General features: G+C 52.3%; 194 protein-coding genes and 1 pseudogene (1 of these 195 cut by a window edge). 126 read left to right on the top strand and 69 right to left on the bottom strand.

Annotated features, from left to right (window positions below):
- Positions 1-116: 116 nt before the first annotated feature.
- The 4 genes and pseudogenes from FE845_RS18895 to FE845_RS03730 all read left to right on the top strand — a co-directional run.
- Positions 117-233 (top strand): annotated as a pseudogene (locus FE845_RS18895) (C4-dicarboxylate ABC transporter substrate-binding protein); the annotation flags it as partial.
- 99 nt (positions 234-332) lie between these two features.
- Positions 333-2,513, top strand: coding sequence for a TRAP transporter permease (locus FE845_RS03740; protein WP_200361822.1), 2,181 nt, complete (start codon positions 333-335; stop codon positions 2,511-2,513).
- An 86-nt stretch (positions 2,514-2,599) separates the two neighbouring features.
- Entirely contained in the window at positions 2,600-4,414 is a 1,815-nt protein-coding gene (locus FE845_RS03735) for an ATP-binding protein (protein ID WP_200361821.1), read from the top strand.
- Complete coding sequence (locus FE845_RS03730; RefSeq protein ID WP_200361820.1) at positions 4,411-5,763, top strand: sigma-54-dependent transcriptional regulator; 1,353 nt, start codon at positions 4,411-4,413, stop codon at positions 5,761-5,763. The genes FE845_RS03735 and FE845_RS03730 overlap by 4 nt, the downstream gene beginning before the upstream one ends.
- Before the next feature lie 17 nt (positions 5,764-5,780).
- Here the strand turns inward: FE845_RS03730 and FE845_RS03725 are convergent, their stop codons facing one another.
- The 3 genes from FE845_RS03725 to FE845_RS03715 all read right to left on the bottom strand — a co-directional run bounded on the left by FE845_RS03725 (position 5,781) and on the right by FE845_RS03715 (position 8,502).
- Positions 5,781-7,136 carry a PhoH family protein gene (locus tag FE845_RS03725; RefSeq protein ID WP_200361872.1) on the bottom strand — a complete coding sequence of 452 codons (1,356 nt, stop codon included), beginning with the start codon at positions 7,134-7,136 and terminating at the stop codon, positions 5,781-5,783.
- A 66-nt stretch (positions 7,137-7,202) separates the two neighbouring features.
- Positions 7,203-7,694 carry an HPP family protein gene (locus FE845_RS03720; protein ID WP_200361819.1) on the bottom strand — a complete coding sequence of 164 codons (492 nt, stop codon included), beginning with the start codon at positions 7,692-7,694 and terminating at the stop codon, positions 7,203-7,205.
- 67 nt (positions 7,695-7,761) lie between these two features.
- A complete protein-coding gene (locus tag FE845_RS03715; protein WP_200361818.1) occupies positions 7,762-8,502 on the bottom strand; it encodes an START domain-containing protein in 741 nt (246 codons plus the stop codon).
- Between the two features lie 137 nt (positions 8,503-8,639).
- On the opposite strand from FE845_RS03715, the gene FE845_RS03710 reads away from it, so the two are divergent.
- Complete coding sequence (locus FE845_RS03710) at positions 8,640-9,647, top strand: DUF2804 domain-containing protein (protein ID WP_200361817.1); 1,008 nt, start codon at positions 8,640-8,642, stop codon at positions 9,645-9,647.
- 54 nt (positions 9,648-9,701) lie between these two features.
- Here FE845_RS03710 and minE read toward each other — a convergent pair whose 3' ends face one another.
- From minE to FE845_RS03685, 5 genes are all read right to left on the bottom strand, one after another.
- A complete protein-coding gene (gene minE / locus FE845_RS03705; protein ID WP_200361816.1) occupies positions 9,702-9,953 on the bottom strand; it encodes a cell division topological specificity factor MinE in 252 nt (83 codons plus the stop codon).
- Positions 9,954-9,956: 3 nt separating this feature from the next.
- Positions 9,957-10,769 (bottom strand): septum site-determining protein MinD, encoded by an 813-nt coding sequence (gene minD, locus FE845_RS03700; protein WP_200361815.1) that lies wholly within the window; start codon positions 10,767-10,769, stop codon positions 9,957-9,959.
- Positions 10,770-10,849: 80 nt separating this feature from the next.
- The gene (minC, locus tag FE845_RS03695; protein WP_200361814.1) at positions 10,850-11,599 is read right to left on the bottom strand and encodes a septum site-determining protein MinC; all 750 of its coding nucleotides are present in this window, start codon (positions 11,597-11,599) and stop codon (positions 10,850-10,852) included.
- Positions 11,596-11,982 (bottom strand): HopJ type III effector protein, encoded by a 387-nt coding sequence (locus FE845_RS03690; protein ID WP_200361813.1) that lies wholly within the window; start codon positions 11,980-11,982, stop codon positions 11,596-11,598. The genes minC and FE845_RS03690 overlap by 4 nt, the downstream gene beginning before the upstream one ends.
- Positions 11,982-12,260 (bottom strand): DUF1244 domain-containing protein, encoded by a 279-nt coding sequence (locus tag FE845_RS03685; RefSeq protein WP_200361812.1) that lies wholly within the window; start codon positions 12,258-12,260, stop codon positions 11,982-11,984. The genes FE845_RS03690 and FE845_RS03685 overlap by 1 nt, the downstream gene beginning before the upstream one ends.
- A 115-nt stretch (positions 12,261-12,375) precedes the next feature.
- On the opposite strand from FE845_RS03685, the gene dinB reads away from it, so the two are divergent.
- A complete protein-coding gene (gene dinB / locus FE845_RS03680; protein WP_200361871.1) occupies positions 12,376-13,440 on the top strand; it encodes a DNA polymerase IV in 1,065 nt (354 codons plus the stop codon).
- Positions 13,441-13,442: 2 nt separating this feature from the next.
- On the opposite strand, the gene FE845_RS03675 is transcribed toward dinB, so the two are convergent.
- Entirely contained in the window at positions 13,443-14,015 is a 573-nt protein-coding gene (locus tag FE845_RS03675) for a phosphatase PAP2 family protein (protein WP_200361811.1), read from the bottom strand.
- Positions 13,981-15,213, bottom strand: coding sequence for a glycosyltransferase family 4 protein (locus tag FE845_RS03670; protein WP_200361810.1), 1,233 nt, complete (start codon positions 15,211-15,213; stop codon positions 13,981-13,983). Before FE845_RS03670 ends, FE845_RS03675 begins: the two co-directional genes overlap by 35 nt.
- A gap of 104 nt (positions 15,214-15,317) precedes the next feature.
- On the opposite strand from FE845_RS03670, the gene FE845_RS03665 reads away from it, so the two are divergent.
- The 6 genes from FE845_RS03665 to FE845_RS03640 all read left to right on the top strand — a co-directional run bounded on the left by FE845_RS03665 (position 15,318) and on the right by FE845_RS03640 (position 22,368).
- Positions 15,318-16,355, top strand: a complete 1,038-nt coding sequence (locus FE845_RS03665; protein WP_200361809.1) for an NADP(H)-dependent aldo-keto reductase — start codon at positions 15,318-15,320, stop codon at positions 16,353-16,355.
- 244 nt (positions 16,356-16,599) lie between these two features.
- Positions 16,600-16,929, top strand: a complete 330-nt coding sequence (locus FE845_RS03660) for a hypothetical protein (RefSeq protein WP_200361808.1) — start codon at positions 16,600-16,602, stop codon at positions 16,927-16,929.
- A 213-nt stretch (positions 16,930-17,142) separates the two neighbouring features.
- A complete protein-coding gene (locus FE845_RS03655) occupies positions 17,143-19,353 on the top strand; it encodes an acetyl-CoA hydrolase/transferase C-terminal domain-containing protein (RefSeq protein WP_200361807.1) in 2,211 nt (736 codons plus the stop codon).
- Positions 19,353-19,826: an FKBP-type peptidyl-prolyl cis-trans isomerase gene (locus FE845_RS03650; RefSeq protein WP_200361806.1), complete on the top strand. Its 474-nt coding sequence runs from the start codon at positions 19,353-19,355 to the stop codon at positions 19,824-19,826. Before FE845_RS03655 ends, FE845_RS03650 begins: the two co-directional genes overlap by 1 nt.
- A 168-nt stretch (positions 19,827-19,994) precedes the next feature.
- Positions 19,995-20,735, top strand: coding sequence for a response regulator (locus tag FE845_RS03645; RefSeq protein WP_200361805.1), 741 nt, complete (start codon positions 19,995-19,997; stop codon positions 20,733-20,735).
- A 64-nt stretch (positions 20,736-20,799) separates the two neighbouring features.
- Entirely contained in the window at positions 20,800-22,368 is a 1,569-nt protein-coding gene (locus FE845_RS03640; protein WP_200361804.1) for an ATP-binding protein, read from the top strand.
- 232 nt (positions 22,369-22,600) lie between these two features.
- Here FE845_RS03640 and FE845_RS03635 read toward each other — a convergent pair whose 3' ends face one another.
- Positions 22,601-23,674, bottom strand: coding sequence for an ABC transporter ATP-binding protein (locus FE845_RS03635; protein WP_200361803.1), 1,074 nt, complete (start codon positions 23,672-23,674; stop codon positions 22,601-22,603).
- 5 nt (positions 23,675-23,679) lie between these two features.
- Positions 23,680-24,594 (bottom strand): ornithine carbamoyltransferase, encoded by a 915-nt coding sequence (gene argF / locus FE845_RS03630; RefSeq protein WP_200361802.1) that lies wholly within the window; start codon positions 24,592-24,594, stop codon positions 23,680-23,682.
- A 241-nt stretch (positions 24,595-24,835) separates the two neighbouring features.
- Here argF and grxD point away from each other — a divergent pair, with 241 nt between their 5' ends.
- Positions 24,836-25,162: a Grx4 family monothiol glutaredoxin gene (grxD, locus tag FE845_RS03625; protein ID WP_200361801.1), complete on the top strand. Its 327-nt coding sequence runs from the start codon at positions 24,836-24,838 to the stop codon at positions 25,160-25,162.
- Positions 25,163-25,174: 12 nt separating this feature from the next.
- Here grxD and FE845_RS03620 read toward each other — a convergent pair whose 3' ends face one another.
- The 5 genes from FE845_RS03620 to FE845_RS03600 all read right to left on the bottom strand — a co-directional run bounded on the left by FE845_RS03620 (position 25,175) and on the right by FE845_RS03600 (position 31,368).
- Positions 25,175-25,960, bottom strand: coding sequence for an energy transducer TonB (locus FE845_RS03620; RefSeq protein ID WP_200361800.1), 786 nt, complete (start codon positions 25,958-25,960; stop codon positions 25,175-25,177).
- An 80-nt stretch (positions 25,961-26,040) separates the two neighbouring features.
- Positions 26,041-28,239 (bottom strand): DUF1631 domain-containing protein, encoded by a 2,199-nt coding sequence (locus tag FE845_RS03615; RefSeq protein WP_200361799.1) that lies wholly within the window; start codon positions 28,237-28,239, stop codon positions 26,041-26,043.
- Positions 28,240-28,438: 199 nt separating this feature from the next.
- Positions 28,439-29,041, bottom strand: a complete 603-nt coding sequence (locus FE845_RS03610; RefSeq protein ID WP_200361798.1) for a Yip1 family protein — start codon at positions 29,039-29,041, stop codon at positions 28,439-28,441.
- A gap of 154 nt (positions 29,042-29,195) precedes the next feature.
- Positions 29,196-30,479: an HlyC/CorC family transporter gene (locus tag FE845_RS03605; RefSeq protein ID WP_200361797.1), complete on the bottom strand. Its 1,284-nt coding sequence runs from the start codon at positions 30,477-30,479 to the stop codon at positions 29,196-29,198.
- Positions 30,480-30,561: 82 nt separating this feature from the next.
- Positions 30,562-31,368, bottom strand: coding sequence for an inner membrane protein YpjD (locus tag FE845_RS03600; protein ID WP_200361796.1), 807 nt, complete (start codon positions 31,366-31,368; stop codon positions 30,562-30,564).
- 181 nt (positions 31,369-31,549) lie between these two features.
- Between FE845_RS03600 and ffh the strand changes: the two genes are divergently transcribed.
- The 13 genes from ffh (at position 31,550) to ung (ending at position 45,292) form a co-directional block, all read left to right on the top strand.
- Positions 31,550-32,938, top strand: a complete 1,389-nt coding sequence (ffh, locus tag FE845_RS03595; RefSeq protein WP_200361795.1) for a signal recognition particle protein — start codon at positions 31,550-31,552, stop codon at positions 32,936-32,938.
- Between the two features lie 164 nt (positions 32,939-33,102).
- Entirely contained in the window at positions 33,103-33,342 is a 240-nt protein-coding gene (gene rpsP / locus FE845_RS03590; protein WP_200361794.1) for a 30S ribosomal protein S16, read from the top strand.
- Positions 33,343-33,369: 27 nt separating this feature from the next.
- Positions 33,370-33,897, top strand: coding sequence for a ribosome maturation factor RimM (rimM, locus tag FE845_RS03585; protein ID WP_200361793.1), 528 nt, complete (start codon positions 33,370-33,372; stop codon positions 33,895-33,897).
- A 3-nt stretch (positions 33,898-33,900) separates the two neighbouring features.
- Positions 33,901-34,659, top strand: coding sequence for a tRNA (guanosine(37)-N1)-methyltransferase TrmD (trmD, locus tag FE845_RS03580; protein WP_200361792.1), 759 nt, complete (start codon positions 33,901-33,903; stop codon positions 34,657-34,659).
- A 25-nt stretch (positions 34,660-34,684) separates the two neighbouring features.
- Complete coding sequence (gene rplS / locus FE845_RS03575) at positions 34,685-35,041, top strand: 50S ribosomal protein L19 (protein WP_200361791.1); 357 nt, start codon at positions 34,685-34,687, stop codon at positions 35,039-35,041.
- A 112-nt stretch (positions 35,042-35,153) separates the two neighbouring features.
- On the top strand, positions 35,154-36,056 hold the full coding sequence (gene xerD, locus FE845_RS03570; protein WP_200361790.1) for a site-specific tyrosine recombinase XerD: 903 nt from the start codon (positions 35,154-35,156) through the stop codon (positions 36,054-36,056).
- A 135-nt stretch (positions 36,057-36,191) separates the two neighbouring features.
- Positions 36,192-36,923: a DsbC family protein gene (locus FE845_RS03565; protein ID WP_200361789.1), complete on the top strand. Its 732-nt coding sequence runs from the start codon at positions 36,192-36,194 to the stop codon at positions 36,921-36,923.
- A gap of 150 nt (positions 36,924-37,073) precedes the next feature.
- Positions 37,074-38,375: a homoserine dehydrogenase gene (locus FE845_RS03560; RefSeq protein WP_200361788.1), complete on the top strand. Its 1,302-nt coding sequence runs from the start codon at positions 37,074-37,076 to the stop codon at positions 38,373-38,375.
- A 26-nt stretch (positions 38,376-38,401) separates the two neighbouring features.
- Positions 38,402-39,802, top strand: coding sequence for a threonine synthase (gene thrC, locus FE845_RS03555; protein WP_200361787.1), 1,401 nt, complete (start codon positions 38,402-38,404; stop codon positions 39,800-39,802).
- A 6-nt stretch (positions 39,803-39,808) separates the two neighbouring features.
- On the top strand, positions 39,809-41,542 hold the full coding sequence (gene recJ, locus FE845_RS03550) for a single-stranded-DNA-specific exonuclease RecJ (protein WP_200361786.1): 1,734 nt from the start codon (positions 39,809-39,811) through the stop codon (positions 41,540-41,542).
- Positions 41,543-41,868: 326 nt separating this feature from the next.
- Positions 41,869-42,964 (top strand): peptide chain release factor 2 gene (prfB, locus tag FE845_RS03545; protein ID WP_200361785.1). Its coding sequence is split into 2 segments (ribosomal slippage): positions 41,869-41,940 and positions 41,942-42,964, totalling 1,095 coding nucleotides; the frame shifts between segments, so codons are not numbered across the junction.
- Between the two features lie 52 nt (positions 42,965-43,016).
- On the top strand, positions 43,017-44,564 hold the full coding sequence (gene lysS, locus FE845_RS03540) for a lysine--tRNA ligase (protein ID WP_200361784.1): 1,548 nt from the start codon (positions 43,017-43,019) through the stop codon (positions 44,562-44,564).
- 5 nt (positions 44,565-44,569) lie between these two features.
- A complete protein-coding gene (gene ung / locus FE845_RS03535) occupies positions 44,570-45,292 on the top strand; it encodes a uracil-DNA glycosylase (RefSeq protein WP_200361783.1) in 723 nt (240 codons plus the stop codon).
- 89 nt (positions 45,293-45,381) lie between these two features.
- On the opposite strand, the gene FE845_RS03530 is transcribed toward ung, so the two are convergent.
- From FE845_RS03530 to nadB, 5 genes are all read right to left on the bottom strand, one after another.
- Positions 45,382-46,215, bottom strand: a complete 834-nt coding sequence (locus FE845_RS03530) for an HDOD domain-containing protein (protein ID WP_200361782.1) — start codon at positions 46,213-46,215, stop codon at positions 45,382-45,384.
- Positions 46,216-46,333: 118 nt separating this feature from the next.
- Positions 46,334-47,344 carry a YgfZ/GcvT domain-containing protein gene (locus FE845_RS03525; protein WP_200361781.1) on the bottom strand — a complete coding sequence of 337 codons (1,011 nt, stop codon included), beginning with the start codon at positions 47,342-47,344 and terminating at the stop codon, positions 46,334-46,336.
- A 21-nt stretch (positions 47,345-47,365) separates the two neighbouring features.
- A complete protein-coding gene (locus FE845_RS03520; protein ID WP_200361780.1) occupies positions 47,366-47,827 on the bottom strand; it encodes a hypothetical protein in 462 nt (153 codons plus the stop codon).
- On the bottom strand, positions 47,811-48,083 hold the full coding sequence (locus FE845_RS03515) for a succinate dehydrogenase assembly factor 2 (protein WP_200361779.1): 273 nt from the start codon (positions 48,081-48,083) through the stop codon (positions 47,811-47,813). Before FE845_RS03515 ends, FE845_RS03520 begins: the two co-directional genes overlap by 17 nt.
- 22 nt (positions 48,084-48,105) lie before the next feature.
- Positions 48,106-49,710, bottom strand: coding sequence for an L-aspartate oxidase (nadB, locus tag FE845_RS03510; protein ID WP_200361778.1), 1,605 nt, complete (start codon positions 49,708-49,710; stop codon positions 48,106-48,108).
- A 135-nt stretch (positions 49,711-49,845) separates the two neighbouring features.
- On the opposite strand from nadB, the gene rpoE reads away from it, so the two are divergent.
- The 13 genes from rpoE (at position 49,846) to pdxJ (ending at position 63,220) form a co-directional block, all read left to right on the top strand.
- Positions 49,846-50,532, top strand: coding sequence for an RNA polymerase sigma factor RpoE (gene rpoE / locus FE845_RS03505; protein WP_200361777.1), 687 nt, complete (start codon positions 49,846-49,848; stop codon positions 50,530-50,532).
- Between the two features lie 15 nt (positions 50,533-50,547).
- Positions 50,548-51,123: a sigma-E factor negative regulatory protein gene (locus FE845_RS03500; protein WP_200361776.1), complete on the top strand. Its 576-nt coding sequence runs from the start codon at positions 50,548-50,550 to the stop codon at positions 51,121-51,123.
- Positions 51,124-51,144: 21 nt separating this feature from the next.
- Positions 51,145-52,176: a MucB/RseB C-terminal domain-containing protein gene (locus tag FE845_RS03495; RefSeq protein WP_200361775.1), complete on the top strand. Its 1,032-nt coding sequence runs from the start codon at positions 51,145-51,147 to the stop codon at positions 52,174-52,176.
- A complete protein-coding gene (locus tag FE845_RS03490) occupies positions 52,173-52,640 on the top strand; it encodes a SoxR reducing system RseC family protein (RefSeq protein WP_200361774.1) in 468 nt (155 codons plus the stop codon). The genes FE845_RS03495 and FE845_RS03490 overlap by 4 nt, the downstream gene beginning before the upstream one ends.
- A 93-nt stretch (positions 52,641-52,733) precedes the next feature.
- The gene (locus FE845_RS03485; RefSeq protein WP_200361870.1) at positions 52,734-54,134 is read left to right on the top strand and encodes a DegQ family serine endoprotease; all 1,401 of its coding nucleotides are present in this window, start codon (positions 52,734-52,736) and stop codon (positions 54,132-54,134) included.
- 138 nt (positions 54,135-54,272) lie between these two features.
- Positions 54,273-56,996, top strand: coding sequence for an EAL domain-containing protein (locus FE845_RS03480; RefSeq protein ID WP_227714013.1), 2,724 nt, complete (start codon positions 54,273-54,275; stop codon positions 56,994-56,996).
- A gap of 106 nt (positions 56,997-57,102) precedes the next feature.
- Positions 57,103-58,905 (top strand): translation elongation factor 4, encoded by a 1,803-nt coding sequence (gene lepA / locus FE845_RS03475; RefSeq protein ID WP_200361773.1) that lies wholly within the window; start codon positions 57,103-57,105, stop codon positions 58,903-58,905.
- An 11-nt stretch (positions 58,906-58,916) separates the two neighbouring features.
- Positions 58,917-59,693 (top strand): signal peptidase I, encoded by a 777-nt coding sequence (lepB, locus tag FE845_RS03470; protein ID WP_200361772.1) that lies wholly within the window; start codon positions 58,917-58,919, stop codon positions 59,691-59,693.
- Positions 59,694-59,720: 27 nt separating this feature from the next.
- Entirely contained in the window at positions 59,721-60,110 is a 390-nt protein-coding gene (locus FE845_RS03465; RefSeq protein ID WP_200361771.1) for a DUF4845 domain-containing protein, read from the top strand.
- The gene (gene rnc, locus FE845_RS03460) at positions 60,107-60,796 is read left to right on the top strand and encodes a ribonuclease III (protein ID WP_200361770.1); all 690 of its coding nucleotides are present in this window, start codon (positions 60,107-60,109) and stop codon (positions 60,794-60,796) included. The genes FE845_RS03465 and rnc overlap by 4 nt, the downstream gene beginning before the upstream one ends.
- Positions 60,796-61,713 (top strand): GTPase Era, encoded by a 918-nt coding sequence (gene era / locus FE845_RS03455; protein ID WP_200361769.1) that lies wholly within the window; start codon positions 60,796-60,798, stop codon positions 61,711-61,713. The genes rnc and era overlap by 1 nt, the downstream gene beginning before the upstream one ends.
- A gap of 32 nt (positions 61,714-61,745) precedes the next feature.
- The gene (gene recO / locus FE845_RS03450) at positions 61,746-62,471 is read left to right on the top strand and encodes a DNA repair protein RecO (RefSeq protein ID WP_200361768.1); all 726 of its coding nucleotides are present in this window, start codon (positions 61,746-61,748) and stop codon (positions 62,469-62,471) included.
- Positions 62,472-62,482: 11 nt separating this feature from the next.
- Positions 62,483-63,220 (top strand): pyridoxine 5'-phosphate synthase, encoded by a 738-nt coding sequence (gene pdxJ, locus FE845_RS03445; protein ID WP_200361767.1) that lies wholly within the window; start codon positions 62,483-62,485, stop codon positions 63,218-63,220.
- Here the strand turns inward: pdxJ and FE845_RS03440 are convergent.
- The gene (locus FE845_RS03440) at positions 63,202-66,075 is read right to left on the bottom strand and encodes an ATP-binding protein (RefSeq protein ID WP_200361766.1); all 2,874 of its coding nucleotides are present in this window, start codon (positions 66,073-66,075) and stop codon (positions 63,202-63,204) included. The genes pdxJ and FE845_RS03440 overlap by 19 nt on opposite strands.
- Before the next feature lie 223 nt (positions 66,076-66,298).
- On the opposite strand from FE845_RS03440, the gene cysM reads away from it, so the two are divergent.
- From cysM to FE845_RS03415, 5 genes are all read left to right on the top strand, one after another.
- Positions 66,299-67,192, top strand: coding sequence for a cysteine synthase CysM (gene cysM, locus FE845_RS03435; protein WP_200361765.1), 894 nt, complete (start codon positions 66,299-66,301; stop codon positions 67,190-67,192).
- A 26-nt stretch (positions 67,193-67,218) separates the two neighbouring features.
- Entirely contained in the window at positions 67,219-68,568 is a 1,350-nt protein-coding gene (rlmD, locus tag FE845_RS03430; RefSeq protein WP_200361764.1) for a 23S rRNA (uracil(1939)-C(5))-methyltransferase RlmD, read from the top strand.
- Positions 68,569-68,626: 58 nt separating this feature from the next.
- The gene (gene relA, locus FE845_RS03425) at positions 68,627-70,867 is read left to right on the top strand and encodes a GTP diphosphokinase (RefSeq protein WP_200361763.1); all 2,241 of its coding nucleotides are present in this window, start codon (positions 68,627-68,629) and stop codon (positions 70,865-70,867) included.
- A complete protein-coding gene (gene mazG, locus FE845_RS03420; protein ID WP_200361762.1) occupies positions 70,864-71,745 on the top strand; it encodes a nucleoside triphosphate pyrophosphohydrolase in 882 nt (293 codons plus the stop codon). Before relA ends, mazG begins: the two co-directional genes overlap by 4 nt.
- Before the next feature lie 165 nt (positions 71,746-71,910).
- Positions 71,911-72,255: a pilin assembly protein gene (locus FE845_RS03415; protein ID WP_200361761.1), complete on the top strand. Its 345-nt coding sequence runs from the start codon at positions 71,911-71,913 to the stop codon at positions 72,253-72,255.
- Between the two features lie 24 nt (positions 72,256-72,279).
- Here FE845_RS03415 and FE845_RS03410 read toward each other — a convergent pair whose 3' ends face one another.
- Positions 72,280-72,513 (bottom strand): hypothetical protein, encoded by a 234-nt coding sequence (locus FE845_RS03410; protein WP_200361760.1) that lies wholly within the window; start codon positions 72,511-72,513, stop codon positions 72,280-72,282.
- Between the two features lie 135 nt (positions 72,514-72,648).
- On the opposite strand from FE845_RS03410, the gene ppc reads away from it, so the two are divergent.
- The 6 genes from ppc to FE845_RS03380 all read left to right on the top strand — a co-directional run bounded on the left by ppc (position 72,649) and on the right by FE845_RS03380 (position 79,603).
- Complete coding sequence (ppc, locus tag FE845_RS03405) at positions 72,649-75,294, top strand: phosphoenolpyruvate carboxylase (protein ID WP_200361759.1); 2,646 nt, start codon at positions 72,649-72,651, stop codon at positions 75,292-75,294.
- A gap of 62 nt (positions 75,295-75,356) precedes the next feature.
- Positions 75,357-76,730 carry an HDOD domain-containing protein gene (locus FE845_RS03400; RefSeq protein ID WP_200361868.1) on the top strand — a complete coding sequence of 458 codons (1,374 nt, stop codon included), beginning with the start codon at positions 75,357-75,359 and terminating at the stop codon, positions 76,728-76,730.
- A gap of 199 nt (positions 76,731-76,929) precedes the next feature.
- Positions 76,930-77,583 carry an adenylate kinase gene (gene adk / locus FE845_RS03395; protein WP_200361758.1) on the top strand — a complete coding sequence of 218 codons (654 nt, stop codon included), beginning with the start codon at positions 76,930-76,932 and terminating at the stop codon, positions 77,581-77,583.
- Positions 77,584-77,616: 33 nt separating this feature from the next.
- On the top strand, positions 77,617-78,315 hold the full coding sequence (gene tsaB / locus FE845_RS03390; protein ID WP_200361757.1) for a tRNA (adenosine(37)-N6)-threonylcarbamoyltransferase complex dimerization subunit type 1 TsaB: 699 nt from the start codon (positions 77,617-77,619) through the stop codon (positions 78,313-78,315).
- A gap of 77 nt (positions 78,316-78,392) precedes the next feature.
- Positions 78,393-78,752: a UDP pyrophosphate phosphatase gene (locus FE845_RS03385; RefSeq protein ID WP_200361756.1), complete on the top strand. Its 360-nt coding sequence runs from the start codon at positions 78,393-78,395 to the stop codon at positions 78,750-78,752.
- On the top strand, positions 78,752-79,603 hold the full coding sequence (locus tag FE845_RS03380) for a class I SAM-dependent methyltransferase (protein ID WP_200361755.1): 852 nt from the start codon (positions 78,752-78,754) through the stop codon (positions 79,601-79,603). The genes FE845_RS03385 and FE845_RS03380 overlap by 1 nt, the downstream gene beginning before the upstream one ends.
- Positions 79,604-79,640: 37 nt before the next feature.
- On the opposite strand, the gene plsB is transcribed toward FE845_RS03380, so the two are convergent.
- A complete protein-coding gene (gene plsB / locus FE845_RS03375; RefSeq protein WP_200361754.1) occupies positions 79,641-82,109 on the bottom strand; it encodes a glycerol-3-phosphate 1-O-acyltransferase PlsB in 2,469 nt (822 codons plus the stop codon).
- Positions 82,110-82,266: 157 nt separating this feature from the next.
- Between plsB and nudC the strand changes: the two genes are divergently transcribed.
- A complete protein-coding gene (nudC, locus tag FE845_RS03370; RefSeq protein WP_200361753.1) occupies positions 82,267-83,094 on the top strand; it encodes an NAD(+) diphosphatase in 828 nt (275 codons plus the stop codon).
- Complete coding sequence (gene murI, locus FE845_RS03365) at positions 83,091-83,918, top strand: glutamate racemase (protein WP_200361752.1); 828 nt, start codon at positions 83,091-83,093, stop codon at positions 83,916-83,918. Before nudC ends, murI begins: the two co-directional genes overlap by 4 nt.
- Here murI and FE845_RS03360 read toward each other — a convergent pair.
- From FE845_RS03360 to FE845_RS03345, 4 genes are all read right to left on the bottom strand, one after another.
- Positions 83,913-84,920, bottom strand: a complete 1,008-nt coding sequence (locus tag FE845_RS03360) for a DUF2156 domain-containing protein (RefSeq protein WP_200361751.1) — start codon at positions 84,918-84,920, stop codon at positions 83,913-83,915. The two genes, murI and FE845_RS03360, sit on opposite strands and share 6 nt — an antisense overlap.
- Positions 84,921-84,960: 40 nt before the next feature.
- Positions 84,961-85,614, bottom strand: a complete 654-nt coding sequence (locus tag FE845_RS03355; RefSeq protein WP_200361867.1) for a class I SAM-dependent methyltransferase — start codon at positions 85,612-85,614, stop codon at positions 84,961-84,963.
- A 248-nt stretch (positions 85,615-85,862) separates the two neighbouring features.
- The gene (locus tag FE845_RS03350) at positions 85,863-88,037 is read right to left on the bottom strand and encodes an EAL domain-containing protein (protein ID WP_200361750.1); all 2,175 of its coding nucleotides are present in this window, start codon (positions 88,035-88,037) and stop codon (positions 85,863-85,865) included.
- 41 nt (positions 88,038-88,078) lie between these two features.
- Positions 88,079-90,040, bottom strand: a complete 1,962-nt coding sequence (locus FE845_RS03345; RefSeq protein WP_200361749.1) for an HDOD domain-containing protein — start codon at positions 90,038-90,040, stop codon at positions 88,079-88,081.
- Between the two features lie 220 nt (positions 90,041-90,260).
- On the opposite strand from FE845_RS03345, the gene FE845_RS03340 reads away from it, so the two are divergent.
- From FE845_RS03340 to FE845_RS03325, 4 genes are all read left to right on the top strand, one after another.
- A complete protein-coding gene (locus FE845_RS03340; protein ID WP_227714009.1) occupies positions 90,261-91,556 on the top strand; it encodes a MinD/ParA family protein in 1,296 nt (431 codons plus the stop codon).
- A 109-nt stretch (positions 91,557-91,665) separates the two neighbouring features.
- A complete protein-coding gene (locus FE845_RS03335) occupies positions 91,666-93,204 on the top strand; it encodes a fatty acyl-CoA reductase (RefSeq protein ID WP_200361747.1) in 1,539 nt (512 codons plus the stop codon).
- A gap of 278 nt (positions 93,205-93,482) precedes the next feature.
- Entirely contained in the window at positions 93,483-95,432 is a 1,950-nt protein-coding gene (acs, locus tag FE845_RS03330; protein ID WP_200361746.1) for an acetate--CoA ligase, read from the top strand.
- A gap of 40 nt (positions 95,433-95,472) precedes the next feature.
- The gene (locus FE845_RS03325) at positions 95,473-96,138 is read left to right on the top strand and encodes a response regulator transcription factor (protein ID WP_200361745.1); all 666 of its coding nucleotides are present in this window, start codon (positions 95,473-95,475) and stop codon (positions 96,136-96,138) included.
- 74 nt (positions 96,139-96,212) lie between these two features.
- Here FE845_RS03325 and FE845_RS03320 read toward each other — a convergent pair whose 3' ends face one another.
- Complete coding sequence (locus tag FE845_RS03320) at positions 96,213-97,196, bottom strand: D-2-hydroxyacid dehydrogenase (RefSeq protein WP_200361744.1); 984 nt, start codon at positions 97,194-97,196, stop codon at positions 96,213-96,215.
- Positions 97,197-97,462: 266 nt separating this feature from the next.
- Here FE845_RS03320 and FE845_RS03315 point away from each other — a divergent pair, with 266 nt between their 5' ends.
- The 3 genes from FE845_RS03315 (at position 97,463) to FE845_RS03305 (ending at position 99,566) form a co-directional block, all read left to right on the top strand.
- A complete protein-coding gene (locus tag FE845_RS03315; RefSeq protein ID WP_200361743.1) occupies positions 97,463-98,689 on the top strand; it encodes a pyridoxal phosphate-dependent aminotransferase in 1,227 nt (408 codons plus the stop codon).
- A gap of 20 nt (positions 98,690-98,709) precedes the next feature.
- Entirely contained in the window at positions 98,710-98,901 is a 192-nt protein-coding gene (locus tag FE845_RS03310) for a CPXCG motif-containing cysteine-rich protein (RefSeq protein ID WP_200361742.1), read from the top strand.
- Between the two features lie 92 nt (positions 98,902-98,993).
- Positions 98,994-99,566, top strand: a complete 573-nt coding sequence (locus FE845_RS03305) for a DUF1439 domain-containing protein (protein ID WP_200361741.1) — start codon at positions 98,994-98,996, stop codon at positions 99,564-99,566.
- A gap of 56 nt (positions 99,567-99,622) precedes the next feature.
- Here the strand turns inward: FE845_RS03305 and FE845_RS03300 are convergent, their stop codons facing one another.
- Positions 99,623-100,777, bottom strand: a complete 1,155-nt coding sequence (locus tag FE845_RS03300; RefSeq protein ID WP_200361740.1) for an isocitrate/isopropylmalate dehydrogenase family protein — start codon at positions 100,775-100,777, stop codon at positions 99,623-99,625.
- Between the two features lie 184 nt (positions 100,778-100,961).
- On the opposite strand from FE845_RS03300, the gene FE845_RS03295 reads away from it, so the two are divergent.
- On the top strand, positions 100,962-101,318 hold the full coding sequence (locus FE845_RS03295) for a hypothetical protein (protein WP_200361739.1): 357 nt from the start codon (positions 100,962-100,964) through the stop codon (positions 101,316-101,318).
- On the opposite strand, the gene FE845_RS03290 is transcribed toward FE845_RS03295, so the two are convergent.
- Positions 101,312-102,205 carry a LysR family transcriptional regulator gene (locus FE845_RS03290; protein WP_200361738.1) on the bottom strand — a complete coding sequence of 298 codons (894 nt, stop codon included), beginning with the start codon at positions 102,203-102,205 and terminating at the stop codon, positions 101,312-101,314. The two genes, FE845_RS03295 and FE845_RS03290, sit on opposite strands and share 7 nt — an antisense overlap.
- Before the next feature lie 162 nt (positions 102,206-102,367).
- Between FE845_RS03290 and FE845_RS03285 the strand changes: the two genes are divergently transcribed.
- From FE845_RS03285 to FE845_RS03265, 5 genes are all read left to right on the top strand, one after another.
- Positions 102,368-103,579, top strand: coding sequence for an acyl-CoA dehydrogenase family protein (locus tag FE845_RS03285; protein WP_200361737.1), 1,212 nt, complete (start codon positions 102,368-102,370; stop codon positions 103,577-103,579).
- A gap of 186 nt (positions 103,580-103,765) precedes the next feature.
- Complete coding sequence (locus FE845_RS03280; protein ID WP_200361736.1) at positions 103,766-104,587, top strand: SDR family oxidoreductase; 822 nt, start codon at positions 103,766-103,768, stop codon at positions 104,585-104,587.
- Positions 104,588-104,618: 31 nt separating this feature from the next.
- A complete protein-coding gene (locus tag FE845_RS03275) occupies positions 104,619-105,683 on the top strand; it encodes a phosphotransferase family protein (RefSeq protein ID WP_200361735.1) in 1,065 nt (354 codons plus the stop codon).
- The gene (locus FE845_RS03270; RefSeq protein WP_200361734.1) at positions 105,683-106,372 is read left to right on the top strand and encodes a histidine phosphatase family protein; all 690 of its coding nucleotides are present in this window, start codon (positions 105,683-105,685) and stop codon (positions 106,370-106,372) included. Before FE845_RS03275 ends, FE845_RS03270 begins: the two co-directional genes overlap by 1 nt.
- Before the next feature lie 17 nt (positions 106,373-106,389).
- A complete protein-coding gene (locus tag FE845_RS03265) occupies positions 106,390-107,160 on the top strand; it encodes an SDR family oxidoreductase (RefSeq protein ID WP_200361733.1) in 771 nt (256 codons plus the stop codon).
- On the opposite strand, the gene FE845_RS03260 is transcribed toward FE845_RS03265, so the two are convergent.
- Positions 107,161-107,970: a DUF6279 family lipoprotein gene (locus tag FE845_RS03260; protein ID WP_227714008.1), complete on the bottom strand. Its 810-nt coding sequence runs from the start codon at positions 107,968-107,970 to the stop codon at positions 107,161-107,163.
- A gap of 242 nt (positions 107,971-108,212) precedes the next feature.
- Here FE845_RS03260 and FE845_RS03255 point away from each other — a divergent pair, with 242 nt between their 5' ends.
- Positions 108,213-108,470, top strand: coding sequence for a DUF2798 domain-containing protein (locus tag FE845_RS03255; protein ID WP_200361731.1), 258 nt, complete (start codon positions 108,213-108,215; stop codon positions 108,468-108,470).
- A 36-nt stretch (positions 108,471-108,506) separates the two neighbouring features.
- Here the strand turns inward: FE845_RS03255 and dacB are convergent, their stop codons facing one another.
- A complete protein-coding gene (dacB, locus tag FE845_RS03250; RefSeq protein WP_200361730.1) occupies positions 108,507-110,075 on the bottom strand; it encodes a D-alanyl-D-alanine carboxypeptidase/D-alanyl-D-alanine-endopeptidase in 1,569 nt (522 codons plus the stop codon).
- A 257-nt stretch (positions 110,076-110,332) separates the two neighbouring features.
- Between dacB and FE845_RS03245 the strand changes: the two genes are divergently transcribed.
- Both FE845_RS03245 and FE845_RS03240 read left to right on the top strand, forming a co-directional pair.
- Entirely contained in the window at positions 110,333-111,100 is a 768-nt protein-coding gene (locus FE845_RS03245) for a glutathione S-transferase N-terminal domain-containing protein (protein WP_200361729.1), read from the top strand.
- Between the two features lie 104 nt (positions 111,101-111,204).
- A complete protein-coding gene (locus FE845_RS03240) occupies positions 111,205-111,618 on the top strand; it encodes a GFA family protein (RefSeq protein WP_200361728.1) in 414 nt (137 codons plus the stop codon).
- Here FE845_RS03240 and FE845_RS03235 read toward each other — a convergent pair.
- Both FE845_RS03235 and FE845_RS03230 read right to left on the bottom strand, forming a co-directional pair.
- Positions 111,612-112,736, bottom strand: a complete 1,125-nt coding sequence (locus FE845_RS03235; protein WP_200361727.1) for a PQQ-dependent sugar dehydrogenase — start codon at positions 112,734-112,736, stop codon at positions 111,612-111,614. The genes FE845_RS03240 and FE845_RS03235 overlap by 7 nt on opposite strands.
- A gap of 192 nt (positions 112,737-112,928) precedes the next feature.
- Positions 112,929-113,390: a YaiI/YqxD family protein gene (locus FE845_RS03230; RefSeq protein WP_200361726.1), complete on the bottom strand. Its 462-nt coding sequence runs from the start codon at positions 113,388-113,390 to the stop codon at positions 112,929-112,931.
- A 126-nt stretch (positions 113,391-113,516) separates the two neighbouring features.
- Between FE845_RS03230 and FE845_RS03225 the strand changes: the two genes are divergently transcribed.
- Together FE845_RS03225 and FE845_RS03220 are read left to right on the top strand one after the other, a co-directional pair.
- Positions 113,517-113,855, top strand: coding sequence for a zinc ribbon domain-containing protein YjdM (locus FE845_RS03225; protein ID WP_200361725.1), 339 nt, complete (start codon positions 113,517-113,519; stop codon positions 113,853-113,855).
- Positions 113,856-114,009: 154 nt separating this feature from the next.
- On the top strand, positions 114,010-114,519 hold the full coding sequence (locus tag FE845_RS03220; RefSeq protein WP_200361724.1) for a copper chaperone PCu(A)C: 510 nt from the start codon (positions 114,010-114,012) through the stop codon (positions 114,517-114,519).
- Positions 114,520-114,606: 87 nt separating this feature from the next.
- Here the strand turns inward: FE845_RS03220 and FE845_RS03215 are convergent, their stop codons facing one another.
- Entirely contained in the window at positions 114,607-114,783 is a 177-nt protein-coding gene (locus FE845_RS03215) for a CCGSCS motif protein (protein WP_200361723.1), read from the bottom strand.
- 272 nt (positions 114,784-115,055) lie between these two features.
- Here FE845_RS03215 and FE845_RS03210 point away from each other — a divergent pair, with 272 nt between their 5' ends.
- Entirely contained in the window at positions 115,056-116,126 is a 1,071-nt protein-coding gene (locus FE845_RS03210) for a GGDEF domain-containing protein (RefSeq protein ID WP_200361722.1), read from the top strand.
- Positions 116,127-116,188: 62 nt separating this feature from the next.
- Here FE845_RS03210 and FE845_RS03205 read toward each other — a convergent pair whose 3' ends face one another.
- A complete protein-coding gene (locus tag FE845_RS03205) occupies positions 116,189-116,395 on the bottom strand; it encodes a cold-shock protein (RefSeq protein WP_071266268.1) in 207 nt (68 codons plus the stop codon).
- 293 nt (positions 116,396-116,688) lie between these two features.
- Here FE845_RS03205 and FE845_RS03200 point away from each other — a divergent pair, with 293 nt between their 5' ends.
- Positions 116,689-117,543: a crotonase/enoyl-CoA hydratase family protein gene (locus FE845_RS03200; RefSeq protein ID WP_200361721.1), complete on the top strand. Its 855-nt coding sequence runs from the start codon at positions 116,689-116,691 to the stop codon at positions 117,541-117,543.
- A complete protein-coding gene (locus FE845_RS03195; RefSeq protein WP_200361720.1) occupies positions 117,544-118,137 on the top strand; it encodes a CPBP family intramembrane glutamic endopeptidase in 594 nt (197 codons plus the stop codon).
- Here FE845_RS03195 and FE845_RS03190 read toward each other — a convergent pair.
- The gene (locus FE845_RS03190) at positions 118,134-119,000 is read right to left on the bottom strand and encodes a LysR family transcriptional regulator ArgP (protein WP_200361719.1); all 867 of its coding nucleotides are present in this window, start codon (positions 118,998-119,000) and stop codon (positions 118,134-118,136) included. The two genes, FE845_RS03195 and FE845_RS03190, sit on opposite strands and share 4 nt — an antisense overlap.
- 85 nt (positions 119,001-119,085) lie before the next feature.
- On the opposite strand from FE845_RS03190, the gene FE845_RS03185 reads away from it, so the two are divergent.
- A complete protein-coding gene (locus tag FE845_RS03185) occupies positions 119,086-119,709 on the top strand; it encodes a LysE/ArgO family amino acid transporter (RefSeq protein ID WP_200361718.1) in 624 nt (207 codons plus the stop codon).
- Positions 119,710-119,746: 37 nt separating this feature from the next.
- A complete protein-coding gene (gene arfB / locus FE845_RS03180; RefSeq protein WP_200361717.1) occupies positions 119,747-120,160 on the top strand; it encodes an alternative ribosome rescue aminoacyl-tRNA hydrolase ArfB in 414 nt (137 codons plus the stop codon).
- On the opposite strand, the gene FE845_RS03175 is transcribed toward arfB, so the two are convergent.
- From FE845_RS03175 to FE845_RS03155, 5 genes are all read right to left on the bottom strand, one after another.
- Complete coding sequence (locus tag FE845_RS03175) at positions 120,151-121,230, bottom strand: alpha/beta hydrolase (RefSeq protein WP_200361716.1); 1,080 nt, start codon at positions 121,228-121,230, stop codon at positions 120,151-120,153. The genes arfB and FE845_RS03175 overlap by 10 nt on opposite strands.
- Before the next feature lie 131 nt (positions 121,231-121,361).
- A complete protein-coding gene (rluF, locus tag FE845_RS03170; RefSeq protein WP_200361715.1) occupies positions 121,362-122,279 on the bottom strand; it encodes a 23S rRNA pseudouridine(2604) synthase RluF in 918 nt (305 codons plus the stop codon).
- A gap of 134 nt (positions 122,280-122,413) precedes the next feature.
- On the bottom strand, positions 122,414-123,238 hold the full coding sequence (locus FE845_RS03165) for a DUF6160 family protein (RefSeq protein ID WP_200361714.1): 825 nt from the start codon (positions 123,236-123,238) through the stop codon (positions 122,414-122,416).
- A 90-nt stretch (positions 123,239-123,328) separates the two neighbouring features.
- Positions 123,329-125,140: a choice-of-anchor D domain-containing protein gene (locus FE845_RS03160; protein WP_200361713.1), complete on the bottom strand. Its 1,812-nt coding sequence runs from the start codon at positions 125,138-125,140 to the stop codon at positions 123,329-123,331.
- 258 nt (positions 125,141-125,398) lie between these two features.
- Positions 125,399-126,421, bottom strand: a complete 1,023-nt coding sequence (locus FE845_RS03155; RefSeq protein WP_200361712.1) for an AraC family transcriptional regulator — start codon at positions 126,419-126,421, stop codon at positions 125,399-125,401.
- A 366-nt stretch (positions 126,422-126,787) separates the two neighbouring features.
- Here FE845_RS03155 and FE845_RS03150 point away from each other — a divergent pair, with 366 nt between their 5' ends.
- A complete protein-coding gene (locus FE845_RS03150) occupies positions 126,788-127,327 on the top strand; it encodes a class I SAM-dependent methyltransferase (protein ID WP_200361711.1) in 540 nt (179 codons plus the stop codon).
- A gap of 33 nt (positions 127,328-127,360) precedes the next feature.
- Here the strand turns inward: FE845_RS03150 and FE845_RS03145 are convergent, their stop codons facing one another.
- From FE845_RS03145 to FE845_RS03120, 6 genes are all read right to left on the bottom strand, one after another.
- Entirely contained in the window at positions 127,361-128,806 is a 1,446-nt protein-coding gene (locus FE845_RS03145) for a phospholipase D family protein (RefSeq protein WP_200361710.1), read from the bottom strand.
- Between the two features lie 18 nt (positions 128,807-128,824).
- Positions 128,825-129,559, bottom strand: a complete 735-nt coding sequence (locus tag FE845_RS03140) for a glutamine amidotransferase (RefSeq protein ID WP_320159662.1) — start codon at positions 129,557-129,559, stop codon at positions 128,825-128,827.
- Complete coding sequence (locus FE845_RS03135; protein ID WP_200361866.1) at positions 129,556-130,281, bottom strand: YebC/PmpR family DNA-binding transcriptional regulator; 726 nt, start codon at positions 130,279-130,281, stop codon at positions 129,556-129,558. The genes FE845_RS03140 and FE845_RS03135 overlap by 4 nt, the downstream gene beginning before the upstream one ends.
- Before the next feature lie 97 nt (positions 130,282-130,378).
- Positions 130,379-131,179: an MBL fold metallo-hydrolase gene (locus tag FE845_RS03130; RefSeq protein WP_200361709.1), complete on the bottom strand. Its 801-nt coding sequence runs from the start codon at positions 131,177-131,179 to the stop codon at positions 130,379-130,381.
- A gap of 148 nt (positions 131,180-131,327) precedes the next feature.
- On the bottom strand, positions 131,328-131,756 hold the full coding sequence (locus FE845_RS03125; protein WP_200361708.1) for an SRPBCC family protein: 429 nt from the start codon (positions 131,754-131,756) through the stop codon (positions 131,328-131,330).
- 102 nt (positions 131,757-131,858) lie between these two features.
- Positions 131,859-132,734 carry an AraC family transcriptional regulator gene (locus FE845_RS03120; RefSeq protein WP_200361707.1) on the bottom strand — a complete coding sequence of 292 codons (876 nt, stop codon included), beginning with the start codon at positions 132,732-132,734 and terminating at the stop codon, positions 131,859-131,861.
- A gap of 186 nt (positions 132,735-132,920) precedes the next feature.
- On the opposite strand from FE845_RS03120, the gene FE845_RS03115 reads away from it, so the two are divergent.
- The 11 genes from FE845_RS03115 to FE845_RS03065 all read left to right on the top strand — a co-directional run bounded on the left by FE845_RS03115 (position 132,921) and on the right by FE845_RS03065 (position 144,430).
- Entirely contained in the window at positions 132,921-134,414 is a 1,494-nt protein-coding gene (locus FE845_RS03115) for a CoA-acylating methylmalonate-semialdehyde dehydrogenase (RefSeq protein ID WP_200361706.1), read from the top strand.
- Between the two features lie 26 nt (positions 134,415-134,440).
- The gene (locus FE845_RS03110) at positions 134,441-135,607 is read left to right on the top strand and encodes an acyl-CoA dehydrogenase family protein (protein WP_200361705.1); all 1,167 of its coding nucleotides are present in this window, start codon (positions 134,441-134,443) and stop codon (positions 135,605-135,607) included.
- A gap of 27 nt (positions 135,608-135,634) precedes the next feature.
- Positions 135,635-136,414 (top strand): enoyl-CoA hydratase, encoded by a 780-nt coding sequence (locus FE845_RS03105; protein WP_200361704.1) that lies wholly within the window; start codon positions 135,635-135,637, stop codon positions 136,412-136,414.
- A 30-nt stretch (positions 136,415-136,444) separates the two neighbouring features.
- Positions 136,445-137,527 carry an enoyl-CoA hydratase/isomerase family protein gene (locus tag FE845_RS03100; protein WP_200361703.1) on the top strand — a complete coding sequence of 361 codons (1,083 nt, stop codon included), beginning with the start codon at positions 136,445-136,447 and terminating at the stop codon, positions 137,525-137,527.
- A 62-nt stretch (positions 137,528-137,589) separates the two neighbouring features.
- Positions 137,590-138,477: a 3-hydroxyisobutyrate dehydrogenase gene (gene mmsB, locus FE845_RS03095; protein ID WP_200361702.1), complete on the top strand. Its 888-nt coding sequence runs from the start codon at positions 137,590-137,592 to the stop codon at positions 138,475-138,477.
- Positions 138,478-138,639: 162 nt separating this feature from the next.
- A complete protein-coding gene (locus FE845_RS03090; RefSeq protein ID WP_200361701.1) occupies positions 138,640-139,086 on the top strand; it encodes a hypothetical protein in 447 nt (148 codons plus the stop codon).
- An 11-nt stretch (positions 139,087-139,097) separates the two neighbouring features.
- Entirely contained in the window at positions 139,098-139,739 is a 642-nt protein-coding gene (locus FE845_RS03085) for an RES family NAD+ phosphorylase (protein ID WP_200361700.1), read from the top strand.
- A 132-nt stretch (positions 139,740-139,871) separates the two neighbouring features.
- Entirely contained in the window at positions 139,872-140,804 is a 933-nt protein-coding gene (locus FE845_RS03080) for a DMT family transporter (RefSeq protein WP_200361699.1), read from the top strand.
- A gap of 127 nt (positions 140,805-140,931) precedes the next feature.
- Complete coding sequence (locus FE845_RS03075; protein WP_200361698.1) at positions 140,932-143,151, top strand: OsmC domain/YcaO domain-containing protein; 2,220 nt, start codon at positions 140,932-140,934, stop codon at positions 143,149-143,151.
- Between the two features lie 5 nt (positions 143,152-143,156).
- Complete coding sequence (locus FE845_RS03070) at positions 143,157-144,143, top strand: diaminopimelate dehydrogenase (RefSeq protein WP_200361697.1); 987 nt, start codon at positions 143,157-143,159, stop codon at positions 144,141-144,143.
- A gap of 8 nt (positions 144,144-144,151) precedes the next feature.
- Complete coding sequence (locus FE845_RS03065) at positions 144,152-144,430, top strand: YkgJ family cysteine cluster protein (RefSeq protein WP_200361696.1); 279 nt, start codon at positions 144,152-144,154, stop codon at positions 144,428-144,430.
- A 4-nt stretch (positions 144,431-144,434) separates the two neighbouring features.
- On the opposite strand, the gene FE845_RS03060 is transcribed toward FE845_RS03065, so the two are convergent.
- On the bottom strand, positions 144,435-144,701 hold the full coding sequence (locus FE845_RS03060) for an RNA recognition motif domain-containing protein (RefSeq protein WP_200361695.1): 267 nt from the start codon (positions 144,699-144,701) through the stop codon (positions 144,435-144,437).
- A gap of 257 nt (positions 144,702-144,958) precedes the next feature.
- On the opposite strand from FE845_RS03060, the gene FE845_RS03055 reads away from it, so the two are divergent.
- Together FE845_RS03055 and FE845_RS03050 are read left to right on the top strand one after the other, a co-directional pair.
- Positions 144,959-145,462 (top strand): DUF6795 domain-containing protein, encoded by a 504-nt coding sequence (locus FE845_RS03055; RefSeq protein WP_200361694.1) that lies wholly within the window; start codon positions 144,959-144,961, stop codon positions 145,460-145,462.
- Positions 145,463-145,488: 26 nt separating this feature from the next.
- Complete coding sequence (locus FE845_RS03050; RefSeq protein WP_200361693.1) at positions 145,489-146,655, top strand: lipase family protein; 1,167 nt, start codon at positions 145,489-145,491, stop codon at positions 146,653-146,655.
- On the opposite strand, the gene FE845_RS03045 is transcribed toward FE845_RS03050, so the two are convergent.
- From FE845_RS03045 to FE845_RS03030, 4 genes are all read right to left on the bottom strand, one after another.
- On the bottom strand, positions 146,582-147,763 hold the full coding sequence (locus FE845_RS03045) for an AAA family ATPase (RefSeq protein ID WP_200361692.1): 1,182 nt from the start codon (positions 147,761-147,763) through the stop codon (positions 146,582-146,584). The genes FE845_RS03050 and FE845_RS03045 overlap by 74 nt on opposite strands.
- A 98-nt stretch (positions 147,764-147,861) precedes the next feature.
- The gene (locus FE845_RS03040) at positions 147,862-150,063 is read right to left on the bottom strand and encodes a mechanosensitive ion channel domain-containing protein (protein ID WP_200361691.1); all 2,202 of its coding nucleotides are present in this window, start codon (positions 150,061-150,063) and stop codon (positions 147,862-147,864) included.
- Positions 150,060-151,421 carry an MBL fold metallo-hydrolase gene (locus FE845_RS03035; RefSeq protein ID WP_200361690.1) on the bottom strand — a complete coding sequence of 454 codons (1,362 nt, stop codon included), beginning with the start codon at positions 151,419-151,421 and terminating at the stop codon, positions 150,060-150,062. Before FE845_RS03035 ends, FE845_RS03040 begins: the two co-directional genes overlap by 4 nt.
- Positions 151,422-151,530: 109 nt before the next feature.
- Positions 151,531-152,847, bottom strand: a complete 1,317-nt coding sequence (locus FE845_RS03030) for a hypothetical protein (protein ID WP_200361689.1) — start codon at positions 152,845-152,847, stop codon at positions 151,531-151,533.
- Between the two features lie 147 nt (positions 152,848-152,994).
- Between FE845_RS03030 and cysQ the strand changes: the two genes are divergently transcribed.
- Genes cysQ through FE845_RS03005 form a run of 5 tightly spaced genes read left to right on the top strand, consistent with a single transcriptional unit; the run spans position 152,995 to position 158,861 of the window.
- Entirely contained in the window at positions 152,995-153,762 is a 768-nt protein-coding gene (gene cysQ, locus FE845_RS03025) for a 3'(2'),5'-bisphosphate nucleotidase CysQ (RefSeq protein ID WP_200361688.1), read from the top strand.
- A gap of 54 nt (positions 153,763-153,816) precedes the next feature.
- Positions 153,817-154,374 carry a sugar transferase gene (locus FE845_RS03020; protein WP_200361687.1) on the top strand — a complete coding sequence of 186 codons (558 nt, stop codon included), beginning with the start codon at positions 153,817-153,819 and terminating at the stop codon, positions 154,372-154,374.
- A 38-nt stretch (positions 154,375-154,412) separates the two neighbouring features.
- Positions 154,413-155,849 carry an MBL fold metallo-hydrolase RNA specificity domain-containing protein gene (locus tag FE845_RS03015; protein WP_200361686.1) on the top strand — a complete coding sequence of 479 codons (1,437 nt, stop codon included), beginning with the start codon at positions 154,413-154,415 and terminating at the stop codon, positions 155,847-155,849.
- A gap of 27 nt (positions 155,850-155,876) precedes the next feature.
- Positions 155,877-156,836: an NAD-dependent epimerase/dehydratase family protein gene (locus FE845_RS03010; protein ID WP_200361685.1), complete on the top strand. Its 960-nt coding sequence runs from the start codon at positions 155,877-155,879 to the stop codon at positions 156,834-156,836.
- A gap of 51 nt (positions 156,837-156,887) precedes the next feature.
- Positions 156,888-158,861 (top strand): polysaccharide biosynthesis protein, encoded by a 1,974-nt coding sequence (locus tag FE845_RS03005; RefSeq protein ID WP_200361684.1) that lies wholly within the window; start codon positions 156,888-156,890, stop codon positions 158,859-158,861.
- A 189-nt stretch (positions 158,862-159,050) separates the two neighbouring features.
- On the opposite strand, the gene FE845_RS03000 is transcribed toward FE845_RS03005, so the two are convergent.
- Both FE845_RS03000 and FE845_RS02995 read right to left on the bottom strand, forming a co-directional pair.
- Complete coding sequence (locus FE845_RS03000) at positions 159,051-159,392, bottom strand: DUF6447 family protein (RefSeq protein ID WP_200361683.1); 342 nt, start codon at positions 159,390-159,392, stop codon at positions 159,051-159,053.
- Between the two features lie 45 nt (positions 159,393-159,437).
- Entirely contained in the window at positions 159,438-159,647 is a 210-nt protein-coding gene (locus FE845_RS02995; protein ID WP_200361682.1) for a DUF6447 family protein, read from the bottom strand.
- A gap of 172 nt (positions 159,648-159,819) precedes the next feature.
- Here FE845_RS02995 and FE845_RS02990 point away from each other — a divergent pair, with 172 nt between their 5' ends.
- From FE845_RS02990 to FE845_RS02965, 6 genes are all read left to right on the top strand, one after another.
- Positions 159,820-160,080 (top strand): DUF2279 domain-containing protein, encoded by a 261-nt coding sequence (locus FE845_RS02990; protein WP_200361681.1) that lies wholly within the window; start codon positions 159,820-159,822, stop codon positions 160,078-160,080.
- Between the two features lie 154 nt (positions 160,081-160,234).
- Entirely contained in the window at positions 160,235-161,986 is a 1,752-nt protein-coding gene (locus FE845_RS02985; RefSeq protein ID WP_200361680.1) for a type I secretion system permease/ATPase, read from the top strand.
- A gap of 2 nt (positions 161,987-161,988) precedes the next feature.
- Entirely contained in the window at positions 161,989-163,485 is a 1,497-nt protein-coding gene (locus tag FE845_RS02980) for an HlyD family type I secretion periplasmic adaptor subunit (RefSeq protein WP_200361679.1), read from the top strand.
- A 17-nt stretch (positions 163,486-163,502) separates the two neighbouring features.
- Complete coding sequence (locus FE845_RS02975) at positions 163,503-164,828, top strand: TolC family outer membrane protein (RefSeq protein ID WP_200361678.1); 1,326 nt, start codon at positions 163,503-163,505, stop codon at positions 164,826-164,828.
- A 422-nt stretch (positions 164,829-165,250) separates the two neighbouring features.
- Positions 165,251-168,541: a DUF4214 domain-containing protein gene (locus FE845_RS02970; RefSeq protein WP_200361677.1), complete on the top strand. Its 3,291-nt coding sequence runs from the start codon at positions 165,251-165,253 to the stop codon at positions 168,539-168,541.
- 264 nt (positions 168,542-168,805) lie between these two features.
- Complete coding sequence (locus tag FE845_RS02965) at positions 168,806-169,501, top strand: DUF1566 domain-containing protein (RefSeq protein WP_200361676.1); 696 nt, start codon at positions 168,806-168,808, stop codon at positions 169,499-169,501.
- Positions 169,502-169,558: 57 nt separating this feature from the next.
- Here the strand turns inward: FE845_RS02965 and FE845_RS02960 are convergent, their stop codons facing one another.
- Positions 169,559-172,033, bottom strand: coding sequence for an acyltransferase family protein (locus tag FE845_RS02960; RefSeq protein ID WP_200361675.1), 2,475 nt, complete (start codon positions 172,031-172,033; stop codon positions 169,559-169,561).
- A 95-nt stretch (positions 172,034-172,128) separates the two neighbouring features.
- Here FE845_RS02960 and FE845_RS02955 point away from each other — a divergent pair, with 95 nt between their 5' ends.
- The 5 genes from FE845_RS02955 to FE845_RS02935 are packed head-to-tail and all read left to right on the top strand — an operon-like array spanning position 172,129 to position 177,169.
- The gene (locus FE845_RS02955) at positions 172,129-172,929 is read left to right on the top strand and encodes a SapC family protein (protein WP_200361674.1); all 801 of its coding nucleotides are present in this window, start codon (positions 172,129-172,131) and stop codon (positions 172,927-172,929) included.
- A 48-nt stretch (positions 172,930-172,977) separates the two neighbouring features.
- A complete protein-coding gene (locus FE845_RS02950) occupies positions 172,978-174,978 on the top strand; it encodes a hypothetical protein (RefSeq protein WP_200361673.1) in 2,001 nt (666 codons plus the stop codon).
- Positions 174,956-175,921, top strand: a complete 966-nt coding sequence (locus FE845_RS02945) for a glycosyltransferase family 2 protein (protein ID WP_227714066.1) — start codon at positions 174,956-174,958, stop codon at positions 175,919-175,921. Before FE845_RS02950 ends, FE845_RS02945 begins: the two co-directional genes overlap by 23 nt.
- Positions 175,905-176,327: a GtrA family protein gene (locus FE845_RS02940; RefSeq protein ID WP_200361671.1), complete on the top strand. Its 423-nt coding sequence runs from the start codon at positions 175,905-175,907 to the stop codon at positions 176,325-176,327. Before FE845_RS02945 ends, FE845_RS02940 begins: the two co-directional genes overlap by 17 nt.
- Positions 176,324-177,169 carry a hypothetical protein gene (locus FE845_RS02935; RefSeq protein ID WP_200361670.1) on the top strand — a complete coding sequence of 282 codons (846 nt, stop codon included), beginning with the start codon at positions 176,324-176,326 and terminating at the stop codon, positions 177,167-177,169. Before FE845_RS02940 ends, FE845_RS02935 begins: the two co-directional genes overlap by 4 nt.
- 5 nt (positions 177,170-177,174) lie before the next feature.
- On the opposite strand, the gene FE845_RS02930 is transcribed toward FE845_RS02935, so the two are convergent.
- From FE845_RS02930 to FE845_RS02910, 5 genes are all read right to left on the bottom strand, one after another.
- The gene (locus tag FE845_RS02930) at positions 177,175-178,113 is read right to left on the bottom strand and encodes a hypothetical protein (protein ID WP_200361669.1); all 939 of its coding nucleotides are present in this window, start codon (positions 178,111-178,113) and stop codon (positions 177,175-177,177) included.
- Positions 178,114-178,258: 145 nt separating this feature from the next.
- Positions 178,259-179,161: an NAD-dependent epimerase/dehydratase family protein gene (locus FE845_RS02925; protein WP_200361668.1), complete on the bottom strand. Its 903-nt coding sequence runs from the start codon at positions 179,159-179,161 to the stop codon at positions 178,259-178,261.
- Positions 179,158-180,405, bottom strand: a complete 1,248-nt coding sequence (locus tag FE845_RS02920; protein ID WP_200361667.1) for an ABC transporter ATP-binding protein — start codon at positions 180,403-180,405, stop codon at positions 179,158-179,160. Before FE845_RS02920 ends, FE845_RS02925 begins: the two co-directional genes overlap by 4 nt.
- Complete coding sequence (locus FE845_RS02915) at positions 180,402-181,208, bottom strand: ABC transporter permease (protein WP_200361666.1); 807 nt, start codon at positions 181,206-181,208, stop codon at positions 180,402-180,404. Before FE845_RS02915 ends, FE845_RS02920 begins: the two co-directional genes overlap by 4 nt.
- The gene (locus FE845_RS02910) at positions 181,205-184,816 is read right to left on the bottom strand and encodes a glycosyltransferase (protein WP_200361665.1); all 3,612 of its coding nucleotides are present in this window, start codon (positions 184,814-184,816) and stop codon (positions 181,205-181,207) included. The genes FE845_RS02915 and FE845_RS02910 overlap by 4 nt, the downstream gene beginning before the upstream one ends.
- A gap of 198 nt (positions 184,817-185,014) precedes the next feature.
- Between FE845_RS02910 and FE845_RS02905 the strand changes: the two genes are divergently transcribed.
- The 4 genes from FE845_RS02905 to FE845_RS02890 all read left to right on the top strand — a co-directional run bounded on the left by FE845_RS02905 (position 185,015) and on the right by FE845_RS02890 (position 189,114).
- Entirely contained in the window at positions 185,015-186,163 is a 1,149-nt protein-coding gene (locus FE845_RS02905) for a glycosyltransferase (RefSeq protein ID WP_320159664.1), read from the top strand.
- The gene (locus FE845_RS02900) at positions 186,160-187,308 is read left to right on the top strand and encodes a glycosyltransferase family 4 protein (RefSeq protein ID WP_200361663.1); all 1,149 of its coding nucleotides are present in this window, start codon (positions 186,160-186,162) and stop codon (positions 187,306-187,308) included. Before FE845_RS02905 ends, FE845_RS02900 begins: the two co-directional genes overlap by 4 nt.
- A gap of 212 nt (positions 187,309-187,520) precedes the next feature.
- Positions 187,521-188,561, top strand: a complete 1,041-nt coding sequence (gmd, locus tag FE845_RS02895) for a GDP-mannose 4,6-dehydratase (protein WP_200361662.1) — start codon at positions 187,521-187,523, stop codon at positions 188,559-188,561.
- 184 nt (positions 188,562-188,745) lie between these two features.
- Positions 188,746-189,114: a histone-like nucleoid-structuring protein, MvaT/MvaU family gene (locus FE845_RS02890; RefSeq protein WP_200361661.1), complete on the top strand. Its 369-nt coding sequence runs from the start codon at positions 188,746-188,748 to the stop codon at positions 189,112-189,114.
- An 86-nt stretch (positions 189,115-189,200) separates the two neighbouring features.
- On the opposite strand, the gene FE845_RS02885 is transcribed toward FE845_RS02890, so the two are convergent.
- Both FE845_RS02885 and FE845_RS02880 read right to left on the bottom strand, forming a co-directional pair.
- A complete protein-coding gene (locus tag FE845_RS02885) occupies positions 189,201-190,157 on the bottom strand; it encodes a GGDEF domain-containing protein (RefSeq protein ID WP_200361660.1) in 957 nt (318 codons plus the stop codon).
- Positions 190,158-190,160: 3 nt separating this feature from the next.
- Positions 190,161-191,192, bottom strand: coding sequence for a response regulator (locus FE845_RS02880; protein WP_200361659.1), 1,032 nt, complete (start codon positions 191,190-191,192; stop codon positions 190,161-190,163).
- Positions 191,193-191,475: 283 nt separating this feature from the next.
- On the opposite strand from FE845_RS02880, the gene FE845_RS02875 reads away from it, so the two are divergent.
- The 3 genes from FE845_RS02875 to FE845_RS02865 all read left to right on the top strand — a co-directional run bounded on the left by FE845_RS02875 (position 191,476) and on the right by FE845_RS02865 (position 194,562).
- Positions 191,476-192,375 carry a hypothetical protein gene (locus tag FE845_RS02875; RefSeq protein ID WP_200361658.1) on the top strand — a complete coding sequence of 300 codons (900 nt, stop codon included), beginning with the start codon at positions 191,476-191,478 and terminating at the stop codon, positions 192,373-192,375.
- A gap of 48 nt (positions 192,376-192,423) precedes the next feature.
- Positions 192,424-193,866 carry an exodeoxyribonuclease I gene (sbcB, locus tag FE845_RS02870; protein WP_200361657.1) on the top strand — a complete coding sequence of 481 codons (1,443 nt, stop codon included), beginning with the start codon at positions 192,424-192,426 and terminating at the stop codon, positions 193,864-193,866.
- Positions 193,867-194,217: 351 nt separating this feature from the next.
- On the top strand, positions 194,218-194,562 hold the full coding sequence (locus FE845_RS02865) for an endonuclease domain-containing protein (protein WP_200361656.1): 345 nt from the start codon (positions 194,218-194,220) through the stop codon (positions 194,560-194,562).
- A 263-nt stretch (positions 194,563-194,825) separates the two neighbouring features.
- Here the strand turns inward: FE845_RS02865 and FE845_RS02860 are convergent, their stop codons facing one another.
- The 3 genes from FE845_RS02860 to FE845_RS02850 all read right to left on the bottom strand — a co-directional run bounded on the left by FE845_RS02860 (position 194,826) and on the right by FE845_RS02850 (position 197,559).
- Positions 194,826-196,826, bottom strand: coding sequence for a hypothetical protein (locus tag FE845_RS02860; protein WP_200361655.1), 2,001 nt, complete (start codon positions 196,824-196,826; stop codon positions 194,826-194,828).
- 107 nt (positions 196,827-196,933) lie between these two features.
- A complete protein-coding gene (locus FE845_RS02855; protein ID WP_200361654.1) occupies positions 196,934-197,272 on the bottom strand; it encodes a type II toxin-antitoxin system RelE/ParE family toxin in 339 nt (112 codons plus the stop codon).
- Between the two features lie 5 nt (positions 197,273-197,277).
- Entirely contained in the window at positions 197,278-197,559 is a 282-nt protein-coding gene (locus tag FE845_RS02850; RefSeq protein WP_200361653.1) for a type II toxin-antitoxin system ParD family antitoxin, read from the bottom strand.
- A 469-nt stretch (positions 197,560-198,028) separates the two neighbouring features.
- Between FE845_RS02850 and rfbB the strand changes: the two genes are divergently transcribed.
- The 4 genes from rfbB to rfbC are packed head-to-tail and all read left to right on the top strand — an operon-like array spanning position 198,029 to position 201,446.
- Positions 198,029-199,108: a dTDP-glucose 4,6-dehydratase gene (gene rfbB, locus FE845_RS02845; RefSeq protein ID WP_200361652.1), complete on the top strand. Its 1,080-nt coding sequence runs from the start codon at positions 198,029-198,031 to the stop codon at positions 199,106-199,108.
- Entirely contained in the window at positions 199,105-200,019 is a 915-nt protein-coding gene (gene rfbD, locus FE845_RS02840) for a dTDP-4-dehydrorhamnose reductase (RefSeq protein ID WP_320159661.1), read from the top strand. The genes rfbB and rfbD overlap by 4 nt, the downstream gene beginning before the upstream one ends.
- Complete coding sequence (gene rfbA, locus FE845_RS02835; RefSeq protein WP_200361651.1) at positions 200,016-200,900, top strand: glucose-1-phosphate thymidylyltransferase RfbA; 885 nt, start codon at positions 200,016-200,018, stop codon at positions 200,898-200,900. Before rfbD ends, rfbA begins: the two co-directional genes overlap by 4 nt.
- Positions 200,901-201,446, top strand: coding sequence for a dTDP-4-dehydrorhamnose 3,5-epimerase (rfbC, locus tag FE845_RS02830; RefSeq protein WP_200361650.1), 546 nt, complete (start codon positions 200,901-200,903; stop codon positions 201,444-201,446).
- A gap of 69 nt (positions 201,447-201,515) precedes the next feature.
- Here the strand turns inward: rfbC and FE845_RS02825 are convergent, their stop codons facing one another.
- On the bottom strand, positions 201,516-202,997 hold the full coding sequence (locus tag FE845_RS02825) for a flagellin (protein WP_200361649.1): 1,482 nt from the start codon (positions 202,995-202,997) through the stop codon (positions 201,516-201,518).
- 328 nt (positions 202,998-203,325) lie between these two features.
- Between FE845_RS02825 and FE845_RS02820 the strand changes: the two genes are divergently transcribed.
- The 10 genes from FE845_RS02820 to fliD all read left to right on the top strand — a co-directional run.
- The gene (locus tag FE845_RS02820) at positions 203,326-204,459 is read left to right on the top strand and encodes a DegT/DnrJ/EryC1/StrS family aminotransferase (protein WP_200361648.1); all 1,134 of its coding nucleotides are present in this window, start codon (positions 203,326-203,328) and stop codon (positions 204,457-204,459) included.
- Complete coding sequence (locus FE845_RS02815) at positions 204,456-205,202, top strand: WbqC family protein (protein WP_200361647.1); 747 nt, start codon at positions 204,456-204,458, stop codon at positions 205,200-205,202. The genes FE845_RS02820 and FE845_RS02815 overlap by 4 nt, the downstream gene beginning before the upstream one ends.
- Positions 205,192-205,881: a class I SAM-dependent methyltransferase gene (locus tag FE845_RS02810; protein WP_200361646.1), complete on the top strand. Its 690-nt coding sequence runs from the start codon at positions 205,192-205,194 to the stop codon at positions 205,879-205,881. Before FE845_RS02815 ends, FE845_RS02810 begins: the two co-directional genes overlap by 11 nt.
- A gap of 86 nt (positions 205,882-205,967) precedes the next feature.
- Positions 205,968-207,020 carry a DegT/DnrJ/EryC1/StrS family aminotransferase gene (locus tag FE845_RS02805; protein WP_200361645.1) on the top strand — a complete coding sequence of 351 codons (1,053 nt, stop codon included), beginning with the start codon at positions 205,968-205,970 and terminating at the stop codon, positions 207,018-207,020.
- Position 207,021: 1 nt separating this feature from the next.
- Positions 207,022-207,687, top strand: a complete 666-nt coding sequence (locus tag FE845_RS02800) for a DegT/DnrJ/EryC1/StrS family aminotransferase (RefSeq protein WP_200361644.1) — start codon at positions 207,022-207,024, stop codon at positions 207,685-207,687.
- Between the two features lie 17 nt (positions 207,688-207,704).
- Complete coding sequence (locus FE845_RS02795; RefSeq protein WP_200361643.1) at positions 207,705-208,766, top strand: methyltransferase domain-containing protein; 1,062 nt, start codon at positions 207,705-207,707, stop codon at positions 208,764-208,766.
- A complete protein-coding gene (locus tag FE845_RS02790; RefSeq protein WP_200361642.1) occupies positions 208,763-212,386 on the top strand; it encodes a glycosyltransferase in 3,624 nt (1,207 codons plus the stop codon). Before FE845_RS02795 ends, FE845_RS02790 begins: the two co-directional genes overlap by 4 nt.
- A gap of 150 nt (positions 212,387-212,536) precedes the next feature.
- A complete protein-coding gene (locus FE845_RS02785; protein ID WP_200361641.1) occupies positions 212,537-214,009 on the top strand; it encodes a flagellin in 1,473 nt (490 codons plus the stop codon).
- 69 nt (positions 214,010-214,078) lie between these two features.
- Positions 214,079-214,516, top strand: coding sequence for a flagellar protein FlaG (locus FE845_RS02780; protein ID WP_200361640.1), 438 nt, complete (start codon positions 214,079-214,081; stop codon positions 214,514-214,516).
- A 203-nt stretch (positions 214,517-214,719) separates the two neighbouring features.
- Positions 214,720-215,730: the 5' portion of a flagellar filament capping protein FliD gene (gene fliD / locus FE845_RS02775; RefSeq protein ID WP_200361639.1), read on the top strand. 963 nt of this gene lie beyond the right edge of the window; only the first 1,011 of its 1,974 coding nucleotides appear in the window; its start codon is at positions 214,720-214,722; the stop codon falls past the right edge of the window.

Genomic DNA, 215,730 nt, shown 5'->3' with positions numbered 1-215,730 from the left:
AAATGGGCGGCATTTACGCCTGATATTGGCTATTTTATGTTCAACTCTGGCGCTGCCGAATGAATCAACTAAGACCAGTGAGTTGTTGGCTCTCTGAAAGTGGCATTTTTGCAGGGGCGACTAATTCGATTCCTGAGAATTACAAAAAGAACAATGTACTGCCTTGGCATCCGGGTGCAGCGCGTTGGTTCAACGAGAACGGCTACACCATCGAAAAGAGCAAGATCAAATAAGGTTTTTGATCTGAATAGCTGAGAGAAGGGGGCCGCAAGGCCCCTGAATAATAGCTGGCGCTGTGCTGGCTCCGATTTGCCTGTAGGCAGGAACCCCCAATGACACTCGAACGACACCCCAAAGATTTTTCTGATGTGGAGGTGGGCGAAGACCACGTACTTGCCCACGATGTAGATCAGGAACCTGTAGAGGCAAACCGCAGGCTGTTTGAAGGCGGCATGCTGAAGTTTGTAGCTTTGCTGGCCATTGTTTATTCCTCCTTTCACCTCTACTCCCTGAATATAGCCCCTTTAGAAACCTGGTCGTTCCGGATAGTGCACATTGCCGGGGCTCTGGTTCTGGGCTTTGTTTTGTTTGCGGGTGCACGTTTTGTGTCGGCGGAAGAAGGATCGGCCCGCCACCGCTGGACAACCTGGGTTGGCGCTGTGACGCTATTGCCTGCTTTTTATGTGCTGTATCAAACTTACTCGTTCTGGCAGATGGTTCAGAACGGCGCCATGCGAATTCCGGTAGACCTGGAAACCTGGCATTTTGGCTGGCCTCTGTTAGCGGCAACGGGCGTGGGTATTGTTATGAGCTGGTTCCACCAGCGTGAACGCTCGCGTTTCAGCGTTCCGGATCTGGTGTTGATTGTTTGTTCAATCGCCGTCGCTGTTTACTTTCTTGTGGCGTATAACACCTCCATGCGTATGTCGACAGGCACCTCCTTTGCCCCGGTGGGCATATCCTTTGCCGCTGTAGCGGGCACTGCGTTGATCATGGAGCTGACTCGCCGGGTGGCCGGTTTGGCTCTGGTGATTATCGGGCTGGTATTTCTGGTGTATGTGTTTGCCGGGCCGTATCTGCCGGGTTTTCTGGGTTACCCTGGGCTCTCGGTACAGCGCTTTTTCAGTCAGGTGTATACCGATGCCGGTATTCTTGGGCCCACCACGGCGGTGTCGTCTACCTACATTATTCTTTTCATTATTTTTGCCGCATTTTTGCAGTCGTCCAAAGTGGGGGATTACTTTGTAAACTTCGCGTTTGCAGCAGCCGGGCGCTCACGGGGTGGCCCTGCGAAGGTATCTATTTTTGCATCTGGCCTTATGGGCATGATCAACGGCACCAGCGCGGGTAACGTGGTGTCTACGGGTTCACTAACGATCCCGCTGATGAAAAAAGTGGGCTACAGCAAAAAATCGGCGGGCGCTGTTGAAGCAGCGGCTTCAACCGGTGGTCAGATTATGCCGCCCATTATGGGGGCCGGCGCTTTCATCATGGCTGAGATTACCGGTATTCCTTATACCGAAATTGCCATTGCGGCTATTATCCCTGCAATTTTGTACTTCGCCTCTGTGTACTTCATGGTGGATTTTGAAGCGGCGAAAACTGGCATGCGCGGCATGCGTGAAGATGAGCTGCCAAAGATGCGCACTATGGTGAAGCAGTGCTATCTGTTCCTGCCAATTATTATTTTGGTGGTGGCTTTGTTTATGGGCTATTCGGTGATCCGGGCCGGTACGCTAGCCATGGTTTCTGCAGCGGTTGTCAGTTGGTTCTCGCCCAACAAGATGGGAATTCTGCAGATTCTGAAAGCGCTGGAAATTGCCTCCTACATGGCCATACAGATCATTGTGGTGTGTGCGGCGGCGGGCGTTATTGTGGGTGTTATTTCCCTGACCGGTGTCGGTGCCCGTTTCTCTGTTCTGCTGCTTGATGTAGCAGAGGCAAGCCAGTTGTTGGCGCTGATCTTCGCTATGTTCATCTCGATTCTTTTGGGCATGGGCATGCCCACAACCGCGGCTTATGCGGTTGCTGCTTCTGTGGTTGCACCGGGTCTCGTTCAGTTGGGTATTGAGCCGCTCACGGCGCACTTCTTTGTGTTCTACTTTGCGGTGGTTTCTGCGATTACGCCTCCGGTTGCGCTGGCGTCTTATGCAGCGGCGGGCATATCCGGAGCTAATGCTATGGAAACCTCGGTGGCTTCATTCCGCATTGGTATTGCTGCGTTCATCGTACCCTTTATGTTCTTCTATAACGGTGCCTTGTTAATGGAAGCCGGGTGGTTCGACATTGCACGGGCACTGGTGACCGCGCTCTTTGGTGTGTATCTGCTCTCTGGTGGTGTGTTGGGTTGGTTCGGCAATGTCACGGCTTCTTGGATAGCCCGCTTGCTGTTGATAGGCGCTGCACTGCTGATGATTGAAGGCGGAATGGTGTCTGATCTTGCTGGCATTGGGCTTGCCGCCTTGGCGTTTTTGATGCAACGCCAACGTAAGAGCCGCTTGGCTGCTGCCTGAGTTTTGCTATCGTCGCCCGCGCCCTTGTCCTTCAAGGGGGTGGGCGATACTCTGGCGTCCTTTAACGGTGTTGCGGGAACCGGGCTATGTCCTACCGGATAGGCGCTTTTGTAGTGTTCGTGATCACCCTTTCGGTGTCTTGGGTGCTGGGTGGCTGGGTTGGCTATCGGCAGGTTGAACAAGACAGCCTTGAGGAGTCCTTCCGCTACCGCCAACTTGTGGGTAACGAGCTTAACCGGTACCTGCCTATTCCCGAGTTGATGGCTGAGCACCCCTTGCTTGCATCTGCTCTGAGTGCTCCTGATAACCCCTCCATTGTTCATCAGGCCAACGAAGAAATGCAGCGTATGGCGACCATCGTTGGTAGTTCGGATGTGTACCTGATGGATACTTCTGGCTTAACCATTGCGGCCAATAATTACCAGCAAGCTGGTAGCTTTGTGGGGCGCAATTTCAGTTTTCGGCCTTATTTTTACGAAGCTATGGAAGCTGGCAGATCCGCCATCTATTTCGCGTTGGGCTCTACCTCACGGGTCCGCGGGCTTTACTTTTCTCATCCAGTTCGCGGTGAGCAGGGGCAGGTGTTGGGTGTAGTGGTCGTGAAGGTACTGGTGCATGAACTGGAATCCCAGTGGCACAGGCCCGCTTCTGTGCGTGAAGCTGAGATGGTGGTGCTAGATGAGGCTGGCGTTAGCTTTCTGGCCAGCAAACCTGAGTGGCTGTATCGGGACTTTACTGGAAGTGCTAGAAACGCACCGGGTGAGGCATCGCGCCAACGTTATCCAGATCGGGATCTTAAGCCTGTCTCCTTAATCTCTCTTGGTAAGCCTTCGGGCTTATCCGGCACATCTGAAACCCTGCGTATCCGGGAAAATGGCGGAGGCCGCGAATATCTGAGTGTTCAAACACCGCTGCCCAGACTGGATTGGACACTGCAGGTGATGGTGAGTACACGCTCTGTTTTCTGGATGCGGCTCGGGTTTGTCGTGGGCGGGATCGCGGTTTATTTTGGAGTTCTACTGGCGTGGCTGTATCTGCGTGAGCGTTATCGTCGTGAGGCAGAGTTGGCCCTAAGAGGGGAGCAACTTGAACTCAGTGTTGCTGAACGAACGGCCGATCTGGAGCGTTCCAACCGCAAACTGCTGGATGAAATTCGCGAACGCGAGCGCGCCCAGAGTGAGTTGCGAGAAACCCAGCAGGAGTTGATTCAAGCAGCCAAACTGGCGGTGTTGGGGCAAATGTCGGCTGGCCTTAATCACGAAATGAGTCAGCCGCTTACTGCAATCCAAACCTACGCCAGAAACAGTCGGCGGTTTTTAGTAAAAGGCGCCGCCGATATGGTGGATGAGAACCTCGGTGAAATCGTTCTTCTGTGTGACAAAATGGCGGAGCTTACCCGCCAATTCAAAGTGTTTGCTCGCAAATCGGAAGGGCCGCCAACCATTGTTGACTTGCGCCTGTCTGTGGATGCCTCCCTGAAAATTATCGCGGCGCAGAAGAGCAGCGCAGGCATTGATATCCGGTGGGAGCGCCCGGAACAGCCGGTGCTATGTCATGGCGATCTGATTCGAATTGAACAGGTTATGGTTAACCTACTGGCCAATGCGGTGCAGGCCGTTGAGAACCAGAAGCAGCCGGTCATTACTGTAAATGTTGAAGAGCAGGAAGAGAGCTGGCGTTGTTTTGTTCGGGATAACGGTTCAGGGTTACCAGCAGATACAGAGCAAATTTTCGAACCCTTCTTTACGACCAAATCAGTGAAGCAGGGGCTTGGGCTGGGGTTGTCTATTTCAAGGCAGATTGCGGATGCCTTGGGTGGCCGGCTAACGGGGCGCAACCGTAGCGATGCGCCGGGGGCAGAATTTGAATTTACCCTGAAAAAACGGGAGGCCACGGAATGACGGAACCCTCGATTATTTTTGTAGATGATGACCCACACATTCGCAAAGCCATGACCCAAACGCTCACATTAGAAGACTTAACTGTGAGTTGCTTTGAGAGTGCCGAATCGGGCCTTGAGGTTATTACGCCGGAATACAACGGCGTTGTGCTGTGCGATTACAACATGCCGGGCATGGATGGGCTTGAGATGCTGAACGCGATTCAAGCAGTGGACAAGACCATTCCCGTTATTATTCTTACCGGCCAAGGCGACATCAGTACGGCCGTGTCTGCCATGCAGCAGGGCGCTTACGATTTTATCGAGAAGCCTTTTGATCACGATGCGTTGATCGAACTGCTGCGCCATGCTCTGGAAAAGCGCCATTTGGCGTTGGAGAACCGTAGGCTCAAGGCGCAGTTACGGCACTTGGCCCGCCCTGGTCCGCGAATTCTTGGTGATACGCCCAGCATGCAAAAAGTGATGGATACCATCACGCCGATTCTGGATATTTCCGCCAACACTTTGCTGTTTGGTGAGACAGGCTCCGGCAAGGATGCGCTGGCCCGTTATATTCACGAAAACAGCCCAAGGGGGGCGCACAATTTCGTGGCGATTAACTGTGGCGCGGTACCCGAAAACCTTATCGAAAGTGAGCTGTTTGGCCATGAAGCAGGGGCCTTTACCGGTGCGGATAAACGCCGCATAGGTAAGATTGAACATGCACATTTGGGCACCTTGTTTTTGGATGAAGTGGAAAGCATGCCCATACCGCTGCAGATCAAGCTATTGCGGGTGCTAGAAGAGCAAAAGGTAGAGCGCTTGGGCAGCAACCAGGTGCAGGATGTGGATGTGCGCATTATCGCGGCCACCAAAGCTGATTTGAAGGCACTCAGTGATGAGGGGAGCTTTCGTGCGGATCTGTATTACCGGCTGAATGTGGTGAAAGTGGATATTCCTCCCCTACGGGAGCGTAAAGAAGATATTCCTATGTTGTTTCATCATTTTGTGCTGATTGCTGCAGCCCGGTATGACCGGGAGAGCATTCCACTAGATGCCAGCCAGGCTGCGCGCTTGATGCACCATAGCTGGCCGGGAAATGTTCGTGAGTTGCGTAACTTGGCAGAGCGCTACGTGTTGCTGGGGCCGTCGGCTTTGGATGACAGTGAGCCGGTGGCAAAGGCGGATGTGAGTGGGCGAAGAACGCTTGCAGAAATGATGGATAGCTTTGAGCATTCGGTGCTGACCAGCGCCCTCAATGCGTGCCACGGCAGTATCAAAGACACCATGGTGCAACTGGGCGTTGCCCGAAAAACGCTTTACGACAAAATGAAAAAACACGGCTTGGATAAGGCTCAGTTTAAGGACTGAGCCTTATCCGGCAAGCGTTACAGGTTGGCTTCCGCAAACTCTGCCAACAGGGAGCGAGGCACACCTTGCAGGTGAATGTGCCCACCATGACTGAAGGTTTTGAAGCGTTCGGTCATATAGGTGAGGCCGGAGCTCAAGGCGCTCAGATACGGCGTGTCGATCTGTGCCAAGTTGCCTAGACAGATTACCTTGGAGCCATTGCCTGCGCGGGTAATGATCGTTTTGATCTGGTGCGGAGTCAGGTTCTGGGACTCATCAATAATGATCAGGCTGTGTTGGAAGCTGCGACCACGAATGTAGTTCATGGATTTGAAGTGCAAAGGCACCTTGCTGAGAATGTAGTCCACGCTAGCGGTCATATTCTCATCGTCTTCGTGGAGAGCTTCCAAATTGTCCACGATGGCACCCAGCCAGGGTTCCATTTTTTCTGCCTCTGTGCCGGGCAAAAAGCCGATGTCTTCATCCAGGCCCTGAGTTGAGCGCGTGGCAATAATCCGCTTGTAGAGTTTGCTGGCCACGGTCATCTCAATGCAGGCTGCCAACGCCAGAATGGTTTTACCGGAGCCTGCGGAACCCGTGAGGTTGACCAAGTGGATATCGGGGTCCAGCAGCAGGTTCAGTGCCATGGCTTGATAGATATCTCGAGGGACTAAACCCCAGACTTCTTCGTTCATCAAGTCGTGTTGGTGTAGATCCCGGATAACCACCTGAGTGTCTGTAATCTCAACAGCTCTACCGATAAAACCCTGTTCATCAAGCACAAACTCGTTGATGTTGAGTTTTGCCAGTTCGCCTTCGCGTTTGAGAATGTGCTCGGTTATCCCCTCCCGTTGTACGGTTTCCACTTTGGCGATGGTGTCCCAAAACGAATTGGGGAACTCAATGTAGCCTTTCGGTAGCAGGTCAATGTCATCAACCAACTGGTCATTTTGATAGTCCTGAGCTTCTACACCGAAGCCTCGGGCTTTCAGGCGCATGTTGATGTCTTTACTGACGAGTATGATGTCCCGGGATTTGTGCCGCTCCTGAAGCGCTGCAAGTGTGTTGATAATCTTGTTGTCGTTCAGGTGCTCCGGCAGTGAGTGGTTGCCGGTGTGTTCGGTGCTCATCAAAATGGACAGGGTGCCTAGGGGCTCTGCCATTGCCGCACGCACGATGGGAACGCCTTTTTCGATATCTTTTGGGCTGGCGTCGCCAAGTAGTCTGTCGATGGTGCGAATGGCCTGACGACAGTCCGCCGCCACGCTCTGCTTTCCGCTTTTCAGGCCGTCGAGCTCTTCCAGAACGGTCATCGGAATGATCACATCGTGTTCTTCAAAATTGAGGAGGGCGTTCGGGTCGTGGATCAGGACGTTGGTATCGAGGACATACATGGTTCTTCGAGCTTGCGGTGCACTTTTCGGTGTTCTGGGCATAAGGGGCGCTACCTCTGTGATGGTTCAGTCGTTACGGGCGCAGCGTTTTGTAAGCTCCTCATCCGACACGATTTTTAGCATATCGTAGGTGGTGACAATACCGGTTATCTTTGAATCCCGTGTGACAAAAATGCGGTGCAGGTGTTCATTCATCATAATATTGGCAATGTCGCGCACCGGTGTTGTCTCGTCAACCGATAATACGATGGGCGTCATAATATCGCGCACTTCTACCGGCACTTTCCCCATCTCTTCAAAAAGCACCATGCGTAGGCGTCGGGCTTCCTGATGTTCCTCTGCTGTAAGCTCTTTGTCAGCATCAGAGCGGGTGGCGTTCCAGCGAAATTCTGTGATGTCTTTGAGGGTGGCAATGCCAACAATTTCGCCGGATTCATCCGTAACAGGGCTGCCGGTGATTTCGTTGTCGGTAAGAAACCGAGCCAGACGATCCATTGTCCAGGATTGGGGCACCGCCTTGATGCTGGGTGTCATAATCTCGTATGCGAGCACGGTCATTAGGTGTTATCTGCCTTGTAAAGTCCTTTATCCAGAGCTTAGCCTTTCATACCCTGCCCGTCACCCCTCAGTTGTTGCCGGTTTGCCTTACATCAACCAGATTGCCGCTCTCGTCATAGATCAGCTCAAAACCCTGATAGCGTTCGTGGCTTGCTAGCCGCTCCAGCTCTTCCATGGATTGCACCGGTATATCAACCAAAAGAGAGTTGACCAGCCAGCCCGGCAGAGCGCCCGTGGGGTCTGTGTGTTGCAGCCAGATCATCCGGGTTTTATTGCCTTCCGGAATAAAGCGGTAAAACGTTTCGGAGTGTTCAACTCTTACGCGGCTACTGTTTTCTACTCGCATGCCAGGAGTCGCGCTCATTTCCATAATGATCTCGCCAGACGCTTCGTTCCCCTCTGTGCGGATGCGAAGAACATAGTCTCGATCTGTTACCGGCCAGGGCATGTTGTTTACCGAGTAGGCATAACGGTCGTGAAAGTTGCCTTTACCGATACCGTAGGACTCGCTGCAATTGAGTACCCACTCAATGCAGGATGCTGGATCTACCATTACCGCCATTATGGTTTCAACGGGGGCATCGAGAAGAGCCACGGCCTTGAATGCCTGAAAACTGGAGCTGCCTTGATCCATGGTATAGATTCGGATATCGCCAGCTTCTTTGCGCAAGGTCCAGGCCTCGCTGTCTTCTTCTGGTAAAGCTGCGTGTGCGGTGGTGGTTGCCATGGCTGAAACCAATAGGGCGCAAAGCACACCACTGACAACTGAGGCCCAGCCTTTAAAGCTTTGGGCATGGGTGTTTCTCATAAGCTACACTTCCTAGAATATTGTGGGCGGAGTCTAACATGCGGAGTGGGGTGCTTTAGCCGCCGAAACAGGGGATTGTGAACCAGGTAACCACCCGATGTAGCAATTCTTTAAATTGGCCCGATCTGACGAAGAACATGACGATAAAAAAACTGATTGATGCAAAAGGACAATTCTCGCCCGGAGTGCTGAGCCAAGCTGTAGATGAAATAAACTACATGGACTACGACTTGCGTACGGTGATGGATCGACCGCGCTCGATGTTGGCCCGGCGCTGGCGGTTTAACCAGTTCCAGTTTGTAAGTGCCACTGGGCCAGATTGGGTCTTTGGCATGGCGCTGGTAGACCTGAAGCTGGTGGGGAACGGGTTTTTCTACCTCTATGATTTCGCATCCGGGCAAATGCTTGAGCACAGTTTTATGAGCCCATTTTCATTGGGTACCCGCATAGAGCCTTACCCTGAACATGGCACGGCGTCGTTCAGCAAAGGGGGTGTTTCAATGCGCATTCTGCCTTTCGCTGGGGGTAGATCCCTATCGGTGTCCGCGCCTGTTGGTATCCGCGTGGAGTTAACGCTGAAAGAAGATAACGATCCTTTGCGACTGGTTTGCCCAGCGGGTTACAACGGCTGGGTATTCACTCGCAAGTCGGCAGGTGTGCCGGTTGAAGGTGAAATTCGCTGGGACCATCGTATTTGGCGATGTGATGAGACGACCCGTGGTGCCATTGATTGGAGTTGCGGCTTTATGCGCCGGGAAACGGCTTGGAATTGGGCCAGCTTGGCAGGGCAGCTGCAGGACGGTCGGTCGCTGGGCCTCAATCTGGCTGCGGGCGTAAACGAAACCGGTATGACAGAAAACGCCCTTTGGCTAGAAGGGAAATGCCATAAGCTCGGTGCAGCCCAGTTTCGCTTCGATCGTTACCAGTCGGGAGGCAACTGGCACGTAACAACGGATGATAGTCGCGTTGACCTACACTTTGAGCCTGCCGCAGCGCGTAAAGAAAAGCTTAATGCGGGGATATTGGCATCCAATTTCCGACAGTACGTGGGAACGTTTAACGGAACCATTACCGATGAGAGTGGCAACAAGGTTGTCGTTCAGAATATGAAGGGATTGGTCGAGGACCATTTCGCGCGGTGGTAATGCATAGCGCCTGCATCCAAGAAGTATGCAGGCGCTTAACTAGCTTAATTGAGCTCAGCGTTCGGGCAGGGTTACGTTCAGTTCGAGCACAGAACAACTGCCATTTCGGTCCACTTCCACCTGGACCATATCGTCACTGATTTGCACGTATTTGCGAATGACCGCCAATATTTCCTGCTGCATTTGCGGCAAATAGTCGGGCTGATCGCGTTGTCCGCGCTCGTGGGCCACAATAATTTGCAAACGCTCTTTTGCCACATTGGCGGAGCTTGATTTCTTGCCTCTGAAATAATCGAGGAAACTCATCCGTTAGCCCCCCTTGAACATCCGCGAAAAGAAACCTTTTTTCTGGTTGGTCATGAATCGGTGTTCACGTTCCTCACCCAGAAGGCGCGCAACCGCGTCATCATAAGCCTGACCAGCATCGCTCTCGGTTTCTAGAATAACCGGCATCCCCTGATTCGAGGAGTTCAGAACAACCTGACTTTCTGGAATAACGCCCAGTAATGGAATGGCGAGTATTTCCTCAACATCCGCTACAGAAAGCATCTCGCCCCGCTCAACCCGGTCCGGGTTGTAGCGCGTTAGCAGCAAATGCTCCTTAACCGGCTCCTGACCCATTTCGGCGCGGCGGGACTTGCTTTGCAAAATGCCCAGAATACGGTCAGAGTCCCGAACTGAAGAGACCTCGGGGTTGGTTACTACAATGGCTTCGTCCGCATAATACAGCGCCATAAGAGCCCCATGCTCGATACCGGCGGGTGAATCGCAGATGATGTAGTCGAAGGTTTCAGAGAGCTCGTTGATAACTTTCTCAACGCCTTCTTTCGTAAGGGCCTCTTTTTCCCGAGTTTGGGAAGTTGGCAGTATGTAAAGGGTATCAACCCGCTTATCACGGATCAGGGCCTGATTTAACGAAGCCTCACCCTGTATGACGTTTACGAAGTCATACACTACACGGCGCTCACAGTTCATGATCAGGTCTAGGTTGCGCAGGCCCACGTCGAAGTCAACCACGACGGTTTTGTGGCCGCGCTTGGCAAGGCCTGTACTGATAGAGGCGCTGGTGGTGGTTTTACCAACGCCGCCTTTTCCTGAGGTAACGACAATAATTCTAGCCAAGGTTTAGTTCCTGTGTCTCGATGGATTCGTCGTGTCTGCCGGCTTTTGGCCCGGTCACATTATTCTGTTCGATTCCAGTATCAGGCCTTGTCCAGTGGTGCCACCACTAACAGGTCATCCCTGAGCTGAATCTGCACAGCGCTTTTCCAGCCGCTATTCTGAAGATCTTCGGAGATTTTATAGTGTCCGGCGATGGACACAAGCTCTGCTTCAAGGGATTGACAGAAAATTCGTGCGGACTCGGCGCCATGAATGCCCGCCAATGCCCGGCCGCGTAGCGGGCCGTAAACATGAATGTTGCCGGCAGCGAGTACTTCAGCGCCCGCCTGAACCGGCGCCAGTATAACCAGATCGCCCTCGGGCGCATGAATTTGCTGGCCTGAGCGCACGGGGTGGCTGATGACCTTGGTTGCGGGTGCTTCCTTTACTGCCTGAGGTTCCGGCGCTGCAGGTGCCGGTATTGTTTCGGCTTCTGCTTCATGGCCCCGGTCCCGTTGGCCGCTCCCGGGCATGAGTGCGAGGGAGGCACCACGAGCAAGGCGGCGTTGATCATCATTGCCGCCACGAACACCTATAACGTGGATATTGTTGCGCCGGCATGCACCGATAATCTTAAAGAAGTCCAGCTCACTGTCGAGGCCTTCGTACTTTTCCAGACTTATAATCAGGGGGATATCACGAAAAAATCCGGGAGCCTGACTGATTTTGTTTCTCAGCGTGTCTTCAAACTCGTCGTTGTCAAAGTAATAGAGCTCCAGAGCGGTCATGGAAACACTGGCGCTTTTTAGTTGAAATACCTGCTGAGCCCTTGTGGTAGCGGTGTCACTCATGAGTGGGTCTCTTCCTTGAAGGTTGGCTCTGATGGGCTGCGTGGGCGTAGTGGAGAATCTTCAAAGCGTATACCTGACCAGCCAGAGCCCATGAACTGACGAATATTGCTATGACTGTCACCGGCAGGGTCGTGTAGTACCTGCTGGTAGTGTTGCGCGAACAGTTTCAGGGTGTCTGACTCGTTGAGCGAGCCATGAAGACCGAGTGCAAATACTTTGCATGAACCTGCGTTTTCTCCTTCAGCATTTACTAAAGGGCCGTTCTGAAAGCTTGTGGGCTTGTAGTCGAAGTAGCGCTCGATTAAGGCCAGAGTGTCATCAAAGTCTGCATGGCCGCCATCTATCGAAGCCAAGTGGATGCGTAACGCTTCGTTTAACTTCATTATTTGTGATCCTGTTTCGGACCCGTTTGGTGCAGGGCTTTCCACTGCTCGTAGGGCATGCCGTAAATCTCTTCCCGCGCAGCCGGGTCGGACATCTCGAAGCCGCGTTCACTGGCTTCTGCGCGATACCATTTAGAAAGGCAGTTGCGGCAAAATCCGGCCAAATTCATCAGATCAATGTTCTGAACGCTAGGGTTGTCTCCTAGGTGCTTAACCAGGCGGCGAAAAGCTGCTGCTTCAATTTCAGTGCGCTCAGAGTCTGGAATAGGGTTCGACATGGGGCCTCGTTATGCTATCCGATGGTTGTTTTGGAGATTCCTGACATTCTCAGCATCTTACTTTAAGATACAAGACTGTATGAATGTACAGAAACCCGACGTGAGCCCAGTGATTATGCCTCAACGCAAGATCATCCATGTGGATTGCGACTGCTTTTATGCAGCCGTTGAGATGCGAGATGATCCAACATTGCGCGATGTTCCGCTGGCGGTAGGGGGTGAGGGTGGTCGAGGCGTGGTGACAACCTGTAACTATAAAGCCCGGGCTTTCGGTGTGCGCTCGGCCATGCCTGGCGGAGAGGCCCGTCGGCTCTGCCCCGGCCTAGTTACTGTGCCGCCAGATATGGCCCGTTATCGCGCGGCATCACAGAAGGTCATGAGCATCCTGCGGGAACTGACTGATCTGGTTGAGCCACTGTCGCTGGACGAAGCGTTTTTGGATGTATCCGATGTAACCGACCACAAGGGCAGTGCCACGCTGATGGCGCGCTATTTACGAGAGCGGGTAGAAAAAGAAGTCGGGATAACCATTTCCGCCGGGGTTGCCCCCAATAAATTTCTTGCCAAGATTGCCAGCGACTGGCAAAAACCCAACGGGCTGTTTGTGGTGAAGCCCGATGAGGTGGAGGATTTCGTTCGCGAGCTCAACGTTGAAAAACTGTTTGGCGTGGGGCAGGTAACGGCCGCCAAGCTTCATGCGCTTGGCGTTAAAACCTGCGGAGATTTGCAGGCGTTGGGCGTGGATGTATTGATCGAGCGTTTTGGCAAACAAGGTTATCGGCTTCATGAAATGGCGCACGGCCGGGACGAGCGGTCGGTGGTGGTTTCCCGAATTGCCAAATCTGTGAGCGTAGAGCGCACTTTCTCTCAAGACTTACCAGATTTGGCCGCTTGTGAAACCGTACTGGCGTCGCTGGCGGCCGATCTGAATTTACGGCTCGCCCGAAAGGCCAAAGATAAACCCATTCATAAACTGTTTATAAAAATACGTTACAGCGACTTTTCAACACACACTCTGGAGCGAGTGCGAGACAATATAAAGGAGCCTGCGTTTGACGATTTTTTACCGCTTCTCAATGAGCTGGTAACCAATCGCGAGCGTCCGGTTCGCTTGTTAGGCTTGGGCGTGCGATTTAGGAATGATGATGCCCCCGTTACCCAGTTAAGGCTCTTCGATTAAGCTCATCCCGGAAAGAAGCTTAGAGATGTGCTGAAAAAGTAAGCGGCTGAAAAGTACCCCATCAGACCGCCAATAAGGGCGCCAGCTACAACGTCTGACGGGTAGTGCAAGCCCAGTACTACACGCGATGCAGCTACGCTCAAAGTAAACGGAGCCGTTGCCAGCGCCAGTGTTGGCATTGTCATGAACAGTATGGTTTGAAAGCAGGCAGCGTGGAGCGTGTGGCCTGAAGGAAAACTGTAGCGGTCTAAAGGCGGCGTTCCGCAGTTAATGGAAGGGAACGATATAAAAGGTCTTTCGCGGATTAGCCAGCGTTTAAGAAGTTTGTAGGTTAGGGTGCAGGTCAGCCCGGTTAGGGTCATTAACAATGCTAGGCCAGCTCCCATCTCAGGCTCTAGGAAAGGGATAGCCAAAATCAAAGCGTACCAGAACCAACCGTCTCCCAACCGGCTTACCACTTGGAAGTAACGCATGACCGGTCGGAACTTAACGACTTGATTGATGGACTGGCAGAATGCGTACTCACGCCGATCTGCCAGTTCAAAGAATCGAAATGCTTTGCTTGTTTCGGGCATGGAATCGGGCCTTTGGGTTTTGGTTCAACACAAGTTTTTCGAATTGTTCGATCCGCGACTCCCAGTTCAGCTTGAGAGCCTCAATCCGTGCTTGGGTGCGAATGCGTTTGAGCAGGCTTGGCTGGTTTGCCAACCTAAGTGCTCCGCTAATAAACAGCTCATCCTGATCTAGAGGGGCCTTGATACCGTTTTCTTCATGGCGGATGTGTTCATGGGCGGCTGCATCGTTGTAGGCCACCACGGCGAGGCCGCTGGCCATCGCTTCAAGTACAACATTTCCGAAGGTGTCGGTTTTACTTGGGAATAAAAACAAATCGCCGGATGCATAGTGGCGAGCCAGATCATTGCCAGACTGGGCTCCGCAGAAAATGTAGTCTGGATGCTTCTCAGACAACTGTTTGCGCATGGGTCCGTTGCCCACGAGCACGAACTTGGCTCGTGGATATAGCTTGCGTATCCGTTCATAGCACGCCACGGCTGTTCGAATGTTTTTCTCGGCTGCTAGTCGTCCGACATAGAGCACTGCTCGGTCATTTCCCTCAAGCCCCCAGCTCGCGCGCAGAGATTCGTCTCTTTTATCCGGAGTGAAGCGTAGGCAATCCACTCCTCGACTCCAAAGGCCAGTTGGCGTGATGCCCATGCTTGAGGTGACGTGCTGCATTTTGGTTGTTGGAACAAGTGTGATGTCTGTGCGGTTGTGGAACCAACGGCCATAAGCGCACAGTAGCCTTTCCAAGGCCCCGAAGCCGTAATATCGGCTGTACTGATGAAAGTTGGTGTGGAAGCCGGAGCCGACAGGCAGTCCCATTGTTCGCGCTGCTGAAACAGCTGCTATACCTAAAGGTCCTTGGGTGGCTACGTAGACTGCATCGGGGCGGTTTGTTTGCCACAGTCGTTGAAGCTGGCGGCTGCTGGCGATGCCAACACGCAAGTCGGCGTACCCGGGGAGGGGTAGGCTGGCTACAACATGCTCGTTCGCAAACAGTGCATTGCCGGCGCTCGGTATCAAACCTTTTCTTTCGTGGCGCTGTCTAGGCCGTACAATGGTAACTTCGTGCCCGTGTTGAACGAGTCCAAGACAAAGGTGTCTTAGTGTGTTGGCAACCCCGTTGATTTCTGGCGGAAACGTCTCGGAAACGATGGTAATGTGTTGTTTTCGCGGGTAGACCAGTCTAGTTTTTATCACGACGTTCCCCATGGCTTTTTATTAACATATTTCTACTATGGGAGCGGCCGGTGACAGGCGCGCGACACTCTTATGACATTCTCTTTACGCATTCAAAAACCTGAAGCGGAGGCGCTATGCAAACCCGAAAACTAGGCCGCACAGACATTGATGTGAGCCTGATATGCCTTGGTACCATGACCTGGGGCGAGCAGAATACCGAGCAGGAAGCCTTTGAACAGCTGGATTACGCCACGTCTGAAGGTGTGAATTTTATAGACACGGCAGAAATGTACCCCGTACCACCAAGGGCTGAAACTCAGGGCCTGACCGAGACATTTTTGGGTAACTGGCTGGCACAACGAGGTCGCCGCGACGACTTGGTGATCGCCTCGAAGGTTACTGGGCCGGGGGATGGATTCGGCTATTTGCGGAGTGGTCCGCGCCTCACCCGTGATCACATCATCGAAGCCTGTGACGCCAGCCTAAAGCGCTTGAAAACTGACTACATTGATTTGTACCAAGTGCACTGGCCGGATCGTAACGCGAACTTCTTCGGTAAGCTTGGCTACCATCACGACCCGAAAGAGAAGTTTACGCCGATTGAGGAAACTCTGGAGGCGCTCAATGAACTTGTACAAGCCGGGAAGGTTAGGCACATAGGGATCTCCAATGAAACACCTTGGGGCGCCATGGAGTATTTACGCTTGGCTGACAACAAAGGTTGGCCGCGCATTGCCAGTATTCAGAACCCTTACAGCCTCCTAAACCGGTCGTTTGAAGTGGGTATGGCTGAAATAGCCAGTAGAGAGCAAGCAGGATTGTTGGCTTATTCTCCGCTGGCCTTCGGTATGCTGTCTGGCAAATATATGGGCGGAAAGTGGCCAGAAAAGGCTCGCCTCACGCTGTATGAACGCTTCAGCCGCTATACCAGCGAGCGCGGAGCTGATGCCACTCGCGCCTACGCAGAACTCGCTTGGCAGAAAGGGTTGTCTCCGGCCCAGATGGCGCTGGCTTATGTAAATAGCCGTAGTTTTTTGACCAGTAACATCATTGGCGCCACCAATATGGAACAACTTCGCGAAAATCTAGACTCAAGCAACGTGAGTCTCAGCCAAGAAACTCTGGAAGCCATTGAGGCAATTCACCAAGAGTTCACCTATCCTTGCCCGTGATTAAACGGGGGGGTTATTAAAAAATGCTAAGGTGTTGAGGTCAAAGGGAATTGGCCGCTTTTGGTGGATGTTGAGTTACATTTAGAAACTCAGCTGATCATATTTTGACAAAAAGCCTGTGATCTCGTGACAAAAAAGCGGTGCCATTGCGCGTCGTTTCACATTATTTTGCAGCTCAAGGGTTAGACTTTAGCCTAGGGGATGAGTAAACTTCTAATCCGTTTAAGAGGCCGCCGTAAGTATCATGATTATCCGCATTTTTGTCGCATTGCTTGTTCTCAACGTCGCCGCGTTTGTTGTTCGCGCCGATGCGTCTGAGCGCGCGTTTAAGGCGACAAACGAAACCATGACCGTTGAAGATGTCTACGAGCTTCAACAGCGGGTGTCCGGCGATATTGATGAAGACGATTCAGATGCTATTGCCGTTGCCGAAATCGGCTCTCGTTTGTTGAGCCTGTCTCTGGTGCGTTCAAGCGGCGCTGGCAAGCATTATGCCTCCCAGCCGGCTCAGGCTGATCACGGCATAGCACTATTGAATGAGGGCGCTTGTCTCAACCTGAAGTGGAATTTCTGATTCTCTAGTCTGCACCACCCTAGCTCTTCTTTTCTTAATATTTGTTCCCACTTTTTGCTCTCAATTGCTTTCTGTACGCTCTGTAAAGTCTATTTCTGGCGATACCTCGGTTTAACGCAGGATTCATGATCTGGTGCATTGTTTGAGTGCATCTGTCATGTGATGATTCCTGAACAGGTAGTCACATGTCGAATGATCAATGAGGATCTTTGTATGGCGGTAAACAGCAGACAGCGCGTGAACAGCACAGAGCGTTGCGTGGATGAAGTCATCCGCCGGGTAGGTAAGAACATAAACTTAGGCTTGCCTTTGGGGTTGGGAAAGCCCGTCCGCCTCGTGAATGCGATTTATCAGCGGGCAAAGGACGACCCTGAAATAAAACTGCACATTTTTACTGCCCTCTCGTTATTGGCGCCTGCCGGAAGTTCTTCTTTAGAAAAGCGCTTTATGGGCCCTTTTGCGGAGCGCCTTTATGGCGGGATTCCGGAACTGCAATATGCCCGAGATGTGAGCAATAACTGCTTGCCCCACAACGTGCAGGTATCGGAATTTTTCTTCAAGGCTGGCAGTTATCTCAATAATCGCAGCCAGCAACGCCACTATGTGTCCACTAACTATACTCATGCTGCACGTGATCTTATGGATTTGGGAGTTAACGTGGTGGCGCAAATGGTAGCGCCGGGCGAGCTGCATGATGCACCGGGTATGGTAAGCCTGAGCTGCAACCCCGATCTGAGTATAGATTTGCTGCCAATGCTGAGGGCGCGGGAAGCGGCAGGAAACCCAGTGGCTGTGGTGGGAGAAGTAAATCGCCAGTTACCTTGGTTTGGACGCGATGCCGCGGTTGCGGAAGACGAGTTTGATATGGTGTTTGAGCACCAAGCCTCTGAGTACCCGCTGTTTTCCGCACCTCAGATGGCCATCAGTCCGGCAGACCATCTGATCGGCTTTTATGCCAGCACCTTGTTGAAGGACGGCGGCACCCTGCAAGTAGGTATAGGTTCACTTGGGGCAGCTCTTGTGCACAGTGCCATTCTGCGGCACAAAAACAACGATGCTTGGCGGGCGGTTTTCGACTATTTAAACGTTGCTGAGAACTTCCCTCTGGCGAAAAAAGAAGGTGGTACAGGGCCGTTCGACAAAGGCCTTTATGGCTGTAGCGAGATGATGGTCGACGGCTTTCTTTATCTGATGGAAGCGGGTGTTATCCGGCGTGAGGTCTATGACCATGCCGACCTGCAAATTCTTATCAACAACGGTGAGATTGATGAGCAGATTTCCTTGGCTACCCTTGATGTTCTGCGCAGGGAAGGGTTGATTGACTCACCCATGCGGTCGCGCGATGTAGCTTGGCTGCGGCGATATGGCATTCTCCGTGAAACAGTCGAGTTCAAGGGTGGTAGATTAAAAATAAGCGACCACTCTTTAAATACTGATCTTGATGATGCAGAGGCGAGAGGGGCGATAGAAACTCTGGCTCTTGGCGAGCGGCTCGTTGGTGGCGTTGCCATGCATGGCGGTTTTTACGTGGGCCCGCAGAAATTCTACCAGTCCTTGCGGGAACTTTCCGATGAGGAACGTAGCCGCATTTGCATGACCAGCGTTAACTATATCAATCACCTCTATGACCACCCGTTGGGTAATCAAAGGCTTAAAGCGGCCCAGCGGATACACAGCCGGTTTATTAATACGGCCATAATGTACACACTCAGCGGCGCTGCTGTGTCTGACGGGCTTGAAGATGGCCGGGTACTCAGCGGTGTCGGCGGCCAGTATAATTTTGTCTCCATGGCCCACGAATTGCCGGGCGCCCGCTCAATTATTGCACTGCGCAGTTGCCGGAATACCGGGGGCAAGGCGGTGTCTAATATCGTGTTCAATTACGGCCACTGCACGATTCCCCGCCACCTGCGGGATGTAGTCATCACCGAATACGGTATTGCTGATCTGCGCGGCCAGTCGGATGAGCAGGTCTACCTGCGCCTGATACGCATCGCTGATTCACGCTTCCAGCCGGATCTACTCGAAAAGGCGCAGAAAGCCGGTAAGGTGGACAAGAACTTCCAGTTACCGGCCAGTTGGCTAAACAATACGCCGGACGCTATTGCTAAGGCGTTTGCTGGCGCTGGCGATAAAGACTGGTTTCCCGCGTTTCCTTTTGGCCGGGATTTTACCGATCAAGAGCTGAAGTTGGGCAAAGCGCTAAAAAGGTTAAAGGCGGAAACGGCGACCAGCCGTGGTAAAATATCGACTCTATTGCAAGCTGTTCAAGCCAAAGATGAGCAAGGGCGTTATGCTGAATTACTGCAGCGAATGGGGTTGCATCAACCCTCGGGCCTGCGTGAAAAACTGGATCAACTTCTCGTGATCCATGGTTTGCAACTTACTGAAAATCCATCAGACACAGGAAGTTCAAAAGCCTGATGCAAGCTTCTCAAGAAAAACCTGACGTTTTTACGGTTCACTACGTTTTAAAAAATAAGCTCGGCGAGTTGGTCGATACATCCGAGGGAGGTGAACCTTTACATTTTTTGTACGGCAGCCCCGATGTCATCAAAGGTATCCAGGAGGCCGTTAAAGATCGCAACGCGGGGGACTGTTTGGAGGTTACTGTGCCTCCGTCCATGGCCTATGGTGAGCACAGAGAGGATTTGGTCCGCAAGGTGCCGCGCTCGATGTTTGAGGGGGTAGAGAACCTGCGCGTCGGTATGAAGTTTCAGACCAACACAGGCGATAATGCCCAAATTGTTCAGGTTATGGGAATCGACGGCAATCTTATTAGAATTGACGCCAATCACCCGCTTGCAGGCTTCACTCTGTATTTCGATTTGGAAATCATTGAGCGCCGCGCAGCAACTGACGATGAAATTGCTCAGGGCCGACCACTTTTCGAGTGAGTTGGCGTTTTTAGGGGGCAGCGTCTAGAGTCTAACGTTTGTAATTGGGTGTAACCGCAGTGTAGTTCCATGTATATTTCTGAATAGCATGTATAATTACGGTTACATCAGGTTGCCTGTGCCGTCGGTTACAGGCAAAAAACTGAACCCGGAAAAATAAAATCAGAGATGGATCCCGTGGAACAGACAAACGAAAGTTGGCGAATTCTTATTGTCGAAGATGACGAGCGGTTGGCCGAGCTGACCCGTGAATACCTTGAAAGCAACGGCCTGACCGTGTCACTCGAAACCCATGGAAGCCCTGCTGTGGAGCGAATCCGCAACGAGCAACCAGATCTTGTCGTACTTGATTTGATGTTGCCCGGTGAAGACGGTCTTTCCATTTGTCGTCGTGTTAGGCCGTTTTATTCTGGCCCTATCATCATGCTCACTGCACGTACTGACGATCTGGATCAGGTGCTTGGCCTTGAGATGGGAGCGGATGATTACATCAGCAAGCCCGTTAAGCCCCGCGTGTTACTGGCGAGAATACGCGCCATGTTGCGGCGTGTTACGGAAAATGCGCAAAAAAATAGTGCAGAAGAAGTGAGCGGCGAAGAGCCTTCACGTCTTCAGTTCAACGATCTGATTGTGGATCGCGCTATGCGCGAGGCTTGGCTTGGTGAAGACAGCATAGATTTGACCAGTGCCGAGTTCGATCTGCTTTGGCTGCTGTCCAGTAATGCTGGGCGAGTGTTGAGCCGGGAAGAGATTTTCACTGCCTTGCGGGGTATTGAATACGATGGTCAGGATAGATCGATTGACGTTCGAGTATCCCGGATTCGCCCAAAAATTGGCGATGACCCTGTTCACCCTCGCAGGATTAAGACCGTTCGAAGCAAAGGCTACCTGTTTGTGAAGGAAGTCTGACGATTCAGTCTTTTGCATCGGTACGGTTGTCTCGGCCGATGCTTCCTTGCCAGGGTTCTCCGACATGCCCCTGAACTTTTTCCTCAAATTATATGCCCGCCTTGCTGGCCTTACTGCACTGGTAATACTTCTCTGTATTGTCTTGTTTGTCGGCATAAACTCCGTGCGTTCACAGTTCTGGCATGAACGCTTTGCCGAGCCGTTGATGCGCTGGCTCGCGTCTTCGCCGGCACCGGAGCAACAATATCACTGGCTAGCCCCCGAGTATGGGTTTCAGGTTGTAGACGCAGGGGACCCATCCCTCTCACCAGTGATTCGAGAACGCTTGGGGTATGGTCAGGTTGTTGCGGTTGAAGGCAGTTTGGGTTACCGGTTTTTGGTAAGCGGATTTCATGGCGAGACTCTGCAACTTAGAGCTTCCCAGCCCTATCGCGATATAGCCATCGTGTCTGCAAAAGCAATTCGAGTTCATCTTGATGCTGTCGGTTTGGATGAGCGTGAACAAGCTATTGAGCGGCTTTCAGAAAGTTTGAAGGCGCGTGTTCGGAGGGTGCAGAGCCCGACAGCCTTACCTGATGATGAGGTTCTCGAACGCGTGTACCGCAAAGGCTCCGCTTTTTACTACGACAACCAAGTGGCACGGGTGCTTTTGCAGTTGGCAGATGGCGAGCTTGTTCTGGTTTCTTTGCCAGCACCGTTCAACCCCTGGGCATGGCCGGTTATTTTGTTGCTGGTGGTGGTCTCTGGAAGCGTTTTGGCGTTGGCTTTGTTTTTTGTGCTACGGGGTTTGGACAGCAATCTGCGTAAAGTAGAGTCTGTAGCGGTGCGTATTGCTCGGGGGGAGATGAGTGCTCGTGTGGAATCTGGTGAGGGCAGTATTGTCTCCCGATTGGCTGCCGCCTTTAATGGCATGGCGGAGCATATACAGCGCCTTGTGGACGTCCAACGCGAAATGATCCATGCGGTGTCCCACGAATTGCGAACTCCGGTTGCGCGAATCCGCTTTGGCGTACAGATGATAGAGGATTGTCAGGGTCAGGAGGCTTTGCAGAAACAGCTTGATGGCATTGATGGCGATATTCAGGAGTTGGATGAGCTCATTGATGAAATCCTGACCTATGCGCGCCTCGAACAGGGCGGCCCTGTGTTTTCCCTCGAAGAAGCGTCTGTAACCGACATCGTTAGGCAGGTCGTAACCGAACAGCAGCTTGTGCGCCCGGCTCTTAGCATCGTAGGCGAAATTGATGGGGCTTCCGAGCAATTAGCCATGGCCGATGTTGAGCCGCGTTATATTCACCGTGCAATACAGAACCTTGTGGGTAATGCAGGGCGCTATGCTTCGGGCAAGGTGCTTGTTCGTTGCAGTATCGACGAAGATCATTGTCGGGTTGATGTCGAGGACGATGGCCCGGGCATCCCTGAAGATGAGTGGGAGAAGGTTTTCACTGCCTTCGCTCGACTTGATGACAGTCGAACCCGTACCTCCGGTGGATACGGGCTTGGTCTATCCATCGTGCGAAGAATTCTATACTGGCATAACGGGCAGGCGTTTGTGAGCCGAAGCGATAGCCTTGGTGGTGCACGCTTCAGTTTGGTCTGGCCCCGAAAAAAACCCATGGAGCCAGAGCTATAAACAGTTTGTGAAGCAGGTCTCGGGCATTAACCAGATGTAACAGAGTGACTACATAAGTGCTACTGAACGTTTGGCTGGCAACCACGATACTCAAAAGCGTAAGGGATGACTTTTGAGGTTGTGGTTCTTACGAACTTTCCTTGTTTCATTCGTCATTTGAGGGTCGGTTTTCCGGCCCTTTTTTTTACTTCTTTTTTAGCATCCTTGCACTCATTTCTGTGTTGTCTACTGATCAGCCATTGCGCTCGAACGCTATAAGGTGGTCGGCTTCTACCCGCACGGGAACTGTCTCGCCCAGATGGAAGTCTAAATGGCTTCTGAACAGCGCCTCAAATTCTGTATCCTCAGAACAGCGGAAGCGATAAAGCGTTGAAGTGCCCGCGAAGGTTTTCTCGACAACTTTCGGGCGCAAGTCGGAGGCCTCGTCATAAACAATGTCATCGGGGCGGATAAGTACATCCACCAGAGTGCCGTCTGGCCACTTGTAAGCCCGGTTGCCGTGGATGATGCCAAGCTCGGATTCTATGATGTCCGGCCCAACGGCTTTGCCCGGTATAAACCCGCCTTGCCCTACAAAGCTCGCCACAAAGCGGTTTACGGGTTCGTGGTATAGGTTGTAAGGCACATCCCATTGCTGGATTTTTCCACTCTGAAGCACTGCGACCTGATCACACATGGCAAAAGCTTCTTGCTGGTCGTGAGTCACCAGAATGGCACTGATGCCTAAGGTTTTCAGAATCTCGCGAACGTCGAGGCTGAGCCTGCGACGCAGATCAGTGTCCAGATTGGAAAAGGGCTCATCAAGCAAAATGAGTGTTGGTTCCGGGGCCAGCGCACGAGCTAATGCAACCCTCTGCTGCTGGCCTCCTGAAAGCTCATGGGGGTAGTTGTCTGCCAGATCCTGTAGGTGAACAACGTGCAGTAACTCCATAACCTTGTGGCGCTTATCGGCCTTGTCGAGCCCGCGCAAACCGAAGCCTACATTGTCGGCAATGCTCAGGTGCGGAAACAGCGCGTAGTCCTGAAAAACCATGCCGATGCGGCGCTTTTCCGGTGCCAGTGTGCGACCGGGCAAGCTGATGGGTTGAGATTGTAAGCGTATCTCGCCGCCAGTCAGCGGAAGAAAGCCTGCCAAAGCTCGCAAAATGGTACTTTTACCGCATCCACTAGGCCCCAGCAGGCAACCAATATCCCCGTGGCTGAGCGCAAAGCTAACATCTTTTACAACGGCGTCGCCGCCATAGCCGCAGGTTAGGTTGTTTACTTCAAGCAACCAGTTGTGGGCGGTAGTATCGGGCGAACTCATAGGTTTTAATCCAGACGGTTCAGAATCAGGAACTCCAGCAGTGCTTTTTGGGCGTGAAGCCGATTTTCGGCCTCGTGCCATATCACTGAGTTCGGATGCTCGATCATCTCGGCAGAAATCTCCTCGCCGCGATGGGCTGGCAAGCAATGCATTAACAGGGCGTCTTTATCGGCTATGTCCATCAGCGCCTGATTGATCTGATAGTTACTGAAGGCTTTTTCGCGGGCCTTTTGTTCGTCTTCTTGGCCCATGGACGCCCAAACATCAGTCACAAGAAGGTTTGCATTGCGCGCCGCTTCCTCTGGCTCGCGCATGAGTGTAATACGGTCCCTGTGGGCTTTCATCAGCTCTGGAGACGGTTCGTAACCCTCGGGTGTTGCAATGTTCAGATGAAAATCGAACTGCGTTGCGGCATTTATATAAGAGTGGCACATGTTATTGCCATCGCCTATCCAGGCGACGGTGGCGCCGCGAATGCTTCCACGGTGCTCTCGATACGTTTGCATGTCAGCCAATAGCTGGCAGGGGTGAAAGTCATCTGTGAGCGCATTGATGACTGGCGCTGTGGAAGCCCGCGCAAACGTTTCAACAGTGTCGTGGGCGAAGGTGCGAATCATTACCGCATCGACCATGCTGGAGATCACGATGGCAGAATCTTCAATAGGCTCGCCGCGCCCAAGTTGCGTATCTCTTGGGGAAAGAAACATCGCGGAGCCGCCCAATTGGGCCATGCCAGCCTCAAAAGAAACCCGGGTGCGAGTTGAGGACTTTTCAAAAATCATCGCCAATACTCGATTTTTCAGAGAGTCCCGGACTTTGCCTTGGCGCCATTCGTTCCGGAGCTTGGTGCCATGATCTACCAAATTCTCCAATTCGGTTGTAGACATGTCATTCAGTGTCAGAAAATGCCTTGCTGCCATGGGATGGCCCTTACCTTGATGAAGCCCTGGGTGAGTATAAATACTGGTGAAAAAACGGGGGCAACAAGTCTAGCCCTTCGCGCCAGTGATGACAACGCCGCGGCACACAGGCTTGTCCTGTATCAAATTGCCGTGTTTGTTGAGGAGCCTAGCCAGCGTGTACAATGGACGCCAGTCAGGGCGGGATCAACAGCGCAAACAAGCGCACAGGCCGCTCCGTTTTAACCAGAGGTGAATGTTCATGGATATTAACGAAACCATTAAAAATCAACTCGCAGAAAACCCGATTATTCTATACATGAAAGGGTCGCCCCAAGCTCCGCAGTGTGGCTTCTCTGCAAAGACCTCTCAGGCGTTAATGGCGTGTGGAGAGCGTTTTGCATTTGTGAACATTCTTGATAACCAAGAGCTGCGCGAAGGCTTGAAAGTTTATTCAAGCTGGCCGACTTACCCCCAGTTGTATGTCAACGGTGAGTTAGTTGGCGGCTGTGACATCATTATGGAAATGTCGGAAAACGGTGAGCTGGCTACTCTAGTGAAAGAAGCCGCAAAGCAAGCCGAAGCCTAAGTTTTTTGCCGATTAGAGCCGCGACGGAGCAAACACCAGTTTTACTTCGAAGCGGCTTTTACTGTGTTGATCCGGCGGTGGCGCGGGGTATGGGCTAGCTGATAGTGCAGCCTGATACGCGGCTCTGTCGAGCGGCTCAATGCCTGTCGACTTGAGCACCCGCGCTCTAGTTAGTGCACCATTTCCTAATAGTTGCAACTCCAACGCCATTGTACTCGTCTCCGTTAGCTCCCTGATTGCCGGAATTCGCGATGATTCAAGCTTAGTGGCCAAGTGCATGGCGAGCTTGATCAGGTAGGGGTCTTGCTCAGTAGGTGATTGCGTAACCTTTGTGACTTCCTCAGCGTTTGGCTTTTCCGCAACCTGATTGCGGGTCCCCGGGTTAGACGGTGTGCTAGTGGGGGTTGTAACGGGAGATGGTTGGGGAGAATCCACTTTTTGTTTGGTCGGCGCAGCTTGTGAGCTTGCGCTAACCGGGGCTTTTTGCGGTGACTGATTTGTTAAAAGCGACGGTTCGATAGGCTTCGGGTTGGTGCTCACTGGCTCCGCCTCGAAGGGCGGATTATGGAAGTAGCTTTTTTCGGAAGGGCTCTGCTCGCTAGCAGATGCCGCTGCACTTTGAGGGCTATCTGCCGCTACCAACTCCAGATTCAGCTGCTCTCGGTGTTTTACAGGTGAGTCCTGCACAATAGAAGGAACCCCGGACAATAACACCGTATGAATCAGGAAGGCGGTTGATAAGGCGAGGGCGATCCGATATTTCGCCGGAAGGCTGTTGTTGCTGCCATACTCCAGCATTTAACCTAGATTTCTCCAATATTACGGAATGAACGCTGCATTGGGCTTAGGCCCGCGTGTGGTTGCGGCCCAAAGCCTAATCAGGCGGTTTTGCTGCGCAGTGAACCAACCACGGCATCCAGAGCCCGGTCAATGAGTGCTCCTTGCTCGAGCCGAGTCATTCTACCGCGTCGCATTTCTTGGGCAAGTTCAATGCGGGTCTTTTCGATGACCTTCAGGCCCATGCGGTTCACAAAAACAAAGCAGTCTGCTTCATCAATAATCGCTGAGAGCTTGCAGCGGAAGTTTGCGCCATTTACCAGCCGGAACTCTACCCAGTTACCAACCTCAATGCTGTCAACCTGAGCCATATGCTCTGCCATGGCAGAGTCTTCGGGCTGGAGGTATGCAGCATTATGGGTCTCGGTAAAGGAGTCTTCTTGAGTTGGCAGTTCTTCCGCTATTTCAATATTTGGGCTTGCACGGAAAGCTTCAGCCAACTCATGCTTGAGCAGCCCCATGGTGTCGTCAAGCTTTGTTGCATTGTAAGAAACTTCTTCCAGCCCTGCGCGCAGCGACTTCAGTAAGCCCGGAACAACGCGAACCCACTGATCCCGCTCGGAGTCGTCTTCATGTGGGAGCAAGCACCAGATCAAATCATCAACGACTTTTACGCTTTCTTGCCAGCGATGCTCCACATCATCTCGAAGGTAGGCCAGAAACATAAACCGGCTCCAGCCATTAATGAGGATGTTGTGCACCGGCTCCGGGAGGCGGTAGCGTGCAACTCGCTCTTTTATCACCCGGTCGACCAACTCCTGTGCTTTCTGGGACTTGATGCGGCCGCGCTCCGATTCACGGGTGCGTTGTTCTACAAGAGACGACTTTCGGTTTTCTCTTGCAAGGAACTCTTCAAACTCTTGATTCAGGCTCTCAAAGAGTGTGACGTCGCCATCAAACTCACAAAGAATTTTCTGCACAATGCTGTGAATTTTCTCGTAAAGCTTGTCTCTAGCTTTTTCGTCGCTGTTGCTCCAACCGATTCCAGCCCGGGCGAGAGCATTGAGTAGCTTGCGCGCAGGGTGCGTCGTCTTGCTGAAAAAGCTCTTATCCTTGAGGACAACTTTCAAGATGGGAATCTGCAATCGGCTGATGAGAACTTGTACCGGAGCGGACAAACTGTAGTCATCAAGAATAAACTCGAACAACATAGAGACAAGGTTGATTAAGTCCTCGTCTACTTCCTTCAAAGCGGGTCTCTTGCCGTCGCTGGTATTGGTCTGGGCCAGAATTTGCTGAACCGCGCTGCGAAGGTCTATCGTTAGAGGTTCGCCTTCGCTGAGATTGCGCTCATTGCCCGTCTGGGTGCTCAAAGGCAGCGAAGCAAGCAGGCTAAAGAGTTCGCTGCCGCCGATAATCCGAATGTCTGGGTCGTGCGACTGTGGCGACATGCCAGAGTTAGCTCTCTGGCGTGCCAACAATTGGTGGATCTGATCGAAAACCGCGCTGTTGCTTGAAGCATCGCCGTTAGGCCGGTTTTGGCTCTGTTCAGAAGCGTGTTCTTGGCTTTCGCGATTCCCTGAAGCGCTGTGCTGTTGGCTTGTTTTTCCGTGAAAGCGAAAATTGGGGATGACGCCTGCCTGAACGAGAATTCTATTGGCTTCGTCTAGCAGCATGCCCAAATTGGAGACCACGTAGCGATCAAACTGCTTTAGCAGAATCAATCGTTCACGGATTTGTATCTCCAAAGCCTGAATAGCCTCGGTAAAGGCACTGCAAAGGTGCTCCGGGGCCATAGGGTTGACCGGTGATTGATCCGATGCACCCTCGTAGACGTGGCTGAAGCGGGCTTGCAGCTGGATTAGAGGCCCCTGAAAATGGGCTTTGGCTTTGGTGATCATGGCGTTCAGAGCTACTTGCTCTTCAAGATCATCATTGCCGACGAGCGCTAGATTGTCTGCGTTTGCCTGTTGCCCAAGTGAGTCTTCGTGTAATTGGTCTGTATGGGGAGGGTTGGCAAAAAATTGCGCAACGGTATTTTGGAAGTGCCGCTCTACACCCTTACGTTTGATGCGAATTTCCCGCATGGCTTCAAAGTAGCGGTTCTGCTCATTATTGCTGCGGGCATTGTTGGCCAGCTCGAACAGCGAATCGTCAACGGCATCAAACGCGCCCTGCAGCAAATCACCCAGTCCGGCGACAACTGTGTCGCGGATACGGGCTACCTCCGTAGGCACGGCTTCGTTGCTAGCGGTCCCTTTGTGGTCGCGGAGGTAATGTATGCCGGACTGCTTGTTCATAGCCGACTCCTGTTGATGGCTCAACCGTATTTATAGCCAAGCCAGACTGCTTGTTTTGAGTTATAGACTAAATCTACCCCATTTTCAGCTTGGTTAACATAATTAAAAACAAAGTTGCGTACTCATTCAAAAAACAAAGGGTGTTCCGGAAGAACACCCTAATGAAAGTTAGCTTATTTTGGCTGTCGAGTTTCCGATATCAGTTAACGTATATCGGGCCAATTCCTACGCTCCAAATGACCACGCTAATGGCAAGTAGGCCGACAAACATAACCAGCCCAACAGTGAGTACAGCTGTGGCAAACATGAACCCCCGGTCTTCAGGGATCTTCATGAGAATAGGTAGTCCTTCATAAAGCAGGTATACCGCGTAGGCAATGGCAACAAGCCCGGCCAGCATATTCACCCAGATATTAGGGTAAACTGCGATAACGCCAATCAGGAACATGGGTGTTGCGGTGTAGGCAGCCATGGCAACGCCTCGCGGTGTCTGGTCGCTCGCATCGTAGGTCGCCGCAAAGAAATCGATAAACTTTCCGAGAATGAATATGCCCGCCAGCATAGCCGCGTAAAATAGTACGGACAGACTTAGTGCACTGTTTATAGACAGGCGGGTGACCTGACCGTTACCGATTTGCCAGCCCACCTGAGTGGTTCCAACGAAGCCTGCGACGGCAGGTATAAGTGCAAGTAGTAATACGTGCCCCATATAAAGGCGTGTAACAGATTCCGAATCTTTTCGAATGGCTTTCCATTGGTTGTCAGGGTTGGTCAGCAGGCCAAAGGTGTGTGTCAGACTCATGGAAAAACTCCTTGCGATTATTGTTGTTTCGCATACGCCTTAAGTGTTGGTGCCAGATTGATATGCGTCAAGGAGCTGGTTACATTTTGATCTTTCTAGAACAGGCTTCGCTATAACTGGAACGTCTATAGCGAAGAGCAGGTGCTGGCATCTATTAGGCGATGGAGAGAGTCCGTTTTTTACGTTTTTTCGGATGAACAATGGCCGCTTTCACAACATTGTCTTTGATTTGAAGCACTTCTACCCGGTGGCCGTCTACTTTGAGGCAAACGTTAGTGTCGGGGATGTTCTCAAGGGTCTCGGTGATTAGGCCATTGAGGGTTTTCGGGCCATCGATGGGAAGTTTCCAGCCCAGAGTTTTATTGATCGTGCGCACAGCAGTTGTGCCGTCCACAATGAATGTGCCGTCTTCTTGCGGAATGATGTCGGGGCTGGTTGCTGCGTAATCGGTAGTGAACTCACCAACGATTTCTTCAAGAATGTCTTCCAGAGTGGCAAGCCCCAGTACATCGCCGTACTCATCCACCACAATGCCGAACCGGCGCTTACCCTTTTGGAAGTTGATTAGCTGGGTATTAAGGGGTGTGCTCTCGGGCACAAAGTAAGGCTCTTGGCAAAGCTGCAGGATCATGGTTTTGCTGATTTCTTCCTGCTGCAACAGCTTGGTAGCGCTGCGTAGGTGCAGAATGCCCTGTATCTCATTGATGTCGCCTTTGAAGACGGGCAGGCGGGTGTGCTGACTGTTTCTCAGTTGGCGCAAAATGGTGTCAGTGTCGTCGTCCAAATCGATGCCGGAGACGTCGTTCCGGGGAACCATGATGTCGTTCACGGTTACCTTTTCGAGATCCAAAATGCTAACCAGCATGTCTTTGTGCTTGGCCGGGATAAGCGCGCCAGCTTCGTTCACAAGCGTTCTGAGTTCTTCTCGGCTCAGGTGGTCGCTGGCAGCGTCGTTCGGTGAAATTCTCAAAATCCTCAGAATAGCGCCTGTAAATAGGTTGACCGCCCATACGACCGGGTAAAGAATCTTGAGTAGAGGCCCGAGGATGTAGCTTGCAGGAAATGCAATTTTTTCGGGAAATAGGGCGGCAAGGGTTTTTGGTGTGACTTCCGCAAAAATCAGAATCACTATGGTCAGCAGAAGTGTCGCTATGGCTATGCCGGCATCGCCCCATATGCGTATGGCTATGACCGTCGCTATGGACGAGGCCAGAATGTTAACGAAATTATTGCCTATAAGAATGATGCCGATTAACTGATCGGTCCGCTGCAGCAGGCCTTGGGCGCGCTTTGCGCCTTTGTGGCCGGTCTTCGCCATGTGTTTCAGGCGATACCGGTTCAGCGACATCATTCCGGTTTCGGAGCTGGAAAAAAATGCCGACAGCATGATCAGCCCGACAAGAATTATCGACAGCGCAGTAAGCGATGTACCGTCCAAACTAAAGGTGTCCTTATGTTGCTGGTATTTAGCGAAATTTGGTTCTGATTGCGCCCGGTGTCAAGAGGTAATGGGGCGAGAGTTAGCCGCCATTCTGAAAGACAAGCTCAAGTGCAAACTTGCTGCCATAAAACGCGAGCATCAAGAGTGCGCAACCAGCCAGTGTCCAACGGCTTGCGGTCATGCCTCGCCAGCCCTTGGTGTACCGCCCTACTAGTAGGGCTACGAAAACCAGTAGCGAGAGTATGGAGAACACAGTCTTATGAGCCAAGTTCTGGGCAAACAGGTTTTCTATAAAAACTGCGCCCGTCACAATGGCAAGAATCAGCATAACCACTCCGGCCCAGACCATTTCGAAAAGCAGAGACTCCATAGTTTGCAATGGCGGCAAATTGCGCAGCAGAGGGCTATTGTAGTTCTGTTTCAGTTGCTGGTTCTGGAAGTACAGCAAGGTTGCCTGTATAGCCGCCAGAGAAAACAGGCTGTAGGCTGTCACTGATAGTGCGATATGGGAAAGCACTCCATAGCTCTCATCGGAAACCAGTCGCGACGGTGTGTGCGTAATCAAGGCCATGATGATGGTGAAGGCGGCCAGTGGGTAAACGCCCAAAAAGAGGCTTTGTACCGGCTTTCTTAGGTTTAGCCCCAGCAGCAAAAATACAATCAGCCAAGAGATCAGCACCGAGCTTTTGAAAAAACCCAGATCAACACCACCATCATGGTGGATAGTTTGGGTAATCAGAAGTCCGTGGGAGGTGAGTGCCAGCATACCAATAAGAGTGGTGATGGCGATGTTGCTTTGTACACGCCCACGAAAGTGAAGCGCCTGCAAAGCGGTGCCGACGCTATACAGAAAAAGAGAGGTGACCGCGAGAATCAGCGTTCCCATAACTTCCTTATTCACCACTGTGCTGGCTGGAGATCGGCAAGCTTGGCTGCCGATTTGACCGGGTTGGTCGTTTCAGGACGATAGTCTGGTTATAATGTCGCGATTATGCAACAGGAATCAAGGAGCCAAAGCTGGCTCTGAGGTTTGTGCACTCAATTTACCCGGGGTACGGAAGAGCAACATGTTTGAAAACCTCCAAGACCGACTTTCCGGTAGCCTGCGCAAGATTTCCGGTCAGGCGCGGCTCACCGATGACAATATAAAGGACACTCTTCGGGAAGTGCGCATGGCGCTGCTGGAGGCCGATGTCGCCTTGCCGGTGGTAAAGGACTTTGTTGAAGGTGTCCGCCAAAGGGCAATCGGGCAAGAAGTTCAGCGCAGCCTCACTCCCGGCCAAGTATTTGTGAAAGTGGTTCAGCAGGAGCTGGAACGAGTGATGGGCGAGGGGAATGAAACCCTTAACCTAGCTGTTCAGCCCCCCGCTGTGATCATGATGGCGGGCCTTCAAGGCGCGGGTAAAACTACTACAGTTGCCAAGCTGGCGCGTTTTCTAAAAGAGCGCCAAAAGAAATCTGTCTTGGTGGTGAGTGCTGACGTTTATCGACCTGCAGCAATTAAGCAGTTGGAAACGCTGGCGGGCGAGGTAGGCGTTGAATTTTTTCCCAGTACCGCGGATCAGGATCCGGTTGTTATTGCCGAAGGTGCTGTTGCGGCAGCCCGCAAGAAACACATTGATGTTGTCATTCTGGATACCGCCGGTCGCCTGCACGTTGACGAGCAGATGATGGGCGAGATCGGTCGGCTGCATAATGCGGTCAAGCCGGTGGAAACTCTCTTTGTAGTCGATGCCATGACAGGGCAGGACGCCGCTAATACGGCGAAAGCGTTCAATGATGCCCTGCCATTGACTGGTGTGGTGCTGACTAAAGCCGACGGTGATGCCCGTGGCGGTGCTGCGCTATCGGTCCGGCATATTACCGGTAAGCCCATTAAATTTATGGGTGTCGGTGAAAAGTCCGATGCTTTGGAGCCATTTCATCCAGATCGGGTTGCGTCCCGGATTCTGGGTATGGGTGACGTGCTCTCTCTTATTGAAGAGGCGGAGCGCAAGCTGGACCAGAAAAAGGCCCAAAAGCTCACCAAGAAAATCAAGAAAGGCAAAAGCTTTGATCTGGAGGACTTCCGGGATCAGCTCCAGCAGATGAAGAATATGGGCGGCATCGGTGGCTTGATGGATAAGCTTCCGGGCATGGGGCAAATGGCACAGGTAGCCCAGCAGCAAGTCAACGATAAGTCTATGGGTCAGCTGGAAGCGATCATCTGTTCCATGACCGCAAAAGAACGCCGTCACCCGGATGTTATCAATAATTCCCGTAAGCGCCGTATAGCCGCAGGCTCCGGAACGCAGATACAGGACGTTAATCGCCTGCTCAAGCAGCACAAGCAAATGCAAAAGATGATGAAAAAGTTTAGCAAAAAGGGCGGAATGGCGAATATGATGCGCGGTCTTGGTGGTATGATGCCGCCGGGCGGTGGTGGCGGTGGAATGCCTCCGTTTGGCCGTATGTAAAAAGCCTTACAAGGAAAACCTGCATTCAGTCTGTTTGCCTGTTTTCTTTGGCGTATTTTTAGCATAGAATAGCGCCCCTTTCGAGTATGGGTCTCCGCGTCAGCCACGGTTGTGGCAAGCGTGAAACGTACAAAGTTCGTATAACAGAACAGGATATTGGTTAAATGGTAACAATCCGTTTGGCTCGTGGCGGTTCCAAGAAGCGCCCGTTCTATCACCTAACAGTAACTGACAGCCGTAACTCACGTGACGGTGCCTTCATTGAACGCGTTGGCTTCTTCAACCCGATCGCCCGCGGTCAGGAAGAGCGTCTGCGCGTTGATCGCGACCGAGTGAATTACTGGGTAGGTCAGGGCGCACAGACCAGCGATCGCGTTGCGCAGCTGCTAAAAACTGCTGAGTAAGCTTTTACTGACAGCCGAGGTTGTAGCATGACGCAGAATTCGCAGGAAACTGTGATCGGTCGAATTACCTCGGTGTTTGGGGTTAAAGGATGGCTCAAAGTCTATTCCTTTACCGACCCCATAGAAGGAATACTTGGCTATACCAACTGGGTTCTTGATCTGGAAGGTAAGCGTATTCCTGTAAAGCTTGAGGAGGGTCGCCGCCAAGGTAAGGCGATCGTTGTCAGGCTTAAAGGTATTGGTGATCGTGAGCTGGCGCGCACTTATTGTGGCGCTGAGATCAAGGTTCCGACTGCTGAGTTGCCAGAGCTCCCTGAAGGCGAGTTTTACTGGCGTCAGTTGCAGGGCCTTAATGTGTTTACGGTTGAGGGTGAGTGCCTCGGAAGAGTGGACCACCTAATAGAAACCGGTTCCAATGACGTACTGGTTGTGCACGCAACGGCTGACTCAATAGATCAGCGGGAGCGCCTGATTCCATATCTTCCTGACCAAGTGGTTCGGGAAATTGATCTGGAAGCGCGCAAGTTGGTTGCAGACTGGGATCCGGAGTTCTGACGGGTGTGGATTGGCGCAGTCAGCCTGTTCCCCGAAATGTTTCAGGCGGTAACGGATTACGGGATAACGAGTAGGGCAGTGCGTGATGGTCTTTTGACCTTCAATAGCTGGAACCCTCGAGAGTTTACCGAAGACCGTCACCGCACCGTTGACGACCGTCCTTACGGGGGTGGCCCGGGTATGCTGATGAAAATTCAGCCGCTCAGAGATGCCATCCACGCAGCACGGAAAGCAGCGCCAGGAAAAGCCTGTGTGGTTTATCTATCACCTCAGGGTGAAACGCTGAATCAAGCTGTAGTTGAGTCACTGGCTGCAGAAGAGCGTCTAATTCTGGTTGCAGGCCGTTATGAAGGTGTTGATGAGCGCCTGATAGCAACAGAAGTCGACCGGGAAATATCTTTGGGAGACTTTGTGCTTTCTGGTGGCGAGTTAGCAGCGATGACTGTTATTGATGCGGTTACACGCCTCATCCCCGGAGCGCTGGGTCATGCGCAGTCGGCAGAACAAGATTCATTTGCTGACGGTTTGCTGGATTGTCCGCACTACACCCGGCCCGAAGTTTACGAAGGTCAGGCGGTGCCGGATATTTTGTTGGGCGGTCACCATGATCAGATCCGGCGTTGGCGACTCAAGCAGTCGCTGAGGCGAACCCGGGAACGACGCCCCGACCTGCTCGAAAAGCGGGTGCTTACGGATGAAGAGCGTGAGTTGCTGGGTGAGATTTTAAACGAACCGTGTGCCTCTGAATCATCAGGGCATTAAAAGATTGGGTATCAGGAGCATTACGATGAGCGGCAAGAACAACATCATCAATCAAATTGAAACAGAGCAGATGACCAAGGAAATCCCCCCGTTTGCGCCGGGTGATACCGTGGTTATTCAGGTTCGTGTAACGGAAGGCAACCGTGAGCGTCTGCAGGCGTTCGAAGGTGTTGTTATCGGTAAGCGTAACCGTGGCATGAACTCGTCATTCACCGTACGGAAGATTTCCTACGGCGTAGGCGTTGAGCGTACTTTCCAGACCTTCTCCAAGCTGATCGACAGCATTTCAGTGAAGCGTCGTGGTGATGTGCGTCAAGCCAAGCTTTACTACTTGCGCGAGCTGTCTGGTAAGGCGGCACGTATCAAGGAAAAGCTGGGCTGATCAGCTTCCGCTGAGCAACCTTGCAGTGAAAAAGGCAGCCTTAGGGCTGCCTTTTTCGATTCTGGCGAGCCAGAATGCAGTATTGTGAATGAGGTTGTCAGAGAGCGAGTCTATGAGGCCCGAAGATGAAGCAGTAGTAGTCCGGTTCGTCGATGCGGTTTGGCTTGAGGATGGTCTGGGTGAAAAGACCCGTCAGGCGTATCGCAGTGATCTGCAGCGGTTGTCGGCCTGGTTGGAGGGTCGCCCCGGTAAGCCCTTGTTGGCGCAGGTGCGACGAACGGATCTACTGGACTGGATGGCCAGCGGTCTTGCCCAAGGCCTTAAAACATCTACTGCAGCCCGTCGGCTTTCGGGTATTCGGCGCTTCTATCGGTTTCTTCTTCGCGAACGCCTGATAGCTGAAGATCCCACATTGCGTATCGACAGCCCCCGCTTACCACGCCGACTACCCGACTCACTGACTGAGCAGGAAGTGGACGCGCTGCTGGCTGAGCCGGATCCCGGATTGCCCATTGAGCAGCGCGACAAAGCTATGTTGGAAATACTCTATGGGTGCGGTCTTCGTGTGTCTGAACTCACCGAGCTGCGTGTTGATCAGGTTAACCTGCGCCAAGGGGTTATACGTGTGACGGGCAAGGGCGACAAAGAGCGGTTGGTCCCTTTGGGGGAAGAGGCGGTAGACTGGCTTTTGCGATATATGAAAGAGGGGCGCCCGGAGCTACTCAAGGGCCGTGCCTGCGATGCGCTGTTTCCCGGTAACCGGGCGGCAGCCATGACGCGGCAAACCTTTTGGCATCGTGTTCGCCAATACGCCGTGCGCACTGGTATTCGCAAGCATTTATCACCCCATACGCTCAGGCATGCTTTTGCAACCCATTTGCTAAACCATGGCGCTGACCTGCGTGTGGTTCAAATGTTGCTAGGTCACTCTGATCTTTCTACCACCCAGATATACACCCACGTTGCACGCCAGCGCTTGCAGTCGCTGCATCAGGCTCACCATCCCCGTGGTTGAGCTTGTGATTTTTCGGTAAGGTAGGGTTTTGAACTTTTGTTCCACGCAGGTGTCGCAGAGTTCTAGGTTTCGTGGCTGGCGTGGGTGTTCCCGCAAGTCCTTTTAATATTCGACGGAATAGGTGTGTTTGCCAGAATGAATGTAAAACGGTTTTTTGTGACGGTTGTGATGACAGTTGGAGTTCTGGGCTCGCCCTACGGTATTGCAGGTGATGTTGAAGATGGCATCAGCGACAGGCTCTCCAGTGCCGTGCCGGGGTTGAAAATTCTGTCGGTGCAAGAGTCCGAAGCTAAAGGGCTTTATGAAGTTCAAAGCGCTAACGGTGAAACCATCTATACCACGTCTGACGGGCAGTATCTGCTTACCGGCGATTTGCTCAAGATTACTGACAAGGGCATCGCCAACGTGACAGAAGAGGCCAGAGCCGGACAGCGCCAGAAGACCATGGAAAGTTATGGCAAGGATGGGCTTATCACATTCAAGGCAAGCAATGAAAAAGCCGTGATCGATGTATTTACCGATATTGACTGCCCCTATTGCCGCAAACTCCATGATGAGGTGCCGCAACTCAATGAGTACGGTATCACAGTGAATTACTATGCCTATCCGCGCTCCGGCCCTGGCCAACCATCGTTTGTGAAATACGAATCCGTTTGGTGCGCGGAGGACCAGCAAGCTGCGATGAGCGCAGCAAAAGCCGGTAAAGCAGTGCCTGCGGCCGAGTGCGAAAACCCTGTGTTGGAGCAGTTTAAGCTTGGCCAGCGGGTTGGTGTTACGGGCACGCCTGCAATTGTGCTGGAGGACGGCAACATTGTGCGGGGCTATGTACCAGCCAAGAGTCTTGCCGACGGGCTTGGCCTGCTTTAAAACGGTTACGAACTTCTGTGACTTGCTTTTGGTTCGGGGCTTATTCATCAAGCCCTGAATCGGTATACTATGCGGCCTTTCAGCGCCGCAATTGCACTTTGCTGCGCTATTACAATACATCAGGACCCCTTCGGGATCAGAGGTGAGAGCTTGAAAGACGTCAATGTCGGAATCTGCGGACTGGGAACCGTTGGCGGCGGTACATTCAATGTATTGACTCGTAATGCCGCACTTATTGCGGGCCGTTCGGGCTGTAATATCCGAATTACCCGGGTAGCTAGCCGGCGTAACCGTGACGATTTAGATCTTGGCGATGTGGCCTTCAGCACCGAGATCTTCGATGTGGTGAACGACCCCGCGGTCGACGTTGTGGTAGAGCTGATCGGTGGTTATGAAACCGCACGTGAGCTAGTGCTAGCAGCCATCGGCAATGGTAAACACGTGGTCACTGCCAACAAGGCGTTGATTGCCGTTCATGGTAACGAGATATTTGCCGCTGCAGAAAAGGCTGGCGTTGTGGTTGCCTATGAAGCGGGTGTTGCAGGCGGCATTCCTGTAATGAAGGCTATTCGTGAAGGCTTGGCGGGTAATCGTATTGATTGGATTGCTGGCATTATCAACGGCACGGGTAACTATATTCTTACCGAAATGCGGGCCGGCCGTGCGTTTGCTGAGGTGCTTAAAGAAGCTCAGGATCTCGGTTACGCGGAAGCAGACCCGACTTTTGACGTTGAGGGTATCGATGCAGCCCATAAGCTGACCATTCTCGCTTCGGCAGGTTTTGGCGTTCCTCTGCAGTTTGAAAAAGCCTTTACCGAAGGGATTTCGTCAATCACACCTTACGACATTGCCCACGCGGAGCAACTTGGCTATCGCATCAAGCATCTGGGTATTGCGCGCCGTCGGGATGACGGTATCGAGCTGCGTGTGCATCCCACTCTGGTTCCTCAAAGCCACCTGATTGCTCAGGTTGATGGCGTTCTGAACGCTGTTCTTGTAGATGGTGACGCGGTCGGCCAGACCATGTATTACGGCCCTGGTGCGGGTGATGAAGCAACGGCTTCTGCAGTCATTGCAGATGTTGTCGATGTTGCGCGCATCGTGGCCAGTGGAAGCACGTTGAGAGTGCCTTACCTCGGATTTACCCCGGATGCTCTGGAAAATCTGGATGTACTTTCCATGGAAGATATCCAGTCTGCCTACTATCTGCGCATAACCGCTTTGGACCGCCCTGGTGTGCTGGCTAAGATAGCATCCATTCTGAGTGAGCACGGCATCAATATCGAGTCGATCATGCAGAAAGAGTCGGAAATGAAAGATGGTCGTATTCCGGTCATTATCCTCACTCACACTGTGCAGGAGCGGCAGATCAACCGCGCTATTGAAGAGCTGGAGTCCCTCTCTGATACAGACGGCCCGGTTGTACGTATTCGCGCCGAAAACTTTAACTGAGAAAACCATAACCAGCAGGTACTCACGTGAGATACATCAGTACGCGGGGAGAAGCACCCGCACTGGGCTTTGAAGACGTTTTGCTCACAGGGTTAGCCCCCGACGGCGGCCTTTATGTGCCGGAATCACTCCCGCACTTCAGTTTGGAAGAGATCCGCAGCTGGCGTGGGCTTCCATACACGGAGCTTGCGTTCAATATTATGTATCCGTTTGTGGAGGAGGCCATTCCAGAGGCTGATTTCCGGCAGATGCTTGATGACACCTACAGTGTCTTTGCCCATAAAGCGGTTGCTCCGTTGGTGCAGCTTGATGCTAACGAATGGGTGATGGAGCTATTCCGCGGGCCAACATTGGCATTCAAGGATTTTGCCCTTCAGTTGCTCGGCCGCTTGCTGGATCATGTGCTTGAAAAGCGTCAGGAGCACGCAGTAATTATGGGCGCGACTTCCGGGGATACCGGGTCTGCGGCTATTGAGGGCTGTCGCCGCTGTGAGCACGTGGATATCTTCATCCTGCACCCTTACGAGCGTGTATCTGAAGTACAGCGTCGCCAGATGACCACGGTGCAAGGTGACAACATCCACAATATTGCCATTAAAGGCAATTTTGATGACTGCCAGCGCATGGTTAAAGAGAGCTTTGGCGACCAGTCGTTTCTGGGTGGTAAAGCCAAACTGGCAGCAGTGAACTCCATTAACTGGGCCCGGATCATGGCTCAGATTGTTTACTACTTCCATGCTTCACTCGCTCTCGGTGGCCCGGATCGCAGCATGGCATTTTCTGTGCCTACCGGTAATTTTGGAGATATCTTTGCCGGCTATCTGGCAAAGAAGATGGGGCTTCCCATATCGCAGTTGGTCATCGCCACCAACAAAAACGATATTCTCCATCGCTTCATGAGTGGCAACAAATACGAGCAACATAAACTTGAGCACACCCTTTCGCCGAGTATGGACATTATGGTGTCCAGCAACTTTGAGCGTTTGCTGTTCGATCTTCACGGCCGTGATGGGCTTGCAGTTAAAGAACTGCTCGAAAACGCGGCCAAAGGCCCTGTTAGTATTGAAGATTACCGCTGGAAGAAGGCGCGTAAGCTGTTTGACAGCGCTGCCGTTGATGATAAGGCGACGTGTGACACCATCCGTGAAGTCTATCAGCAGAACGAATACCTGCTAGACCCCCACACCGCCATTGGCGTGCACGCTGCTCGGGCTTGTCGCCGTGATGATCAAATTCCGATGATCACCCTTGGCACCGCTCATCCTGCCAAGTTCCCTGATGCCATCGTTGAATCCGGACTGACGGTTAAACCGGCACTTCCGGCTCACATGGCAGATCTGTTCGAGCGGGAGGAGCGATACACCGTGCTCGACAACGATAGAGCAGGGGTTCAGGCATTTATCGCAAAGCACTGGAAGAATGCATAATCCTGTATGACACCCAAAAAGATCCTGCGTCGTCCCCGCCCGGAGAGCTATCCGGGTTGGGGGCAAGATCTACCCCCTTTGCTCCGCCGCCTCTATGCCGCTCGCGGTGTTACCTCCGATAGCCAATTGAGTTACACCCTCAAACACCTGGCTTCGCCTTTCGAGTTGCGGGGCATCGACCGCGCGGTTGAACTCCTGACAGATGCCATTGTCCAAAACCAGCGGGTACTTGTACTCGGTGATTTTGATGCTGATGGCGCTACCAGCACAGCAGTCGCCATGCTTGGGCTCTCCATGCTCGGATTGCAGCGCATTGATTTTCGTGTACCCAGCCGCTTTTCGGATGGTTATGGACTGACTCCGGGGATTATTGAGCGACTCCTCGAAGACGGTGAACTGCCAGATCTCCTGGTGACGGTGGATAACGGAATCTCAGCCATCGAGGGTGTACGTGCAGCGAAGGAACTGGGCATCAAAGTGGTGGTTACGGATCACCACCTTGCTGGTGAAACGCTCCCGGATGCCGATGCCATTGTAAATCCCAATCAACCGGGTTGTGCCTTCCTGAGTAAACATGCTGCGGGCGTGGGTGTTATGTTCTACGTGCTCACTGCCCTGCGCAAAAAACTAAGGGAAGCTGGCCTCTTGCCACAACCGGAGCCCAACTTGGGTAGTCTGTTGGATCTGGTTGCGCTGGGTACAGTCGCTGACGTAGTTCCGCTGGATCACAATAATCGCATTTTTGTCGAACAGGGCTTGCGCCGAATCCGCCAAGGCGAAGCCCGCCCGGGCATCCTTGCACTGCTTGAAGTGGCTGGCCGAGAGCATGGGAACATAAGCTCAACCGATCTCGGATTTGTAATTGGCCCAAGGCTCAACGCAGCCGGCCGACTCGACGATATGAGTGTTGGCATAGCCTGCCTGTTGGCAGACAACCCGGACGAAGCCCGCCGACTTGCCCGTGAACTGGATACCTTCAACCGGGAAAGGCGCACCATCGAAAAAGACATGAAAACCCAGGCGCAGGACCTACTCGCTTCCATGTCTTTGGATCTGGAAGGGCTACCTTGGGGGCTGGCGCTGTTTGATCAGGAGTGGCACCAAGGGGTCATTGGTATTCTTGCGGCCAGAATCCGCGAACAGACCCATAGACCCACCATCGCGTTTGCGCCGGATGAAAACGGTGTGGATATAAAAGGCTCAGCCCGATCCATTCCGGGCCTCCATATCCGCGATGTGCTGGCGGTTGTGGACTCACGGTATCCCGGTGTGATGCATAAATACGGTGGCCACGCGATGGCGGCTGGTATGACCTTAGCCCGGCGCGACCTCGATACATTCTCCGATGCTTTCGATCAGGCTGTGCGGGATACTCTCACCGCCGCAGACCTTGAGGCAGCGATCACCACCGATGGCCCGCTAAGTTCGGATGAACTGTCGCTGGAAACGGCAGCGCTGCTCAAGCGTGCGGGTCCTTGGGGGCAGCACTTCCCGGAGCCTTTGTTCGATGGCGAGTTTCGGGTGGTCAGCCAGCGTATTGTGGGCGAAAACCACTTGAAGCTGGTTTTGCAGCCTGTGGATGGCAGCGGCATTATTGATGGCATTGCATTCAATACCGGGCCGGAAGTTCCTGATTATACGCGCACTGGGGCTCGTGTGGTTTATAAGCCTGATGCCAACACATTTCGGGGGCGGACTAATCTACAGCTATTGGTGGATTATCTGGAGCCGCTTTCCTAGTGTCCCGTCTGGCTAATTCGCTGACGGGACACTAGCTGAGTTAGTTTTATTGCGGGCCTTGCTGTTTGGTGGGTGGTCACGGGGCAGGTCTGCACTTGGCACAGTCCACAGTATCGCAGGCTCGTTTCACATATCGGGCGCTGGTCAGGAACGGCTTTCCGGGAGTGTCGAAAACAGGGATGTTTTCGTCAAGCTTACAAGGACGTATTCACAGCGTCTCCCGGAAAGCCGTTCCTGACCAGTGCTGGCACAAATGCAGCGGCTGATTTACCGCCAGAATTCCGGTAGAATCCCGCCATTATTTTCCAACATTGAGTAATGGTCTTATGGAAGTTAATCCCATTGTGACGAAGATTAAAGAGCTTCGTGAGCGCACTGAGACGCTCAGGGGGTATCTTTGACTACGATCAGCGCAGTGAACGGCTGGTCGAAGTAGAACGAGAAATGGAAATGCCCACAGTGTGGGATGATCCCGAGCGTGCGCAGGCATTGGGCAAAGAACGCTCTGACCTTGACCTGATTGTCCGCACCATCGACAACCTCACAACCGGACTATCCGATGCAGAAAGCCTGCTCGAAATGGCTGTAGAGGAAGACGACGCAGATACAGTAACCGAAATCGAATCGGATCTTTCCACACTTGATGCCGAACTCGAAAAGCTCGAATTCCGCCGCATGTTTTCCGGCGAGATGGACCCCAATAACGCCTATCTTGAAATTCAGGCTGGGTCGGGCGGCACCGAGGCGCAGGATTGGGCGAATATGCTTCTGCGTATGTACCTGCGCTGGGCAGAGAGCCGAGGCTTTAAGACCGAGATTGTAGAACTTCAGGAAGGTGATGTAGCAGGCGTGAAAAGTGCCACTATTCACATTCAAGGTGAGTATGCGTTCGGCTGGTCGCGCACGGAAACCGGCGTCCACCGGTTGGTGCGTAAGTCGCCTTTCGACTCCGGCAACCGCCGCCATACATCTTTCTCTTCGGTGTTTGTATCACCGGAAGTGGATGACAGCTTCGAAATCGAAATCAACCCGGCAGATCTGCGGGTGGATGTTTATCGTGCCTCCGGTGCCGGTGGTCAGCACGTTAACCGGACAGAATCCGCAGTGCGTTTGACCCACAACCCCACAGGTATTGTTGTTGCCTGTCAGGCCGGTCGAAGCCAGCATCAGAACAAAGATCAGGCCATGAAGCAGCTTAAAGCCAAGCTCTATGAGCGTGAGATGCAAGAGCGTAACGCCGAGAAGCAGAAAGCTGAAGACGCAAAGTCTGATATCGGATGGGGCAGCCAGATTCGGTCTTACGTGCTGGATGATGGCCGCATCAAGGATTTGCGTACCAAGGTTGAAACCAGCAACACCCAAGCGGTGTTGGATGGTGAGATCGACAAGTTTATTGAAGCCAGCCTGAAAATGGCGCTGTAACCAGCGCCATCGCCAAGCCAACCCGAGCACCTTTGATTTTTTGTGAGCCAACATGACTGAACACACCAAGAATGCACCGCAAGAGGACAACAGGCTGATTGCTGAGCGCCGTGCCAAGCTGGCAGAGCTGCGCGAGAGCGGTAACGCCTTCCCCAACGACTTCCGACGTGATGCCACCGCCGCCGAACTGCAGGCGAAATACGGTGATAAGAGCAAGGAAGAGCTGGAGTCCATGGGCATAAAAGTTGCCGTGGCCGGTCGCATGATGCTTGATCGTAAAGCATTTAAAGTGATTCAGGACATGACTGGTCGCATGCAAATTTATGCCACCAAAGATGTGCAGAAAGACACCAAACACTGGGATCTGGGTGACATTGTGGGCGTGCGCGGCATGCTGACAAAATCCGGAAAGGGCGACCTGTATGTGACCATGGATGAGTACGTACTGCTCACTAAATCGCTGCGCCCGCTGCCGGAGAAGCACAAAGGCCTGACGGATACGGAATCGCGCTATCGCCATCGCTATGTTGACTTGATGGTTAACGAAGACAGCCGCCGGGTATTTCTTGCGCGCTCTAAGATCATTACCGCCATGCGCCAGTTTTTTGCTGATCGCGACTTCATGGAAGTGGAAACGCCCATGCTTCAAGTGATTCCTGGCGGAGCAACAGCGCGGCCGTTTATGACTCACCACAACGCTCTGGGTATTGATATGTACCTGCGCATTGCCCCTGAGTTGTACCTGAAGCGCTTGGTTGTGGGCGGTTTTGAGCGGGTGTTTGAGATTAACCGTAACTTCCGGAACGAAGGGCTCTCTACCCGTCATAATCCAGAATTTACCATGGTGGAGTTCTATCAGGCTTACGCTGATTACAACGACCTGATGGATTTGACAGAAGACATGCTGCGCACGATTGCGGAACAAGTGTTGGGGTCTACCACGGTTGTGAATACCCGTATTTTGGCCGATGGTACGGAAGAGTCGATCGAATACGACTTTGGCAAACCCTTCGAGCGCTTGACCGTGGTAGACGCCATCCTGCGCTACTGCCCCGATGTGACTGCTGAGCAGCTTGCGGACGAGGCTTCTGCCCGTCAGGTAGCCAAAGACTTGGGCATTCACGTCAAAAAAGGGTGGGGCTTGGGTAAGATTCAAATCGAAATCTTTGAAGCGACGGCCGAGCATCGCCTGATGCAACCAACGTTCATAACCGAATACCCGAAAGAGGTATCGCCTCTTGCCCGTTGTAAAGACAGCAACCCGTTTGTGACGGAGCGCTTCGAGTTCTTCGTGGGTGGTCGTGAAATTGCCAACGGCTTTTCCGAGCTTAACGATGCCGAAGACCAGGCTGAACGTTTTCAGGCGCAGGTTGCGGAGAAAGATGCCGGTGACGACGAGGCCATGTTCTACGACGAAGATTACGTGATGGCGCTGGAGTACGGTTTGCCGCCGACTGCAGGAGAGGGTATAGGCATTGACCGCCTGGCCATGCTGTTGACCGACTCACCATCGATCCGCGACGTCATTCTGTTCCCGGCGATGCGCCCTGAGCACAAAGCCGAAAGCTCGAAAAGCGAGAGTACCGAAGACAAGGAGTAAGTACCATGCACCCGGTTCAGGCACTGGCAAACCATCTCAGGCCCGGCCGGGGCTGGAAAGAACACCTCGCAGACGAATTCCGCCAGCCCTATATGCAGGCACTGGCGGAGTTTCTCGCTGCGGAAGAAAACGCAGGAAAGATTCTCTTCCCCGACAGTGAACATTGCTTTAATGCCCTCAACAGCACGCCTCTGGATCAGGTTCGTGTTGTCATACTCGGTCAAGACCCCTACCACGGCCCCGGTCAGGCCCACGGCCTATGCTTCTCAGTAAGGCCGAACGTTCCTACGCCGCCGTCCCTCGTTAACATATTTAAAGAAATCCAAAGCGATCTTGGAATATTGCCGCCTGATCATGGCTGCTTACAGCCTTGGGCGGAGCAGGGTGTTTTACTGCTCAACAGTGTGCTCACCGTTGTTCAGGGGCAGGCTGGCGCGCATCAGGGAAAAGGTTGGGAGACGTTTACCGACCGAGTGATTGAGACGGTAAACCGCGAACGTGATGGTGTCGTTTTTCTGCTCTGGGGCAGCTATGCCAAAAAGAAGGGGCAGCAGATCGACCGTAATCGCCATCTGGTCCTCGAAGGACCACATCCGTCACCACTCAGCGCCTATCGCGGATTCTTTGGTTGTAAGCACTTCTCCCGAGCTAATGAATGGCTTGTAGAGCAGGGAAGTAGGCCGATAAATTGGGATTTGCCTTCCAGAGCTGACCTAGGTTGTTCGTGAATGAAACTCCGGTGATGCGATAGCAGTTGCGCGGGAGGCTCCCCCCCCCCGCGTAACTGCTCAGGCAGTAATTTGAAGGGGGGCAGTGGCTACTGAAGCAAAGCCATAGCCGCTTCCATCTGGGCGTTCAGGTCTTCCTCTTCGTTCATGTCAATATTTGGATCAATACCAAGACGGCTAAAAGCTGAAATGGCAGACCAGTCCATTTGCGCCCAAGGGTGCTCAGTGCCAGCAACCAGTTGCAGGTTTGCCACCATAACCAAGTCAGCATAGTCTGCTGCTGGCACTTCCCTTTGAAAGTTCGCGAACTCCAGAGGAACAGTCTGCAAATCTTTTGGAAAATCCCACTTTTTAAGGATGGTCGCACCAATTTTCGGGTGCAACTCCTCAATGATGTTATCCAGCATAATGCTGCTGATCTGCAAATCTTCGTCTTCCACGTAGCGCAAAATGGGCAGAACACCAATGAGATGAACCAAGCCGGCCAAAGTAGCTTGATCTGGCTTCAGCTTTGTATAGTGCTGGGCTAAAACGTGGCATACGCCCGCAACCTCGGTACTGGTTTGCCAAGTTGCGCGCAGACGCTTGTCGATCATTTCGGAGGTTGCCTGAAACATCTGCTGCATGGCCAACCCCATGGCCAAGTTGCTGGTGTAGGCCATGCCCAACCGGCTAACCGCCATATTCAAGTTCTCTATGGCACGGTTACCCCGAAACAAAGGGCTGTTGCACACGCGGATAATACGAGCAGAAAGCGCCGTATCGTTGCTAATCACCTTAACCAGATCGCCAATGGCAGAGTCTTCAGACTCTGCTATCTCGCGCACTTGAAGCGCGGCTTCCGGTAGGGTGGGGAGTAGCAGCTTGTCGTTTTCGATTGCGGCTGTAAGGTCTGCTTTGATGGTTTCGGCAATATTCGACATGGTTCTGTAAGGATCCGCTTGTCAGTTCGAAAGGCCCGTTATGTTGCACACCGGGCTCCTCGAAGATCAGAATTATAAACCCTATTTATAGCAAACTCTCGCGGGTTTTCCTGTCAACTTATGTATCCTTTGGTTCGGTGTTCTCACGTTCGCTTACGGTGTAGGGCAGCGGTTGTTGCTCCAGCAAAGTCTCTGGCAGACCATCCGCAGTCAGCGCGTCGTTGGCAGCATCGTGTCTAATAACCGCAAGTAGTTCGCAAGAACCATCACTGAAGCCGACCGCGTTAACCACCTCGCCCACTGAGCGTTCGCCCGCCATAATGGAGGTGCCCGGTGCAGGAATGCAGTTGGTTGCAGCGGCGCGAAATCGAAATAGGCTTTTTTTGAGCTGCCCGAGAAAGTGCATTCGAGCGATGACTTCTTGGCCGGTGTAACAGCCTTTCTTAAAATGCATGCCGCCAAGATGCTGCCAATTGAGCATTTGCGGCACATAGGATTCGCTGGTGGCCGTGCTCAACATTGGAACGCCTGCGGCAATTTCCGAAGCTTGCCAGTCGGCTAGCGTTTTCTGGGGGATGCTCTCCAGAGCAAGATCGTTTGCACCGGGTTGCCAGAGTTCAAAACGCGGCAGCCCCTCAGCGGTACTTTCTGTCCGAATTAAAAACCCTGAATCCAACTCTAGAGTATCTCCAGAGGACGTCAGGGTATTCAAATTATCTCCAGCAAGACTAGATGCGGCCTCATTGCCTAGCAGTCCAATGATCTGGGCCTCTGTTTGCAGCTCCATGGAGGTGCCACGAAAAAGCATCAAGTATTTGCGCAGGTGGGTCATGATGGATTCTGCGAGTTCGGAGGGCAGATCCATTAGAATGTCCTCGCCATCGCGGACTAAACGCGTTAGGCAGTAGGCGCGGCCTTTAGGTGTGGCACCTGCGGCGCGAGGTGATTTGCCGGTTTTGACATCGTCAAGACTTTGGCTCAGCTGGCCTTGTAGAAATTTATCTGTTCCCGGTCCGGAGATGCGCACCAGAACACGATTGGTTAGCAAGGCGCGACCGTAAGCGGGGGGTGGAAACTCCGCGGATGTGTATACAGCCGAGGCTGAAACAGGTGCTTCTGTGCCAGTCATTGGAGAACTCCGGGCAAAATGTTATTCAGAGGGTTGCTGAGCGCGGCCAAGTCGGAGCCACATTCTCAGGCGACGAAACTGATCTTCGGGTAGGTTACCAGCAATCCGTGTGGCGGAGAGTAACACTACCGAGTATGCAGCATATTTGGAGGCGACAGGCTTGAGTTTCAAGAGTGCAATCTTGGAGCTCATGCGGCTCGAAGGGCAGGCGTTCACCGCGAGAATTTGCCCATTGCCGAGGTGTGCGTAGAGGGTATTTTGATTCTGGCTCAAGCCCACAACCGCCGATGGCCCAGCCAACAGCCCATTTAGCCGGTATTGGACTAGAGCGCCCGCTAGAGTTAGCGGCACCAGCCCGTACATCCAGTTTTTGCCAGCAACACCTGCAATCAGTAAGAAAGCGCTGGCAGCCAGCCATGGTGCGGCAGCCAGACATCCAACAGCACCACAGCGCGATAGCTTCAGATCAATCTGGCTGGACACGACTAAGAATAATATCAACGATGCGCTGCAGGTCGGCATCGTCTGGACGGGCACGCTGCATGAACCATTCGAACATGTCGGCGTCTTCGCAGGCTAGGAGTTTTTTGTAGCGTTCCTGATCCGCCGCATCCAGATCCAGATAGGCTTCCTCCAGAAAGGGAATCAGTAGGACATCCAATTCCAGCATGCCGCGACGGCTGTGCCACCAGAGGCGTTTGAACTCTGGGTTTTCTGAAGAACGGAGGGTGTCTTGCATAGTTGCTCTCTTGGTCATCCCTTTACGGCGAAGGGGTTCTGTAGGTCGTTGGTATCAGTACGGTATCACGGGCTTCGTGTAGTAGTCCCGGATAATCCAGTGTGTAGTGCAGGCCGCGGCTTTCTTTACGCTGCAATGCGGAACAAATAATTAAGTCAGACACTGTGACCAAGTTTCTCAGCTCCAGCAGGTCGTTGGTTACTCGGTAGTTGCTATAAAATTCGCTGATTTCGGCGGACAGTAGATCAACCCGGTGCTTCGCTCGTTGAAGGCGCTTGGTGGTACGCACAATGCCCACGTAATCCCACATAAAATGACGCAGTTCGTCCCAGTTGTGTGAGATCACAACGTCTTCGTCGGAATCCCGAACCTGACTTTCGTCCCATGCCGGAGCGTCTGGCGGAGGCGGGATGTCTGCTTCCCGGCGTGTTATATCGGCGGCAGCGGCTCGGCCATATACCAGACATTCCAGTAACGAATTGCTGGCCATTCGGTTGGCGCCATGGAGCCCGGTAAATCCAGCTTCCCCGACCACGTAGAGCTGGTTGATGTCGGTTCGCGCGCGCTCGTCGCTGACAATGCCGCCACAGGTATAGTGCGCGGCTGGCACCACGGGAATAGGTTCGCGGGTAATGTCGATGCCAAATTCCAGACATTTCTCGTAAATAGTTGGGAAGTGGTGCCGGATGAAGTCAGCCGGTTTATGGCTTATATCAAGATACAGATGGTCGGCGCCCAGCCGTTTCATTTCATGGTCAATGGCTCTGGCCACTATATCCCGAGGTGCCAGTTCTCCTCGCTTATCAAAACGATCCATGAAGCGGGAGCCATCGGGCAGTTTCAACAGGCCACCTTCGCCTCGAACGGCTTCAGTAATCAGGAACGACTTTGCGTGAGGGTGGTACAGACAGGTTGGGTGGAACTGGTTGAATTCCATGTTGGCCACGCGACAGCCTGCACGCCAGGCCATAGCGATACCGTCACCGGAGGCGCCGTCTGGATTGGTGGTGTACCGGTACGCTTTGGATGCGCCGCCGGTTGCGATAACAGTGAAGCGCGCTCTAAAAAGCTCCACATGGTTGTCTTCAAGGTTCAGTATGTAGGCGCCAACGCAGCGGTTGCCCGGTAAGGCCAGTTTTCGGTTGGTAATCAAATCGACCGCAACGCGCCCCGATCTGAGTTCAATGTTTGATCTGGCTTGCGCTTGAGCTGTGAGTGTTGTGGATACGGCGTGGCCGGTGGCATCAGCCGCGTGGATAATGCGTCGATGGCTGTGGCCGCCTTCACGGGTAAGGTGGAATTGGGCGTCTGTGTCCCGGGTAAAGTCAACGCCCGTACCGATCAGCCATTCAATGCTTTCTTTGCTGTTCTCTACCGTAAAGCGCACGGCCTCTTCATTGCAAAGTCCGCCGCCTGCCGCAAGCGTGTCTTGCACATGGTTTTCGGTGGAATCCTGATCGTCCAGAACGGCGGCTATGCCACCCTGGGCCCAGAGTGTTGCGCCGCTGCTAATGTCGGCTTTGCTGACAACGCATATGTTTAAGTGCTCTGGCAGATTCAGTGCAACGGTTAAGCCGGCAGCTCCGCTACCAATAATAAGCACGTCGTATTCATAGGACTGTGGCATCGGGTCGTTATCGCAGGCCATAATGTGGGTGTGTATTGAACTAAACTTTACGCTTGCTGTCTATTTGGCCTGATGGATGACTGGCCTTTAATGGCTGGGTCGTCGTTTCCTAACCACGGGCGCCGGACAGTGAGTATGAACCATCAGAAACTCGTATCGGCCGGTAAACTGGCCACCAAACCGGAGCTTACCGGCATATCGTCCATGGCACCCGATAACGAAAAAAAACAGGCTGATCAGCCAGACAGTCAAACCGATCTTCAACTCGTTCGCAAAGTTCGGAATGGAGATCGCGCAGCGTTTGATCTCTTGGTTGTGAAATACCAGTCAAGGGTGGCTTCAATTATCAGCCGTTATGTCTACGACAGTCAGGAAGTCATGGACCTTACTCAAGAGGCGTTCATCAAGGCATATCGTGCCATTGACCGCTTTCGTGGTGATAGTGCTTTTTATACCTGGCTGTACCGGATTGCGGTGAACACTGCGAAAAACCATCTTGAGTCCCGTAGCCGAAGGCCTCAAGGCAGCGCTGATTCTGCCGAAGCAGAGAACTTTGACGGCGGGCGTCGCTTACGCGATGTCGCCTCGCCAGAGCGTTTGCTGCAACGGGACCAGTTGCAGAAAGAGCTCAGCAATGCCATTGCCAACTTGCCGGAAGAGCTGCGATCCGCCTTCCTTCTGCGGGAGTACGACGGCCTCAGTTATGAGGACATAGCGCGGATTCTGGAGTGCCCCATTGGCACCGTGCGTTCGCGTATTTTTCGGGCCAGAGATGCTGTTGACAAGCATCTAGGGCCTTTGCTCAATCATTCGGTGACGTAATTGAAGGTGCATCCTATGGATGATCGTCTCAGAGAAACATTGTCTGCCATGATGGATGATGAGGCCGACGAACTGTCGGTTCGGCGTTTGTTATCCCATGAAAATCAAGCGGATGTGTGTGCCCAGTGGCAGCGGTGGCAAGGTGTGCATGACTTGATGCACAGAGGCCACTCTCCGGCTGAGGTTATCGATGTAAGTGCCGCTGTGCGTGAAGAGCTGGATGGCCGGGCAAGATCGCAAGCGCCTGAGGTTTCCGGGTATCGCGAGTTGCGACGGCCGTGGCAATGGCCCGCGGCGGTTGCAATGGTAGCAACCGCGCTGCTAGTTGGCTTCGGCGCTGGTACAGGCTGGGATTCCGGTGCTGCATCGCCTGCAGATGCTATGGCCTCAAACTCTGTAACGGCAAAGCCTGTGAATGAAAAGCTAGACAAGGTTGCCCCGGTTCAGGAAGTTGCTTTGCACGGGCTTGATGAGAAACAGTGGGAACACATGAGCCGCTACCTGCTGGAGCATGCCCAGCATAATAGTGTGGGTGCCGGGCAGGGCTCGGTGGGCTATGCCCGCCTTGTTAGCGCAAGCGGCGGCTACTGACTGTAAGCAATGAAGGTGTCCATGAGCAAAGCTCGTTATTTTGGCCTGAGCCCTACCGGATTGACATTGCGCGGGTTTTTGGCGCTTTTGTTGGCGATGTTAATGCCAGCACAGGTATCTGCTGCTGAGAAAACAGCAGCTGACTGGCTTGAACAGTTGGGGCCAGCCCTTAATATGACCTCTTACCGAGGTGTATTCGTCTATGCCCGCGGGGCCAGCGTTCACTCTATGCAGATTGCGCATCGCTATCACAATGGCATTGTTGAGGAGCGGTTGGTACTGCAGGATGGCGGCAGTGGTGAGATTGTGCGCCGGGATATGAATGTAGTCTGCGTACTCCCTGAGCAGGGCAAGGTACAGCTTGAGCAGATTATTCCATCTGGGCCATTTGCGGAAGCTTTCACCAGCAAGCTGGTTCCGGTTAGCCGCTGGTACAGTGCGGAATTAAAGGGTGAAGACCGAATTGCAGGGTATGAAGTGGTTACCATCGGGCTAACCGCCAAAGACCGGCATAGATACAGTCACAACCTTTGGCTGGAAAAATCTACCGGGCTTTTGGTAAAAAGCCATGTGCGTACAGCAGGTGGTGAGGTGCTGGAGCACTTCCAGTTCACCAGTTTGGAGATTACAGACGATATTCCAGATAGTGAGTTACAGATTCGCACCGAGGGCCGCGAAATTTCCCGTACTTTGGGTGGTAAAGGCACAGGGGAAGAGTATTCGAAAATGCCGCGTATGCACGGGTGGCACCTTGGTTGGCGGCCGGAAGGGTTTGAGCCGGCTGCCGCACCAAGATCCGGAAAAGGACAGGCGGTTGCATTTTCGGATGGGCTGGCGGCGTTTTCTGTATTTGTCGAGCCAGCCGGTAAAGTTACCATGCCCACGGGAGCTTCGCGTATAGGGGCTACAACCATTTATATGCGACAGCTGGAGAGCGGCGACAGGGTGTTTCTGGTAACCGTGGTGGGTGAGTTGCCCCCTGCTTCAGCGCGTCAGGTGGCCGAGTCTGTGCGAATTGACGAAGCTTTTGTATTGGGTGCCAGGAAGCCGTGATTACCGAAACCGGAAAAGTCGTTGCCGTTACAGGTGAGCATGCTTGGGTCCAGACCATCCGTGCCAGTGCTTGCCAGAGCTGCTCGGCACGTAACGGATGCGGGCAGAAAGTTCTGGCGTCAGCGACCGGCGGGCGCGCCAATCAGGTTCGGGTTGTTAATTCCGTAAACGCCTGCGTGGGTGAAGACGTCACTCTTGGTATTGATGAAAGCGCACTCCTCGGTGCGTCGCTGCTGGTGTACGCTTTGCCGTTGCTGCTCATGGTGGTGGCCAGCATGGTCGGGCACCAGCTTTCTGGTGGTAGCGATGTTTTTGCTATGGCCGGCGCTGCTGCGGGACTTGCATCAGGCTTTTTAATCAGCCGAAAATTACAGCGCCGGAATGCCGGCAGCTATGAACCCAGACTGCTTCGGGTTAACCGTATCCCGGCCGGAGTGGTTTCCCATTCAGACTCGCTAACATGACTAACAGGGGATCCTGATATGCTGAGAATAGCACCAGCAATTACCCGGTTTTCCCCGGCATCACTCACTCAGAGGGTGCCGGCTTCTGTGCTGATGATGCTACTTGCGATTTTGCTTTTGGCTTGGAGTCAGACAAGTTTGGCGCGGGGCCTGCCAGACTTCACCGGACTGGTTGAAGAAAATGCAGATGCGGTAGTTAATATAAGCACCACCAGTGCAGCATCAGCTGGGAATACGCGTTTCCACGGTTTGCCTTTTGATGAGCGACAGCTCGACCAGCTGCCAGAGTTTTTTCAAGAATTCTTTCGTGGGCCTCAATCGCCTTTTGGCGGAGCACCGGGTAGCTCTCAGCCTCGTCGTTCTATGGGGTCGGGGTTCATTGTGTCGGCTGATGGTTACGTGCTGACAAATAACCATGTGGTTGAAGGTGCCGACGAGATCATTGTTCGGCTCAACGATCGGCGTGAGTTGCCTGCCACGCTGGTTGGCACAGATCCTCGCTCAGATATGGCTGTACTCAAACTGGAAAATGGCGACGACTTGCCTGTCGTTAAAACAGGGCGCTCCAAAGATCTCAAAGTGGGTGAATGGGTGTTCGCCATCGGTTCGCCGTTTGGTTTTGATTACACGGTTACAGCGGGCATCGTCAGCGCCTTGGGGCGGTCACTTCCATCGGAAAACTATGTGCCCTTCATCCAAACAGACGTAGCCATCAACCCTGGGAACTCCGGCGGTCCGCTGTTTAATCTGGACGGTGAAGTTATTGGTATTAACTCGCAGATTTACACCCGCTCTGGCGGCTTCATGGGTGTTTCGTTTGCCATTCCTATTGACGATGCCATGAGCGTATTCCGGCAGATTCGTGATAAAGGTTCAGTTTCCCGTGGTTGGCTGGGTGTGCTGATTCAAGAAGTGAATCGGGATTTGGCTGAGTCGTTTGGCCTCAAGCGCCCAAGGGGTGCGTTGATCGCAGAAGTGATGGATGGCTCGCCAGCTCAGGCAGGTGGACTGCAGTCTGGAGATATTGTTCTTGAGTACGATGGTGAAGACATTCATTTGTCGTCAGACCTTCCACCTATGGTTGGTCGCACGCCAGTGGGTGAGTCCGCTCGCTTGACCGTTCTTCGCAGCGGAAAAGAGATTACGCTGGATGTGGAAATCGGCCAACTGCCGGATGAGCGCGGCGCGCAACAAGCGGCTCCTTCGAGTGGCAGTTCGTCCACAGCGCCTCTTGGACTTACTGTTGAGCCATTGGCGCCGGATTTGGCAGACTCCATTGGAGTATCCGGCGGTGTTGTCGTGACCGGCGTTGGCAGGGGGCCAGCTTACAATGCCGGAATTCGTCCGAGGGACGTTATCACCGAAATTAACAGGAAGGCCGTATCCTCAGTCGAGGACTTCCGCAAAGTTGTCAGAACCTTGCCGGAAGGCCGGGCGGTCTCCGTTCGCGTAGTGCGTCAGGGGCGGGCAATTTATCTGGTAATGAAGCCCTAATAGCGTTATCCGATAACCCACTGGCGATAGTAAAAAAGCCTTCAGGCCTGATGTTAAAAACGACAGGTCTGGAGGCTTTTGTTATACTGTCTCGCGCCAAAAATAGAGCTGCCACGGAACGGATCAGGTTAACGTATTATGAATAGAAAGGATCTCCCTCTCCTGCAGCTTCTTAAACTCCGCAGTTCCTGGCTTGCCTGGCTGCTTCTTGTCGTGGCAGCCGCTCTAACCGCTGCGTCCTGGCAGTTTTCCATACGCTTGGTGGAAGATCGCACAGAAGCCAGATTCCGAACCCAATCGTTGCAACTCAAAACAGCCATCGAGGAGCGTTTGCTCAATTACGAGCAGGTTCTGGCTGGCAGCGCTGGCCTCTTCGCAGTTGCGGGAAACGTATCCCGCGAGCAGTGGCGGGAGTATGTGCAAAAAGTAGATATAGACCGGTATTACCCGGGCATTCAGGGCATAGGTTTTGTTGAACGCATTGAAGTGCGTGACATGGCAGAGCACATCGCATTGGTGCGAGAAGAAGGTGTACACAAGTATTTGGTAAAGCCGCTCGGAACCGGACCCTTCTACTATCCTATGGTGTATCTGGAGCCGGGTACCGAGAGAAACCTGCGGGCACTTGGCTACGATGCTTTCAGCGATCCGGTGCACCGCAAGGCCATGGAAAAATCACGGGATAATGCCATTCCAACGGTAACGGCCAAGGTGGTTCTGGTGCAAGAAGAGCTGGCGGAGGACCAAGCCAGCTTCCTTATGTATTACCCGGTTTATCAAGGGGGAGACGTTCCCGAAATCCGGGCTGAACGCCGCATGATGTTGGCAGGCTTTGTGTTCAGTGCCTTCCGCATGAATAACCTTCTTGATGGCATCATTGGCCTGATTTCACCGTTTCTTGATGTTCGCATTTACGACAACGGCGTGAGCACCCGCGAAAACCTTATGTACGGCTCTAATTTGGGGTCGCTCGATAATGAATTCAGCTTTGAAATGAGCCAAACCGTTAGCCACGGTGGGCGAGACTGGCTGCTACAAACCCGCTCCACCCCGGCTTTTGATTATTTGGCGTCAGATCCGCGCCCGCTCATCGTGCTTGGAAGTGGCGCAGTCATAAGCCTGCTGCTGTTTGTTATCGCTCTGGTGCTAATCCGCTCTCGCCTCATGGCGCAAATCAGTGAAGGGCGCTATCGCGCTATCACGGAAGGGGCCGCCAACGTCACTTTGGTTATGGACGAAGCGGGAGCGCCGCTTTATGCCAGCCCGTCGAGTTACGACATTCTCGGCTTTGATCCCAGTGAAGTGCATACGCTCACACTGGAAAAACTTGTACACGAAGACGATTGGCCTCAGTTAAAGAAGGGCTTTGACGAAGCGATGCAGTCGCCGGGTAAGCAAATGCCGGTAATTCTGGCGCGTATTTGCGACGCACAAGACAACTGGCGCAACATGGAGGGCACCTATACCGACATGCTTGCAGTGCCCGGGGTTGAGGGCGTTGTGCTTAGCTTGCGTGATTTGACCCAGCTCAAAGCGGCTCAGTCTGAGCTGCACAGATTGGCGTTTTACGACCCACTTACCGGGTTGGCCAACCGCCAGCTGTTCCGGGACCGCTTGAACAATGTAGTGCGCCGAAGCCGAAGGAGTGGCGAACCTGCTGCCTTGATGTTCCTGGACCTTGATGGTTTTAAACGCATTAACGATACCCTTGGTCACGATGCGGGTGACGAGCTTTTGCAGCAAGTTGCGCAATGGCTTGAGGGGTGTGTTCGTGAAGAGGATTCGGTAGCTCGCCTTGGCGGTGATGAGTTTGTTGTGTTGTTGTCACAAATCAGCGGCACAGAAGCCGCGGGTAAAGTTGCAGACACCATATTGCGCCGATTGTGCCAGCGGGTACGCTTGAACGATCACGAAGTGGGTATTACGGTCAGCATCGGTATCACCATGATTCCCCATGACAGCGAAGACCCGGGAACCCTAATGAAGTTTGCGGACCTAGCCATGTACCGCGCTAAAGAAATGGGCCGGAACACCTACCAGTTCTTTACGCCTGCCATGAATATCAAAGCCGCACGCCGTTTGTTGCAACAGGAAGAGTTGGCCAGTGCGCTGGAAGAAGAGCGCTTTGTCTTGCACTACCAGCCAAAGATTGATCTGGCGAGTGAGCGGGTTATTGGTGTTGAAGCCTTCCTGCGCTGGCACCACCCGGAGAAAGGGCTAGTGTCGGCCCAGCAGTTTATCGGTTTGGCTGAAGAAACCGGGTTGATTGTCCGTTTGGGTGAAGTAGCCTTGCGCCAGGCTTGTATTCAGGTTCAGGCGTTGGAAAGGGCCGGTTTTGAATCCCTGAAAATGGCGGTTAACCTGTCCGTCACGCAAGTAACCGATTCCCACTTCCTTGATATGGTTCGGCAGGTAATTACCGAGACCGGTGTTTCCCCGGAAAAGCTTGAACTGGAAATGCCGGTTGAACTGCTGAACGAAGACCCGAGAATGGTGCGTGAGCTGCTTTTGTCACTTAACGATCTTGGTGTTTGCCTGATTCTGGACGATTTCGGGGCTGGCTCGTGCTCCTTGGTTGCCTTGCAGCAGTTACCCCTAGATGTCATAAAAATTGATCACCGTTTTATTCGTGATATTCCGTACAATGTTAGTGCAACCGATGTGGCGTCTGCAGTGATTGCGCTCGCGCAACAGCTCCATCTTACTGTTGTGGCGGAAGGCGTAGAGACGCCGCAGCAGTTGAGTTTCCTGAAATCCGCCGGATGCACCCAGTGCCAGGGTAACTTGTTCAGTTATCCGCTGGAAGAAGATGCCCTGATTGGTTTCCTGATTCGGCAATATGAACGGCCGCTTATTTCCTGATCATGGCAATGGCGGTCGGTAACCGGTAAAATCACGCCGGTCCCGGATTCAGGTATTGGCCTCTCCGGGCTCAATCCTTCGTCTTTATTATGAGTATTCATTGTCTGTGACTGAACTGAGCCGAATCCGTAACTTTTCCATTATTGCCCACATTGACCATGGCAAATCCACCCTTGCTGACCGCTTTATCCAGATATGCGGCGGCCTAACCAAAAGGGAAATGGCCGAGCAGGTTTTGGATTCCATGGATCTTGAGCGGGAGCGGGGCATTACCATCAAGGCCCAAAGCGTCACACTGAGCTACACGGCACGGGATGGCGAAGTTTACAAGCTGAACCTTATCGACACTCCGGGGCACGTTGATTTTTCTTACGAAGTGTCACGCTCCCTTTACGCCTGTGAGGGCGCGCTGTTGGTTGTAGACGCCGGTCAGGGTGTAGAGGCGCAGTCTGTTGCCAACTGCTATACAGCCATTGAACAGGGGCTGGAAGTTGTACCTGTTTTGAACAAAATGGACCTGCCACAGGCTGAGCCGGAGCGGGTTGCGGCTGAAATTGAAGATATCATCGGTATCGATGCTTCAGATGCGGTTCGTTGTTCTGCCAAGAGTGGCATGGGTGTTGAAGACGTTCTGGAAGATCTGATCAAGAAGATCCCACCACCTCAGGGCGATCGTTCGGCGCCCTTGCAAGCGTTGATCATCGACTCCTGGTTCGATAACTATTTGGGCGTTGTTTCTCTCGTCCGGGTGACCCAGGGCGTTATGAAAAAAGGCGACAAGATTGTTCTCAAGTCGACCGGCAAGGCATGGAACGCTGATAAAGTAGGGATTTTTAAGCCCAAGCCCTACGATACCAACATTCTGGAAGCGGGCGATGTTGGCTTTGTGGTTGCGGGCATCAAAGATATTCATGGTGCGCCTGTGGGCGATACCATAGTGCACCACAAGTTTGCCGAAGAAACTCCCATGCTGCCCGGTTTCAAGAAGGTTCAGCCGCAGGTATATGCCGGTCTGTTCCCGGTGAGCGCAGACGACTACAACGATTTCCGCGATGCGCTGGAAAAACTAACCCTGAACGACGCCTCCCTATTTTACGAGCCTGAGAGCTCCGATGCCCTTGGTTTCGGCTTCCGGTGTGGTTTCCTTGGCATGTTGCATATGGAAATTATTCAGGAGCGTCTGGAGCGCGAATACGATATTAACCTGATTACGACGGCACCTACGGTTATCTACGAGGTGTTGACGAAGCAGGGCGAGACATTGTCGGTGGACAGCCCCTCAAAGTTGCCGGATATTGGCTCCATTGAGGAAATGCGCGAGCCCATTGTTGAAGCGAATATTCTGGTGCCTCAAGAGCACTTGGGTAACGTTATTGCCCTTTGTGAAGAGAAGCGTGGCGTTCAGAAAAACATGCACTTTACCACCAACCAGGTGCAGCTGACCTATGAGCTGCCCATGGCCGAAGTTGTGCTGGATTTCTTTGATCGGGTTAAGTCTGCCAGCCGTGGTTTCGCTTCGCTGGACTACCATTTTGTCCGCTTTCAGCAGGCGAATCTGGTGCGCCTTGATGTACTCATCAACGGTGAGCGTGTGGATGCATTGGCGCTGATTGTTCATAAAGACCAGTCCCACTATAAGGGGCGCCAGCTCATTGAGAAAATGAAAGAACTGATTCCCCGTCAGATGTTCGATATTGCCATTCAGGCCGCTATCGGTAATCAGGTGGTGTCCAGAGTCAGTGTTAAAGCATTGCGGAAAAACGTAACGGCAAAATGTTACGGCGGTGATGTTAGCCGAAAGAAAAAGCTGCTCCAAAAGCAGAAAGAAGGCAAAAAGCGCATGAAACAGGTTGGTAATGTTGAGGTGCCTCAGGAAGCCTTCCTTGCCGTACTGAAAGTCGATAATTAGAAGGGACTTTGATGGATATTGATTTTCCACTGGTACTGGTCGTCCTGACGTTTGCATCGGGGCTAATCTGGCTGGCAGACATACTGTTTTTGCGTAAGCGTCGCCTTGCCGTGTCTTCCGAAAGCACTGCCGAGGAAGACCTGCCCAAAGAGCCGTATTTGGTTGATCTCAGCCGCTCGTTTTTCCCGGTACTGGCGATTGTGCTTATACTCAGGTCATTTCTGGTGGAGCCTTTCCAGATTCCTTCAGGTTCTATGCTGCCAACTCTGGAGGTTGGTGATTTTATTCTGGTTAACAAGTACGCCTATGGCCTACGCCTGCCCGTTGCTGGAACCAAAGTTGTGAGCATAGGGGACCCGGAACGGGGTGATGTTATGGTGTTCCGCTATCCCGAAGACGGCAAAACCAACTACATCAAGCGTGTGATTGGCTTGCCCGGTGATACTGTGCGCTATCGCGATAAGCAGTTGTTTATCAACGGTGAAAAAATCGAGAGCGAGTTTGTCGTGCGCCTGCCGCCGGTAGAAGTGCGCCGGGAAGATTTGGGCACAGTAGAGCACGATATTTTTCACACAATGGGGCGCTCAGGCGCACCGGGTGAAGGGGAATGGCGAATACCGGAAGGTGAATACTTCGTGATGGGCGATAATCGCGATAACAGTAACGACAGCCGGTATTGGGGCACGGTTCCCGATGAATTGATTGTGGGCAAAGCCTTTGCGATCTGGATGCACTGGAAATCTTTCACCAGTTTGCCATCCTTTAAGCGTGTGGGCGGTATTGAGTAATTCTGACCATTTTGGAGTTCAGTTGTAATGAAGAAAAATAATCTCTCCGCCATGGGGCGTCAAGGCGGTGCTTCGGCGCTTGTTATCCTGATTATGGTTCTGTTTTTCGGTAGCGTTCTTTCCTTGGCAATTAAGGTTGGCCCAGCGTACATGGACGACCTGACTATTCAGGAAGCGCTTGAAAATCTGGATGGCACGGAAGGCTTGTCGCGGATGGGGCCAGCCCAAATTCGTACTTTGATCAACAAGAGCCTAAGTGTGAACAATATCCGCAGCCTTGATGCCAAAGATATTGTGGTTGAAAAAGACGGCGAGCTTGTTTTGGTCAACGTGGATTATGAAGTACGTAACAACCTTGTCCGCAATATGGATGTCATTGTTCACTTCCAGCACAAATACGAGTTGAAGGGTAAGTGAGTTCGCAACCAGATCTGGATCAGTTACAACGGCGCATTGGTTATCAGTTCAAGTCGCCCGAGCGTCTTTTGCTGGCGCTTACGCACCGAAGTTATGGCAATCAGAACAATGAGCGATTGGAGTTTCTTGGCGACTCCATCGTTAACATGGTGATTGCAGAGTACTTGTTCCTGAATTTTGATAAAGCCCGGGAAGGCCACCTGAGCCGCTTGCGCGCTCGTATGGTGAAAGGTGTAACTCTGGCCGAGATTGGTCGGGAGTTCGACTTGGGAAGCTATTTGAGGTTGGGGTCCGGCGAGCTGAAAAGCGGCGGCTTTCGTCGCGAGTCCATTCTTGCAGATGCCGTGGAATCCGTCATTGGTGCTATTTACCTCGATAGCGATTTCCACACCTGCCGGGAGCAGGTTCTGCGCTGGTTCGAGCTACGCCTTAAACAGCTCGACCTTCAGGATACTCAAAAAGATCCAAAGACCCGATTGCAGGAGTACCTACAGTCCCGCCAGTTCCCGTTGCCCAGATACGATGTGGTTTCTGTGGACGGAGAAGCTCATAAACAGACATTTCACGTATCCTGTGTGTTGCCTTCGCTAGAGCGCAAAACCAGCGGCGTTGGCAGCAGTCGCCGTATTGCGGAACAGGAAGCAGCCCGTAGTGCGCTGAAACAACTCGGCGTGGAGACACCCTGATGAACGATATTACCCGCCCGGAAAATCCTGACAGTCGCTGTGGTTTCGTCGCGATAGTTGGCCGCCCCAACGTCGGTAAATCAACCTTGTTGAACCATATTTTGGGGCAGAAGCTGAGCATTACCTCCCGCAAGCCTCAAACGACGCGTCACAAGGTGCTGGGAATTAAAACCGAGGGCTTGGATCAAGCGATCTATGTAGATACACCCGGGATGCACGTGGAAGAGCCAAGAGCTCTGAACCGCTATATGAACAAAGCGGCTACGTCGGCGCTTTCCGGTGTGGATGTAGTGGTATTTGTGGTGGACCAATTGGCTTGGACCACCGCCGACGAGATGGTATTGGAAAAACTGAGTAAACTAGAATGCCCGGTTATTCTGGCGGTTAACAAAGTGGACCGGATTGAAAAGCGGGAGAATCTGCTGCCGCACCTAGACATGCTGTCCAGAAAGCACGAGTTTGCGGAAATTATACCCATCTCCGCCTTGAAGGAAACCAATCTGGAGCCGCTGGAAGAAGCGGTGGGCCGTTTTCTGCCGGAGAGCGTCCACTTCTATCCCGACGATCAGATTACTGATCGCAGTGAGCGCTTTATGGCGTCGGAAATGGTGCGGGAAAAGATCACACGGCAACTTGGCGCTGAGCTACCTTACTCTGTGGCAGTAGAAATCGAAGAGTTCAAACATGATGGAAAAACGCTGCACATATCGGCGTTGATTCTTGTGGAGCGTGAAGGCCAGAAGAAAATCATGATTGGCGATAAAGGCGACAGGCTACGCAGTATTGGGCAGGAAGCCCGCGCCGACATGGAACGTATGTTCGACAGTAAGGTTATGCTGAAGTTGTGGGTGAAGGTAAAGCGTGGCTGGGCTGATAGTGACCGGGCGCTAAAGAGTCTGGGTATGAACGATCTCTAAACGTTGAGGCCGCTCTGCCCCCTTGAGGCACTATGAGTAGAGAAGCGCAGCAGCAGGAACCCGCGTATGTGATTCACCGCCGACCCTGGCGGGAAACCAGCCTCATGGTTGATCTTTTTACCCTGAATCACGGCCGCCTGAGCGTCATAGCCCGTGGTGCTATTGGTAATAAGAGCCCGTTAAAGGCTCAGTTACAGCCTTTTCAGCCACTGCTTCTGGGCTGGGTAGGACGCGGCGACCTGAAAACGCTCACCGAAGTAGATGTTCGTGAAGGCCCCTTACTGCATCGCACCGCCTCGCTTTACAGTGGCCTGTACCTCAATGAACTGATGCAAAGAATTTTGCCCCAGGCAGACCCCCATCCAACTCTCTTTGCCGCATACATCGGGGCGCTTGAGCAACTTGCGCAGGCGTCGGATGTGGAGCCGGTTTTACGGAAGTTTGAACAGGCATTTGCAGCAGCTCTGGGGTACGATTTTTTATGGGATCTGGCGATGGATACTGGCGAGCCCGTCCACTCCGGGCAAACCTATTGCTATAACCCCGAACAAGGTATTGTTGCTAACGCTTCCAGTGGCGTGCGTTTGCAAAACCTGCACGGGGAAACGTTGCTGGCCCTTGCCAGCGGGGATTATCAAAGCAGCGCTAGCCGCCGGTTATCGAAGCGGGTTATGCGCGTGCTAACGGACTACCTGCTGCAGGGCCGCCCGTTGAATAGTCGCAGCCTTTTTACTCATCACTCTGTTCGCTCATCTTAAGGGAGAACCACATGAATCCTAGAGTATTGCTTGGTGTCAATATCGATCATGTTGCCACGTTACGCGAGGCCCGGGGAACGCGTTACCCCGATCCGGTTCAGGCTGCACTGATTGCTGAAGAAGCCGGCGCCGACGGCATTACCATCCATCCAAGGGAAGACCGCCGACACATTCAAGATCGTGATGTGTTGTTACTTAAAGAAGTGCTGCAGACTAAAATGAATCTGGAAATGGCGGTTACAGATGCCATGCTGGAATTCGCCGAAAAAGTGAAGCCTGAGTGTGTGTGTTTGGTGCCCGAAAAGCGCGAAGAGCTTACAACCGAAGGCGGCCTTGATGTTGATGGCCAAGAAGAACGTGTAGCGAGAGCTTGTGAGCGCCTTGCCAAGTTGGGCGCGGAAGTTTCTCTGTTTATAGATCCAGATCCGGTGCAGATTGATGCCGCTGTACGCTGCGGCGCGCCCGTGATTGAACTTCATACCGGCGAATACGCTGAGGCTGTTGGTGCCGAAGCTCAGGACGCAGCCTTCAAAGCCCTAACCGACGCGGTGGCTTACGCCCGCAAAAAAGGACTGATTGTGAATGCGGGTCATGGATTGCATTATCACAATACCGAGCGGGTTGCCGCGATTCCGGGGATTAATGAGCTGAATATTGGCCATGCGATTATCGCTAGAGCCGTGTTTAGTGGACTGAAAGAAGCGGTTCGGGATATGAAGACAATTCTTGATCAAGCGTCAGCCTGCTGATAATGCTCCCGGAACATCTGCTGCCAGTCGGTCTGTTCACTCCAGATTTGCAGGCGCTCGATAGCAGAGGTTAGCTGGTTTTTCTGCAACTCCATGTCCGGCGCTGAGCATTTGAGCGCCGTTTCCAAGTGATTTGCCGCGGAGCGTAGCTCGGGAACGCCGCAGTAACGTGTGGCGCCATGCAGTTTGTGCACGCATTCCAGAAGGTTCTCCAAGTCGTTGCTCGCCCAGAGTCGTTCAATAGTGTCTAGATCTGTGGGCAATTGCTCCACCAGCATGCTGAATAGCTCTTCCGCCAAATCCGTTTTACCCGCAGCCAGTTGGATACTCTCATCCACGCTTACGCAATCCCGCTGCATTTGTCGCGTAGAGGGCCTCAAGGTGCGCCTTGTATCCCGCACCTCGGGAACCTGAATGCGGCCTGTGCTGCTACTCCGGCACTGATAGCCAGTCCACTCGTGTATGGTGTCGGCCAATTGCACACTGCTAATGGGTTTAGGCATGTAGCCGTCAAACCCCTGTCGGGCCAGCCGCTCTTGCTCATCAGCCAGCGCGTGCGCCGTGAGTGCGATGATGGCTGTTCTATGATTATTGTTTTTATCCATTTCACGAATCCGCGCGGTTGTTTCTACGCCGTCCATACCCGGCATTTGCAGATCCATAAAAACCAGATCAAACGGTTTTTGTCGGGACTTGCTCAGGGCTTCAAAACCACTTGAAGCTCCTTCGGCGTCTATCTGATAATCCTGCAGTAGGGTCATAACCAGCTTTAGGTTGGCTTCATTATCATCTACAGCCAGAACCCGCGGCATATTAACGGGTGCGGGTAGGCGAGCAGTATGGTCCTGATGGGCAATGCCTTGCCCGGACGTATTAATGCCGTGTACCAGAAGCAGCAGCTCGTCATAGAGAGCATCGCGACATATTGGCTTGGTAAGATGGCCGCTGGCAAGTCCGGAAAGCGGGGTGTCGTGAATTTCCAAAGTTGGCGTGAGTAGCAGTGTGCGGCAATCCCGCTCGATTTCAATCGTTCGCACCAGCCCACAATATTGGCTTGAGTTGAGCAAATGCCGGGTAATGCCGATAATGGCCACCGCATACCCCTGTTGGCTCTTCTGGGCCTCTTCAATCTTCTCCTGCATAGCGCCGGGGCATGCAACACGATCAACCGTCATGCCCCAATCCCGCAATAGATGCTCAACCGCAAGGCCACAGGTTTTCTGGTGTTCCAGATATATGGCTCGCTCGCCCTTCAAAGCGTCCCTAGGGGCAACCGCCTCACCACCCGAGGACAGTTCGGGAGTTAGGGTAAACCAGAAAGTGGAGCCTTTGCCGAGCTCGCTTTCCAAGCCAATCTCGCCCCCCATTTCCTCCACAAGGCGTTTGGAAATCGCCAGTCCAAGGCCGGTGCCGCCATACTGTCTGGCCGTAGAGGCATCCGCTTGACTGAAGGCATTGAACAGAGACTGCTGCTGGGCTCTGGATAAGCCAACGCCCGAATCACTAATACTCAGGCGCAGAGTAACCCGGTTATTTTCTTTATCTTCGTCCTCCAGACTGGCACGCAAAACCACCTCTCCGGTTTGGGTAAACTTGATGGCGTTGTTGACCAGATTTGTAATTACTTGCTTTACCCTTAAAGGGTCACCAGTGATGTTGTCTGGCACGTCGTTGTAAACAAGAGGTACAAGGTCCAGATTTTTGCCGTGGGCAGCAGGTGCCAGCATCACCATTACCTCTTCCACAATATCCCGAAGCTGGAAGGGCACACGGTCCAAAATCAGCTTGCCTGCTTCAATCTTGGAGAAATCCAGAATGTCATTGATGATGGTGAGCAAGATTTCGGAAGATTTCCGTATGGTGCTTAAGTGATCCCGTTGTTGGCGCGGTAGTGGGCTTTTGAGCAGCAACTCTGTAAAACCGATGATGCCGTTGAGTGGTGTCCGGATTTCGTGGGACATATTGGCCAGAAACTCGGATTTAATGCGGCTGGCTTCCAGCGCTTCTTTGCGAGCGAAATCCAGTTCAATGTTCTGGATTTCAATGGTTTCCAGAGTCTCCCTTAGGTCTTCCGTGGCCTGATCAATGTTCTGCTGCATTTCCGCCTGCGCTTTGCTCAGTTCTTCCGCCATGGCGTTCAGGCCGGATTCAAGCTGCTCGAATTCGGGGCCAGCGTTGGTATGAATGCGGGTGTCGAGTTTGCCTTCCTTCAGTTTTGCAACGGCTTCGTTAAGTTCAAGCACCGGGCCGGTGAAAGCGCGGCTGAGCCGCAGGGCGATGAGAAGGCTGAAAACAACACCACCGAGAACCAGCAGCAGTGATATTAACAAAGCCTTGTAGGTCTCTTTTTCCGTGCGGATGTGCGACATCTCGACGGCTACCCAGCCAAGCGGCTCCCGCTGTTTAAAGGCAGACTGCCGGGCGTCTGGATCATGCATAGACTGAATCATCAAGTCTTGCAGAAATACCGGGTTCACAAAGCGGGTGCTGTCTTTGCTGGCAATCCGGCTTGCCTGTTCCTTCGCAAGCTCTTTGCTGTCGAGATTGTCGGAACTGCCCGGGCCGGTGTGCAGCAAGCGACGGCGCTCGCTATCGAAGAATGTAATTGAGCGCACATCCTGTTCTTCCAATAGGGCATTGGAAAGACTGCTCAACAGGCTGCGATTCGCCGTAAACAAGCCATACTCCGAGCCAGCCGCAAGCTGGCGAGACAACGACTCGCCACGATCTTTTAGCAGGTTCTCAATGTTGTTGACCCAGCTGTAGGTAAAAAACAGCCCCAGCATCAAGGTAGTGATCAGGGTGGGAACCAAGGTTACCACCAGCACTTTTTTGCGAATGCCCCAACGTCGCATACCAATGTCCTGCAAATAACTTAACTCCGCCTGTTGGGGCGGGTTACGTCCTTGTATTAGTAGTTCGTCCGGGCTGAAATTATATTCGAGTCAGTGCCGGGCGAGCCGAAAAATACACCACTTATATAGCCTTCAGTCATGGTTTTAGCGAGAAGCTGTATTGGGCGACTGGGGCTATAAGGCGTATCATGCCAACGCAAAAGTGTACCACAGGGTTCTTACTATGCATTTTCCCACAATTGAAGATTATGTCGGGCACACGCCTCTGGTTCGGTTGCAGCGTCTCCCCGGGGATACCAGTAACGTGATTCTGGCAAAGCTGGAAGGCAATAACCCGGCCGGTTCTGTAAAAGACCGACCTGCTATAGGAATGATTCAAGAGGCCGAACGCCGTGGTGAAATCAAACCTGGCGATACGCTGATTGAGGCAACCAGTGGTAACACCGGTATTGCTCTGGCCATGGCTGCGGCTATTAAGGGATACCGAATGGTACTCATCATGCCCGCAAACATGAGTGAAGAACGTCGAGCATCCATGAGAGCTTACGGCGCAGAGATCATTACCGTGAGTCAGGAAGAGGGCATGGAGGTGGCCAGAGATATGGCCTTGAAAATGGCTTCGGAAGGTAAGGGCAGGGTGCTGGATCAGTTCAGCAATCAGGACAACCCTTTATCGCACTATCGCACCACGGGCCCGGAGATTTGGGAGCAAACTGAAGGGCGTGTAACCCATTTTGTCAGTTCTATGGGCACCACCGGCACCATAATGGGCGTTTCCCGTTACCTCAAAGAGCGTAACCCGGATATCAATATTGTCGGCTTGCAACCAAAAGAGGGCGCATCTATACCGGGTATCCGTCGTTGGCCGGAAGCTTACCTACCCAGCATCTACGATTCCACTCGCGTGGATCAGGTATTGGACATTGGCCAACAAGAGGCGGAGGAAACCATGCGCGCTTTGGCAGAGCGCGAAGGGATATTCTGTGGTGTATCATCCGGTGGCTCTATCGCTGCCGCACTTAAGCTCTCTTCGCAGGTTGAAAACGCCATTATTGTGGCCATTATTTGTGATCGCGGCGACCGCTACTTATCGACTGGCGTATTCCCCGGCGCCTGAACCTGACGACACCAAGAGAATAGATTATGAGCAGACGACGCAGGAAGGTACTTCCTACGGAACCCGTACGCTGTGAAGTGGAAAAGCTTAGTCATGATGGCCGTGGCATAGCTCGTCAGGATGGCAAAATCCTGTTTGTGGATGGCGCGTTGCCGGGTGAAACCGTAATGGCCAAGGTGGTTTCCACCCGCAGTAAATTTGATGAGTTGCGCACCCTTGAGGTGCTCGAAGCGGCGCCTGACCGTCAAAATCCCCCCTGTGATTTTGCCGATTTATGCGGTGGCTGCAGCCTTCAGCACATGAGCAGTGATGCCCAGATTCGCTTTAAGGAAGAGACTCTGCGCGAGCAGTTTGAACACTTTGGCGGTATCGAGCCGGAGGAGTGGATAGAGCCGCTGCGCCCAGACAGTAACCTTGGGTATCGGCGCAAGGCGCGCATGGGCGTGCGCTACGTCAAAGCGCGGGAGTCGGTTCTGGTAGGGTTCCGGGAGAAGCGCAATAGCTTTCTTACGGATATTGACCGCTGTGTAGTGCTGGACCCGCGTATTGGCGAGCGCATTGTTCCGTTGCGCGAGCTGTTGCACACCATGGATGCATACGCCCGCGTGCCTCAGGTTGAAATTGCGTGTGGTGACGACACCGCAGCGATGGTTTTCCGCAATATGGATGACTTGAGCAGCGGCGACCGCGAAAAGCTGATTGCTTTTGGCCAGGCCCACGATTTGCACATCTATCTGCAGCCCAAAGGGCCAGATACTGTTCACCGCATCTGGCCTGAATCTGCGGGTCGAAGCGATGAGCGCCTAAGTTACCAGCTTGATGCATTTGACCTCACCATGAAGTTTCACCCCATGGACTTTACCCAAGTCAATGCGGGCATCAATAAAGCCATGGTAAGTAGGGCTGTTGAGTGGCTGGACGTGCAGCCGGGTGAGCGGGTCTTGGATCTGTTCTGCGGGCTGGGCAATTTTACCCTGCCACTTGCGCGTAAAGGCGGGCAGGTTATTGGCGTGGAAGGTGATGATGCCATGGTTGTCCGGGGTCGCGAAAACGCGGAGCTGAACGGGCTTACAAATGTTGAATTTCACGGCGCTGATTTGCACGGAGATTTTACCGGCCAACGCTGGGCGCAAGAGGGTTTTGATAAAATCCTTATTGATCCGCCACGCTCCGGGGCAGAGGAAATATGCAAGTACCTAACCGCGTTCGGTGCCAAGCGTATTGTGTACGTGTCCTGCAACCCTGCCACTCTGGCGCGGGATGCGGGTGTGATGGCCAGCAACGGTTACCGGTTGGTGCGCGCCGGTGTGATGGATATGTTTCCTCACACCACGCATGTGGAGTCGATTGCGCTGTTTGAGCGTGGCTCTCGCTGAATTTTGCTGTGCACAGCAAAGGACAGTTGTGTGAATCACCAGGAATAACAAAACAGATATGGTAAAAGTTCGCGAAGATTACGCAGTGGATGGCGATGGCCAGATCGATATCGAGGGCTGGGTACAGCAAATTGCTTCCCAGACCCATCTGGACGATGTGGACCAGTTTCGCAGGGCTTGTGAAAAAGCCGCTGAAATCGATTTGCAGGCCTTCCGGGAGGATCGCCTATGGGCGTCTGGATCCAGCAGCTTTCGTATTGGCATCGAGATGGCTCAGGTGCTGGCGGAGCTGCGCTTGGATCAGGCCAGTCTGGTTGCTGCCATTCTTTACCGCGCGGTTCGGGAGGAGCGGGTAGCTCTTGAGGTTATCCGCAAAGAGTTTGGCGATGAAGTGGCCATGCTTATTAATGGCGTACAGCAGATGGCGGCCATTTCTTCCATACACCACCCGCTCAAAGGCAACGTGCTCGGGCAGAGTGAAGGCCAGCTGGATAACGTTCGCAAAATGCTGGTAACCATGATTGATGATGTGCGGGTTGCGCTGATCAAACTCGCCGAGCGCACCTGCGCTATCCGTGGTGTTAAAGATGCGCCGGAAGAAAAGCGTATGCGAGTCGCCCGCGAAGTGTTTGATATCTATGCGCCCCTTGCTCACCGTTTGGGCATCGGGCACATCAAGTGGGAGCTGGAAGACCTTTCATTTCGTTATCTGCACGAAACAGCGTACAAAAAAATTGCCAAACTGCTGGACGAGAAACGTCTGGACCGGGAAGGCTACATCCGTCGCGTAATTGCCAAGTTGCAGTCAGAGCTGAAAGCTTCCGGTATCGAAGCCGACCTTTCGGGCCGTGCCAAACACATCTACAGCATCTGGCGGAAGATGCGCATCAAGGGCCTCGACTTTTCCCAGATATACGATATCAGGGCCGTGCGTATTCTCGTGCCTGAGGTGAAGGATTGTTATGCCGCCCTCGGAATTGTGCACACGCTTTGGCGCCACATCCCGAATGAGTTTGATGACTACATAGCCAACCCCAAGGAGAATGGCTACCAGTCTCTGCATACGGCCGTGATCGGGCCGGATGGCAAGGTCATGGAGGTGCAGATTCGCACTCATAGCATGCATGAAGATGCAGAGCTCGGCGTCTGTGCTCACTGGCTATACAAGGGTACAGACAAAAGTAACAAGTCGTCTGGATACGACGCCAAGATTAACTGGCTACGACAGGTGCTTGAGTGGCAGGAGGAATTGGGAGACCTCTCCGGCCTTGCAGACCACCTTAAATCCGATATTGTGTCGGATAGAATTTATGTGTTTACGCCTGAGGGGCACGTTGTTGATTTGCCTCAGGGGGCGACACCCGTAGATTTTGCTTACCGAGTTCACACTGAGATTGGCCATGCCTGTCGGGGTGCGCGGGTAAACAGCCGCATAGTACCACTGACCTACCCACTGAAGACCGGTGAGCAGGTATTTGTTCTTACCTCAAAGAACAATCCGGCGCCCAGCCGGGATTGGCTAAATCCCAGCCTTGGATACATTCAGACCTCCCGCGCCAGAGCCAAGGTAACCCATTGGTTTAAAGAGCAAAATCGCGATCGTAACGTGGCGGATGGTCGTGCCATTATTGAGGATGAGTTCCGCCGCTTGTCGTTGCACGATGTGGACCTCAGCCAGCTGGCGGTAAAAGTGAATTATCACAGCGCCGAGGACATGTTTGCCGCTGTGGGTGCCGGTGATCTCCGCCCTGCACATGTTGCCAATGTTGCCCAGCAGATGATCGAGCCCAAATCCGAGCAGCTCGACCTGAAACTGATGGCCCAGCGCGACAAGCCTTACGATACCGAGTCGGATATCCACATACTGGGCGTGGGCAAGCTGAAAACCCAGGTGGCGAAGTGCTGCAAGCCTCTGCCGGGGGATGCCATAGGTGGCTATATCACCGTCGGACGGGGGGTAACGGTTCATCGGCAGGACTGTCCAACGTTTTTGAATCTACGGGAGTTTGAACCTAACCGAATTATTGAAGTGAGCTGGGGTGGCCAGCAAGCCTCTGTTTATCCCGTGGATATAGAAATTGAAGCCTACGACAGATCTGGTTTGTTGCGGGACATCACTCAGGTCTTGTCAGTGTCTAAGAGCGATGTTCTAGCATTGCATACCGTGACCAATCGTGATGACAACACGGCAACTATGGTTGTGACGGTTGAAATTTCCAGCCTTGAGCAGTTGGCGCGCCTACTCGCCCAAATCCGCAATCTGCCCAATGTTATTGACGTAAAGCGTAAACGCTCATGACCTACTCGATTGACGATCTGAAACTGTTGATGGCACGGCTGCGTGACCCTGAAACCGGATGCCCCTGGGATACCAAGCAAACGTTCAGGAGTATTGTGCCGCATACGCTGGAAGAGGCCTACGAAGTAGCAGATGCCATTGAGCGGAAGGACTACGGAAACCTGAAAGATGAATTGGGTGACCTGCTGTTTCAGGTGATCTTTTACTCACAGATTGGGGCGGAAGAAAATCGTTTCAGCTTTGATGCTGTGGTCGACAATCTCGTGCGCAAGCTTGTGCGACGCCATCCCCATGTGTTCCCGCAGGGGACACTGGAAAGCCGTATTGATCCGGACAACCGGCCAGACGAAGCCTGGATCAAGGAGAGCTGGGAGCGTATCAAGGCAGAAGAGCGGGCTCAGAAACAATCAGACACTTCTGCGGATGCAACGTCGCCAAGCGGATTGCCAAGCCGATTGCCAAGCCGGTTGGATGGTATCGCACGGGCGCTGCCCGCGATGGTACGCGCGGAAAAGTTGCAGAAGCGGGCGGCAAGGCACGGGTTTGATTGGCCGAATATAGAGCCGGTATTCGACAAACTCCATGAAGAAATCGATGAGCTCAAGGAGGCTTGGCAGGCGGCAGAATCCGGGCAGGGTGACCACAATGCTGTCGAAGATGAATTGGGCGATCTGCTGTTCGTGTGTGTGAATCTTGCACGGTTCATGAAAGTTAATCCGGAGCAGGCTGTTGGACGCACCAATCACAAGTTTGAGGCGCGATTCCGGGCCATTGAACAGGTTCTTGAGCGTGAAGGCCGCTCCTTTGATGAAGAGACATTGGAAGCTCTTGATCAGATCTGGCAATCGGTCAAGGGTGTGGAAAAGAAAAGCGGGTAGCCAGAATAGGTACAATCCGTTACCAATTCCTTAAGTTTTCACTCCTGAGCTTCGTCTACACTTATTGAATAGGGTGTTTGGCGGCTTTGTGTAAGGAGCTTGCGCGATAAACTTGCGCGCCTAAAAAGTTCAGGAATTATCAACAAGAATTGGGAGTCTGGCTCGATGAAAATCAAAGATCTGGTTGGTTACTGGGATAAGCACGCTAAAGGCAGGCTTACCCGCGATGCTTGTTTTATGGCGTTATCTGACCAGCATCATCGGCAGCTTGAAAAGCTATCGGCCCTGTACCCTCTAAAATCATCTCAGGACCTTATTCGCGACCTGATCTCCGCTGCGCTCGATGAGATCGAAACCGAGTTTCCCTACGTTCAAGGTGATCAGGTTGTCGCCTACGATGAAGACGGCTTCGAAATATACGAAGACAAAGGGCTGACTCCGGAATTCGTTCGCCTCAGCCAAAAGCACATCGAACGCCTGAAGGCTCGCCAGCTTGAGTCAGTAGCCTAATAACGAGTCCTCCAGCAAGCTCTGCTAGCCGTTGTGACCCTCTAGCTTGTCTTTTAGTGGGTCTTGACTGGCTAAGTCGTCCAGCGCGGCGGCGATCATATCGTTTAGAATGTCGCTTTCGCTGCGGTCGGGGTAAAGCTCGGCCAGAGCAGCAACTCTGGCGGCGTCTTCCAAGGGAAGCCTCAAATTGTAATCATGGGTTAGCTCTACTGGCTTTTTCTTTTGTTCCCAGTGCTTGGGCAGATCTGTGACTTTCATGGTGGGTCCTCTCAAGAGTGGGTTCTCTGGCGCTGGTGCGGGCGCAGTTGCAGCCCCAAACGCTAATAGACTTTTCCGGTGGTTCCTTAGTATCGTAAGTTTAGTTTGTCTCCGTCAATTCATAAGGACGCCAATGTGACCGAGCTACACCCTGATCTCCGTGAAAATGTCCGCATGTTGGGCGAATTGCTGGGGCAAAGCATCCAGCGCTATCCCGGGCGGGAATGCTTCGAACGAATCGAAGAAATTCGAGCTGCCGCCAAATCCGACCGACGGCAGGAAAGTGGCTCCGGCCAACGGCTGGTCAACCTTCTTGGCAAGCTAAGCGATGACGAGCTGCTGCCAGTCACCAGAGCATTTAACCAGTTTCTTAATCTCGCGAACCTAGCTGAGCAATACCACGGCATTCGCCGCAAGCGTGATCATCAGTCTGATCTGATGGTTGAACCATTAGCTGGTGTTTTTGATCGCCTTAAAGACGGTGGCGTAAGTGCGGAAGCCTTGCACCAATGTGTTGCAGATATGCGTGTGGAGTTCGTATTGACAGCGCACCCTACAGAAGTTGCGCGCCGTACACTGATCATGAAATACGATGAAATGTCGGATTGTTTGGCGAGTCTGGACCACGCAGACTTGCTTCCATCCGAGCGAGAGGCGATTACAGAACGCCTGTCACGGTTAGTAGCCGAAGCTTGGCATACCGATGAGATTCGCCATGAGCGCCCCACGGCCGTTGATGAAGCCAAATGGGGTTTTGCGGTTATCGAAAACAGTCTATGGCAGGCTTTGCCGCGATTCCTTGGTGATCTGGATCGGTCACTTCAGGAGGCGACAGGCGAGGGCCTTCCGTTACAGGCATCGCCCGTGCGTATCGCATCCTGGATGGGCGGCGACCGGGACGGTAATCCCAATGTTACTCATCAGGTAACCCAGAAAGTGTTTTTGCTCGGGCGGTGGATGGCTGCGGACTTGTTTCTACGTGATATCAAGTCACTGAGAGCGGAGCTTTCCATGTGGCAGGCAAGCGATGAGCTGCGTGACCTATCTGGCGATTCCCGGGAGCCGTACCGCTATGTATTGGCAGAATTGCGGGATCGGCTTATCAAAACGCGGGATTGGGCGGAGGCTCGCGTTAATGGCGAGCCAGCTGATACCTCGGGCATACTCTTTGAGAATGAAGATCTGACGGCACCGCTAGAACTCTGTTACCGATCGCTAGTGGAGTGCGGGCTTGAAAAAATCGCCAATGGCGCTTTGTTAGACACCATTCGTCGCGCCCATACATTTGGCTTGCCCCTAAGCCGTCTCGATATTCGTCAGGAAGCGACCCGCCACGCGGAAGCGGTTGCCGAGATGGTGGAGTATTTGGGGCTTGGTGATTACCTTTCTTGGTCTGAAAAAGAGCGCCAAGTATTTTTAATACAAGAACTTCAGGGCCGCCGCCCACTGGTTCCCCGCAACTGGGAACCTTCTGAACCGGTACGGGAAGTTCTAGACACCTGCGAAGTGGTTGCGCAACAAACCCCGGAAGCTCTGGGTTCCTATGTTATATCCATGGCCAGCAAGCCGTCGGATGTGTTGAGCGTGATCCTACTGCTTCGCGAATCCGGTATGAAATTCCCCATGCGGATCGTGCCTTTATTTGAAACGCTGGATGACCTTCGCGGCGCTCCCGACAGTATGTCTGCCCTGTATGAGGTGGACTGGTATCGGGATTACTGTCAGGGGCGGCAGGAAGTCATGATTGGCTATTCAGACTCATCTAAGGATGCGGGTCAGCTTATGGCTGCTTGGGCCCAGTATCAGGCGCAGGAAAAGCTCACCCAAGTTGCAAACCGATTCGGGGTGCATCTAACGCTGTTTCATGGCCGCGGCGGAACCGTCGGCCGTGGCGGTGGCCCGGCCAACCGAGCAATTTTGTCTCAGCCACCGGGTTCCGTAAACGGTAGCTTCCGCATTACCGAGCAGGGGGAAATGATCCGATTTAAGTTTGGTTTGCCTCAGCTTGCGGTGCAGAGCTTAACGCTATATAGCACTGCGGTGATCGAGGCGACTCTGGCGCCGCCACCCGAGCCCGAAAAAGCTTGGCGCGATACTATGGACTGGCTGACGGAGCGTTCGCTCAAAGCTTATCGCGAAGTGGTTCGGGAAAATCCCGATTTTGTACCCTATTTTCGCCAAGTCACCCCGGAGCAGGCGCTGGGCAAACTGGCGCTGGGTAGTCGGCCTGCGCGTCGCAAAGCCAGTGGTGGTGTGGAAAGCTTGCGAGCCATTCCGTGGATTTTCGCTTGGACCCAGATGCGCTTAATGCTGCCCAGCTGGTTAGGCAGTGATGTGGCCTTGGAAGATGCCGCCAGAGAGGGGCGTCTGCCCGAATTGCGTGAAATGATGCAGGGGTGGCCTTTCTTCCGCACTTATGTCGACATGCTCGAAATGGTCTTGGCCAAGGCTGATTTGCGCATCGCCGGTTATTATGAAAAAACACTGTTGGACGATGACAAGCTCCGTGCCTTGGGTACCAGCTTAGGTGAACGCCTTGAAGGCTGCGTTCAGCGCCTGCTGGAGCTCAAAGAACAGCATGAGTTGCTGGAGGGCGAGCCGGCCTTTGCCCACTCCATGCGCGTGCGCAACCCATATACAGACCCCTTGCACTACCTTCAGGCGGAATTATTGAAGCGCGATCGGGAAAGCGAGGGCAAAGGCGAAGTGCCTGAGCTGGTAGAACGTGCGCTTAAGGTTACAATGGCGGGAATTTCCGCCGGTATGCGTAACACCGGTTAACACCACCGGGAACGGACAACGGGGCGCAGAATGCCCCGGCCATGGATAACAGGAGTATTCTTTTGGCTCTCGCAGCGCGACTGGAGCGGTTTTTCAATAAACAGGGTATAGCTTATCAGGAGCTGCCAATCGATAGGGCCGCCAACCTTGACGAGGCGGTGGCTACGCTTGGCCAATCCCGTCAGGACGTCATCAAAGCAACTCTGCTGATCGACATCGGTGGCATTGTGATGGTTGTTCACAGGTTTGACAGTGCGCTTGATACAGAAGCGCTCTGGCAAATGACGGGGCGCCATCTGCAACCCCTTACCGAGCAGCAGGCCTTCCGGTTATTCAGTGATTGTGATCCCGGGTTTACCCCGCCAATCGGCAATGCTTATGACTTGCCGGTGCTTGTCGATGAAGGTATTACCAGATCAGAGCGGGTTCTGTTTTCCAGTGGTACAGACCACTCGATGGTGGAGCTGGAAGGGCGGTCACTGCGCCTTGCGATGGTTGGTTCCCGGGAAGGGCATTTGGCGATTCGCGGTCCGGACAGTGATGACGCCCGGGAAGCACTGACGCTGGCAGAAGTCGCTAGCAAACTGAAAAAGCTGTACCGGCTGCCGCCCATGCCAGCACTGGCGTTACGCATTTTACGCCTAACTTCCAACACTGAGGCGACTGCGCGGGAATTGGCAGAGCTTATCGAGTTCGACCCCAGCCTAACTGCACAAGTGATGCGCTATGCGCGCTCGGCCCTATTCAACTATCCTGGTCAAATCACCTCTGTTCAGGAAGCGGTAACCCGTGTTTTGGGTTTTGATCGCGTTGCTCACATCGCAATGGGTATAGCCTCGGTTCGTGCGTTTGACGTGCCAAGATCAGGCCTTCTGGGCATGGATAACTTTTGGCGCCACTCGCTTTACTGCGCCTTCCTGTGCCAGCGCTTGGCGCCCCGCTGCGGTGCAGACAAGGGTTTGGCCTATCTCTGTGGCTTATTGCACAACTTTGGGTTGCTGTTGGTGGGCCATTTGTTCCCGGCAGAGTTCAAAGAACTCAACAGGCTTAGAGAGGCCAACCTTGAGACCAGCATGCAATCGTTGGAGCAGCAGGTATTCGGGCAGGGGAGCGAACAGGAGATTATCGCCGTAGGTCACGGCGCTATTGGTGGAATCTTGCACCGTTTATGGGAGTTGCCGGATCCTGTGGTCAAAGCCGCGGGTGTGCATCAGCAGCTGGGTTATCAAGGTGAGCATGAAAACTACGTGATGATGGTTCAGCTAGCGAATGCGCTTTTGAAGGAACGGAACATTGGCGACGAGTTTAATGCCGATGATATTCCGGCGCTACTGCGTGGGCTGCAATTGGAGCCTGCAATCGTGAATGAAATGATTGACGAGATTGATAAGGTTGCGCCGGAGCTGGACGCACTGGCATCGTCACTTATCACCTAACGGCGGTCTCTGAAGATTGGTTGTGTCCCGTTTTATAAAGATGATACGGAGGTCGACTTTCTCTGGAGTGCCTGACTTCGTATAATGCGCCATCGCCAAATCTGGCTAACACCTGTTCCGGCAGGAGAGGTTGTCGCAAAGGCATAAGTTTTTGCCACAACTTTTCAAACGATAATGACGAAAACGGGAGCACAGCGTTATGCGAATCATCATGTTAGGCGCACCAGGCGCGGGAAAAGGGACTCAGGCCCAATTCATCACCGAGCGTTTTGGGATACCCCAGATTTCTACTGGCGATATGCTGCGGGCAGCCGTTAAAGCCGAATCCGAGCTTGGCAAACAGGTGAAAGAAGTAATGGCAACGGGCGGTTTGGTGTCCGATGACATCATTATTGCGCTGATTGAAGAGCGCATTAAACAGCCGGATTGTAAAAACGGTTACCTGCTTGATGGCTTCCCTCGCACAATTCCTCAAGCTGAAGCACTCAAAGATCAAGGCATTGTTATCGACTATGTTGTCGAGATTGCTGTAGATGATGAAGAGATTGTAAGTCGTCTCTCTGGTCGTCGTGTACACGAAGGCAGTGGCCGCATCTACCACGTTAAGTACGATCCGCCCAAGGTGGAAGGGAAAGACGATGAAACCGGCGAGCCGCTGATGCAGCGTGCTGACGACAAAGAAGAGACTGTTCGTAAGCGCCTGAAAATCTATCACGACCAGACCGCGCCTTTGATCGGCTATTACCAGAATCTGGCCGAAAACCAGCCGGACGTAGCGCCTGAATACGTGCGCGTAGAAGGTGTGGGGAGTCTGGACAGCATTCGTGATCAGATTCGAGCCAGCCTCAAATAATCCACTGACCTTTTATCGAGGCCATTCACGCCTGTGAAACTTTTGGCACTGGACACCTCCTCAGAGGGCTGCTCTGCAGCCCTTTTTGTTGATGGAGAGGTTTTTGAGAAGTTTGAAATTGCGCCTAGAGGCCACACCCGTCTCTTGATGCCGATGTTGCGCGAGTTATTGACGGAGCAAGCACTCAAGCCTACCGACCTTGACGCGCTGGCGTTTGCCCGTGGCCCAGGGTCGTTTACCGGCGTTCGCATCGCTACCGGTGTGGTTCAAGGCTTGGCATGGGGGCTCGACCTTCCCGTTGTTCCTGTTTCCTCTCTGGAAACTGTGGCTCTGGGTGCCATTGAAACCTTGCAGGTAAAAGAAGGCGAAGGTATAGCTGTCGCATTCGATGCCCGCATGAGTGAGCTGTATTGGGGGTGCTTCCAAAATAGCTCGGGCCTGCCGGAGCTAATCGGTGAAGAGCGGGTCTGTGCGCCATCGCGGGTTGCGTTAGAGACTGATGTCAAAAAGTGGGTTGGCGCAGGTCATGGTTGGGCGTTCCGCGAAACCATGCCGACCGACGTTTCGGGCCGAATCAACTCGGTGGATGAAGCCATGATTCCCCGGGCTAGCTGGGTAGCGCGTTTGGCCGTTGCTAAGTTCGATCAGGGCTTAGCTGTGCCAGCGGAGCAAGCCCAACCGGTCTATATTCGTGACGAAGTTACTTGGAAGAAGCTGCCGGGGCGTGAGTAAGGCTTTTAATCCGCGCGGACTTCTTCCATACTCCAGCTAACCGCGTTTATTTCTCTGAAGCCCATGGTGCTTTGACGATGATTGGTGGTATCAACTCAGGCAATACGCTTTCCTATCAGTCGGGGACTAACAGCCCCGTGCGTGAGCGTGGTGATGTTGCCCGTTCCCCTGCGTCTGCCCCCGAGAAAACCGCCGAAGCGGCCCGCCGTGATTTAGCAGATAGCCCTAGCCAGACTGCGTCGGAGCGGAGTGTCAATGACAACCCAGCGCGCCGTGTAGAGGCCCGTCGTGCGGCTGAAGATGTGCGTCTGGAGCGCTTTCGCGCGGATGAGGTTCCTCTACCCGCAGCCCGCGCATTGTCGACCTTTGCCAGTGTAGCTGCTGCCGGGCAGGACTCTGATGGCTCGGCGCTCGCCGGAATCGATATCCTGATTTAATGTCTCGCTCCAACGGCGCAGGAGCGTCCTCCAAAGGTAAAAGCATCCCACTGGCAATAGCCAGAAGCCAACTTGGTGATGAGCGTCAGGCCATGGCTCTTGGTGCCGAACTTTCCTTACCCTACCTTGGCGTAGTGCATCCTAAAGATGTGCGACATGCAGATGCTCTGCTGTTTTTGGATGAAAACGGTTTGTGTCTTCAGGTGGCCGGTAAAGGTGCTCCGGGCCCGGTGAGGGCGGAATTTGTAACCGGCAAAATGGGATACCGGCGTGAGCACGGTGGCGGCGCTGGCCAGTTGGTGGCGCGCGCCGTGGGCTTGCAGAAAACAAAGGCGGACTTGCATGTGCTGGATGCCACCGCAGGCTTGGGGCAAGATGCGTTTGTGCTAGCTGGGCTTGGCTGTCGGGTCACTATGTTTGAGCGCAATCCTGTGATTCACGCGTTGCTGGCGGACGGGCTGGCTCGCGCAGCGTTGAATGTCGATTGCGCCCCGATCGTCGCCCGGATGACGCTTCATGTGGGTAGCAGTATCGGCTGGCTGGCTAATGCACGGGAAGAGGAAGCAGAGGTATCCCATGCAGCCGATGTGATCTACCTCGACCCTATGTTTCCTCACAGGGATAAATCGGCGCTGGTGAAGAAGGAAATGCAGGTGTTTCGAACCCTGGTGGGCGACGATGATGATTCGCCAGTGTTGTTGGAGGCAGCCTTAGCTGTCGCCAAATACCGCGTAGTGGTGAAGCGTCCGCGCAAAGCTCCGGCTATATCTGGTCCAGAGCCCGGTGCCCGGGTAGAGGGTAAGAGCAGCCGCTACGATATCTACCCAATCTGCGCCTTGCCTACACGCTAGCGCCTTGACTGTCAGGCGCCTAACTTAGACGCCTAACTCATACACCCAACATAGTGACTTGCTGAATAGCTTGGCGTTTCTCCACGCTCAACACCAGTCTGGCATCGTCCGCCACCTCATCAAGCCCCTCTCCGTAGCAGAGTAGCCCGTTATCGTCGGTAGTGAGAACGCCGTTTTTCTGCATGTTTGCGATAAAGTTTCGGAACAAGCTTTTATCGAAAAACTCGGGTGCATTCAGCCCAAACAGTATAGACATTCGCTCTGCTAGCAAGGTGCTTTGCTCTTCCAGTTCGGCTGCAGTGATCTTGCCCGTGCCGTATTTACGGAGTATGCCCAGCGCAATGTGATAACGCTCCACCATCTGGATAATGAACCGGGAAAGCACTCTCAGGCGCAGCATGGCTTCGGTGCCTTCATCCGGGCGTGCAATGCGTTCGTTATCCAGAGCCACAAGCAAGCCTTGATCGACCAGCACATCAATCCACTGATTGATCACTGCTTCTACCTCGTCGTCGTCATACTTCAGGAACAGTTCAGACTGGACATAGGGGTAGGCTACGCTGGCAAGATAAACGATTCTTTCCCGCGCCAGAGAGCTCTTGTTCTCGAACAGGCTGGCCACCAAGGCGGGAAGGGCAAACAGATGCTGGATATTATTTCGGTAGTAAGTCATCAGAATGGCATTGCTGCCTTCCAGCCCTATGATGTCGCCGAGCTTCTGCGGTTGGCGCGAAACCAGCCCCATGGACTCACAGTAGGCAACCCAGTCTTTGCCGCAGCCTTCCGGTAGGGTAACGGTTTCGGCGTAAGGAAACGCTTTCAGAAGGGTGGCATATTGATCCGCCAAACGTTCAAGTTGGCCTTCATCCATGGCCAGTCTTTCTGCGCCGAGCAATACGGTTGCGATCATACCGATGGGGTTAACGGCAACAGAAGCGTTGATGTTGGAGGCAACCCGCACTGACAGTTCGGACACGGCATCGCTCAACCACTCGGGTCGGTATTGGGAATCATAGGCCTCGTCCCGCCAACTGCTACGGACATCATCCAGAACGTCGGATAGGTGAATGGCTTCACCAAAATTCACGGAAACCCGACCGAAGGAGTTGGTGAGTTTGCGCGCTGTTTTGGCCAGCCCAAATACGCTTTCTTTCTGTTTCTTCTTGCCTCTAAGCTCGCCAAGATAGGAGCGCCCCTCCATCACCTTTTCGTAGCCTACGTATACAGGCACAAACACAATCGGCTTGCGGTGATCACGGAGAAAACTGCGCACGGTCATGGCGAGCATGCCGGGGCGTGGCTGCAGCATACGCCCGGTGCGACTGCGCCCGCCTTCCACAAAATATTCCACAGAGTATCCACGGGAAAACATAACGTGCATGTATTCGTTAAATACTGTGGCGTACAAGGGGTTGTCGCGAAAACTGCGGCGCATAAAGAAAGCACCGCCCCTGCGGAGAATGGGGCCCACAATGGGCATGTTCAGGTTGATGCCTGCAGCAATGTGCGGCGGCATCAGGCCGTTTTTATAGAGCACGTAAGACAACAGCAAGTAATCGATGTGAGAGCGGTGGCAGGGCACATAAACCACGGCGCTGTTTTGCGCGGACTCCGTTACGACACGAATATTGTTGACGGAGACACCGTTGTATATTCGGTTCCATAACCACGAGAGCAGCTTTTCAAATACGCGAATGGTAACAACTGACATATTGGCCGCTATTTCATCGGCGTATTTGTATGCGCGGGCACGGACCTTTTCCGGAGCTACGCCTTCATTGGCCGCAGTTTCTCTTATGGCTTCTTTTACTGCCTGAGTTCGTAGCAGGCCAGATACAAGCGTTCTGCGATGTGATAGGTCCGGGCCCAAAACGGCTTGTCGCACCTTACGGAAGTGGGTTCGCAAAATGCGTGCAAGTTTACGGTTAGCGCGCTCCTCACTATGGCGATGTTCTTCGATTACCTGTTTCAGAGAAAAAGGCTTGTTGAACTGCACGTACGTATTACGACCGTGCACCAGAATAATCAGAAATTTCTGCAACCTGCCGGCGACCGACCAGGTATCTGAAAGCAACAGTTTGACTAGCGACTTCTCTTTGTCTGGAGATCGCCCCCAGAAGAGAGAGACGGGAACAATCTGGACATCTTGCTCAGGGTTCTCGAGGCCGTAACGCACGAGCGCCTGAAACTCCGAGGTGGGAACCGGTGTTTGGCGCTTACGGAACGATCGGCCAATGCGGCGGTAGAGAAAAAAGAATGAGTGGGAGGGGCCATTTTTAACCGGTAGCGATGTGGTGGCTCCCGGTAACTGTGCCCGGACTACCTCTTGCTCGAGCACCAGTCGGCTCGACAACGAACTGTATTGAAGCACATAACAAACCGGTATTTCGGAGGACAATCCGAGAGCATCAACGCTGTTTCCGCTGACATCTGTCCGGACCCACAAAAACAGTATTTTCCGGAAAAAAGTCAGAATCAGGCTTCGAATACCCTGGTAAAGACGCATAAAATGTCGCTCCGATGAAAATCAGGCGCCAAGTTTACTTGGTTGAGTGAAGGCCGGAAAGCCACTGTGTCATTCTTGAAGCTCGCGACACTATGATACATTCCTGTTTGGCCTGTTTATCACTAAGGCCTGCCCATCCATAAAGGTGCGAAAGACCATGGCGACAACAACCGTTCAGTGGAGTCCCGGTTGGACTACCAAGGCGCCCGAGCCGGGTGATCTTGTGCTGATGCTGTCCGGGTCTGGTGTGTTCAAGCCGGATGACGGCTGGTTGCAGCCGTTGGAGCGCATGCCCGGGCATGCTGAGAATACGGGTTTTGTGTCTTTGGGAAGCGCCGATGGCCGTCCGGTTTTCGTGACGCAAGTGCCGGAGTCTGAATGCGCTGGTTATGATGTTGTTTCTTTGCGGGATGCTCTGTTAACGGCCAGTGATGTGCCAGCGGCGATGTTGAGTACCGGGTTTCAAGTGTGGCAATGGTTTCAGGACCACCAATTCTGTGGTCGCTGCGGCAGTGGAACAGGTTTTCATCGGCGGGAGCGGGCAAAGTGGTGCAGTCACTGCAATATCCCTTGGTACCCGCGACTGGCTCCGTGTGTGATCGTGGTTATAAGAAATCAAGATCGCTATCTTCTGGCAAAATCGTCACGTGTTAAACGGGATTTTTATAGTTTAATCGCAGGTTTCGTAGAGCCCGGCGAGAGCTTAGAAGCGGCGGTTGCCCGTGAGGTAAAAGAAGAAACCGGCCTCGACGTTACCAATATTCAATATCAGGCCTCTGAGCCTTGGCCATTTCCACACCAGTTGATGGCCGGTTTTTTCGCCGATTATGCAGGTGGCGATTTGGTTCTACAGGAAGATGAGCTGGCGGATGCTGGCTGGTTTCTACCCGGGAGTAGGCCTCCTGTGCCTCCGAATACAACGATTTCCGGGCGTTTGATTCGGGAAATGGAAAAGATGATTCTCGGTAAAGAGATTAAGCCTTGAGTGAGTATGAGGCGCCCAGAGTTTTGATTTTCGATTCCGGTGTTGGCGGGCTGAGTGTTGCGGCTTGTGTGCACAAAAAGCTACCGCATGCTTCCATTGTGTACCTCGCCGATAACGCCGCCTTCCCCTACGGTAGTCAGCCTGAATCTGTAGTGATTGAGCGCTCTTGCAGGCTCATTGTGAAGGCGCTTGAGCAGTACCCTTGCGACGCTATTGTCGTTGCATGCAACACAGCCAGCACGGTCGCTTTGCCGCACTTAAGGGCGCTAACACATGTGCCAGTTGTTGGAGTGGTGCCAGCGGTTAAGCCTGCCGCAGCCTGCACGCAGAATCGGCGCATAGGCATTCTTGCCACGCCAGCAACAGTGCGCCGACCCTATCTAGATGAGCTGATTCAGGAGTTTGCATCCCATTGCAGGGTTGAGCGCTTGGGTCACCCTGACCTTGTGCAGTGGGCGGAAGACTTGGTTCGAGGGTTGGCAGTGCCACAAGCCGAGCTCAATAGTGTGCTGGCGGGCCTGCGTGACGCTGATGTAGATACCGTGGTTCTTGGGTGTACCCACTATCCGCTTTTACTGGACAGCCTTAAGCTGAGTTTGCCTCAGGTGAAATTCTGGGTGGATTCCGGGGAGGCTATTGCCCGCCGTGTTGCGTCGCTTTTAGCGCAAGCGAACAAGCCTGTCGATGCAATTAGCGACCACAGGACGCTGCCTGTGCCTGTGGCGCTCTTCTCCGGCAAACCCCCGGAGGGTATTGCCCGCTTTATGGCTGAGCTGAGTCTGCAGCCAAAGAGGGTTATCGGGAATTGGCCGGGTAGCTCATAGCACTTGAGTGAGTTTGAACATGGCAAGGAACTCCAAGGCCGGTATGCTCCGTTTGTGGCAGCAGTAGGTTTTGAAATTGTCGCCCCGGAACCGTGATTTGGTAAATTCCAATCCTTTGAAGTTATAAATAAAGTTTCCTCTGTTGTAGAGGCCGTGGAAGATTCGCTTCAAAAGCTTACTTTCCTGATGTTCTGTGGTGGCATCAAGAGACAGAGGGATAAGACCCAGATCCAGATAAGGAACGCCTTCGGCTTTGAAAGCATCCATCGCGTGGGCCATAAGGGTATAAAAAATACCTTGTTTAAAGTCAGCGTTTGCGCGGGAGATGTTAGGCACGTAACTGATGATTTCGTTGTTGCGGTAAATGGGGTCAAAGTAAATAAAGCCAACCGCCTTGCCATCTTGATACGCGTAGAAATGGCGTTCATTCTCCCGATAATCCATTTCCATAGGGCGAATGAGAAAGCGTATCTCGTTACTCTTGCATTTCCGGGTGCGAATCCAGGCTTCTGAAATTTCTCGGGTGTGGTCGTCACTGAAGCGTTCCTGAACGGTAATTCCGCTTTTCTCGGCCTGATTTAGTGCCGTGCGCAGAATCTGCTTTTTCTTGCCACTGAGGGACCATTTGCCTAGATCGATCCGTGACTCGCTTCCAAACTGTGTTCCGTAAAGGCCAAAACGCTGGTGCAAAAAGTCCACAACCGGTTTGGAGACCTGAACATAGGAAGCATTTGGAAAACGCTTCTGAAAAAGTTCAAGAATTGGTCCGAAATTTTCGGGTGCGCAAACCGGGTCGGAAAGGACAATGGTCGCACCCCACTTACGCATGTAGGCCATATAACCCACATCGGGCACGTCGAAATACTGCATGTCTGGCTGTAGGGTAGAGAAGGATTGAGAGTGGCCACCAAACCTTTTCAGGTAAGTCACTCTTTCACTGAAGGTAAATTCAGTGTTTTCAAATTCTGAGCTTTGGTCGAGTGTAAGAATTTGATCTGACATAGTGATTCTCCCCGGTTGTTATTGTTTTGCAGGTGCTGAGCTATGCCTGCTTGCGGCCGAGAATGGACCAGTAACAGTCCATGTTCATCAATTTGAAGTGCTTTTTCTCTGTAACCTCAAGACCCAGACGCCGCATGTGTTCCGGGTAGTTGTAGATTTTGTGGAAGGCATTGTTAGCAAATAGCCAGAAGGTGAACACGGCCATATACCAATACAGCTTTTTGAATGTGCGCGAGAACAGGTTGCCGGTGGGGTAGCAGAAGTCGCCCACAACAATGCTGGCATCTGCTTTACCCAGTTGGATTAGGTGTTCCAGAACTTTCACCATCATTCCTTCTTCAAAAACATTGAGGAAGAAATTGGCAACAACCATGTCGTACTGGCCGACTTCGTCTACCTTCATGATATCGCTGTGAATGCGGCGAATGGTTAGGTGGGGTGCCTCGCTCTCTTGGGCTTCGCCGAACTTCCGTAACATGGTTTCTGACAAATCAACAACCGTAACATCTGCGCCAAGTTCAGCCGCACGTATCGCATCCCGGCCATGGCCAACGCCAGCAAAAAGAATGCGGTCGCCGGGCTTCACTGTTTCCACCTCTAGCATGGCGGTTTTGCAACGGTGGATGTTCTTGCCGCTGTATAGGTTGCTGAGGAAATCGTATACGGGGCCGATGTAGCGGTACTTGTCGCGCATAGAACTGCTGCCTGCTCTTGATTGCTTTGATGCTGCCACCGTTATTGTCATTTTTGCTCTGCCCATAGGTTCAGAGCGCTTCGGTGGCTAAGACCTTGGGATTTTTGAGTTTAATGAACAGGGTAGGAGAAATATGTGCCGCAATGCGCATTTCGGGATACACAACTTAACGCAACGCAATACTTTGCAAACAACATCAAGGTTTGGGTTAGGAGTGTCAGACAATAAAGGATGGTCGTACCGAAAAATCAGCCAGATACGGCATTTTGAAGCCGTGTTTGTATGAGTAATTTATCGATATCCGCGGCGGACTGTGCCGAGCCGTAGAAAAAGCCCTGAACTTGGTGGCAACCGAGAGCCCGTAAGTACTCAAGCTGTTTATTCGTTTCCACGCCTTCGGCGATGATTTCCAATTTTAGACCATGAGCCATGGCCACAATGGCGTTTACAATGCATGCATCGTCGGCTCCATTGCGAATGGCTTTAACGAAGGATTGGTCGACTTTCAGAGTGTGGATGGGCAACCGGTGTATGTAGTTGAGCGATGAGTAACCCGTGCCAAAATCATCAATAGCGATACGGACATGCATAGCTGCCAGCTCGCGGAGCTTTTGGCTGATCTGCTCCAGATCATTCATGATCACATTTTCGGTAATCTCGATTTCCAGATTGCCGGGGGGGAAATGGTTGGCATTAATTCGCTCCATAAGGGTTTCCACAAACCGAGGGTGCTCCACTTCAATGGGAGAGAGGTTAACAGCCAAACGCAGGTCACTGTGGCCAGAGCGGATCCAGGGGCCAACATCTTGGCAGGCTTGATTTAGAACCTGCTCGCTCAATTGGCCAATCAGCTTGGTTTCTTCCGCAAGCCCTAAAAAGTCCCGAGGGTAGAGTAGGCCCCGTTCAGGGTGCTGCCAACGCACCAGAGCTTCAAGCCCCACAATACGGTTTGTGCTAGCGCAAACCTGTGGTTGATAAAATACTCGCAACTCCCCCCTTTCAAGCGCCATGCGCAGGTCTCGTTCCAAATTCAGGCGATGAGTGCTGTCGATGCTCATGCTTTCTGAGAAAAAGCGATAACTGTCTTTGCCCCGAGCCTTAACGTGATACATGGCGATATCGGCATTTTGGATCAGTTGATCCATGTTATTTCCCGCTTCTGGATATACAGCGATCCCGATACTGACCCCGATGAACACCTGATGTTCGCCAAGTTGGAAGGGTGCCTTGAGCGTTTTGATTAGCTTTCTCGCGATCTGGCTGACATCGTCTTTGCCATGGATTGAGGGCAGTAGTAGCGTGAACTCGTCCCCCCCGAAGCGCGACAAAGTGTCGCCTTTGCGCAAACATCCTTCCAAACGTTGGGTTACGGCTTGCAGCAATCGATCGCCCATCGCATGGCCAAGGGTGTCGTTAATAACCTTGAAACGATCAAGATCAAGAAACATCACGGCGAGCTTTTGCTTTGCGCGGCGCGCATGGGTAATGGCTAACTCCAGACGATCTTTGAATAGGGCTCGATTCGGTAAGCGTGTGAGCAAGTCGTGATAGGCCTGAAAGTTGATAAAAGCTTCAGCTTCTTTGCGTTCAGTAACGTCTCTAGCCGTTCCGTAATAGCAGGCCTTCTGCCCACTACCACCGCCTTGAGTATCGCTATTGTAGGTCCAAGATTGGGGCGCAATTGGGAAGGCTGTCACTTCGAAATACCGGTTTGCGCGCCTGCTACCGCGAGTTTTAAGACGTATTTCTAGCGTGCGTGGGTTGTCCGCGCTTATATCTGGTGCATTGAGAGCGTAGGTGCCTTTGGCAACGTCCCGATCGTCGAGTATGTGCCGAAAGTGTTTACCGCAAAGCTCAGCCGGCTTGTACCCCAGCAGACTTTCAATTTTGCTGTTGATAAAGCAGAAACGGCCATGGGCATCAAGCATGAAAACGATGTCGGGCGAGCTGTTTACGATGTAACGGTGCAGAGCTTCAGATTTTTCAAGGCGCCCCTGTACGTCTTCATGGGCTTTAAGGAGGGTTTGTTTTCCAACTACGCCTTTTACTATGGCAAGGAGTTCTTCAGGATCATAGGGCTTGCGGATGTAATCCAGAGCACCACGCCTTAGGGCGCGGCTGACTGCTGTAAACGAGCTTTCGCCGCTGATTACGATAACTCCGCATTCCGGTTGCCGGTTCTCAAGGTGCGCCATAACGGCAAAACCATCTACCTCAGGCATGCGTAAGTCGATCAGCGCGAGGTCATAGTGCGAAGTGTCTGCTAATTCACAGGCTTGTTTTCCGCCATAGGCCTCGGTGACATCATAACCACAACCGCTTAGCAGCGAGGCTAGCGCGCTCACCAGTCGTGGCTCGTCATCAACCACCAAAATGCGCGCTGCCTCGGACGGGGAGGTCCTCTTGGTTAGCTCTGATGCCATCGGTTTGAGTCCGTTTCCTATCAGTCAGTTTCGGTATTTGTTTAGCCGGTTGCGGGTATCAAAAGCCGGAAGTTAGTGCCTTCTGGCCCCGTATGACAAGCAATAACACCATCCATGTCATCAACTAGCTGCTTCACAATGCTCAGGCCTAAGCCGCAATGGCCAGCTCCTTTTGTGGTGTTTCCCGGTGTAAACAAGGTGTTGCGTATACTATCAGTAAGGCCGGTGCCTGTGTCGGTCACGTTTAGTTCAACCCAGTCGCGTTGCCCTTGCCATACTGGGGCTGCCGTCTTAATACTGACTGAGCCGCCAGCTTCCGACACGCTTTCGGCAGCGTTTTTGATCAAGTTGATCAGTATTTGGCGCAGAACGGCGGGGCCGGAATTCACAGACGTTGGACTGCTGCACAGTTGTAGGTTCAATTGGAGATTGTTGTCGCTGAATAGGCTGTCGTCCAATACCTGAGCCAGACTGCGTATTTCTGAATTAAGGTCGGCGGTGTGCTCGTTTGAGCTCTTGGCAGTGTCACGGTTAATCTGGAGTAACAGGTTGCTCGCCCGGTCCAATTCCTCTCGAACTACCTCTAATTCGTTTTGCATCTCAGGGTCGTTCAGACGGCCTCTGAGCTGATGAATGTACTGGCGGATAATGGTCAGGGGGTTGCTGATTTCATGTAGTTGCCTGTGCAGTTTTTCAAGAGCGATCTGGCGATCCTGATCTCCCCCGCCTGTTCTGTACTCAACGGATGCACTCTTTGTCTGAAGAACAGTTGAAAGTTGGCGGCTAAATAGAGTAACCAACTCTGCGGTTGAGTCCGCTGCACTGCCATCCGTGCCCAGCACAAATACACCGGGGCAGAGGTTACCCGTAAGGATTGGGACAGCGGTCAATGACGGCGTTCTTAACAGTGATAAAAGTTGATGGTCGAGCACGTTAGGTGTGCGGCCGCTGAGGTTGGTGAGCGTTTGGGTGGCAAAGGCTTCTGTCAAAGCGCTGCCGCCTGCTACTGCGCTCACTGCCAAATGTGGATGTTGGCCGGCGGTGCCTGAAAGAAGAACAAGGTTGTCATCTACGTGTCCAAAGCATAAGGCTGGAAGGCCGGTAATCAGCGTTAGGCTGCTTACAGATTCCGCTAGAATGGTGGCATTCGTGGTCTCGAGATCAGCAAGCCCAATGGCTTGCTGGGTAATAGCCTGCTGTAATACGGTGTGTCGTAGCTTTAGTGTTGCGGGTTCAGCGTTGTAGCTGTTAATCAGCGGGACTCCCAGAGATTCCGCCATTGTAGATACGTCTTGCGCGATCCGCCGGTTGATTTCCCTAACTAGCTCTTCACTGAGCCCGAACATGGTACCGGCAGCGGCAATGCCCGCTGAGTCAGACAAGGCTAAACGCGCCGCAAGACTGATGACCTTGACCAAGTGCCCCGCATCTCGCAAATCTGATGGAAGTGCCTGCTGATAACGCATGGCGTCCGCCGCCATGGGCCCCAGCCCCCAAGAGGTCACCACTTCAGCCGCTATCTCTGACTGTCGGTTCATATACTCTTGTCTGGTTTCCATATCTGGCGTTTTAATGGCTATCAGCTCGCCGATGTTATGGAGCAGGCCAAGCATAAACGCTTCATCGGCTTCCGGGTATCGAGTCAGGGTTGCCAGTGCCCGAGCGGTCAACGCAGTCGTAAGGGCATGTCGCCAGAAGTCTCGTAATTGTTGCCAGGCGCCACCGCCCAAATCGAAAAGTATCTGGCGCATAGCTGCGGTCAGCACCAACGTTTTGAACCGACGAGTTCCAAGACGCATTAGCGCCTGATCTACTGAGTTTATTCCTGACGGTGGCCCGTAAAGAGCGGAGTTTGCCAGTGTCAAAACCCGAACCACCAAGGCCGTGTCAGACGCTACGATTTCGCTGATTGCACGGTAGTTGTCATCTCGGTTGCAAGCTTCAAGCGCGCGTAGAGTGACTTCCGGAAGGCTCGGGAGCTGAAGGTCGGGAAGTGTGCTCATAGGCTTGCCTGTCGCGCGCTATAACCGGTTTATGAAACGGCGTTCATTTTTTAGTCTTGGAGCTTAGCTAAAAAACCGGGAATATAAAACAACAACTGTGCTTTTTTTGACCAGCGTATTCACGGGCTGGTGATGTGTGTACAATTTTTACATACTAAAGCGTTGCTTGTTGTTATCTCAAGGATATAGGCCGCCTGCCATGAGAGCTCGGGAATCTGTCATGCACAAACCCAGCACCCCCAGAACTATCGCTGTGACTGGCGGAAAGGGCGGTGTCGGAAAAACATCTGTTGCTCTAAATTTGGCACTTACGCTTGCCCGCCAAAAAAAACGAGTCTTGCTACTCGATGGTGATACGGATCTTGCCAATGTCAGCATTATGTTGGGGCTGTATCCCGAACGAACACTTGCGAATGTTGTTGCCAATGAATGTCGGTTAGAAGACATTCTATTGGTTGTTGAATACGGCCTACACATCCTGCCCGGTGCCTCTGGTATGCAAGAGTGTGTGGACATGGCTCCGAAGCATAGTTTCCGAATACTAAGAGCTTTATCCCTACTCGAAAAACATTACGACTACGTGATAACGGATACGGCTGCCGGCCTTCAGTCGACAGGTTTGCACATGATTGCGGCAGCAGAGCTGGCGTGTGTGGTTGTGACTCCAGATCCTGCTTCGGTTACAGATGCTTTCTCTTTGATCAAGGTCTTGAGGCGCCGTGGGTACCGTAAAACGCCCAGTGTGTTGATTAATATGGCCCAAGGGGCCAGTCAGGCTCGCTCGGTGTTTCAGCGCTTGGATTCAGCGGCGCGGCGCCATCTGCAATGCTCTCTCCATTACATGGGTGGGATTTGGCGCGATGAGACTTTGCGCCAGTCAGTGCTGAATCAAAAGCCTGTCGCCCTCTTACCTCAGGCGGACCCGTCTTGTCGGCAGTTCAGTACCTTGGCTGATATGCTTGATGTGCGCTTGGCGCAAATGCCCGTTCGCAAAGCCGGTATAGCGGCCTATTGGTACACAGTCTCTAAGCGCCAGCCGGCTCAGACGGAAAAAGCAAGCCGGTCTTCGATGTCACCGGATGAACGCTGCTTTCAGGCTGTTGGTGAATTGGAAACGATACTCGGGCGCACGGATGTGAACGCCATGCTGCGCTACGATGTGTTTATGCGTTTGTTTGCGCTGCTCGGGGGCTCACTAGACAACGATACGGTTGAAATTATCCAGACCGGACTTGGTGCGATTAACTGGGAAGCGCTTAGCCCAGCACAGCGCCAGCATCTGGCAATGCACCTCAGGCATTTGGCTGGTGAGATCTCGCCCGTTGATGCCTCCTCCGATGATGGTAAACAGGTTGGTCTCGAGATTTCGCAGCCTATCCCACCTGAACCTGTCTATGATCGTATCCGTTTTGGTGATCAGGAGAGCTTGGTTAAAGCCCTAAAAGAGCAGCCTTCGAGCATTTCGCTAAATCAACTGCTAAGGTCGCTGGCGGACAAAGAGAATAACAACACCTAAACGACCATCCGTTGATTATTCGTGGCAATCTTGCAGTTTGTCACCGCATTGTCCCGAAAAATGTGCAAGGATCGGATGCTGCTGGCATCCACGAAAAGGAGTTTTCACAATGGCAAAACGAATAAAGGGGGCAGAAGTGTCTTCGTCAAAAGTACTTGAACAGCTACGTGGTAAACATGTCCTGATTACTGGCACTACGGGTTTTTTGGGTAAAGTTATTCTGGAAAAACTGATTCGTGCGGTGCCGGACATTGGCGGTTTACACCTGCTGATACGAGGCAACAAACAACACCCTGACGCCCGTGGCCGCTTTCTCGATGAAATTGCCACCTCCTCGGTATTTGATAGATTACGGCAAGAGAATAACGAAGTGTTTGAAGCTTTCTTGGAAGAGCGGCTGCACTGCGTTACGGGAGAGGTCACTGAGCCTGACTTTGGCTTGCCGCCAGAGGCGTTCCGAAACTTGGCGTGCAGCGTAGATGCCGTTATTAACTCGGCGGCCAGCGTTAACTTTCGCGAAGAGTTAGACAAAGCACTAACCATCAACACTCTGTGCTTGAATAACATTGCTGAACTTGCGCGCCAGAATCCATCGCTCTCAGTTGTCCAAGTTTCAACCTGCTATGTAAACGGGAAAAACTCTGGGCAGGTAACGGAATCGGTGATTAAGCCCGCAGGTGCCAAGATTCCCCGCAGCCAAGCTGGCTATTATGAAATTGAAGAACTGATACGGGTACTTAATGACAGCATTGCAGATGTCCGTTCTCGCTACACTGGAAAAAACCTAGAACGAAAGCTCGTGGATTTGGGGATTCGTGAGGCCAACCGCTATGGCTGGAGTGACACCTATACCTTCACAAAGTGGTTGGGCGAGCAGCTGCTTTTGAAGGCTTTGAACGGTCGAGCCCTTACTATTGTGCGCCCATCTATAATCGAGAGCGCTCTCGAAGAGCCTGCACCCGGCTGGATTGAAGGGGTGAAAGTGGCAGACGCCATTATTCTTGCTTATGCACGAGAAAAAGTCACTTTATTCCCCGGTAAGCGCTCAGGCATTGTTGATGTAATCCCTGTGGATTTGGTCGCAAATACTATTATTCTTGCGGTTGCAGAGGCTTTGGGAGAAGCCCCGCGCTCCCGGATTTACCAATGTTGTAGTGGCAGCTCAAACCCGGTGTCTGTGGGTGAGTTTATTGATCACCTTATGGCGGAAGCCAAAACCAATTATGCGGCCTATGAAAACCTGTTTTATCGCCGGCCAGTGAAGCCCTTTATTGCTGTAAACCGAACCTTGTTCGATGCCTTGGTGGGAGGTGCACGCATTCCCCTCAGTCTTACGAGCCGCTTGATGGGCGCGCTGGGGCGGGGTAGTGAGTTCAAGGTACTTCAAAACCTCGATACCACGCGTTCCCTTGCATCGATTTTCGGCTTCTATACCGCGCCGGACTACATCTTCCATAACGATGACTTGCTAGCTCTGGCAGCACGCATGGGTGAGGTAGATAAAGCCCTGTTTCCAGTAGATGCTGGTCTAATCGATTGGGCTGTCTATCTGCGTAAAATTCACTTGGCAGGTCTCAACCGGTACGCACTTAAAGCGAAAAAAGCGCGTGCTCCACGTGGCATTCGGGGGCGTAAAAAAGCGGCTTGATTTCGTCTGGTCCCGTTGTGCGGGGTTGGTTTACCTCTCAGGGAAACCGAACTACTCTTTAATTTGTGGCTTGTTTTGTCAGGAATTTACCCTTGAATTCTTGCAGGTTACTGAACGTTTTGCGCTAAAAGTTCAAGCGTGTTAGGACGTTAGTCTAATTCAATAGGTGGTAGCTCACATGTTGAACTACGGCTATGTGTCCGCAGGGCTCGCGTGCCCTCTCGTTTTAAATCAGCAAAATCGACAATGACAACAAACTCTGACCAAAGGGGAACACTATGACTGATAAACACCTTTATCCGGTAAGTCCAGAAGTAGCCAAACGGGCGTTAGTAAACCGGGAGCAGTATGACGAAATGTATCGTCGGTCGGTCGAGGATCCCGATGGTTTCTGGGGAGAACACGGCAAGCGTCTTGAGTGGATCAAACCCTACTCCAAGGTTAAGAACACGTCTTTTGATTACAACAACGTTTCCATTAAATGGTTTGAAGATGGGCAGCTTAATGCGTCTGCAAATTGCCTTGACCGTCATCTTGAAACCCGTGGCGACCAGACGGCTATTATTTTTGAAGGCGATGACCCGGCAGAGTCCCGTCACGTTAGTTACCGTGAATTGCATGAAGAAACCTGCAAGTTCGCCAACGTGTTAAAAAATCTGGGTGTAAAAAAGGGTGATGTCGTCACCATTTATATGCCAATGATCGTGGAAACCGCAGTGGCTATGCTGGCGTGCACACGTATTGGTGCTATCCACTCGGTTGTGTTTGGAGGCTTTTCGCCCGAAGCTTTGGGTGCCCGCATAGTAAATGGCAAGTCACGTTTTGTTGTTACCGCCGATGAGGGTCTTCGCGGTGGTCGTAAGGTGCCACTGAAAAAGAACGTGGATGCAGCGCTTAAAGACAGGGAAGGTGTCGCAGTCGAGAAAGTTGTGGTTGTCAGCCGCACCGGTAACAAAGATGTACCCTGGAACGACGAGCGCGACGTGCGCTATGAGGATCTAGTGCAAGCGGCCTCTGCTGACTGCCCGCCAGAACCTATGAACGCGGAAGATCCTCTGTTTATGCTATACACATCAGGATCTACTGGCGCTCCCAAGGGCGTCCTGCATACGACTGGAGGCTACTTGGTATACGCTTCCATGACCCACCAGTATGTATTTGATTATAAAGATGGCGATGTTTACTGGTGTACAGCAGATTTTGGCTGGGTAACGGGGCACAGTTACATTCTTTACGGCCCACTTTGTAATGGCGCCACTTCGCTTCTGTTTGAAGGCGTTCCCAACTATCCGGACAGTTCACGAATGGGGCAGGTTGTTGATAAGCATCAGGTCAACATTCTTTACACAGCCCCGACGGCTATTCGGGCGTTGATGGCCGAAGGCGAAGCCTGTATGGAGGGTACGTCACGCAAGAGCCTGGAACTGCTAGGCTCTGTGGGTGAGCCGATAAACCCGGAAGCCTGGGAGTGGTACCACCGTGTTATCGGTAACAGCCAGTGCCCGATTGTGGATACCTGGTGGCAAACCGAAACCGGCGGTATTCTGATTGCGCCACTGCCGGGCGCGGTTGATTTGAAGCCGGGCTCTGCAACAGTGCCATTCTTCGGAGTAAAACCAGCTCTGGTGGATAACGAAGGCAATCTGCTGGAGGGTAAAGCCGACGGCAACCTTGTTATCCTAGACAGCTGGCCGGGGCAAATGCGCACGATATACGGTGACCATGAGCGCTTTGTGAGAACCTATTTCAGCACCTACAAAGGCATGTATTTTACTGAAGACGGTGCCCGTAGGGACGAAGACGGCGACTACTGGATTACCGGCAGGGTCGACGACGTGCTCAACGTATCTGGCCACCGTCTTGGTACTGCCGAGGTGGAAAGTGCGCTGGTAGCCCACGACAAAGTGGCAGAAGCTGCGGTTGTCGGCTTCCCCCATGAGATTAAGGGGCAGGGTTTGTACGTTTATGTGACTCTGATGCAGGGTGAAGAACCTTCCGATGAGCTCAAAAAAGAACTGGTACAATGGGTTCGCAAGGAAATTGGCCCCATCGCCTCCCCGGATGTCATTCAGTGGGCACCGGGTATGCCTAAAACACGGTCAGGCAAGATCATGCGTCGCATTCTGCGTAAGATTGCCGCTAACGAGCACGACCAGTTGGGAGATACTTCAACACTTGCAGATCCTAGTGTGGTTGATGATCTCGTCAACAATCGTGCGTTCAAATAAGGTCTGAAAACAGGCCATAAACCCGTGAGGAATCGGTTTAATGACACAAACAATTATCGTCGCTGATGACCATCCCCTGTTTCGGGCCGCCCTGAAACAGGCGGTCAATCAAGCAGTACCTGATGCACAAACCGTAGAAGTCGACAGCATCAAGGCACTCCAAGCGTCGGTAGATTCGCACCCGGATGCAGATCTGGTTTTGCTTGATCTTAATATGCCGGGTGCCCACGGTTTTTCCGGGTTGGTGTTTATGCGGGGGCAGTACCCCGGCTTACCCGTGGTGGTTGTGTCTGGCTCTGAAGAGTTGCAGGTAATGCGACGTTCCATTGACTATGGAGCGTCTGGCTTCATTCCCAAGTCGGCGCCGCTGCCAACCATCACAGAAGCCATTCGGGCTGTGCTGGAAGGTGATGTTTGGCTCCCCGAAGGCGTTGCAGACAAGCTTGAACGCATGCATGCCGACACCACGGATTTCTCTGAAAAGCTCGCGTCACTGACCCCGCAGCAATTCCGAGTTCTGGGTATGCTGGCGGAAGGTCTTCTGAACAAGCAAATTGCTTACGATCTTGAGGTGTCTGAGGCAACCATCAAGGCACACATCACCGCGGTATTCCGCAAGCTTGGGGTTCGCAACCGTACTCAAGCGGTGATTGCGATACAGCAGATGGAGATTGATCCAGCGGACCAGTCGTTGTCTGGGAGCTGAGGTTCAGTAAGTTAGGAGAGCGGGCAGGGGAGGTGTTCCCAAAACACGCTGTGAATACCTCCCTGTACGCTCGGCTACTTGCTCCCAGCGTATCCAAGCTCCTTATCCACCAGATTGAACAGTTCCTCACCGCCATGCCAGCGGTCAAAATTCTCCAAAAACTGATCAGTAAGTGCGCGCTTCCACCCGATAAAGTCACCCGCCATGTGTGCGGTCATGATGACATTGTCCGTGTCCCAAAGCGGGTGATCTTCCGGTAAGGGTTCTTCCTCGAATACGTCGAGCCCGGCACCGGCAATTTCGCCACTCTCCAGCGCTGCAATCAGATCCTTGGTTTTAACAATCGGGCCTCGGCCAATGTTAATCAGGCGTGCGGTCTTCTTCATAGCCTTGAAGGCTTTCTCATCGAACAAGCCTTCTGTTTGGGGTGTCAGTGGTGCAGCGATGACTACGTAATCTGCGTGACCTAGCTGATTATATAGGTCGTCGTTACTGTGCACGGCCACAAAGTCTGGATCGTCTGTACGTGCTGTTCTTGCAATACCGTGAGGTTGTAGGCCCGCAGCAGCAACCAAACGCCCGATCTGTCGGCCGATAGAGCCCGCACCCACTACAAGCACCTGCTTTCCCGCTGCTCTTTCTGTGTCTCTATGCTTCCACTGATGCTTGAGTTGAAGGCGAATTGAGGCCGGGAAGTCTTTTGCAAACATCAAAATAGTACAGAGCACGTATTCGGCAATGGTTTTGTCAAATATGCCTCTGGCATTAGTGACTACCACGCTGCTTTTCGTAAGGGCAGGGAACATCAGCGCATCTACCCCCGCGCTGGTGGCATGTATCCATCTCAATGTGTCCGCACAGCCCCAAGCCGCTTCGAGTGCCTCGGTTCGAAAATCCGTCACCATCATTACATCGGTACCCGGCAAGGTAGCGCGCAGGGTGGCCTCATCGCTGGCAAAACGCACTTCGGCGCGTGCCCTGAGAGAATCCATGCCCGGAGGTTCCTGCTCTCCGGGGGCAGTGAGTACGGTTACAACAGGTTTGTTGCGCTGAGACATTGAACCTCCGCCTGATTAAAAAGCTGGTTTCTGTGAGTGTTTTTTTGTGGGCCGGTTTTATTCCTTGCAAGGCCCTGCAAAGAGTCTGGTAGGCAGATGCGGTCTGGTCAACCTTGGTTCGGTTTTGTGGGTTCACGCCCCGTTTATTTTGCTGGGTACTTGTACCTACATTATCTTTCGCGGCTTTATCTTGTATGCCCTGATTTTACTGACTAACCTGCAAAGGGGTCTGATTTGCCCCGTCGTTCCCGTTGCAGGAGGTTGTTATGGCAAATGCCGCCAACAGAGATACTGGCCAAGATGCAGTTCGTAAAGTGAAGTACCGGAAAACCAAGGCCAGTTGGAACCCTGCCATGCAGGCTGTTCCGGTGCCGGGTATTCGGCGTATGGTCAATATGGCTGCCACCATGAAGGACGTAATCCATCTTTCAATCGGTCAGCCTGATCTGCCAACACCCAAGCATATTATTGATGCTTATGTTGACGCTCTCCATGCAGGGCAAACCGGCTACACCATGGACGCCGGGCTACCTGAATTGCTGGTGGCGCTAAGGGATTATTACGGCAAGCGCTACAACCGCAAACTCACCAGAGATAATATTTTGGTGACCAGTGGTGCGACTGAAGCCATGTATCTAGCCATCTCGGCGACAGCGGCACCGGGTCGACAGTTCATCGTAACCGACCCCTCGTTTCTATTGTATGCCCCACTCATTCGTATGAACGGGGGAGAGGTTAAGTTTGTTCCAACTCGGGCCGAAAACGACCATCAGCTCGATCCCGATGAAGTGATTCGAGCCATGGGTTCGCGCACCTTCGCTTTGATCCTCAATAACCCAAACAATCCTACCGGGGCGGTCTATCCGCGCAGTACTGTAGAGACTATTTTGGAGGAGTGCGCATACCGGGGCATTCAGGTCTACGCCGACGAAGTGTATGACCACATGATTTTTGATGACGATGACTTTGCCAGTGTTCTGAATTGCTCCATGGATCTGGACAACATCATGTGCATCAGCAGTTTCTCCAAAACCTACAGCATGGCAGGGTTGCGTGTCGGCTGGGTAATATCCAGTCAGGCTGCGATTAAATCTTTGCGGCGCTATCACATGTTCACCACGTCGGTTGCCAATACACCTTCCCAGTTCGCCGGCGTAGCCGCACTAACTGGTGACCAACAGTGCGTGAGGGATATGCTGGGCATCTACAAAGAACGCCGCGATAAAGTTGTAGAGCTCATTGATCAAACTCCCTACATGACCGGATACAAACCGGGCGGAGCGTTTTTTGCGTTCCCGGATCTGCCGCCTCATGTTGATGGGTCGGATTTAGCACTGCGCATGCTTAAAGAAACCGGTGTGTGTGTAGTACCTGGTGATGCTTTCGGCGAAGGCTGCACTAACGCTGTGCGCATTAGCTTTTCCACCACCTGTGAAAAGCTGGATGCAGCGTTTGACCGCATCATTCCGTGGATGGCCAAGCAGCAGTTCTAAAAGAACTCTAAGGAGCACCTATGTCGGCTCTGGACTCTGTAATCGTCCAGTGCCCCTATTGCTGGGAGGCGCTGGATATCAGCGTCGACCCATCAGTAGCGGAGCAGGAGTATGTCGAAGATTGTCAGGTATGCTGCCAGCCTATTCTATTGCGGGTTATTTTCGATGATAATCTGATCCCTTATGTAGAAGCTCGGGCTGAAAACGAGTAGATGGCCCGAGTTCTGACCAATGATTAATCCGCCAGTCTTGTTACGCCTTCCGCTCTGCCGCAGGATGGGTGCTCATTCATGGAGAATAGACGATGAAGAAACCACACCTTATCGGCCTTTGGGGCATGGTTTTGATGACCCTTGCCTTAACCAGCGGCTGTGCCAGCATATCCCCTTATGCAATTTCTGAAGGTGAGCTTGAGCGGCACCTCCAAAACGTTGTAAGTGATTACGATCGCACGCAGTTGAAAAGCGGCTCGCCCCTGAGCCTCAGTCTCAGTGATGCAAACGTGGCGTTGGGGCCGGATGGCCGCGATGTGGCGGTAATTGATCTCAAAGGGCAGGTTGCACTTAATGCGTTTTTGGCCAAGCTTCCGGTTGATCTGGCCTTGAAAGTGGAGGGTGCCCCGGTTTACGACAGCAAAGAGAAAGCGATCTATATTCGCAGAATAAAGCTGCTTGAAAGCAGCATTGATTCGAGCTTTTTCAAGGGTGATCTAGCACCGGTTACAGATACAGTCATGCGCGTTGTGGCTCAGATGCTGGAAACCATGCCAGTGTACCGTTTGGATGAAACCAAGCTGGCGCAGCGCATGTTTGGGATGGTGCCTATGGACGTGCGCGTAGCACCGGGCCGTCTAGAATTTGTGATGGCTGACGAATAAAAGGCTGCAGTTGAAGCGGAGTCAGAAAAAAACTCTGGCTCCGCTCCTGTGGTCTATCAGGCTGACAGTCTCGCGCAGATTGCTTCACCAATGGCTTGAGTTCCACGCCGCGCACCGGAATTTTCCGCCAAGTCTGCGGCCACTGCGTCGAATAGCTCCTTACCTGCCGCTGCCATCACCGGATCTTTCCGGCCAAACCATTCCAGCATGCGAGCAGCGGTAAATAACATGGCAGTTGGATCTGCTAAGCCTTGCCCTGCAATGTCTGGAGCGCTGCCATGAGTGGGCTCAAACATAGAGGGCATGTTTGGGTCTGTTGGGTTTAGGTTGCAGGATGGGGCTACGCCCATGCCGCCAGATAACACGGCGGCCAAATCCGTAAGGATATCTCCCTGCAAGTTGCTGGCAACCACCACGTCAAATGCCCAGGGGCTTTGTACGAACTTCATACAAGCTGCATCTACCAGTTCATGGTGGGTTGCTACGTCAGGAAACTCTTGGCTGATCTCCTCAAACGCCTCGGTATACATATCACCCCAGTAACGCAGAGCATTGCGTTTGGTGATCAAGCACACCTGACTTTCACAGGTGCTGCCATCAAGCTTGCGGAATTCCCGGGTGCGGCCTTCGTTTGCCCGCTCCGTTGCCCGTGCGCGAGCTTGCTCAAAACCATAGCGAATAATGCGATTGGTGGCCTTGCGGGTAAACACTTCCATTTGGGTCGCAATTTCATCCTCGGTTCCCTTGCGCAAGCGCCCACCTTGACTCACATACTCACCCTCGGAATTCTCCCGAATAACCAACATGTCTATATCTTTTGCACGCTCATCAGCGAGATACTGACGAGCGCCGGGCAGTAGGCGAGCCGGGCGTTCGCACACCCATTGATCGAAGCCCTTACGCATATCCAGCAAAGGTGCCAGTGAAACGCTGTCTGTCAACAAGTAGCGGTTGGGGTCATCCAGAGGCCCTGGATCACCCAGCGCGCCAAGTAATATAGCGTCGTAGGCTTTGAGCTGGATTAATGCGTCCTCGGGCATGGATTCACCATGTTCTTGATGCCAAGCATGGGATGGCCATGGAAAATGAGTCCACTCAAGAGCGAGATTGTGCTTGGTTCGCAGGGTTTCCAGGCAGCGTATGGCTTCCCCCACAACTTCCGGGCCAATTCCGTCGCCGGGTGTAACGGCAATGCGGGTCGTTTGGGCCATTTTGGAGACTCCTTTTCAAATTGACTGGTATGGATAACCAACCCAGTTTAGTCAGGGAAACCGGGGTTGCCACCGGTGAAGGCAAGAAAGCCGTTTTACCCGCCTGCAACCCGGCGCTATAGTGTGTCCTCAATTCGCGCACTCGCGTAATTTTATAGGGTCTACTTACTACAGGAAGGCAGCTTTGCTTTACCGACTTCTTACCGTTATTGGCGGCTTGGTATTTGTGGCAGCGCTTTTTGCGCTGGTGTGGTTTTTCTGCAAGAAGTTCCTGCAGCGTCAGGGCGTTATCGATAACCTTTCAGGCCGAACCACTGAACTTGCCACCTGGACCTTTGCTGGCATGAGCATAGGGCTGGTGTTTGCTGTGGTGGGCGCTTTTCTACTCGGCCCCTGGGCATTTTACCGCACCCTGCGCGGCCACGGAGTTGATATCTCCGATGGCGCAGCCATCTGGTGGGGGTTTGGAATTGTGTTGGCCTCGCTCGGTATTACCGCCATTTGTTTCTTCGGCTTTCTGGTGGCTGTGGGGGCCTACTGAATCGCCTTCAGCTGCTCCCGAAACCAAATGAGAGCCGGTTCCTGACCGTAGGCAGTGTGCCAGTACAGATGCACATCCACTGAAGGCAAGTCGGCTGGCGGGTTCATTATGGTGATGTTTGCCCGCTCGGAAATAATCTGGGCGTAGGTTTCCGGCATAGTCAGCAACATATCCGTTCCTTCGACCACCCGGCAGGCGGCGTAATAGTGCTGGCAGCGCAGGCGGATGCTGCGCTGAACCCCTAGCCTTGATAATTCAAAATCCTCAATCCCCGGCCCTTCAGCGCGTGATGAAACCAACACGTGCTGCGCTGAAAGGTATCCGTCCATGTTCAGCGTGTTTTCTGCCAGCGGATGTCCTTCCCGAGCCAGAACCACAAGTCTGTCCTGTCTGAGAAGTTCATGGGATGTATGGTTGCTGACAGGCAGCAAAACATCCACAGCAAAGTCCAGTTTGCCTGCGGCCAATTGCGTTTCCATATCCCGTCGGGGAATGCGCTTGCTAGCTATTTCGAGTTCAGGGTAGGGGTTTAATCGCTGCATAAGCGGCGGCAGAAACGTTGACTCAAGAACATCCCGTAGCCCCAAAGAATAGGTTTTGCGCTGGTTCGCAGGGTCAAACGCGTGGAACTGATTCACCGCGCCCTGAATTTGGGTAAGTCCCGGTTTCATGGATTCAAGAAAACGTCGGGCCAAAGGTGTCGGCACCATTTGGTTGCCCTGACGGGTGAACAGAGGGTCGTCAAAATGGTCCCTCAGTCGAGACAGCGAATGGCTAACGGCAGGCTGGGTGAGGTGTAACGCCTTCGCCGCCCGGGTAAGACTGCCTTCCCGGTATATCGTGTCAAATACATGCAGCAAATTGAGATCCAGACGAGTTCCGGCCATAGTCAGTTAGCTCTAGTTGAATAAGTATTACTGATAGTAAGCGATAAGAATAATTCAGTCGCGTAATAGTGTGGGCAACCTTAGACTGACCTAATCGTGCTTAAACTTCATGCACTGTTTGCTAGTCTAAAATCGCTGTTCAATTTCTGAGAGGGTTCGGCAATGGATTTCAGTATCTCCGAGAAAGGTCAGGATTATCTCAAGCGTGTAAAAGCGTTTATGGCGGAAGAGATTTTCCCGGTTGAAGCCCAGTACCACAAAGAGCTGGCATCTCTTGAAAATCGCTGGGTTGTGCTGCCCATCATCAAGGAATTGAAGGAAAAGGCCAAAGCCCAAGGCCTCTGGAACATGTTCTTCCCGGATGAAAAGCATGGTTGCGGCTTACTCAACTCCGACTACGCACTGATTGCAGAAGAAACCGGTCGCAGCTTTATCGCGCCTGAGATCTTCAACTGCAACGCGCCAGACACCGGCAACATGGAAGTGCTCATTCACTACGGCTCTGAAGAGCAAAAGGCAGAATGGCTGCCCCGCCTGCTCAGCGGTGAAATCCGCTCTGCCTTCTGCATGACCGAGCCTGCAGTAGCCTCTTCTGACGCCACCACTATGGAAGCAACCGCTATTGTTGAAGGTGACGAAGTGGTGCTCAATGGTCGCAAGTGGTGGAGCACCGGCATTGGCCACCCAGACTGCAAAGTGGCTATCTTTATGGGTCTTTCAGACCCCGATGCCCACAAACACCGTCGTCATTCCATGGTATTGGTACCGCTCGATGCACCGGGCGTAAAGATTGAACGTATGCTCCCCGTATTCGGCGAATACGACGAACCTTACGGCCACGGTCAGGTGCTATTCGAAAACGTTCGCCTGCCCAAAAGTGCGTTTATTGCAGGCCCCGGCCGCGGTTTCGAGATTGCTCAGGGTCGCCTCGGGCCTGGCCGAGTACACCACTGCATGCGTGCAATCGGTGCCGCAGAGCGCACACTTGAGCTATTGGTAAAGCGGTCACTAAGCCGCGAAGCCTTTGGGCGCCCGCTGGCCAAACTCGGTGGTAACCCGGACATCATTGCCAACGCTCGTATGTCCATTGAACAGGCGCGTTTACTGACCCTGAAATGTGCCTGGGCTCTGGACACCAAAGGTATTGCCGGAGCTATTCAGGAAGTCGCCATGATCAAAGCCGTGATCCCCAACATGCTGCAAACTATTGTGGATCAGGCCATTCAGATTCACGGCGGCGCCGGTGTGAGCGATGACGACTTCCCGTTGACTCAATTATTTGCCTATGCTCGTGTATTGCGATTAGCAGATGGCCCGGATGAAGTCCATCGTGCCACGGTTGCTCGCATTGAGCTGCGCAAGTATAAAAATTGATGATCTAGCGCCAATGATGAGAGGGGCCGGCGGGGTGGGGTGTTTCTGAAACTGTGCGTAGCCATGGATGGCGGAGCCAAGCGTACACGGACGTATTCACAGCGTGTTTCAGAAACACCCCACCCCGCTGGCTCCGTCGTACTCTGCAGTTGGTATTTTGCTGAATAACAAACAACGGACAACCCCATGACACAAAGAGTATTCGTAACCGGCGGCGCAAGCGGCCTTGGCCGAGCCATTGCACTGCGTTATGCCAGAGAAGGTGCCAAGGTTTGCATCGGCGACATCAATCCAGAACAGGGCGCTGGTGTAGAACAGGAAATTAACAATGCTGGTGGCGAAGGCTACTTTGTTGAATGTGATGTGCGACGGCTAACAGATCTGGAAAAAATCTGCGCCGATCTCACCGAAAAGTGGGGTGGGGTGGACGTAGTGGTAAACAACGCAGGTGTGGCCTCTGCTGGCTCCATTGAAGACACCACCATGGCCGATTGGGAGTGGATTATCGACATCAACGTGCTGGGCGTTGTGCGTGGCTGTAAAGCATTTACACCGCAGTTCAAAAAGCAGGGCTCAGGAACCTTCGTGAACATCGCCTCCATGGCGGGCCTTATGCTTGCGCCGCTGATGGACAGCTACAACGTATCCAAAGCCAGTGTTATAGCATTGTCAGAAACCTTGCGACAGGAACTGCGTGGTGATGGCATACACGTAAGCTGCGTATGCCCAGCGTTTTTCCAGACAAACCTCACTCAGAGCATGCGTTCGGACATTCCCGGAATTCAGCAGAACGTGAACAAGCTGATGAAGCGTTCAACAATCACTGCCGATCAGGTTGCCGACGATATCGTTCGCTCGGTAAAGAAAAATGACTTCTGGGTACTGCCCCATGTGAAAGAGCGCCGTCTGTGGATACTCAAGCGCTATGCGCCAGCGGTGTTTGACAAACTCATGTACGAAGAAAGTAAACGCTGGATGAAAAAGATGGGCAACAAGGCCAAAGCCTGACCAGCACCCGGGAACAAAAGGAGAGAGATGAATGACCCAGATTGATCAGGCACAAGATATTCGCGAAGGTGAAGAACTGGATCTTGCAGCAGTAGATCACTTCATGAAAGGGGCCATCCCCAATCTGACCGGTGAGCCAGTCATCCGCCAATACCCGGGGGGCGCCTCCAACCTGACATATCAGGTGGACTATGGCGACCGATCATTTGTTTTGCGTCGCCCACCGTTTGGGAAAATTGCAAAATCTGCCCACGACATGCTGCGCGAAGCGAAAGTAATGCAGGCGCTGAAACCTGTTTACCCCTATGTGCCCGACATAATCGCCATTTGCGATGATCATGATGTGCTGGGGTGCGATTTTTATGTCATGGAGCGAATGAAAGGCATCATTTTGCGCCAAGACTTCCCGGACGATCTGGAGTTAAACGAAGCCGATACGCGCAAACTGTGCCTGAGCGTGATCGACAAGATGGTAGACCTGCACCGTGTTGACGCCAAAGCCGCAGGTCTCGATTCTCTGGGGAAGGGCGAGGGCTACGTTGAGCGACAAATCGGTGGCTGGAGCGACCGATTCCGCAAGGCTCGCACTGATGACGTTGGCGACTTCGAGGAGGTGATGACTTGGCTCAGCGAAAAAATGCCGAACGATATTGCGCAAGTTGTTATCCATAACGACTTCCGTTTCGACAATGTGGTACTGAACCCAGACAACCCTTTTGAAGTGATCGGTGTATTGGATTGGGAAATGGCCACCATTGGTGATCCGCTGATGGATCTGGGCAACACGCTGGCCTATTGGATTGAGGCGGACGACGAAGGGCCGTTCCAGATGCTGCGCCGCCAACCCACCCATCGTGCAGGCATGCTTACCCGTAAGGAAGTGGTGGCGTACTACATGGAGAAGTCGGGCTTTCGGGCAGAGAACTTCGATTTCTATGAGATCTACGGGCTGTTCCGATTGGCGGTGATCGTGCAGCAGATCTATTACCGCTTCTACCACGGCCAAACCAGTGACAAGCGCTTTGCAGCGTTTGGTCATGCGGCGAACTACCTTGAAAAGCGCTGCAAGCGTTTGATCTCGGAGAGCTCGCTTTAATGGCTACTGTTTACTTGGTGCGCCATGGCCAAGCCAGTTTTGGTAAAGAGAACTATGACCAACTTTCCAAAAAGGGCTGGGAACAAGGCAAGGTTCTTGGGCGATGGATGGCCGGTAAATTCGAACCGGCAGCGATTTTTGGCGGCAACTTACAGCGTCACCGGGAAACCGTAGAGGCCATTGCTACCGGGTACGGAGCTAGTCTGCCGGATATGCAGGTTGCTCGGGGCTTTAACGAATTTGATCACGAGTCCATCGTAAATTGTTACCGTCCCCAGTGGCGTGATCGGCAGGTCATGGCAAAAGAACTCGCTGCGTCCACAAAGCCCGCAGCAGCCTTTCAGAAGGCATTTGTTGAAGCTGTTCGCCGCTGGGCCTCCGGTCAGCACGATGCCGAATACGATGAAACCTGGGCAGATTTCCAAGCACGGGTTCTCGCGGCCTTTGATGAAATGATCGAGTATGCGGACGGCGGCGATGTTCTGGTGTCCACATCCGGCGGCCCCATCGCCGTTATGTGTCAGCATCTGCTAAGCCTAAGCGACGAGCGGGCATTAGGGTTGAACGAAGTCATTGCCAACACCAGCGTTACCCGTGTGCTTTACTCCTCAGGGCGCCGCAGCCTGTCTGTTTTCAATAACTATAGCCACCTTGAAGCGGAAGACCCCGCTCTGGTGACGTTCCGATAACGAATTGAGGTGAACGAATGAGTAAGAAAGACCTGTTTGACCTGACCGGGAAAACCGCCCTAATCACCGGTGCCAGCCGTGGAATTGGCGAGAGCATCGCGCGCACGCTGGCAGATTATGGCGCCCATGTGATTGTAACCAGCCGCAAGATTGACGGTTGTGAAGCTGTAGCCAGCAGTATTCGCGAGGCTGGCTTCAGTGCTGAAGCCTATGCCTGCCACATTGGCGAGATGGATCAGATTGAAGCCATTTGGGCTCATATCGAAAAAGAGCACGGCAAGTTGGATATTCTGGTGAACAACGCCGCCGCCAACCCGTATTTCGGCCCGATTGAAGACACAGATCTTGGAGCCTTCCAAAAAACCGTCGACGTAAATATTCGCGGTTATTTCTTCATGTGTGCCCGTGGCGCGCAACTGATGAAGAAAAACGGTGGTGGTTCGATCATTAACGTAGCCTCGGTAAACGGTGTGAATCCTGGGCACTACCAAGGGATTTACTCGGTCACCAAAGCGGCGGTTATCTCCATGACTAAATCGTTTGCGATGGAGCTGGGCCAGCAAAATATTCGCGTGAATGCCTTGCTGCCAGGCCTTACCGATACCAAGTTTGCCAGCGCTTTGACCTCTAACGAAGCCATCAAGAAACAAGCTATGGCGCACATCCCCATGAAGCGGGTGGCGGATCCCAGTGAAATGGCGGGCACGGTGCTCTATCTGGCATCAAGCGCTTCCAGCTACACCACGGGCGCCTGCATCAATGCAGACGGTGGTTATCTTACAATCTAATCATTGGTTAGATTGCATTGCGACTTCCGGGCCCGGCTTGCAGGTAAGGGCTTTGAAGTCGCCGTTTAATTCCGATGTGCGTTGGGCCAAGTGATCAAGTTGTGAAGGCTGGCTTGCGTGTAGAAGATCCTGAATTAATGAAGACATGGCCTCCATGCTTTCATCCATTCTTTGCGCGTAGGCATCGCCACGGCCAGCTTCCGGATTATTGATCAACTCACTGATTTCTTGTTCAAAGCCCGGGGCCCGGCGATTCTCCAGTGCTTCCAGCAGTGCCTTTTGCCAGTTTCTGCGGCCCTCAAGCCAGATTTTGGTTTGTCCTGTGCGGCTTTCGGACCAGTTTTTGACGATTGTTTGTTGGCTATCGTTCAAATTGCCTAGCCAACGCTCAGCTCGTTCTATTGTCCGTTCCGCTCTTGCTTGCGCAATTGTTTCAGCATTACCAGCCAGAAATTCTTCTTCCAGTTCCCGGTGATTGTCTTCCATGTTGCCCGCCAGCTCGCGCACCTGTTCATCGCTCAGGCTGGAGAGAAGGTTAATGGCAATGGGTGTAATGCCCTGCATCAAAGGCGGAAAGAAGCTAACAAGTTGATCCTGAAGGCGACCAACAGCCTCGGAGGTCGGTTTGCCGGAAGCCAGATCATTGTCGATATTACTGAGCCAAGCTCGGTAGCGCGGCAGCTCAGTGCTACAGTGCCATTGCTTTAACTTCTCAATGTCTGCATTTAGTTGTTGCTCTTGAGCTTGAGAGAGCGAAATAAAATCCTCAACCCACCAGACAATGCCCCAGTCGGCGTAACGGTACGCCAATCGCGTTGAGCTGCACCCGGAAAGAAACAGAATTGTGACAAGTAAGAGTGCTGCCGTTCGTATGCAATTTACTTTGGATAAATGTCCATACTGATCCATAAGGCGCCTTGCTCGGTAAAAAAGCCTATCGAAAAATGATTGCAAGCTTACTATTATGTCTTGCCTTGGTAGGTACAGTGTACGACACCCCGAAGCTTTCAGATGTAGCTATTAAAAGGCCAGTGCCCAGATCAGGAGAGTTCATGAGCCGAATTAAACCCGCCCGTTTGCGACAGCTAGTGTTCGGATTTTATATGTCTGGAATGATGTCCCTATTGATGTCCGGGGTCATCACCTTCATCAACACAGGGATGGATAGCGCCTTTTTATATCGTTGGATTCCCGCCTTTTTGGTGGCATGGGCAGTCGCATTTCCGCTGGTAACTTTCATTGCACCTGTTGCGGTGAAACTGACGGAGATGACCTTGGGATCGCGCCTTAAAGATAGTAAGAGTGCGTAAGGTAACTACCCCGGGGCTAAGCCGGGGTTGTTTGTTTTACTGGATGGATGTACTTGAGCTTCCAGAGCTGGATCTTGATAGAGCCGTTCCCGTAGGCGGTTGGAAGTGCAGTGAATAGAGAATTCGATCAAGCACAGCCTGCCCATTCCACGCCGGGTTATTATTCACCATGCCCACAACAGCCCAAGTTGTGTTGTTCTCGTCTCGCGTAAAGCCCGCAATAGAGCGAACATTTTCAAGGTAACCGGTTTTAATGCGGCCTTCTCCGTCCATTCCGGTATTACGAAGACGCCGTGCCATGGTTCCATCCATAGCGATAATAGGCATGGAGGCCATAAGGTCTGACGAGTAGGGGCTATTCCAAGCGTGTTGTAGGATTTTGGTACCCTGTCTTGCAGTAATTCGACCATGACGTGTTAGGCCAGCCCCATTGTCGATGACCATACCTGCGGTATCGATGCCCTTTTTCTCAAGCCAATCGTATATAACGCGTATGCCGGCAACGCGGTCATCGCTTTCGTTATCCAGCCGGTTTTGGGCGCCAATAGTCAGCAACAACTGCCGTGCCATCACGTTACTGCTCCACTTATTGATGTCCCGTACCATGGTCACCAAATCGGGTGAGGTGGTTTTCATCACTAGCCGTGCCGTTTCCGGCGTTGTTCCGGTTTGGTTTCCGCCTGACACAATAATGCCCATCTCGCCAAGCAGAGAACGAATCATCGAAGCGCTGTATTGCTCGTGGGGCAATAAAGAGAAATAGGCTGTCGTGCGGCATCCCTGTGGCAATTCGCCCGTTACTCGCACGGTTACCTGTCCACCATCTTGCACCACGGGCTGCCAATCAAAATTCCGACGTGCGGGGCAGGGCCCTTCAGGTACAGCAGTTACACGGTTGTCGATAACAACCTCGCTTAAAGCCGGTGTGCTCCAAGCTTGGGTGCCGCGCTCATCTGCCCGAATTTGAAAGTGCAAAAGGTTGAGGTTGGTGAGGTAAGCCGATGGCTCAACCAAAAACGGTGCGTATGGATTGCTGCCATTGTCAGCAAATGCAGGAAAGCCCCCATCCACCTTGAAGTAGCTGCCATCCAGAACGAGATTGCCCTCGATGCGGTTTACACCCATATCGCGAAGTTCCCGCAGGGTTGCCCATAATCGCTCGAAGGTCAGTTTTGGATCGCCGCCAAAACGCACATACAGGTTCCCCTTTAGGGTATCGCCGACCATTTGCCCGTCTGTCAGAAAATCGGTATCCCAGTGATGAGTAGGGCCAAGGATTTCCAGCGCTGCATAGGTGGTGATCACCTTCATAATCGAGCCGGGGCTCATAGGTATATCGGCATTGATATGCTGGTCAAGCCCCGGACCGTTCAGCGGCACCGCAGCCATGCTCAATGCTTCATCGCTGTTAAGGGATTTTGTGGCGTAATCTTGCACCTGGCTGGCCCAAAGGCGATTACTGCTGTAGCTCTTATCGTCGCCATCCGCAGCCAGCGCAGAAGGCAGATACGCCAGAGCCGGTGCTAGCGCGATAGCTGTAGCAAGGATCAAGGCTGGGCGCCGTATCTTACGGCTGATATTTCCTGCGCTATTCGTATGCGGCATACCCGAGATCACCATGTTGGCCAGACTATGAAATGTGCGGATAGACCCGCTGATTAAACAATAGCCCATCTTTGTTCATTGTACTATGCAGAAAACCTCTACATGACGTTAATAAATGCCAGTAGACTGCTTGTTTGTATTGGAGTTTGTCACAGCGTGTAAGTTGCGTTGCTGTCAGTATCCGACAGCAACGCCAGCCAATGTAAAAGCGACATGTTTGGTGATAATGGTGAAGTTTTCAGCAGAGGAATTGCTCTATGCTTAATATGTTGGCCCATCACGCAAATGTGCTTGGTTCTGTGGCAACGTCATCGCTAACGGCCTGGCGCGGGTGTCTTGTAGTAAAGGCTGTGTCGCAACCTGAGCAACCCTTGGTGCTTTACGACATGGAAGGTTGCCCATACTGTCGTCGAGTTCGCGAAGCATTGACCGCGCTCAACCTTGATGTACAAATTCGACCCTGCCCTAAGGGCGGGCGAGTTTTTCGGCCGCAGGCTGAAGCGACGGGGGGCAAGCAGCAATTCCCTTTGTTGGTTGACCGTAATACCGAAACCGTGATGTACGAGTCGGAAGCCATTATCGAGTACCTTTTCCGCCAATATGCACAGCGGCCGGTGCCCGGCTATTATCGTGAGCGCGTTTGGCAGCCGGTTTTGGGCTCGATGGCCTCTGTTGCCAGTGCTATGAGAGGGTTGCGAGCTAATACAGGAAAGCGGCCAGAGCAACCGCTGCATTTGTGGAGTTTTGAGGGCAGTCCATTCTCTCGTTTGGTGCGCGAGAAACTGTGCGAGTTGGAACTTCCATACACTCTGCATAATTTGGGTAAAGAACACTGGACTGAAATTGGCCCTGCCAAGCAACGTCTCAAGCCCGGGCCCTACAAGCCTATAGCTGGCGGCAAACGTGATGCTTTTTTCAAGGCTCATGGTCGGGTGCAGGTGCCTTACCTTGAAGACCCGAATACCGGTGAAGGATTGTTTGAGTCTGCGCGCATATTGGACTACCTGACCGCGCAATATGGTTAAAACCCGTCAGCGTTCACTCTGTTTCATGGGCAATTAGACGGGTATCATAGCCTGCTATCGAGCAGAAGCTTGAGAGCAGCAAGATCCAGTCAGTTAGGATGTTTATGTATACCGGTCAGTGCCTGTGTGGCGATATTACCTTTGAATATGAAGGCCCTCTGGGGCCTATCTCTCTCTGCCATTGCAGCCAGTGTCGCCGTGCTCATGGCAGTGCTTTTTCTGCCAGTTCTCCGGTTCAGAAGGTTCGTTTTCGGTTCCTATCGGGAGAAGAGCAACTTACCGAGTACGAATCGCGTCCGGGAAAGTACCGGGCATTTTGTCGCCGCTGTGGCAGCCACCTGTATAGCCGGGTGGATGCAATAACGGGTATTCTCCGCTTGCGTGTTGGCGTCATTAACGAGCCTCTGGGCAAAGGCCCTGCGCAGCATGTTTATACTGGCTCAAAATCCGACTGGTTTGAAATTACCGATACGGTTGCTCAGTACGAAAAAACCGAGCGTACCGGTGACCCTCATTGAGCCGGTACAATCCGGTAGACTTTGCCTTCTGGCGAGTCGGTGAGTAACCACAACTCGCCATCTGGGCCAGCTCGAACGTCGCGTATTCGTTCTTTCAGGTTGGTGAGTAAATCTTCCTCGTTAGTGACCCGTCCGTTTTCGATTTCCAAGCGCACCAGTTTGCGCAACTTGAGAGCACCTACGAACAAGTTGCCTTGCCATTCAGGAAATTCGGAGCCGGTGTAAAAGGCCATGCCTGACGGTGCAATGGATGGATCCCAGTAGTGTAAGGGCTGCGCCATGCCTTCCTTTGCGGTATCTAGGGTGATCGGAAGGCCAGAGTAACCTATGCCGTAGGTTATTTCGGGCCACCCGTAATTCGTACCGGCTGTTAAGATATTGATTTCGTCACCACCGCGTGGGCCGTGCTCGTGAGTCCAGATATGACCGGATTCCGGGTGTACTGTCATGCCCTGAATATTGCGGTTTCCCCAAGTGAACAGTGTGTCGTTGGTGCCTTTGTCATCAAGTCCTGGATTACCGGGCGCCGGCTTACCATTGACGGTTATGCGGTGAACCCCACCCGCATCGTCTTGTGTGTCTTGAGCCCGATCCATCTCACCGCGGTCGCCAACGGATATATAGAGGTAGCCGGATGCGTCAAATGCCATTCGCCCGCCAAAGTGGCGAGACGTATTGGAGCGGGGCAGGGCTTCAAAAATCACCGCTACCTGTTTTAACTGCCCGTCCTCAATCACCGCGCGAGCGACCCGTGTTGTCATCCCCTTGCGGGAGCCGTGGGCGTAACTAAGGAACAGAGTTCTGTTTTCTTGGAAATCTGGATGCAGGAGAACATCGAGCAACCCGCCCTGACCGGACACAGCGAGTGATGGAAGGCCGCGTACAGCTTGGGGTATCAGTTCGCCATTCTGAATAACGCGCAGTCGCCCCGCTCTTTCTGTAACGAGCGCAGAGCCATCTGGCAGAAACGCCAAGCTCCAGGGGTGCTCAAGACCCGTGGCAACGGTTTCCAGTTTGAAGCTGGTATTCTCGATGGTGAATGTTTGGCCCGTGGAAACAATTGGCAGCCATAAAAAAAGTAGACTGCTGAGTGTGATCAACGATCGGACAGAGAGCATTTTCGTCCCCTTTTATATTGCAAATGATAATCAATATCATTAATATATTTTTGTGCTCAGCTAACATGCAGGAGCACAAACATTCCATACGGTCTGTTTACACCATAAGCTCAGGGAGATACAGCTATGACGGCAGAGCAGGAAATGATTGAAGGGCTAAAACTTGCTGCAGGCGCCGGCCTTTTCGTTGCTTTAGTGGTTGCCGGGCTTGCGGTTGCGCTGTAACCATCGATCCAATTTATCAGCGAATTCTTTGCGATCGGTTTGACTGAACGGCGCTGCGCCTCCGGTAACTTGCCCGGCGTTGCGCATTTCTTCCATGAAATTCCTCATCGCCAGACGTTGACGGATATTTTCTTTAGTAAAAGCTTGGCCCCTTGGATTAAACACATCTGCGCCTTTCTCAATAGCCTCGGCCGCCAAGGGGATGTCTTGGGTAATTACGAGGTCACCCGGGCTCAGCTGGTCCATAATCTCGTTATCCGCCACATCGAAACCCTGCATAACCTGTCTAGACTTTATATAGGGGCTCGGCGGTAGCTTGATCACATGGTTGGCGATGAAGGTCGTTTGCACCTGCCAGCGAGTTGCGGCGCGACAAAGTATTTCCCGTATGGGGACAGGGCAGGCGTCAGCATCGACCCAGATTGGCATAGCAGATTCCTCGAAATGGTTGATTTTGGTTACTGAGTTTACCTTTAGTTGATCAGGGCTCCCAGCCCCGGATTTGCAGGGGTGTTGGTGGTATAATCCCTTCAAATTCATTTACAGGAGCCTCCGATGTCCCAATTACCGCCTTGCCCTCAGTGTGGATCTGAATATACCTATGAAGATGGCGTTCAGCTGATTTGCCCTGAGTGCGCTCACGAATGGACAGAAGCCGAGGCGGCAGCGAAGGCCGAAGGTAAAGTTGTGAGAGATGCTAACGGCAACGAGCTTCAGGATGGAGACGCGGTAACCGTTATCAAGGATTTGAAGGTTAAGGGTTCAAGCTTGGTTGTTAAGGTTGGCACCAAGGTTAAGAGCATTCGTTTGGTTGAGGGTGACCACGATATTGATTGCAAAATTGATGGCATTGGAGCCATGAAGCTTAAGTCTGAGTTTGTTAAAAAAGCCTGATACCGGCAGCCCCCTTATATTGTCTCGCTCGCTGCGACTATTCGACGCACTCCATTCCTTGCGTTGAGTTGAACTGAAAGCAACACTGTTAGCCTTCTGCTTGCAGTTCCTGACATCAGTCATTTTCAGATTAACCGTAGCGATGCGAGATACCATGATAAAACGAATCCTTTTTCTTATTGTAGCCAGCACAATGGCCCTCCCGGCTTTCATCAGTGGTGCGGTGGCCCATGAGTACTCCCATGGGAGCGTTGAAATTGATCACCCTTGGAGCCGACCAACCCCGCCGGGCACGCCCATGGGAGTCGGCTATCTGGTTATCAAGAACCATAGTGACGCTGATATAACGCTGGTGGGCGCAAGCACGCCAAGGGCCGATCGTGTTTCAATCCACGAAACGCTTATGAAAGACGGTGTGATGCGCATGCAATCACTTAAAAGCGGGCTGACTATATCGGCAGGGGAGGTTGTGGAACTCAAACCCCATAGCTATCACCTGATGCTGGAGAAGCTGGTTGAACCGCTAAAGGCGGGAGAGCGCATTCCCCTCAGACTGGAATTCAAGGGGGCGGACGCGATGGATGTGGAACTCAGTGTACAGTCGCTAGACGCTGACATGGGGCAGAAAGAAATGGATCATTCCGGGCACAACATGGAGCATTGACCCTGTTATTCTGGGAGGCCAGTGGCGTTTCCAGTGTGCAAGGTATGCAATAGAAACGTCACGGGCACCGTATTGATTTCTGTGTGCTTACGAGCAACCGCCACAACAAACACCCGGATCCCCGTGCTTTCCTTTTTTGGGTGAGCTTTCCGAAGCGGCAACGGAAGCTTCTGAGCTTTCTTGCGCCGCGCCAGCATTCAGCTTTTCAGCTTCTGCCTTATCGGTATTTTGGGGGCTGGTTACTTCCTTAAATAATTGCGTCATAGAATGGTTTCCTGCCGTTAAGAGCCGTTTGATATGCTCAGAATGTTAAGTGTCATTTTGGATGAATGTTATTGGTATTTTTGGTGCCAGTCAACGTGTGTTTTTTGGAATCTAGGTTTTGCTTGAAGGGGCAGGTGCGTCTATTCTAGGTAGGCGGTAGTGTTGCGCAGACACCTTTGCAGTCAGGCTGAACTATCTTGCTAGCCCGCGTTGGACAGAGAGCGTTCTTGTTGGTGGGGCAGATAGTTAAATAACTAGGGATTTTTGAACTCATGGAAAGCAATGCAGCCTTGCCTGACTCCTCGCATCACAAAGAGCGCAGGCCCCAATTCTGGCGCGTAGCCCGCCTAACCTGCCAGCTTGCAGGCGCTGTAGATGTTTCCTTTTTCTTCCTTTTCCACATCCTTGGGTCCCCCATCTTAGCGTGGGTCAACGTTATCAGTGTGTCTATGTACGTTGCCGCATACTACGCATTAGGGCGTCAGCAGAATCGTTTGGCTATCCGGCTCATTTGGACTGAGGTCATTGTTCATTCGGCCTTGGGTACTGTTCTGATCGGTTGGGGTAGCGGTTTCCATTATTACCTTCTTATGTTTATTCCGGCCTTGTTCGTTACCATGCCCCTCAAGGGTGCGGCTCTGTCATTGGTCGGGCTTTGGGGGTATTACGTAGGGCTGGATATTTTGATGTGGTTTATTGCGCCTATTCAGCCGATATCATCCGGTGCTTTGCTTGGTGTTCACCTGTTTAACCTGAGCATTGTGTTTGCTATGTTCAGCTACCTGTCCTTTTACTATTTGAGCATGGTCCTTTCAGCTCAGAGTAAACTTCGCAGGTTAGCCACCATTGATCCGTTAACAGGGCTCTTTAATCGGAGTCACGGAAGTGAGTTGGCTGAAAAGGAAATTGGACGGTTCCAGCGGGAAGGACATCCGGTATCGTTTATGCTGCTCGACGTGGATCACTTTAAATTGATCAACGATCGTTACGGGCATGAAATGGGGGATAGGGTGCTTGCCAAGATCGGACAGTTAATATTGGCGCAGCTAAGAACCCAAGATCTTGTAGCTCGTTGGGGTGGTGAGGAGTTTTTGATCATTCTGCCAACTACGAGTATCGATAGTGCCTTGTCCAGCGCGGAAAGAGTGCGAGATGCGCTTTGCAGTTACGACTGGAAAGCTATCGATGGAGTAGCAATGGATGTCACTATCAGTGTGGGCGTTAGCGAATTTTGCGAAGGCGACGATATAGCTTCAGTTATTCGCCGTGCAGATCAGGCGCTATACCGTAGCAAGGCCGGAGGTAGGAATAGGGTTGAGCAGGAGGAGGTTTTAGAGCAATAAAACACAGATTTCCAGACAGCAAAAAGGCAGCCGAAGCTGCCTTTTTTAGCGTTGGCTGTTAATTAAACAGCAACAACGTTCTCAGCCTGAGGACCTTTCTGGCCCTGAGTCACGGTGAAGTCAACTTGCTGGCCTTCAGCCAGAGTCTTAAAACCGCCGCCCTGAATAGCGCTGTAGTGAACAAATACGTCGGGGCCGCCTTCACGAGTGATAAAGCCAAAACCTTTTGCTTCGTTGAAAAACTTAACAGTACCGGTAACAGTAGACATAATATAATCCTGAATTCAATCTTTTAAAGTGCCGCCAGATCATCATTTTGATGGCTGGTCAGCGGTATGCGGAAACAAAAAACGGGCGTGATCAAAAACAGGACGTACAACTACTGGAATGCGTCATATTGATGAAGTGCTTTGCTAAATCTTTCCAACGAGGGCCACTGTACCTGCTGGTTAATGAAAAGCAAAGAACTTTCTTGTAAGTATAAACCCGACATTTTTAGCAACATAGGGTATGTTTGCGTCTGCATTTCAGAAGTTTTGAAAATCAATAGAGGAGTTTTGTCTTGTCTGAGCTATCCACCTACGAAAGTTTTGCCGTCAGCGTTGAAAACAAAATTGCCCATGTTCAGTTCAATCGCCCGGAATCGCTGAATTCCATGAACAAGGCCTTTTGGCTAGAGCTGCCCCGCTGCATGCAGGATATTGAAGCGAACACCGATGCCCGCGTAATTGTGGTGTCATCCACGGGTAAGCATTTCTCGGCAGGCATGGACCTTGGCGTCTTTACAGACCCCAAAGCGGTACCTATGAGTGGTGACCCCGGCCGTATGGCTGAAAACTTGCGTCGTGTTGTTTTGCAGCTTCAGGACACGTTAACGTCGCTGGAGAACGTTCGTTTGCCGGTACTGGCGGCCATCCATGGAGGCTGCATAGGCGGTGCGTTGGACTTGGTGTGTGCGGCAGATAGCCGCTACTGCGCGGAAGATGCGTACTTCACCATCAAGGAAACCGAGCTTGGCATGACAGCCGATGTGGGCACGTTACAAAGGTTGCCCAAGCTGATGCCGGAAGGCGTTGTACGCGAACTCGCATACACTGGGCGCAAACTGACGGCGCAAGAAGCGAATAGGTTGGGTTTTGTGAATGCGGTTTACCCTGACCAGCAATCTTTGGTTGCCGGTGTAATGGAGGTTGCCGCTAAAATTGCAGCCAACTCACCGTTGGCGGTTACGGGTTGCAAAGAGATGCTCAATTATAGCCGCGATCACACGGTAGCGGATAGCCTGAAGTATATGGCAACCTGGCAAGCAGGTATGTTCCGCCCGACTGACATGATGAAAACCTTCCAAGCGAAAGCCCAGAAGCAAGCGCCTCAGTATGATGACCTCTTCCCGGTGAAGGGGTTGTTTGAAAAATAAATGGCAGTGAAGATCCAGAATAAATCAAAAATTACTCCAATTGCCGCCCTGATATTTCAGGGTGGGATTGGGGTTGTCGGGCTTTTGCTTATTCTGGTTGCGGGCATCCCGGTTCAAGCTTTTGGAGCCGGGGTTTGGCCAAGTGTGTTTTATGGCGCTCTGGGCGCTCTATGCACCTACGGTGGGTTGCTACTGGCCTCGCAAATCCCCGGCTTGTTCCCGGCGGATCTCGACCGGCAAATGCGTGGGTTATACGAATTTGCGTCTGGGTACTCGTGGCCTGTTCTTATTTTGCTCTCTGTCTTTGCGGGTGTAGGAGAGGAGCTTTTATTCCGCGGAGCGGTGCAAGGTTGGCTTGCTGAGCACACGGGGCCAATTACCGCAGTGATAGCAGCATCCTTGCTTTTCGGCCTCGTACACTACGTTTCCTTCACTTACTTTGTTATCGCGACCGGCCTTGGGCTGGTGCTGGGTATGGCTTATGCGATAACCGACAGTCTTCTTTTGGTTATGGTCTGGCATGGCGTTTACGACATGGTAGCTCTGTTCTGCCTGCTCCGGTTTCCTCGGTGTAATGTAGGACCAAAAGATTAAGACCGAGCCGCTTTCAGCGCAGTGGTCAGGCGCTCCATAACTCCTCCGCTATGACGCCAGAAGTGCCAATACAACTCAACTTCAAGAGATTGCCCGGGAGCAATACTGACGAGGCGCCCTGTCTTGATTTCTTGCTGAGCCTGAATCTCCGGAATCATGCCGTAACCCATGCCTGCCAACGCCAGTTTCACGAACCCTTCAGAAGATGGGCATAGATGATAAGGGAAGGCGCCGTGATAGCCATTTTGAGCTAAAAACCGGTGTTGCAACTGATCATTTGGCCCGAATACGATTGCAGGCGCCGACTGCAGGCTCTGTTCATTGAAGCCTTGACTGAAATACTGTGTTTTATAGGAGGGCGTTGCTAATGGCAGATAGGTCATGCCGCCGAGTGGAATGCAACGAGCTCCAGCTACCGGTTGTGAGTTGCTGCATAGGCAAGCGGCAACATCACCTTCGCGCATTCGGCGCAGTGCAATGTCCTGATCTTCTACCACCATATCCAGCAACAACATTTCGCTTCGGCAGAACTCTCCAATAGCCGTTGCCCACCAGGTCGCGAGACTGTCAGCATTTAGGGCAATACGCAGTCGTGCGGTGGGCTCGGAAAGGGTCGGAAGTGATTTTGCTAAATCGCGTTCAAGCAGTTGAACCTGTTGAACGTGGTTTAGCAGCTGCTGGCCCGCGGGTGTGGCTTTGGGAACCGGGCTGCGAAACAATACTGGCTGCCCGATGCGCACTTCCAATGTTCGAATACGTTGCGATATTGCGGACTGGCTTAGGCCGAGCACAGCGCCTGCCCGCTCAAAACCTCCCGTCTCGATAACCGTAGCGAGAGCTTCTAATAATTTATAATCAATCATAAGAAAAACTGATGCATCATTATGAATATGAATTTCAAGTATACCGTCATGCGGTTATTCTTGCGGCATCAAAAAAGGAGTAAAAATGGTGCTTGAAGGTTCGCTAGAGAGCTACTTGACGGGATTGATTGTCTGCGGCGGAATCATTGTTGCTATTGGAGCGCAGAATGCTTACGTACTGAGCCAAGCGATCCGACGAGAGCACCATTGGTGGGCGGCTGGCTTGTGCATGTCTGCAGATATTACGCTTTTTACACTTGGTATGTTCGGAGTGAGTGCGGCTTTGATGGCCATGCCACAGGCGCTGGAAATTCTGCGTTGGTTAGGCGTGGCCTTTCTCGGGTGGCTGGCTCTTCAGGCTTTTTATCGGGCCAGTCGGGGCAGGGCGGCACTTGAAACCGGGGAGGTGTCCCGTCGCAGTTTAAAAGGCGTTCTTTTTACCACCTTGGCGGTCACCTTGCTGAACCCGCAGGTGTATCTCGATACGCTCTTATTGATTCCGGCAGTTGGCGCACAGCAGGAAAATGCAACCACCTTTGTGGCAGGCGCCAGCAGCGCATCTGTTCTTTGGTTTGGCTTGCTCGCTTGGAGCGGGTCGGCACTGGCACCTGTTCTTTCGCGCCCGCTAGCCTGGCGAATTATCGACGGCGTAATTGGTGTAATGATGGCAGCTATTGCTTTTCATCTTGCGCTCAACGGCAGTCTATAAGCAGGTTTCGGTTTGCAGGATTTGGTATCCTAATGCCATGTTGAAACTATCCAATACTGTCGAAATCGCGGACTGGGAAATAGAAATTACACAGATTCGAGCTCAGGGTAACGGTGGCCAGAACGTTAATAAAGTGGCCTCGGCCGTGCACCTGCGCTTCGATATTCAAAATTCCGCTCTGCCGCCATTTTATAAAGCGCGGCTTATGGCGCTGCAGGATCAGCGCATAAGCAAAGAAGGCGTTATCGTGATCAAGGCGCAGTCTTTTCGTACGCTGGAGCTCAATAAGGAAGATGCTCTTGAGCGCCTGAAGGAGATGATTCAGGAGGCGGTCAAGGTGCAGAAGGTGCGGCGCGCTACCCGCCCTTCAAAGTCTGCACGGCGTAAACGGGTTGACCGCAAAACCCAGAAGGGCAAAACCAAAGCCTTGCGCGGTAAGGTTCAGGTCTGAGCAGCTGCTATTGGCTGAGATTTGCGGGATTCGATATCTCTAATAAACACCTCTATGTCAGCAAACGCTTCTTCAGCCTCTGGCAGCATGGGCGTGAAAATTTGCCATACATGAACCATACCCGGCCAAGTATGCAGTTCTACATGCGACCCAGCTGCTCTCGCTTTGGCGGTGTACCGCCGTGCGTTATCCAATAGCATCTCCGAATCACTGGCCTGAATCAGTGTGGGCGGCAGGTTGGCGAGATTGCCCAGAAGGGGGGATGCTATAGGGCTAGTGGGTGAAATACGAAAGGCCGCCAGTGTTGCCCACCAGATCACCGGCCGGGGAACTTTAGAGAGGCCACCGAACGTGGGCCCCAGCATAGGGTCTGTGGAAATATTGTTGCGGTTACTGGGCGCCGACAGTGTGAGGTCGGTAGAAGGTGAAAACGCCACAGCACCGTCAGCCTGACGCAATCCATTGTCGCGAATCCATGCCAGCAGCCCAAGGGTATGGCTTCCACCGGCAGAGTCTCCCGCTATTAAAATGAATTCCGGCTCTGACTCGCCATCTGGACCGTTTTCCAATAGCCAGGTGTAAGCTTTGCGGCAGTCTCTCACACCATCCATAAACCGATGCTCTGGCATAAGGCGGTAATCCAAAGAAAAAACGGCAGCATTGGCAATGTGGGACAGTCGGTCTGTAATGGATCTGTGGCTCCGTGGGCTGCCGACCGCCCAGGCGCCGCCGTGAATGTAGAGAATCCTTCGCCGTGTGTCGGCCCCCGGGGCAATCACCCACTCGCCTTTGGGAGTGTTGCACTGGCGGAATTCGGATTGCATATCCAGACCGTCACTCAGGCTGTCCATATGCTTTCGCATCGCAAGCAGCCTCGCTTTGCCGCGAAGGCCCTTGCCTGCTCTGCGCATTTCTTTTAATCGCTCTAGTACATTTTGGTTTTCGGCACTGGGGCTTGCCTCCCTAACGGAATACTCCTCTTGATCGAAGTGCGACAAATCCTCCATGCGAAACACAAGCAGTGTCAATGCAACAATAACCACTATGACGACAGCGATAATCCAGAACATGAGTTGTCCGTATCTTGAGAATTGGTCCTTCAAGCATAGGCGCACTATGCTTTGAATAGGAAGCACCTTCAATGTCACAAAAGGGGGCAGGCGTTGCAAATAGCCTATCGGGCCAGAAATGGGAGTCCTTTCTATCGCTTAACGCTTCGCTGCCTTGGCTTTCCGGGTTTTGGTCGCTTTGATGATTTGGGTTTTTTACCGGCTTCAGGCCTGCCGCCGAGAGCTTTAGATCCCGATTTGTGGCCGGATCTTGGTGACCGCGGAGAGCGCTTGGGTTGTCCGCCTGCTTTCTTTGTAGCGGCAGCAGGCTTGCCCGGAGTGCCGTCAGAGGAGGAATGACGTATCGCTTCAAAAAGTCCTGCCAACTCCTTCTCCGTTAGATCCCGCCATTGACCTACCGCTAACCCCTTCAGGTTGACGTTCATAATACGAACGCGCTCTAGCCGGGTAACCTCAAACCCGAAATGCTCACTCATCCTGCGAATTTGGCGGTTCAATCCTTGCACCAGTGTTATGCGAAATACAAAACGACTCTCTTGCACCACTTTGCACTTTTTGGTCATGGTGCCAAGGATAGGAACGCCCCCGGCCATACCTTGAATAAACGACTTGGTGATGGGCTTGTCGACGGTTACAACATATTCCTTTTCGTGGTTGTTGCCAGCTCGAAGGATTTTATTGACCAGGTCGCCGTTGCTGGTCATGAATATCAGCCCCTGCGAATCCTTGTCGAGGCGCCCGATAGGAAAAATGCGAGTGCTGTGGCCAACAAAGCGCTGGATATTGTGTCTTTCCGCATCATCAGTGGTGCTGACGATGCCCACTGGTTTGTTCAAGGCGATAAACACCAAGTCTTCTTCCGCTCTGGGCTCGATGATCTGGCCGTTTACTCTAACGGTATCTGTGGGTAAAACCTGATCGCCCACGCAGGCGCGCTTGCCATTGATAAAGACATTGCCTTGCTCAATGTAACGGTCGGCTTCACGGCGTGAACACATGCCGCTTTCGCTAATGTATTTGTTGAGGCGCGTAGAATGGTTGTTGGTCATCGGTTACCCGGTTGCGAATCAGAATTCGGGCATGATACCAGCCAGATGTTATTTCTGCGCCCTTGAGCGGGATAAAAGGGTAGGGGGATGAAGGGGAAGATAGAGCCTCCGGCATGCCGGAGGCCCCAACAGCCTTAGTGGCCGTAGATACGCATAGCTGTGTTCTGAACAGACAAGTTGTCCAGAGCAACAGAGCCGATTGAGGTGCCGCCTACGAGCACTTGCCCGATAGTCATGTCAGCCTCGAAGGTATTCAAGTCGATTGCCAAAGCGGAGCCGCCATTGGCTCTGGTGCCGTTGTAAATGTCCATATTAACTTTGGCGCCAAGCTTGGTGATGATTGGGTTGTTTGGATCGAAGTCTGCGCCAGTAAGGTGCAGGTCACGAATGCCAAGGGCCAAAAATGGGATATCAACATCCAGATCGTCGATGGCGAACAAGGTTTGCACGTTCATCTTGTCGGTTGCAGTATCAATGCGGATTTTTAGCTCCGTTACAATACCGTCCATAGCAAAATTGTTGGCCAGCAGGGTGGAGTCTGTGTGTCCTTGCAATGACCATTCCCCGGTTCTAACGGCAAAGTCGATAGGTGCTGCAACGAGTGGGAATACGTTGATCAAAGCGTCGCCGTCGTCCGCAATATCGATTTCGATCTTAATGTTATCGATCAGGTCGCTTGTATCGGCGAACAAAAAGTTTCGGATTGTCGGGTCTGTAAACTCGGCAAACATATCGGTGCGGTTTGCGCCACCGATGAAGATGTCTTTCACAGAAAGCGAGCCTTCATCCGTATAAATGAACTCACCGATATTAACTTTGGTTTCCAACTCAATGGTGACACCGGCCTGACCGGTAATGTTGCCCATATGAGTGTCTTCAAGTGGCTTTAGTTCTGCGCTTGCCGCGAACGACAGGCTTGAAATGGCCAGCACCAGTACTGATTTCTTCAGGCTTTTCATAGTTATTCCTTTTTTTGCTTTTGTTATGTGGGCCAGCCGGTGTGATCCCAGCTGGCCCGGACGGGCCTTATTTAATTAGCCCTGTTTTCCTTACAGCTCCGGGGTCAACGTCAGGTCGATGGTGTTGCCGGAACCAGTCAGGAACTGGTTAAGAACGCTGGTCAGAAGACCACAGTTCTCGAGTGGTGGTAGGTCGTATACGCCGCTCACGTCCCCGCCGGTTGCAGGCGAGAAGTTAGAGCCTTCAACCGAGGTCAGAGTGATATCTACAGGCTGGATTGTCTGGCACTCGCTGCCACCGCCAACGCGAATCGGAAGACCGAACAGCTTGAGCTGAACCTTAGGAACCTTCACGTACAGGTGGGAATTGGCGGTCAGTTTACCGTTAACCAGATTGCCGGTGGTCATTTCTGACTGCTCGAATTCCACGTTCGCTGTAGCGTTTAGGCGGCTGAAAAGAAGCTTGATGGAGAAGTTACCAACAGTTGGCTCAACGTTTAGGTCGGCTTCGAAGGTGCCGCTCGCCAGCTCTAGAAGAGTTGCGATGCTGCCGGTCAGAGGCAGAGTGCTGTCCGACGAGTTGATATAGGTAGAGCCTGCAAGACCCAGCAGAAGCTCGATTTCGTTAGTCGGTGCTTCAAAGCCTTCTGCAGTTACTGGTACGGAGACTTCTGCATTCTCAGGATCGTCAGAGGAGATGACCAGCTGTGCGTTGCGTACGCCTGCAGCCGCCGCTGTAAAGCTTACTTCAGCAGAGCAAGTCTGGCCAGGTGCGACTGTGGTGCAGTTGTTGGTCTGCAGGAACTCGCTTGCATCAGGACCGGCAAGCTCGATGCCGTTGATCAGCAGAGTGTCGTTGCCATTGTTGGAAATTGTGACCTGGGTAGAATTGCTCTGGCCCAGTTGAACTCGGCCCAAGTTTACAGAGGCAGGTGTTACCGCAATTTCCGGAATTGGCGCAAGCACGCTGCGGCCGTTCAGGGCAACGTCTACAGAGCTGTTCTCTGCATCCGTTGAGTTGATGGTTAAGGTTGCACTCTGGGTGCCTTCGCCATCGGGGATGTAGGTAACGTTTACATCACAGCTTTCGCCAGCGGCGATGGTGCCACAGCTGTTGCTTTGCATGAATGCACTGGCGTTCGCGCCAGCAATCGAAACACCGTTGATACCAAGTGCCGCATTACCGGTGTTGCTCAGAGTAACGATCTCATCTTTGGTGGTGCCAGCTTGCACGTTACCAAAGGCCACTTCGTCGCGGTTTACTGCAATGCGTGGTGTATCAGAAGGCTCGTCTACCACCGCAACGGTTTGCAGTAAATTATCTTGACCTGCAAGCAGTGTACAGTTGGTTGTAATTTCACCAATCGGTGCGGGGGCAATATCACCATTAGCAGTACGAGCAACCAGATTCAGTGTCAGTCCACCAACGCGGATTTCAGCATTACCGACATCTTGGGCGCTAAATGTGAACTCCGGTGCTTGGCCGCTTGCAGGAACCGTGAATGCTCCAGATTCTGATGGGATCGGGCTGGGGGGAATGGTCAGGGTTACTGTTTGCTCAACGGTACCGCTAGTAGTAATGATCTGGTTCGTGTTCACCGCGGTGCCTTCAACGGTTTCTGAACCAACCAGCTTGAGACCGGTACGCGAGTCTTCGTTTACAAGTGTCATTGCGGATACAGCGAACGCGGGCAAAGGAGTGCCAACAGTTGCGCTCGTCGGGATGTCTGCGCTGATTTCCGCGCTGATAGGCTGGTCGCCGATCAGTGGGAACGGGCAGGTGAATTGCAGATTGGTAGTGACCGGTGCGGCCATAACGCTTCCGGCACCAGACATTAATGCTGCAGCTGCCATAGCGGGCGCAAGTATGCGTCCGCCGGGGTTGGTGTTCCTGAGTTTCATGAGTTCGTCCTCTGTAAAGCATCGTTATTATGGGAGGGCGCGCAGACAACACCGAAAACGACTATTTCAATCGGACTTGCAAAATACCCTTTTGCCACGCGTTTATACGCAAGTGTGCAGGCCTATTAGGCCCCTGAAGACCGCAGTGGGTCATTGCCGTTCGCGGCATGGTTTTTGTCCAAAGCGGCGATAATGTGCAGAGAATGTCCAAACCGTGACCGGCTTCAAATTGCTTTGCTGTTGAGTTGACTGGAGCAATTACTGGCTTTTTTGCGACTGCTTGCGAACATCACCCGGAGTTTTCCCCGTCCAGGTACGGTAGGCTTTGGTGAAGCTTGCCTGATCACTAAATCCAAGCTTTTCAGCAATGGATTCCAGGGGCACATTGGTGTCTCTGAGGTATAAAGTTGCGAAGTTTTCCCGAATTTCGTTTCTTACTTCACGAAACGAAGTGCCTGCACTGGCAAGGTGTTGGCGCAGGGTGCGAGCACTTATGTCGAGGCGCCGGGCAATGTTGCTTGTGGTGCATGGCCGACCAGGCTGGCTCATGATCATCTCCCGAACCTGCATCAGTGTTTCATCGGCCTGCCCGGTTTGTTGCCCGGCTATTTTTCGTGTGCGGGCCAAAAGAAACTGAAGGCTTACGCTATCCTTTTGGCTGGGCTGCCCTTTCAATGTCATGGTTATCTGGTTGCAGGGCGCGTCGAAGTGGAACTCGCAATCCTTAGCCAATGACTGCCATGAGTTGGCATCACGCCGTGCTGGGAAAGCAAACTGGATGTCGAAATGCTCACATACCTCCGCAGATACCCGGTGAATACTGCCCATGTACATTTTGGTTATACAGGGGTTGAGCTCACCCAGCCCCCAGGTATCGAGCAGACGAATATTGAAGGTTGGTCCGGTGGAGTTAAGCTCCATATCCATTAAGGGAAGGCCAACACGCAGATACTGGACAATCATGCTGATAAGTTGTCGCGGATTGTCCTGACCAAGTACGGCAAACCCAAGTAGACCGTGGCTGGGCAAGTCCAGCTGTTGCCCGAACTGGAAGGCAGCTCTCTCGTCGTTCATTAGCCAGTCTGCTTTTTTCAGCACGGAGGTTATCTCCTGCATGCTGATACTTGCGTCTGGGTCATCCAGCATCGCGTCAGTAATATTGGTGTCGTTTAGGAGGGCTGCCCGTTTTACACCTCTGCGTTCCATAAACTCGATGAAACGACGCACATAGCGTGCAGAGATCAGGGGCACCTCAAGGGCCATACGATTTGAAATATCCATACTCCTATCCCTGATACGAGCGAAGCCCGTAAGATCGTCGTGTTTTGCTACTGGTTCAGGCGAAAATCGGTTACTTTTTGCATTTTGATTGGCGTGCACAGTATAGACATGATGCTGTTGAGTCGATTTGGCAGCCCGTCACGAAACGGCCGCGATGGCCGGATATGACAAATGAAACATTTGTCAGGTTGAGCATAGGTAGTTGGAGGGTGCTTGCAGAAACCAATACTAACGATAGAAAGGGCAGCTCATCCTGTTGTTTGTGAGGGCGCCCCATGCACCGTGTGTAAGCAAGGTACTTTGGCTGGCTTTCGAGTTGTAGATGGCAAAAGGTACTTGCGTTGCCCGCTCTGCGAGGCAACTTTAATGGCGCAGGAAAGCTGGCTTTCCGCGGAAGAAGAGCGCGTTGTGTATGATCTTCACAACAATGATCCGGGCGATTCGGGCTATAGAGCCTTTCTGGAAAAGCTAGCGGTGCCCATGATTGAACGCATCCCGTCTGGAGCAGTAGGGCTGGATTTTGGTTGTGGCCCCGGTCCGGCGCTTGCGGAAATCTTGCGCGAATCCGCAATGGATGTGGCGTTGTACGACCCCTTCTTCTACCCGGAGCCGTCAGTTTTAGATCAACAGTACGACTTCATTACCTGCACGGAGGTGGTTGAGCATTTGCATCACCCGGCAAAGGTATTTACTCAGTTAGATGGTTTGCTAAAGCCCGGAGGATGGCTTGGCATAATGACGTGTTTTCAAACCTGCGATGAGCGGTTCGATAACTGGCATTACCGCCGAGACCCCACCCATGTTGTGTTTTATCGTGAAGCAACCTTGAGGCTTATTGCAAAGCGCATGGGCTGGATTATGTCGGTGCCCTGTAAGGATGTGGCTGTTTTTCACAAGCCTTTATGAAAAAATGGGATGCTAGTAAGCACTAAAACGGGCTCAAAATGTCGAAAGCCCAGTGGCTTCCATTAACCTGTATCGCCAGTAACGCAGCGCTGAGTCGTCCGCCCAGTGCTCGTAAGGTAGGCTCATAGTAGGGTCTGAGTCTGGGCCAGACTGCCACTGGCGGTCAAAGAAGCTCTTGGCCTTTGTGGCTAATGCAGAATCGGGTGCGACAGAGACCCAAGCATTGGTTTCCAGGTTCAGGTCATCAAGATTGCGCCGAGTAAAGTTAGCGGAGCCTAGCAAAACCTCAGTAGGGCCGGTTGCCGGGTGTAGCATCAACAGCTTGCTGTGGCACTGCTCACCCAAGGTGTTGCACCAGCGTACGGGGATGCCAGCTTTGTGCAACTCCAGTGCAACTTGCCGGTTGGGTATGCCGCTTTTTTGATGGCCAAATGCTTCGTTGTTGGCATCAAGCAGAACCCTCACTTTTGCGCCACGCTTATGGGCATCGAGCAGCGCAGCAACCACTGACCGGTGTGACAGGTAAAAAAAGGCGAGATCAAGCTGGCTTCCGTTTTGGGCGCTAGAGATCATCTCAAGTGCCGTATCCCGAATCGCAGATTCAGTTTTCACTGCAATCGTTCCAGCAGCATTGTCGGTGGTTACCTCAGACGATATTTTCTGGTTGATCAGCTTATTCAGTGCCGTGTTAGGTTGGCGAGACATAGCTAGAACCGCCTGCTCACTTTTCAGAACATCTATAACCGCCGGGCCAGTAAAACTAATCGCAATGTTGCTATGCCTGCTGCTGCCATCGTGCGGGTTGGCAGACGTTATGAAAGCCCGCAGCTCATCACCCTCGTCGGCAACCAAAACCTTGCGATGGTTGGCTTTGAAGTTGGGTAAGGCAAGGTAGCTACGAATAGTGACGGGCTCTGTGCCTAGAGCATTTGGCAGCCAGCCACTTTCAGCATTGTTTCCAAACCACTGGCAGCAGAGCCGCCAGATTGCAGACCATGCAGGGTTGCTGTCCCGTAGCGGTCGCAGGTTGGTTTCTGTTACGGAGATGCCCGCTTGCCGAAGGGCCTGAAACCATGGCGATACAGAGCCACCGTAAAGAGTATTCAGTGGGTCAGAGATGACAACAATCTCCAACTCCGGCTGCTCTGCTTTCCGATTGATAAGCGCTTGGGTTAGCTGCTCCGAAAGGCGGCGGTGCGCTACACCTTCAGGGCTGCTGCTGTTGAAGAGAAACATATCGACCAGAATAAAGGACTGAGCCTGACCGATGAGGCGTAGGATTTCGTCAAATATCTCGTGGTCGCGGGTTTCGGAGCCGTCGCTGTGGTGGATGGTGGTATCTGTCAACAGCTTTGCATCACTGAGTGGGTGTGCGCCGCCGTTGTAACTGATGCCGGGCGGCAGGGGCTTGTAGCTGTGATATATCCCCACGCCGACCAATGCCAGAACGATAACTGCGAACAATACCTTCAATGTCATAAACGGCTCTGTGTCGTTTTAGCCAGCATGGTTTTCTTTAACCAAATCAGAAAACCGTTTCAGCAGACCGGAGGCTTCCGGGGCATCGGTAACCGAGCTGATCATAGCTTGCGGGTCGAACCCTTCACGTTCCAGGTCTGGCGCTTGCACACCCAAGTAGGCTTTCATAACAGCGCTGGAAAACTCCGGATGAAATTGCACGCCCCACGCACACTTACCCACACGGAATGCCTGATGTGGCTCGAACTCATTACGGCCGAGCAAAACTGCACCCGGAGGTAGGCTCAATACGGACTGTTTATGAGTAAGCTGCGCGCTGAAGTTAGGAGGCATGGCACGGAATAGCGGGTCTTCCAGAGCACTGGTCAGCAGCTCTATGCGTTTTGTTCCGCTCTCGCGGCCCTCCGGATGGTAGCCAACTTCGCCGCCTAGGGCGTGTGCCAGAAGCTGGTGCCCGTAACACACCCCGAGTAAGGGAATGGTTTTGTCAACTACACGGACCAGCCATTGTGCAGCGCTTTCGCTCCAGGGTTCGCGGTCGCTTACCATGGCCGGAGATCCGGTTACCACAACACCGTCCCAATCAGCGGGATCGGCGGGTAGCTCACCGGCCTCGGCATCAAATACGGTAATGTCTAACCCTGATGACAGGCCGCGCAAGAACCACTGATCGAAGTCACCGAACTCTTTTTTGATGCTCGGATAGGTGCTACCGGTTTTAAGAACAGCCACTCGCGGCTTAGGTAGGCTCACTGTTCCGGCAATTCCGCGTTGTGGAAGATGTTCTGCACATCGTCCAGTTCGTTCAGCATGTCGCAAAACTTTTCAAACATGGGGATGTCGTCACCTTCCACCGGCGTTGTGGTTTTCGGCAGGAATTGGATTTCATCCACCTCGAAGTCGATATCGGCAAAGGCGTCTGTCAGTGCTTGACGAGCTTTGGCATATTCCGTGTTTGGTGTGAATACGGTGATCTTCCCATCTTCGTTTTCAATATCGGTAACGTCGACGTCGGCTTCCATCAAAGCTTCAAGCACGGCTTCATCGTCTTCGCCTTTGAATACGAAAATAGCGCTGTGGTCAAACATGTGGGCAACAGTGCCCGGTGTGCCGATTTTGCACTTGGTTTTGGTAAAGGCTAGGCGCACATCGCCAAAGGTGCGGTTAGGGTTGTCGGTTAGGCAATCGACAATCACCATGCAGTTACCGGGGCCGTAGCCTTCGTAGCGAGCCGGTGAGTAGTCCTCGCCAGCGCCACCCCGGGCTTTATCTATGGCTTTTTCGATAACGTGGGAGGGCACCTGATCTTTTTTTGCACGATCAATCAGCCCGCGTAGTGATAGGTTGCCATCCGGGTCGGTTCCGCCGGACTTGGCGCTCATGTAGATTTCGCGCCCGTATTTACTGTAAACCTTGGTTTTGGCCTGTGCTGTTTTGGCCATGGATTCTTTGCGGTTCTGGTAGGCTCTGCCCATTTTTGCGATGCCTTCTACTTGCGGGTGAAAAGGCAAGATTTTACGCAAGAATCCCCGTTTGGGACAGGCCTATTTGGTTGGCCTGTCCCGCAAGCGTTTAGATGTAGTCAACGGGCTCGCGATAGTTGTCCTGCGTCATCAGGTCGATACCGCACTCCACATTGCTTACCCAATTCAAAAACTGATCAACCATCACCGGGCCTTCAAAGCGCTTTCCGTGCTGGGGCACAATCATTGCCACGTCCATTTCCCGGATCATGTTAGCCCACAGTCTGCATACCTTGTTTGAGGCAATATAGCGCCGGTGGAATCCCATCATATGGGGAATATGGCGGTCAAAGTCCTGTACTGGAAGGTGGTCGTCAGCAGCGCCCATCGATGCCCCAAGATCTCCAGAGAACAGGATTTTTGAGACCGGATCGTAGAACTGCAGGTTGCCCACAGAGTGCATGAAGTGGGCAGGCAAACACTGTAGGTAAGATTCACCAAACTTTACGTTGGCGCCTGCATCCGGAATGCTGATGATGCGGTCGTAAACGTTGCCGCTTAGTTGATTGGTGACGTAGCTTGATACCAAATGCGGGAGGAACCGCGCCCACAGCTTTGATGTGACAATTTTTGCACTCGTATGAACAATCCAGCGATCAATGGCGCCGATAATGTCGGGGTCCTGATGCGATGCAAATACAAAGTCCATATCCTTTATATTCATGTATTTGGACGCAGCCACCGCAAGCGGTGTGTAGGTGAGGTCGCCGCCTGGGTCGATCAAGGCTTCGTGTTTGCCGTCAACGATCAAAAACTGATTAGACTGAACGCCTTCTCCGGTGACCAGAGAATCAAACATTAGGCACTTGTGGTGCCCGTTATCAAACAGGACGATCGGCTCGTTTGCCATTTTGATCTCCGCAGTGATGAGGGTCGGCCGGTAGGCCTTTTAGTTGCAAGTGGCGCGGAGAGTACAAAATTGACGGATAGCAACAATTGCCACAGGTCAATTATCTGATATCCATCAAGTAACGTTTTGTATCATTCGAAGCCGTGAGTCAGGCCAGTTTGGGAACCTGCTTGATCCCACGACGTATGGCGTGTTCCAGCCCGGCACTGACCAGTTTTCCGGTGTAGGGCACGATATCGTCAAAGGTAATGCGATAGCGCACTCGGGTATGACCTTCCGGGGTGTCTTCAAAGCGAATGCGGCCCAAGTGATTGCGGATCGGGCTCAAACTGGTGATTGTGTATTCAATCAACGTGTCCGGCTCAAAACTGGTTACCGTTTCCTCCAGTCCAATCGGGCCGATGCCAAGCTTGCGCACAGAGCCAAGGCCGTTAGGGTCTGCTTGATCGCTGTTCTTGATTCTTTTAACAGGCGCCCCGAGAAGCTTCCCGAAGCTATTATGATCAGCGAATAGTGCAAACACCTTGCTGCGCGGTACGTCGAAAGTTTCGTCAATTTCAAAAGTATGTGTCGCCATTTTTATGCTTCTTTTGCGTCTTTGTCTCCAAGACTAACGGTTTCGCTTCTGCAACAAAAGTCGTAGATGGAAACAGGCGAGTTACTGGCCTGTTGTGCCTTATTAATGCCTCGGCGTGTGTCTGTAATCCATTGGTGACTGCCCCATGACTTTTTTGAATAGCCGGGAGAAGTAATAAGCATCGTCATAGCCCAGACGGTGGCTTATCTCTGTAAAACTCAGGCTTGTAGCATCCAGCATCTGGCAAGCACGCTCCACTTTAAGGTGAAGGAAGTGCTGGATGGGTGAGGTACCAGTTTGTTCACGGTAGCGTGTCGCAAAATGCGCAGGGGAAAGCCCAGCAAGATCGGCAAGCTGTTCAAGGGTAATGCGCTCATCGAGGTGTTCGTGCATGTAATTGTTGATGGTATCCAGTTCGGCTTTTCGTTCTTGGCTTGTTTCATCAATACTGATCGGCACCGCAGCCAATAGTTGCCTTAGACGGTTGGCCGCATGAATCAGACCGCGCGCCCGAAAGCCCGTCTGGCGAACAGATAGCAGGCCGTTAAAGTCCACCAGCAGCCGAGGTTGTCTCCCCAAATGGCGGATTGGTGTTGACGCATCAAACCCCATATATGTGTGAAATTCGTTAGCCAATGGCCCGGTGTAGTGCACCCAGTGAATCGTCCAGGGGTTTTCCGGGTCAGCTGTATAACGGTGGCTGGCCCCCGCTGGCAGTAACAGAAGGTCTCCTGCCTCCATTGTGTAAGGCTCTCCTTTTAAGTTCAGAAAGGCCCTGCCTTCGGTGCAGTAAATCAAAAGATTGTCGCGATGATGCTCCCGGTGCATGTGGTGGCCTGTGGCTCTGCGATAGTGGCCGAATGCCAGTGGATAGAGGTCCCGAGTGAGCGGATGATCAGACAAAAGGCTAATAATGGGAGCTGGTACCACGTAGCGTATGCTGTCTTTGGGTACTGGCCATAAGGACGTTTGTGTCATGCTGAGTGCTTGTGTTGTTTGCGGGATAATCGAAAGATAGTCCATCAAGGTCGAAATTTAGTCAATCATCAAGTGCCAGAGGTCGTGCTAAGGTCCCAGCATAGATTGCTATAGATTGCTCATTCATTGCCAAAGCCACTGTGCTATTGGCGCGCTTTCCGCACAACAACAAACAGGGATACCAAGATGAAAGACGTTCCGCTGTACCTAGCAGGTGAATTTGTTCAGAGCCAAACCAACGAATGGATTGACGTAACCAACCCGGCCACGAATGAAGTGATCGCCCGAGCGCCGTTTACCACCAGCGCAGAGATGCGTAAGGCGATTGAGACTGCCGGTGAGATCTTCAAAACATGGAAAGAGGTTCCGGTTTCGGAGCGCGCTCGTGTGATGCTGCGTTATCAGGCCTTGCTGAAAGAACACCACGACGAGATTGCAGAAATCCTGTCGCAGGAGACCGGCAAAACATTTGACGATGCCAAGGGCGATGTCTGGCGTGGCATTGAAGTTGTCGAACATGCAGCCAACGTCGCTTCGATGATGATGGGTGAAACCGTCGAAAACGTAGCCCGGGAAGTGGATACCCACTCTTGGATCCAGCCTTTGGGCGTGTGTGCAGGTATCACTCCGTTTAACTTTCCGGCGATGATCCCTCTTTGGATGTTCCCCATGGCCATTGCCTGCGGCAACACCTTTATCCTCAAGCCGTCTGAGCAAGACCCGCTCACGCCTATGCGTTTGGCTGAGTTGTTTGAAGAGGCCGGTGCACCCAAGGGTGTGCTGCAGGTTGTGCACGGAGGCAAAGAACAGGTTGATGTGCTGCTTACCGACCCCGCAATCAAGGCTGTGTCCTTCGTAGGCTCTGTGCCTGTTGGCCGCTACATATACGAAACCGGAACCCGCAACATGAAGCGTGTTCAGAGTTTTGCTGGCGCCAAGAATCACATGGTTATCATGCCGGACGCAGATAAGCAGCAGGTTCTCAATGCCCTCGTAGGTGCGTCTGTTGGCGCAGCGGGCCAGCGTTGCATGGCTATTTCGGTCGCCGTATTTGTGGGTGAGGCCCAAGCCTGGATTCCGGAACTTAAAGAGGCCATGGCAAAAGTTCGCCCGGGTGCCTGGAACGATTCCGGCGCAAGCTACGGCCCGGTGATTTCGGCCAAAGCCAAAGATCGTGTTGAAGCGCTTATTGCCACCGGCGAAGCGCAGGGTGCAAACCTACTCCTCGACGGTCGTGGCTGTAATGTTGATGGTTTGCCAGATGGCAACTGGGTTGGCCCAACCCTGTTCTCTGGCGTTACCACCGAGATGGACATCTATAACGAAGAAATCTTTGGCCCGGTACTCGCCTGCATGGAAGAGGACAGTCTGGCGGACGCTATCGCCCTGATTAACAAGAGCCCGTATGGCAATGGCGTATCCATCTTTACAGGTTCTGGCGGTGCTGCCCGTAAGTTCCAGCATGAGATCGAGGTCGGTCAAGTGGGTGTGAATATTCCCATTCCTGTGCCCCTGCCGTTCTTCTCGTTCACTGGTTGGAAAGGATCGTTCTACGGTGACCAACACGCTTACGGCAAGCAGGCTGTGCGCTTCTACACTGAAACCAAAACGGTTACATCCCGTTGGTTCTCCAGTGAGGCGACAACGTCCGAGGCTAACTTTTCTATCCAGTTGCGTTAATTGCGTTCTTCGCCAGGAGCCTAACGATGGATTTTAACCTGACTGAAGACCAGCTCGCGTTCCGCGAAGCAGCCCGTGCCTTTGCGGAGAAATCCATGGCCCCCCATGCGGCCAAGTGGGATGACGAACACATCTTCCCTGTGGACGTGTTGAAAGAAGCCGGGGAAATGGGATTTATGGGGATTTACACCCCGGAAGCACTCGGTGGCATGGGGCTGTCGCGGCTTGATACATCGGTCATCGTTGAGGAACTGGCAGCAGCCTGCCCCTCAACGGCTGCCTTTATCACCATCCACAATATGGCAACTTGGATGGTGGCAAGCTTTGCGCCCGATGCGCTCAAGCAAGATGTGGTGCCGAAGCTGGCCAGCGGTGAGTGGTTAGCGTCTTATTGCCTAACGGAACCCGGTGCGGGTTCCGATGCAGCCAGCCTGAGAACCAAGGCGGTTCGAGAGGGTGATAGCTACATCATCAATGGCAGTAAGATGTTTATCTCTGGCGCTGGCGAAACCGATATTCTGGTGTTGATGGCCCGCACCGGCGCGGCGGATTCCGGTGCCAAGGGTATTTCCACATTCGTGATTCCCGCGGATGCGGAAGGCATTTCCTACGGCAAGAATGAAGAGAAAATGGGCTGGCACTCCCAGCCCACGCGCATGATCAGCCTTGAGAACGTTCGCGTTCCCGTAGCCAGTCGCATTGGTGAAGAAGGTGATGGCTTCGCCATTGCGATGAAAGGGCTTGATGGCGGCCGCCTCAATATCGCTACTTGCTCGCTGGGAGGGGCCCAAGCGGCGTTGCTTAGAGCCCGCAACTACATGCACGAACGGCAGCAATTCGGTAAACCTTTGGCAGCCTTTCAGGCATTGCAGTTCAAACTGGCGGATATGGCGACCAATCTGGTGGCAGCCCGGCAGATGGTGCGCCTTGGCGCGTTCAAGCTCGATAGCGGCGACACCGAAGCCACGCTCCACTGTGCCATGGCCAAGCGCTTCGCAACCGATGTCTGCTTTGATGTGGTGAATGATGCACTGCAACTGCATGGTGGCTACGGATATATCCGGGAGTACCCTCTGGAACGCTATCTGCGCGACCTGCGTGTGCACCAAATTCTGGAAGGCACCAACGAAATCATGCGGTTAATTGTTGCCCGTCGCCTGCTGGATGACGGCGTGGCCGAGGCCATCCAATAAGCGCACAAAAATAACAGGAGAACCATGATGAGCGATCTGATTCAGCTCGAAAAACGCGAACACATTGCAGTATTAACGATCAATAACCCACCGGCCAATACATGGACGGCGGATTCCCTAAATGCACTGGCAAAAATCGTTCGTGAGCTCAACGAAGACACGAACATTTTTGCGCTGGTTCTGACCGGGCAGGGCGAGAAGTTCTTCTCTGCCGGGGCTGATCTTAAAACCTTTGCGGATGGCGACAAGGCCCGTGCTAACGAAATGGCTCAGTTGTTCGGGGCAGCCTTTGCCGCGCTGACAGCATTCCGGGGCGTTTCCATCGCCGCGGTGAACGGTTACGCCATGGGCGGTGGCCTTGAGTGCGCACTGGCCTGTGACATCCGCATTGCTGAAGAGCATGCCCAGATGGCTCTGCCAGAAGCGACGGTTGGTTTGCTGCCTTGTGCTGGCGGCACCCAGAACCTGCCCTGGATCGTTGGGGAAGGTTGGGCCAAGCGTATGATTCTATGCGGTGAACGAGTCAAGGCCGACAAGGCACTGCAGATTGGTTTGGTTGAAGAGGTTGTGCCCACTGGCAAGAGCCTTGAGAAGGCACTGGAACTGGCAGAAATGGCCTGCAAACAGAGCCCGTCTTCGGTTGCACGCTGCAAAACTCTGGTAATGAGTTCCCGTGATGGTCGCAGCCATTCCGATAGCTGGCGTATGGAGCGTGAGCTGTTTGTTGAGTTGTTCTCAACCGAAGATCAGAAAGAAGGCGTGAATGCTTTTCTGGAAAAGCGTAAACCGGAATGGAAAAACCGCTGAAACCCGAAACCTGCCGGTTTAAGGATTTTTATGAGCAACCAACCGATTGTTTTTGAAGAGTGGAAAACCGCTGACGGCGCGCTGATTGCAGTAGCCCGGCTGAATACACCCAAGGCGCTCAACTCACTCTCTCTTGAGATGATTCGGATGCTGACGCCACAGCTCAAAAACTGGGCGCAAGACGACCGCGTTCGTGCAGTCTGGATTGAGGCCGAAGGCGACAAAGCGTTCTGTGCCGGTGGCGACATAGTTGCCCTTTACCGGAGCATGACCGAGCCCCAGAGCGGAAGCGGCACCAGCGTAGGTACCGCGTTTTTTACAGAAGAATACGAAATGGACTATCTAATCCATTCGTTTCCCAAGCCTGTGGTGTGTTGGGGGCATGGGATAGTTATGGGGGGCGGTATTGGCATCATGGCTGGCGCCTCACATAGAGTGGTTACGGAAGCATCCATGCTGGCTATGCCGGAAAGCAGTATCGGGCTGTACCCGGATGTAGCAGCAGGCTGGTTTTTGAACCGTACCCCCGGGCGCACAGGGTTGTTTTTGGGTTTAACCGGTGCCCGTATGAACGCAGCAGACGCCTTGTTCGTGGGTCTTGCCGATCGCTTCATCAAGCATGAACACAAGGCAGCGGTGGTTGCCGACCTGACCGCGCGTAACTGGCAGGGGGAAGACGCCTTTGCCGTGATGAGCAGTGTACTCAGGCACCACGAAAACCAAAGCGCCGATGCCTTGCCAGAGTCTCCGGTGCGGTCGAATTTCGATACCATCAATCGCGTCACCGATGCCGACACTTTGGCCGATATAGTGTCTCAAATGAAGGAGCTTGCGAGCGGTGAAGGCTGGCTGGCCAAGTCGACCAAACCGTTGAGTGCCGCATCGCCAACATCCTTGGCACTATGCTGGCAGCACTTGCGCAATTGCCGTCTGAATAGTCTTCGTGAGGTGCTCGACAAAGAGCTAACGTTGTCCAAAAACTGCCTTGGTAAAGGCGAGTTTGCCGAAGGCGTGCGTGCCCTCTTAATCGATAAAGACAAGCAACCCCGCTGGCGCTACACATCGCTGGAAGAAATGGACAGCGAGTGGATCGACAGCTTTTTCGAGAAGTAGCCAAACAGGCCGCCTGAGCAGAGGCGGCCTAATCAACCGAATACAAAAACAAGGGGATGAATATGGCAAAGATTACCTTTATCGGCTTGGGCAACATGGGTGGCCCAATGGCTGGCAACCTTGTGAAAGCCGGTCACGACGTAACCGTGTTTGATTTGTCAAAAGACGCCGTAGCCGCACTGGTTTCCGAAGGTGCAAAAACCGCAGAGACAGCACATGACGCAACCAAAGGTGCCGAGTGCGTAATTACCATGTTACCGGCCGGAAAACACGTTGAAGCGGTGTATCTGGGAGAAGATGGTTTGCTGGCGGCTCTGCCTGAGGGCACGCTGGTAATTGACTCATCGACCATTTCTCCCGAGACCGCTCGAGGTGTGGCGGAGCAGGCAGAAGCAAAGCAAATCCCGTTCCTCGATGCGCCGGTCTCTGGCGGTGTGGGCGGCGCTAAAGCGGGCACACTGAGCTTCATTTGCGGCGGCGACGAAGACACCTTCAACAAAGCAAAACCGATTCTGGAAAGCATGGGCAAGAATATCTTCCATGCTGGCGATCACGGCGCAGGGCAAGTTGCTAAAATCTGCAACAACATGCTGTTGGCCATCCTGATGGCAGGCACCAGTGAAGCCTTGGCTCTGGGCGTAAAAAACGGATTGGACCCCGCGGTTCTCTCTGAAGTCATGAAGCAGAGTTCCGGCGGCAACTGGGCCTTGAATGTATACAACCCATGGCCAGGCGTAATGGACGGAGTACCCGCATCACGGGATTACGAGGGCGGCTTTTTGGTCAATTTGATGAACAAAGATCTTGGCTTGGCCTTCGATAACGCTGTGAAAAATCAGGCTGCCATTCCCATGGGCTCTCTCGCCCGAAATCTGTTCACGCTCCATGCCGAGCAAGGCAACGGAACGCTGGATTTCTCAAGTATCCAGCGTTTTTACAAGCCGGAGTAGCTTATACCGGGGCGCAGTTTTCTGTGCCCCGGAAAGCATGCTTGGATGTGGCGAATCTGCTCAAAGTCCTAAAGCGTGAGCATTGTTGCCTGTCGGTTGAGAGAGCACTATAATCAACATGTAAATGGGTAAACGCTGTAAAAGTCATTAGGGGAGGGGAGTATGTTGGTTTTGCGAGAGAGCTACCCCGTCGACACAGTGCCACCTCAAAATGACGGCCCGACACTGACTGATGCTCACAGCACCGCAGGGCTTCGCTGGCTGTTTGATCGCCGCGAACGTTGGGGGTTGACCATGGACGATCTGGGAACGCTCCTTGGCGGTATCAGTCGTCGCACTTTGACTGGGTGGCAAGCTAAAGTAAATGCCGGAGCAACAGTAGAAGTGTCTCGAGATGTGATGGATCGAATCAGTTTACTACTTGGTATCCACAAGGCACTTACTCTCATAGCTCCGTCAGGCCACGAAAACATGGCCAACGAATGGTTCCAGAAGCCGGTTGACTTGATGGGTCTACAAGGAACATCCATCAAGAGTTATTTGCTGGAACAGGGCTCCATGGAAGCCCTTTACTACATTCGTCGTAATCTAGACGCAATGCGTGGCTAGGAAATAAAACGATGGATCGAGTAATACCGCATTGGAAGCATTACCGTATTATTCACAGTAAATACCCACCGATAGACTGCTTTGAGAGCCCCGACTCCATTCTTCTTGGTGAACTGGAGTCGGCAACCAGCGATAGAGTTGTTCACTGGCCGCGCTATATTGATGAAAAGGATTATCGGGCTGGTCCTGGATGGGGCGCAGTGATGGCGTCGTTTTGTTACCCGTCAGAAGGGCGATTCAATACCCGTTCCCGGGGCGCCTATTACGCAGGAGACTCTTTGGAAACAGCACTCAAAGAATGGATTTATCATTCAGGCAAGGTATGGCGCGGCTTCGGTGTGGGCAGCGATTATTCGGCAGTGGTTCGCTGTTACACCGGGCAGGTTGTTGAACCTCTGGTGGATCTCCGGGGCCAACCCCAATACATGCACGATACAAACTACTCACCCGGACAACAGGTGGCAGCCAACCTTATAAACTCCGGGGAATTCGGAATTCTTTACAGCTCTATACGGGCTGATGGAGCCGAGGCCGTGGCGCTACTACGGCCCCCCGCTACAAGTCCAGTCACGCAAGCTGGTCACTACTCCTTGCACTGGGACGGCGAGCGGTTTACCAAGTACGCGGAACTCACAGAGTACCACTTCATTTAGCAGAGAACCGGTCTTCACCTAAAAACTATTGAGCAAGATAACTATAAGTAGGAGAATGATTTTTTTAAATGAAAGATCGGTAGCGCGAAAAACGTAGCCGGTTGTTGATCACGGTTGCAGGCCGCTTTACCTATGCTGACAAACACCTTTGTGCTCTATTTATCGACCGTGTTGATCTGGGGATCAACCTTTATCGCAATCCCTTTACAGTTGGGTGAGGTGCCCGGCGATGTGTCTATCGCATACCGGTTCGGTTTGTCGGCACTGGTGCTGATGCTGTGGTGCAGCCTCACCCGGCGGAAGATGAAGTTTGATTTCCGCCAACACCTCTGGATGGCAGGTCAGGGCCTGATGCTGTTCGGGTTCAATTACATGCTGGTTTATCAGGCTGCAGCCAATATCACCAGCGGCCTTATCGCGGTTGTGTTCTCCACCATTATCGTTATGAACATCGTAAACGGGGCACTGTTTTTCGGTAACCGTGTTCCGCGTTCCGTTATCGTTGGCGCAGCGTTTGGGCTAGTGGGCATTTGTCTGGTATTCCTGCCGGAAATTCGAGCGCTGGATGCCGACGGCACTACACTGCGGGCGATGATGCTGAGCCTCGCAGGCACCTTCATTACTTCCTTCGGTAATATGCTGTCGGCTCGCAACCAGTCAGTAAAACTACCGGTTATGCAGACCAACGCCTATGGCATGGCTTATGGCGCACTTGCGCTTGCACTAATCGCTTGGGGTAGGGGCGAAGCCTTTGGTTTTGAAACCACATGGGCTTACACAGGCTCTCTGGTTTATCTGGCTTTGATCGGCTCCGTACTCGGTTTCGGGAGTTTTCTCACACTGCTTGGTCGCATTGGCCCTGAGCGCGCAGCCTACTGCATGGTGCTATTTCCAATCGTTGCGCTGGCGCTTTCAACGGTTTTCGAAAACTACATCTGGACGTTAGAAGCCGTTGCAGGCGTGTCGCTGGTGCTCGCAGGCAACTTATTGGTGATCCTACCTAAAGAAAAGTTGCAACGTATGTGGCGAGCCTTTCGGCCTGTGGCTAGTCGCACGGCTGAGTGAGTGTGCTGCTGACGTTGTGATTGGTACGAGGTGTGAGTAGCGTAGCGTTACGTCTATAATGGCCGCCCTTCGTGGCCGATCTATATTTTCAAAACGCGCCGAAATCTCTAAACCGGGTACCCTCGCAATGGAAATTAACGTCAATTATCTCGACAACCTCCGAGTTGAAGCCAAGTTTGATGACTTCTCGGTGATTGCCGACCAGCCTGTTCGTTACAAAGGCGACGGCTCGGCACCTGGTCCTTTTGACTACTTTCTGGCTTCATCAGCCCTGTGCGCCGCTTATTTTGTGAAGGTGTACTGTCTGGCGAGGGATATTCCAACCGATAACATCCGCCTGTCCCAGAACAACATTGTTGATCCGGAAAACCGCTACAAACAGATTTTCAAAATTCAGGTTGAGCTGCCGGACGACCTGCCCGAGAAGCACCGCCAAGGCATCGTGCGCTCCATCGACCGCTGCACGGTCAAGAAAGTTGTGCAAACCGGCCCGGACTTCCAGATCGAAATCGTTGATAACCTTGATGAAGATGCGCAGGCTTTATTGACCATCAAACCAGAAGGTACTGCCGATACCTACATTGAGGGTAAAGACCTGCCGCTGGAGCAAACCATTGCCAACATGAGCGGCATTTTGGCCGATCTGGGCATGAAGATTGAAATTGCCTCCTGGCGCAACATCGTGCCCCACGTGTGGTCGCTGCACATGCGGGATGCGGCCTCACCTATGTGCTTCACCAACGGCAAGGGTTCCACCAAAGAAAGCGCTCTGTGCTCAGCTCTGGGCGAATTTGTTGAACGCCTGAACTGCAATTTCTTCTACAACGATCAATTTTTTGGTGAGGAAATCGCCAACAGCGAGTTCGTGCATTACCCGAGAGAGCGCTGGTTCAAGCCGGGGCCTGACGACGAATTACCAGAAGGCATTCTGGATGAGCATTGCCTGGCCATTTACAACCCGGATGGCGAGTTGCAGGGTTCTAATCTGATCGATACAAACTCCGGCAATGTGGAGCGCGGAATATGCGCTCTGCCATACGTGCGCCACTCCGACGGTGTACCCGTTTACTTCCCGAGTAACCTCATTGAGAACCTGTTCCTTAGCAACGGAATGAGTGCAGGCAATACTCTGGCAGAAGCACAGGTTCAGTGCTTGTCGGAAATTCTTGAGCGAGCGGTGAAAAAGCAGATCATTCAGGAAGAAATTGCACTACCGGATGTGCCAATGCATGTTCTGGAAAAGTACCCGGATATTCTTGAAGGGGTGCGGGCTTTGGAAGCCCAAGGCTTCCCAATTTTGGTGAAAGATGCGTCTCTAGGTGGCCAGTTCCCCGTGGCCTGCGTAACCCTCATGAACCCGAAAACCGGCGGGGTTTTTGCCTCCTTTGGTGCACACCCCACCATGAAAGTGGCGCTGGAGCGCAGCCTTACCGAGCTTATGCAAGGTCGTAGCTTTGAGGGGTTGAACGATTTTCTTCCTCCAACCTTCAACAGCCTGGCCATCACCGAGCCCAACAATTACGTTGAACACTTCATCGATTCCAGCGGCGTGGTGTCCTGGCGGTTCTTTAGCGCCAAAGCGGATGTTGAGTTTCACGAATGGGACTTCTCTGGCACCACCGAGGAAGAGGCAGCCTGTCTGTTCGGCATTATTGAAGACATGGGGCACGAAGTGTACACCGCCATTTTTGATGATCTGGGGGCCCCGGTTTGCAGAATGCTAGTGCCCGGCTACTCAGAGGTTTACCAAGTGGAAGATCTGATTTGGGATAACACCAACCGTGCCTTGGATTACCGGGAAGATATCCTCAACTTGCACATCCTGAGCGATGAGCAACTGGCCGCGTTAGTCGAGCGCTTAGAAGACAGCCAGATTGATGACTACACAGACATTATCACCCTGATTGGTATCGAGTTTGATGAAAACACCGTGTGGGGCCAGCTCACCATTCTAGAGTTGAAGCTTCTGATCAACTTGGCGCTGAAGCAATACGAAGATGCCCTCGAAAGGGTAGAGATGTTCCTGCAATACAACGACAACACTGTGGAGCGTGGGCTGTTCTATCAAGCCATGTGCGCAGTGCTGGAAGTCACACTGGATGAAGAACTAGAGCTGAGTGATTACCTGTTTAACTTCCGACGGATGTTCGGTGATGAGGTGATGGACGCCGTAACCGGCTCCCTCGATGGCAGCGTGCGCTTCTACGGTCTGACGCCTACCAACATGCAGTTGGAAGGGTTGGACAGACACCTGCGGCTGATCGACAGCTACAGAAAGCTTCATGCAGCACGAGCCGCCAAGGCCGGTATCGAGCTGCCCTCGCAAACTTTAAACGCTAAAGGATAATTACCATGGCAGACAAAATTAGAGTAGGCATCGCCGGGTACGGCAATCTGGGCAGGGGTGTGGAAGCTGCGTTGGCGCAGAACCCGGATATGCAACTGGTGGGTGTGTTCAGCCGCCGCGATCCCGCTAGTGTGGCTCTTCTGGACAGCAAAGTGCCGGTTTATGCCATGGCCGATATTGAGCAGTACCAGAACGACGTTGATGTAATGATTCTGTGTGGCGGCTCGAAGACCGATCTGCCGGAACAGGGGCCTTATCTGGCGCAGTTCTTCAATACCGTCGACAGCTTTGACACCCACGCCAAAGTGAACGAATATCACGCAGCACTGGATGAACCTGCGCGTAAAGCCGGCAAGGTTGCGCTGATGTCTGTGGGCTGGGATCCCGGCCTGTTTTCCCTGAACCGTTTGTTCGGTGAAACTATTCTGCCGGAAGGTGAAACCTACACCTTCTGGGGCAAAGGCTTGAGCCAAGGCCACTCGGATGCCGTGCGCCGTGTAGAAGGCGTGAAAAAGGGCGTGCAATACACCCTGCCATCTCAAGACGCCATCGCCCGGGTTCGCAATGGCGAGCAGCCAGAGCTGAGCACACGAGAGAAGCATGTGCGCGAGTGCTTTATTGTTCTGGAAGAGGGGGCAGATGCAGAAACGGTACGCAACAGCATTGTCTCCATGCCGGACTATTTCGAACCCTTCGACACCACGGTTAACTTCATTGACGAAGCCACTTTCGCGGCCGAGCACAGTGCCATGCCCCATGGCGGCTTTGTGATTCGCAGTGGCGAAACTGGCACCCAGAGCAAGCAAACCATCGAATACTCACTGGCTCTTGGCAGCAACCCAGAGTTCACCGCAAGCGTGTTGGTAGCCTACACCCGCGCAGTCCATAAAATGGCCAAAGCAGGTGAGGTGGGTGCTAGGTCTGTATTTGACGTGGCTCCGGGCTTGCTGTCACCCAAAACCCCCGCGCAATTGCGCAAAGACCTACTCTGATACCTAACATGACTGATCCCGGTATTAGCTGCTCAAACTGCCAAGCCTGCTGCTGCAGGCTGGAAGTAATGCTAATTACCGAGACAGGCGTGCCAGAGCGCTTTATTGAAACCGATCAATGGGGCGGCAGAACCATGGCGCGGCTGGATGACGGCTGGTGCGCCGCACTAGATCGCAAAACCATGTCATGTTCTATTTACGAAAAGCGGCCATTTATTTGCCGCGAGTTTGAAATGGGCGGCTACGAATGTATAGAAGAGCGCACTGCCAACGAGCCAATAACGTAATGCCTCAGCTTTTCGTGTCGGGTTGTTGTTCCTTATCCTGAGCGAACTTCACCCGAATTCGGTTCGTTCCCACACGGGTTTCGTTCAGTTGCGCCTTGGCCATCTTGGCTTCCTTAGCATTCGGCATTTCCACAAAGCCGAAGCCTTTGGACTTTCCGGTTTCTTTATCCAGTACCAACGTACACTCAGCAACCGTGCCATGGGCTGAAAACAGCTCTTGAATTTCCTGTTCTGTGGTTGTGCGGGCGAGATTACGAACTAATAGTTTCATGATGGACCATATGAGAAGGGAGTTGTCCCGCCAATTGTTTCAGTGTGGGGTGGTAAGAACAAACTGCTAAAACCGATATTGACAGTACCAGCAAGCTTCAGTAGCTTTTATACCATATGGGGCAAGGGTTGCCCCAGCCTCTATTGTTCAGGGACGATAATTCAGATGCTGCTCTTTGCACTACGCCTCCGCACTTTCCCCATGATTTCGCCCAAGCGATGCATATTCGCAAGGCGTTGCTACATCCGGATTTTACTATGACTTCAATATTGCGCCGGTGTGGGCTGATATTGGTGATGTTCTTCGTATTTTTAAATGAAGGGAATGCTGGAATGTTTGGTTTTTTAAAGAAATTCGATGTGCTTCTTTTCCCTGAGGTCAGGGGGCGAGTTGAGCAAGCTGGAGCGCCCGTTCAAGGTCTGAAAATTATTAGAGCTGCGACATACGATACCGCTGAAACACAGGAAACCCATACCGATAAGAATGGAGTGTTCAGCTTTCCGCCTTGGACAACTAAGTCCAGAACGCCGGGTAAGCCGCTTGTTGAAGATAGGCTAAGGCAGGTTGTTGTTGCTCAACAGGGAGGAGAGAAATATGTTCTTTGGCACTATGTTACCGCAAGAGTCACCGGAGAGGCTGTAATAACGGAAAAACTGGCACACCTAAACTGTAGTCTTGAGGACGAGGAGATTGTTCACCATTTTACAAAAGTAGAGAACCCGAGCTTTACTCACAACATATCTAGCATTTGTCGCTGGTAAGTCTGATTTTCATAAGGATGTGATTCATGAAAAGTCTTTCACCCAAGCTCGCAGCTGAGTTTGCTCATATTGTTTATGGCATTTTGACGCCAGATCCAACAGGAATCGTTCGACTAGAAACAACTGCAGAGATGAGGAAGGCGTTCAACATTGACTTGAGCAGGGGGCCTGTAACCGGCCGCACAGGCGGGCTCTTCGGGCTATATCGTCGATCAACGGGGTTTGCAGTACATGGCGAAGGTGTGGGCAAGTATCGGGGGCACCATGTCATTGCTGTACGCGGAACCAAAACAACCGCAGACTGGCTGACAAATGGTAATTTTGGTCTGTCGACATCTGTGGGTGGTGCTTCAGTGCACGCTGGTTTCAACAAAACATTTGAAAGTATGGAGCCGGCGCTTGAGCGTCTATTATCACCTGCGATGGCTACCGGCAGAGTAGAGGGGCTACATTGTGTAGGTCATAGCTTGGGAGGCGCTCTCGCGTCATTGACGGCAGATTGGGTAAAGTATCGTTTTCGTAAACCTGTAAAGCTATATACGTTTGGGGCTCCACGGGTCGGAATGCTTGGGTATGCCACTGCAGCGTCTAACAGGATAGAAGGTATCCATCGCTGTGTTCACGGCGCTGATCCGGTTCCGCATGTGCCGCTCTGGCCATTTATTCATGCGCACGTTAATGGTTCCGAATACCGGCTGGATAATGCTTCCGGGATTTCAGACGATGCTCATGGAATGAGTGATGACGATGTGCCCGGGTACCGCAATACTGCCAATGTTGAAGACTGGTCTCTTCTTCAAAGGCGTTCAGATATCATACTGAGCCGCTCAATTCGGCTGGATTACGAGCGCCGCCATGAAGCATTTTTCTCTGGCCAATGGGCGGACAAGCTGTCTTCTGCATTAATAACGCTATTAAAAGATTCCGGGTATTATGCGGCTATTATCACTCAGGCGGCAGTTAGTTCTTCTCTCACGTTTTATGACCTATTAGCGCGAACTTTAGAGGCAATTGCCTCTGCTTCTGTTCGCTTTGCAGAACAAACCCGAGGGCTGTTAGGTCATATGCTTGCTTTTGCTCGAGTAGCCGTTACTACGGTTACAGACCTTACATTCCGCTTTATTCGCTGGGTCTTCGATCAGACTGCTGGTGCTCTATACAGAGCTGTTCGTCGGGCAATCGAGAGGAACTAGCAGAGGTGTTAGCGATAATCCAGTCCCTAAATCTCGCATCTTCAAACTCATAGGCGCCGTGGGCAATGAGAGATAGGTGTTCACCGCGAAGCCGATTGATCGCGTTTTGTATGGTGTGTGTTTCCACCGAGCAAACGCCTAGATGGTTAGCTAAGTATGCTTTGCATGCCTCTTGGTAGAGGCTTGCATGGCCATACGCAATCCAAATCAGTAGTGCGTGGTCGATAGCTTTCAGGTTTTGCCATAACACTGGATAGCTGCTGTCTTCCACCTGATTGTCATAAGCGTGGGCCGCTTCGTTCAGAATATCTGTTGCCCCGCTCAAGATCATTTTCTCTATCACCGAGCGAAACTCACGAGGCACATGATGCAATAAGCTGAATGCTCTTTGGCCTTCTGTGTAAGTGAACTCCCGGCCGGAGGCTTGCTGGTAGCAAGACTTCATGTGCTCAATGAATCCCGAACCAAGGAGTGGCAGATCTATCTGGGAAGAACTCTGAAACAGCGCAGCTTTACGCTTGCTGAAGAGTTTGCGTAAGCCGTCTCTGCTCGAGCCGGTGTACATCACGCGAATCTGTTTTCGGTTCTCGTCAAGAATCGTCCGTAAAAAAAACACCAAACTTTCGAACGCCGAGCTGGTTGCCAGATGTTGCGCTTCATCAAGACAGAGCAGAACACGATCGTTCTTTCTAAGTAGCTCTGTAATGTGTTTCCTTAGATCGGCCAGCGTCGCCGAGTCTGGCGAGGTTGGCTTTGATTCCGTGACTGAGAGAGACGCCTCTAGTTCACCAGAAGCATTCCCTTTGATGCTTAGTTGAGCACCCGTTAGCCGGTTAGTCGCGCGCCTCCACCAGTTTCCTTCGGCAAGGGCTGACTTAATTGCAAGCAATAGGGACAGGGCGGGGTCGTCACGGTTCTCCCAAAAACTGACGTATACCGGAACGTATCCGCGTTTTGCAGCTTCTGGAATCAAGTCATACCGCACAAACTCGGTCTTTCCCATTCGTCTTGGTGCGAACAATGTCAGGGTGTCTGAAACGCTTTGGTCAAAGGCGTCCATGACCCGCTTAGTGAGATCGTGGCGGGGGTAATGCCAATCGATAGTCATGCCTTAGTACCATTTAGTAATCAGGATTAATAATTAGTATTTTGGCAAACTATTTGGTAATAAAGCAAGGTCTAGGCGCCTACCATTATGGGTAGGCCTTATGCTTCCGGCGCCCGCCTATCTACATAGGGCGACCTAGCACCACCTTCGCCCTCCATCTGCACACTTATCCTTGGTGCTGCAACATCAATGTACCGCTCCTCCATGCGCCGTTTAAGTAGCAGGTTAAAGGCTCGGGACACATCCCACTGATACTCCGGTTTAGTCCGCATCCGCATACGCAGCACGGGGCAACCTTCCTCAAACGAATGTATTCCCTGCATTTCAAGCGGCGACCAAATTAGCCAGCGCATATCTGGCAGTGTGCGCAGTTCTTCGGCCGTCTCTGTCATTAAAAGAATGGCGTCATCAATTGGTAACTCACGGGGGATGCGGATTTTGATGAGGGCGATACCAAACTGCCGAGACATATTGTGAATAGAGCTGATTTTGCTGAACGTGATGTGATGAACAACCCCCTCGAGATCTCGCAAGCGCACGGTGCGCATGTTGAAACCTTCCACTGTGCCCATGAACCCGTTGATTTCAACAAAATCCCCAACGGACATGGAATCTTCAACAACAATAAACAGCCCGGTAATCAAATCTTGCACCAGTGTTTGCGCACCAAAACCAACGGCCAAACCAATAATACCCGCACCAGCCAGCAGAGGGGTCACATCAACGCCAATGGTAGAAAGACCTACCAATGTGGCTATGATCAGAATTGTTATGAGCAGCGTATTTCGCGCAATAGGCAGAATTGTTTGGGCCCTTGCCGGGTTGATTCGCTTTTTACGGTCGCCGCCGCGCATGGCTCTTTCTAAAAGCTCATCCACGAAGATCCACGTTAGGTTAGCAATCAGACCGGTAAAAACGATGCCAATCATACTGCTCGCGAGCCCGGGGCTGACTGGAGGTTTTTCTCCAACACCCAGCAAAGATAGACCCCATATTTGTAGTATCAACTCGAAAAACAGCAGCCACGCCGCCGTTTGTATTAAGCGGTAACCGAAGCGCACTAGCCTTCGGCTGAATGTACTTAAGGCTTGATGTTTTGGGCGGCTTTCTTGAATGCCAATCAGCCCCTGAAGAGCAAGAGTCAACGCAAGTAACAGTGCACAAACCATAGCCTTACCCAAGGCTGCATCCGCCTCGCCACCATTTACAAAAACAGCGACTACGGAGGCGCTGATGGCCATGAGCATGGGAATATGCCAAAGCCTCGCCAGTAGAGCGGTCACTTCCCGCCAAACGCCTTGGTTCTGGCGCTGGTTGTAGGGGCGGTTACGGATCAAGTGTGTGACCGGGCGGCGGTTTCGTATAATCAGATAAAAACTGAGCAAGGCCGCGATCACACTAAAGATCAGTGCAAGCGCACTGGCCAGTTCGTCGCCCAGTGGCTCGGTCAGCTCACTGGTACCAAGAGCATCCTCCAAAGCGAACAGTACGCCGATAATAAAGAGTGGTAAGAGCATGCGGCGGCGCAAAATCTGAACAGCCGCTAAGCGATGGCCGCTGGAGAAAATCGAAATCATCACATCAAATAGCGATGTTAATCCGCGCGCGCTCAAGGCTGCATAAGCCAGAATAAGAATAGTGGTTTGCGCCTCTTCAGACATGCCAAACGTTGGCAGCCCTGCCAGAAGAGCAACGAAGGTAAGTAGCCAAGGCACAATGCGTCGCACGAAGTGGACAATTAGCATCCAGGGCCGAGGTTGCCTTGGCATTGTGAGTGGCCAGCCGCGCCATGAGAAAAACAGACGAGCAAGGCGGGAAAGGCCCCAGAGTGTCGCTATCCAAACAACAAGCCCGACAGCGGTTTCTGCCAGCACGCGATGGGAGGCGCTGGCCAGAAGCTTCTCAGCTGCGCCATAGGCATTACGGAAATGTGTCTTCCATTGCCCAAGAGGTGTTTCGGCACTGCTGTCTGCATTAGTGGTTTGATCAAACAAAAGGGCAAGAGCACCCAACAAACCCTCTCCGTTGGAAGCCCCTTGGTTATTTTGAGACGACTCCGCCTGCAACCCCTCCTGTATGGTTTTCAGTTGTTGCACTAACGCCCGCCGGCTTTCGTCATCCTCCAGAGCCTGAATAGTTACTTCAAGAGACGCCTCCAGCTCTTCTGGCGAAGCTGTGTCTTCTTTTTCTGCTTGGCCCGAGAAACCCGGTATGCCGGGCAGCGTAAAAGGCTGGGCTTGAGCTGTGCCCAACGCAGTAAACAGTAGGGTCAAGCCAAAAAAGAGTGCAGTTAACTTCAAATCTCTACCTCTTCAAACAAGTCCGGTACCTCGGTGCGCCAACCAAACTTTTCGCTAATCCGTTTACGCATAATGTCACTGGCCAGCATTTCGCCGTGGGTAACATACACCTTCTCCGGCTCCAGAGCCCCTTGCTCAAGCCATTGCAGGAGCTCGTTGTAGTCGCCGTGGGCCGAGAGGGAACCCATATTGTGTATCTCGGCTTTTACTGGCCAGTATTCGCCATGAATTTTTATCGATTCTGCGCCTGCAACCAATCTATTGCCGCGCGTCCCTGGCGCCTGAAAGCCAGCGAACACCACGCTGTTTCTGTAATTTGGCAGCAGGGTTTTTAAATGGTGTAGAACCCGGCCACCGCTCGCCATGCCGCTGGCAGATACAATAATGCAAGGATAGCGCACAGAGTCGAGCTTGATGGACTCATCCACCGTGCGAACGAACTCGGTATGGCTGTCTATGATTTCGCACTGGTTGGGGCTGAGTTTGTGTTCCTTGTGGTGCGTACAAAAAATCTCTGTCGCTTTAATAGCCATGGGGCTGTTGAGGAATACCGGCAGCTTCGGGATGCGCCCCTCTCGCATAATTTTGTGAATCACATACAGCAGCATCTGGGCTCGACCCACGGCAAAAGCCGGTATCAGCACAATGCCGCCTCGGCCAGCGGTGCGAGTAATGATCTCGGCCAGTTCCGTTTCCGGGTCGGTTTCCTCGTGTAGCCTGTCGCCGTAGGTAGATTCACACACCAACACGCTGGCTTTTTTGATCGGCTCTGGCGGGCGCATAATCAGGTCGTTTTGCCTGCCCACATCACCGCTGAATACAACTGTGCGGTCATTGGCTTTGTGATGCACATGCACACAAGCGGAGCCGAGAATGTGTCCGGCGGGGGTGAAGGTCACTTCAAAACCTTTTATCGGCTCAAAGGTCTGATGATAATGGTAGGGTTCAAAATGCTTTAGAGATTCCCATGCATCTTTCACCGTAAACAGGGGTTCCGGGTTTTCGTGCCTTGAGAACTTTTTTCGAAAGGCGTACTTGGCATCTTCTTCTTGCAGATAACCCGCGTCTGGAAGCAATACCTTGCACAAATCGAGAGTGCCTTGGGTGCAGTAAATCTTACCTTTGAAGCCGTTTTTCACCAGCGCGGGAAGGTAGCCCGAGTGATCTATGTGGGCGTGGGTAAGCACTACCGCATCAATGGTGCTCGGGTCTACCGGAAACTTCGCCCAGTTCCTTCTGCGTAGGGTTTTAACCCCCTGATACATACCACAGTCAATCAATACGCGGTGTTTATCGTCAGATAACAGGTAGCGCGAACCGGTCACTGTACCGGTTCCGCCGAGGAAACGAAGTTTCATAACACAAGGCCTTCTGGCTAGTCAGGATGGAAAACGCCTGAAACGGGCCTAGCCAGATTGCCTGAAAGCGTCGCTTTAGAAAAGTCTGGCTATGCAAGCTGGTGAAAAATCAGTAAATAACTTCACCGTTCAAAGTGGCAGACTCCAGTTCCAGAATAGCTTGAGGGGTGGCCTCATTGGGTGAATAAGTTCGCAAGTTGATCCCCGTTCCCACGGCAATCCATTCGATAGATTCTGTTCTCTCGCCGTCCTCAAAGTTCAGGAAGCGCATTTTGCACGCATCAATGCGTCCTGCAGGCACCTCAATGGTTTCGATTCCAAGAAATGTATGCTCAAAAGAAACGTCAGAGCGTCCACCATTTGATAGCTCTACATAGTTATGGCTATAGGTATCGTTGAGGCCGATATCCAATATAGTGTCGACGGATGGCTCATAGGTGCTTTCCAGCACGTTTTGACCGGTGTCAAAAACCGACCCGAAGTACGAGCTGGCACCAGAGTCGAGATCAATGATCAAATACTGGGTTATTGTTAGCTCTCCATTGGCAGACACTTGCTCTATCTCGCGGACATCTACAGAGCGGCCGTTAAAGGTGGTGGGCTCCAGCATGCGTTGCGTTGTTGTTTCAGTGTAGGTAGCTTGCCCTGGTAGCCTTATACGGGTTTGTGTAACCAACTCTGCGCCAGGTCTGAAAAGATCAGGGTTGAAGCAGACTTTAAAGTTTTGAGTGCTCGGGTTGTTATCTTCGTCCACAGACGCTCTAGGAATCTGATCGAGATTGCCGTCTTGCAGCAGCAACAGAAGAGCTTCGTAACTTGCCAGCGTTGGGGCAGCGTTTTCGATAGCGGCGATCAGTTGGTCAAGTAGTTGATCATGGCTATCGCCAATAGATAAGGTACTGCGAAGCGGGTCCAAATTCTCAGGAACCGAGTAGCCAAGGTTTTCTAATGTACTCAGCAATTCCTGCGCTCGTTGCGATAAAACCTCGGCGACTTGGCTTAGATCTCCTTGCGCAAACCATTGGCTGGGATTCTCTCCTGCAAGTGCGATGGCCATATCTGTAAGAGGCGTTATATTTACCCTGCCGCCGGTAACCGCAAGGCTATGGAAAGACCTTTGATCCGATTGCTTAGCGCTCAGAGTACAAGGCAACGCGTTTGCCCCAACTTCGCCCTGAAATCGACCGTTGGCGTCTGTTACCACGTTATTTAGGAAGCCTGAGCCGTCTTCACATCTTGCAGAAATTGGAGCGTTACCTATTGCTGCGCCGGTCGCCGCTGTACCAGAAAGCGCAACTGTTTCTGTCTGGTCGGTAGCAGGGCTCGACGATGAGGAGCCGCCACATGCTGCCAGAAAAATAGTTGAAGCTAGAAGCACTAAATTCGCAACGCGGCTTGAGAAAACCGTTTTATTGGAATGGCCCATAAAGCTTCCTCGGTTTAGGTGGGGCTGTACTGTGCAGCGTATGTCGCTACCGAGTACATAAGGTCGCTCAATTCCGCTTAAATTGAAAGGGTACGCTCGCATTGTTTGATACCATAACGCTGACACCCGAAAAGCAGGACGCGATATATGCACTATAGTTCAATGCTCCCCGAAGTCATCAAATTGGCTGATGAAGCTGGCACCAGAGTGCTCCACATATACCAATCCGATTTCAAAGTGAGCTACAAGGAAGACGAATCGCCAATCACCGCTGCGGATGTCGCCAGCCACGAAATCATTATAAAAGGCCTACGCACTATCAGCAGAGATATCCCAATCCTCTCGGAAGAGGGTGCGCAATCACCCTGGGAAGAGCGCAAACATTGGCGGCGGTTCTGGCTGGTTGACCCCATTGATGGCACCAAAGAGTTCACCCAGCGTACCGGTGAGTTCACAGTGAATATTGCATTGATTGAAGACGGCGAGCCGGTAATGGGTGTTGTAACAGCCCCTGCTTTAAAAGAAGCCTTTTGGGGAATAAAAGGGGAAGGCGCCCACAAGCGCGACCGCACTGGGAGAGTTCACCGAATTTATGTGGCAGAGCCGCCCGCAACCAAACGCGTCGTCGCCAGCAAAAACCACATGAACGATGAAACCCGAAATTTTATAAGAGCACTCGGCCCCCATAAAACCATTCAAGCGGGCAGCTCCCTTAAATTCTGCCGCATAGCCGAGGGCCACGCAGACCTCTATCCGCGCATAGGGCCTACCAGCGAGTGGGATACAGCGGCAGCCCATGCCGTATTGGTAGCGGCCGGAGGCGATGTGCGAAAACTGGATGGCGAGCCTTTGCGGTATGGCAAAGAGGATGTTTTGAATCCGCATTTTATTGCTGCTGGGAACTGGTATTTTTAATAGGTTGTGTTTTGCTAAGCGTCACTAATATTCCGAGCTATCAGGATTAAACTTTTGATTCGTATGTTGGATTTCTTGTTCGCATTGCTTGGCTTGGTATTGGGCTTTCCGGTGTTGCTTGTTCTTTGCATTATCGGACTATTTGACACAGGCGCCCCAATATTTAGGCAGCAACGAGTAGGGCGATTCAAGAAACCGTTCACGCTGGTGAAGTTCCGAACAATGTCCGTTGATACCGCCTCTGTTGCCAGCCATTTAGCAAGCAGCTCCTCCATCACCAGGCTTGGCCGTTTTTTGCGCCGCACCAAACTAGACGAACTGCCACAACTGTGGAATGTTCTAAAAGGCGAAATGAGCTTCGTTGGCCCACGCCCCTGTTTATTCAATCAGGAAGAGTTGATTGCCGAGCGTGAGCGGCTAGGTGTGTTTAAGGCTCGGCCGGGTGTCACCGGTTTGGCGCAGGTGCAGGGCATTGATATGTCTACTCCCCAATTGTTGGCGCAAACCGACGCGAAGATGTTGGCTAGCCTCACTGTTTCCGCTTACTTTAAGTACATATTCCTGACCATATCAGGCAAAGGCTTGGGCGATAGAGTGCCCGGCCGTGATTAGGTTTCATGTGTTCAAACAGACAACAGGGAATGTTGAAAATGATAGATATCATTCATCATGGTGCAACCACAGGTGTTACCGGCTCCTGCCATGAGCTAACTCTTGATTTTGGAGCTGCGCCTGCCTTAGAGCGAAACTCAGCAAATAATACAGCAGGCATTTTGGTTGATTGCGGCTTATTTCAGGGGCAAGAAAAGGGCTCCAGTGCCAGCGCATCCGACCTCTCCATTGATTTTCCCATTGCGCATATCCGTGCTTTGGTTGTCACACATGTGCACATCGACCACGTTGGACGAATTCCATATTTATTGGCTGCGGGGTTCGAAGGGCCGATTATCTGTTCAGAACCTTCGGCCCTAATGCTCCCTGAAATACTCGAAGATGCCCTGAAAATTGGCTTTACTCGGGATAAACGGTTAATCGATCGAGTGCTTGAGCTGATCCGCACCAGACTTGTACCTGTACCTTATGGGCAGTGGCACCCAGTGTTTTCAGAACCAAACGGTTCACTGTCCGTGCGTTTACAGCGTGCGGGGCACATTCTAGGTTCGGCTTATGTTGAATGCGAGGCGGTTTCCGGAGAGGAGCGGGAGCGGGTAGTATTCAGCGGCGATTTAGGCGCACCCCATGCACCTCTATTACAAGAGCCAGCCTCGCCAGAACAAGCAGACCGACTCGTGATTGAGAGCACCTACGGCGATAAAGACCACGAGAGCCGGGAAACCCGGCGCTACCGACTGAAAGCGATTCTGGAGCACGCCTTAGCGGATGGCGGTACGGTATTGATTCCCGCATTCAGTATTGGCCGAACGCAAGAACTGTTGTATGAAATCGAAGGCTTGATACACGAATTCCGACATGATGCTGTTGCGGACGGCGTGGTCTGGGAGGACTTAGAAATTGTTGTAGATTCGCCGCTGGCGGCAGAATTCACCAGCATTTATCGCAAACTCAAGCCGTTTTGGAATGGCGAGGCGGCGGAACTGATTCGCCAAGGTAGGCACCCGCTTTCCTTTGAGCAGCTAACCGTAATCAACTCCCACGAAGACCATCAAAACGCCGTTGAATACCTAGCCCGCTCACACCGCCCCTGCGTAGTGTTGGCTGGCTCTGGCATGTGTGCCGGAGGCAGAGTGGTAAATTACCTTAAAGCAATGCTTGGTGAAGCCAGAAACGATGTGTTGTTCGTGGGTTATCAAGCTGCGGGCACACCGGGGCGTGATATTCTGACTTATGGCCCTCAAGGTGGTTGGGTAGAACTGGATGGCGAGAGGTTTGATATTCGGGCCAGAGTGCACCAGGTAGGCGGCTATTCGGCTCACGCCGGGCAATCCGATTTGATTCGTTTTATCGAAGGCATAGCCAAAAAACCAAGAGAAATACGTGTTGTTCACGGTGATGACTCTGCAAAGCGCGCTTTCAAGCAGTGCCTTGACGGTTTGGGTTATCCAAGAGTTCTGATACCCAACAAGTAATGTCTTTAATCCACAACAGGTTGAGTTATGAAGGTTCTGGTTACCGGCGCCACAGGCTTTGTTGGCAGTGCCTTGATGAAAGCATTGCTAAAGCACCCGGAGGTGTTTGTGGTGGCAGCTTGCCGCGAGCCCGGGCCGGTATGCCACCCGAAGCTCAAATGGGTAAGGGTTGGAGAACTTGGTGCAACAACGAACTGGCGCGAAGCTCTGGAAGGCATACAAATCGTTATTCATTGCGCGGCGGCAAACTCAGCAGAAGGCGGCAACGCTGCTGAGCGCGCGCAAAGACTGTATGAGATTAACGCGGCGGGAACGGCGCGGGTGGCCAGCGAAGCGGCTGCGCAGGGTGTCTCGCGTTTTTTGTACTTCAGTACCATTAAAGTTCACGGCGAAACCGGCGGTCCCTACACAGAGACTAGCCCACACAACCCTGTTAGCCCCTACGCTGTGAGCAAAAGTGCCGCGGAAAGCAAGCTGACGGAAATCTGCCACGAAACTGGCATGGAATACGTTATAATTCGTCCACCGCTGGTTTATGGGCCGGGCGTAAAAGGTAATTTCCGCATGCTTATGCGGTGGGCGAACAGCAGTGTCCCCATATTGATAAACCGCATTCAAAACAAGCGGAGCATGATCTACCTTGATAACATGGTTCAGTTTACCCAGCTGGCCATGCAGCACCCCGCCGCCGCCAACCAGAGCTTTCTTGTTAGTGATGGCGCAGACTTTTCAACAGCACAAATCTTAATAGGGTTGCGCGAACTGTATGGTCGCAGGCCTTTGCGTTGGAGCTTGCCAAGAGCGGTTTTTCAGCTAGCAACTGCGTTGCCGGGCCTGAACAGCATTGTGGATCGTATTGCATCATCCTTAACGCTTGATTCCTCAAAAGCGCGACAGTTATTGGGATGGGAACCTAAAGTTACCGAGTTCAAAGGCTTTGAAGAAACGCTGGCGGTTGAAAAAACCGTAACTAAAGAAAGGCATTGATCGCTGCTAGTCTGAATCTTAGGACTCATAAGTTTGAAGGAAAATCAGGTAATGAATGATCAGTTAGCCCATGCCCTCAAAAAGCTGTTTGAGCTTTCGCGCCCCCAGAAGCGCATGATATCCGTTACGGCTGATCTGATATTTGTTTTCCTTTCCCTCTGGGTAGCCTATGCGCTGCGTCTTGAAACATGGTTGTGGCGACCCACTTGGAGCCACTTACCTGTATTTTTTGTGACAGGTGTTATTACCATTGCGGTTTTCGTGCGTCTGGGCCTGTATCGAGCAGTGATTCGCTACATCAGCGAAAAAGCGCTCATGGTTGTTTTGGCTGGTGTGGTTGCGTCGGGGCTCTCACTTGTAGTGTCCGGCTACCTGCTTCAGGCCATGGTGCCGCGTTCCGTTCCCGTTATGTATGGCTCCTTCCTGTTCATCATGGTGGCTGGCACCCGTTTCGGATTTCGCGCGCTTATTAACCGCCCTATGGAGAAATCCAAGGGGCGGGTTTTAATTGTTGGCACTGGCTCACGAGCCCTTGAGCTACACCACGCGCTTATACAGGGAACTGAGTATCGGCCCATGGGCTTCGTAACTCTGGACAGCAAAAAACACAGAAGCTTGATAGCGGGCTTTCAGGTTTATGCAGTCAGTCATCTAAAAAAAGCGGTAAATGAGCAAGGCATTCAGAGAGTATTTCTCGCTCTCGATGACAATGTGGCTCTCAGTCGCAAAGAGCTCATAACAACGCTCGAAGAACTGCAGGTGCCCATTCAAACAGTTCCAGCCGTGTCAGAGTTGGTAGCTGGCACTGCAAGAATCAACGATATCCGCGATCTAGACCCAGCAGAGTTGCTAGGCAGAGAGCCGGTGCAGCCTAGCCGTGGCCCAACCAAAGACATAGTGCAAGGTCGTGCTGTTATGGTGACCGGGGCCGGTGGCTCTATTGGCTCAGAGCTATGTCGGCAACTCGTACAAGAGCGGCCCAGCGCGATTGTTCTCATGGAGCAGTCTGAATACGCCTTATACAGCATTGATAAAGAGCTAAAGGCCATCGTGAGTGCCCAAGGCTTATCGGTTAATGTGCACTCGATGCTTGGCAGCGTGCTGCACCGCCGACGGTGTGAGGCGATTATGCGGACCTTTAAAGTAGATACGGTTTACCATGCAGCAGCATACAAGCATGTGCCACTGGTGGAGTCCAACGTAATCGAAGGCTTGCAGAACAACGTGATGGGCACCCGTCACTGCGCAGAGGCCGCCATTGCTGCAGGAGTAAACCGGTTCGTTCTAATCTCCACCGACAAAGCCGTGCGGCCAGCCAACGTAATGGGGGCCACCAAGCGCATGGCTGAACTGGTGTTGCAGGGGCTTTCGGCGCACCAGCAAGGCACAATTTTCTCAATTGTTCGTTTTGGCAATGTGCTAGGTTCGTCCGGCTCTGTGGTGCCATTATTCAGAGATCAAATCCGCAGCGGTGGCCCAGTTACCGTCACGCACCCTGAAGTTATCCGCTATTTTATGACCATACCTGAGGCCGGCCATTTGGTGCGTCAAGCAGCAGCTATGGGAAAGGGCGGGGAAGTGTTTGTGTTAAATATGGGGGAGCCGGTAAAAATCGCCGACCTTGCAAAACGAATGATTCGCTTAATGGGGTTGTCAGAGCGTACAGGGTTAAATTCAGACGGCGACATCGAAATTGTTTACACAGGGCTGCGCCCTGGCGAAAAGCTCTATGAAGAGTTGCTGATTGGAGATAATCCAGTTGCGACGACCAATGCGCGTATCATGATGGCAAGAGAGGCTTGTCTTCCTTGGGCAGAGGTGCGGGTTTTATTGGACGAGTTGGCACAAGCCAGCCAACAGTTCGATTGTGATCGCGTAGTGCAGATTTTGTCAGAAGCACCAACCGGATTTTCTCCCCAGCATGTATTGCAGGATGAGCTGTGGTCAGTATCTGGCGATACTGATGTGCCTCCGGTGGCGGAAACACTTCCAAACAGCAGCAATGTTTATAAATTTCCGGTTTGAGTGAGCGTAATAAGGGAGTTTTCGCGACTCATAAAAAAAGCCAGCTCCTAGAAGCTGGCTTTCACTATCCGCACTAAACTGACAACACATAATTGATCAATTCACTACAAATTCTACGCTCGCCTAACAACAGAGTCAACTAAACTAAAGCTGTTAGGTTGATAGGAAATGTTAATAATAGTGAATTGCTCACTGCAGCGTTGTATTCATTGCTAACAGCTCACGCTCAAGGTTCTCTGAATAGCTGCCGCGGGCGGTTCGTGCTATTGCGAGTTCAAGCTCTAGTTCATTGATCAACCGATCAGTAGCACGCAAGTTGTTGATTTGGGCCTGCGCTTTTTCGCTCAGGGAATTCAAATCATACGTCTTGCCATCAATATTTACTTGTGGGCTCGCGCTCGCTTTGCTTGCGGCAGCCTTTTTAGGCGCTGCAGCTTTTTTAGCAGGAGTTTTGCGGGCTGCTGTTTTAGCAGTGGAACCCGTTGCTGGGGACTTCTTGCCAGCGCTGGTCGTTTTCTTGGATTCAGTCATGTTACAGCTCCTGAGTGAAAAATGGCGTTGCGATTACTTTCGCGATTACTTTCCGCTCTTGCTCGGGGTGGCTTTGCCAATGCTGGCTTTCAAATGCTCAACGTAACGAGCTTGGGCTGTGCGGGCAATAGCGATACGGGCTTCAAGCTTCTCGATAAATTCACTGGTTAATGCAGCTTGTTTAGCCAGCTTCCGAGCTTCCTCAGGGAGCTCGTCGAGATTATAGCTTTTGTTGTCTAACGTAAATTTTTCCATAAGTCGTCAAATCCGCTTAACGGTTTTCAAAAGTAACGCAATTCAAGGTGGCGAAGTATACAAGAGCGCCTGCAGCGTTTCATCTAAGGTTAACAAAAAATAAACCCATATGTGGGGGTTGTAATTGGGTCGCTCGCAACCACATAGGCTTCTTTGGCCTCGGAACGGATTTATGATGAGCAGTGCAATCACGCGCCTGAAGCATTGGCTGCACGAGGCCGACAAGCTCCAGCACATGCTTGTGAGTATCGTTTTGGTGCAGGTGGGGCTTTACTGGCTAGACATCTTCAGTGCCGCAGCGGTCGCGTTTGGTATAGGCATAGTCAAAGAGATTGGCGACAAGTTTTTTCGCGACGGTTTCAGTTGGGGCGATATTATAGCGAACGCCGTAGGCGTATCCCTTGGTGCAATATTGGTGCTTCCATGGTTATGACCAAATCTGGGCGCAAACGCCATGATTACCATCTTTCAAGGCGCGTTGACACCCCCTGGCCCCCTCCATAGAATGGCGGCCTCTCTAGGTTTCCGCTCCATGCAGCACGTTTTCATGCTTTAACTAATTTTCTAACCTATCGGTAAAGCTGTCCATGTTCAAAAAATCCGACGCCCGGCAAACCAAGCCTACAGAACTCGAAGAGTCGCTCAAGGCCTGTAAGGATGGTTTTGTTTCAGCTGGCATATTCAGTTTGTTTATAAACGTTCTGATGCTTGTGCCCGCAATCTACATGCTTCAGGTGTACGACCGCGCACTTGGAAGTCGAAGCGTGGAAACGCTAATAATGCTCACCATCATATTGGTGGTGCTGTTCGTTACCCTCGCGTTACTGCAAATGGTGCGTTCCGCCATACTGGTAAGGGTCGGCAATAAAATTGACCAGAGCATGAACCAGAAAATCTTTTCTGCCATGTTCCGCCAAGCCATAGATAAGCCAGAGCAACAGAGTGCTCAGCCTTTAACCGATCTCACATCTTTGCGGCAGTTCCTAACAGGGCAAGGTCCCATCGCTTTTTTTGATGGCCCCTGGTTGCCGATCTACATCGTAGTAATGTTTATATTCCACTTCTGGTTTGGTGTGGCGACCATTGTGGCTGCACTTATCTTGGTTGCCCTCGCTTACGCCAACGAAAAGTGGACAGGCAAAATGCTGGCCAGAGCGGGCCAAGCAAATATTCAGTCTACGCAGTATGCCGGGTCCTGCTTACGAAACGCTGAAGTTGTGCACGCCATGGGCATGGAAAACAACATTCGCGGGCGCTGGCTCAATCGCCACATGGATTTTCTCTCTAATCAGGCTGATGCCTCCGATAGGGCAGGTATTCTCAGTAACACATCTAAAACCCTGCGCATGTTGTTCCAGTCGCTAATGCTCGGGTTGGGCGCCTACCTCGCTATTGAACAAGAAATTACTCCGGGTATGGTTATTGCGGGCTCCATTTTGATGGGGCGCGCACTTGCGCCGCTGGATCTATTGATTGCCTCCTGGAAGGGATTTAGCCAAGCCCGCTCGGCCTATGATCGCTTGAACGGGCTGTTTGATAACTACCGCACCCAAAGTGAAGGCATGCCCTTGCCTCCGCCGGAAGGCGCTTTGTCAATTCAATCTATGGTAGTGATTCCGCCCGGCGGTCAGTCGCCCGCGCTGAACGGCCTAGGCTTTGCGCTGGGTAAAGGCGAAATGCTTGCCGTTGTTGGCCCGAGTGCTGCTGGTAAATCCACTCTTGCTCGAGCGGTATTGGGTATATGGCCCTTGGCCAACGGAACGGCAAGGCTTGATGGTGCCGATATACACCAATGGGACAAAGCCCAGCTTGGCCCTTACCTCGGCTACCTGCCGCAAGATATCGAGTTATTTGAAGGCACAATCAGTGAAAATATCGCCCGCTTTGGTAAGCCTGAACCCGGCAAAGTGGTAGAAGCGGCCAGGCTAGCAGGCGTTCACGAGTTGATCTTGGGGTTGCCCAATGGCTACGACACGCCCATCGCCTCGGTTGGCGGTGTGTTGTCTGGCGGCCAGCGCCAGCGTATCGGCTTGGCCCGTGCGGTATACGATTCGCCCCGCTTAATTGTATTGGATGAGCCCAACTCCAATCTCGACGATCAAGGCGAGCAGGCGTTGCTTGCAGCTCTGGAAGAGCTAAAGCGGCGCGGGGTAACGGTTATCTTGATTTCTCACCGCAAGCCTATTCTGCGCTTGGTAGATAAAATGTTGGTGCTTGCCGATGGCCGTGCAGTGGCCTTTGGTTCTCGAGACGACGTTATGAAAGGCCTGCAAGACGGCACCATTGCAATAGGGAACAAGGGTGGTAATCGGCCCGCTATCCAAGGTGGGGGAGCATAATCATGTCCAATAACGAACCTAAAAATCCCCGTAATGGCGCAAAAGCCGAAGAAGAAGCCTTGGTTGGTAAGCAGACAAAACCGGGCATAGGCAATCAAACTGAGACCGAAAGTAATTGGGAAGAGGTGGATGAAAAATCCGATCTCTCTGCGGAATACAGCCGTGAATCCAGCCAAGATATAGACAAGCAAGCCATGGCGAGCATTCCCACTGGCTGGGGTGCGCGGGTACGCTTCGGTTTTATCGTGCTGTTGGTAACCTTTGTAGGTTTTGGAGGCTGGGCCTTCTTTGCGCCTCTCAACGGCGCTGCCATTGCTGACGGCAAAGTGATGGTGGAATCTCAGAACCGCGTGGTGCAGCACCTTGAGGGCGGGATAGTCGCTGAAATTTACGTAAATGATGGCGATAAAGTAGAGAAGGGCGATCCTTTGATTGTTCTTTCAGATACCCGCCCAAAGGCAGATCTTTCCATTGTGGAATCCGAGTTGATGGAAGTGCTTGGGCGTGAAGCCCGCCTTCTGGCTGAACGCGTCGGCGCTGACGCAGTAGAGTTTCCGGAAGAGCTGTTAGAGCGTGAAAGTGAAAGCCAAAGCGTTCGCAACATCATCGCGGGGCAAAAGGAACTGTTCCAGGCCCGTAAAGAAGCTCTTGAAGGCCGAATGAAAATTTTCGATCAGCGCGTCAGTGCGTTGAATCAGCAAATGCGCGGCCTGCGTTCGATGAACGACAACCTCAAGAGCCGCATTGAAAGCTACGAAGCCGAGCTGGAAAACTGGCAGGCGTTGTTTGATGAAGAGCTCACAGACCGCACCCGCATCAACGAAATGCAGCGCGAGCTTTTCCGCCTGCAGGGTGAGAAGGATGCCAATGAGGCCCAAATAGCCGAACTCAATGTTCGTGTGGGTGAAACCCGCAGTGAAATGCTGGTAACCCGCCAAGAGTTTGTTGAGAAAGTTGCTACCGAACTGCGCGACACCCAGCAAACCAAAGCCGATCTTGTGGCGCGCCGCGTTGCCCTGAAAGACACTCTGCAACGCACAACCTTATTCGCGCCGGATAAGGGCACAGTAGTTGGCAAGCAAGTGCATACCGTAGGCGCCATCGTTCGGCCCGGCGATACGCTGATGGAGATCGTGCCCCAAGATCAGGAGTACGTGATTACGGCCCGTGTGCAACCGCAGGATATCGACCGCATTGCCGTGGGCCAGCTAGCCGATTTGCAACTGGCTGCCTTCAATCTCCAGATGTCTCATGTTATCGAGGGTGAGGTTATCGGTATTTCTGCCGATGCCTTCGAGAACGAGAAATCGGGGGAGCGGTATTACGAGGCTAAGGTGAAGCTAACCGAAGCAGGCATGACCCGCATGAACAAGCAAGGCATGTTTCTGGTGTCTGGTATGCCAGCGACTGTAATGATCACAACCGGCGAGCGAACCCTATTCGAATACCTTGCGGAGCCGATTACCCGCATGTTCCGCCGCTCGTTCCGGGAAGGCTAGAGGTAACTATGGTAAACATGAAAGCAACCGTCACCAGCAGCCTTTTGATTTTCTGCTTGGCTTCAGGCCCGGCAGTCAGCCAAGACAAAATGCAAGACAAAACGATTGTTGATCTAAGCCAAGCCTACACCAGTGCCTTGCAGAACAACTTTGGTTTACGCAGCCAGCAGGCGGGTTTTAAAGGAGAGAAGGAGGCCACGCGAGAGGCGTGGGCTGGCGTGCTACCTCAGGTTGAGGCCTCCGCAAGTTACGGGCAGTCTCGGTTTACAAGAGATTTTGGCGTAAACGACTCAATAACCGACACCGATGAGCACACCAGTTATAACGTGAATCTCAGCCAGGTGGTCTACTCAGGGCGCACGTTTAATTCGATTGGTCGTGCGAATAAGGGCGAAGAGTTGGCGAAGCAGGAGCTTCGCAATCGCAGCCTTGAAACCGGCTACTCGGCAATAGAAGCGTTTTTGAGAACCTCGGCCCTTGGCCGTGAAATTGGTGTGGTGGAGGACGAGCGGGCCAGCCACCGTCGTCGCCTCGATCAAATGGAAAGCATGCGCGAGCGAGGCTTGGCCTCGCGCGCGGATGTGCTCGAAGCCCGAGCCACTATTGACCAAACTGAAGCAGACTTGACAGGATTGAGAACGGAATACCAAGCCGCCAAGCAGAACTTTACCGCGATCACCGGGTTGAGCTTCAAAGAAATACAATTGGCGCCAACGGATGAGACGCTATGGCGTAAAACCCCGGCGGTGCTGCGCACAGATTGGGTGGCATTGGCACTTAAAAACTCAGGCCAGTTAAGCATTGCCAGTGCAAATCTTGAAATGGCGCGGGCAACACGCAGTTATGAGCGCTCAGGCCACTACCCTGAAATCTACCTAAATGCCCGCTATACAGAAAACGATACCTTTGCCACTAACCTGCGGGAAGAAACCCGCGTAGAGGTGCAGCTAAAACTGCCTATCTATAAAGGCGGTGCCACTTCGGCGCGCACCCGCCAAGCCGCCTACCGTGAAGAGGCCAGCAAATTAGAGCTCCAGCATAAAGAGCAGCTAGTACGGGTAGAGGTAACACGGCTGGTTGAAGGGCTTGAGGGTAGCTACCAAACCATCAAAGCACTCGATACCGCAAAAGAGTCTGCTGCGGCTTCGTTGGAAGCTGCCGAGCGTGGCTTCGCGAGTGGCATTCGCAGCTTGAGCGACTTGCTTGATGCCCGCTCTCGCCTATCAACTACCGAGCGTGACCAAGTACGTGAAATCTACAAGAATTTTCAGCTTCAGTACGAGTTGATGCAGGTGGCCGGTGTGCTCGATAAACAGATTCCCGGCTCGGCGCAGCGAAACTGAATTACATCAGTTACATCCCTTTACAAATTAACTTGTTGCATGAATGGCAGTGGGTAGTTGTGGATTGTGCATGCAGTATGTATGATTCTTGGTCTAAGTAGGTTTTTCTCCTCGTCAGTGTGTTCCAGCTGTAAGTGGGAGGTAGGTCTGGTTGGGAGGGTCGAATAGATCCGCTAATTTGTTTGAGGGTTTCGGCTCGCAAATATTACCAGTCAGACTCAAAGATTGCTGTTGAGCCCCTTGGGCTTTACAGAAAGAGAGTGTACGGATTAGAATCTGTGCCTGCGCAGTAGGAAGCTGCGCAATGTAGTGAAGTGGCTAAAGTGACACGATGCTGACGTGTTGTTAGCCTTATCGTGTTATTTTACCTGCTATAAATTGATCAATTTATAAGCACTTTATATAAAGATGGAGTAAAGCACATGGCTTTAAATGTTAACGAGCTTGGTGTTATCCGCACCTACGTTGCAATCACTGGCAACGCGCCGACACAGACAGAACTGAACAACGCGTTCGACACTACTGGCCTCGACGCTCTTGCGACAGCACTTATCCAGGCTAAGCCTGCGCAAAGCAACAACGGGTTCGTAACCGACCTGTACACCAATCTGCTAGGCCGTGCGCCTGAAGCAGAAGGTCTGCAATACTGGACTTCACTGCTAACCAGCGCTGCTGGTCCTAACCAGTTGAGCAAAGCTCGTCTGGCCGTTGAGTTCCAGAACGCAGCCGCGTTGAATGCAGCTGACGAGCCTGATTTTGTTGATGGCACTGCCGGCCTTTCTACCGTGAACCGCGACTTCGCAGACGGAGAGACACCGACGAATCCAGGCGAAACACCGGACGACATCGTCTTTGACTTCAACTTTAACACCGACAAAGGTGAGTCGGATGTTACTGGTTGGACGCACGCTTCAGGTGACCCCGGTAAAGCCGAGGAGTTTGAGTCCAACACCAACAAGATCTTCAACGTTGGTATGCAGGCGATTGACCAAGGCGCAGGCACTATCTCTCGTGACTACTCCTTCCGTCTTGAAAACCAGCTGGGTGAAGAAGGTCAGTACGAAGCCTACTTCCTGTCCCCAATTCTGGACAACGTAACCACCAACTTGGGTTCTGTTCTTACCGTTGAAGTTATCGACCGTATGGCCGAAGCCAACGATAAAGACGCGGCCCTAAGCCTTGTTGCTATCGAGTCTTTCAGCTTCCGTCTGAACGGCGAAGAAATCGTTGTAGGCTCTCAGGATATCCTGAACGCTGAAACCTACGAAGAGCTAGCTGCCGCTATCCAAGCGCGCATCGAAGAGCTTCGCGTGGACAACACTGCACTGAACAACGTAACTGTTGAACTGGGCGCAGACTTCACACGTCAGCAAGTAGATCCAGACACTCTGGTAACTACTGGTGCAAACGTTCTTGGTACCCAGATTCTGGTTACTGCAACGGGTAGCAACCTGATTGAGCGTGGCGGTTTCTCCTTCGGTGATCGTGCCGGCGGCGACCGTAACGTTGACCCCTCTGGTCGTCAGGACACCAACGTACTGGGCTCTTCAACTGACCTGATCACCACCAACCTCGAACTTAAGAATGTTGGTTACGGTTCACAGGGCGGCGCAGTAAACATCTCTGGTCAGTCTATGTCTGACGTAGGCGTTCAGCAGTTGGACGTTACAGCAGAAGCTCACAACCTTGATCTGGGTGTGTGGCTAACCAAGCTGGCCTCCAACCCGCTGCGTGCTACCGATGTTAACTTCCTAGAAGTTGTTAACCTGACTGGCGCTGCGAGCTACTTCCACCTTGGTGCCGAGCAGTCTGCGGCTCTGAGCTCTGACGGCGGTGCGGTTCTGGATGGCAAAGCTAACGCTGGTCTGTCTGACGTTCGCGTATTCAACGCAGCTCAGTTCGGTCAAAACGTTCGCATGAACGCTGAAGTGACTGAAGCGGTTATCGCTCGTGACCTAGTTCGTGTTGACGGCCAAGACAACGCAGCTGCAGACAACGTTGTATACTCCTACAACTTGGGTGGCGGCGACAACGAGCTGTACCTGTCTTTCAGCCAGTCTGTTATCGCTCACGAAGATGCTTCTTTGAGCATCACCACCGGTAGCGGTAACGACAAGGTTGTTCTGGTACTGGACAACGACACTACTGCTCCATCTAACTGGTACGCTAACCAGAAAGATCAGAAGAACATCGTGATCAACACTGGTTCTGGCAACGATGTTGTTGAAACTCAGGGTGCAGGCGATGCCACTATTCTGGTAGGTGCAGGCAACGACGTTGTTTACGCAGACAACAGTGGTAAGCAAGACATCGGTGGCACAGACTTCAACGCTCACTGGGTATTCAACTCAGAGAACCTTGAAGTTCAAGACCTGTTGGGCGGCTCTGGCTCGCCTCTGGCTGGCACTTCTGGTACCACTGGTCCTTACTTCCTGTATGACACTACTCTAACCGTTAGCTTCGCTGGCGCTGGCGTAACGCCTGCTGGTGGTCTGACTGGCGCCGCAGCTGCTGCGTTCACCAACGGTTTTGAAGTAACTGTTGACGTACCAACCGGTGCTAACTACGCGGCTACTGAGCGTCACATCAACCAGGCTATGAAAACAGCCATCAATGGTGATGCGGTTCTGAGCAAGTTCTTGGTAGCGATCGACGGCCCGAACGACACCTTGATTGTTCGCTCTCTGGTAGACGGCGAGTTTGCAAATGTTGACCTGAATGTAGACCTTCAGGCTGGCACTTTGCCAACTGGTTCTGCTCTGACTCAGTTGCAAGCTGCTTGGGAAGCGTTCAACAACGATTCTTCAATCGGTGCACTGGTACAAGGTGATCTGAACACTGCTGTAGACAGCATTGCAGACACCACTGGTACTGGCGGCTACGAAGGTCTGGGTGCTCTAGACAACCTTGGTGGCGAAACAACTGCTGCAGATTCAATTCTGGGCCAGATTTCTGGCACCGACGTTACTGGCGCAGACAGCACTGTTGAGAGCAACAACGTAATCAACATGGGTGCTGGCCAAGACGTAGTGGTTCTGGGCACTGGCGCAGACAGCAACGACATGCTTGTGTACACCGGTTACAACAACGGCCACAACACTGTACTGAACTTCGTTCAGGACACTGACGGCGCTGCTGGTGTAACGGCTACAGGCGTTGACTTCCTGAACTTCACCAGCTACCTGACCACTGAAGTAGATGCGTCTGGCTCTGGTGCAGGTTCTTCTGCGAACCCAAGCCCTGTTACTTTCGAAGGCACTGGTGCGTTCAACGGTAACACCGTTTCCATCATCGATTTCCAAGGCAGCGGCGGTAACGCACAGCAAACTTGGGATAACCTGACTGCCTCTAACCTGATAGCTCTGCTTAACGGTACTGGTTCAGGCTACGGTGCTGCGGGTAACACTGCTCTGTTTGGCGGCTACGACGCTGACAACGGCGAAACTAACATGGGCACTGCTGCGCCTGGCGCGATCATTGGCAACACCAACAACCATATCTTCATGGTTGAGAATGATGCCAACGACGGTGAGTACAAGATCTTCCACGTTACGTCTACTCGTGTAGCAGACGCTGACGCTGGCGACTTTAACACCAGCGCTCAGTTGGTTGGTGTTGTAGATCTGGGTGCTTCCCTGGCTACCAACGCTCCAGACATGGAACTCTCCTTGGTGGGTTCAGTTGAGTGGGCAACAGAGTCTGGTTTGGCGTAAGCTGAGCTTAGAACTGAGGTTTAAGACCCTCCCCGCGAGGGTCAGACAACCATCTGCTAGCTAGAGATAGCTAACAGAGCCTAAAAACCCTGACTTCGGTCAGGGTTTTTTTTGGCTTAGAAAAAGCGATTTGATTGATAGTGACAGGTTTTGATACTTGAGTTAGGTCTTCTGGATGCCTGTGTCTTTCTAGGGTCGTTAGGATTTAGGCGCTAGTTCGCTGTAAACTGTGTTTCACTCGTTACGTTTTAGGAGTTTAGAGGTATGCAAGCAGTAAGGTTTTGTGGCTTTCGGCCGCTTCTTTCGCCGGTACTCGCGGTAAGCCTAGTAAGCGTCACGCTGCTTACAGGTTGCTTGAGTAGTGGTGGGTCGTCAGGTGGTGAAGAAGATGAGGGTGTGCCGCCGCTGCCAGAGGCAGCAGGTGAGGTCCTTCGCGAGCGTTACCAGCCACTTGGCGAGAGTGCAGCTATTGTTCTCGATACCAAAACCAACCTTGCGTGGAAGCGTTGTTACTATGGTCAAACGTGGAGTTCTGAGCTTTCAGCCTGTGAGGGCAGCGCGCGAACGCTGACGTGGACTGTGGCCCGTAGTCTTATAGACGCAGACGGCTTCCGTTTGCCGGATCTGCAGGAACTCAAATCATTGGTGTATTGCAATAACCTTCACACCAGCCCAAATGAAATTGGTGAGTTGGATATCGCGGAAGGCTGTGGTTCTCCGACGTTGAGCCCCACGATAGAGCCAACCGTTTTCCCGGATATGAGGCAATTAACGGCGTGGACCAGCAGCGCCAGTGAAAACATAGAAGGTGCTGGTTTAGGCATTCAGTTTGGCAGTGGCGTATTAAGTGATTTCAACAGTGTTGAAGCCGATTACCGAATCATCTTGGTCCGCAACCCAGAAGATGGCGACGACCCACGAGCCGCAGACGGCTCACGCCCCCGCACGAACGATCAATAAGATACACACATCAGGCAGCTGATTGTATCTCGGCTGCCTGATTTCTCCTCGTTATTGCTATTCCACAAGCAAACCATTCAACCCTATCCCCAGCTTGCGCGGGTCTGCACCCACTCCTAGGTCAGTCGGTGATGCGGCGTCGGGCAATTGAAGCTCTAGTTTGAGAGTTGATGTGTGGTTGGTTTTGCTCCGGTTCGTCTCGGATATATCCAGTGCCAAGTACGGTGTGGAGTCGGCTGTTAGCAGGAATGTGCCTGCGTCTTTGCCATTTACGCTCGCCTGCACGCGTTGGCCGGTGAGCGTTGATGCTAAAAACGGTCGCGCCTCTATGCGAATGGTGCTGGCATTGCCGTAGACTGGTATATAAAGGACTACTCGGTCGCTCTCGCTCCATACGCCCCAGTCTTCCGGTAAAGACCATCCCGGCCCCATGTATTGCAGTCCGTTTCCGTTTTTATTAAAGGTAATCCGTTCGCCGGGGCGAATAGGTTCTGGAAACAGTGGTGTGATGTTAGCCGCTAGGCCGGAGCAGTTTTCGCAGTTGTTGTAGAGGCTCAGTACCGCCTCTTCAAAGTGGGGGTAGAGCACACGGTTTCCGTGACCACTGATGTGGTCACCATCAAAGTACAAGGGCAGGCCATTGCTATCAAACGGTGAGCATTCGCCATGGCTGCAGAGGTAGGGGAGCGGATCCCACACTTGCACATTGCTGAAGTTGGCATTTATGCGAGCTAAGGATTCCATCATCGGTTGGCGAAGGTCTCCGATGAATGCTTCGCTAACAGCTAACTGATCGCCACACACCGGGTTGTTCGCATTGAACCAGTCGGAACAGCGGTAGGCTGGCCCTTGTAGAACTGGCTTGGGCGCATCAAACAGTACAACCACACCTTGGCGTTCAAGGGCTTTAATAATAGGGGCAATTTCTGCATAAGCAGCCTGAAGATCATGAGCCGCTTTTTCGCTCTGGCTATAAGCCAGAACCTCTTTAGGAGAGGAGCGAACCCATTGGTCGGCAAGCCGGTGGGTTCTAAGGGAGGCAAAAAACACAATATCGCCGGGATTGGCTCTTTCGGTTAGCAGGTCCAGATAGTAGTCAATGATGGCTTGGCAGCCCTCTAGTTCCTGAATAGGGTATAACAGGTTGCCGATAGCACAGTGCCCGGTCTGAATCAGGTGGGCCTCTATACCTTGGCGCTGCCTGAGCAGGCTCACCATAGTGCTATAGGCGCCGGTGTGGGAATTGCCGATCACAAACATTTTGCGGCCTTGCAGTGCGTCACTGTTTGCAGTTTTAGGTGCATGGTCTGGGTACTCGTGTGCTCGCCACATTCTGGTGTCGGCCGTCACGCTCAGGGAAAGGTCGTTTCGGTGTTCAAATAATTGCCATGCACCGGCCCATAATAGGGCGATGGCCAAGCCACCCGCCAGTAACCCTCGGTAGGGCGGTTTGGCCAAAATTCGGGCTCTCCGCACGGGTGTTTCGATAAAATGGAAAGAGCACCCGGCTAGCAAAAAGGTGAGCGCAACCGCTGTGGCCATCTGAAAAGGTGTTTCTAGGCCTGTGGTCCAGCGCATCAGCGTATAAACAGGCCAATGCCAAAGGTAGAGGGAGTAGGATATTTTTCCGCAGTACACAGTTGCAGGGTGTGTAAGCATCAAGGCAAGTGATGCCTTGCTTGTGGTTTGGCCGGTTATAGCGCCGAGCGAAAGCAGTGTTCCAATTACTGGTAATAATGCCCAAGGGTAAGGAAAGGCATCCACATTTGCCCACAGGTACCCGGCAAGAATAGTCAGTAGCCCAACCCCAAGACAAATAGAAGCGCAATTTCCAGATAGCCGAGGCAGTCGGCCCTTGGCCTGCAGTTGAAAGAGCATCACTCCCGCGGCCAATTCCCAAAATCTGGCCGGAAGCATGTAATAGGCCCAATCTGGCCGCGATTGCCCCATCTGATAGGCGGTGTAGAGTGAAGCGATGGCCAGCGCAGGGATTAGCCAATTTACTAAAACCCTTAGTTTCCGGGCTTGTGGGTGGTTGTGAGCCAGAAACCAGAAATAGATCAGCGCCGGAAAAATGAAGTAAAACTGCTCTTCTACCCCCAAAGACCAGGTGTGAACAAAAGGGTTGAATTCGGCTCTTGGCGAAAAATAGTCATCCTGATACCACACCAGTGCAATATTGCTCAGGCCAAAAAAGGCATATAGTCCAACCTGCCGTATGGTAGAGCTCAGCCAGGATTCGGGTATGAACAGCACGGTAAAAAGCGATGTGGCCAGCAGGCACACAATAAGCGCCGGTATAATGCGCCTTATTCTTCGGGAGTAGAATCCGGCGAGAAACTGCCCAAAACTCTCACCCGTGCGCCCTACCAATGAGCGCGATACAACGTACCCTGAAATTACAAAAAACACATCCACACCGGCAAACCCGCCGGGCAGCCAGCTTGCGTCTAGGTGATAAAGCATAACAGCTAGCACTGCTATGGCTCTTAGCCCGTCTATGGCAGGCACATAAGGGTAGTGTTTATTCATTCTGTTCCCCATTAAACCGGAGCGGAATCATATCAAATATCACCCTGCCTTATGTGCTATCATTCGTGCCCATTTTTTCAATACTGAGGTTGCCCATGGCCCGTTATATCGCCTTGAACAAAGCTGATCATCGGGAGTCCGGCCTTTTGCCTGCGGGCAACGGCCATGCTCTTGAGAAAGCCGTTGTACCTGTGGTGGCAGAGGAACTGCCTCAGGTAGTGCCCACTATGCCTTTGGCCTTTGTGAGCCAAGGTGAAGGCAAGGCTTATGAGTTGGTGGCGCTTCAGTCGCTGCAGCCGGGTGTTAACGTATACGTTCACACCAATGGCCGCTGGATTGGTGGCTATAGGCCTGCCTGGTACAGAACCCATCCTTTTTTGGCTGTGCGTGATGAAAGCGGCTCGCGCCGGGTTGTATGTGTGGATGTAGAGGCTGAAGCCTTTCAGCTTGAAGCCGGTCCAGACGCCGTGCGCTTGTTTGATGCCGATGGCGAGCCTACCCCCAAAACCCGCGATTTGCTGGTCTTCCTAGAGAAGTTGGAGCAAGCCCGTGAGATGACGCAGGTGTTGGTTAACCAGCTTGAGGAAGCAGGGCTGATTGTGCCCTGGAAGATATCTGCCAGTGACGGAAAAAGCGAAGGCGGCTACGACGTTCAGGGTGTTTATCACATTGATGAAGCGGCCATGCGCGAGCTGCCGCCGGAAACCGCAGCTAAACTCTTGAAGAGCGGCGCGCTTTCTGTGGCATACACTCAGCTTCTTTCAGAGCACCGTTTACAGGGGTTGGTGCGCTTGTATGAGTTGCGTGCAGAAGCCAAAAAGCAGGCCGGGCCCGCTGAAGATGTGGATCTTGAGGCGCTGTTTGCAGACGATGACGACGACAATCTGACTTTCTAAGTTTTGGATAAACTGTAAGGGAATGCAGGCCGTGATAGGGTGTTTATTGTGTTGAGCGGGCAGAATGGTCGGGCTTGGCTGCCCTTCGCGGCTTGGAGAGTTTGGCTTGCCTGTGGCCTTGGGTTGCTGGTTGCTTTGCAGGCGTTGCAGTTTCGGTTCGGCTATAGGCTAACCGCTGACGACGCCATGTTTCTGCAGTTCCTTTGGCACGGTTGGGATCGAATTTGGGCGGAAGCAGAGGCTATCGCTAAGTTCAGTGGCCGCATTGGCCACTATGTAATGACGCCTCTGAATACCTTGGGCGCCTGGGTGTCGGGTTTTACCTTGGGCCGCCTCTTCATTCTCTTTTCTTACTACTCTGTTTGGGTGTTGTTTGCCCACTATCTTGGTAGGCTGCTCGCGGGCAATCGAGCCTTTAGTATTTCTGCATTTGTTGTGCTGGTGCTTTTGGCCTTACACCCATTGGCGTATGAGCACATGCCCCCCAACGCTTACCCATTGCAGAACACTCTGCCTTTTCTTGTGGTGCTGGCTGTTCGCCTCGCATTAATGCGTTGGCCTAGCATGCATTGGTTTGGCCAACTGGTCGCCTACGGCGGTATGGCTGCCGCGATGCTGGTGAGTGAATTTGTTTTTCTGTTTGCCACCGCTTTGATGGCTGCCGATCACCTTGCCAATATGGCTTGGCCCCGGCGCGGCGAACCTCAGGCTCGTTTTTTGGGGCTGCAGGTACGTCCGGGTAAGTTAGTGGCAGATGCTCTGGTGGTGGCAGTGGTACTGGCGGTTTATGTGGGCTTTCGGTTGCAGTATCCCTCTTCGTATGAAGGCAATGATCCCAGTGGTTTGGCGAACATCTCGCGCTTCTTTGCAACCTCAATGTTGCACCTTAGCGCCGGGACAGTGTTTCATCGTTTACCGGGTGTGGATTTTTCTGCAGTTTCCGGCGGTGCGTGGGTAGCGTCGGGATTGGTCGCGCTGATGACCGGGTTTTGTGCGTGGGGTTTGTTAAGGCGGATGCCAGTGCTTTCAGCTAAAGCTGCCATTACAGTGCTGGTGTGTGCTGGCTTGTTGATGCTCTATATTGCCGCACCTCTGGCGGCTACTGCGCGTCAACAAGAGTGGTGTTTGGACATGCAGGTTTGCGGGTATCTAGACAGCAGGGTTGCATTTCCCGGGTTTGGTATTCTGGCGTATGCACTGGTTTGTTTATGGGTAGTCTGGTTTAAAAACGGTGGACGGCAAGCGTTGTTTGCCATTCTTGCGTGTGCCTTAGGTTTGGTTGGCGGCGTTAACCATGCCGCTAATTCGCTGGTTGCAAACGATATGCTTGCCCGGGTAGCTCCTTGGAGTAACGCCAAGACGCTGGCTTGTTCCATTCCGCAGGGTGGAGCCAATGCCTTGGAGTTCTGGCTTTCACCGGCCCAGATGGCAGCGGTGGATTCCGGCCGCTCTGTGTCTATGCATGCGGATATGAACCGCCGGGTGTACTGGCTTGAGTATATGAATTTCCTACGCCGTTCCGGCGTTTGCTCTATCGAACCATCAGATAGCAGTGGGCCATTAGTTGATGCGTTTTACACCAGTTTTTCGTCTTGGTCTGCTCAGGGTGCCCGCGTTCTTGGAGCTGGTTGGTCTAACCCCGAATTTTGGGGTGTGTGGAGTGAAGGGAAGCGCTCTGAACTAACCGTGCCCTTGCAGCAGGGTGTGCACGATAAGGTAGAGGCGTTGCGCCTAAATTTTCGCCCCTACTTTGGTCCTTCGTTAAAACAGCAGCGGGTAACAGTGCTGCTTAATGGGGAGGAAGTGGCAACTTGGCGGTATTCTGCCGAGCTTCACTCGGGCAGCGATTGTTGTGAGGCAACTGTGCCTCTACCGCAAGAGGCTCTGGGCGGTCCTTTACGTCTTACCTTGGTGTACGAGGCACTCCGCAAGCCGGGCTATCCGGGCGAAAGTCTGGATACGCGTGAATTAGCGCTCGGGTTGCGGTCTCTGGATTTGATAGAACACGTAAGTGAGCCAGAAGGGGATGAGCGTGAGCGAATTGAGTGATGTAAAAATCAGTCTGGTGGTGCCAGTGTTTAACGAAGAAGCATCGGTGCCGTTGTTCATGGAGGCTTTTCTGAAAGCAAGCGCACAGTGGCCATTTGCTGCGGATGTGACGTTTGTGAACGATGGCTCTTCAGATAGCTCTCTTGCATTGCTGCGCTATTACGCAGGGGAGCACGCAAACGTTCACTACCTGTCGTTTTCCCGAAATTTTGGTAAAGAAGTTGCTCTGTCTGCGGGTATGGATCACGCGATGGGTGATGCCGTGGTTCTTATGGATGTGGATCTCCAACATCCTTTTGATGCCATTTCGCAGTTTGTGGATGTGTGGCGCAAAGATGACGCCCAGATGGTTTACGGCGTTCGCAATGCGGATAATGAAGAAACGGCGATGAAGCGCTGGACCTCTCGCCAGTTCTATCGTTTCTTCAATATGATGGCTCATACACCTTTGCCAGAGGGGGGTGGAGATTTTCGCTTGCTTGATCGCCGGGTGGTGGATGCGTTGCGCAGCCTGCCGGAAAGAAACCGGTTTATGAAAGGGCTATACGCATGGGTAGGGTTTAAAACCTGTGCTGTGCCCTATGAGCAACCTGCCCGGGTGGCGGGCACGTCGAGCTTCAATTATTGGAAACTCTGGAACTTTGCGCTGGATGGCATTGTTAGCTTTTCTACCTGGCCGTTGCGAGTGTGGTCTTACCTTGGTGTGCTAGTCGCTTTTTTTGCCTTTCTCTATGGTGGCTGGGTAATTTTCCAGACGATGGTTTGGGGTGTAAGTGTACCCGGCTATGCGTCGCTGGCTGTGGGGGTGATGTTTTTGGGGGGCATGCAGTTGATCTCCATCGGAATTTTGGGTGAATACCTCGGGCGGTTATTCATCGAATCCAAAGGGCGCCCACCCTACATTATTGCGGAAAAACAGGTGGCCGATGAACCCACCACCTGAAGAACACATACAAGCTCCCGCTTCCGGTTCTCGTTTCTCGCAGTTGGCGGGGCAGTTGATTCGATTTGGGCTTGTAGGTGGCTTGGCGACGATAGTGCATCTTGGGATGGCGTGGTGGATATTATTCACTTGGCCTGATGTATCGCCTTTTTTGGTGAACTTCTTTGCGTTTGTTGTCGCCTTTCAAGTGTCCTTTTGGGGGCACTCTCGCTATACCTTCCGGCAAAAGGGAAGTGCTTTGAAGTTTTTGGCGGTGACGCTTTCAGGGTTTGGTATTAACAATGGCTTACTGTGGCTGTTTTTGATGGCGGGGGTAAAATCCGGGTTTTTGGCAATATGCCTGTCGGTTTTTCTGGTTCCGCTGTTTGTTTTCGCTGGCTCTAAATTGTGGGTTTTCCAAAAATGAAGCCGGTTGGCTTTTGGCGGGAGGCGAAAGCTAACCTGCGCCAGCCTGCTTTTCTGCGCTTGTTGTCTGTTTTTCCTCTGTTAATCCATAGTGTTCCCGGGCAGGCCGAAGTTAAGGTTGACGCTGGCCTTGTGCTTGGGCATTTCGATTATGAGGAGCAGTCTAGCTCAGGCGCTACGCTCAATCAGGAAAGCGGAACCTTGCCGGGTGTTCAAGCAGCCTTGGCGTTTCACAGTTCGAACTCAGGCTGGATAAAAGTGTCTGGCACCCGCTTTTCTGACGATGTGCGCTACCGTGGGATGACCCAATCCGGCCGCCCGCTAAGAACGCACACAGATACAGAACAAACGTTTGTTGATGTAACGCTGGGTGGGCCAGAGATCAGCCTTCATAACTATGGCTTTACGCCAATGGTGCGGGCAGGCATGCGTAGGTGGCAGAGAAACATTCTTCCCACAACCAATACTCTGCGGCTTAACGAAGCGTACCGGTGGCGGGAGTTGGGGCTTGGTGGCTCGGTTTGCAAAAATGTGGCGCTGGGCTGGATGGATAGTTGGTGTTTGGAAGGCTGGGGGCTTTATACCTTTGAGGGAAGGGTAACAGTAGATTTAACTGAAATTAGTGCAGGCTCGCCATCCATCCGTTTAGGTTCAAAGCCCGGTGCGAGTGTTCAGGCAACTGCTTTGATTGGGCCGATTGAATTTAAAGTGTTTGGTCATTTTTGGCAGTTTGGGAAAAGCGACACGAAAATTGTTAACCGTGCAGGCGGGGGGCGTTTGCGAGTAGAAGAACCGGCCAGCCAAAGCTGGCTGACCGGGTTTGCTGTGGGCTTGAAGTTCTAAGCCGGTTAGTAGTCGATGGTGTAGGCGCTTCCCTGATAGGTCATGGTGAACGAATCACAGCCAGAGAAGGTAACGGTTAGCACTTCATTGCTGGCTTCATCCGATACAGTGATGGTGCCTGAGGAGAAACCGTAGCCACCTTCGCAAAGAACGAGGTTGCTGGCCTGATAGTCTATGTAGCCGAGCTCTTCGTCATAAACCCGGGCGCTTACATCGTAGTTGCCGTTGGACTCTGAAACGGAGACATTCTCAGAGCGGTAGCTTCTGCCGTTTCTGCCTTCGTAGCTGCTGCCATCATAGGTGCAGCCAACATAATTGTCTCCGTTGCACCGATAGCTGTAATTAAAATATTCGGTTTCACCTTGGTAGGTAACAGAGTAGTTCGCGTCGTAGCCCCAAATCCCTTCTGTTCCCATGTTGGTATAGCCAAACCAAGAGATTGTGCCGTCAATAATTTGATTGTCGCCTCCATCTCCCACACAGAAATTATTGTAGACGATGCGATAGTCGTTGGAGCCTTCGCTATAGTCTAGATCTGCGCTACCACCACAACTCCCCGGCACGTTAGTAATGGCACCGGTAGGTAGTTGGCCTAGCTCCGCAAGTTCAAGACTGTGGGAGGCAACCCAGTCGTTGCGAGTTTCTTGAGTTAAGGTTACGCCTCCGGGGAACATTCCTCCGGGCGAGTCTTCTAGAGCGATGGCCTGCTGGGCGGATTCAACGGCCGCATTGGCGCCCAGTCTTGCATCATCTTCCGATTGAATATTCGCGGGTTGTTCGTTAACGGTGCCACCACCGTTGTTTCCGCCGTTATCCCCCCCGTTATCTGGGTTGCCGCCACCGGAGCTGCTTGAGCCGCCACAGCCGGTAACGCCGAGCACTGCCGAAAACAAAATGGCCCATCCTGCTTTTGAGCTAAAAATTGCCTTGTTTGTTGTATGCATTGTTCTCTCCTTCGTCCTTGGTTTTATAGCCCCTGAACACGCGGGTGTCAGAACTATTACTGGCAGTTTAGTACCCTTTAATTAAAATGTCAGCTTTGTAATGTTTGTTGAAAATGCATACAGATAACTTGCTGCGAAATGGTACTTATTCGCAGCGTGCGCCAGCCAGCATATCGGCAAGGGTATCTCTTAGTGGCCTAGTGGATAGCGGTCCAGCAAGCTGCTCCAACCGAGTCCGATCGCCGCGCAAACTGGGTATTTCATTGGCTCTAACAAAGGCGGGGTTAACTTTTATCTTAATTTGATAACCGGCCAGATCACACAATGTGCTCATTAGTTCTTTAAGGTGGGTGCCGGTGCCGGAGCAAAGGTTAACTGCTTGGCTGTGGCCGTCACTCTCTAACAGGGCGATGTAGGCTTGGCAAATATCTCGTACGTCGGAAATGTCTCTTGCTACATCCAAGTTGCCTAGTTCAATTTCGGGTGCGTTTTCGGCAAGGTGTTTGACCATTTTGGGAACTAGAAAGTGCGGAAGTTGTCCGGGGCCGGTGTAATTGAAGGGGCGGGTGATGAGTATGGGCAGTTTGCTAAACCAGTTGGCGGCCATGTGCTCCATGGCCAGTTTGCTGCAGCCATAATGGTTTACTGGAGAAGGGCATAGGTCTTCGCTTTGTACTGGCACCTGATGCCGGCCGTACACGTTGGACGTGCTGGCCAGTATCACTTTTTTTACAGGCTCCTCTTGCTCGGCCAAAGCCGCTAGCAGATGCTCTGTGCCCAGCGTATTCACGCGGTAAAAGTCTTCTGGTGTTGGGTGTGCCACAAACGAGAGCGCAGCTAGATGGATTACGTAATCCGGCTGTAGCCGTGTAATAACGTCTTTTACCTGCGCTGCATTGGTTAGGTCCATGGGTTCGCAGCTCACACCCGTGCAATCGCCATGGCCGGTACCCGATACTCGATAACCTTGGCTCAGTAGCATGGGGGCCAGATGTTGTCCGGTAAAACCGCTGGCGCCGGTAATGAGAACGTGTGGGCTGGCCGTCATTGTGTGTCTCCGGAATTAGGTTCTATGGTTAGCTCTGGCGGTATCCAAGCTACGCCGAGGAACCGCTTTTTATTGGCGTTTACCACTTCAAAGGTGCAGGCGAGGTCTTTCCAGTGGTAGTTGTGGCGTACATGGGTGTCGTCCGCGTGCGCCGCTACAGATGTAGAGTAGCTGCCTTCACCAAGGTTGCAGGTAAATCGGAATCGGTAGTTCAGGGTTTGGCCCGGTGTTGGGTTTTCTAGCACCTGATCCAGTAGGTGGGTGTTGGTTCCGAATACGTCTTGCCGTAGGCGGTCTTTGATCACATAGCCCACCACGAGTTGATCAATATGCTCGTTAATATCGAGCTTCACTTTAAGCTCTACTTCTTGGCCAACGGTGGCTATTTCTATGGGATCACCGCTATTGGCGTCGTGTAGGGTCACGCTTTGGATGGTAGCTTCGCCGGTGCCTGATGTGGTTGCAACCCGGCCATCCTCAAGTTCTTCGCTGTGTACTGTGTGTTTTTGGTTGCCTTTGTTAGCCAGCATGGCGTTGTAGTAATCCATAATGACTTCCGGGTCGCCTTCCCGGCTGATTTCGCCGTGCTCAAGCAGGATTACTCTGTCGCAGATTCTTTGTATGGCACCGCGATCGTGAGACACGATGAGTAACGTTGTGCCTGCTCTTTGCATTTCACGGATTTTTTCGAAGCTTTTGTGTTGGAAGTAGGCATCGCCCACGGCTAGAGCTTCGTCAACAATGAGTACTTGTGGGCGCCGCGCTGTGGCAACGGCAAAGGTTACTCGCATTTGCATGCCACTGGAGTAGGTGCGAAGAGGGCGGTCAAAGTAGTCGCCCACTTCTGCAAACGCTTCCACCTCTGGTAGAAGGGAATCCGCCTCTTCGGCACTCATGCCCATCATGCTGAGGCCGTGGCGGGCGTTTTCCCGGCCCGTAAATTCGCCATTGAACCCCATACCCAGTTCTAGAATGGCTCTCACTTCTCCAAAGAGTTGGATGCCGCCTTCTGTAGGGGCGAGGGTGCCCGCTATCATTTTGAGCAACGTACTCTTACCCGCGCCGTTTTCACCCACAAGGCCAACGGCTTCGCCAGCGTGCACCTGAAAGTTCAGATTCTTGAGCACCCAAATGTCCTTCACATTACGGGTGGATAAGCCCAGCCAGCTGCGAATCCGTTGGGTGGCGTTCGGGTAGGTGCGAAACGCCTTGCCTAGATTCTCTACGTTGATGAGTACACTCATAGATGGTCTGCCAGTTCGTGTTTTACCCGCAGGTAGAGGCCTGCGCTTAGGGCAGTGAAGATGAAAGCAATGCCGCTCAGATATACGAGATGCAACTCTGTAGGGTTACGCCGGTAAAGGATCACGTCCTGAAAGGCGGCGGTCAGTTTGGCGATGGGGTTCCAGGAAAAGTAGCTATGGTATTCCGGAGGCAGCATCGAGAGCGCGTAAACAATGGGAGTTAGCCAAAACAGGAATTGGAGAATGACGGGTATTGCCTGACTGATGTCCCGGAAGAACACGTTCATTAAGCCAAAGAGCAAGCCAATGGATAAGCCGAGCCAGAGCGCAAGGAACATTAGGCCGGGCATCCACAGGTAGTGTAAATCCGGCCAGTGGCCGAGAAACAGGAAAACCATCAGCATCATTGAAAGCAGTGCAAGGCCATTTACGGTGGCGCTGCCTAGCGCAATTATTGGGAGTAGTGCTCTGGGGAAGGCCACTTTTTTAATCAGTTCGCCTTGTTCCACAAAGATCCCAAGTCCTCGGCCTACGGCTTCAGAGAATAGCGTCCAGGCGAGCATGCCGGACATCAAGTAGATAGGGTAGGCGTAAACTGTGTCAGTTTCAGGAAGCTTTGCTGACATAAGGTGCGAAAGGATCAAGGTGTAGATCAGCACCATAGCCAGAGGTTGTACCAAAGCCCAGAGTAGGCCGAGCTTGCTGCGGGCGTAACGCGCGCGCAGGTCGTTGCGGATGGCACTGCGCACGAAGAAGCGGTAGCTCCACCAGTAGCGGGCTATGGCAAGGGCTCGTTGAGTCATTCGGCTGCCTCCGGTTGGGTTAACCAACGTGCGTCGGCTGTGCCTGCATTGATAAGCCGGTTGTGGCGGTTGGCGACTTTCGACCAGCTGTGCTCCGCAAGCCAGCGCTCCCGCCCTTTGTGTACCTGTTCAATGTCACTCTCATTGCTGCCAGTCCAGGTTTGTTCGATGAGCTGGCGAATATGAAGAGTCTCAAAACCGGGTAAGGTTAGGGTTGCGTTGCGTACTTCAGTAAAAATGCGCGCCGGAGTCACGGCAACTGTGGGACAGCAGGCTACGGCCGTGCGCACGGCGGCGCTGCTGGACTCCGGTGTTTCTCTGTAAGGCAATATCAGAAGGTTGCTGCTGGCGAGCTTCGCGGCAATCGTTTCTTCTGGCAAAAACTCCGAACAGAACTCAGTAACCGCTTCAATACCTTTTTCCCGGATTCTCTGCTGGCATTGCTGTTCGTAGTCCGCAGAAGCCGGGCTGGAATGAACGCTGTTGAGCAGCAGCAGCTTTGCGTTCGCAGCTTCGGGGTGCGCTTGGCGGAAATCTGCAAATGCGTCGATTAGTTCAAGCACTCCCTTGTGGGGGAACAAGAAACCAAAGCAGGCAACTGTGAAGCTGTCCGATTGTTCTGCGTTGCTCGCGGCTGCGGGCTTTGCCACGCCTTGGGGCAGTAGGGCAACGTTGTCGGTAACACCCAACTCTTTGAGTACGTTCATATCTGAGGGGGTGTGCACCACAACACGGTAGAACTTGTTCAGCGTGTTGGCCGCTTGTTCGCGGCTTTGCTCGGGTAGCTGCAGCAGCGGAAGTGTGGCGTGCAAGGTTATAAAGCGCAGCTTGCCAGCGCGAGTGGCCGTTTCAATGGATTCTTCCAACTGGCTATCCAGCGCAAAGAAGCCGGGGTGGTATTGAACCCACACGGTGTCATCTGCGGTGGCCAATGCTTCTGGCATGTCGTGGCTTTGCGGCTGCCAGCAGCACTCCAAGCTGGTCAGTTGTTTAGCCAATGGCGCTTGGCTTGGGTTGGCGAGGTGTTTGGGTGCCCAAACGCCTACAGAAGCGCCTTGCTCAAGCAGTTCTTGTGCTAGGTAGCGGCTGTATTCGGCGATACCGCAGGCTTCACCCCAAGTGCTCATTAGGATAATCGAGCGTTCTTTTGTGTCGGGCGCCAGCTCTGTCAGCTTTTGCAAGCTGCTGGTTAGACGCTCTCGGGCGTTTTCGCTGAAGAAGGCCTTTGCAATAGCTTGCTGGGTGTCTTCTGTGGTCACCGTGCCCAAGCGCAGCTCGGTTAGAACCGCTTCGCACTGAGTTTGCAAGTCTTTGGCATCGGGGTTTACCCACAGTGAGCCGGGGGTTTGTAAATGGCTCTGTGAGGGGGCAAAAGAATAGTTGATGAACTTCACGCCCTTGCCAGTGAGGAAATCGGTGTGCGCACCGTAGCCGGTCGTGATCACGGGCAACCCATAGCGTGCAGCTTCTATAGCGGGCAAGTTGAGTCCTTCGCCACGGCTTGGAAGTACGACGGCATGGGCAGACCTGTATAGGGTATCCATGCTTTGGTCATCGTAATCCTCAAGAATTAATTGCACCCGCGATTGCAAAGATTCTGGAATCTGCTCGTTGATCTGCTCCTCTATTGTGTTATGAGGGTTGGGGAAGGTTTTGATCACCAGCTCAATATCCTGATGGCTTTCCAGTAGATCTCGAAAAGCGCCCAATAAAACATCCGCGCCTTTTCTGGGGAAGCAGGAGGAGATATGCAGGAAGCGGTATGGTGTTCCATGCGCGGGCCCTGGTGGTGTTTTCAAATCGTCTTCCATGGGCAGGGGTACTATCGCAACAGGCTGGTTGCAGCCCGAATCGATCAGCGCTTTTTTCACAACCCAACTGGTCACGATTACGCCCGAGTAGTGCTCGTTGATTTGCGCAATGGTTTGTTCTGGTACAAGAGATTCCTCCCAGAAGAAAAAGAGTATGGGCGTACCTTGCTGGGCATCTGGGTTTTCGATAACCGGGAAGTGGTGGTAAATGGCAATGTCTGCTTTTACCGGGGGTGTTTGGATTAGAGGGCGTAGGCGCTCTAGCTCGTTGGCTGGCGCGTTGTGAATCTGCGTTGATCGAGAGCCTTCTCGGGGGATCAAGGCCAGCGTTGTATTTTCGTTTTTTAGCAGCGCCATAGCTAAAGCACGGTTCACCGCCGCGAGGCTGTAAGAGCCGCTGAAGTGACCTTCAATACAGATGGTTCGTTCGGCGTTGTGGTCAGTGGTTGTTTGATGGCTATGTTCGGTGTTTTTGTCATAACTTAGCACTCGAATCAGCGCTTGCTGAATGTGCTGCAAGGGGCCCCTAGTCGAGTACTCGTTTACGCCAGAGGTGGCCGGGTGCGACGCTTTGATTGGCGCGCCTTGTAAGGTGAGGCCAATACGTTCTGCTCGCGCCTTTGCAAGGTTGGTAAGGCCCAGTAGTTTGAGCAGTTTAATCAACTGCCACTGGTAAAAGATGCCGTTTTGGCTTGCTCTGCGGGCTTGAGTCAGGCGATTGTTGCTGCCCGTTATCAGGCGGCTTATTGGTACGAGAATTCGGGTGAAAATCGCCAGCGAGCGGATTTTTTCGTCGTGGGTAGCCTGTAGTTTTCTGGTATCGAGTAGCAGGGCTTCTTGTTGTGCGATCTTTGCTTTGTATTCTTCGGTAACACCGCGCAGCACACTGTGGAACTCACTTCGCAACGCGTCTTGTAAGGCGCGTTGTTGCTTTGCAACGGCTTCTGAGAGAGCTTGTCTTTCCGTGTTTAGTCGAACAAGGTCTTGAGTGAGCTTTGCGCCCATATGTTCAACTTCGGCGTGAATGGTGCGCTCAAGGTGGTCTGCCGTTTCCTGATGGTGGTTGTCGTAACGCCTTGCAAGCTCGCTTAGGGTGATGCCTTTAACTTCTTTGAAAATAGGCTGTAGATGCGTGCTGGCCTCATCGTGCCCCGGTTTTTGGGCGATCACGGCGTAATCAGGGCTGGACTCTTTGAGCACGGTGTCTAGCGAGGGTGCTTGGTTGCGCAGCCCTTTTGCTTCACTCAAGCGCCAAACACAGCTCGGCTGAAAACCGCTATAGTCTGCCACAAACTGTAATAGCCCCGGTGGCAAGGGCTTTACATGGGTTGGGTCCATGTAAAAATAACAGGCACCGATAATCGGGTTTTCGGGGTTTGGGGTTTCCAGTATCAGTAAGCCACCCGGTTGCAAGGCTCGGTAGGCTTCTTCTATAAGGCTTTTTAGATCGTCAAACGGTATGTGTTCAACAAAATGAAAGGCCGACACTATCCCGTAATGGTTATCCGGCGCTTTACGGAGAAAGGCCAATGCATCGCTGTCGTGTGCGATTAGGTTCTTGCTCTGGCAGTCTGCCAGCATGTCAGGATCTGTGTCGACCCCTTCCGGCTGAAAGCCTGTCTTTTCGAGCGCGCTCAGCCATTCGCCGCGGCCGCAGCCTAGATCCAGAACGGGTGCTTCGGGAAGAATTTCGTGAAGCGTGTCGAGTAGGGGCTGGTAAGCCTCAAGACGACTCGCGACTTCTTCCTCGCTGCCTCTGTGGAGGTTCTCGAAGCTCTGGTAGAAACCTTTGGTCATGGATTATCCAGTCGTTAAATGCGGTAACGTTTAAAAACCGTCAATGGTATCACTGTTCTAGACAGTGGGAGAATGGCTAGCGGTATGCCGCAATGAGAGGGCGGCTGATCCTGTGCTATTATCGCCGCACTTTTTTTATGGTGCTGGTTTTAACAGTTACAGGGTCGCTTAGTGTCGGGGGAGATGTCGTCTTTGAATGTGCTGCAGTTTTATCGCACCTATATGCCCGAGTCTCAAGGCGGCGTAGAAGAAGCGATCCGGCAGATTTGCATTGCTACAGGTGAGCACGGTGTGAGCCACAGAGTGCTAACACTGGCGCGCGTAGATCAAGTAGACGTTGTTGAACGGCCTGAGGCGACAGTCATACGGGCACCTTTGCAGTGGGAGCCAGCGTCTTGCTCCATGGGGTTGGCGCTTTTTCGGCTTTATCGGGAGCATGCTCAGTGGGCCGATGTTATACATATTCACTACCCATGGCCGTTTGCTGATCTTGTGCACGTGCTTTCTGCAATCGATAAGCCTGTGGTAATTACCTATCACTCCGATATCCTGCGCCAACGATACCTAGAGCAAGCGTACCGTCCCCTGCGCACTTGGTTTTTCTCCCAAGTGCAGAGAGTTATTGCAACATCTCCTGATTACATGGCGAGCAGCCCGGTTTTGCAGAAGTTGGCTGCAAAGTGTGAGGTTATCCCTCTTGGTCTCAGCCCTGACACCTATGAGCCGGTGCAGGGTAGTACGCTTGATTCTGTGCGTGAAACCTACGGAGAAGGTTTTTTCCTGTTTGTGGGTGTTTTGCGTTATTACAAAGGCCTGCACACCTTATTGGAGGCAGCGGCGAAATCGGGCTTGCCGGTTGTGATTGCGGGAGCTGGGCCAGAAGAGGAGTGGCTGCGAAAGCGCGCGCAGGAATTGGGTTGCGCCAGTGTGGTGTTTGCTGGGTTCGTAGCCGATGAGGTAAGGGCTGCTTTATACACACTTTGTCGCGCTGTGGTTTTTCCTTCATTTCTTCGTTCGGAAGCGTTTGGTGTCACCTTGCTTGAGGGGCAGCTCTATTCTCGTGCGCTCATTAGCTGCGATATTGGTACGGGTACAAGCTTCGTTAACAAACACGGCGAAACGGGTGTTGTGATCCCACCTGAAGACCCTGAGGCTTTGGCAGAAGCCATGCGCCAACTTGATGATGACCATGAACTGTCGGAGCGCTTTGGAAAGGCAGGGCGCTTGAGGCTGGATAGCGTTTTTTCCGGTGAGCGAGTGGGTACAGAGTACACTCGCGTATACCAATCGTTGGTGTCCCCACCGTTATTCGGTTCAGAAAAATCAACAGTAAAGGTGGGTGAGTGAACGTTGTCATTCGCTTGGACTCACTTGTAGCCCCAAGAACAGGGATTGGGTATTACACAGAACACCTTACTAGGGCGTTGCTTGAGCAATCCAAGGTGAACGTTTTCGGCGTGTTCAATGGCCAGCGTTTGGAAGGTGCGGAGCTTCAGGCGTTACTGAAAGATCCGGGTGAAGCGAATGTATCAAGCGCGCCGGGCTTTATTGCCCGCTTGAAGCCTTGGTTGCGTTCAGTGCCGGGCGCTTATCCTTTGAGGCAGTGTTTTCGGGATCGACGTTCTGCTCGTGCGGCCGTGGGGGCTGAGATCTACCACGAGCCCAACTTTGTTCCTTTCCCTTTCTCTGGCAAAACCGTTTTGACCATTCATGATTTATCGCATTTACGCCACCCTGAGTATCACCCACCAGAGCGGGTGCGATTTTTAGAGCGATACCTTCCTGCTGCGGTGAATAACGCTGCGGCGATTATTGCGGATAGCCGTTTCACCGCTGATGAGATCTTGGATTATTTTCCGAACGCCGAAAACAAAGTTTTCCCCGTTCACTTGGGGGTTGAGGAATCTCTTGCGCAGGAAGATACGGAGACGGTTCGCTCTGTGCTGTCTCATTACGATTTGCCTTTCAAATCTTACATTTTATCCATAGCCACTCTGGAGCCTCGAAAAAATCTTGCGGGGCTTGTGCGGGCCTATCGAAAACTGCCTTCCGCGCTTCAGGCGGAGATGCCGCTTGTATTGGTGGGAGGCGCTGGTTGGAAAAATGACGAACTTCAAGCCTTGCTGAAGGAACAGGATGCAAATGGTCGAGTCATGTTAATAGGCCGTGTACCAAGGCGCGATTTGGCTAGCCTGCTGTGTGGTGCGCGCCTGTTTGCCTACCCATCGTTTTACGAAGGTTTTGGTTTACCCATTGCTGAAGCCAGAGCCTGTGGTACGCCAATACTAACCACCAGTTACGGTGCCATGGCGGAAGTTGCCGGGGATCAAGCTTGCCTCGTTCACCCGGATGAACTCCCGGAGGGTTTGCATCAGGCGTTGCTCACGCTGCCTGAGTCGGTCGAGCCTTTCCGATATTGTTGGCAGGAAACCGCTCGACAAACGCTTACTGTTTACGAGGCGGCGGGGCGTGCGGTAGGTAATGAATCCTAGTTAATTAATCCTAGTTAAGGTGCACCGGGTAGCTTCCTAAGGGCGTATACGGATGCCTTTATATAGCGGCAGTGGTAAACTCCCGCGTTTGCGCGTTACCTGCAGCATTCAAACTATTTTGTGGCTTTTAACTTCAGCCAAAAGCTCTCTGAGACAATTTAGTATTCCCGCAGGCGCGCCTATCAGAACATTTTGCGATGGGTTTCGTATCTATGAGTAAGAAAAAAGCAGTAGTTACAGGGGTTACTGGTCAGGACGGCGCCTATCTGGCCCAGCTGCTCTTGGAAAAAGACTACCTTGTATATGGCACTTTCCGTCGATCAAGCTCAGTGAATTTTTGGCGCATTGAAGAGCTGGGTATCCAGAATCACCCGAATCTTCGGCTTGTGGAATACGATCTTACCGATATGTCTGACAGCGTTCGGCTGCTGGCTGAAACGGAAGCGACTGAGGTTTACAATCTGGCGGCGCAAAGCTTTGTGGGCGTTTCATTCCGTCAGCCGGTAACCACTGCCAACATTACTGGCCTTGGCGCCGTAAACCTGCTCGAAGCCATTCGGATTGTTAATCCAAAAATACGCTTTTATCAGGCATCTACTTCCGAGATGTTCGGTAAGGTGCAAACTATCCCCCAAACAGAAGAAACGCCATTTTATCCCCGCAGCCCTTATGGTGTCGCGAAGCTATACGCGCACTGGATGACGGTGAACTACCGGGAATCCTATGACATATTTGGTACAAGCGGCATTCTGTTTAATCATGAATCGCCCTTGCGTGGCCAGGAGTTTGTAACTCGTAAAATCACCAATAGCGTTGCCAAAATTTCTTTGGGTATGCAGGACATATTGGAGCTCGGCAACCTAGATGCTAAGCGGGACTGGGGTTATGCCAAGGACTATGTAGAAGGTATGTGGCGGATGCTGCAAGCAGATCATCCTGACACCTTTGTTCTGGCAACCAACCGAACGGAGACCGTAAGGGACTTTGTTACTTTGGCGTTCAAGGCTGTGGATTTGGATGTCGAATGGCAAGGAGAGGGAGAATCTGAGTGCGCAATTGATGTTAAGTCAGGCAAAACTTTGGTTCGTGTTAATCCTGAATTCTATCGCCCTGCGGAAGTTGAGCTGTTAATTGGTGATGCGTCAAAAGCGCGTAAAGAGCTTGGTTGGGAACCCAAAACACAGCTGGAAGATTTGTGCAAAATGATGGTAGATGCCGACCTCCGCAGAAATAAGATTGGTTTTTCATTCTGAACATAAGACGTATGCAGTATGGAGTATCTAACTTTCTACATTGGTTAATTAAATACTCTTAAATGAATAATCTTTGCCATATATAATTCGATGCCTTATTATTTCGGTGGTTTTGAGCAAGCCCTTAGGCCGTTTAACGCGGTTTAAGTTTTAGAACCCACCGATGAGACAAGGTTTTAATTCCATGGCAAAGATTAACGATTACTACCAGAAGAAGCAGCTTATGGAAAAGCTTGCGGCCGAGATCAACCAGCTGGAGCAAGATCAGGCTCTGAAGAGTGAGCTGGCGTTTGAGAACAGCATTCGTGAGTTGATGGCTGAATACGATAAGTCTCCGAAGCATGTGCTTCAGATTCTCGCAGCGATTGACCCCTCCATTGCTGGAGCAAAGGCTGAAGGTGGCTCGAGCACTCGTGCCAAGCGCCCTTTGAAAACCTATAAGAACCCGCACACCGGTGAAGAGGTCCAAACTCGCGGTGGCAACCATAAGGTTCTGAATGAGTGGCGCCAAAAGCACGGCAAGGAAGCAGTACAGAGCTGGCAGCAAGACTGATTAGCCAGAGATTAAAAAGGGCCGGATGAATTAATAGTCATTCGGCCCTTTTTTTTGGGTGTTTTGCAGTGTTGGCGGATTACAGGTCATTCAAATACGACAACACAGTTTCTTCCGCTCTTTTTCGCTGTGTATAGAGCTTCATCTGCCTGCTGCATCCAGCTCATGTGATTCTCTACACTGCCTGTGAGTTGCGAGATACCCACACTTATTGTGTAGTTTATCGGTGCCACACTGGTTTGAACCACGCTTTTTTCGATACTTTCCCGTATTCGCTCACATATAATGCGAGCTCCTTTGGCATCGGTTTCCGGTAATATAATACCGAACTCCTCTCCACCATAACGGCCAATGCTGTCAGATTGTCTCAAACTGCTTTTAGCGGTTGCTGCTGTGTGTTTGATCACCTCATCTCCGGCCAGATGGCCGTGGTTGTCGTTTACTTTTTTAAAGAAATCTATATCGAACATTACAAGGCTGGTTATATGGCCATAGCGCCGGAAGCGTTCAAACTCCGCGTCCACCAGATTTTCCCACGTGCCCCGATTGAGCAGGCCGGTTAATCTGTCGGTCATACTGAGTTTGGCAAGCTGTTCGTTTGCCCGCTCCAGAGCCCGTTTGCCGGTGGCAATATCGGTTACGTCGTAAACCATGACGCATATTTTCTCCACCTGCCCGGTACTGCCGGCGAGTGGGCTGATGGTGAGGTTCTGGAACATGTAAGCTTCAGTGCCGGTGATGGGGCGCGTGCTGCGAAACCGGAACAAGTAGGGTCGTTGCTCCCAGGAGATGAATGCCCGGGTGTTGAGTAATGCGACGGCATCTACTTTACGGGTTAGCCAGGCTTGCGGGATGTCGGGGAAGATCTCAAAGATGCTCTGATTACGAATCTTGCTAGCCGTAATTCCGCTGTGGTTTTCCATGAAACCGTTCCACGCTTGCACTTTGAAGTCGAGATCTAGCACAACTAGGCCCACCTCAACGGATTCAAGCATATCTACCAGCCAGTGGAAGGATTGTGCTTCGAGTTCGTTTATGGCCATGGGTCAGTCCACCAGGTATTGAAGACGGTTTTCTAGAAAGGGTACTGAGTCTTCTGTGAGCAGCACCAACATATCGCACTGTATATTGCGATCCTCCAGAGCGTAGCTGATTTCAATACACAGGAGTTGTTCATCGCGAGAACTTTGGTGCTCAAGTAGATCCGTAATTTGGCGGTGCTGGCCAAGTACGCTTGGATGGCCTAGGCCTAGCTTGAGATCCAATTGATCCCCGATACCATTGAGGAAGGCTCCGAATAGAATGCTAGACATGTCCATCAACACTTCTACGTTGACAGATTCGTTCTCAAAGGTTTCGTAGTGAAGCAGTTCGGCCATTTCGTGAAAGCTGGCATCTGCAAACAGGAGTAACGCCTCGCCAGCGATACCAGCTCCGGTGAAGCCTTGGCAGACAGCTGAGTAGGTTTCGCTGTCGTTGGCTGCAGAAATGGCCATGTGAAGTTCGGAATTGGCAATAAAGGCAACTTTTGGAATGGGCTGTTTAACAAACACCCGCAGCAACCGGGCAAGTAGATCAGAAGAGCGACCCATGGCTACGTTGGCGATTTCTTGTAGGTAGTCGCTCAAAGAAACCGATATTTCATGGGACGGAAAATGGTCGTCTGGAGTGAGTTCGCTATCCTTCAGCGCGGCGTTTTCGAGATCGCCCGGTCGGTAGAAACCGTATTCCGCAAGCAGGCTGAGAACGAGCGCCATGTCTGTGGGCTTTTTTATGAAATCAATAGCACCAAGCTTACGTACCCGTTCTCGCGCTTCGGGCTGTATATCGCCGGAAACCACAATGGTCATTACCGGCAGATCTTCCGCCCGTACATGCTCCAATACTTGATAGCCGTCCATCTCTGGCATGTTGAGGTCCAGAAACATCAGGTCTGCCTTGCCCGCCCGCAGCTTCTCCAGTGCTTCCCGGCCGTCATTTGCGAACAAGATTGTTTCGGCAAGGCCGGAGGGTAGGGCACGGGCCATTTGTTTTCTGGCAAGTGTGGAGTCGTCGCAGATAAGAATGCGGGTGGTCATGTTTGTAGCCAGGCGGGGGTGGTAAGTGTTTCCGCAATTATAGCATTAGAACAATATATGTACATATAGACGACACCTTAATAGGTTGGCTCGGCAAAAATGAATACTGTAACCATTTGTTATTCTGGTTTGTGACTGAGCTCACTCTATAGCCCGAGTTGTCTCAATTATAGTGTCAGTGTAGTCAATGAAAATAAAAATTAAGTGAGGAATGCAAGAAAAACCTCTTGCGTGCCGTAGTCCACTTACGTTGGCACTTAAACTCTATTCTTGAGACTGTGTTATGAGACATATCGCGTCTGGATACGCCTCCCTCATTGCGTTCTGCGTAGGTATTGCGCCTGTTGCCAAAGCTGAACTAACGCCCATCTCCGAGTCGGCGATGGGAGATGTGACAGGGCAGGCGTTTATGCAAGTCCAGAATATTAACGGTACAAGTCATGAATATACCCGCATGACTCTGGGTATGGATGTAGACACCCGTGTAAACATCGATGATGTTCAGATTGGCCAAATTGATGGCGGTACCGATTTTTCCGCTCAACACTTAGCCCTTGGCCACATTGCGCGGGCTGATGGTGAGCAATTTAACGGCGTAACCTACAACGAGGGTGACGCCATACCTTTTGAAGCTCGCAAGCCATATATCGAACTGGCTGAAGATGGTGCCGGACTGGCCGGATTTCGCATGGGCTTTGAACAAGCCCGGGGGTCGGTTTCATCTCATACCACAAGTTTTAGTGGCAACATTGGTATGAAAGTCGAGTATTTCGGCGAAGTATACGACGCTATGTTGTTTGACGGTGTTGGCGGAGCTGCAACAAACAAGCGCGCCACTCACATCGGCCTTGCGCCCAACAGTCCCGGTCAAGCGGCAGGTTGTAATGTTGATGGCGCCTTGGCCAACTGCGCTCCGCTAACCAACCTCAGGTCTATAACGGTGGGTGAGGATACGGGTGCGGGTGATGGCACAATTGGTTTCACCGATGGTTTTTTTATCGGCTTCCAGCGAGACGATAATATGGAGTGGCAATCCATTGATGGGGCAAACGTTATCGATGTTGGCAAGGGTGTATTCATTAACCTGCCAACGAATATGACGGTTGATCTTACCAACCTCACCAGCGGTGGTATTGATCGCCTGCGTACTCATCAGGTGGATATGGGTACTAAGCTGTTTTGATTTTGCTAGACTCCTGAACCTAATGATTCATAAGGCAGGAGTCTTCGCTTGATCCGCTCTTTTTACTGGCACGATTACGAAACATTTGGTGTGGACCCGGTCCATGATCGGCCGTCACAGTTTGCAGGCATAAGAACCGATGCGGATCTCAATATTATTGAAGATCCGCTGGTTATTTATTGCAAACCCACTGACGATTACTTGCCATCACCAGAGGCCTGCCTGATTACAGGCATTACACCGCAAAAAGCGATGCAGGAAGGCTTACCCGAAACCGAGTTTATCGCCCGTATTAATGAGGCGTTCAGCCAGCCGGGTACCTGTGTGGTAGGTTATAACAGCCTTCGTTTTGATGATGAAGTAACCCGCCATACGCTTTACCGTAACCTGCAAGATCCCTACGCTCGGGAGTGGCAAAACGGTAATTCTCGGTGGGATATTATCGATATGGTGCGGCTGACCTACGCTCTGCGGCCCGAAGGTATCAACTGGCCGCGCAAGGAAGATGGCAGCCCCAGCTTTAAACTGGAAGCGCTCACAACCGCCAATGGCATCGCCCACGAAGCTGCCCACGATGCTATGTCGGATGTGGAAGCAACCCTTGCCGTTGCCAAGCTGATTCGGGACAAACAGCCGAAGTTGTTTGATTTTGTTCTTAACAACAAAGATAAACACTCCGCACGAGCTATGTTGGATACGGCTGCCATGAAGCCAGTCTTCCACATATCCGCCAAATACCCGGCAACTCGTGGTTGCTGCGCCATGGTTGCGCCGTTGGCGGATCACCCCAGCAATAAAAATCTGGTGATTGTTTATGACCTAAGGGAAGATCCGAGCGAACTGATTAACGCTACACCGGAGCAGATTCGCGAGCGGGTATTCACCTCTCAGGCAGATCTGGGAGACAAGAGGCGCTTTCCGTTAAAAGGTGTACAGCTGAACAAGTGCCCAGTTCTGGCACCCGCGAACATGCTCACGACGCTTACCACCGAACGCCTGAACGAGCTGGAGCTTGATGGCGATACCCTTCGAGCGAATCTTGCCCTGCTGAGAAAGGCGCCGGGACTGGCGGAGCGAATTGCTGAAGCATTCGACCAGCCCCATGAAGGCGACCTAACGGACCCCGATGAACAACTTTATGCTGGCGGCTTTATTTCCCCAGCCGATCGAAGTGAGCTGAATCGAGTGCTACAAACGCCGCCGGAATCGTTAGTTGAAGAAGCGTTCAGCTTCAAAGACGAGCGCTTGCAGGAAATGCTCTTCCGTTATCGTGCTCGTAATTATCCTGACTCATTAACCAGTGAAGAGTCTGAGCGCTGGGAACAGTTTCGCTCTCAGCGCTTAATGGCTCCGAAAAAAGGTTGGCTGTCTCTTGAGGCGTTCGGGCTGGAGCTGCAGCGGCTGGCTAGTGATCCGGAACTGACGCCGCAGAAGCAGCAGATTTTGGAGGATTTGCATTTGTATGGGGAATCGTTGATTCCGTATATGTAAAAAACGGCCCCCGTTCCCCAACCCCTCTCTCGCGAGGGGTGAGGGGCTAAATGATGTTGGCCCGTAGGGCCGCTTTTGAAATGCACCCTCTCCCCCAGCCCCTCTCCCGTGAAGGGAGAGGGGAGCTACACATCCAAAGCCGGCGAGATTCCGCCAAGTTTTCAGGTCAGCGCAGTAAAAGCCCCTCTCCCCTCGCGGGAGAGGGGGGAAGCTACACGCCCAAGGCCTGTAAGACTCTGCCAAAGCCCAAGGCCAGTGCAGTAAAGCCCCTCTCCCCTAGCGGGAGAGGGGTTGGGGAGAGGGGGATGCAGTAAAAGTCCCCAAAAAACCACCAAAGCCAAGGATGGCCCAATGAACCAAGCTCAGTTCGCCAAACACCTCCGCCAAAACATGACCGATGCGGAGAAACTGCTCTGGTTTCACCTCAGAGCCTATCGTTTAAACGGAAAGCGCTTCCGCCGCCAGCAGCCTCTTGGGCCTTACATCGTCGATTTCGTGCATTTTGGCTCAAGAGTGATTGTCGAGGCCGATGGCGGTCAGCACAATGATTCGGAAAGCGATCAGGTGCGAGATGCTTGGTTGCGTTCGCAAGGGTTTACCGTGCTGAGGTTTTGGAATCATGAAATTTTGAAGCAGATTGATGTGGTGCTTTCTGTAATTTATGAGGAGTTGGAGGGCAGGAGAATTGGGAGTTAGAACGACCCCCTCCCGATGCGTCGGACCGCCCCAACCCTCTCCCGAAAGGGGCGAGGGGCTAAATGTTGGCCCGTTGGGCCGCTTTTAAAATGCACCCTCTCCCCCTGCCCCTCTCCCGTGAAGGGAGAGGGGAGCTACACACCTAGAGCCTGCAGGATTATGCCTAGGCCCGAGACCATTGCAGTAAAAGCCCCTCTCCCCCTGCGGGAGAGGGGTTGGGGCGGTCCGACGCCTCGGGAGGGGGCCGTTTTCCCTTTAACGCCTCATCGCCGCCTTTGAAAATACACACTCAAATTCTGCCCCATCAAGCTCTGCACCTCGCTCCCCAGAGCCTCCGCCTGAATTTGTGTTTGAACTGGCTTAGTGGCCAAGCTGTGGCCATCTTCATCGCGCGCTTTTACCAGCTTCCATTCCACTTCGTTACTCACCATCGCCATCAGGTCTTTCAGCTGGGCCTCGTCCTGTGGCTGAAACCAGCGGTCTCGGCAGCCGCCTATGCTGTAGAAGTCATCTTCTTGGGCAAGTTCCTGCCAAGTATGGTCCTGTCGGTTGCTCAGAACCATTCGCCGAAGCTGTAGCAGGGTGGCGCGGGTCGGTTGAAGGTTGTGTTCTGCAATCAACTTCCGCATTTGCCGGTCGCCGGTTGTGCGTTCGGCTATGGCTGTATGTAGGTGAACTATTGCACCAGAGCCGGCGGCACTGTTCACCAATGCAGCCAAGGAAAGTTCTGTCATGGCTGGTGAGGGCAGGCGGCCCACTTCAACCCAGTGCACCTTATGACCATCGGCGACAAACTGCTGCGCAATAGACCAGGGCCAGAACACAATGTTGCTGATCTCTAATTCCGCAGCCATGCGAGTCGCTCTGGCGATGTTGGCCAAGGATTCATCTACGGCGATCACTTCAACGTCTGCCAAATAGCGGGCCAGCTCCATAGCACGCTGGCCAGATTGAGCGCCGCATACGATCACGCGTAAGGTGTCTGGTAGCTTGTCTGTGGCTAATCCTAGCTCTGTGGCCATCAGTGACTTCAAGCTGCTTTCCGCTCGGTAAGCCAGTTTTGACCAGACCGGCCAAGCTTGTGCTACGTCAGATTTATCCAGACACAGCTCTGCCGCTTTCTCATCAAAGCACTGTTTGATGCCTTCTTCTTCGGCGCGGTGGTAGTAGCTGGCAGCGAGGACAGGCTGAAGTGCCAGCGGCCAGTCCACCAGGTTCCACTGCCCAAGCTGCACAGCAAAGTCTTGATGAAATAGGGCGCCGTACATGGCACTGATCATTAGCGAGCCAATCAAGGCTTCCTGAGGTTCGCCCATTACGATCTGTGCTTTGAGGCTGTCGTTAACCGCTTCTATTAAGCGTGTTTCATCGTCCGCAGCCGCGAGGGCATAGCCGGTACGGTCTGCATACTGAGCGACAGCGAGCACGAGCTGTTGTAAGTCTTCCCTAAGTTCTACCGTCTGGGCGACTTCTGTCAAAATCGCGCGGCGTAGCATAGCAACCAGTTCTTCCACCGCAGGGTCTGGCATCAGTGTTTTTTGCAGGGCCAGAAGTAATAGTTCATCGGCGCTCGCAGAATCCAGAAAAATCTCTGCTTGAGGGTTATCCAAATCGTATTGCTGGCGGATGATGGACGCTACAAAGCGACCGATTTCCTGATGCGGCAAGCCCTCATGGCTTAGCAGTGCGATAGCATCCAAAGCCAAGTTGCTATCCGCTTTGTTTACTGCGAGATGTTGGGCGCAGGTTAGCATGCCGCTGTATACGGAATCCCATTCGGTGCCAGTTTCTAACAACTTGCGGTAGTGCAGATAGGCCACATCAAATTGACCCTGCAAGCGCTTGGCGTGGGCGACACCGCAAAAAGCGGCGGCGGATTGCCGGGCGTGGTCCAGAGCCTGCAGGAAATGCTGCTCAGCAAGGGCAGGGCGCTCGGTTTTCAGTGCCCAGTAGCCCAGATTTGCGTACTGCTGCGCCTGATCAGGCTGAACCCGCAGGCTGGCGTTGAAAAGGTCGTGGGCGTTTTCAAGTTGCCCGTCATCCATTTCGACACGCCCCAATAAACCCAAGGCAATTGCATTGTTTGGATCAAGCGCAATCACCTCTTCCAAATACACACGGCATTCTTGCCGGGCTTGTAAACGCTGAATATGGCTTAACCCGCTGCTGTTGGACTCGCCATACGCAAGATTGGCCTGCAGAAGCAGCCGAGCCGCCTGTGCCTGTTGGGAATGGGATTCCTGAATGTGATGTTTGGCTTGCATGGGATACCTCGTTTACCTGCCGCTGCGCTAAAAAATTGCGGCAAAGGCCTGCAGTTTTTTGGTGGTTTGCTGTGCTTTGTATGAGGTGTAGCGAAAGGTGTGCCAGTTTAGAAGTGTTCCTCAAAATCCATCGATGTGTGCAGGATACGTAAGATCACGATTTTTCTTGATTGCTTATCGACGACTTCTTTGAAGAAAAGAAGGTGCTTCGCATTCATTCCCACCCTTCGAATCGGCATGCTCTGAATATCGGCATGCAGTTCCGGACGGGTTTTTGCGAGATAATGATCTGGGCCTGATTCAGACAGTTCCCTCACGCTATGAGCTATTAATTCGCTATAGCGTTGGGCCTGATGCTGCCCAAAGTATTTGAAGGTATGAAGTATAATCTCGTCAAAATCCGCCGCAGCTCTTTGCGAAAATTCCACCGTCCATAGTGGGGGCATAAGGCTCAGTCCTTGTTAGTAAGCTCAGAAGCCCTGCGTGAGAGGTATTTGGTAATATCTTCGCCAACGCCCAGACTGACAGTGCGTCCCTCTTCAACGTCTTGCAGGCCTTCAGCCACGGCATCTCGCAAAGTCATAAGCTTCTGCTGATGTTGCAATTCCTGCTCCTCGACAAGGCGAAGGCCTTCCCGAAGAACCTCGCTGGCATTTTGATACCGACCAGTTTTAACAAGGGCGCCTAGCAGTTGTTCCTGATGATTGGTTAAAACTATATTTCTCGTTGCCATGTAAGCACCTCCAGCTTAGTGATTGGCATATAATGCCATTTGGCGAGGTGTGTTCCAAGGTCCTGTGAACCGGATTTGCAGGTCACACATAAGATGAAGGCAATACATGGACATCTGAATCGGCAAAGACGATTTTTCGGGTCGAGACCATCCTAGTTACACTATCCAGCATAGAAGCAACTATCCCATCCCAAAAACATCGAAACCTGAATGCCCGCAACGATCAACAACACATACCCAGTCAAAGTATCACTCGTCGGAGCAAAACGACCTATCTGGTGGCGAATGCTGATCAGGCCATATACGACCTTTCAGGACTTACACCGCATTATTCAGGTGACATGGGTTGGCAAGCTTCGCACCTGCATCTATCTTTCAATTGCTCACAACGTTGCTGGCAAATGCCGTGGGTTTACTGATGAGGTAGTATGTTGCCGAGTGATATTGCGTTTTATTGGCGGGAGTGGGCATGGCAACTAAGCGAACACTATTGGTAACGGGCGGTGCCGGGTTTATCGGTTCGGCGTTGGTGAGGCATATCATTAACGCCACGGCCGATCAGGTGGTTGTTCTCGATAAGCTCACCTATGCCGGAAATCTGGATAACCTTGCCGAGTTCAGCCAAAGCCCTAGATACAGGTTTGAGCACGGGGATATATGTGATCGAAAAACTGTTGACCGCATCCTTGAGGAATACCGTCCTCACGCCATTTTACATTTAGCAGCTGAGAGCCATGTGGACCGCTCGATTTTGGGCCCCGCAGCGTTTATCGAGACTAACATTCTTGGCACCTACACATTACTTGAAAGCGCCAGACATTATTGGGATGGTTTAGGAAGCCAGGAGCGGCAGGCGTTCCGTTTTCACCATGTCAGTACCGATGAAGTGTTCGGCGACCTTGCCGATGTGGAGGGTGGCGCAACAAAGCGCTTTCACGAGGCTACACCCTATTCGCCCAGCAGCCCATATAGCGCCAGCAAAGCAAGCTCTGATCATCTCGTGCGCTCTTGGCACCGAACCTATGGGCTACCTGTATTGATTACGAGTTGTTCAAACAATTATGGACCTTACCAGTTTCCTGAAAAACTGATTCCTTTGATGGTTACAAATGCTCTGGAGGGGAAGCCGCTACCGGTGTATGGCGATGGGGGACAGATCCGTGACTGGCTCTATGTTGATGACCATGCAGAAGCACTTTACCGAGTCTTGACAGAAGCTCGGCCCGGGGAGGTGTATAACATTGGCGGAAACGCGGAAAGGCGGAATATTGATTTGGTTCATGCCGTATGCGAAGTATTAGAAGAGTTGGCTCCAGAAAAGCCCGCAGGAGTTGCCTGGTACAAGGATCTGATTACGTTTGTGCAAGATAGATCGGGCCATGACAGGCGCTATGCGATTGATGCGAGCAAAATTGCAAGAGATCTGGCTTGGCAGCCCCGCGAAAACCTAAAAACGGGGCTGAGAAAAACGATTGCTTGGTATCTTGATAATCCGCTTTGGTGTGAACGTGTTAATAGTGGCGCATACCGGCAGGGGATAGAGCCGTGAGAATTCTTCTTTTTGGAGCTGAAGGGCAGTTGGGTTGGGAGTTGCGCCGTTCGCTCTCTGTATTGGGAAGCGTAGAGGCGATCACCCGTAATGACGGGCTGAAGGTTGATCTGGAAAAGCCTGAGAGCCTGCGCATTTGTATTCAAAGCACTAGGCCAGATGTCATTGTAAATGCGGCGGCATATACCGATGTGGTTGCGGCAGAAACCCAGCAGGAAATGGCATTTCGCATCAATGCAGAAGCCCCCCGAGTGATGGCTGAAGAAACCAAACAGATAGGTGCTTTATTTGTACATTACTCAACGGATTATGTGTTCGATGGCAATTCGAGCTCAGCATACGATGAGAGCAGTAAGACGGCACCCCTAAACTTGTACGGCAAGAGCAAGCTCGCCGGAGATATGGCTATTACCCAGAGTGGTTGCGACTACCTTGTGTTCAGAACAAGCTGGGTGTACTCCGCGCGTAGAAAAAATTTCCTCAGCACTATGCTGCCGCTTTTAACCTCTCGACAGAGCCTGAGTGTTGTGTGTGATCAGGTGGGTGCGCCAACCTCTGCGGAATTGATTGCGGATGTCACCGCTCATGGGGTTCTGGCAGCGCTTGATGATAGAAAACACTGTGGGCTTTATCATTTGGCTGCATCTGGAGAAGCCTCTTGGTGGCAGTTCGCTGTTCTTATTTCAGAGCAGTTACGCGCTAAGGGTATGCGAACGGTAATGGATACGGATGCCATCAAACCAGTAACCAGTGCTGACTATGCTGGTGGCGTCGCGCGACCACTTAACTCACGCTTGAGCTGTGACCGTTTGCGAAAGGCTTTTGGTTTGCACTTACCTCGTTGGGAAGACGGTGTAGCCCGAGTAATTGATGAGCGGTTTTCTCTTTCGGAAAAGGAGATATTGAGATGAAAGGGATTGTACTTGCTGGAGGCTCTGGAACTCGCTTGTATCCCATTACTCAAGGAGTGTCTAAACAGTTACTGCCGGTGTATGACAAGCCGATGATCTATTACCCATTGTCGGTGCTTATGCTTGCCGGTATCCGCGAGATTTTGATTATTACCACGCCAGAGGACGGCCCTTCCTTTCAACGACTGTTGGGCGACGGAAAGCAGTTTGGCATTGAACTGAGTTACGCGGAACAACCTCGGCCCGAGGGTATCGCTCAGGCCTTTTTGATTGGCGAAACTTTTATTGGTGAAGACAGTGTGTGCTTAGTGCTGGGCGATAATATCTATTATGGCCAAGGGTTGAGTCAGCGCCTGCAGCGTGCGGCGAGCAAAGATACAGGTGCAACGATTTTTGGCTATCAGGTAAAAGATCCAGAGCGCTTTGGTGTAGTGGCGTTCGATGAGGCTGGCCACGCCATCTCCATTGAAGAAAAGCCTGAACAACCGGCCTCAGATTACGCAGTTACGGGTCTGTATTTCTATGACAATGATGTGATTCAAGTGGCAAAAGCCGTTAAACCATCGGGTCGAGGTGAGCTGGAAATAACCGCCGTTAACCAAGCGTACTTGAGTGCAGGAAAACTAAATGTTGAGTTACTGGGGCGGGGATTCGCTTGGCTGGATACAGGCACGTTTGACTCTTTGTACGAGGCATCTGGGTTTATCGAAACTCTCGAAAAACGTCAGGGGCTAAAAATCGCCTGCCTTGAAGAAGTGGCCTACCGGATGGGCTACATTGGCCGTGATGCGTTGATGCACCAGGCGGAAAAACTGCACAAGAACAGTTACGGTGAATATCTTAAAAAGCTGGCAGGCTCAGATTCTAAAGAGGCGTCGTAAATGGAAATAAAAGATACGGCTTTGCCTGACGTGAAGCTCATACTGCCTAAGGTATTCGGTGACAGCCGTGGGTTCTTTAAGGAAGTCTGGAACCAGCGGGAGCTTGCACAGCATGGGCTAGACGTGAACTTTGTTCAGGATAATTTTAGCCGCTCTTGCCGAAACACTTTGCGTGGATTGCACTTTCAGGATGAAAAACCGCAAGGCAAGCTTGTTTGGGTCAGTCGCGGAGAGGTATACGATGTGGCTGTAGATGTTCGGCGAGGCTCACCAACCTTTGGGAAGTGGGTGGCCGAGTATTTGTCTTGTCAGAACCATCGGATGCTATGGATACCGCCGGGGTTTGCTCACGGTTTTCGCGTTTTAAGTAACGAGGCAGATTTTCAATACAAGTGTACCGAGTTTTACGATCCGGATGATGAGCGGTGCATTCGATGGGATGACGAAACTTTGGCGATTGGCTGGGGAGATGTTGATTCCGCCGAGCTGATCATCTCAGAAAAAGATGCCAGCGCCTTAAGCTTAAAGGCCATGTTCGAAGTCTAAAGGTGCAACTTCTTTTAACTCAAAAGGCCGGGTTCACTTGCCCGGCCTTTTGGGGTTTTACTTGAACGCTTATCCCTGCAACAACTGCAATACCTGCTGCGGCCGAGCGTTGGCCTGAGCCAATACCGAAAGGCCTGCCTGCTGGAGTACCTGTGTGCGCGCCAAATTTGCAGATTCCGCTGCAAAGTCCGCATCCTGAATGCGCGACCGGGCCGCAGAGAGGTTCTCTGAAGTGGTGCTTAGGTTCGCAATAGTTGATTCCAGTCGATTCTGGACTGCACCAAGGTCTGCGCGAATGCTATTGATGGTCTCAAGGGCGGAGTCTAATACTCGCATGGCACTGCTTGCGCCTTCAAAATCGCTGATGTCTATGTCTGCCAGTGTTTCCGCTGTCGAGCCATAGGCGGTGGTGGCTGCAAATAGCCCTGTGGCGCCGCCTACATCGCTGGAGACAGCAAAGCTGGTTGCAGAGTCGAATGTGACTTCGCCAGCAATCCGCGCGCTATCGGTGGCTCCGTCGGTGAGCGTTGCGGTGTCTCCGGAAGAGCTCTCCAGCGCAACGGTGCCGCCACCGTTATTGGAAAAGCCCTCAATAACAATGTCTTTACCACTCTCTTGAATGAGCTTCATTTTGCCGCCATCGACTTCCGCCGTTATGCCGGTTTTGCCGCTGCTGGCATTTATCTCACGGGCCAGAGCTTCAATGTTTGTGACATCGGAGATCTGTGCAGATACTGTGGCTTCATTGCCATCACCAGTCGATAATTTCATGGTGACGGTGCCACTAGCCGAGAGTGGTCCAAAGTCTACAGATGTTCTTGCAGAAGCTGTCACCCCTGTGGTTTCAGCTTTCTTGTTGACCTCGGCGGCAATAGATTCGGCTGTTGCGCCAGAAGCGGTAATCGCAACCGTTTGCTCATCTAGCGAGCTGGAAATTGTCAGGTTTTGAGGGTCGAGATTGTTCTCAGTAGGAGCAGTGCCTGACGCTGTTGCTATTGAGCCTGTCCCTGTGCCACTAGCGACAGTGTCCCGAGTATTGTTCGCAAGGCTGTCGATTCGAGTGCCTGTAATCGACACTGAAATCGTTTGGTTCTCATTAGCCCCAGCCTGAAATTTCTGCGCCTGAAAGGTGCCGTCAAGTAGGTTAAGGCCGTTAAACTCTGTAGTCGTCGCTATGCGTTCCAGCTCCTGCTTGAGTTGGTTCACTTCCGACTGCAATGCCTTTCTGTCGGAGGCCGAGTTTGTTGCGTTGGCAGCCTGAACAGCAAGCTCGCGCATACGCTGCACAATATTGCCGGATTCGCCCAGTGCGCCTTCCGCCACCTGAGCCAGAGAGACGCCGTCGTTGGAGTTTCGAACCGCTTGGTTGAGGCCGCGCACTTGAGAGCTGAAGCGCTCAGCTATAGCTAAGCCCGCAGCGTCGTCCTTAGCGGAGTTTATGCGCAAGCCGGAAGACAGACGTTGAAGCGTTGTATCTGCATCTCGCTGTGAAGCATTAAGGTTGCGTTGAGCGTTTAGCGACGCGATGTTGGTGTTAATAATCTGAGGCATGTCTGTTCTCCCTGCTCAGCATTGCCGGAAACCAGGTTCATGAAACTGTGGTGAACCTTTGCCGGCTGGAATTCGTTTGTTTGCCGTTTGGTAGAAACAAAGCCATGCTCGTGCCACATTGTTAAAAACTGATAATTTACAGAAGGTTGTGCATCGCTTTGAGTTTTTCTGCGTGTTTTGAGGATTGGGTTGCCATTAAACTGACTGGGACATGAGGTAAGAAATTGCCGCCATTTGATCAAGCGGAAAGTCATTGGAGTGACGCTTCAATTTGCTGCTAGGATGGGGTTAACTTATAACTACTATTTTTCCTCTGAGGGTTTACGCTTTGTCTGAAGACCTGATCACTGTCACTCGGCCTAGCCTTCCTGATTTGGAAAAGTTGCAGCCGCTCTTAGAGGAAATCTGGAAAAGTGGGCGTTTGACCAATGGCGGCCGTTTCCACGAGGAGTTAGAGGCGCGCCTTTGTGACTATCTTGGCGTTGAATATCTGTCGTTATTTACCAATGGGACAATTGCACTGGTTACCGCTTTGCAGGCTATGGAGGTTACTGGAGAAGTTATCACAACCCCCTATACGTTTGCAGCGACGCCCCATGCGCTGCTTTGGAATAAATTGAAGCCGGTGTTTGTGGATATTGAGCCTGACGGTTTCAATATGGATGCTTCGAAAATCGAAGCGGCGATAACGCCAGAAACAACAGCTATTCTCCCTGTTCACTGTTACGGAACGCCAGCAAACGTAAGTGAAATACAGCGTATAGCCGATCTCCATGGTTTGCATGTTATTTATGATGCTGCACATGCTTTTGCGGTACGTCATAAGCGCAGCAGTCTTCTCGATGCTGGCGATATTTCGGTGCTTAGTTTTCATGCTACTAAAGTTTTTAATACCTTTGAGGGAGGTGCTTTAATCCTCAAGGATAAAGAAACGAAACAGCGAGTGGACTATCTAAAGAACTTCGGCTTTGCAAATGAAACTACCGTTGTCGCGCCTGGCATTAATGGCAAGATGAATGAGTTCCAAGCTGCTCTTGGCCTCTTGCAGTTGGATAAGATTGATGAAGATATTTTGGCCAGACGGCGGGTCTACCAAAAGTACCAAGCCGCATTAGCGGGTATTGCTGGTTTGAAATTAATGGACGAGCCATTGGATACACAGTGGAACTATTCGTATTGTCCGGTGCTTGTGCAAGACGAGTTTCCAGTTTCGCGAGATGAGCTCTATGACGACTTTCGAGAGCGGCGAGTTTTAGTGCGTCGTTATTTCTATCCTCTCGTTTCAGATTTTCCAATGTACTTTGATTCTTCAGCTTTCTATGAGCGTGCCTCATCGGTTGCAGAGCGTATCTTGTGCCTTCCTATCTATAGCGATTTGAGTGAACACGACTTCGCTCGGATTATTGATTGCCTGCATGACGTGGTTAACAAAAGTACTGGTAGATATGGGAGCAAAGAATGAAGCTGGCCATAATGCAGCCTTATTTTTTCCCTTATCCGGGATACTTTCAATTACTAGCGCAGGCAGATCTCTGGGTAGTATTCGATCACTGTCAGTTTGTGAATAAAGGTTGGGTGAATAGAAACCGAATCCTCCACCCAGATCCCGAGAAGGGGTGGCAGTATCTCACTGTACCTTTGAGCAAACGAGGGCGCTTTGACTTTATCGATCAGATAGATATTGATGAGAATGCGGATTGGCGGATGAGCCTAGTTGGTAAGTTGACCCATTATCGAGCCGCACCCCATTATCAGGAGGTGATGGCGGTTTTCAAGGACGCTCTAAGTTATCAGGGCTGCCGATTGTCTGCTTTCTTAGTTAACTCCCTTCGACTACTCGCGGATTACCTTGGGGTGAAGACACGAATTGTGGTCTATTCTGATCTTGATCTTGGTATTGGTATTGAGAGTGTGGTGCATTCCGGTCAGTGGGCGTTGAGAATCTCTGAAGCACTGGGCGCGACCGAATACCTCAACCCCATGGGAGGAAAAAGCCTCTTTGACCCATTGGAGTTTTTAGAAGCGGGTATCGAGCTTCGTTTTCTGGAAACACGTATTCGAGAGTATCGTCAGGGCCCATACGATTATGTACCGAACTTATCGATTCTTGATGCGATGATGTGGTGTGCCTCCGATACCCTCAAAAGCATGTTGAACGAAGACTTCTCAATTCACTCATGTTCAGGGGCTTTTAATGAGTGCTGACTACCTTCACAAAGAATACCCCAAGCAGTTTGATCGTGATGCTTTCTGGGAGCAAATCAAGAGGACAGTGAATGGAAAACCTGTCAGCGACCATGATATTAGAATGATTGTCGATCAAATACAGAGCTCGCTCGATTTGCGTTCAGATGAGAGGCTCCTTGATCTTGGTTGTGGAAATGCAGCGCTGGCTAGTTATCTTTTTGGAAGTGTTCAGCAGTATTTCGGGGTTGACTTTTCGGACTACCTAATTGGGGTGGCTAGAGAGTTTTTTTCACATGCAGGTAAAACCCATTATTACTGTGACGACGCGGTAGCGTTTGCAAGCGCGTTTGAGTACCCAGAAAAGATAGACAAAGTAGTAATCTATGGGGTCATTTCGTATCTTGCCGCTGCCGATGTCGAACACCTTGTCTCGACACTTTCGAGCCGATACTCCTCTTGTAAGCGGATTTTTATTGGCAACATACCTCATCGTAGTAAAGCTGCTGCGTTTTTTAAGCGTCGAAACGTTGAGCAATACCTCCTTGACGATCCAGAGTCAGCCATTGGGATTTGGTGGGCGCCGGAGGAGTTCATCAGGATCGGCAACATGTCCGGATATGACGTTGACATTTTAACGATGCCTGAGTCTTTTTATGGTGCCGAGTATCGATTTGATGTGCTGTTAAAAAGGCCATAATGGTGGGAGAGTCAAGCCATTTTCTCTCAACGTCGAATCTGTACGAGCCCGATAAACACCGAGTTCTCGGTTATGTCGATTTATGGATGGCAAAAGGTGGACACTCGCGACCTGGCGTTCTGGTTGCGCTGCTGGAACAGCGTCTCTGTGAGTACCACCACTCTAAGCATTGCGTTGCTTTTGCTACAGGGTTTTGGTCTTTGGTTGCATGTCTGCGCCTTAAAGCTTTGAGTGCACCAGAAGTTATTATTCCCTCCTTTACCTACAGACGGTTGGCTGACGTGGTGTTTTGGGCTGGCAAAACGCCTCGTTTTGTTGATGTAGACCCCGCAACACTGGCTATTTCGCCGAAAGCAGTTGAGCGTGCAATAAGTTCAAAGACTGGAGCCATTCTGGCAGTGCATCCCATTGTTAACTGTTGTGATGTGGGCACACTTCAAGGAATTGCGCACGATCACCGGGTTCCCATTGTTTTTGATGCCGTCGAGTCTGTACACGAAACCTGTGAAGGTCGGAGAGTTGGTTCTCTCGGAGGTGCAGAGGTATTTTCCCTTCATGCCAGTAAGCTCATAAATGGGCTCGAGGGTGGCTACGTTTGCTCAGATGATCCAGAGTTTGTGGCTCGCCTTCGCCGTTTCAGAACCCATGACGCGACAACCGCTTCGTTGCTAGAGCCGGGTAGCTGGATGCCATCGGAAATGCCGGATCTGCATGCTGCTTTTGCTCTTGCTGGGCTGGATGAAATTGACCTAAATGTGAGCCATAACCAGCGTATTTATAGGGCGTATCAGGAGCGGCTAAAAACCGTTCCCGGCATTAGACTGAGAGAGTTTGATGAAGCAGAGCAGACTTCATTTAAGAATATCGTCGCTGAACTGACAGGCAAGAGCCTGTGCTCTAGGGATCGCTTGGTTCAGCAACTGAATCAAAACGGCATGTTGGCGAGAGCTCACTACTCACCGCCGCTACATACCCGTTCCTATGAGTTTCCTGTTTCATGTCCTGAAACTCTGCCCGTAACTGATAGTGTTGCCGCACGGCTTATTAACTTACCTTGTGGGTTCCGAATGAGGGAGGGTGATGTGCCAAGCGTGGTTGATGTGATCGAGAAGAGTCTGTTAATGGATAGCGGGGGCTAGAATGGAAACCTATGATGTCCATGCTGTCGTCAATGAGATTCTGAAGAATCAGTATTTTACCAATCATGGGCCTTTAGCCCGTGCTTTGGAGACGAAACTATCAGGGTGGTTCGGTGTTCGCAATGCAGTGCTGGTGGGAAGTGTCGAGCTCGCCTTGTTAGTTTCACTGATTGCGATGCGTAAGGAAGGCCAGCGGAGACTGGTTTGTAACCCACAGGACTATAGTCCGAGGCTGATGCACATGGGAGCCTTATGTGGCCTCGAGGTCTGCGCAATAAAAGAAATGGAAATGTACTCTGAAGAATCCGATGTCTTCTATCGGGCGATTCAGAGTTCAGGCGTGGATCAATTTCGGGGTGGTTCAAATAGTTATACTGTTATATCTGAAGTGTGTTCAAGCTGGTGGCGCTTCTCCCCTTTTGTTGGCAAATTCGCCTCCTATCCTTTGCCACTGATATTGCCTCTACCTACGGAAGGCGGTGGGTCGGTGTTACTGTTTGATTCAGACGAAGATGCAGAAAGGGCTAGAAACGTCCGAAGTAGCTATGGGATCACAAAACCGGTTTCGGTTTTCGTAACGTGTAATGGGCGGTTTTCGGAGGCTCAGGCTGGGGCAGTGTTGAACTTTCTCAATCGCTGTAGTAGTTCCGTACAGACTGGGACATAAGACAATAAGGTTAGGGTATGAATGAACCAGATATCGGGCACATGAAAGCTGAGGCTTACAAAGAATTTGAAGCCGGAAATTTCAAGCGAGCTGCTGAAGTTTTGATAGCAGTGGAGTCTCGTATTGGTAGTTATGATGCCTTGTCGAACGACATTGCTGTTGCTCATTTCAAAAAAGGTGATTTCGAGGCAGCAATTGGGAAGTTTCAAGAGGCCTCTGAGCTTCAGGCGCTTGCGTCAAAGCTGATTATAGATAACTTGATCGAAGTAATGAAAGACAGCAAGGCGGTTGCTATGCAGTCGGAGAGGTTGCCCGAGGAGGAGGTCGCGAGGCAGCTCTCTCGGACATTTTGTCCCTTATGCGGTTCTGCGGATAAGGGGTTTCAGGCATTGCCAGAGTTTTATCGTAAGCATGCAGCGGAGCATGGTTTTAAGCATTTTGGGCGTGGAGAAATGACGGCTCATGAGACATACACCTGCATAGGGTGTGGGGCGTCTGATCGTGAGCGTTTGTATGCCTATTGGGTATCATCAGTGCTTTGTCGGCAAGAGTTGAGCCGTAAAGCAAAGGTTATGCACTTTGCGCCAGAACCCGGCTTTTCACGCTGGATGGAATCTATTGGATTCACTGACTACCAGACTGCGGACTTTGCAATGGGCGGTGTTGATCATCAAGTTGACTTGATGAGCCTGCCGTTTAGCACGAATAGCGTAGACTTTTTTGTGTGCAGTCATGTTTTAGAGCACGTCATTGATGATCGCAAAGCTATTGCTGAGCTCTTCAGAATCTTGCGACCTGGTTGTATATCACTGCTGATGGTGCCAATTATCTCTGGGCTTGATGAGATTGATGAGGGCCCCGAAGAAAGTCGTGAGTCGGAACGATGGCGTAGGTTTGGGCAAGGAGATCACGTCCGACTGTACAATCGTGAGAGCTTTGTGTCGCGAGTGCGCGGTGCCGGGTTTGAAGTCAGTCTACTAGATGTCAGCTATTTCGGTGCAGCGACTTACCAATCGCTTGGATTGAAGAAAGAAAGTGTTCTTTATGTCGTCAAAAAACCTGAGATGAGCAACGTATGACTCGTCAGAGAACTGAAATGCTGGACGTGAGCTTTATTATAACGGCGTTCAAAGCCACTTTCGTTCGCGAGGCGATTGATTCAGTTTTTGCCCAACGCGAACTAGATAGCTTTGAAATATTGGTCATGGATGATTGTGCTGACAACTCTATTGCTGAAGCTGTAGCGGATTACCCAGATACTCGCATTCGGTACGTCAAGTCTGCCACGCAGCTAGGTGGGCTCGTAGGCATGGACTATGGGGTCAGACTAAGCAAAGGGGAATATATAAAATTTCTGAATGACGACGATGTTCTGGTTGAAAACTGCGTGCTTAGATTACGCGAAGCGCTGGATAAGCCAGGTGTCGTATTAGCTTCATCAAGAAGGAAGCTAATCGACGAGTCTGGCAAAGAGTTGAGTGACCGCCTATTTAATCTGGTTCCGTTCGATCAGGACTCCCGGCTTTTGGGTAAGGATGTGCTTGAGTTTTTGAGGGTGTTTCCGATTAATTTTATCGGGGAGCCTAGTACGTTCATGGCTCGCAGAAGTGATTTAATAGGAGCTTATCCGCATCTGAGTGCGCTTAATAATCGGCTGATAACCTCCGTAAACGATTTGGCGCTGTACGCTAGATTACTGATGCGAGGTGATCTTGCCTTTGTCCAAGAACAGCTATCGTGTTTTCGAATTCACTCGGGACAAAACCAACGACACGCCAGCGCTCAAACTTTAGGCGAGAATGGACGTAAAGCCTTCCTCGCTCAAATCGATGCCATGCTTGGCGGTGAGGTTCGAAGTGAAGGGGCGGTTCAAGTCAAACCCCTTTGGAAGCAGTCGGCTGCGTTTAAGTCAGTTTCATTTAAAAATTTCTATCAGAAAGCAGGTAGCATTGATGACGCTGCGTTGACAGCTTTCTCAGATCTTGAAAGACGTGTTCAGGAGTGTGAAAGAACGGATGGCGTGATTGGTCTCGATTCTTGGTATGGGCAACGCGAACTGCCCATACCTATAGCTAGAAAGCTAGAGGTTCTGGCGTCCCAACAATCCCTGTGTCTCATTCTTATTGATGCCACGCCTGAAACCTATAACCTTAATATCTCGATACTCGCTTTTAGAATTGCTCGCTACTATTGCCCCTCGCTAACGTGCGTGGTTTTAACTCCCGACGAGGCGTTTTACAGGAAGGAGTTGTTTCAAGACGTTCAGTTTATTCAATATAACCGTGGAGAGGCAGCGGCAGCGCTGAATCAGTTCGTCATAGGAGTGGTTGAAGCTGACTGGGTTGTGATCGCAAGGACTCCTGCAGAGTTAACTCCGGCAGGCTTGCCGCTATTGTTGGCAGAGCTGGAGTCTTCGGGGCAAGCCTTGGATGCGGCCTACGGAGATGAGTTGCTGGAGCATAATGGCAAAACAGAAAGTGGTTTTTTCCGTTCTGGTCTGAATCTAGATTTGCTCCTTAGCTCGCCCGCAGATATGTCGCGGCACTGGATTTTCCGACATTCGACAGTCCAGGCGCTTGGTGGCTTTAGCGAGGCTGATGAAAGTGCCTTTGAGTTGGACTACATACTCCGCTTGTTAGAAGAAAAGGGATTTGGCTGTATTGGTCGCTCTGATGAGCCTTTGTTCCTGTTGCATTCGGGCACGCAGAGTTTTGATCTAGGGAATTATGTCCCCGTCATCCAGAAACATCTTGAGCGCCGAGGATATGCAACAGCCCGGGTCGCGCAAGGTCTAGCATCCAGTAGTTTACGTGTTAACTATTCACACCCAACCACGCCTTTCGTTTCAATTATTATACCGACCAAAGACCAACTCCACTTAGTTCAGACTTGTGTTGAATCCATTCTTGAGAAAACAGCCTACTCTCATTACGAGATTCTTATTGTCGATAACAATAGTGAAACGCCTCAAGCCAAAGCTTGGCTGAAAGGCATTGAAGACATGGCTCTGTCTAACTTGCGCGTTCTTCGATATCCAAAGCCCTTTAATTTTTCTGCCATTAACAATTACGCAGTTCAACATGCGAAAGGCGACTATGTACTTTTGCTTAATAATGACACAGGAATAATTCAAGCGGATTGGCTGGATGCGATGATGAACCACGCCCAGCGACCGGAAGTGGGTATTGTCGGTGCGAAATTGCTGTTCCCGAACGGCAGGGTTCAACATGCTGGTGTTGTGATTGGTATGAGAGGTGCCGCAGAGCATATTTGTATTGATGCAGAGGCTAATGATCCCGGCTACATGAATCGCCTCGTTGTGGATCAAAATTACTCCGCAGTCACTGCTGCTTGCATGTTAGTCAGGAAATCGGTGTATGAGCATGTAGGTGGCTTAGATGAGGAGGCCTTTGCAGTCTCATATAATGATATCGATTTCTGCCTAAAGGTGGGTCAGGCGGGTTTTTTAACCGTTTGGACACCTCACGCTTTGGTAATGCACGTTGCAAATGCAAGTCAAACGTCCGTCGATAAGACCGTTCAGGAAAAGAAGGTTAAGCGCTTCGAGAGAGAGCAGGAAACTATGTTCGAGCGTTGGCTCCCCTACATGGCAAATGATCCGGCTTTTAATCGTAGCTTGTCTCTGAGAACCAGTGGATTCGAAGTTGATCATCGAACAGAACTGAATTGGCAGCCGCAAAAAGTACTTGGTTTGCCAACGGTTCTTGTACACCCAGCGGACCAGTGGGGATGTGGTCACTATCGGATGATGCAGCCTCTAGAGAGTATGAAGGCGCAGGGGGTTGCAGGGGGCATGATCGCTAGCGACTGGCTAACTGTTCCAGAAATGGCTCGTCTCGATCCGGATGTTGCTATTTATCAACGGCAAATAACAGATGAAGCCATTGCCAGCATGAAGCAGGTGAGGCGCTTCCTGAAAAAACCAGTGGTTTATGAGTTGGATGACTACCTGCCAAATCTTCCTCTGAAAAGCGCTTACCGAAAAAACATGCCTAAAGATATCCTCAAGTCACTAAGGCGGTCTTTAAAGCATGTTGATCGGTTTGTGGTATCTACTCACCCTTTGGCAGAAGCTTTTAAAGGAATCCACCCAGATATTCGCGTGGTGGAGAACCGGCTACCGCTTGATTGGTGGCAAGATTTGAATTCTTTGCGGCGTCAGTCTGACAAGCCGAGAGTGGGCTGGGCTGGCGGCATCGGGCATACAGGTGATCTTGAGTTGGTAGAGGCTGTTGTTCGCGACCTCACTGAAGAAGTCGACTGGGTATTCTTCGGTATGTGCCCTGATGCACTGAGGCCCTTTGTTAAAGAGGTGCATGAAGGCGTAGATATTGCTCTGTATCCCAAGAAACTGGCTTCAATGAATTTGGATCTGGCAATCGCGCCTCTCGAAGATAATCTATTTAATCGGTGTAAAAGCAACCTTAGGTTATTGGAATATGGGGCATGCGGGTTCCCTGTCGTGTGCAGTGACGTTGAGCCATACCGCTTGCATAACTTGCCGGTCACAAAGGTTAAAAACCGCTATAAGGATTGGTTGGATGCGACACGAATGCATTTGAGCGATCTGGATGAAACAGCCAGACAAGGGGATGAGCTCAAGAGTGTGATCCTGCGAGACTGGATGCTTGAGGGTGAGAATCTTCAGCAATGGTTGCGTGCTTGGACGAAATTTTGAGCTTTTACACTTTTTTACAAAAGAAGCGGGGTTTTTTCTAAAGAGTGTTGTTTGAGTGCCGTTAAGTGAAATAACAGGGCGGCGCTCACAAACTAAAACCGAGCGCTAGACCGTTTTCAGTAAAACGACTTTTGTCGAAGGGGAAGCATTATGGCTCTCGGTATTAACACTAACGTTGCATCACTGTCCGCTCAGAACCAGTTGAGCCGGTCGCAAAACCAATCTAACCAAGCTCTCGAGCGCCTTTCTTCTGGCCTACGTATTAACTCGGCAAAAGACGACGCCGCTGGTTTGGCAATTTCTAACCGTTTTGAGGCGCAGATTCGTGGCTTGAACCAAGCAACCCGTAACGCCAATGACGGTATTTCTCTGGCGCAGACGGCTGAGGGGGCTCTTGGCGAAGCAGGAAACATACTCCAGCGTGTGCGTGAACTTGGTGTCCAATCAGCCAACGCGTCCAACTCTTCTTCGGACCGTCAAGCTCTGCAAGATGAAGTAAACCAGTTGGTTTCGGAACTGGATCGTATTGCAACAACTACAAACTTTAATGGCCAGAAGCTTTTCGATGGCACTTTCGGCTCTGCTCAATTTCAGGTTGGTGCTAACGCAAATGAAACTATTTCTGCGTCGACTTCCAACTTGCGCACTGACAAATTCGGTAATAATCAGGTAATCGCCAGCGGTGCGGCAGCATCCAGCGGCACCACAAACGGCGTAACCGGTGGCTCAATCGATATCAACGGTTACCTCGGAACAGAAAGTGTCACGATCGCTGGTGATGCTTCTGCTAAAGATATTGCGGCAGACGTCAATGCCAAGACTGGGGACACAGGTGTAACTGCGAGCGCACGTACAGAGGTTGACCTTAGTTTTGCAGCCTCTGGTAGCTATACCCTGAACCTAGTCGCTGATAACAGCGATGCTCAATCTGTTTCGTTTACGATTGATGCCACCTCAGGGCAGGATTCTTTGTCCGCTGCTGTCGCTGCAATTAATGACCAGTCCTCCAAGACCGGAATCACTGCTGAAGTTGCAGAAAATGGCTCGTCTGTCGTTTTGACTAACGAGACTGGCGCAGATATTAAGATTGGAGACACTACGGTTCAGAATGCAGGAAACGTGTCAGTAACCAAGCAATACCGCGATGAGGACGGGGTGCTTCAGGCTGCCGGTTCAGCAGCAACTCTAACCGCCGATACTAATGCTGATGACTCCACTACAAGTGGTTACATTCAGCTTGACTCTGATCGGTCTTTCGCTGTTGAGGTAACAAGCACTGATGCGTTTGCGAGCACTGGCTCAGAGTTGCGGTCTGTTTCGAACTTGGATATTACGTCTTTCGAAAGTGCCACTCAGGCTCTGAAGACGGTAGATGCCGCGCTTAGCACTATCAGCTCGCAGCGTGCGAAGTTCGGCGCAATCCAGAGCCGCTTCGAAAGCACCATCTCCAACCTGGAATCCACCAGCACAAACCTGAGCGCCGCTCAGAGCCGGATTCTTGACGCAGACTTTGCGGCAGAAACCGCCAAGCTGTCCAAGGCTCAGGTACTGCAGCAGGCTGGTATCTCGGTACTGGCACAGGCAAATGCTCGTCCGCAGCAGGTTCTTTCCCTCCTGCAGTAAGGGATTAGCGGTAACAGCCGGAACCTTCGGGTTCCGGTTTTAAGCCGTTTAAGGATAGTGAGGTGAGCTATGAATGACGTTAACCTGAACAACCCGGATTATAAGCTGGCACGCTCTGGCGCGCAGGCACCGGCAAGGGCAATGTCGTCATCTCAGGCCGAAGGCAGGAATGCCTCCGAGCTTGCTCCTTCATCAACCGGGCGCGCTTTGCCAAATCAATCGACTTCCCAGACCCAAGACGTTTCAAAAGCTGAGCAGTTGCAGAAGCGAAATGAAGCGCGGCAGGAAGAGTTGAAGGGTGCGGTTTCGCAGCTGAACGATTATGTTCAGAATGTCCAAAGGGATCTGCAGTTTGAGGTTGATAACGAAATGGGGCAGACCATTGTGAAAGTGGTGGATCAGCAAACCCAGAAAGTTATTCGCCAGATTCCGGATGAAGTGGCAATGAGGTTGGCAGAGAAATTGCAGCAAGATGAACCGCTGACGTTGTTTAACATCAAGGTGTAGGTACTCGATACCTGTGGTTTGAGGTTAGCAATGGTTTTTCAGCACCGCCGTACCTGACGAAGGCCCGGCGGTGTTTTGCGTTTTGGGCTAAGCTAGTTTTAACAGCCAGTTACAAAATTGGTAGAGAAAAAGGCAAAGTTTTGCCGCTCTCTGCCGATAACCGGAATAGATAAAGAGATTCGCCCCCATGAGGAGGCTTGGTTATGGCAGGCATTTCATCGTTAGGTATTGGTTCCGGGGTATTGAACTCGGATCTCGTGGATCAGTTGGTTGCGGCTGAACGCAAGCCCGTTGAAGATCGACTTAACTTTAAAACCCAGCGTGCAGAAACGCTTATTTCCGCTTATGGCACTTTGCGTAGCGCCGTAACGGAACTGCGGTTGCCGATGAGGCAACTCAGTGCCCCAGACAATCTCAAGGCGTTTTCTGCCAGTTCCTCCAATGAAGATATTGCTGTAACTGTGGATAGCAGTAAGGCTAGCCGTGGTTCGTACAGTGTTAAGGTCTTGGGGTTGGCTCAGGCTCAATCTTTGGCTTCTAACACCTTTGCAGATCGCGACTCTACGTCTGTAGGCACCGGTACCTTTACTATTTCGTCTGGTGAAAACTCAGCAACGCTGACTATAGACGGCACAAACAATACGCTTCAAGGTCTCGCTAACGCGATTAACGAAGCGGGTGTTGGGGTATCTGCAGGCATTGTGGATACTGGCAGCGGCTACCGGCTTGTTATGTCGTCTGAAAACACGGGCACAGCCAATGCCATCAATATTTCTGTTTCGGATGATGACGGCCTAGACGAGGACGGCGCTGGGCTTTCGCAGTTTGCTTTTAATGGTTCAGTACAGAACCTGTCTCAAACCATTGAAGCGAAAGATGCGTCTGTAGAAATCAATGGTATCGAGATCACTCGATCTACCAATACCTTTGATAACGTAATTGACGGGCTGTCGTTCGAGGCGAAGGCTGAAGGCGCAACTTCCACGGTGAAAGTCGATCAAGACTTTGGTGCGGTCGCGGATAGAGTTGGTGCGTTTGTTGAGAAATTCAATGCGCTGCAAGCGACTATCAAGGGTTTGTCCGGTTTCAACGCTGATACCGGGCAGGGCGGTATTCTTTCTGGCGATACGTCTGTGCGGGCTATTCAGTCTCAACTGCGTAACGTTTTAACGCGTGTTGTACCTGGTTTAGAGAATGCAAGCATCCGAACCATG

Source organism: Marinobacter sp. 1-4A (assembly GCF_016597725.1).
Lineage (GTDB): Bacteria > Pseudomonadota > Gammaproteobacteria > Pseudomonadales > Oleiphilaceae > Marinobacter.
This window is presented reverse-complemented; position numbering and strand designations above follow the sequence as displayed.

Bases quoted from the DNA above. Each gene is read 5' to 3' on its own strand.
- FE845_RS03740 (WP_200361822.1), top strand. From the start codon at position 333: ATGACACTCGAACGACACCCCAAAGATTTTTCTGATGTGGAGGTGGGC.
- FE845_RS03735 (WP_200361821.1), top strand. From the start codon at position 2,600: ATGTCCTACCGGATAGGCGCTTTTGTAGTGTTCGTGATCACCCTTTCG.
- FE845_RS03730 (WP_200361820.1), top strand. From the start codon at position 4,411: ATGACGGAACCCTCGATTATTTTTGTAGATGATGACCCACACATTCGC.
- FE845_RS03725 (WP_200361872.1), bottom strand. From the start codon at position 7,136: ATGTATGTCCTCGATACCAACGTCCTGATCCACGACCCGAACGCCCTC.
- FE845_RS03720 (WP_200361819.1), bottom strand. From the start codon at position 7,694: ATGACCGTGCTCGCATACGAGATTATGACACCCAGCATCAAGGCGGTG.
- FE845_RS03715 (WP_200361818.1), bottom strand. From the start codon at position 8,502: ATGAGAAACACCCATGCCCAAAGCTTTAAAGGCTGGGCCTCAGTTGTC.
- FE845_RS03710 (WP_200361817.1), top strand. From the start codon at position 8,640: ATGACGATAAAAAAACTGATTGATGCAAAAGGACAATTCTCGCCCGGA.
- minE (WP_200361816.1), bottom strand. From the start codon at position 9,953: ATGAGTTTCCTCGATTATTTCAGAGGCAAGAAATCAAGCTCCGCCAAT.
- minC (WP_200361814.1), bottom strand. From the start codon at position 11,599: ATGAGTGACACCGCTACCACAAGGGCTCAGCAGGTATTTCAACTAAAA.
- FE845_RS03690 (WP_200361813.1), bottom strand. From the start codon at position 11,982: ATGAAGTTAAACGAAGCGTTACGCATCCACTTGGCTTCGATAGATGGC.
- FE845_RS03685 (WP_200361812.1), bottom strand. From the start codon at position 12,260: ATGTCGAACCCTATTCCAGACTCTGAGCGCACTGAAATTGAAGCAGCA.
- dinB (WP_200361871.1), top strand. From the start codon at position 12,376: ATGCCTCAACGCAAGATCATCCATGTGGATTGCGACTGCTTTTATGCA.
- FE845_RS03675 (WP_200361811.1), bottom strand. From the start codon at position 14,015: ATGCCCGAAACAAGCAAAGCATTTCGATTCTTTGAACTGGCAGATCGG.
- FE845_RS03670 (WP_200361810.1), bottom strand. From the start codon at position 15,213: ATGGGGAACGTCGTGATAAAAACTAGACTGGTCTACCCGCGAAAACAA.
- FE845_RS03665 (WP_200361809.1), top strand. From the start codon at position 15,318: ATGCAAACCCGAAAACTAGGCCGCACAGACATTGATGTGAGCCTGATA.
- FE845_RS03660 (WP_200361808.1), top strand. From the start codon at position 16,600: ATGATTATCCGCATTTTTGTCGCATTGCTTGTTCTCAACGTCGCCGCG.
- FE845_RS03655 (WP_200361807.1), top strand. From the start codon at position 17,143: ATGGCGGTAAACAGCAGACAGCGCGTGAACAGCACAGAGCGTTGCGTG.
- FE845_RS03650 (WP_200361806.1), top strand. From the start codon at position 19,353: ATGCAAGCTTCTCAAGAAAAACCTGACGTTTTTACGGTTCACTACGTT.
- FE845_RS03645 (WP_200361805.1), top strand. From the start codon at position 19,995: ATGGATCCCGTGGAACAGACAAACGAAAGTTGGCGAATTCTTATTGTC.
- FE845_RS03640 (WP_200361804.1), top strand. From the start codon at position 20,800: ATGCCCCTGAACTTTTTCCTCAAATTATATGCCCGCCTTGCTGGCCTT.
- FE845_RS03635 (WP_200361803.1), bottom strand. From the start codon at position 23,674: ATGAGTTCGCCCGATACTACCGCCCACAACTGGTTGCTTGAAGTAAAC.
- argF (WP_200361802.1), bottom strand. From the start codon at position 24,594: ATGGCAGCAAGGCATTTTCTGACACTGAATGACATGTCTACAACCGAA.
- grxD (WP_200361801.1), top strand. From the start codon at position 24,836: ATGGATATTAACGAAACCATTAAAAATCAACTCGCAGAAAACCCGATT.
- FE845_RS03620 (WP_200361800.1), bottom strand. From the start codon at position 25,960: ATGCTGGAGTATGGCAGCAACAACAGCCTTCCGGCGAAATATCGGATC.
- FE845_RS03615 (WP_200361799.1), bottom strand. From the start codon at position 28,239: ATGAACAAGCAGTCCGGCATACATTACCTCCGCGACCACAAAGGGACC.
- FE845_RS03610 (WP_200361798.1), bottom strand. From the start codon at position 29,041: ATGAGTCTGACACACACCTTTGGCCTGCTGACCAACCCTGACAACCAA.
- FE845_RS03600 (WP_200361796.1), bottom strand. From the start codon at position 31,368: ATGGGAACGCTGATTCTCGCGGTCACCTCTCTTTTTCTGTATAGCGTC.
- ffh (WP_200361795.1), top strand. From the start codon at position 31,550: ATGTTTGAAAACCTCCAAGACCGACTTTCCGGTAGCCTGCGCAAGATT.
- rpsP (WP_200361794.1), top strand. From the start codon at position 33,103: ATGGTAACAATCCGTTTGGCTCGTGGCGGTTCCAAGAAGCGCCCGTTC.
- rimM (WP_200361793.1), top strand. From the start codon at position 33,370: ATGACGCAGAATTCGCAGGAAACTGTGATCGGTCGAATTACCTCGGTG.
- rplS (WP_200361791.1), top strand. From the start codon at position 34,685: ATGAGCGGCAAGAACAACATCATCAATCAAATTGAAACAGAGCAGATG.
- xerD (WP_200361790.1), top strand. From the start codon at position 35,154: ATGAGGCCCGAAGATGAAGCAGTAGTAGTCCGGTTCGTCGATGCGGTT.
- FE845_RS03565 (WP_200361789.1), top strand. From the start codon at position 36,192: ATGAATGTAAAACGGTTTTTTGTGACGGTTGTGATGACAGTTGGAGTT.
- recJ (WP_200361786.1), top strand. From the start codon at position 39,809: ATGACACCCAAAAAGATCCTGCGTCGTCCCCGCCCGGAGAGCTATCCG.
- lysS (WP_200361784.1), top strand. From the start codon at position 43,017: ATGACTGAACACACCAAGAATGCACCGCAAGAGGACAACAGGCTGATT.
- ung (WP_200361783.1), top strand. From the start codon at position 44,570: ATGCACCCGGTTCAGGCACTGGCAAACCATCTCAGGCCCGGCCGGGGC.
- FE845_RS03530 (WP_200361782.1), bottom strand. From the start codon at position 46,215: ATGTCGAATATTGCCGAAACCATCAAAGCAGACCTTACAGCCGCAATC.
- FE845_RS03525 (WP_200361781.1), bottom strand. From the start codon at position 47,344: ATGACTGGCACAGAAGCACCTGTTTCAGCCTCGGCTGTATACACATCC.
- FE845_RS03515 (WP_200361779.1), bottom strand. From the start codon at position 48,083: ATGCAAGACACCCTCCGTTCTTCAGAAAACCCAGAGTTCAAACGCCTC.
- nadB (WP_200361778.1), bottom strand. From the start codon at position 49,710: ATGCCACAGTCCTATGAATACGACGTGCTTATTATTGGTAGCGGAGCT.
- rpoE (WP_200361777.1), top strand. From the start codon at position 49,846: ATGAACCATCAGAAACTCGTATCGGCCGGTAAACTGGCCACCAAACCG.
- FE845_RS03500 (WP_200361776.1), top strand. From the start codon at position 50,548: ATGGATGATCGTCTCAGAGAAACATTGTCTGCCATGATGGATGATGAG.
- FE845_RS03495 (WP_200361775.1), top strand. From the start codon at position 51,145: ATGAGCAAAGCTCGTTATTTTGGCCTGAGCCCTACCGGATTGACATTG.
- FE845_RS03485 (WP_200361870.1), top strand. From the start codon at position 52,734: ATGATGCTACTTGCGATTTTGCTTTTGGCTTGGAGTCAGACAAGTTTG.
- FE845_RS03480 (WP_227714013.1), top strand. From the start codon at position 54,273: ATGAATAGAAAGGATCTCCCTCTCCTGCAGCTTCTTAAACTCCGCAGT.
- lepB (WP_200361772.1), top strand. From the start codon at position 58,917: ATGGATATTGATTTTCCACTGGTACTGGTCGTCCTGACGTTTGCATCG.
- FE845_RS03465 (WP_200361771.1), top strand. From the start codon at position 59,721: ATGAAGAAAAATAATCTCTCCGCCATGGGGCGTCAAGGCGGTGCTTCG.
- era (WP_200361769.1), top strand. From the start codon at position 60,796: ATGAACGATATTACCCGCCCGGAAAATCCTGACAGTCGCTGTGGTTTC.
- recO (WP_200361768.1), top strand. From the start codon at position 61,746: ATGAGTAGAGAAGCGCAGCAGCAGGAACCCGCGTATGTGATTCACCGC.
- pdxJ (WP_200361767.1), top strand. From the start codon at position 62,483: ATGAATCCTAGAGTATTGCTTGGTGTCAATATCGATCATGTTGCCACG.
- FE845_RS03440 (WP_200361766.1), bottom strand. From the start codon at position 66,075: ATGCGACGTTGGGGCATTCGCAAAAAAGTGCTGGTGGTAACCTTGGTT.
- cysM (WP_200361765.1), top strand. From the start codon at position 66,299: ATGCATTTTCCCACAATTGAAGATTATGTCGGGCACACGCCTCTGGTT.
- rlmD (WP_200361764.1), top strand. From the start codon at position 67,219: ATGAGCAGACGACGCAGGAAGGTACTTCCTACGGAACCCGTACGCTGT.
- relA (WP_200361763.1), top strand. From the start codon at position 68,627: ATGGTAAAAGTTCGCGAAGATTACGCAGTGGATGGCGATGGCCAGATC.
- mazG (WP_200361762.1), top strand. From the start codon at position 70,864: ATGACCTACTCGATTGACGATCTGAAACTGTTGATGGCACGGCTGCGT.
- FE845_RS03415 (WP_200361761.1), top strand. From the start codon at position 71,911: ATGAAAATCAAAGATCTGGTTGGTTACTGGGATAAGCACGCTAAAGGC.
- FE845_RS03410 (WP_200361760.1), bottom strand. From the start codon at position 72,513: ATGAAAGTCACAGATCTGCCCAAGCACTGGGAACAAAAGAAAAAGCCA.
- adk (WP_200361758.1), top strand. From the start codon at position 76,930: ATGCGAATCATCATGTTAGGCGCACCAGGCGCGGGAAAAGGGACTCAG.
- FE845_RS03385 (WP_200361756.1), top strand. From the start codon at position 78,393: ATGATTGGTGGTATCAACTCAGGCAATACGCTTTCCTATCAGTCGGGG.
- FE845_RS03380 (WP_200361755.1), top strand. From the start codon at position 78,752: ATGTCTCGCTCCAACGGCGCAGGAGCGTCCTCCAAAGGTAAAAGCATC.
- plsB (WP_200361754.1), bottom strand. From the start codon at position 82,109: ATGCGTCTTTACCAGGGTATTCGAAGCCTGATTCTGACTTTTTTCCGG.
- nudC (WP_200361753.1), top strand. From the start codon at position 82,267: ATGGCGACAACAACCGTTCAGTGGAGTCCCGGTTGGACTACCAAGGCG.
- FE845_RS03360 (WP_200361751.1), bottom strand. From the start codon at position 84,920: ATGTCAGATCAAATTCTTACACTCGACCAAAGCTCAGAATTTGAAAAC.
- FE845_RS03355 (WP_200361867.1), bottom strand. From the start codon at position 85,614: ATGCGCGACAAGTACCGCTACATCGGCCCCGTATACGATTTCCTCAGC.
- FE845_RS03350 (WP_200361750.1), bottom strand. From the start codon at position 88,037: ATGGCATCAGAGCTAACCAAGAGGACCTCCCCGTCCGAGGCAGCGCGC.
- FE845_RS03345 (WP_200361749.1), bottom strand. From the start codon at position 90,040: ATGAGCACACTTCCCGACCTTCAGCTCCCGAGCCTTCCGGAAGTCACT.
- FE845_RS03340 (WP_227714009.1), top strand. From the start codon at position 90,261: ATGCACAAACCCAGCACCCCCAGAACTATCGCTGTGACTGGCGGAAAG.
- FE845_RS03335 (WP_200361747.1), top strand. From the start codon at position 91,666: ATGGCAAAACGAATAAAGGGGGCAGAAGTGTCTTCGTCAAAAGTACTT.
- acs (WP_200361746.1), top strand. From the start codon at position 93,483: ATGACTGATAAACACCTTTATCCGGTAAGTCCAGAAGTAGCCAAACGG.
- FE845_RS03325 (WP_200361745.1), top strand. From the start codon at position 95,473: ATGACACAAACAATTATCGTCGCTGATGACCATCCCCTGTTTCGGGCC.
- FE845_RS03320 (WP_200361744.1), bottom strand. From the start codon at position 97,196: ATGTCTCAGCGCAACAAACCTGTTGTAACCGTACTCACTGCCCCCGGA.
- FE845_RS03315 (WP_200361743.1), top strand. From the start codon at position 97,463: ATGGCAAATGCCGCCAACAGAGATACTGGCCAAGATGCAGTTCGTAAA.
- FE845_RS03310 (WP_200361742.1), top strand. From the start codon at position 98,710: ATGTCGGCTCTGGACTCTGTAATCGTCCAGTGCCCCTATTGCTGGGAG.
- FE845_RS03305 (WP_200361741.1), top strand. From the start codon at position 98,994: ATGAAGAAACCACACCTTATCGGCCTTTGGGGCATGGTTTTGATGACC.
- FE845_RS03300 (WP_200361740.1), bottom strand. From the start codon at position 100,777: ATGGCCCAAACGACCCGCATTGCCGTTACACCCGGCGACGGAATTGGC.
- FE845_RS03290 (WP_200361738.1), bottom strand. From the start codon at position 102,205: ATGGCCGGAACTCGTCTGGATCTCAATTTGCTGCATGTATTTGACACG.
- FE845_RS03285 (WP_200361737.1), top strand. From the start codon at position 102,368: ATGGATTTCAGTATCTCCGAGAAAGGTCAGGATTATCTCAAGCGTGTA.
- FE845_RS03280 (WP_200361736.1), top strand. From the start codon at position 103,766: ATGACACAAAGAGTATTCGTAACCGGCGGCGCAAGCGGCCTTGGCCGA.
- FE845_RS03275 (WP_200361735.1), top strand. From the start codon at position 104,619: ATGACCCAGATTGATCAGGCACAAGATATTCGCGAAGGTGAAGAACTG.
- FE845_RS03270 (WP_200361734.1), top strand. From the start codon at position 105,683: ATGGCTACTGTTTACTTGGTGCGCCATGGCCAAGCCAGTTTTGGTAAA.
- FE845_RS03265 (WP_200361733.1), top strand. From the start codon at position 106,390: ATGAGTAAGAAAGACCTGTTTGACCTGACCGGGAAAACCGCCCTAATC.
- FE845_RS03255 (WP_200361731.1), top strand. From the start codon at position 108,213: ATGAGCCGAATTAAACCCGCCCGTTTGCGACAGCTAGTGTTCGGATTT.
- dacB (WP_200361730.1), bottom strand. From the start codon at position 110,075: ATGCCGCATACGAATAGCGCAGGAAATATCAGCCGTAAGATACGGCGC.
- FE845_RS03245 (WP_200361729.1), top strand. From the start codon at position 110,333: ATGCTTAATATGTTGGCCCATCACGCAAATGTGCTTGGTTCTGTGGCA.
- FE845_RS03240 (WP_200361728.1), top strand. From the start codon at position 111,205: ATGTATACCGGTCAGTGCCTGTGTGGCGATATTACCTTTGAATATGAA.
- FE845_RS03235 (WP_200361727.1), bottom strand. From the start codon at position 112,736: ATGCTCTCTGTCCGATCGTTGATCACACTCAGCAGTCTACTTTTTTTA.
- FE845_RS03230 (WP_200361726.1), bottom strand. From the start codon at position 113,390: ATGCCAATCTGGGTCGATGCTGACGCCTGCCCTGTCCCCATACGGGAA.
- FE845_RS03225 (WP_200361725.1), top strand. From the start codon at position 113,517: ATGTCCCAATTACCGCCTTGCCCTCAGTGTGGATCTGAATATACCTAT.
- FE845_RS03220 (WP_200361724.1), top strand. From the start codon at position 114,010: ATGATAAAACGAATCCTTTTTCTTATTGTAGCCAGCACAATGGCCCTC.
- FE845_RS03215 (WP_200361723.1), bottom strand. From the start codon at position 114,783: ATGACGCAATTATTTAAGGAAGTAACCAGCCCCCAAAATACCGATAAG.
- FE845_RS03210 (WP_200361722.1), top strand. From the start codon at position 115,056: ATGGAAAGCAATGCAGCCTTGCCTGACTCCTCGCATCACAAAGAGCGC.
- FE845_RS03205 (WP_071266268.1), bottom strand. From the start codon at position 116,395: ATGTCTACTGTTACCGGTACTGTTAAGTTTTTCAACGAAGCAAAAGGT.
- FE845_RS03195 (WP_200361720.1), top strand. From the start codon at position 117,544: ATGGCAGTGAAGATCCAGAATAAATCAAAAATTACTCCAATTGCCGCC.
- FE845_RS03190 (WP_200361719.1), bottom strand. From the start codon at position 119,000: ATGATTGATTATAAATTATTAGAAGCTCTCGCTACGGTTATCGAGACG.
- FE845_RS03185 (WP_200361718.1), top strand. From the start codon at position 119,086: ATGGTGCTTGAAGGTTCGCTAGAGAGCTACTTGACGGGATTGATTGTC.
- arfB (WP_200361717.1), top strand. From the start codon at position 119,747: ATGTTGAAACTATCCAATACTGTCGAAATCGCGGACTGGGAAATAGAA.
- FE845_RS03175 (WP_200361716.1), bottom strand. From the start codon at position 121,230: ATGTTCTGGATTATCGCTGTCGTCATAGTGGTTATTGTTGCATTGACA.
- rluF (WP_200361715.1), bottom strand. From the start codon at position 122,279: ATGACCAACAACCATTCTACGCGCCTCAACAAATACATTAGCGAAAGC.
- FE845_RS03165 (WP_200361714.1), bottom strand. From the start codon at position 123,238: ATGAAAAGCCTGAAGAAATCAGTACTGGTGCTGGCCATTTCAAGCCTG.
- FE845_RS03160 (WP_200361713.1), bottom strand. From the start codon at position 125,140: ATGAAACTCAGGAACACCAACCCCGGCGGACGCATACTTGCGCCCGCT.
- FE845_RS03155 (WP_200361712.1), bottom strand. From the start codon at position 126,421: ATGGATATTTCAAATCGTATGGCCCTTGAGGTGCCCCTGATCTCTGCA.
- FE845_RS03150 (WP_200361711.1), top strand. From the start codon at position 126,788: ATGGCGCAGGAAAGCTGGCTTTCCGCGGAAGAAGAGCGCGTTGTGTAT.
- FE845_RS03145 (WP_200361710.1), bottom strand. From the start codon at position 128,806: ATGACATTGAAGGTATTGTTCGCAGTTATCGTTCTGGCATTGGTCGGC.
- FE845_RS03135 (WP_200361866.1), bottom strand. From the start codon at position 130,281: ATGGGCAGAGCCTACCAGAACCGCAAAGAATCCATGGCCAAAACAGCA.
- FE845_RS03130 (WP_200361709.1), bottom strand. From the start codon at position 131,179: ATGGCAAACGAGCCGATCGTCCTGTTTGATAACGGGCACCACAAGTGC.
- FE845_RS03125 (WP_200361708.1), bottom strand. From the start codon at position 131,756: ATGGCGACACATACTTTTGAAATTGACGAAACTTTCGACGTACCGCGC.
- FE845_RS03120 (WP_200361707.1), bottom strand. From the start codon at position 132,734: ATGACACAAACGTCCTTATGGCCAGTACCCAAAGACAGCATACGCTAC.
- FE845_RS03115 (WP_200361706.1), top strand. From the start codon at position 132,921: ATGAAAGACGTTCCGCTGTACCTAGCAGGTGAATTTGTTCAGAGCCAA.
- FE845_RS03110 (WP_200361705.1), top strand. From the start codon at position 134,441: ATGGATTTTAACCTGACTGAAGACCAGCTCGCGTTCCGCGAAGCAGCC.
- FE845_RS03105 (WP_200361704.1), top strand. From the start codon at position 135,635: ATGAGCGATCTGATTCAGCTCGAAAAACGCGAACACATTGCAGTATTA.
- FE845_RS03100 (WP_200361703.1), top strand. From the start codon at position 136,445: ATGAGCAACCAACCGATTGTTTTTGAAGAGTGGAAAACCGCTGACGGC.
- mmsB (WP_200361702.1), top strand. From the start codon at position 137,590: ATGGCAAAGATTACCTTTATCGGCTTGGGCAACATGGGTGGCCCAATG.
- FE845_RS03090 (WP_200361701.1), top strand. From the start codon at position 138,640: ATGTTGGTTTTGCGAGAGAGCTACCCCGTCGACACAGTGCCACCTCAA.
- FE845_RS03085 (WP_200361700.1), top strand. From the start codon at position 139,098: ATGGATCGAGTAATACCGCATTGGAAGCATTACCGTATTATTCACAGT.
- FE845_RS03080 (WP_200361699.1), top strand. From the start codon at position 139,872: ATGCTGACAAACACCTTTGTGCTCTATTTATCGACCGTGTTGATCTGG.
- FE845_RS03075 (WP_200361698.1), top strand. From the start codon at position 140,932: ATGGAAATTAACGTCAATTATCTCGACAACCTCCGAGTTGAAGCCAAG.
- FE845_RS03070 (WP_200361697.1), top strand. From the start codon at position 143,157: ATGGCAGACAAAATTAGAGTAGGCATCGCCGGGTACGGCAATCTGGGC.
- FE845_RS03065 (WP_200361696.1), top strand. From the start codon at position 144,152: ATGACTGATCCCGGTATTAGCTGCTCAAACTGCCAAGCCTGCTGCTGC.
- FE845_RS03060 (WP_200361695.1), bottom strand. From the start codon at position 144,701: ATGAAACTATTAGTTCGTAATCTCGCCCGCACAACCACAGAACAGGAA.
- FE845_RS03055 (WP_200361694.1), top strand. From the start codon at position 144,959: ATGACTTCAATATTGCGCCGGTGTGGGCTGATATTGGTGATGTTCTTC.
- FE845_RS03050 (WP_200361693.1), top strand. From the start codon at position 145,489: ATGAAAAGTCTTTCACCCAAGCTCGCAGCTGAGTTTGCTCATATTGTT.
- FE845_RS03045 (WP_200361692.1), bottom strand. From the start codon at position 147,763: ATGACTATCGATTGGCATTACCCCCGCCACGATCTCACTAAGCGGGTC.
- FE845_RS03035 (WP_200361690.1), bottom strand. From the start codon at position 151,421: ATGAAACTTCGTTTCCTCGGCGGAACCGGTACAGTGACCGGTTCGCGC.
- FE845_RS03030 (WP_200361689.1), bottom strand. From the start codon at position 152,847: ATGGGCCATTCCAATAAAACGGTTTTCTCAAGCCGCGTTGCGAATTTA.
- cysQ (WP_200361688.1), top strand. From the start codon at position 152,995: ATGCACTATAGTTCAATGCTCCCCGAAGTCATCAAATTGGCTGATGAA.
- FE845_RS03015 (WP_200361686.1), top strand. From the start codon at position 154,413: ATGATAGATATCATTCATCATGGTGCAACCACAGGTGTTACCGGCTCC.
- FE845_RS03010 (WP_200361685.1), top strand. From the start codon at position 155,877: ATGAAGGTTCTGGTTACCGGCGCCACAGGCTTTGTTGGCAGTGCCTTG.
- FE845_RS03005 (WP_200361684.1), top strand. From the start codon at position 156,888: ATGAATGATCAGTTAGCCCATGCCCTCAAAAAGCTGTTTGAGCTTTCG.
- FE845_RS03000 (WP_200361683.1), bottom strand. From the start codon at position 159,392: ATGACTGAATCCAAGAAAACGACCAGCGCTGGCAAGAAGTCCCCAGCA.
- FE845_RS02995 (WP_200361682.1), bottom strand. From the start codon at position 159,647: ATGGAAAAATTTACGTTAGACAACAAAAGCTATAATCTCGACGAGCTC.
- FE845_RS02990 (WP_200361681.1), top strand. From the start codon at position 159,820: ATGATGAGCAGTGCAATCACGCGCCTGAAGCATTGGCTGCACGAGGCC.
- FE845_RS02985 (WP_200361680.1), top strand. From the start codon at position 160,235: ATGTTCAAAAAATCCGACGCCCGGCAAACCAAGCCTACAGAACTCGAA.
- FE845_RS02980 (WP_200361679.1), top strand. From the start codon at position 161,989: ATGTCCAATAACGAACCTAAAAATCCCCGTAATGGCGCAAAAGCCGAA.
- FE845_RS02975 (WP_200361678.1), top strand. From the start codon at position 163,503: ATGAAAGCAACCGTCACCAGCAGCCTTTTGATTTTCTGCTTGGCTTCA.
- FE845_RS02970 (WP_200361677.1), top strand. From the start codon at position 165,251: ATGGCTTTAAATGTTAACGAGCTTGGTGTTATCCGCACCTACGTTGCA.
- FE845_RS02965 (WP_200361676.1), top strand. From the start codon at position 168,806: ATGCAAGCAGTAAGGTTTTGTGGCTTTCGGCCGCTTCTTTCGCCGGTA.
- FE845_RS02960 (WP_200361675.1), bottom strand. From the start codon at position 172,033: ATGAATAAACACTACCCTTATGTGCCTGCCATAGACGGGCTAAGAGCC.
- FE845_RS02955 (WP_200361674.1), top strand. From the start codon at position 172,129: ATGGCCCGTTATATCGCCTTGAACAAAGCTGATCATCGGGAGTCCGGC.
- FE845_RS02945 (WP_227714066.1), top strand. From the start codon at position 174,956: ATGAGCGTGAGCGAATTGAGTGATGTAAAAATCAGTCTGGTGGTGCCA.
- FE845_RS02940 (WP_200361671.1), top strand. From the start codon at position 175,905: ATGAACCCACCACCTGAAGAACACATACAAGCTCCCGCTTCCGGTTCT.
- FE845_RS02935 (WP_200361670.1), top strand. From the start codon at position 176,324: ATGAAGCCGGTTGGCTTTTGGCGGGAGGCGAAAGCTAACCTGCGCCAG.
- FE845_RS02930 (WP_200361669.1), bottom strand. From the start codon at position 178,113: ATGCATACAACAAACAAGGCAATTTTTAGCTCAAAAGCAGGATGGGCC.
- FE845_RS02925 (WP_200361668.1), bottom strand. From the start codon at position 179,161: ATGACGGCCAGCCCACACGTTCTCATTACCGGCGCCAGCGGTTTTACC.
- FE845_RS02920 (WP_200361667.1), bottom strand. From the start codon at position 180,405: ATGAGTGTACTCATCAACGTAGAGAATCTAGGCAAGGCGTTTCGCACC.
- FE845_RS02915 (WP_200361666.1), bottom strand. From the start codon at position 181,208: ATGACTCAACGAGCCCTTGCCATAGCCCGCTACTGGTGGAGCTACCGC.
- FE845_RS02910 (WP_200361665.1), bottom strand. From the start codon at position 184,816: ATGACCAAAGGTTTCTACCAGAGCTTCGAGAACCTCCACAGAGGCAGC.
- gmd (WP_200361662.1), top strand. From the start codon at position 187,521: ATGAGTAAGAAAAAAGCAGTAGTTACAGGGGTTACTGGTCAGGACGGC.
- FE845_RS02890 (WP_200361661.1), top strand. From the start codon at position 188,746: ATGGCAAAGATTAACGATTACTACCAGAAGAAGCAGCTTATGGAAAAG.
- FE845_RS02885 (WP_200361660.1), bottom strand. From the start codon at position 190,157: ATGGCCATAAACGAACTCGAAGCACAATCCTTCCACTGGCTGGTAGAT.
- FE845_RS02880 (WP_200361659.1), bottom strand. From the start codon at position 191,192: ATGACCACCCGCATTCTTATCTGCGACGACTCCACACTTGCCAGAAAA.
- FE845_RS02875 (WP_200361658.1), top strand. From the start codon at position 191,476: ATGAGACATATCGCGTCTGGATACGCCTCCCTCATTGCGTTCTGCGTA.
- FE845_RS02865 (WP_200361656.1), top strand. From the start codon at position 194,218: ATGAACCAAGCTCAGTTCGCCAAACACCTCCGCCAAAACATGACCGAT.
- FE845_RS02860 (WP_200361655.1), bottom strand. From the start codon at position 196,826: ATGCAAGCCAAACATCACATTCAGGAATCCCATTCCCAACAGGCACAG.
- FE845_RS02855 (WP_200361654.1), bottom strand. From the start codon at position 197,272: ATGCCCCCACTATGGACGGTGGAATTTTCGCAAAGAGCTGCGGCGGAT.
- FE845_RS02850 (WP_200361653.1), bottom strand. From the start codon at position 197,559: ATGGCAACGAGAAATATAGTTTTAACCAATCATCAGGAACAACTGCTA.
- rfbB (WP_200361652.1), top strand. From the start codon at position 198,029: ATGGCAACTAAGCGAACACTATTGGTAACGGGCGGTGCCGGGTTTATC.
- rfbA (WP_200361651.1), top strand. From the start codon at position 200,016: ATGAAAGGGATTGTACTTGCTGGAGGCTCTGGAACTCGCTTGTATCCC.
- rfbC (WP_200361650.1), top strand. From the start codon at position 200,901: ATGGAAATAAAAGATACGGCTTTGCCTGACGTGAAGCTCATACTGCCT.
- FE845_RS02825 (WP_200361649.1), bottom strand. From the start codon at position 202,997: ATGCCTCAGATTATTAACACCAACATCGCGTCGCTAAACGCTCAACGC.
- FE845_RS02815 (WP_200361647.1), top strand. From the start codon at position 204,456: ATGAAGCTGGCCATAATGCAGCCTTATTTTTTCCCTTATCCGGGATAC.
- FE845_RS02810 (WP_200361646.1), top strand. From the start codon at position 205,192: ATGAGTGCTGACTACCTTCACAAAGAATACCCCAAGCAGTTTGATCGT.
- FE845_RS02805 (WP_200361645.1), top strand. From the start codon at position 205,968: ATGGCAAAAGGTGGACACTCGCGACCTGGCGTTCTGGTTGCGCTGCTG.
- FE845_RS02800 (WP_200361644.1), top strand. From the start codon at position 207,022: ATGGAAACCTATGATGTCCATGCTGTCGTCAATGAGATTCTGAAGAAT.
- FE845_RS02795 (WP_200361643.1), top strand. From the start codon at position 207,705: ATGAATGAACCAGATATCGGGCACATGAAAGCTGAGGCTTACAAAGAA.
- FE845_RS02790 (WP_200361642.1), top strand. From the start codon at position 208,763: ATGACTCGTCAGAGAACTGAAATGCTGGACGTGAGCTTTATTATAACG.
- FE845_RS02785 (WP_200361641.1), top strand. From the start codon at position 212,537: ATGGCTCTCGGTATTAACACTAACGTTGCATCACTGTCCGCTCAGAAC.
- FE845_RS02780 (WP_200361640.1), top strand. From the start codon at position 214,079: ATGAATGACGTTAACCTGAACAACCCGGATTATAAGCTGGCACGCTCT.